Origin of the sequence: Christiangramia fulva (assembly GCF_003024155.1) — a bacterium.
Classification (GTDB): Bacteria; Bacteroidota; Bacteroidia; order Flavobacteriales; family Flavobacteriaceae; genus Christiangramia; species Christiangramia fulva.
The window spans coordinates 1,613,452-1,844,137 of sequence record NZ_CP028136.1 but is presented as its reverse complement, the minus strand read 5'-3'; the positions used below and the strand labels follow the sequence as shown (position 1 = coordinate 1,844,137).

Annotated in this window: 204 protein-coding genes, 3 tRNA genes and 3 pseudogenes (2 of these 210 running past the window's edge); 76 read left to right on the top strand and 134 right to left on the bottom strand. The window is 39.7% G+C overall.

Annotated features, from left to right (window positions below; all coding sequences use genetic code 11):
• The 3 genes in view from nrfD to C7S20_RS08485 are tightly spaced (at most 50 nt apart) and all read right to left on the bottom strand, a layout consistent with a single transcriptional unit that may run on beyond the window.
• Positions 1–256, bottom strand: the start of a protein-coding gene (gene nrfD / locus C7S20_RS08495; RefSeq protein ID WP_107012079.1) for an NrfD/PsrC family molybdoenzyme membrane anchor subunit. Its footprint begins 1,544 nt before the window's first position; the window shows 256 of its 1,800 coding nt (coding positions 1–256); it begins with the start codon at positions 254–256; its stop codon lies beyond the left edge, outside the window.
• Positions 257–288: 32 nt separating this feature from the next.
• The gene (locus C7S20_RS08490) at positions 289–3,354 is read right to left on the bottom strand and encodes a TAT-variant-translocated molybdopterin oxidoreductase (protein ID WP_107012078.1); all 3,066 of its coding nucleotides are present in this window, start codon (positions 3,352–3,354) and stop codon (positions 289–291) included.
• Between the two features lie 50 nt (positions 3,355–3,404).
• On the bottom strand, positions 3,405–4,769 hold the full coding sequence (locus tag C7S20_RS08485) for a c-type cytochrome (RefSeq protein ID WP_107012077.1): 1,365 nt from the start codon (positions 4,767–4,769) through the stop codon (positions 3,405–3,407).
• A gap of 223 nt (positions 4,770–4,992) precedes the next feature.
• On the opposite strand from C7S20_RS08485, the gene C7S20_RS08480 reads away from it, so the two are divergent.
• A complete protein-coding gene (locus tag C7S20_RS08480) occupies positions 4,993–5,385 on the top strand; it encodes an SPOR domain-containing protein (RefSeq protein WP_107012076.1) in 393 nt (130 codons plus the stop codon).
• Between the two features lie 108 nt (positions 5,386–5,493).
• Here the strand turns inward: C7S20_RS08480 and infB are convergent, their stop codons facing one another.
• From infB to rimP, 3 genes are all read right to left on the bottom strand, one after another.
• Positions 5,494–8,226, bottom strand: a complete 2,733-nt coding sequence (infB, locus tag C7S20_RS08475; RefSeq protein ID WP_107012075.1) for a translation initiation factor IF-2 — start codon at positions 8,224–8,226, stop codon at positions 5,494–5,496.
• 71 nt (positions 8,227–8,297) lie between these two features.
• Positions 8,298–9,530, bottom strand: coding sequence for a transcription termination factor NusA (gene nusA, locus C7S20_RS08470; RefSeq protein ID WP_107012074.1), 1,233 nt, complete (start codon positions 9,528–9,530; stop codon positions 8,298–8,300).
• Positions 9,531–9,542: 12 nt separating this feature from the next.
• Complete coding sequence (gene rimP / locus C7S20_RS08465; protein ID WP_107012073.1) at positions 9,543–10,004, bottom strand: ribosome assembly cofactor RimP; 462 nt, start codon at positions 10,002–10,004, stop codon at positions 9,543–9,545.
• Positions 10,005–10,160: 156 nt separating this feature from the next.
• Between rimP and C7S20_RS08460 the strand changes: the two genes are divergently transcribed.
• A complete protein-coding gene (locus C7S20_RS08460) occupies positions 10,161–10,985 on the top strand; it encodes a universal stress protein (protein ID WP_107012072.1) in 825 nt (274 codons plus the stop codon).
• On the opposite strand, the gene C7S20_RS08455 is transcribed toward C7S20_RS08460, so the two are convergent.
• A complete protein-coding gene (locus tag C7S20_RS08455; protein WP_159039903.1) occupies positions 10,982–12,505 on the bottom strand; it encodes a hypothetical protein in 1,524 nt (507 codons plus the stop codon). The genes C7S20_RS08460 and C7S20_RS08455 overlap by 4 nt on opposite strands.
• Before the next feature lie 186 nt (positions 12,506–12,691).
• On the opposite strand from C7S20_RS08455, the gene C7S20_RS08450 reads away from it, so the two are divergent.
• From C7S20_RS08450 to C7S20_RS08440, 3 genes are all read left to right on the top strand, one after another.
• Positions 12,692–12,907 carry a hypothetical protein gene (locus tag C7S20_RS08450; RefSeq protein ID WP_107012070.1) on the top strand — a complete coding sequence of 72 codons (216 nt, stop codon included), beginning with the start codon at positions 12,692–12,694 and terminating at the stop codon, positions 12,905–12,907.
• A 134-nt stretch (positions 12,908–13,041) separates the two neighbouring features.
• On the top strand, positions 13,042–13,659 hold the full coding sequence (locus C7S20_RS08445) for a metallophosphatase domain-containing protein (protein WP_107012069.1): 618 nt from the start codon (positions 13,042–13,044) through the stop codon (positions 13,657–13,659).
• Between the two features lie 138 nt (positions 13,660–13,797).
• Positions 13,798–14,127, top strand: a complete 330-nt coding sequence (locus tag C7S20_RS08440; protein WP_107012068.1) for a hypothetical protein — start codon at positions 13,798–13,800, stop codon at positions 14,125–14,127.
• Positions 14,128–15,223: 1,096 nt separating this feature from the next.
• On the opposite strand, the gene C7S20_RS08435 is transcribed toward C7S20_RS08440, so the two are convergent.
• Both C7S20_RS08435 and C7S20_RS08430 read right to left on the bottom strand, forming a co-directional pair.
• On the bottom strand, positions 15,224–16,501 hold the full coding sequence (locus C7S20_RS08435; RefSeq protein WP_159039902.1) for a capsule assembly Wzi family protein: 1,278 nt from the start codon (positions 16,499–16,501) through the stop codon (positions 15,224–15,226).
• A 72-nt stretch (positions 16,502–16,573) separates the two neighbouring features.
• Complete coding sequence (locus C7S20_RS08430) at positions 16,574–17,890, bottom strand: hypothetical protein (RefSeq protein WP_107012066.1); 1,317 nt, start codon at positions 17,888–17,890, stop codon at positions 16,574–16,576.
• Between the two features lie 395 nt (positions 17,891–18,285).
• Here C7S20_RS08430 and C7S20_RS08425 point away from each other — a divergent pair, with 395 nt between their 5' ends.
• On the top strand, positions 18,286–18,561 hold the full coding sequence (locus C7S20_RS08425; protein ID WP_159039901.1) for a hypothetical protein: 276 nt from the start codon (positions 18,286–18,288) through the stop codon (positions 18,559–18,561).
• A 50-nt stretch (positions 18,562–18,611) separates the two neighbouring features.
• Here the strand turns inward: C7S20_RS08425 and C7S20_RS08420 are convergent, their stop codons facing one another.
• The 26 genes and pseudogenes from C7S20_RS08420 to C7S20_RS08295 form a co-directional block, all read right to left on the bottom strand.
• Positions 18,612–20,975, bottom strand: coding sequence for a GumC family protein (locus C7S20_RS08420; protein WP_107012064.1), 2,364 nt, complete (start codon positions 20,973–20,975; stop codon positions 18,612–18,614).
• Between the two features lie 2 nt (positions 20,976–20,977).
• On the bottom strand, positions 20,978–21,754 hold the full coding sequence (locus C7S20_RS08415; RefSeq protein WP_107012063.1) for a polysaccharide biosynthesis/export family protein: 777 nt from the start codon (positions 21,752–21,754) through the stop codon (positions 20,978–20,980).
• A gap of 76 nt (positions 21,755–21,830) precedes the next feature.
• Positions 21,831–23,174, bottom strand: coding sequence for an exopolysaccharide biosynthesis polyprenyl glycosylphosphotransferase (locus C7S20_RS08410; protein WP_107012062.1), 1,344 nt, complete (start codon positions 23,172–23,174; stop codon positions 21,831–21,833).
• 58 nt (positions 23,175–23,232) lie between these two features.
• On the bottom strand, positions 23,233–23,997 hold the full coding sequence (locus C7S20_RS08405; RefSeq protein WP_107012061.1) for a glycosyltransferase family 2 protein: 765 nt from the start codon (positions 23,995–23,997) through the stop codon (positions 23,233–23,235).
• A 139-nt stretch (positions 23,998–24,136) separates the two neighbouring features.
• Positions 24,137–25,105 carry a UDP-glucuronic acid decarboxylase family protein gene (locus C7S20_RS08400; RefSeq protein WP_107012060.1) on the bottom strand — a complete coding sequence of 323 codons (969 nt, stop codon included), beginning with the start codon at positions 25,103–25,105 and terminating at the stop codon, positions 24,137–24,139.
• Positions 25,102–25,938, bottom strand: a complete 837-nt coding sequence (locus C7S20_RS08395) for a glycosyltransferase family 2 protein (RefSeq protein ID WP_107012059.1) — start codon at positions 25,936–25,938, stop codon at positions 25,102–25,104. The genes C7S20_RS08400 and C7S20_RS08395 overlap by 4 nt, the downstream gene beginning before the upstream one ends.
• 23 nt (positions 25,939–25,961) lie before the next feature.
• The gene (locus C7S20_RS08390) at positions 25,962–26,516 is read right to left on the bottom strand and encodes a putative colanic acid biosynthesis acetyltransferase (protein ID WP_107012058.1); all 555 of its coding nucleotides are present in this window, start codon (positions 26,514–26,516) and stop codon (positions 25,962–25,964) included.
• A 7-nt stretch (positions 26,517–26,523) separates the two neighbouring features.
• Entirely contained in the window at positions 26,524–27,705 is a 1,182-nt protein-coding gene (locus C7S20_RS08385; RefSeq protein ID WP_107014155.1) for a glycosyltransferase, read from the bottom strand.
• The gene (locus C7S20_RS08380; RefSeq protein ID WP_227009135.1) at positions 27,692–28,825 is read right to left on the bottom strand and encodes a glycosyltransferase family 4 protein; all 1,134 of its coding nucleotides are present in this window, start codon (positions 28,823–28,825) and stop codon (positions 27,692–27,694) included. The genes C7S20_RS08385 and C7S20_RS08380 overlap by 14 nt, the downstream gene beginning before the upstream one ends.
• Positions 28,826–28,863: 38 nt before the next feature.
• Positions 28,864–30,138 (bottom strand): hypothetical protein, encoded by a 1,275-nt coding sequence (locus C7S20_RS08375; RefSeq protein ID WP_107012056.1) that lies wholly within the window; start codon positions 30,136–30,138, stop codon positions 28,864–28,866.
• A 1-nt stretch (position 30,139) separates the two neighbouring features.
• Positions 30,140–31,366, bottom strand: coding sequence for a glycosyltransferase family 4 protein (locus C7S20_RS08370; RefSeq protein WP_107012055.1), 1,227 nt, complete (start codon positions 31,364–31,366; stop codon positions 30,140–30,142).
• A 34-nt stretch (positions 31,367–31,400) separates the two neighbouring features.
• On the bottom strand, positions 31,401–32,405 hold the full coding sequence (locus tag C7S20_RS08365) for a glycosyltransferase family 4 protein (RefSeq protein ID WP_107012054.1): 1,005 nt from the start codon (positions 32,403–32,405) through the stop codon (positions 31,401–31,403).
• 17 nt (positions 32,406–32,422) lie between these two features.
• Positions 32,423–33,280 carry a glycosyltransferase family protein gene (locus C7S20_RS08360; protein ID WP_107012053.1) on the bottom strand — a complete coding sequence of 286 codons (858 nt, stop codon included), beginning with the start codon at positions 33,278–33,280 and terminating at the stop codon, positions 32,423–32,425.
• A 5-nt stretch (positions 33,281–33,285) separates the two neighbouring features.
• A complete protein-coding gene (locus C7S20_RS08355) occupies positions 33,286–34,419 on the bottom strand; it encodes a hypothetical protein (RefSeq protein ID WP_107012052.1) in 1,134 nt (377 codons plus the stop codon).
• Positions 34,420–34,468: 49 nt separating this feature from the next.
• The gene (locus C7S20_RS08350) at positions 34,469–35,488 is read right to left on the bottom strand and encodes an exostosin domain-containing protein (protein WP_107012051.1); all 1,020 of its coding nucleotides are present in this window, start codon (positions 35,486–35,488) and stop codon (positions 34,469–34,471) included.
• A gap of 120 nt (positions 35,489–35,608) precedes the next feature.
• Positions 35,609–36,838, bottom strand: coding sequence for a glycosyltransferase family 4 protein (locus C7S20_RS08345; RefSeq protein WP_107012050.1), 1,230 nt, complete (start codon positions 36,836–36,838; stop codon positions 35,609–35,611).
• Between the two features lie 78 nt (positions 36,839–36,916).
• Positions 36,917–38,272, bottom strand: coding sequence for an MATE family efflux transporter (locus C7S20_RS08340; protein ID WP_193510802.1), 1,356 nt, complete (start codon positions 38,270–38,272; stop codon positions 36,917–36,919).
• Positions 38,273–38,277: 5 nt separating this feature from the next.
• Positions 38,278–39,720, bottom strand: coding sequence for a UDP-glucose 6-dehydrogenase (locus tag C7S20_RS08335; protein ID WP_107012049.1), 1,443 nt, complete (start codon positions 39,718–39,720; stop codon positions 38,278–38,280).
• On the bottom strand, positions 39,710–40,792 hold the full coding sequence (locus C7S20_RS08330; protein ID WP_107012048.1) for an acyltransferase family protein: 1,083 nt from the start codon (positions 40,790–40,792) through the stop codon (positions 39,710–39,712). The genes C7S20_RS08335 and C7S20_RS08330 overlap by 11 nt, the downstream gene beginning before the upstream one ends.
• A 121-nt stretch (positions 40,793–40,913) precedes the next feature.
• A complete protein-coding gene (locus C7S20_RS08325; protein WP_107012047.1) occupies positions 40,914–41,861 on the bottom strand; it encodes a GDP-L-fucose synthase family protein in 948 nt (315 codons plus the stop codon).
• A gap of 126 nt (positions 41,862–41,987) precedes the next feature.
• Positions 41,988–42,977: a virulence RhuM family protein/type II toxin-antitoxin system death-on-curing family toxin gene (locus tag C7S20_RS08320; RefSeq protein WP_227009134.1), complete on the bottom strand. Its 990-nt coding sequence runs from the start codon at positions 42,975–42,977 to the stop codon at positions 41,988–41,990.
• A gap of 31 nt (positions 42,978–43,008) precedes the next feature.
• Complete coding sequence (locus C7S20_RS08315; RefSeq protein WP_107012046.1) at positions 43,009–43,395, bottom strand: GxxExxY protein; 387 nt, start codon at positions 43,393–43,395, stop codon at positions 43,009–43,011.
• A 35-nt stretch (positions 43,396–43,430) separates the two neighbouring features.
• The gene (gene gmd, locus C7S20_RS08310; RefSeq protein ID WP_107012045.1) at positions 43,431–44,549 is read right to left on the bottom strand and encodes a GDP-mannose 4,6-dehydratase; all 1,119 of its coding nucleotides are present in this window, start codon (positions 44,547–44,549) and stop codon (positions 43,431–43,433) included.
• A gap of 111 nt (positions 44,550–44,660) precedes the next feature.
• Positions 44,661–45,497: a mannose-1-phosphate guanylyltransferase gene (locus tag C7S20_RS08305; protein ID WP_227009155.1), complete on the bottom strand. Its 837-nt coding sequence runs from the start codon at positions 45,495–45,497 to the stop codon at positions 44,661–44,663.
• Between the two features lie 570 nt (positions 45,498–46,067).
• Positions 46,068–46,181 (bottom strand): annotated as a pseudogene (locus C7S20_RS08300) (sugar phosphate nucleotidyltransferase); the annotation flags it as partial.
• A 396-nt stretch (positions 46,182–46,577) separates the two neighbouring features.
• Entirely contained in the window at positions 46,578–47,051 is a 474-nt protein-coding gene (locus C7S20_RS08295) for a UpxY family transcription antiterminator (RefSeq protein ID WP_107012044.1), read from the bottom strand.
• Positions 47,052–48,853: 1,802 nt separating this feature from the next.
• Here C7S20_RS08295 and C7S20_RS08290 point away from each other — a divergent pair.
• The 6 genes and pseudogenes from C7S20_RS08290 to C7S20_RS19750 form a co-directional block, all read left to right on the top strand.
• A complete protein-coding gene (locus C7S20_RS08290; RefSeq protein WP_107014152.1) occupies positions 48,854–49,444 on the top strand; it encodes a YceI family protein in 591 nt (196 codons plus the stop codon).
• Between the two features lie 25 nt (positions 49,445–49,469).
• Positions 49,470–50,732 (top strand): hypothetical protein, encoded by a 1,263-nt coding sequence (locus C7S20_RS08285; protein ID WP_107012043.1) that lies wholly within the window; start codon positions 49,470–49,472, stop codon positions 50,730–50,732.
• Between the two features lie 129 nt (positions 50,733–50,861).
• On the top strand, positions 50,862–51,437 hold the full coding sequence (locus C7S20_RS08280; RefSeq protein WP_107012042.1) for a YceI family protein: 576 nt from the start codon (positions 50,862–50,864) through the stop codon (positions 51,435–51,437).
• 134 nt (positions 51,438–51,571) lie between these two features.
• Positions 51,572–52,849 carry an acetyl-CoA hydrolase/transferase family protein gene (locus C7S20_RS08275; RefSeq protein WP_107012041.1) on the top strand — a complete coding sequence of 426 codons (1,278 nt, stop codon included), beginning with the start codon at positions 51,572–51,574 and terminating at the stop codon, positions 52,847–52,849.
• 585 nt (positions 52,850–53,434) lie between these two features.
• Positions 53,435–53,821 (top strand): ISAon1 family transposase N-terminal region protein, encoded by a 387-nt coding sequence (locus C7S20_RS19755; RefSeq protein WP_227009133.1) that lies wholly within the window; start codon positions 53,435–53,437, stop codon positions 53,819–53,821.
• 55 nt (positions 53,822–53,876) lie between these two features.
• Positions 53,877–54,770, top strand: a pseudogene (locus C7S20_RS19750) (ISAon1 family transposase); the annotation flags it as partial.
• 227 nt (positions 54,771–54,997) lie between these two features.
• On the opposite strand, the gene C7S20_RS08265 reads toward C7S20_RS19750, so the two are convergent.
• Positions 54,998–55,070 (bottom strand) — tRNA-Gln (locus C7S20_RS08265).
• 197 nt (positions 55,071–55,267) lie between these two features.
• On the opposite strand from C7S20_RS08265, the gene C7S20_RS08260 reads away from it, so the two are divergent.
• Positions 55,268–58,558 carry a glycosyltransferase family 117 protein gene (locus C7S20_RS08260; protein ID WP_107012040.1) on the top strand — a complete coding sequence of 1,097 codons (3,291 nt, stop codon included), beginning with the start codon at positions 55,268–55,270 and terminating at the stop codon, positions 58,556–58,558.
• 22 nt (positions 58,559–58,580) lie between these two features.
• Positions 58,581–59,390 carry a polysaccharide deacetylase family protein gene (locus C7S20_RS08255; RefSeq protein WP_107012039.1) on the top strand — a complete coding sequence of 270 codons (810 nt, stop codon included), beginning with the start codon at positions 58,581–58,583 and terminating at the stop codon, positions 59,388–59,390.
• On the opposite strand, the gene C7S20_RS08250 is transcribed toward C7S20_RS08255, so the two are convergent.
• The 3 genes from C7S20_RS08250 to C7S20_RS08240 form a co-directional block, all read right to left on the bottom strand.
• Complete coding sequence (locus tag C7S20_RS08250) at positions 59,374–59,670, bottom strand: thioredoxin family protein (RefSeq protein ID WP_107012038.1); 297 nt, start codon at positions 59,668–59,670, stop codon at positions 59,374–59,376. The genes C7S20_RS08255 and C7S20_RS08250 overlap by 17 nt on opposite strands.
• Before the next feature lie 75 nt (positions 59,671–59,745).
• Positions 59,746–60,972: a metallophosphoesterase gene (locus tag C7S20_RS08245; protein ID WP_107012037.1), complete on the bottom strand. Its 1,227-nt coding sequence runs from the start codon at positions 60,970–60,972 to the stop codon at positions 59,746–59,748.
• A gap of 51 nt (positions 60,973–61,023) precedes the next feature.
• Positions 61,024–61,746: a copper homeostasis protein CutC gene (locus C7S20_RS08240; protein WP_107012036.1), complete on the bottom strand. Its 723-nt coding sequence runs from the start codon at positions 61,744–61,746 to the stop codon at positions 61,024–61,026.
• Positions 61,747–61,820: 74 nt separating this feature from the next.
• Between C7S20_RS08240 and C7S20_RS08235 the strand changes: the two genes are divergently transcribed.
• The 3 genes from C7S20_RS08235 (at position 61,821) to polA (ending at position 66,380) form a co-directional block, all read left to right on the top strand.
• Complete coding sequence (locus C7S20_RS08235; RefSeq protein ID WP_107012035.1) at positions 61,821–62,798, top strand: isoaspartyl peptidase/L-asparaginase family protein; 978 nt, start codon at positions 61,821–61,823, stop codon at positions 62,796–62,798.
• Positions 62,799–62,808: 10 nt separating this feature from the next.
• Positions 62,809–63,159 (top strand): DUF2200 domain-containing protein, encoded by a 351-nt coding sequence (locus tag C7S20_RS08230; protein WP_107012034.1) that lies wholly within the window; start codon positions 62,809–62,811, stop codon positions 63,157–63,159.
• 395 nt (positions 63,160–63,554) lie between these two features.
• Positions 63,555–66,380 (top strand): DNA polymerase I, encoded by a 2,826-nt coding sequence (polA, locus tag C7S20_RS08225; protein WP_107012033.1) that lies wholly within the window; start codon positions 63,555–63,557, stop codon positions 66,378–66,380.
• A gap of 120 nt (positions 66,381–66,500) precedes the next feature.
• Here the strand turns inward: polA and C7S20_RS08220 are convergent, their stop codons facing one another.
• Positions 66,501–67,058 (bottom strand): DUF5004 domain-containing protein, encoded by a 558-nt coding sequence (locus tag C7S20_RS08220; protein ID WP_159039900.1) that lies wholly within the window; start codon positions 67,056–67,058, stop codon positions 66,501–66,503.
• Between the two features lie 331 nt (positions 67,059–67,389).
• Between C7S20_RS08220 and rplM the strand changes: the two genes are divergently transcribed.
• The 7 genes from rplM (at position 67,390) to C7S20_RS08185 (ending at position 73,666) form a co-directional block, all read left to right on the top strand.
• A complete protein-coding gene (gene rplM, locus C7S20_RS08215; RefSeq protein ID WP_107014151.1) occupies positions 67,390–67,845 on the top strand; it encodes a 50S ribosomal protein L13 in 456 nt (151 codons plus the stop codon).
• Positions 67,845–68,231, top strand: coding sequence for a 30S ribosomal protein S9 (rpsI, locus tag C7S20_RS08210; RefSeq protein WP_107012031.1), 387 nt, complete (start codon positions 67,845–67,847; stop codon positions 68,229–68,231). The genes rplM and rpsI overlap by 1 nt, the downstream gene beginning before the upstream one ends.
• Positions 68,232–68,391: 160 nt before the next feature.
• Positions 68,392–69,294 carry a 30S ribosomal protein S2 gene (gene rpsB, locus C7S20_RS08205; protein WP_107012030.1) on the top strand — a complete coding sequence of 301 codons (903 nt, stop codon included), beginning with the start codon at positions 68,392–68,394 and terminating at the stop codon, positions 69,292–69,294.
• A gap of 90 nt (positions 69,295–69,384) precedes the next feature.
• The gene (tsf, locus tag C7S20_RS08200) at positions 69,385–70,209 is read left to right on the top strand and encodes a translation elongation factor Ts (RefSeq protein WP_107012029.1); all 825 of its coding nucleotides are present in this window, start codon (positions 69,385–69,387) and stop codon (positions 70,207–70,209) included.
• A 150-nt stretch (positions 70,210–70,359) separates the two neighbouring features.
• Positions 70,360–71,082, top strand: a complete 723-nt coding sequence (locus tag C7S20_RS08195) for a tRNA1(Val) (adenine(37)-N6)-methyltransferase (RefSeq protein ID WP_107012028.1) — start codon at positions 70,360–70,362, stop codon at positions 71,080–71,082.
• 445 nt (positions 71,083–71,527) lie between these two features.
• Complete coding sequence (locus tag C7S20_RS08190; RefSeq protein ID WP_107014150.1) at positions 71,528–72,703, top strand: acyl-CoA dehydrogenase family protein; 1,176 nt, start codon at positions 71,528–71,530, stop codon at positions 72,701–72,703.
• A gap of 177 nt (positions 72,704–72,880) precedes the next feature.
• Positions 72,881–73,666: a DUF3050 domain-containing protein gene (locus C7S20_RS08185; RefSeq protein ID WP_193510801.1), complete on the top strand. Its 786-nt coding sequence runs from the start codon at positions 72,881–72,883 to the stop codon at positions 73,664–73,666.
• A gap of 36 nt (positions 73,667–73,702) precedes the next feature.
• On the opposite strand, the gene C7S20_RS08180 is transcribed toward C7S20_RS08185, so the two are convergent.
• From C7S20_RS08180 to trmB, 7 genes are all read right to left on the bottom strand, one after another.
• Complete coding sequence (locus C7S20_RS08180) at positions 73,703–74,041, bottom strand: 2Fe-2S iron-sulfur cluster-binding protein (protein ID WP_107012026.1); 339 nt, start codon at positions 74,039–74,041, stop codon at positions 73,703–73,705.
• An 81-nt stretch (positions 74,042–74,122) separates the two neighbouring features.
• Positions 74,123–75,184 carry an NAD(P)/FAD-dependent oxidoreductase gene (locus C7S20_RS08175; RefSeq protein ID WP_107012025.1) on the bottom strand — a complete coding sequence of 354 codons (1,062 nt, stop codon included), beginning with the start codon at positions 75,182–75,184 and terminating at the stop codon, positions 74,123–74,125.
• Positions 75,185–75,206: 22 nt separating this feature from the next.
• Positions 75,207–75,452 carry a NifU family protein gene (locus tag C7S20_RS08170; RefSeq protein ID WP_107012024.1) on the bottom strand — a complete coding sequence of 82 codons (246 nt, stop codon included), beginning with the start codon at positions 75,450–75,452 and terminating at the stop codon, positions 75,207–75,209.
• Positions 75,453–76,586: an Mrp/NBP35 family ATP-binding protein gene (locus C7S20_RS08165; protein ID WP_107012023.1), complete on the bottom strand. Its 1,134-nt coding sequence runs from the start codon at positions 76,584–76,586 to the stop codon at positions 75,453–75,455.
• 123 nt (positions 76,587–76,709) lie between these two features.
• Complete coding sequence (locus tag C7S20_RS08160; protein ID WP_107012022.1) at positions 76,710–77,054, bottom strand: MGMT family protein; 345 nt, start codon at positions 77,052–77,054, stop codon at positions 76,710–76,712.
• Positions 77,055–77,059: 5 nt separating this feature from the next.
• Complete coding sequence (locus C7S20_RS08155) at positions 77,060–77,683, bottom strand: LysE family translocator (protein WP_107012021.1); 624 nt, start codon at positions 77,681–77,683, stop codon at positions 77,060–77,062.
• A 5-nt stretch (positions 77,684–77,688) separates the two neighbouring features.
• Positions 77,689–78,363, bottom strand: coding sequence for a tRNA (guanosine(46)-N7)-methyltransferase TrmB (gene trmB / locus C7S20_RS08150; protein ID WP_107014149.1), 675 nt, complete (start codon positions 78,361–78,363; stop codon positions 77,689–77,691).
• 540 nt (positions 78,364–78,903) lie between these two features.
• Between trmB and C7S20_RS08145 the strand changes: the two genes are divergently transcribed.
• Positions 78,904–79,965: a glycosyltransferase gene (locus C7S20_RS08145; RefSeq protein ID WP_107012020.1), complete on the top strand. Its 1,062-nt coding sequence runs from the start codon at positions 78,904–78,906 to the stop codon at positions 79,963–79,965.
• On the opposite strand, the gene C7S20_RS08140 is transcribed toward C7S20_RS08145, so the two are convergent.
• Positions 79,903–80,982 carry a sensor histidine kinase gene (locus C7S20_RS08140; protein WP_107012019.1) on the bottom strand — a complete coding sequence of 360 codons (1,080 nt, stop codon included), beginning with the start codon at positions 80,980–80,982 and terminating at the stop codon, positions 79,903–79,905. The genes C7S20_RS08145 and C7S20_RS08140 overlap by 63 nt on opposite strands.
• Positions 80,982–81,665, bottom strand: a complete 684-nt coding sequence (locus C7S20_RS08135) for a response regulator transcription factor (RefSeq protein ID WP_107012018.1) — start codon at positions 81,663–81,665, stop codon at positions 80,982–80,984. The genes C7S20_RS08140 and C7S20_RS08135 overlap by 1 nt, the downstream gene beginning before the upstream one ends.
• Before the next feature lie 323 nt (positions 81,666–81,988).
• Between C7S20_RS08135 and C7S20_RS08130 the strand changes: the two genes are divergently transcribed.
• The 5 genes from C7S20_RS08130 to C7S20_RS08110 all read left to right on the top strand — a co-directional run bounded on the left by C7S20_RS08130 (position 81,989) and on the right by C7S20_RS08110 (position 88,744).
• The gene (locus C7S20_RS08130; RefSeq protein ID WP_107012017.1) at positions 81,989–83,311 is read left to right on the top strand and encodes a hypothetical protein; all 1,323 of its coding nucleotides are present in this window, start codon (positions 81,989–81,991) and stop codon (positions 83,309–83,311) included.
• A gap of 96 nt (positions 83,312–83,407) precedes the next feature.
• Positions 83,408–86,239 carry a TonB-dependent receptor gene (locus C7S20_RS08125; RefSeq protein WP_107014148.1) on the top strand — a complete coding sequence of 944 codons (2,832 nt, stop codon included), beginning with the start codon at positions 83,408–83,410 and terminating at the stop codon, positions 86,237–86,239.
• A 136-nt stretch (positions 86,240–86,375) separates the two neighbouring features.
• Complete coding sequence (locus C7S20_RS08120; protein ID WP_107012016.1) at positions 86,376–86,714, top strand: T9SS type A sorting domain-containing protein; 339 nt, start codon at positions 86,376–86,378, stop codon at positions 86,712–86,714.
• A gap of 86 nt (positions 86,715–86,800) precedes the next feature.
• Positions 86,801–87,775, top strand: a complete 975-nt coding sequence (locus C7S20_RS08115; RefSeq protein ID WP_107012015.1) for a LuxE/PaaK family acyltransferase — start codon at positions 86,801–86,803, stop codon at positions 87,773–87,775.
• 276 nt (positions 87,776–88,051) lie between these two features.
• Entirely contained in the window at positions 88,052–88,744 is a 693-nt protein-coding gene (locus C7S20_RS08110) for a DUF4396 domain-containing protein (RefSeq protein ID WP_107012014.1), read from the top strand.
• A 132-nt stretch (positions 88,745–88,876) separates the two neighbouring features.
• Here the strand turns inward: C7S20_RS08110 and tyrS are convergent, their stop codons facing one another.
• The gene (gene tyrS, locus C7S20_RS08105; protein WP_193510800.1) at positions 88,877–90,172 is read right to left on the bottom strand and encodes a tyrosine--tRNA ligase; all 1,296 of its coding nucleotides are present in this window, start codon (positions 90,170–90,172) and stop codon (positions 88,877–88,879) included.
• Between the two features lie 82 nt (positions 90,173–90,254).
• Here tyrS and C7S20_RS08100 point away from each other — a divergent pair, with 82 nt between their 5' ends.
• Positions 90,255–91,274: an NAD-dependent epimerase/dehydratase family protein gene (locus C7S20_RS08100; RefSeq protein ID WP_107012013.1), complete on the top strand. Its 1,020-nt coding sequence runs from the start codon at positions 90,255–90,257 to the stop codon at positions 91,272–91,274.
• Here the strand turns inward: C7S20_RS08100 and C7S20_RS08095 are convergent.
• Genes C7S20_RS08095 through C7S20_RS08085 form a run of 3 tightly spaced genes read right to left on the bottom strand, consistent with a single transcriptional unit; the run spans position 91,264 to position 93,858 of the window.
• Positions 91,264–91,794 (bottom strand): DUF4296 domain-containing protein, encoded by a 531-nt coding sequence (locus C7S20_RS08095; protein WP_107012012.1) that lies wholly within the window; start codon positions 91,792–91,794, stop codon positions 91,264–91,266. The two genes, C7S20_RS08100 and C7S20_RS08095, sit on opposite strands and share 11 nt — an antisense overlap.
• Complete coding sequence (locus C7S20_RS08090; RefSeq protein WP_107012011.1) at positions 91,784–93,127, bottom strand: dihydroorotase; 1,344 nt, start codon at positions 93,125–93,127, stop codon at positions 91,784–91,786. The genes C7S20_RS08095 and C7S20_RS08090 overlap by 11 nt, the downstream gene beginning before the upstream one ends.
• Positions 93,127–93,858: a polyprenol monophosphomannose synthase gene (locus C7S20_RS08085; RefSeq protein ID WP_107012010.1), complete on the bottom strand. Its 732-nt coding sequence runs from the start codon at positions 93,856–93,858 to the stop codon at positions 93,127–93,129. Before C7S20_RS08085 ends, C7S20_RS08090 begins: the two co-directional genes overlap by 1 nt.
• A gap of 102 nt (positions 93,859–93,960) precedes the next feature.
• On the opposite strand from C7S20_RS08085, the gene C7S20_RS08080 reads away from it, so the two are divergent.
• Both C7S20_RS08080 and C7S20_RS08075 read left to right on the top strand, forming a co-directional pair.
• Positions 93,961–94,614, top strand: coding sequence for a DUF4271 domain-containing protein (locus C7S20_RS08080; protein WP_107012009.1), 654 nt, complete (start codon positions 93,961–93,963; stop codon positions 94,612–94,614).
• Between the two features lie 24 nt (positions 94,615–94,638).
• The gene (locus C7S20_RS08075; protein WP_107012008.1) at positions 94,639–95,391 is read left to right on the top strand and encodes a uroporphyrinogen-III synthase; all 753 of its coding nucleotides are present in this window, start codon (positions 94,639–94,641) and stop codon (positions 95,389–95,391) included.
• Positions 95,392–95,475: 84 nt separating this feature from the next.
• Here C7S20_RS08075 and pckA read toward each other — a convergent pair whose 3' ends face one another.
• Together pckA and C7S20_RS08065 are read right to left on the bottom strand one after the other, a co-directional pair.
• Positions 95,476–97,071, bottom strand: coding sequence for a phosphoenolpyruvate carboxykinase (ATP) (pckA, locus tag C7S20_RS08070; RefSeq protein ID WP_107012007.1), 1,596 nt, complete (start codon positions 97,069–97,071; stop codon positions 95,476–95,478).
• A gap of 78 nt (positions 97,072–97,149) precedes the next feature.
• Positions 97,150–97,539 carry a DUF423 domain-containing protein gene (locus C7S20_RS08065; RefSeq protein WP_107012006.1) on the bottom strand — a complete coding sequence of 130 codons (390 nt, stop codon included), beginning with the start codon at positions 97,537–97,539 and terminating at the stop codon, positions 97,150–97,152.
• Positions 97,540–97,606: 67 nt separating this feature from the next.
• Between C7S20_RS08065 and C7S20_RS08060 the strand changes: the two genes are divergently transcribed.
• Positions 97,607–98,980 carry a saccharopine dehydrogenase family protein gene (locus C7S20_RS08060; RefSeq protein ID WP_107012005.1) on the top strand — a complete coding sequence of 458 codons (1,374 nt, stop codon included), beginning with the start codon at positions 97,607–97,609 and terminating at the stop codon, positions 98,978–98,980.
• Positions 98,981–99,032: 52 nt separating this feature from the next.
• Positions 99,033–99,503 (top strand): Lrp/AsnC ligand binding domain-containing protein, encoded by a 471-nt coding sequence (locus C7S20_RS08055; protein ID WP_107012004.1) that lies wholly within the window; start codon positions 99,033–99,035, stop codon positions 99,501–99,503.
• Positions 99,504–99,655: 152 nt separating this feature from the next.
• Here the strand turns inward: C7S20_RS08055 and C7S20_RS08050 are convergent, their stop codons facing one another.
• The gene (locus tag C7S20_RS08050; RefSeq protein ID WP_107012003.1) at positions 99,656–100,348 is read right to left on the bottom strand and encodes a zinc metallopeptidase; all 693 of its coding nucleotides are present in this window, start codon (positions 100,346–100,348) and stop codon (positions 99,656–99,658) included.
• A 187-nt stretch (positions 100,349–100,535) separates the two neighbouring features.
• On the opposite strand from C7S20_RS08050, the gene pyrH reads away from it, so the two are divergent.
• The 8 genes from pyrH to C7S20_RS08010 all read left to right on the top strand — a co-directional run bounded on the left by pyrH (position 100,536) and on the right by C7S20_RS08010 (position 111,550).
• Positions 100,536–101,243: a UMP kinase gene (gene pyrH, locus C7S20_RS08045; protein ID WP_107012002.1), complete on the top strand. Its 708-nt coding sequence runs from the start codon at positions 100,536–100,538 to the stop codon at positions 101,241–101,243.
• Positions 101,244–101,272: 29 nt separating this feature from the next.
• Entirely contained in the window at positions 101,273–101,824 is a 552-nt protein-coding gene (gene frr, locus C7S20_RS08040; protein ID WP_107012001.1) for a ribosome recycling factor, read from the top strand.
• A gap of 104 nt (positions 101,825–101,928) precedes the next feature.
• On the top strand, positions 101,929–104,388 hold the full coding sequence (locus tag C7S20_RS08035; RefSeq protein ID WP_107012000.1) for a DUF5686 family protein: 2,460 nt from the start codon (positions 101,929–101,931) through the stop codon (positions 104,386–104,388).
• Positions 104,389–104,456: 68 nt separating this feature from the next.
• Positions 104,457–106,871 carry an efflux RND transporter permease subunit gene (locus C7S20_RS08030; RefSeq protein ID WP_107011999.1) on the top strand — a complete coding sequence of 805 codons (2,415 nt, stop codon included), beginning with the start codon at positions 104,457–104,459 and terminating at the stop codon, positions 106,869–106,871.
• A 73-nt stretch (positions 106,872–106,944) separates the two neighbouring features.
• Positions 106,945–108,387 (top strand): asparagine--tRNA ligase, encoded by a 1,443-nt coding sequence (asnS, locus tag C7S20_RS08025; RefSeq protein ID WP_107011998.1) that lies wholly within the window; start codon positions 106,945–106,947, stop codon positions 108,385–108,387.
• 144 nt (positions 108,388–108,531) lie between these two features.
• A complete protein-coding gene (locus tag C7S20_RS08020; RefSeq protein WP_107011997.1) occupies positions 108,532–109,404 on the top strand; it encodes an RluA family pseudouridine synthase in 873 nt (290 codons plus the stop codon).
• Positions 109,405–109,487: 83 nt separating this feature from the next.
• Complete coding sequence (rpoN, locus tag C7S20_RS08015) at positions 109,488–110,945, top strand: RNA polymerase factor sigma-54 (protein ID WP_107014146.1); 1,458 nt, start codon at positions 109,488–109,490, stop codon at positions 110,943–110,945.
• The gene (locus C7S20_RS08010) at positions 110,945–111,550 is read left to right on the top strand and encodes a hypothetical protein (protein WP_107011996.1); all 606 of its coding nucleotides are present in this window, start codon (positions 110,945–110,947) and stop codon (positions 111,548–111,550) included. Before rpoN ends, C7S20_RS08010 begins: the two co-directional genes overlap by 1 nt.
• Here C7S20_RS08010 and C7S20_RS08005 read toward each other — a convergent pair.
• From C7S20_RS08005 to C7S20_RS07945, 12 genes are all read right to left on the bottom strand, one after another.
• The gene (locus tag C7S20_RS08005) at positions 111,545–112,261 is read right to left on the bottom strand and encodes a porin family protein (RefSeq protein WP_107011995.1); all 717 of its coding nucleotides are present in this window, start codon (positions 112,259–112,261) and stop codon (positions 111,545–111,547) included. The genes C7S20_RS08010 and C7S20_RS08005 overlap by 6 nt on opposite strands.
• Positions 112,262–112,351: 90 nt before the next feature.
• Positions 112,352–112,834, bottom strand: coding sequence for an ExbD/TolR family protein (locus C7S20_RS08000; protein WP_107011994.1), 483 nt, complete (start codon positions 112,832–112,834; stop codon positions 112,352–112,354).
• A gap of 33 nt (positions 112,835–112,867) precedes the next feature.
• The gene (locus tag C7S20_RS07995; RefSeq protein ID WP_107011993.1) at positions 112,868–113,476 is read right to left on the bottom strand and encodes an ExbD/TolR family protein; all 609 of its coding nucleotides are present in this window, start codon (positions 113,474–113,476) and stop codon (positions 112,868–112,870) included.
• Between the two features lie 5 nt (positions 113,477–113,481).
• Positions 113,482–113,919 carry an Asp23/Gls24 family envelope stress response protein gene (locus C7S20_RS07990; RefSeq protein WP_107011992.1) on the bottom strand — a complete coding sequence of 146 codons (438 nt, stop codon included), beginning with the start codon at positions 113,917–113,919 and terminating at the stop codon, positions 113,482–113,484.
• A gap of 18 nt (positions 113,920–113,937) precedes the next feature.
• Positions 113,938–114,741 (bottom strand): MotA/TolQ/ExbB proton channel family protein, encoded by an 804-nt coding sequence (locus tag C7S20_RS07985; RefSeq protein WP_107011991.1) that lies wholly within the window; start codon positions 114,739–114,741, stop codon positions 113,938–113,940.
• 67 nt (positions 114,742–114,808) lie between these two features.
• A tRNA-Ser gene (locus C7S20_RS07980) sits at positions 114,809–114,897 on the bottom strand.
• Positions 114,898–114,961: 64 nt separating this feature from the next.
• On the bottom strand, positions 114,962–115,990 hold the full coding sequence (locus C7S20_RS07975) for an asparaginase (protein WP_107011990.1): 1,029 nt from the start codon (positions 115,988–115,990) through the stop codon (positions 114,962–114,964).
• The gene (locus C7S20_RS07970; protein ID WP_107011989.1) at positions 115,980–117,113 is read right to left on the bottom strand and encodes a 1-acyl-sn-glycerol-3-phosphate acyltransferase; all 1,134 of its coding nucleotides are present in this window, start codon (positions 117,111–117,113) and stop codon (positions 115,980–115,982) included. The genes C7S20_RS07975 and C7S20_RS07970 overlap by 11 nt, the downstream gene beginning before the upstream one ends.
• Positions 117,114–117,162: 49 nt before the next feature.
• Entirely contained in the window at positions 117,163–117,930 is a 768-nt protein-coding gene (locus tag C7S20_RS07965) for a TatD family hydrolase (RefSeq protein WP_107011988.1), read from the bottom strand.
• A gap of 57 nt (positions 117,931–117,987) precedes the next feature.
• Entirely contained in the window at positions 117,988–118,419 is a 432-nt protein-coding gene (locus C7S20_RS07960; RefSeq protein WP_107011987.1) for a QcrA and Rieske domain-containing protein, read from the bottom strand.
• Positions 118,420–118,700: 281 nt separating this feature from the next.
• Positions 118,701–119,738, bottom strand: coding sequence for a flavin-containing monooxygenase (locus C7S20_RS07950; RefSeq protein WP_107011985.1), 1,038 nt, complete (start codon positions 119,736–119,738; stop codon positions 118,701–118,703).
• A gap of 50 nt (positions 119,739–119,788) precedes the next feature.
• Positions 119,789–120,286 (bottom strand): DUF456 domain-containing protein, encoded by a 498-nt coding sequence (locus C7S20_RS07945; RefSeq protein WP_107011984.1) that lies wholly within the window; start codon positions 120,284–120,286, stop codon positions 119,789–119,791.
• Positions 120,287–120,398: 112 nt separating this feature from the next.
• Here C7S20_RS07945 and C7S20_RS07940 point away from each other — a divergent pair, with 112 nt between their 5' ends.
• From C7S20_RS07940 to C7S20_RS07925, 4 genes are all read left to right on the top strand, one after another.
• Positions 120,399–120,761: a BlaI/MecI/CopY family transcriptional regulator gene (locus C7S20_RS07940; protein ID WP_107011983.1), complete on the top strand. Its 363-nt coding sequence runs from the start codon at positions 120,399–120,401 to the stop codon at positions 120,759–120,761.
• Positions 120,761–122,197, top strand: coding sequence for a M56 family metallopeptidase (locus tag C7S20_RS07935; RefSeq protein WP_107011982.1), 1,437 nt, complete (start codon positions 120,761–120,763; stop codon positions 122,195–122,197). Before C7S20_RS07940 ends, C7S20_RS07935 begins: the two co-directional genes overlap by 1 nt.
• A gap of 18 nt (positions 122,198–122,215) precedes the next feature.
• Entirely contained in the window at positions 122,216–122,650 is a 435-nt protein-coding gene (locus tag C7S20_RS07930; protein ID WP_107011981.1) for an energy transducer TonB, read from the top strand.
• 126 nt (positions 122,651–122,776) lie between these two features.
• Positions 122,777–123,250, top strand: coding sequence for a hypothetical protein (locus C7S20_RS07925; RefSeq protein ID WP_107011980.1), 474 nt, complete (start codon positions 122,777–122,779; stop codon positions 123,248–123,250).
• Between the two features lie 91 nt (positions 123,251–123,341).
• On the opposite strand, the gene C7S20_RS07920 is transcribed toward C7S20_RS07925, so the two are convergent.
• Together C7S20_RS07920 and C7S20_RS07915 are read right to left on the bottom strand one after the other, a co-directional pair.
• A complete protein-coding gene (locus tag C7S20_RS07920; protein WP_107011979.1) occupies positions 123,342–123,632 on the bottom strand; it encodes a YciI-like protein in 291 nt (96 codons plus the stop codon).
• Between the two features lie 98 nt (positions 123,633–123,730).
• The gene (locus tag C7S20_RS07915) at positions 123,731–124,861 is read right to left on the bottom strand and encodes a glycosyltransferase family 2 protein (protein WP_107011978.1); all 1,131 of its coding nucleotides are present in this window, start codon (positions 124,859–124,861) and stop codon (positions 123,731–123,733) included.
• A gap of 70 nt (positions 124,862–124,931) precedes the next feature.
• Here C7S20_RS07915 and ruvC point away from each other — a divergent pair, with 70 nt between their 5' ends.
• From ruvC to C7S20_RS07895, 4 genes are all read left to right on the top strand, one after another.
• A complete protein-coding gene (ruvC, locus tag C7S20_RS07910) occupies positions 124,932–125,483 on the top strand; it encodes a crossover junction endodeoxyribonuclease RuvC (protein WP_107014145.1) in 552 nt (183 codons plus the stop codon).
• A gap of 32 nt (positions 125,484–125,515) precedes the next feature.
• Positions 125,516–125,890, top strand: a complete 375-nt coding sequence (locus tag C7S20_RS07905; RefSeq protein WP_107011977.1) for a four helix bundle protein — start codon at positions 125,516–125,518, stop codon at positions 125,888–125,890.
• Between the two features lie 23 nt (positions 125,891–125,913).
• The gene (gene hemW, locus C7S20_RS07900) at positions 125,914–127,038 is read left to right on the top strand and encodes a radical SAM family heme chaperone HemW (protein ID WP_107011976.1); all 1,125 of its coding nucleotides are present in this window, start codon (positions 125,914–125,916) and stop codon (positions 127,036–127,038) included.
• Positions 127,039–127,110: 72 nt separating this feature from the next.
• Entirely contained in the window at positions 127,111–127,857 is a 747-nt protein-coding gene (locus C7S20_RS07895) for a cyclase family protein (RefSeq protein ID WP_107011975.1), read from the top strand.
• A 30-nt stretch (positions 127,858–127,887) separates the two neighbouring features.
• On the opposite strand, the gene C7S20_RS07890 is transcribed toward C7S20_RS07895, so the two are convergent.
• Together C7S20_RS07890 and C7S20_RS07885 are read right to left on the bottom strand one after the other, a co-directional pair.
• A complete protein-coding gene (locus C7S20_RS07890) occupies positions 127,888–128,232 on the bottom strand; it encodes a PEGA domain-containing protein (protein ID WP_107011974.1) in 345 nt (114 codons plus the stop codon).
• Positions 128,233–128,298: 66 nt separating this feature from the next.
• Positions 128,299–128,655 (bottom strand): DUF6567 family protein, encoded by a 357-nt coding sequence (locus C7S20_RS07885; protein ID WP_159039899.1) that lies wholly within the window; start codon positions 128,653–128,655, stop codon positions 128,299–128,301.
• Positions 128,656–128,777: 122 nt separating this feature from the next.
• On the opposite strand from C7S20_RS07885, the pseudogene C7S20_RS07880 reads away from it, so the two are divergent.
• The 7 genes and pseudogenes from C7S20_RS07880 to C7S20_RS07850 form a co-directional block, all read left to right on the top strand.
• Positions 128,778–128,888: pseudogene (locus C7S20_RS07880) on the top strand (DUF4260 family protein); the annotation flags it as partial.
• Position 128,889: 1 nt separating this feature from the next.
• On the top strand, positions 128,890–129,507 hold the full coding sequence (locus tag C7S20_RS07875) for a DUF4230 domain-containing protein (RefSeq protein WP_107011972.1): 618 nt from the start codon (positions 128,890–128,892) through the stop codon (positions 129,505–129,507).
• A gap of 152 nt (positions 129,508–129,659) precedes the next feature.
• A complete protein-coding gene (locus tag C7S20_RS07870; protein WP_107014144.1) occupies positions 129,660–129,815 on the top strand; it encodes a GIY-YIG nuclease family protein in 156 nt (51 codons plus the stop codon).
• A gap of 95 nt (positions 129,816–129,910) precedes the next feature.
• The gene (locus C7S20_RS07865) at positions 129,911–130,270 is read left to right on the top strand and encodes an MmcQ/YjbR family DNA-binding protein (RefSeq protein WP_107011971.1); all 360 of its coding nucleotides are present in this window, start codon (positions 129,911–129,913) and stop codon (positions 130,268–130,270) included.
• Positions 130,270–132,054 (top strand): MutS-related protein, encoded by a 1,785-nt coding sequence (locus tag C7S20_RS07860; protein WP_107011970.1) that lies wholly within the window; start codon positions 130,270–130,272, stop codon positions 132,052–132,054. The genes C7S20_RS07865 and C7S20_RS07860 overlap by 1 nt, the downstream gene beginning before the upstream one ends.
• Before the next feature lie 58 nt (positions 132,055–132,112).
• Positions 132,113–132,688, top strand: coding sequence for a PhnA domain-containing protein (locus C7S20_RS07855; protein WP_107011969.1), 576 nt, complete (start codon positions 132,113–132,115; stop codon positions 132,686–132,688).
• Between the two features lie 15 nt (positions 132,689–132,703).
• Positions 132,704–132,940 (top strand): VF530 family protein, encoded by a 237-nt coding sequence (locus C7S20_RS07850; protein ID WP_107011968.1) that lies wholly within the window; start codon positions 132,704–132,706, stop codon positions 132,938–132,940.
• Between the two features lie 226 nt (positions 132,941–133,166).
• On the opposite strand, the gene C7S20_RS07845 is transcribed toward C7S20_RS07850, so the two are convergent.
• Positions 133,167–134,555: a dipeptidase gene (locus C7S20_RS07845; protein WP_107011967.1), complete on the bottom strand. Its 1,389-nt coding sequence runs from the start codon at positions 134,553–134,555 to the stop codon at positions 133,167–133,169.
• A 122-nt stretch (positions 134,556–134,677) separates the two neighbouring features.
• On the opposite strand from C7S20_RS07845, the gene C7S20_RS07840 reads away from it, so the two are divergent.
• Positions 134,678–134,759 (top strand) — tRNA-Leu (locus C7S20_RS07840).
• Positions 134,760–134,899: 140 nt separating this feature from the next.
• Here C7S20_RS07840 and C7S20_RS07835 read toward each other — a convergent pair.
• The 16 genes from C7S20_RS07835 to C7S20_RS07760 all read right to left on the bottom strand — a co-directional run bounded on the left by C7S20_RS07835 (position 134,900) and on the right by C7S20_RS07760 (position 152,655).
• Complete coding sequence (locus C7S20_RS07835) at positions 134,900–135,205, bottom strand: DUF6730 family protein (RefSeq protein WP_107011966.1); 306 nt, start codon at positions 135,203–135,205, stop codon at positions 134,900–134,902.
• 11 nt (positions 135,206–135,216) lie between these two features.
• Positions 135,217–136,083 carry a relaxase/mobilization nuclease domain-containing protein gene (locus tag C7S20_RS07830; RefSeq protein WP_227009130.1) on the bottom strand — a complete coding sequence of 289 codons (867 nt, stop codon included), beginning with the start codon at positions 136,081–136,083 and terminating at the stop codon, positions 135,217–135,219.
• Positions 136,080–136,565: a mobilization protein MbpA gene (gene mbpA, locus C7S20_RS07825; protein ID WP_227009129.1), complete on the bottom strand. Its 486-nt coding sequence runs from the start codon at positions 136,563–136,565 to the stop codon at positions 136,080–136,082. Before mbpA ends, C7S20_RS07830 begins: the two co-directional genes overlap by 4 nt.
• Positions 136,566–137,161: 596 nt before the next feature.
• Positions 137,162–138,169: an FAD:protein FMN transferase gene (locus C7S20_RS07820; protein ID WP_107011964.1), complete on the bottom strand. Its 1,008-nt coding sequence runs from the start codon at positions 138,167–138,169 to the stop codon at positions 137,162–137,164.
• Positions 138,162–139,943: a sensor histidine kinase gene (locus C7S20_RS07815; protein ID WP_107011963.1), complete on the bottom strand. Its 1,782-nt coding sequence runs from the start codon at positions 139,941–139,943 to the stop codon at positions 138,162–138,164. Before C7S20_RS07815 ends, C7S20_RS07820 begins: the two co-directional genes overlap by 8 nt.
• Before the next feature lie 2 nt (positions 139,944–139,945).
• A complete protein-coding gene (locus C7S20_RS07810; RefSeq protein WP_107014142.1) occupies positions 139,946–141,067 on the bottom strand; it encodes a histidine kinase in 1,122 nt (373 codons plus the stop codon).
• Positions 141,068–141,077: 10 nt separating this feature from the next.
• Entirely contained in the window at positions 141,078–142,184 is a 1,107-nt protein-coding gene (locus C7S20_RS07805; RefSeq protein ID WP_107011962.1) for an outer membrane beta-barrel protein, read from the bottom strand.
• Positions 142,181–142,762 (bottom strand): potassium-transporting ATPase subunit KdpC, encoded by a 582-nt coding sequence (gene kdpC, locus C7S20_RS07800; RefSeq protein WP_107011961.1) that lies wholly within the window; start codon positions 142,760–142,762, stop codon positions 142,181–142,183. The genes C7S20_RS07805 and kdpC overlap by 4 nt, the downstream gene beginning before the upstream one ends.
• 10 nt (positions 142,763–142,772) lie before the next feature.
• Positions 142,773–144,806, bottom strand: coding sequence for a potassium-transporting ATPase subunit KdpB (gene kdpB / locus C7S20_RS07795; RefSeq protein WP_107011960.1), 2,034 nt, complete (start codon positions 144,804–144,806; stop codon positions 142,773–142,775).
• Positions 144,807–144,816: 10 nt separating this feature from the next.
• Complete coding sequence (gene kdpA, locus C7S20_RS07790; protein WP_107011959.1) at positions 144,817–146,511, bottom strand: potassium-transporting ATPase subunit KdpA; 1,695 nt, start codon at positions 146,509–146,511, stop codon at positions 144,817–144,819.
• A gap of 3 nt (positions 146,512–146,514) precedes the next feature.
• Positions 146,515–146,592: a K(+)-transporting ATPase subunit F gene (kdpF, locus tag C7S20_RS19955; RefSeq protein ID WP_107014141.1), complete on the bottom strand. Its 78-nt coding sequence runs from the start codon at positions 146,590–146,592 to the stop codon at positions 146,515–146,517.
• Positions 146,593–146,597: 5 nt separating this feature from the next.
• Positions 146,598–146,981 (bottom strand): hypothetical protein, encoded by a 384-nt coding sequence (locus C7S20_RS07780; protein ID WP_107011958.1) that lies wholly within the window; start codon positions 146,979–146,981, stop codon positions 146,598–146,600.
• A gap of 423 nt (positions 146,982–147,404) precedes the next feature.
• Positions 147,405–148,064, bottom strand: coding sequence for a potassium channel family protein (locus tag C7S20_RS07775; protein WP_107011957.1), 660 nt, complete (start codon positions 148,062–148,064; stop codon positions 147,405–147,407).
• A 5-nt stretch (positions 148,065–148,069) separates the two neighbouring features.
• Positions 148,070–149,629: a TrkH family potassium uptake protein gene (locus C7S20_RS07770; protein WP_227009128.1), complete on the bottom strand. Its 1,560-nt coding sequence runs from the start codon at positions 149,627–149,629 to the stop codon at positions 148,070–148,072.
• 281 nt (positions 149,630–149,910) lie between these two features.
• On the bottom strand, positions 149,911–151,251 hold the full coding sequence (locus C7S20_RS07765; protein WP_107011956.1) for a sigma-54-dependent transcriptional regulator: 1,341 nt from the start codon (positions 151,249–151,251) through the stop codon (positions 149,911–149,913).
• Positions 151,252–151,440: 189 nt separating this feature from the next.
• On the bottom strand, positions 151,441–152,655 hold the full coding sequence (locus tag C7S20_RS07760) for a site-specific integrase (protein WP_107011955.1): 1,215 nt from the start codon (positions 152,653–152,655) through the stop codon (positions 151,441–151,443).
• A gap of 588 nt (positions 152,656–153,243) precedes the next feature.
• On the opposite strand from C7S20_RS07760, the gene C7S20_RS07750 reads away from it, so the two are divergent.
• Entirely contained in the window at positions 153,244–155,121 is a 1,878-nt protein-coding gene (locus C7S20_RS07750) for a potassium transporter Kup (RefSeq protein WP_227009127.1), read from the top strand.
• A gap of 6 nt (positions 155,122–155,127) precedes the next feature.
• On the opposite strand, the gene C7S20_RS07745 is transcribed toward C7S20_RS07750, so the two are convergent.
• From C7S20_RS07745 to C7S20_RS07725, 5 genes are all read right to left on the bottom strand, one after another.
• Positions 155,128–155,817, bottom strand: coding sequence for a potassium channel family protein (locus C7S20_RS07745; protein WP_107011953.1), 690 nt, complete (start codon positions 155,815–155,817; stop codon positions 155,128–155,130).
• Between the two features lie 121 nt (positions 155,818–155,938).
• Entirely contained in the window at positions 155,939–156,616 is a 678-nt protein-coding gene (locus C7S20_RS07740) for a response regulator (RefSeq protein ID WP_107011952.1), read from the bottom strand.
• Complete coding sequence (locus tag C7S20_RS07735) at positions 156,603–157,706, bottom strand: sensor histidine kinase (protein ID WP_227009126.1); 1,104 nt, start codon at positions 157,704–157,706, stop codon at positions 156,603–156,605. Before C7S20_RS07735 ends, C7S20_RS07740 begins: the two co-directional genes overlap by 14 nt.
• A gap of 223 nt (positions 157,707–157,929) precedes the next feature.
• Positions 157,930–158,127 carry a hypothetical protein gene (locus C7S20_RS07730; RefSeq protein WP_107011950.1) on the bottom strand — a complete coding sequence of 66 codons (198 nt, stop codon included), beginning with the start codon at positions 158,125–158,127 and terminating at the stop codon, positions 157,930–157,932.
• A 79-nt stretch (positions 158,128–158,206) separates the two neighbouring features.
• Entirely contained in the window at positions 158,207–158,575 is a 369-nt protein-coding gene (locus C7S20_RS07725) for a hypothetical protein (protein ID WP_159039898.1), read from the bottom strand.
• Positions 158,576–158,933: 358 nt separating this feature from the next.
• On the opposite strand from C7S20_RS07725, the gene C7S20_RS07720 reads away from it, so the two are divergent.
• Both C7S20_RS07720 and C7S20_RS07715 read left to right on the top strand, forming a co-directional pair.
• Positions 158,934–159,233: a GIY-YIG nuclease family protein gene (locus C7S20_RS07720; protein ID WP_107011948.1), complete on the top strand. Its 300-nt coding sequence runs from the start codon at positions 158,934–158,936 to the stop codon at positions 159,231–159,233.
• A gap of 297 nt (positions 159,234–159,530) precedes the next feature.
• Complete coding sequence (locus C7S20_RS07715) at positions 159,531–160,433, top strand: cation diffusion facilitator family transporter (protein WP_107011947.1); 903 nt, start codon at positions 159,531–159,533, stop codon at positions 160,431–160,433.
• Positions 160,434–160,443: 10 nt separating this feature from the next.
• Here C7S20_RS07715 and C7S20_RS07710 read toward each other — a convergent pair whose 3' ends face one another.
• Positions 160,444–162,657, bottom strand: coding sequence for an outer membrane protein assembly factor BamB family protein (locus C7S20_RS07710; protein WP_227009125.1), 2,214 nt, complete (start codon positions 162,655–162,657; stop codon positions 160,444–160,446).
• A gap of 147 nt (positions 162,658–162,804) precedes the next feature.
• Here C7S20_RS07710 and C7S20_RS07705 point away from each other — a divergent pair, with 147 nt between their 5' ends.
• Positions 162,805–163,788 carry a YihY/virulence factor BrkB family protein gene (locus tag C7S20_RS07705; protein ID WP_107011945.1) on the top strand — a complete coding sequence of 328 codons (984 nt, stop codon included), beginning with the start codon at positions 162,805–162,807 and terminating at the stop codon, positions 163,786–163,788.
• Positions 163,789–163,818: 30 nt separating this feature from the next.
• Here C7S20_RS07705 and C7S20_RS07700 read toward each other — a convergent pair whose 3' ends face one another.
• The 4 genes from C7S20_RS07700 to C7S20_RS07685 form a co-directional block, all read right to left on the bottom strand.
• Positions 163,819–165,507: an adenylate/guanylate cyclase domain-containing protein gene (locus C7S20_RS07700; protein WP_107011944.1), complete on the bottom strand. Its 1,689-nt coding sequence runs from the start codon at positions 165,505–165,507 to the stop codon at positions 163,819–163,821.
• Position 165,508: 1 nt separating this feature from the next.
• Positions 165,509–165,889, bottom strand: a complete 381-nt coding sequence (locus tag C7S20_RS07695) for a response regulator transcription factor (protein ID WP_107011943.1) — start codon at positions 165,887–165,889, stop codon at positions 165,509–165,511.
• Between the two features lie 25 nt (positions 165,890–165,914).
• Positions 165,915–170,189: a response regulator gene (locus C7S20_RS07690; RefSeq protein WP_227009124.1), complete on the bottom strand. Its 4,275-nt coding sequence runs from the start codon at positions 170,187–170,189 to the stop codon at positions 165,915–165,917.
• A 232-nt stretch (positions 170,190–170,421) separates the two neighbouring features.
• A complete protein-coding gene (locus C7S20_RS07685; RefSeq protein ID WP_107011941.1) occupies positions 170,422–170,607 on the bottom strand; it encodes a hypothetical protein in 186 nt (61 codons plus the stop codon).
• A gap of 476 nt (positions 170,608–171,083) precedes the next feature.
• On the opposite strand from C7S20_RS07685, the gene C7S20_RS07675 reads away from it, so the two are divergent.
• On the top strand, positions 171,084–171,563 hold the full coding sequence (locus C7S20_RS07675) for a hypothetical protein (protein WP_159039897.1): 480 nt from the start codon (positions 171,084–171,086) through the stop codon (positions 171,561–171,563).
• A 69-nt stretch (positions 171,564–171,632) separates the two neighbouring features.
• Positions 171,633–173,432 carry an adenylate/guanylate cyclase domain-containing protein gene (locus tag C7S20_RS07670; RefSeq protein WP_227009123.1) on the top strand — a complete coding sequence of 600 codons (1,800 nt, stop codon included), beginning with the start codon at positions 171,633–171,635 and terminating at the stop codon, positions 173,430–173,432.
• A 112-nt stretch (positions 173,433–173,544) separates the two neighbouring features.
• On the opposite strand, the gene C7S20_RS07665 is transcribed toward C7S20_RS07670, so the two are convergent.
• The 15 genes from C7S20_RS07665 to C7S20_RS07590 form a co-directional block, all read right to left on the bottom strand.
• Entirely contained in the window at positions 173,545–173,793 is a 249-nt protein-coding gene (locus C7S20_RS07665; RefSeq protein WP_107011937.1) for a CBU_0592 family membrane protein, read from the bottom strand.
• 22 nt (positions 173,794–173,815) lie between these two features.
• Positions 173,816–174,805, bottom strand: coding sequence for a 2-hydroxyacid dehydrogenase (locus tag C7S20_RS07660; protein ID WP_107011936.1), 990 nt, complete (start codon positions 174,803–174,805; stop codon positions 173,816–173,818).
• Positions 174,806–174,855: 50 nt separating this feature from the next.
• Positions 174,856–175,851: an NADP-dependent oxidoreductase gene (locus C7S20_RS07655; protein WP_107011935.1), complete on the bottom strand. Its 996-nt coding sequence runs from the start codon at positions 175,849–175,851 to the stop codon at positions 174,856–174,858.
• 242 nt (positions 175,852–176,093) lie between these two features.
• Positions 176,094–176,465, bottom strand: a complete 372-nt coding sequence (locus tag C7S20_RS07650; protein ID WP_107011934.1) for a group I truncated hemoglobin — start codon at positions 176,463–176,465, stop codon at positions 176,094–176,096.
• 167 nt (positions 176,466–176,632) lie between these two features.
• A complete protein-coding gene (locus tag C7S20_RS07645; RefSeq protein WP_107011933.1) occupies positions 176,633–177,733 on the bottom strand; it encodes a nickel-binding protein in 1,101 nt (366 codons plus the stop codon).
• Positions 177,734–177,871: 138 nt separating this feature from the next.
• Positions 177,872–178,579 (bottom strand): DUF1003 domain-containing protein, encoded by a 708-nt coding sequence (locus C7S20_RS07640; RefSeq protein WP_107011932.1) that lies wholly within the window; start codon positions 178,577–178,579, stop codon positions 177,872–177,874.
• A complete protein-coding gene (locus tag C7S20_RS07635) occupies positions 178,576–179,481 on the bottom strand; it encodes a carbohydrate kinase family protein (RefSeq protein ID WP_107011931.1) in 906 nt (301 codons plus the stop codon). Before C7S20_RS07635 ends, C7S20_RS07640 begins: the two co-directional genes overlap by 4 nt.
• Before the next feature lie 41 nt (positions 179,482–179,522).
• Complete coding sequence (locus tag C7S20_RS07630; RefSeq protein WP_107011930.1) at positions 179,523–180,149, bottom strand: carbonic anhydrase; 627 nt, start codon at positions 180,147–180,149, stop codon at positions 179,523–179,525.
• Between the two features lie 83 nt (positions 180,150–180,232).
• Positions 180,233–180,766 carry a DUF1697 domain-containing protein gene (locus tag C7S20_RS07625; protein ID WP_227009122.1) on the bottom strand — a complete coding sequence of 178 codons (534 nt, stop codon included), beginning with the start codon at positions 180,764–180,766 and terminating at the stop codon, positions 180,233–180,235.
• Positions 180,767–180,791: 25 nt separating this feature from the next.
• Entirely contained in the window at positions 180,792–181,511 is a 720-nt protein-coding gene (locus C7S20_RS07620) for a DUF72 domain-containing protein (RefSeq protein ID WP_107011928.1), read from the bottom strand.
• A complete protein-coding gene (locus C7S20_RS07615) occupies positions 181,508–182,290 on the bottom strand; it encodes an Fpg/Nei family DNA glycosylase (RefSeq protein ID WP_107011927.1) in 783 nt (260 codons plus the stop codon). Before C7S20_RS07615 ends, C7S20_RS07620 begins: the two co-directional genes overlap by 4 nt.
• Positions 182,291–182,446: 156 nt before the next feature.
• Positions 182,447–183,772 carry a M20/M25/M40 family metallo-hydrolase gene (locus tag C7S20_RS07610; RefSeq protein WP_107011926.1) on the bottom strand — a complete coding sequence of 442 codons (1,326 nt, stop codon included), beginning with the start codon at positions 183,770–183,772 and terminating at the stop codon, positions 182,447–182,449.
• 148 nt (positions 183,773–183,920) lie between these two features.
• On the bottom strand, positions 183,921–184,478 hold the full coding sequence (locus tag C7S20_RS07605) for a GNAT family N-acetyltransferase (RefSeq protein ID WP_107011925.1): 558 nt from the start codon (positions 184,476–184,478) through the stop codon (positions 183,921–183,923).
• Positions 184,479–184,510: 32 nt separating this feature from the next.
• Positions 184,511–184,897 carry a hypothetical protein gene (locus tag C7S20_RS07600; RefSeq protein WP_107011924.1) on the bottom strand — a complete coding sequence of 129 codons (387 nt, stop codon included), beginning with the start codon at positions 184,895–184,897 and terminating at the stop codon, positions 184,511–184,513.
• 555 nt (positions 184,898–185,452) lie between these two features.
• Positions 185,453–185,929, bottom strand: coding sequence for an ArsI/CadI family heavy metal resistance metalloenzyme (locus tag C7S20_RS07590; RefSeq protein WP_107011922.1), 477 nt, complete (start codon positions 185,927–185,929; stop codon positions 185,453–185,455).
• 380 nt (positions 185,930–186,309) lie between these two features.
• Here C7S20_RS07590 and C7S20_RS07585 point away from each other — a divergent pair, with 380 nt between their 5' ends.
• Positions 186,310–187,011 carry a hypothetical protein gene (locus C7S20_RS07585; protein ID WP_107011921.1) on the top strand — a complete coding sequence of 234 codons (702 nt, stop codon included), beginning with the start codon at positions 186,310–186,312 and terminating at the stop codon, positions 187,009–187,011.
• Between the two features lie 791 nt (positions 187,012–187,802).
• Here C7S20_RS07585 and C7S20_RS07580 read toward each other — a convergent pair.
• The 3 genes from C7S20_RS07580 to C7S20_RS07570 form a co-directional block, all read right to left on the bottom strand.
• The gene (locus C7S20_RS07580) at positions 187,803–188,279 is read right to left on the bottom strand and encodes a hypothetical protein (protein ID WP_107011920.1); all 477 of its coding nucleotides are present in this window, start codon (positions 188,277–188,279) and stop codon (positions 187,803–187,805) included.
• 99 nt (positions 188,280–188,378) lie between these two features.
• On the bottom strand, positions 188,379–191,330 hold the full coding sequence (locus C7S20_RS07575; protein WP_107011919.1) for a serine hydrolase domain-containing protein: 2,952 nt from the start codon (positions 191,328–191,330) through the stop codon (positions 188,379–188,381).
• A 52-nt stretch (positions 191,331–191,382) separates the two neighbouring features.
• Positions 191,383–192,333: a polysaccharide deacetylase family protein gene (locus C7S20_RS07570; protein WP_107011918.1), complete on the bottom strand. Its 951-nt coding sequence runs from the start codon at positions 192,331–192,333 to the stop codon at positions 191,383–191,385.
• 160 nt (positions 192,334–192,493) lie between these two features.
• Here C7S20_RS07570 and C7S20_RS07565 point away from each other — a divergent pair, with 160 nt between their 5' ends.
• Entirely contained in the window at positions 192,494–192,895 is a 402-nt protein-coding gene (locus tag C7S20_RS07565; RefSeq protein WP_107011917.1) for a Dabb family protein, read from the top strand.
• A gap of 104 nt (positions 192,896–192,999) precedes the next feature.
• On the opposite strand, the gene C7S20_RS07560 is transcribed toward C7S20_RS07565, so the two are convergent.
• The 6 genes from C7S20_RS07560 to C7S20_RS07535 form a co-directional block, all read right to left on the bottom strand.
• Entirely contained in the window at positions 193,000–194,523 is a 1,524-nt protein-coding gene (locus C7S20_RS07560) for a TolB family protein (RefSeq protein WP_107011916.1), read from the bottom strand.
• 46 nt (positions 194,524–194,569) lie between these two features.
• A complete protein-coding gene (locus C7S20_RS07555) occupies positions 194,570–195,454 on the bottom strand; it encodes a TIM barrel protein (RefSeq protein ID WP_107011915.1) in 885 nt (294 codons plus the stop codon).
• Between the two features lie 32 nt (positions 195,455–195,486).
• Positions 195,487–198,831, bottom strand: coding sequence for a CRTAC1 family protein (locus tag C7S20_RS07550; protein ID WP_107011914.1), 3,345 nt, complete (start codon positions 198,829–198,831; stop codon positions 195,487–195,489).
• Between the two features lie 164 nt (positions 198,832–198,995).
• Complete coding sequence (locus tag C7S20_RS07545; protein ID WP_107011913.1) at positions 198,996–200,675, bottom strand: RagB/SusD family nutrient uptake outer membrane protein; 1,680 nt, start codon at positions 200,673–200,675, stop codon at positions 198,996–198,998.
• Positions 200,676–200,680: 5 nt separating this feature from the next.
• Positions 200,681–203,866, bottom strand: a complete 3,186-nt coding sequence (locus tag C7S20_RS07540) for a SusC/RagA family TonB-linked outer membrane protein (protein WP_227009121.1) — start codon at positions 203,864–203,866, stop codon at positions 200,681–200,683.
• A 134-nt stretch (positions 203,867–204,000) separates the two neighbouring features.
• On the bottom strand, positions 204,001–205,128 hold the full coding sequence (locus C7S20_RS07535; RefSeq protein WP_107011912.1) for an acyltransferase family protein: 1,128 nt from the start codon (positions 205,126–205,128) through the stop codon (positions 204,001–204,003).
• A gap of 208 nt (positions 205,129–205,336) precedes the next feature.
• Here C7S20_RS07535 and C7S20_RS07530 point away from each other — a divergent pair, with 208 nt between their 5' ends.
• Positions 205,337–206,605: an ROK family transcriptional regulator gene (locus tag C7S20_RS07530; RefSeq protein ID WP_107011911.1), complete on the top strand. Its 1,269-nt coding sequence runs from the start codon at positions 205,337–205,339 to the stop codon at positions 206,603–206,605.
• A 25-nt stretch (positions 206,606–206,630) separates the two neighbouring features.
• Positions 206,631–208,562: a glucosamine-6-phosphate deaminase gene (gene nagB / locus C7S20_RS07525; protein WP_107011910.1), complete on the top strand. Its 1,932-nt coding sequence runs from the start codon at positions 206,631–206,633 to the stop codon at positions 208,560–208,562.
• A 90-nt stretch (positions 208,563–208,652) separates the two neighbouring features.
• Here nagB and C7S20_RS07520 read toward each other — a convergent pair whose 3' ends face one another.
• The 11 genes from C7S20_RS07520 to C7S20_RS07470 form a co-directional block, all read right to left on the bottom strand.
• Positions 208,653–210,254, bottom strand: a complete 1,602-nt coding sequence (locus tag C7S20_RS07520; RefSeq protein WP_107011909.1) for a beta-N-acetylhexosaminidase — start codon at positions 210,252–210,254, stop codon at positions 208,653–208,655.
• A gap of 61 nt (positions 210,255–210,315) precedes the next feature.
• Complete coding sequence (locus C7S20_RS07515; protein ID WP_107011908.1) at positions 210,316–211,080, bottom strand: creatininase family protein; 765 nt, start codon at positions 211,078–211,080, stop codon at positions 210,316–210,318.
• A complete protein-coding gene (locus C7S20_RS07510; protein WP_341476518.1) occupies positions 211,077–212,369 on the bottom strand; it encodes a sugar MFS transporter in 1,293 nt (430 codons plus the stop codon). Before C7S20_RS07510 ends, C7S20_RS07515 begins: the two co-directional genes overlap by 4 nt.
• 45 nt (positions 212,370–212,414) lie before the next feature.
• Positions 212,415–213,254, bottom strand: a complete 840-nt coding sequence (locus C7S20_RS07505) for an ROK family protein (RefSeq protein WP_107011907.1) — start codon at positions 213,252–213,254, stop codon at positions 212,415–212,417.
• 32 nt (positions 213,255–213,286) lie between these two features.
• A complete protein-coding gene (locus C7S20_RS07500; protein WP_107011906.1) occupies positions 213,287–213,889 on the bottom strand; it encodes a 3-keto-disaccharide hydrolase in 603 nt (200 codons plus the stop codon).
• 4 nt (positions 213,890–213,893) lie between these two features.
• Positions 213,894–214,646, bottom strand: a complete 753-nt coding sequence (locus tag C7S20_RS07495) for a 3-keto-disaccharide hydrolase (RefSeq protein WP_107011905.1) — start codon at positions 214,644–214,646, stop codon at positions 213,894–213,896.
• 16 nt (positions 214,647–214,662) lie between these two features.
• On the bottom strand, positions 214,663–216,006 hold the full coding sequence (locus C7S20_RS07490; RefSeq protein WP_107011904.1) for a Gfo/Idh/MocA family protein: 1,344 nt from the start codon (positions 216,004–216,006) through the stop codon (positions 214,663–214,665).
• A gap of 206 nt (positions 216,007–216,212) precedes the next feature.
• A complete protein-coding gene (locus C7S20_RS07485) occupies positions 216,213–218,369 on the bottom strand; it encodes a thioredoxin domain-containing protein (RefSeq protein WP_107011903.1) in 2,157 nt (718 codons plus the stop codon).
• Positions 218,370–218,467: 98 nt separating this feature from the next.
• Entirely contained in the window at positions 218,468–220,939 is a 2,472-nt protein-coding gene (locus C7S20_RS07480) for a YbcC family protein (RefSeq protein ID WP_107011902.1), read from the bottom strand.
• 31 nt (positions 220,940–220,970) lie between these two features.
• Entirely contained in the window at positions 220,971–222,635 is a 1,665-nt protein-coding gene (locus C7S20_RS07475; RefSeq protein WP_107011901.1) for a proton-conducting transporter transmembrane domain-containing protein, read from the bottom strand.
• Between the two features lie 9 nt (positions 222,636–222,644).
• The gene (locus tag C7S20_RS07470; protein WP_159039896.1) at positions 222,645–222,953 is read right to left on the bottom strand and encodes a hypothetical protein; all 309 of its coding nucleotides are present in this window, start codon (positions 222,951–222,953) and stop codon (positions 222,645–222,647) included.
• An 88-nt stretch (positions 222,954–223,041) separates the two neighbouring features.
• Here C7S20_RS07470 and C7S20_RS07465 point away from each other — a divergent pair, with 88 nt between their 5' ends.
• From C7S20_RS07465 to C7S20_RS07435, 7 genes are all read left to right on the top strand, one after another.
• The gene (locus C7S20_RS07465; protein ID WP_107011899.1) at positions 223,042–223,947 is read left to right on the top strand and encodes a LysR substrate-binding domain-containing protein; all 906 of its coding nucleotides are present in this window, start codon (positions 223,042–223,044) and stop codon (positions 223,945–223,947) included.
• Between the two features lie 132 nt (positions 223,948–224,079).
• Complete coding sequence (locus C7S20_RS07460; protein WP_159039895.1) at positions 224,080–224,781, top strand: alpha/beta fold hydrolase; 702 nt, start codon at positions 224,080–224,082, stop codon at positions 224,779–224,781.
• Between the two features lie 134 nt (positions 224,782–224,915).
• Positions 224,916–227,504 (top strand): phosphatidylglycerol lysyltransferase domain-containing protein, encoded by a 2,589-nt coding sequence (locus C7S20_RS07455; protein ID WP_107011897.1) that lies wholly within the window; start codon positions 224,916–224,918, stop codon positions 227,502–227,504.
• A 291-nt stretch (positions 227,505–227,795) separates the two neighbouring features.
• Positions 227,796–228,356 (top strand): helix-turn-helix domain-containing protein, encoded by a 561-nt coding sequence (locus C7S20_RS07450; RefSeq protein WP_107014136.1) that lies wholly within the window; start codon positions 227,796–227,798, stop codon positions 228,354–228,356.
• A gap of 343 nt (positions 228,357–228,699) precedes the next feature.
• Positions 228,700–229,035, top strand: a complete 336-nt coding sequence (locus C7S20_RS07445) for a cupin domain-containing protein (protein WP_107011896.1) — start codon at positions 228,700–228,702, stop codon at positions 229,033–229,035.
• A gap of 65 nt (positions 229,036–229,100) precedes the next feature.
• On the top strand, positions 229,101–229,757 hold the full coding sequence (locus C7S20_RS07440) for a PIG-L deacetylase family protein (RefSeq protein ID WP_107011895.1): 657 nt from the start codon (positions 229,101–229,103) through the stop codon (positions 229,755–229,757).
• Between the two features lie 10 nt (positions 229,758–229,767).
• A protein-coding gene (locus C7S20_RS07435) for a glycosyltransferase family 4 protein (protein WP_107011894.1) crosses the window boundary here: on the top strand, positions 229,768–230,686 show its 5' portion. Its footprint extends 224 nt past the window's final position; the window shows 919 of its 1,143 coding nt (coding positions 1–919); the start codon lies at positions 229,768–229,770; its stop codon lies off the right edge, out of view.

Below are 230,686 nucleotides of genomic sequence, written 5' to 3'. Positions count from 1 at the left end.
ACCAAACAAAGTTGGTGATATCCCAGGCCCAGCCTATGGTCTTGTTCAATCCCCAGACCCCGATTCCGGTAGATACCGTGTATATGATACAGCCTAATCCCCAGAGAAATGCCACAAGGGCGATAGAGAAAACGATCCACCAGGATTTATTCGCTCTTCCTTCAATAGGAGCAGCAATTTCCACACTTACATCGTGATACGACTTATCTCCTGTTACTAGAGGCTCTCTTATAGGCGCTTCGTAATGTGACGACATATTTATTTGCTAATTAATTTTTAATTCTAATTTTAAGATTCTGCGGCATTTCTCACTTTGGTCTGGTACACCACATTTGGCTTGGTTCCCAGGCTTTCCAGTAAGTGATAAGACCTGTCATTATTTTTTAATTTCAGGATTTCAGAATCCTTATCGTTAATATCTCCAAATTTGATAGCGCCTTTATCACAGGCATTTGAACATGCTGTATAGAACTCGCCATCTTCAACCGGTCTTCCTTCACGTTTGGCATCAAGAATGACTTTTTGCGTAAGTTGCATACATAATGAACATTTTTCCATCACCCCTCTTGAACGAACGGTAACATCAGGATTTATAACCATTCTGCCAAGATCGTTGTTGAAGTTATAGTCAAATTCATCATTCTGAGCATATCTGAACCAGTTGAAACGACGCACTTTATAAGGGCAGTTATTGGCACAATATCTCGTACCCACACAACGGTTGTACACCATCTGGTTTTGTCCCTGTCTTCCGTGAGAGATGGCAGCCACAGGACATACAGTCTCACAAGGAGCGTGGTTACAGTGCTGGCACATTACCGGTTGGAAAGCTACCATGGGATTTTCATCTGAAGGATTTTCCACCACAGAATAACTGTCAAATGCACCTCTTTCTTCCAGTTTTCTTTGTTCTTCCTTGAAAGTATCAGCAGCTGAATAATAACGGTCTATACGCAACCAGTGCATATCACGGAATCTTCTAACTTCCTCCTTACCAACTACCGGTACATTGTTTTCTGAATGACATGCGATCACACAGGCTCCACACCCGGTACACGCATTAAGATCTATAGAAAGGTTAAAATGATGACCTATCTCTCTGTTGAATTCTGTCCAAATATTAGCGTTATCTGAATCGGTAGGAATTTCAACATGATTATAACTAACCTCTGGCATGGCATTCCACTCTTCCTTAGGTTCGTTATTATAGGTTTCAAGAGTTGTTTCTTTGATAATATCATCACGGCCTGCCAGTGTATTCTGAAGCTGAGTACATGCAAATTCATGCATTCCATCGGCTTTTTCAACAATTACATTCTGGAAGGATTTGAAATTCTTATATAAAGGGAAGGCGTTTACACCTACCTGCATTTCCTGCTGAATAGCTTCACGCTTTCCATATCCAAGCGCAAGGCCAATAGCTCCTTTAGCCTGGCCCGGCTGAATGATCACAGGCACATTTTTAACAACAACATCTCCTAATTTGATATTGACATATCCTCCGTTAAGAGCTCCGTTGGAAACTGTCACGTTCTCAACACCTAATTTATCGGCATCGACGCGCGACATCAGTACATAGTTATCCCAGGTCGTCCTGGTAATAGGATCAGGCATTTCCTGAAGCCATGGGTTGTTGAACTGCTGCCCGTCACCCATAGATACTTTAGTATAAAGCACCAGCTCCATGTTTCCGCCTTCTTCAGTCTGAGAAAGATTTCTCACAGCCGAAGTTTCAGAAATTTCAGGAATAGAAGAAGTGTTTTCAGTCAAAGCTACAGGACTGGAACCTTTAAAAACTCCGTCATGCAATGCAAGATCCCATCCTTTACCTGAAAGATGGCCAGACCAGGTTTCCTTCAAATAATCGTAATAAGAGGTATCATTACCAGTCCATGTTAACAAACATTCCTGGATCTGTCTTGTATCAAAAAGTGGCCTGATTGTAGGCTGGGTAAGGGCAAACCTGTCTGTAGTGAACTGCACATCACCCCAGCTTTCCAGGTAATGAGGCACTGCCGCGACATATTTTGTAAGGCTGGCAGTCTCATCCTGCTTAAGAGCGAAGGTAAGTGTTGTACCCACTTTTTTAAGTCCTTCTTTGAACTCTTCAGCATTTGGGAGGCTGTAGGCAGGATTCACACCGGCGATCAAAATAGCTCCAATCTGCCCGTTGTTCATATCCTTCACCAGCTGCTGTACTTCTTTTGAATTTCCCTGCCGTGTAAGGCGAGGCTTTTCAGTATTCATCACTTCACTTCCCAGCTTCTCGTTGATAGCAAGAACAAGAGTCTGCGCATTTTCATCAGGAATTCCTGCAACCACAACTCCTTTGCTACCTGCTTTTCTAAGCTGGCTTGCAGCTTTTACCACCGCATCATCAATATTTGCAGGAAGGTCACTGGTAGACTGCCCTCCAACAATATAATTATAAAGAGCAACAAGTATCTTTTTTTGCTCCGATGGAGTTACCGGAAGGCGTTTATCTGCCTTAGCCCCGGTAGTAGTAAGATTTGATTCAAAATGGATGTGGCGGGACATTTTCCCGTCATTCGGAATTTTACTTTTCGCATAGCTAACGTCATATCCGCCTCCCTGCCAGTCTCCAAGGAAATCGGCTCCAACTCCAACGATCACTCCGGCTTTTGAAAAATCATAATCTGGAAGTGCTCTTCTTCCATATTTAGCCTGAAAAGCATCTAATGCAGCATCTTCAGAAATAGTATCGTACACCACGTGACGCACGTTTCCGTATTTTGAAGAAAATTCGTTTATTATTTTGGAGGTTGAAGGGCTCGCGAAAGTTTGGGTAAGAAGAACGATCTCGCCATTTACCCCACTAAGAGCATTTTGCACCTCCTGGTTAAACTCTTCCCATGAAACATTTCTGCCTTCTATCATAGGTCGTTTAACGCGCTTGGTATCATACAAAGACAAAACTGAAGCGTTCACCCTCGCACTTCCGGCAGCTTTGAAATCGGCCAGATCGTTTGTTTCGATCTTTATAGGTCGTCCCTCACGGGTTTTTACCAGCACACTGGCAAAATCAAAACCATCAGCGATTGCAGAAGCATAATAATTTGGCTTTCCGGGAACGATTCGCTCCGGCTGAACCACGTAGGGAATCGATTTCATCACCGGTCCCTCACAGGCTGCAAGCGATGCAGCAGCGGTACTAAAGCCCACATACTTCAGGAAATCCCTTCTGGTGGTTTTAGAAGACTCCAGCGAAGATTTATCTCCAAGAAATTCATCTACCGGAATCTCTTCAGCAAATTCCTTATGTTTGAGCGTCTCAACAATAGAGCTATCCTTTAGCTCGTCAACACTTTTCCAGTATTTTTTGTTTGATGACATATATAATAAAATGTTTACTTCTTTAATTATTACCCGATAATTTCAGGATTTTAGTAGTGGCACTTACCGCATTCAATAGATCCCATTTCGGCGGCTGTAAGCTCTTCTACTCCATATTTTTTAGATAATTCTTCGTGCATTTTCTTGTAGTAGTCATTGCCTTCCATACGAACATTTGTTGTTCTGTGGCAATTCACACACCAGCCCATGGTAAGAGGAGCATTTTGATATACAACCTCCATTTCCTGAATAGGGCCGTGACATTTTTGACACTGTACCCCGGCAACAGTTACGTGCTGTGAGTGATTAAAATACGCAAAATCAGGAAGGTTATGTATCCTTTCCCATTTCACCGGTTTTTCATCACCCGAATAAGTTCTGGTTGAAGGATCCCATCCGGTAGCATTATATAATTTAGCGATCTCGCCATCATAATATTCTTTAGAGAAATCTTCAGTTGCAGTTTCGGGAGCCACTTCAGCGATTGCCTTATGACAGTTCATACAAACATTCAACGAAGGAATTCCTGAAGTTTTGGAAGTTCTTGCAGAGGAGTGACAGTATTTACAGTCAATCTGGTTGTCACCGGCGTGAATTCTATGGGAGAAATGTATAGGCTGGATTGGCTGATAGCCCTGGTCAATACCTACCTGCATCATAAATCCGTAAGCGAAATACCCAACAGCCAGCAGCACTATGATTGTACTCACAACTAATAGGAACTGATTTTCCACAAAAGCTTTCCAGATAGGTTTTCTTTTTGGTTTTTCAGGAAGTTGAATTCCGGAGGCTTCAGCAAAATTCCGAAGCGTCTTATTAACAAGGAAAAGAATCACCAGGAGCACAACAAGTACGAAAACAAGAATTCCCAGGATCACATCCGTTGAAACTCCACTTCCGTCCTGCGCACCGGCCTGGGCATTTCCAGCACCTGTCGCGGCTGCTTTAGGTTCCGGTTTTGGCTGCTCTACATAAGCGAGAATATTATTGATATCCTGATCGCTTAGCTGCGGAAAGGCAGGCATCGCCGTTTGATTAAACTTCTCATAAATCGCATTGGCATCAGGATCACCTGAAGCAATAAGGGCAGCCGAATTATGCACCCACTTATGGATCCAGTCAAGGTTCTGGCGATCGGTCACTCCATGTAATGCCGGCCCCACCATATCTGAATAAGGTTTATGACAGGAAGCACACAGCGTGTTAAATAAATCTTTCCCGGCCGCAGAATCTCCAAGCTCAGCAGTTCCGGCACTCTGGCCTTCTACCTGGCCTCCAGACTGCTCCTGTTTCTGCGCAGCAGAATCACCTGCCGCCTGCTCCTGAGAGAAACCCGCTAATGTAAAAGAAATTAAAAATGCTACGCTTAAAAGTAGTTGTCGCGAAGTTGAATGGCGGTAATTCACCTTTTTCATATTATAAGTTCGATTAACGTCTAAACTTTGGTACGGTTTTTACACTCAGTATTTTAGGGACAAAAACCTAAAAAGGTACCTTTAAATTCGTGCACAAAAGTAATACTTATGAACGATTTTCGGTATGTTACAGAAGTGTTAATCATTAATTTATATTTGTTCTAAATAATAAATTCTATCCTGTTTAAGTTATTTAATTTTACATTTGTCAAAAGCTGAAATTATGAATAAAAAGAATCTCTTTTATACCATTTCCCTTTGTATTTTTTCCCTTTTCATTACCCAAAAGATGTTTTCCCAACAGGGAAATGCTAATATCCAGCAAAGCGAAAAGATCGAAAAACTCATGGAAGTAAAAACCGAATTGAATAAAAACAACAAGATTGGTGATCGTTATGTAATTCAGCTTTTTTATGGGGATAATGGCGAAGCCAATGAAGTGAAAAAAAAGTATGATGAACTACTTTTTGAATATCCTTCGCAAATTGTTTATGAAGCCCCGAATTATAAGGTTTGGGTAGGAAATTTCAGGAGCAGGCTGGAAGCTGACCGTGCCCTGCTTATAATAAAGGAAAGTTTTCCCGCAGCATTCATCCCTAAACCTCGCAGAAAATAGAACGTATTTTAAAACCTTCCAGGTTTCAAAAACCTGGAAGGTTTATTATTTATAACAAAAAAAAGCGGCTGATTTCCCAGCCGCTTTTTATTTACTATATCAGTAAGTTTATTTCAGTGTTTTCTTGACCTCAACTTCTCTGAATGCCTCGATCACATCACCTTCTTTGATATCATTATAGTTCTTGATCTGGATTCCGCAGTCATAACCTTTAGAAACTTCTTTTACATCATCTTTAAAACGTTTCAAAGAAGCCAGTTCTCCGGTATAAACAACTACTCCATCGCGAATAAGCCTTATTCCGGCACTGCGGTAGATCTTACCAGAAGTCACCATACATCCGGCAATGGTACCGATCTTGGAGATCTTAAAGGTTTCCCTGATCTCTGCCGTACCGGTGATCTCTTCCTTAAGTTCAGGAGAAAGCATTCCTTCCATCGCATCTTTCAGGTCGTTGATCGCATCATAGATAATTGAATATGTTCTGATATCGATCTCTTCCTTATCTGCAACCTGGCGGGCATTTCCGGCAGGACGTACATTAAATCCTATGATGATTGCATCTGAAGCGGAAGCCAACAACACATCACTTTCGGTAATTGCTCCAACTCCTTTATGTATGATATTCACCTGGATCTCTTCCGTAGAAAGTTTCTGGAAACTATCGGTAAGCGCTTCCACAGATCCATCAACATCACCTTTAAGAATGATATTAAGTTCTTTGAAATCTCCAAGGGCGATTCGTCTTCCAATCTCGTCCAGGGTGATATGGCGCTGCGTTCTAACATTTTGTTCACGCTGCAACTGAGTGCGCTTTGAAGCAATGTCTTTGGCTTCGCGCTCATCTTCCATCACCTTGAATTTATCACCTGCCTGTGGCGCCCCGTCAAGACCAAGTATGGAAACAGGTGTAGAAGGCCCGGCCTCTTTAACCTCTTTTCCGCGTTCGTCATGCATGGCTTTAACCTTACCACTATGGCGGCCGGCAAGTACATAATCACCGATCTTCAAAGTACCAGATTGTACAAGAATAGTGGCTACGTATCCGCGACCCCTGTCAAGGAAGGCTTCTACTACAGTACCGTTGGCAAGTTTATCGGGATTAGCCTGAAGCTCGAGAATTTCAGCTTCCAAAAGAACTTTTTCAAGCAATTCTTTTACTCCCATTCCGGTTTTTGCTGAAATATCATGAGACTGGATCTTACCTCCCCAATCTTCTACAAGAAGATTCATATTGGCGAGTTTTTCCTTTATCTTTTCAGGATTCGCCGTTGGAAGATCAGATTTATTTATTGCGAAAACAATAGGCACTCCGGCGGCCTGAGCGTGAGAGATAGCCTCTTTTGTTTGCGGCATTACATCATCATCTGCAGCGATCACGATAATCGCGATATCAGTTACCTGGGCACCACGTGCACGCATAGCGGTAAAGGCCTCGTGACCCGGCGTATCCAGGAAGGTGATCTTTTGTCCGCCTTCGAGTTCTACGCTGTAAGCTCCAATATGCTGTGTGATACCACCACTTTCACCGGCGATCACATTTTCCTGACGGATATAATCCAGCAAGGATGTTTTACCGTGGTCAACGTGACCCATAACGGTAACTATAGGAGCTCTTGGCTCAAGATCCTCAGGATTTTCCTTAATTTCTTCTTTTTCTTCATCAATATCGGCAGTAACGAATTCAACATCATAGCCAAATTCTTCAGCCACAATTGTCAATGTCTCAGCATCCAGACGCTGATTCATGGTTACCATCATCCCAAGGGACATACAGGCCGAGATTACCTTGGTAACCGGCACATCCATCATGGTTGCGACCTCGCTAACGGTAACAAATTCGGTTACCTTTAATACTTTTTCATCAGATTCCTGTTGTGCAAGATCCTGCTCAGAACGTTGCCTGTGCTGGTCTCTTTTTTCCCGGCGGTATTTGGCGCCTTTCCCCTTGCTGGATTTTCCCTGAAGTTTTTCAAGGGTTTCCCGAACCTGTTTTTGTACTTCTTCCTCAGTAGGCTCTTCTTTGGTGATTGGCTTACCTCTTTTACGGCTTCCTCTCTTGCCACCTCCTGGTGCGCCTCCGCCTTTTACATCTTTACTAATGCGACGACGACGTTTCTTCCGCTTGTCTTTTTTGTCGTCTTCATCAGATTTCTTTTCTTCTTTTTTCTTTTGAGGTTTTTTAAACTGGGATAGATCGATCTTCTTACCTGTAAAATTAGGACCGTCAAGTTTGGTGTATTTGGTCTCAATTTTATTAGACTCCTCAGCGGGTTCTTCCTGCTTTTCTTCTTTCTTTTCCTCTTTTTTCTCTTCGGCTTTTTCAGGAGCTTTTGCGGCAGGCTCTTCTTTCTTTTCTTCTTTTGCTAAAGGTTTTTCCTCTTCTTTCTTAGGCTCCTCTTTCTTAGCTTCTTCTTTCTTAGGCTCCTCCTTGGCAGGTTTTTCCGGTTTTTTATCCAGGTCTATTTTTCCCACCGTTTTTGGCCCTTCGAGCTTGGTACGAGAACTTACAATTTCCTCTTCTTTTTCCTTCTCCTTCTCTTTCTCCTTCTCCTGCTTTTCCCTTCTTTCTTCTTCGGCTTTACGCTTTTCTTCAATCTCTTTACGCAATTCCTCCTTCTCTTTCTTGCGCTCCTCACCCACTTCTTTAGAAGCTACTTTTTTACTCTTATCGGTTTGGAACTCATCAGAAAGCACCTCATAAATCTCTCCCGAGATCTTTGTGGTGGGACGTGCGTCTATCTCGTATCCCTGGGAAGTAAGATATTCCACAGCTCTGTCTAACGAGATATTGAACTCACGTAGAACCTTATTTAATCGCATTGTTTTCGCTTCTGCCATAAATTGCCCTCTAAATTAACCTCTTTTAATTACTCTCAGGTAAATTAAAATCTTATTATTATGTTATTCTTTTATTCTTCGAATTCGGCCCTTAGAACCGCTATCACTTCGCGGATGGTCTCTTCTTCAAGATCGGTACGTCGAACGAGGTCATCAACATCCTGCTCCAGAATACTTTTTGCCGTATCAAGGCCGATCTTTGAAAATTCCTCTATCACCCAATCTTCAATCTCATCGGCGAATTCTTTCAATTCAACATCTTCTTCAACTCCTTCGCGGAAGACGTCTATTTCATATCCCGTCAATTGTCCTGCCAAACGTATATTATGTCCGCCGCGGCCAATTGCCTTGGAAACCTCTTCAGGTTTTAACATCACTTCAGCTCTTTTGTTTTCCTCATCAAGCTTGATAGAAGTGATCTTTGCAGGACTTAAAGCCCTGGTAATGAACAGCTGTTCGTTATTGGTGAAATTGATCACATCAATATTCTCATTACCAAGTTCACGAACAATGCTATGAATTCTTGAACCTTTCATTCCCACACAGGCACCTACAGGATCAATCCTGTCATCATAAGAATCTACAGCCACCTTGGCTTTTTCGCCAGGCACTCGTACCACTCTTTTAATGCTAATTAAACCGTCAAAAACCTCGGGAATTTCCTGTTCGAATAATTTCTCAAGGAAACCGGGAGCGGTTCGGGACATGATGATGGTTGGTTTATTTCCTTTTAATTCCACGCTTTCTATGATCCCTCTTACATTTTCTCCTTTTCTGAAGAAATCGGAAGGAATCTGGCGGTCTTTTGGAAGCACGATCTCGTTGCCTTCATCATCAAGTAGAATGATGGCCCTGTGCCTTATATGATGAACTTCTGCAGTATAGATCTCTCCTTCGAGTTCTTTAAACTGCTTATAAATATTAGTATTGTCATGCTCATGGATCTTAGAAATAAGATTCTGACGCAGGGCCAGGATCGCTCTTCTTCCAAGATCTGATAGCTTTACCTCTTCTGATACATCTTCGCCAACCTCAAAATCAGGCTCAATTTTTCGGGCCTGGGTAAGGGAAATTTCCCTGTTAGGATCTTCTACTTCACCATCGGCTACCACGATCCTGTTCCTCCAAATTTCCAGGTCGCCTTTATCAGGGTTTACAATAATATCAAAATTATCGTCTTCTCCATACTTTTTCTTCAAAGCATTTCTAAAAACATCCTCTAAAATAGCCATCAACGTAACACGATCGATGAGTTTATCGTCTTTAAACTCTGAGAATGACTCAATCAACGCGATATTTTCCATATCAATTCGAGATTAAAATGTTATTTTAACTTTTGCTTCCACAATTTCAGAATAAGGCAACACGACCTCTTTCTCCACTGTGATCTTCCCTTTCCCTACCGGCTTGGGTTCCCGGGCTTTCCAGGAAAGTTTTATTTCATTATCATCAGCCTCCAAAAGCGTACCCTCAAATTTAGCATTTTCGGTCTTCACCTTCAGCCTTCGGCCGATATTCTTTTTATATTGTCTTGGCATCACCAGCGGCTCAGAAACTCCGGCCGAGGTCACTTCGAGAGAAAAATCCTCTTCATCCCTGTCGAGATTATGCTCAATGGCGCGGCTTACTGTAATACAGTCGTTTACAGAAACCCCTTCATCACCGTCCATCACAATTTTAATATGATTGCCGGAGTTAACTTCGAGACTTATTAAAAATAAGGAATTATTCTCCCGGAATACCTTCTCTGCTAACTTTTCTACCTTCTCCTTCAGCATAGATTTATAAAAAGAGGGGACTTATGTCCCCTCGCTGCCCTTTTTAAGTTTCAACGGTGCAAATATAGCAATAATTTCGAAGTATAAAAACCTGATAATAAATGAATTTTTCTTCGTAGTTTTAATAGTATATTCATCTACAAGCTGTTACCCGTCATGAAAAACATACTGGTTCCAACCGATTTCAGCGAGCAGGCTGAAAAAGCCCTCAAAGTGGCCGCACAACTCGCCCGGCGTTTTGGCAGCGACATCTATTTACTTCACATGCTGGAGCTGCCTTTACAGCTCGTTGACCCCGTGAACGGAAGCAGCCAGAACCTTCCTGAGGCTATATTTTTTATGAAACTCGCGCACCAGCGTTTTTCCAAACTTATGGCCAAACCTTATCTCAAAGGAATAAAAGTTCACGAAACTGTAGAATTTCATCGTGCTTTTGACGGAATCATGGAAATTAGCAAAGAGAAGAAATGCGACCTTATCGTCATGGGCTCTCACGGAGCAAGCGGCTTTAAAGAAATGTTTATTGGCTCCAATACCGAAAAGGTGGTGCGCCACTCTCAAATTCCCGTCCTGGTGATAAAAAAAGAGATCGATACCTTTAAAGTAAAGAACTTTATTTTTGCGACCGATGCCAATGAAGAACACAAACATACTTTGCGAAAAGCCATAAAATTTGCCAATACCCTCGAAGCAAAACTGCATTTGCTATTCGTAAACACTCCTAATAACTTTATGACCAGCGAAGAGGCCAATAAAAGGCTTCAGAAATATTGCGGAGAAAATCAGGAAAATTGCCAGTTACATATTTATAATGACATTAGTGTGGAAAAAGGCATTTTGAATTTCGCCAAAAAAATGGACTCGCAATTAATCGGGATCAGCACGCATGGCCGCAAAGGCCTGGCCCATTTCTTTAATGGGAGCATTAGCGAAGACCTTGTAAATCATGCCAACAAACCCGTGGTAACCTTCAAGATCTAAAGAAATTGTTTTAAGGCACCGCTTCTTATGCACTTCCAGAAATAGTTCCAGAAAGACCGGGTTTTATCCCTTTTTACACTAATATCCTTATAATTGGCTTCTTTATTCAGAGCTTTATTATTAACTAAAAGATTGGCCAGACCAGAGATTATTTCTTTTTTATTCCGACTCTTTTTTTGCAGCACTTTTACCTTGAAATTTTTGTATTCCAGCCTCATATCACCATTGGCATTCTCATCATCGCCGTAGAAATTAAAATACATATCAAGAATTTCACCGCTGGCGACCACATTCATCGCCGGCTTCAAAAATTCATTTATCTGCTCGGCCTTTAAACGTCCCATCGAGCCCGAGATCTGGAAATGATCCTGTTTATCGCTAATATCAAAATCCCAGTCTACATCTACAGGCGCAGTTTTCATAAAATCGGTACGCACATCTATATGGGTTTTCGGAAAATCTTTGCGTTGCAGGCCTATGTTGGTGATATTAGCCATTTCGGCATTCATATTCGAAAATTGCAGTTCGCCCGGCTGAGTCGCATTTTGTAATTTTTCCTGATACTGCAAATACATCCTTCGCACCACCACCGAATCCATTCCCAATTTTATTGGCAAATTCCTGATCATCTGGCTGTACATGGGTTTAAAAGTGGTATCATCAGGCTGCAGCTTATCCCGGTAAATCTTAAAATCTACTCCGGCAATACGTGTTAACCGGTCTTTGATCTCAAATTTTGAATTTTCATACTTCCAGTCGAGATCGTTTAGGATAATACTGTCGATCACCAGGTCATACCGGTCTTTTTCGGTTTGTAAATGTTGCTGAAATTCTTCTTTATCATATTTAGGAATAATTCGGAAATCTCGCACCACTAGACTGCTGTCTTCAATGGCAAGGGAAGCAAGCTGAAGCGTATGTCTTTTTCCTAAATTGAGAAAAAGGGTATCAGATTTTAGGAGCGTTAAATTATAGGAAAACGGAATAGTTTTTTTGGCAGTTGTTTTATTCACGTCGATATCTTTCATTCTGACCTCTGTTAAGCGCGTATGAAATTTTGCTGAGCTGGTATCTTTTTGGAAAATTGTCAGTACTGCATTCTGGATTGCCAGATCTTTTAACAGAATATGATTTTTGAATTTAGATTTTCCGGCAGAAGAAGAATCGGTTTTTTGGGAAGTGGAAGCTGGATAGATTTTTATAACCGGATTGGAAATATCAACCTTATCGATAATAAGGTTTTTGTGAGTAATATATTCCCACAGGTGAATATCCTTCAATTCAACTGTGTCAGCCTTTATGGATTTATTTTTAAAATGAAATTGAGGATTGATAATTTCGGCATTCCGGGCGAGTAATTTCACATCCACCTTTTTATAATCTACCCTTGCCCTTTTCAGATTGTCTTCCAGGCTTTTCTTTATTTTGCTTTCAGCAATATTATTCAGAATAAGCAAAGCAAGCGCAAGTATCCCGAGCGTTATCAGAACACCAACGGCAATTTTTTTAGATGTTTTCACAGCTTTAGATCGATTGGTTTCCAACCAATTTACAATTCAGAGTGATTTTCAAATAGAGTTTAAGATTATTTAACTTAAAAGCATATAGGGATTCCCGGGTCGAAGTTAAATTTTCGTCAAACTTGATTTTTTCCTTCCGGGCGAAGGTTTTTCAGCAGTATATTTGACCAAATATCAAAACCAGAAATGTTCCTAAAAGCAGCTCTTCAAATATTATTTCTTGCAGCCGAAATCTTCCTTGGTTTCTATAGTCTGCTGTTGAGCGACAGCCTGCTTATGAAGTTCCTATTCTTCGCGGTGACGGCTGGAATCATTGCTTTTATCATGGTCAAACTCATCAATAAGATGACTCCTGAAAATGATGATTATTTGCTCGATAATGAGGAACAAGAAAATATGTAGAGTATTGAGTAAAAGTTAAAAGATACTCTTCAGAAACATTAAATATTCATCGTATCTTTTTCTGTCAAAAAAATTGCTAATTGCTAATTGCTAATTGCTAATTGTTTATTGTTAATTGATAACTGCTAATTGTAATGCGGCTGATCTGTCTTGCCGACACTCATAACCTTCATCATGAAATTCCTATTCCGGAAGGAGATATTCTTATCCACGCCGGAGATTGTACCGATGGAGGTACCTGGAATGAAACACGGGATTTCCTGAACTGGTTTTCCTCGCAACCCCATAAGTATAAAATACTCGTCCCGGGGAACCATGATTTCTTTTTTCAAAAAAAGGAAAATCTGGAAAAGATTCCGAAGAATATACACCTTTTAATAGACAGGGGAATGGAGATAGAAGGTAAGAGCTTCTGGGGTAGCCCCATGATTCCCGGGAAAGCCGGCTGGGCTTTTAACCGTGAAAGGGGAGCTGAAATAAGAACACACTGGGATCTAATTCCCAAAAACACCGATATTCTAATCACCCATACCCCTCCCTACGGAATCCTGGATGAAATTGGTAGCGGCATTAAATTAGGCTGTAAAGAACTGGCAGAAAAGGTGAAAAAAGTTCAGCCAAAACTGCATTTGTTTGGCCATATTCATCATTCTGCAGGACAAACCTCTTATTTAGGAACGAAGTTTTACAACCTCTCGCTTCTTGATGAGAGGTTCAGGATCATGCATGATCCGTTGAACCTGGTACTCTAGTGTAAAATTCCTCTTAACAAATTTCAACACAAGGTTAAAAATTTATTAATCAGTAAAGTATTACATTTTTTTTAACAGCATTTGTGGTGTCTAGTAGTAATTTAGCCCCGATGATAATGTCGAAAAAAAGAGCAACCTATGAATAGATTTACTACCCCGGAGATACTTGATGAAGTTAAGAATCTAATTTCTTATAGTGTGCAAAACAGAAATGAAGAGAATTTCAACTTCAAAACCATGCATCGTGCCATCGTCAAAAGATATTTTGAAGCCAGGCACGTGAACATTGATTATGAAAAGCAAACCATCGATCTTAAATTGCCGGTGGGTGAAAAGAAATATACCAATATTACTTTTGAATGTCAGGAACTGGAAAGGTTTCTAAGATCTTGTTTGAAAAAGGATGAGAAAAGCCTTTTCTTTTACCAGAACCTGCTTTCACAGTATAATGTAACTTCGGCAGCCTAAGAAAGTACAGTTCAACTAACTGCCTAAAAAAAGCCTTTGGATTTTTTCCAAAGGCTTTTTTGATGTTGAAGGATTTTTTAAATTACCAATTGAGAATGGAAAATTGATAATTGAAATTTAGCTATAAGGCTTTTGGAGTTCAGAGTTCAGAGTTTGGAGTTTTGAGTTAAAAAAAATTAAGGCGGGTAATAAATATCCTGAATATTGAATCCGGAATTTTGAATCCTGAATCCCTGTAGGCGTAGTCATTTCGAGCGAGCCCCGCGGATTCGGGGCGACGAGAAATCTCATTCACTTTTACTAGAAATTCCTTTATAAATTGCAGTTCTAACTTTGAGATTTCTCACTCCGCTTCGCCTACCTAAAGGCAGGCAGGTTTGTTTCTCCCTAGCGAAGTCGAAGGATCCACGATGGGAAAAAGAAAAAGATTAATTTTTTAACCTGGAGCTCTTTTAAATAATGTAGTTCCAACCTTGAGATTTCTCACTCCACTTCGTTTCGTTTCGAAATGAAAGTCTTCCCTTTAATACGTGGAGTCATTTCGACAGAGTCCCGAGGATTCGGGGCGACGAGAAATCTCATTCACTTTTACTAGAAATTCCTTTATAAACTGCAGTTCTAACCTTGAGATTTCTCACTCCGCTATGCTTCGTTTCGAAATGACATTCCTGAAAGTCATTTCGAGCGAGTCCCGAGGCTACGGGACGACGAGAAATCTAATCTTAGAAACAAAGGCCTTGTTGCCAGTTTCGAATGCCTTACTTTGAGATTTCTCACTCCGCTACGCTTCGTTTCGAAATGACATTCGTTTCGGTCTTTTCGACAGAGTCCCGAGGATTCGGGGCGACGAGAAATCTCATAATTTATTACCCGGAATTCTTTTAAACATTGCAGTTCTAACCTTAAGATTTCTCACTCCACTACGCTTCGTTTCGAAATGACATTCGTTTCGGTTATTTCGAGCGAGTCCCGAGGATTCGGGACGACGAGAAATCTTTATTACTGGTGATAATTGATAACTGATAATTGATAAGCCTCTAACCATCTAATTTTCTAATTTTCTAATTATCTAATGATCTGATCCTCCAATCCCCTGTTAGAACCTCTTTTCCAGCCTCACACCCGCCCCAAAGATCGGCTCGGCAACATTCGAGAATTCTGTCCCCAGTTGGATGGAGAGATTGAAAGGTCTTTGAAGAAGTCCCATTTCGTAATTAAGGTAAAGCTCATTCCTGTCGGGCTCATAGTAGTTAAAATACCTGCCTTCTTTATGAACGTGCGAGATAAGAAGTTTATAGGGATAGCTCACAAAGTAATTGCTGAAGCTCCCGGCAATACCAATATGATGAGTCAGGAACTTATTGCCGACTACCCGGTTTGCCTTTGCACTGTAATCAAAAAAGGGCGCTCCGAGGATGCGGTTATAATAGGTCCAGCCCGACCTGAAAGTATCGTTGTTGAAGTAATCACTGGCGATGGCTTCATTCAAATGATTGCTCTGATTGCGGGTGTAAAGGAAATCATAGTGGATATCGGAAACCAAAGCCCGTTCTTCAGCAAAAGAAAGATGGAAACCATATCGTCCATCGGGAAAATTCCCCAGCCTGCTTCCTTTTCGGTCCTCAAAGATACTGTTGTAAGTAAAGTTAAGATCAAAATCATTATAATGTTTTGAAACCTGAAGTACATAACTGCCAATATGATTCCCAAGTGCTATATGCTGTTCGGTTTCATTGGAATCCCGGCCTCCGGGCAAGGCAAAAACGATACGTAAATAGTCATCTTCGAAGCTGGCCGGCTGTTCACCCTCTGAAATTGAAGTTCCTCCCCATTGCGCGTAATGATTTATTCCCAGCTTCACCTGAAAGTCTTCTATACTTCCATACACCAAACTTAAAACCTTGTGGTGAACAAAACTGTTCTTCACCCATCGGGGATCGTCCAAAAAAGACTCGGACCATTCGAACTCAAATCCAAATTTTTCTGTAAGATAGATCGTCCTTAGCGAGTTAAAGCTAACACCCCAGAGTGGCAAGGCATTATTAGACCAGATGATGTTCTGGTTGGTCGCAGAGATCCCGTTAAAGAAGTTCCTACGTCTTATCCTTCCAAAATTGAGTTCATAGAACTCATTATACAATCGCAGGTATAACTCATGGGGAATAATTTCATCCTGGCTATTGTTGTAGGCTAGATTCGCTTTGGCTTCAATGCTGAAGCCGGAATAGGTATAATAATCTACTCCCAGACTGGAGTAAAGCAGAAAATCGGAATTCTTATCTATGATCCCTTCCTTATTGGAATAGAACCAGAAGGTAAGTTCGGGTTTGGAAGAGACAAAAGCCGAAGTCCCAATTGCGCCGGAAACCTCCACCTGCCCGTTTGCGGACCCGATTAAAAGAATAAACAGCTTCGATATTATAAACCTGTAAGATCTCAAAGAAGGCTAAAAGTGCTTTGATAAACTTAAGCCGGCACCAAAGATGGGCTCGGCAACATTCGAGAATTCCGTTCCCAGTTGTATGGAGAGATTGAAAGGTCTTTGCAGAAGTCGCATTTCGTAATTAAAATATAATTCCTTTCTCTTTGGAATATAGGGTCTGTCATACATTCCTTCCTTAAGAACATGAGAAAGTAGAAGCTTATATGGATAATTATGAAATCCTAAATTTAAATTACCATTTATTCCTATGTGATGCGCGAGAAATTTGTTGCCAGCGACAATTCCTATCTCCGGATCATAATCAAAAAATGGAACACCAATTATTCTTTTATAATAGGTCCATCCATTATTAAACATTGAAAAACTATTAAAGTAAAAGTCATGCTCATGAGGAGCAGTACTTCCATCGCTTTGATCTCGTGTATAATAGAATTCATAAATAGCTGAAGTAATTAATGTGTTTTCCTTTTTATTTTCATAGTAAATACCATATCGTCCATCAGGGAAATTTGCATAACGACTCCCGGTACCATCTTCGAAAAAATGATTGTAGATGAATTTTAATCTATAATCTATAAAATCTTTGGTAAGATATAATTCATAGGTTCCGGAATGAGCTCCTATTACATTTTGTTGATCTGGTTCTGCAGAATTATCTCCTCCTTCGCGCCCGGTAATAATCTTTAAATAATCTTTAATCCCTTCAGGTTGTTTGCCCCATCTTGGGGAATCTCCTCCCCATAAAGCAAAATGTGTGATCCCTGCTTTTAAATGCCAGTTATTTTTAAAATTATAGATTAAATACAGACTTTTATAATGCAAATGAGCTCCTTTGACAATACGATCATTTTCCATTAGAAATTCATTCCAGGAAAATTCCAAACCCAGTTTTTCATTTTCATTAAAATAGATCGGTTCCGAAGTTCTGAACTGTATGCCGGGTAACGGACGCGCATTTAAAGACCAGGCGAAATTCTCATTGGTCGCGCTGAGGCCATTATAGAATTCCTCTTTTTGCTTACGTCCTCCTATTAGTTCCAACTTTTTCCATTTAAGATCGGCATACAATTCATCAAGAAATATTTCATCAGAAAAATTATCATCATATAAAAGTCCGCCGCCGATTTCCAGACTTGTGCTTGACGAGATGTCATAGTTCATCCTGCCACTGATCCAGCCGTCAAAATTCGTTTCTTCTGAAACCCTTCCCCGCTGGTTACTGTAAAACCAGAAAGGCAATTTGTCTTTTGTGGAATAATAACCTTCCAGGTTCAGGCTTCCGGAAAATTCGACCTGAGAATAGGAGAAACTTGCTGCCATCAATAAAAGTAGACCTAAGAATTTATGTTTCAACATAGATGAATTAAAAGGGAATTAATTGAAAATTGACAATGGATAATTGATAATTGATAATTGAATATAAGCTGTAAGCTTTCTTAAGTTAGAAATTAGAAGGACGAAGTACGAATTAATGATAACTGATAATTATATAGTCATTTCGAGCAAGTCCCGAGGATTCAGAGCGACGAGAAATCTCATGATTTATTCCCCGGAATTCTTTTAAACATTGCAGTTCTAACCTTGAGATTTCTCACTTCGCTGCGCTACGTTTCGAAATGACACTCCCGATAGTCATTTCGACAGAGTCCCGAGGCTTCGGGACGACGAGAAATCTCCTCTTAGAAGGTCCTGTTGACAGTTTCGAATTCTTTACTTTGAGATTTCTCACTCCACTTCGCCTACCTAACGGCAGGCAGGCTGCGTTTCGAAATGACACTCCTGATAGTCATTTCGAGCGAGTCCCGAAGCCTCGGGACGACGAGAAATCTCCTCTTAGAAACAAAGGTCCTGTTGACAGTTTCGAATTTTCAACTTTGAGATTTCTCACTTCGCTGCGCCTGCCTGCCGGCAGGCAGGCTACGTTTCGAAATGACGGCCACGGCCGCGTTGGGCCTGAGCTACATTTCGTAATGAAGAGTGAACTTCCCTGATTAGTGTTTACTGGTAATTGCTAATTGTTTATTGTTTATTGTTGATTGATCTACCACATCGCTGCCTTATTCTTTAGCCTGCCTAAAAACGACTTCTTCTCTTCTCCATAGGCATAGCCATATTTATTGCCGTAACCAAAGTTTGCCATCTTCACATTGTTCAGGACAAAAGCTACATCCGTAAGTTTTCCCTCTTCTTTGGCATCGGCTGCAAAGTTCAACAATTTCTTTTCGGTGTAGCCTGCCCTCACCAGGTACAGGGTAATATCTGCAAACTTACTGATTAGGAAAGTATCTGCTACCAGCATTGCCGGAGCAGTATCTACTACTATATAGTCGTACATCTTCTCCAGTTCTCCAAACATTTGCGCAGCTCGTTTCCTTCTCCAAAGCTCTGATGGGTTGGGTGGAATACTTCCTGAGGCTAACAGTTGTAGGTTTCTATGTAGCGCAGAATCTCTGATCACATCCTTAAGATGGATATCTTCACGCACGAGGAAATCACTTACGCCCAGCAACTCTTTTGCGCCACTTTCATAACGTTGCAATTGAGGATTTCGAAGATCTGCTCCTAAAATCAAAACTTTCTTTTCTATATTTGCAAGGGTAAGGGCGAGATTAAAGGCTGTAAAAGTTTTTCCCTCACCTTTCACGGTTGAAGTTACGAAGATCTTAACTCCCGTTTCTTTTTCCTCTTTTCCAACTAGCAGGTACTGCAGGTTGTTGATTAAAATTCTAAAAGATTCTGCCAGTACAGATCGATCATTGGACTCAATAAGATCACTTTCTTTTTTCTGGATCTTTGGAATCTCTCCCACTATAGGAATTTCTTTTACAGCTGTTTCAAGATCTTCCCTTTTTTCAACCTTATTGTTTAATAGCCGCTTCAGGTAAACAATCATAAATGGAATCAACAAGCCGGCCAAAAAGGCACCCAAATAGATGCTTCTGGAATTAGGAAAAACCACCCCCAGACTGTATGCCCTGTCCACGATCTTAGCCTTGGGAGCAGTAACTGCCAGGGCAAGAGAATTCTCTTCCCTCTTTTGAAGCAAAAGCAGGAAAAGCGCTTCTTTTATCTTTTGCTGGCGCTCAATGCTTCTAAACTGTTTTTCTTTTGCGGGAACCGAAGCGATTCTGGAGCTTACACTACTGGAACGTTCTCTAAGATCTTTTAAAGAAATTTGGAGGTTCGACTTCAGCCTGTTCAGGCTTTCAAGGATGTTGCCTTTCAGCGAAGTGATCTGGCTATCCAATCTTTGAACTACAGGGTTTAACTCGGTAGAACCTCTGAGGATCTTATTTCGCTCCAGGACAAGCTGATTATATCGCTCAATTTGTTGATTTACATTCCCTTCTTCCACCCCTAAATTGGCAGGTAAAAGATCGGCCTGAGAAGCACTTTTCAAGTAGGCAAGCAACGCAGAGGTAAGTTCAAGCTGGGTACCCAATTTTTCCTCCTGCTGATTAATCTCATGAATATTCTCAACAAACATTTCAGATTGAGATTCTATATTCACAAGCTCATTTCGCTCTTTAAACTGCACCTTCCCTGTTTCAACCGAATCAAGTTCTTCATTGATGATCTTTAACCTTTCGGCGATAAATTGCGCAGTATTTCTGGCAACAAGGTTTTTATCTTCTATGGCGTCCTGGTTGTACTCCAAAACCAACTGATTGAGAATATCCTGCGCCTTTTCACTCACGGGGTCCTCCATCGTCATGGCTACGATGCTGGAATTTTTATCTGGCAGATCAACCCCCAGTCTTTTACGGTAAGCCTCTGCTGTTTGTTCCAGACCTGAGAATTGCACCAAGATCGAATTTCTTTCTGAAGAGTCTGTTTCAGGATTTTTGCTGATCACTACATCGGCAAAGCCAAGATTAACGGGTTTGTCTAAAGAAGCCTTAAAAGTTTCTCCGGTCTCCGTGTTAGCAACATTTAATTGGCCTTTTCCTGTTTCAGAAATGGCATAGAAAGCTCCGGAGACCTTTTCCATGGCCAAAACCCTTACCACCAGCGGAGTATCATCATAAAGTTCCACATTCCGTACACTGCCCGGATGATAATATCTTATATTAAGATCCAATGCATTGGCAACTCCCGTCATTAAACGCTTTGATTTTAAGAGGGCGATCTCATTCTGAATACTGCTGCTATTGATACCTTTCATTAGACCCATTTCCTCGAAAGCGGCAAGTTCTGAAGAAGGATTCTCTCCACCTTTAATAAGTATTGTAGAAGTAGCCTTATAAATAGGAGTAGAATACCTTAGGTACAACCAGGCGGCCGATACAAAAAGTAGAATCGTAAGCAAAAACCAGGGCCAGTATTTTAGGTATTTATTAAGCTCTTCCCTAATATCAAGCGTCTCCATCACGGCGAAATTTTGTTTGTTTTGTTGCTGTGCCATCTTTAGCGGGTAAAAATTAGAACTATTGAAATTACTGCTGAGAAAACCCCCACATAGGTGCCAACGGTACCAAGATATCCTGCCGCCTGTCTTCGGGGTGCAATGGGTTCTACGTACACCACGTCATTTTGTTTAAGGTGATAAAAAGGAGAGTTGAGCACATTGGCATCAGTGATGTCCAGGTAGGCATATTTGGTGATACCGTTCTCAGTCCTCATCACGAGAATGTTATCTCTTTTTCCTGTTAACAAAATGTCTCCGGCATTTCCCAGCGCTTTAGGCAGACTAATAAAATCATTCTCAACCGGAAAGGTGCCGGGACTCCTCACTTCGCCCAGTACGGTAATTTCAAAATTTTCTATCCTCACGTTCACTATAGGATCTTTAACATAATCTTCGATCTGCTCCTCTAGTTTCTTAGATAATTCCTGCACAGTATAACCTGTTACTTTTATTTCCCCGAGAACGGGAAAATTTATCGTTCCCTCTTTTGAAACCTTGTACGGCACCAGGGCAACATTGCCCTGTACTCTCTCGAGAGAACCCACCATTTCGGTAAGATTAAATGGAAGAGCTGCTTCCTGCTCGGGAGCCGAAACCCGAATTATAAGCGCATCATCAGGTTCTATTTTGATGTTATTCTGTAGCTTTTGTTGCTGTTGCTGTAACTCCTCAAGGCCCTGAAAGTAAACCACCGGTTTACGTGAGACACAGGAAGCATTCAGCAATAACAAGGCTGCTATAACTAAATATAAAGGTTTAAAATGTAGGGAGTTCATTTGTCTTAAAAATTTTGCGAATATAGTTCTTTATGAAAAGCTTAACAATTTATAAGCAGGTTATTAAAGATGCATTTTAATAGGCTTTTTCTTCTCCTGCCAGCGCATTGGTGACAGTAGAAGCGATGATTTTTAGATCAAGCAGCATTGACCATTTTTCCAGGTAAAAAATATCCAGACGAGTACGATTGATAATATCCGAAGGATTGACTATTTCTCCTCTAAAACCTTTCACCTGCGCCAATCCCGTGATTCCCGGTTTTGCGAAGTGTCTTACCAGGTACTTGTCCACAGATTTTTCATATTGCAGTGTATGTTTTTCCATATGAGGCCTCGGCCCCACCACGCTCATATCCCCCATAAAAACATTAATAAACTGAGGGAACTCATCGAGGCTCGTCTTTCTGATGAACTTTCCAACTTTGGTCAATCGTGCATCATTTTTGGAAGCCATAATTTCATTGGCAGCAGTATTTACGGTCATAGAACGAAACTTATAGCACCAAAAGGCTTTTTTATTATGACCATGCCTTAATTGTTTAAAGAACAAAGGCCCTCTGGATTCCCCTTTTATAAGGATATACATGAGGGGGATGAGCCAGGAAAGAATAAAAATGAGCACCAGAGAGGAAAACAGGATATCAAAAGCACGTTTGAGGTACATACCATAAACCGTATCCAGCGCCGACTGCCGTAAGTTAAGAACTGGAATGTTCTCAAAGAGCTCTACCTGCATCGCCCTTGTGTAGATCTCCTTGTTATCGGGAATAATTTTGATCTTTATTAAATGGTTATCGGCAAAAATAATAAGCTTATTCAAATCTTCTTTAGACAATTGAGAAGCAAGACAATAGATCTCATCTACTCCATTATTTTGTATAAAATCATATACCTGTTTAATTTCTCCCCGATAAGTAGCGCTGGATGATGAGGCATCGTGAAAATAGCCCATATATCTATAGCCCAATTCGGGTTCATCAAAGATCTTACGAAGCCTTTTCAGGTTACTATCTCTTCCTACTACAATGACATTAGCAGAGTTTCCTCCCATTGCCCTATACTTGTTTCGTGCCACAAAGAACAAGATGCGATAGAGTAAAAGAAAAAAGAATAGTAGGGACAGGATATAAAGTTGATGATCCAACCTGAACCTGTATTGCCGAATTGCGAAAACTGTAAAATATGATAAACTAAACAGTAGAAAAAGTTGTACAAACCTGTGAAATTTTCCGAAGAATTTCTCCTTTCGGGCGGTGGGATAAAAGTCAAGGGCCACCGCGATCAATAGCCAGGATAGGTTATAAGTTACAACAGAGCCGGTATGCATATAAGTCACCGGGGTCAAAGAATAGAGGACCGCATTAATAATGAATAAATGCACTACAATAGAAATGGGGATGATCAAATGTGAATTCTTCATCTTTGGAATAGGTTAAGAAGATAAGAGAAGACTATTGTAGGGGATAGCCGGTGGAATATCAGTTTTGGAAATCTTTAATTTTTGGTAACAGGTATTGAGGGATCTTTCGTCCTATTTTACATCCCAGGGTAAAAGCGCCGGGAAGACTATGGTCACGTATGATTTCAAGATCTTCTGTAGATTTTTTCTTTTGAAGCGCGGGAGTGGTACTTTTACCGCCAAGCCGCATTTTTACCACCCATTCGTTCAGAAAATATTTTCTTATCCTGCTCTCTTTAAACCAGCGCAGGGAGATCTCATAATCACTGGCAATAGCATAGTTTTCTTTGTAAAGGCCAAAGTTTGTAAAAACTTCTTTTTTACAGTAGATCGTGGTATGCAGGGGAATCCAGCCAAAGTCTAAAAACCTTCTTTTGTAGGGCTTTGATGAATAGACTCTTTTTACATCTTCAGGTTTTTCTTTATCTACATAAAGCCCATTGGCATAAACCAGATCGGCAGCCGATTCTTCAAAGGCAGCAACAACTTTTTCTAAGGTATCGGGTGCGTAAAACAGGTCATCGGAATGCAGGATGCCAATAATGTCACCTGTTGCCGCTTCAATTCCTTTGTTTAGCGCGTTGTATAGCCCATTATCTTTTTCTGAAATTAAATAGCCCAGGCGATCTTTATAGGAATGTAGGATCTCCAGTGTTCCGTCTGTAGAACCCCCATCGATCACCACATGTTCAATGTTTGGATAGTTTTGGGCAAGGACAGATTCGATGCAATCTCTAATAGTCGAACTATTATTGTAAACAATGGTAACTACTGAAACTTTCATGGTATACTATTGAAAAAAATATTATTTCACAGACCGAAGGTCAACCTGAACCTGCCTGAGGGTAGGAAGGCTTTTTTCAGGTTCTCCTGAATTGGACAATTTTTTTATAACATGGACTCCGGCTGAAGAAACACCAAAGCTAAACAGACACAGCTTTTTTGCTGGCGGTTTCCGATAGAAGCGCATCAAAATATCCAACTGTTTTCTCAAGTCCTTCCCTTAGCTGGATTTTTGGTTCCCAACCATTGAGCTTTTCTTTGGCAAGACTGATATCCGGTTGGCGCTGTTTTGGGTCGTCCTGTGGGAGCGGTTTAAAAATTAGTTTTGAAGAAGAACCGGTAACCTCCAGGACGGCTGTAGCCAGTTCCAGCATGGTAAATTCGTTTGGGTTACCTAAATTTACCGGACCCTGAAATTCTTTCCCGGTTTGCATCATTCTGATCATCCCTTCTACCAGATCATCTACATATTGAAAAGAACGCGTTTGAGTGCCATCACCGAAGATGGTGATATCCTCTCCTTTTAAAGCCTGTACGATAAAATTTGAGACTACCCTGCCGTCATTGGGATTCATATTAGATCCATAGGTATTAAATATTCTGATAATTTTTACATCCACGTGATTCTGGTTGTGATAATCCATGAACAAGGTTTCGGCACAGCGTTTGCCTTCATCATAACAGGAGCGTAAACCAAGGGGATTCACATTCCCCCAGTAACTCTCCGGTTGCGGGTGTACCGATGGATCTCCGTATACTTCACTAGTGCTCGCCTGAAGGATACGCGCTTTCACCCGTTTCGCCAATCCCAACATGTTTATAGCTCCCATTACAGAAGTTTTTATTGTTTTTATGGGATTGTACTGGTAATGAACCGGACTCGCAGGACAGGCCAGGTTATAGATCTCATCCACCTCCGCATAATAAGGTTCGGTCACGTCGTGCCGCACCAGCTCAAAATATGGATGATCCATAAATGGAAGTATATTCTTCTTTGACCCTGTAAAATAATTATCCAGGCAAATCACTTCATGCCCTTCTTCTAAGAGGCGGCCGATCAAATGTGAGCCAACAAAACCGGCACCGCCAGTGATTAGTATTCTTTTCATAAGAGAGTTTGTTTTTCTTTAGTAATGCTTTGGTATTTGATTTCCTTCATTTTAATTTTAATGAGATGTTCATAGAAGGCCATATTGACACAATAGGTATAGCCATGTTTGCCTTCCAAAAAACCGAGATTTAAAAAATAGGCTTGAAGAAATCGCAAAAAGGGCCAACCAGGAATTTTTACCAGCCAGGCTTTTAAAGCCGGATTACGTTGACTGGTATTAGAGGCAAAAATATCTTTGAACGGGGCATTGCTTTCTAGCCTTGACTTGGCTTCCTGACTGGAATATTTATTATGCCTCGCGAACCATTCGGTCCAGCCCTTGGAAAAACTAAAGTGCAGATAAGGCTCTTTGATATATTCCAGCACACCATCTATTTCCCCTTCTTTTTGGCCATGGCCAAAATCGGTGAAACGGACACGACCTCTTCTAAGCAGCCGGAATTGCCATTTTGGAAAATTATCGCAGTGCTTAAGCCATCTGCCGTTAAGCATCATTTTCCAGCAACAATAAAACCCAGCGACTGCTTCATCGGCCGCAGCGGTTTGGGTTTTGATGGCGGTTACAAAGGCTGGGGTCACCACTTCATCGGCGTCCAAAAATAAAATCCAATCGTATTTGGTAGCGATGGCATCCAAGGCGTGGTTGCGCTGTTGGCCAAAGCTGGAAAAAGCATTGTAGTGGAGCGTCAGGCTATATGATTCAGCGATGGCCAGAGTATTGTCCGTACTGCCGGAATCCAGGAGATGAATATCATCGCACCAGCCTAAAGCGTCTAGGCATATAGGTAAATCCTGCTCTTCATTTAAGGTCAATATGATGATGGAAATCATTTCAAAGAGGTTGAAACAATAAATTATGCTAAAATTCGGTCTTTTATTTTTTTTGCAGGATTACCCCCAACGACACTCCAGGGTGCTACATCCCGGAAAATAGCAGCCCGTGCACCGGCAACCGCTCCATCTCCGATATGTACCCCGGGACCTACAAAAGCATCAGCAGCGATCCATACGGAACCTCCAATGCGAATGGGTTTGCAAATTAAAGGAAAATCGGGTTTGGTGGAATCATGGGTGGAGGCGCAGAGATAAGTTTTTTGGGAAATCGTGGTCTGGTCGCCTATAGTAATTTTCCCTTGGTTATAGCATTCTACATGAGGACCGAGGGTACTGTATTCCCCCATTTCCAAATTCCACGGCGCCCAAATTTTTACACTGGCATACACGTGAGAAGTGTAGGCTAATTGGGCTCCAAAAGACTTTAAAATAAAAACCCGGTATTTTTTAAAAAGCCGGCTGCCAAAAGGCCTGAACAGCAACAGGTAAACCACCGCCCACATCGCCCGGGCTAGTTTGTTTTTTAAACCAAAGTCCGAACGGTACTGCGATAAATCGGCGCTGGAATGCTGCATCTTTAAATCATTTGGGTTTTTGAAGCACCAAATGTAGTTGATCCCTCATTCTTTGAGCTGCTTTTTCGATGGAAAAGTGAGTTATATATGCGTTATGGGCCAGTTCCCCCATAGCGATCCGTGCTTCGGACGTCAACTCTAGAAAATTTTCTAGTGCGGTATGAGTGCCCTTTACGGTATCGTTAAAAACAAGTCCGGCGCCTCCCTGTTGAATCTCCCGCCAAATATTAACCTGATCGGAAATCAATACCGGTTTTCTACAGGCCATCGCCTCCACTACGGCGATCCCAAAATTTTCCTGGTGACTGGGCAGCACAAAAGCCTCACAGTTGTAAAAAGCCTCCCATTTTTCTTCCTTTACCAGCATCCCGGGGAAATGAATATTGGGATGATTCCCTGCCAGCTTTATCATCTCTATTGCATAATCTGATTCCAGGGGTCCGGCAATAACCAGGGCAGGAAGAGAAGCCCGGGTTTTAGCAAGATCTTTATAGGCGCTTATTAGGAGATCAACTCCTTTTTTAGGATGAATCCTGCTTAAAAAGAGCCAGTAATCGTTTGTAAGGTTTGGCAACTTCTTATACAATGCATCTGAAAATTCCCGACTGTACTGTGGCGGTTTTTGAATCCCGTAACCTACATTGATTTCTTTCTTTGGCTGGTAACCTTTAAAAGTTGTTTTTGCCAGTCTTAATTCCTCTTCACAGGTAAAGAACAAAGCATCAGCATTGTTAATCGCTTTCTTTTCTGTGATCCTCCATACAAATTCATTGCGAAGCGCTTTGAACCTTCGTTCCGTGGCCCGCTGAAAATATGGATCCAACATTCCGTGCGGCATAATGGCTACGTTAGGAACATCTTTTCCTTTGTCCTTTAGCTTTTTTATTGCTTTATAAACTGCGTAGTTTGGAAACTGCCACAACCCGTGTACGAGCACATGGGAATAATTTCCCAGATTTTGTACCAGCCATTCTACCAGTCTTGAATGATATTGATAACCGGTTTTTCCATTCCCAAGTTTATAGATCTGAAAATCATCAACAACACCATAATCGCTTTCAGGATCATCTAAGCAGACTACTTCATTCTCTACTCCAAGTTCCTGTAAACGAGGAATACTATTCCGGATTCCCTGGCAGGGGCCACCGGTTTTAGGAGCCATAGATGAAATGATTCTAAGAACTTTCATTCCCATAGGTCTTTAGAATCTTTTTATATATAACTTCAATTTGGTCCAAAGCCTCTTTTGTGTCAAAACGTGCCGCATTTGCAATTCCAGCTTCTACTACCTCTTTTCTTTCCTCATTCGATAACTGAATAACAGTACTAAGAATATTTGCTGATTCTTGAAGCCATATATTATTCTCCACGATATCCTCTGGAGGAGAAGAAATATAAAAAGCCGCATTTCCTCCCACTTCATTCATAGGTGCTTCCCGGGTAGTGATAACGGGGCAGCCACTTGCCATAGCTTCTGCAATAGGCCAGCCAAAACCTTCATACAAAGAAGGGTATAACAAGACTGAGGCTGCCTGGTAGACCTTTCGGATAAATTCGTCAGATGGCTTTATGATAAAATGTATATCTTTAGAAAACACTGAATTTGCTTTTATTTTCTGTAATTTCTCAGTAGGTGCTGCACCAACCATTAATAGCTTTACAGGAGAATCATTTAGCTCTTTGTAATGATTGAAGATCTTTAACACTCCGGAACGATTCTTATAGAATTGGTTCCCACCTACATGCAGCACGTATCCACCGGGCAAGGTCAAACCGGTTTTAGCCTCTACAAATCTTAAGGCTTTCCCGGAATCATCTGGTGAAAACTTTTGGTTCAAGCCGTTATAAACTACCTCTGAAATACCAATTTTCTCCTTCAAAAACCTGTGAAGGTCCGACCGTGTTTTTTCAGAAATAGAGATAAAATTGGACGCTTTTCTGTATCCCTTCCTAATGAATGCCTGGTAAAATTTGCCGGAAAACGATGTTTTATTCCAGCTGATTTCTCCTAATGCTGATTTCTGAGCAATAAAATCGTGACAATGCACCACATGAGGATGTTTCCTGACCAATGGCACCCATGGTCCCAAGGCCTGGTCTGCAAATACAAAAAGGGTATCTTGTGGATATTTTCTTTTTAACTTCTGAAAAGTTATGGGAAAAACGAGATATTGATCAAGATAACCAAGCCATTTCTTAATCTCTTGGGGAGCGGAATTCCTGAAAAAAAATGATTCCACTGTCAAAAGTTTTACCTCATGCCCTCTTTCTTCCATCCCTTTTGCAATCATTGCAGCAAAACGAGGCATACTGGTAGATTTTAAAAATTCGGGATGTGAAAAAAAAATTATTCGCATTTCTCAGATCTCATTGCTGCAAAGACCAAACCTCCCGAAAAGACTGCAAATCCCAGGGAAGTAGTTTGTGCCCATTGTCCCATTACTACCGGAATAAGTGCAAAGCTCAGCAAGAGCCAGGGGAGAATATTACCCGCATTGGCAATCCTCCAGGATTTTAAATACATTTTTATGCCAAGACCTAATCGAATTGCGATAAGGAAAAGCCCTAAAATAAAACCTCTTTCTCCAATTAACCTGCCCCATTCTCCTTCGCTAACAAGGAATGTTCTTTTGCCAGTCATAAGGGTGGACCCCACGTTAGTACCCATTCCCAGCCCTTTTCCTATCCAGGAGGCCTCAACATTTGAGACAGCACCTACTAACCCCCCAAGAAATCGATCGACCAAAGTTCCTTCAAGCCCACCTTCTGAGTGACCTGCCTGTTCAAATCTTAGACTAAGCGCTTTTGTCGAGGTCTCAAAAAAGGAAAAATTGGTTAAAAAAATGAATAGGAAAAAGCCCAGCCCCAGCGTGGCGAACAACCTTATGATAACTTTAGGCTGTCCTGCAGAAATTACAACAATAAAAATTCCTGTAAGTACAGTCTGAAAGACTACTGTTCGGCTTATACTTAAGGGGATTGCCGCTAAGTACGCCACAGTTGCAAAATAAAGTAAAATTTTGGATATACCGGAATCGCGTGACACCCAAAAAAAAGCTATAAAAGGTATGCAAAGTCCATAAAAAGCAGATAAACCATTTGTAAATGAAAAAGTTCCCGGGACTCTGTAGTAACCCATCGCCCCACTAAAACCTGAACCTAGCTCGCCAGCGACACCTCGATTGATCCAAGCCGACTGTGGACTATAGAACTGCACAGCTACCAGTAGTGTCATTCCTATACAGCACCATAACATAGCTTTTCCAAATTGTAGTACGTCTTCTTTATTAAGAACCCGGCCTATGATAAAAATCAATGGGAAGTGCAGCAACATCATCCTACTGCCATACAAAGCCACAGGAAGATTCCCGTGGCCAAAAAGAAGGGTGAGACAAAAGGAAATCAGTGTTAGCCCAATACCAAGAATAACAAAAACATTAGGACTCCAAACTTTTAATCTCAAACTTTCAAAGATCAACCATGCAGCCAAAGGATCACGAACAATCAATAATGGTTGGGAAAGTCCAGGAAATACCCACTTTCTCAAAGCTCCCTCAAAAATGAGCAAAAATAAATATACCCAAATACTCCTTTTTAAGTAAGCTGCTTGCGTTCCTTGCATCCTAGTACTCAAAAATTTCTTGTCGAAGAGTGGCTAAAAGTCGTGATCCATATTGAGATATTGGATTTTTAGCTGCGAGTTCCTGAGCACGGATACCAATCTTTTCAATCATCCTTATATCACTGAGAATATGGTTGATTTTATGAACTAAGGCTTGGGTATTACCTGGCTCAACTAACCAGCCATTGATGCCATCTTCTATAAAGTCAGCTCCACAAGTACGATCTGTCGTAATTACTGGGGTACCTTGCGACATGGCTTCAGTTATTACTAAACCATAACCCTCAAATAAAGAAGGAAAAAGCAAAACATCATGCGCTCGCATCTCATTAAGGATAGCGTCATGATTAAGTGACTCAATATACCTGTGTTTTAATAGAAACCTATTTAAAGGCTCACAATTTGTTACCGGTTTACGCCCGATGACAGTAAGTGAAACATTATCTACCTGCTCAACTGCCTCAAAGACATTTGCAATACCCTTGCGTTGTGAAAGCCCTCCTACAAATAATAATTTAAGGGTGTCCGATTTGATAAGATGGGTGTAATCACGGTTTTCATAGACGGGAGGAAAACCATAAGGAATTACCTTCACAGGTGGTAGCTTTCCTGGAAATCGCTCTAAGGTTTTTAGCGTAAATGTACTCGCCACAATTATTAAATCTGCCAGCATAAGCTCTTCGTCTTTACGAGCAACTTTTGATTCCGAATCTTTAAATCCTGTAAGAGTTTTTGCCCAGGCTGACCGTCTAACACGCTCTTCCTCAAGTAAATATCGCATCGCCCGCCAATATCCTATTGGTAAATCATAGATACAAAAACCGCCTGAATCTTTAGCTTTTTTAAACGTAGTGAGTGCTGCATCTTCATAAGCGTAAATAATGCTGTTTTTTTTTATTTTTGAAGCAACGAACGCGTCTAACCCTCTATTTACTTTATCAATTGAAAAAAAACCGGTTTCATGTGTTATAAAACTGTAAAAACCTATTCTTTGAGAAACCAGTCGCATCAATTCTCGAAAGGGATGAACTACAGTCAACTTTAAGAGGGACGGATTATAACTTCTCTTTTTAAATGCTGTTAATATTTTAATCCAAAAGGAATCTTCTGAAACCGCTATAGTGGTATAAAATCGATCGAGATACTTTTCACTATGCAAACCTTCTAAAACCGCACGTACATTGGCATTTCCCGTAGGATGAATCAATAATATTTTTTTTCTAAACAAAAGACTAAATTAATTGGAATATTAAACATTTTGGCTAAATCCCTTCAAGAACTTTTAAAGTTTTAAGCGCTATTTCTTTTCCAGTAAAACTTTGGAGGTGCTTTTCAGCAGCTTTTTGAAGTTTGTCAACTGCAGAAGTATTATCGATAAGCTGTGCTACTTCATTAAAAAGGGAGTACAAATCATTCCTTTTAAAAGTAATGCCGGCTTCACCTACAGCATCCACTAAACCACTGTCATCAGATACTATGGGTATACAACCCGAAGCAATTCCCTCGAGTGCCACTATACCAAAAGGTTCTCTCCATCTGGAAGGTACTAACAAGAACTTATGCCTATTCAATTCCTCATTCAATCGCTTATCCTTTACGCTTCCTAAAAAAACAATTTGATCCTCGAGACCTTTTTTTGCTGTCAACTCCATCAACTTATTTTTTTCAGGACCAGAACCTATTATTGTCAGGCAAAATTTTCTATTATATTCCTGATTTAATAGTTCCATAAGCTGAATGGTCATATCTACACCTTTATCAGAAACTAAGCGACCCAAAAAGACAAAATCCCTCATTCGACTTATCCCAAGATTTTTAAAGATAGAAGCGTTGTAAGCATTAGGAACTATTTTAGCAGATGAGAAAACATCATTCTGTATTACCTTACTTATGGCTATTACATCAGAGGCCTTTTCTAACCACTTTTTTTTAAGGTAATCTACCCAATTAAAACCAGTTTTTTCTTTTCCTAGCCATGTCTGAAGTATTACTATATTTTTTTTGTTGAGAAAACAAAGAGGCCAAGATAATCTTAAGGTAGGATTATTCTCTATTACCCAATCGCTCCACGAAATAACTTTGAAACGAGTGGAGACCGATGGTTTTCTTACAATATCATAATCGAAAAAGTCATTTTTTCCCAAACTCCAAGTCATCACTTTAACTTCGTGGCCCAATTCTACAAAGTGTTGAGCTAAAGTTTGAGTATGAGTTTCTATACCACCAATATCTGGAGAAAACCCATGTGAAATAAGAAGAATTTTCATTGCACCTATCCCAATTATTAATTTCGAATTCTTTTCAGCAGGCCTCCACTAACTTTTTCCCAATAAAACTCTTTTAAGGATAAGTGTTTTTTTTCAGAAAAAAAATCCAACTCTATTGTAATATCTCGCGGTAATTCTTTTTTGGCCTGCATTACTAAATTTAATTGATGGCGATAGGTGGAAACCAAGTGGACGCCGACAGCTTCTTGACCTAAATTGATTTTTTCTCCGGCCATAACTAGTTTAGAATCATTAAAATATAGAACCTGGTCATTCTTTCCTGCTAAAAGTGCCCACAACGTTTGCTCAAGCCAACAAATCTGATAGATCGTTTTATTTAATATTTTCCTTTCTAAAACTTCCTCTATCATTTCTAGGCTAAAGAACTTTAAAGGGAAATAAAAAAAACCTGTATTTATTCTTGGATAAATCGAGGGAAAGTTTTTACATTCGGCTAAGCCAAAAGAGTAAGCATTTCTACTATCACGCATAAATGCAGGTAACGCAGGCAAATCACCTATAGTAAAATCATTTATAAAAAAGATGTCACTATCAAGAAACAGAAGATGGTCGCCTTCTTCTGTTAAGGCTACATCTAGAAGCTTTAGGGCAAGGGGACTAAACTCCCGATATTTATTTGACAAAGGAAAATTCTGGAGTTTTTCTTTGACAACTTCATTCCTGTTTTTCTTAAAAGAAATTTTGCACCCGGGTAATTCTTGAGATAGTCTCTCGGCAGCTTCAGCATCAAGAGTTCCATCTTCATATATCGTTAAATCTATAGTATCTTGACAATGATATAAGAAACTTTTTAGACATGTGATGGAGAATTCGAGATTCCTTTTTCCTAGCAGAGTTGCAAATTGTTTGGACATGAATTTTATGATTTTATATTTAATTCTTTGCTGAGGTTTTTTGCAGATGCTTCTGCAGAAAAGTTTTTAAAAAAATCTCTCTTTTGATTCAAAAATGAATTTAATTCTAAGTTATTAACATGTTTTAGAAAAGGAGTCTCTTGGCTCGTACATCCTTGATTTAGAACACATACAGGTAGATCATTATAAAGCATTGCAGAAATGCTTCCACTTTTACTTGCCAATGAAATAGAATATGTTGTGAGACCTATATCACATTTACTAAAGAGCATAACTATTTCCTCCTCTGCACGAAATCCTAACTCAAAAAAATCAATGTCTTCAGTTTTTAAAAAATCTGAAAAAGAGTTTTTTTTACTGTTTATCCCAACGTGTATTATACACAATTTCTTTCCAACCATAGATGAAATGGTTTTCAACTGCTTCAAACTTTTTTCAACAGATTCTGTTATAGATCCTATTCTACCAAATAAACAACACCACAAAAACGAATCTCTATTATCTCTTATCTGGTCGGGTAAATAGTTAAATAATATTTTATTGTTTCCTTTGCCTCTACCGAGGTTGCTAAATACCGGTAGAACCTGTGCCTGTATATTATTCTGACTCAAGATTGACTGGTAGTACTTAGTAGTAGTATGAACTACAATCGGACTTAATTGAAATATTATTTTTTTAATTATATTCTTTTGAATATATCCAATTAAATAATCATTAATACCATCGGAAAAATTATGTCCAATCCACAATTCGTGAAACATCAAGTGCCACTTTAAGTTTTTCCCAAAGGATTTGAGATTTTCGGCCAACCCAAAAGGTAAACCTCTTTTGTGAAAGGAGTAGGACACGAATTGGAGACTTAAACACTTAGGATTATATTCATCAATAAACGCTTTTGCTAATGAATAACGACTGGAGGCTGGATATTTCAAAGGTATTCTCAAACATTTTATAGCCACCCCTGCATCGCATTGAATTTCTATTCCTGCGCTTTTAACTTCTTTATCGAAAAGTCCAAGAATTTGGATCTGATGGTCCTGCCTAATTAATTCTCCCCCAAGACGGCGGGTATAATCCCCTACCCCATCTTTTCCCGGTTCAAGAGAGCCACAAATGAAAATAATCTTATTTTTTATCATCCAATTCTTTTGCAGAGGTTACCTTAAATCTTTAATGCGTAATTTTATCTTAACATTTCGAAAGCCCCCACAATGATTCTAATCCTAAAAACATTTTTTTTACTGTAAAACGTATTAGATTTCTCAAATGAAAACTAGATTTTGTAAACCTTATATATTGCCGTAAAAATTTTTTTTTACCCTTTTCCGACTGAAGTTGGTATGCCGTTTCCACCAAGTAATGAAATTGCTTATCCTTAGAAAAATAATCCTCCCAAACCTCCCGTGCCTTTAAACCTAAAGCTTTGTAATCAACTTCTTTTTCTAAAAGAATTTCTTCTATCCGGGACACATCACTTTCTCTTACTTGAATCGAGAATTCCTTCCATTTCGGCCCTTGAGAGGGAATCCAATCATCAGAAATTATAACAGGTGCAACACCTGCTTCCATACTTTCATAAAGTCGATATGAATTCGGGCCGATACCTCTGGGACAGAGTATGAATTTGCTTTTCTGACAGATCTCAGCATACTTTTTAAAGTAATAATCCTTTTCCTCATTTTTCAGTTGCCATGAATTTTTGTCTGATGTATCCTTTAAGTAACATCTTTCATAGTTAATTTTAAAGATTTTTTTTCTTACCGTATGAGTTCTACTAGCTCCAATAAATGAAAAGAGATATATCTTTTCCTCCTGATTTTTGTATAAGTGCTTGATATAAGGGTTTCTTGATAATTGTGTTATATAAGGGAATGGGCGGTGTAGATTTTGATTAAAATAGCTTTTTTCTAATGATGGACTAATTGTGGGTAAAAATGTCAAACTACGATCATTATCATGATAAAGAACGCATTTTTCTTTGTATACTCTGTAAACTGAATTCTTTAGGACATTAAAGAAATAAGGGTCACAACCAGGATGATTTTCAACAAATATTATAAGATCCGCGTTCTTTGGATCGTCGACCAATTCGTGAACACCAAAGGGATCCATTAAAGCCGATTCCTTGACATGATTTACTGTAATGTTTTCTCCGCCTAATGGATAGGCAGATAATAAATAAACTTTCATAGCATTATAGCCTAACAATTTCGACTTTTTTTAGAGCTATTGAAATGGCAAAATAATTTTCCTCTACTGTTCCAAACATTCTATTCTTGTAATGAAAGTTCTTCAAAAAATTATCTATAATGATAAAAAAGTTGGGAGCTAATGCTTCAACATTCTTATTATTTCTTTGACCCAAACTTTCTTTTCCGAATTGAGCCATTTTAATGGCTTTTGTGAAATGTGTATATCCGCTTCTACATTCAATAAAAATTCCTCCCAATTGAGAATTAATTCATTAATACCGAAAGATTTGGAATAGATTTCTCCATTTTTACCAAAGTCTAAAGCTTTTTTGGGATTTTTTAGCAACTTATTTATTTTCTCCCTAAGATCGTTTTGAGAGTTGACCAAAAATCCTGTTCTTTTATTTAACACAGTTTCCCTCAATCCACCAACATTCCCCCCTATAACAGCAGTTTGGCAGGCTTGTATCTCGACCGCACTAACACAAAAAGTTTCAGCAGAGAAATTATAATTGTAGGATGGATTTACGACTCCTAGCAAACTCCTTTTAATAAATTTATTCATCTCGACAGGTCCAAGAACCCCTAAAACTCTTATATTAAAATTTGCTAAAGCCTGATCACTCTTACCATAAATGGGATAAACATATTTTTCTTCAAAATCTTCCGATCCTAAAAGGTGATTCCCCAATTTTTGATTCTTGGAATAAAGCTGGGCACTACCAATGATGTAGAGCTTTGCACTTGGATTATCACGAAAAATCGAAGGCCATACAGCTAATAAAAACTGTAACCCCTTATTTTCAGTTGCAGCACCCACATAGACGATCTGGTTCAAATCTTTGCCTACGGTTTTATTTCGGTAGAAGTCTAAATCAATGGCATTATGAAGAACAACCACTTTTCTAAAAATAGATTTATGTCGAAAATGGTCTGCTTGATTCTGACTTACACATATTAAAAATTGAAGAGCAGGATTTTTTTGATAAAGTTCCAATAATTCTGCCTGGGGCGTGTTCTGAAGCCATGCGCTGATTTTCAAATTAAGTTTAGCAGCAAGAACTAAGGCCGCTTCCAAATCTTCGTATGGTTTGTGAATGAATATGAGTAAATCAATATTCAATCTTTTAGCACCTATAATAGCTTGGGACAAAGTATCTGCCCTAACAATATTCAACTTTTTGTTGGATGGGAAATGGCAATCCGTAAAAAGGGTAATGTCAAACCCATTATTCCGTATTGATAGTTTGTGGGAAATCCGCAGAACGGAACCATCAGTTCCACTTAAACCTTGTTTTCCAGTCAAAAAAAGATCCCAATCAAAGGGAATGATAGGTTTAAGGAAGGTAAAAAAGCCTACTTTCATAATTAAACATTTATTTTAGTCCACCAAATGAATCTTCTTCATTTTTTACAAGAGAATTTTACTGATTAAAGGATCACCCTATTTTAAAAAGTTTCCCCTCTCAGGACTTTTATGGTGATTGGATAGGGAAAATATTTTATAATACAAGAAAGCTCCATTCTGGACAACCTGGATTCCGGAAATGAAAATACTATAAAGGAGGACACCATTCAGTGTGCTAATTTCAAATAGAAATACACCCAAAATGATAGAAATAATACCTACACAAATGGAAAATGCAGGGTTTAGCACCCAACCTTTTGAGGTAGCTATATTGAATAAAATTGCGGAAAAAGCTGCTAAACAGGCTCCCGCAAAACTTAAAGTCAGTTCAAAGCCCAGCTCTCTATAGCTATCACCTAAGAGAAATAAGAATGCTTTGGAGAAAAAATACACAAATGCCAAAGCAAAAGAAAACAATAAAACTAACCACATTGTTATTTGATCTAAACGCTTCCTCAAAATATGTTGTTCCGAAGGTAAACGTGCAAAACGTGGTACTATGAGTAAATTTGCCGCTACAGTAAAGATACTAAGCATCACTGAAAGACGCCCTAAAGCCCCAATCCCAGCCAAGGAAGATGTGGTTCCAAAAATCGAAATGATCCAAATAGTAATTTGGCCCGAAAAACAGTAATATAGCACCCCCGGAAACATTCGGTATACTACTTTTAAAATCTTTCTGCGAACCGCGGGAGATTTCTCCGATTGACTGACCAAATGAGGACTTGCAATGTTTTTCAATTTGTAATTCCCATACATACGTGATATACCTGCAGCTAAAATGGCCACGTATGTCAATGGAAAGATAAAAATTAACAGTCCTAATAAAAGTAATCTTAAGGATGCGACCATTCCTTGGTTTACTTGGAGCGACTTTATCTCCTGATGCAATTTGGGTACTATTTCTAGCAATTGGTCGGACAGGGCAGCAAAAAATGCAGGAATAATAGAAAGAATGATAAGCAGTGTTGTTAAGTTGTCGGCATTAAGATCTCTTAATAATAGAAAAAGAATAGGTAAGGATATTAACAAACTAACTATTGCAAACTTTTTTCTTAATTCCAAACCTGTTTTTAGTACAGTACTAAGCTTGTTTTTGTCCTTCCAGACCTTAGAACCTTCGGCTAAAACCCCTGCGTTTATACCTCCATCTGCTAACAAAGTCATAGTTCCTAACATAGTATTGGCAAGGGTGTAGTAAGCATATTCCTCCACCGGCAGCAGGCGAATGATCAATAGTCCACTCAAAAAGCCAACAGCCTGCACCAGAATTTGTGCTCCCCCTGTATAACTTATGAGTTTCCCCCAACCTAAGACATAGTCATACCTGGGATGATCCTTGATTTTTGCCAGACGGGTGGTTAAAAAGTGCATTACTATAAAGTCCTTCAAATATTTTAAATAGCTAGTGAAGGTTCTTCAGCCATTTTTTCCTGCAATACAATGGGTCGACCCACAGCGGCAGTAGAAAAACCAATTTTTGCCAACTTCTGTAAATCGAGCAAATTTCTTCCATCAAAGACAAAAGCCGGTTTTAACATACAGTCATAGATCCTTTGCCAGTCGTAAGTTTTGAATTCGTCCCATTCGGTGAGCACAGCGATCCCGTGAGCCTCTTTACAAACCTCATAAGGATCCTTGATCACCTTCAGCAACCTTCTGTTCTCTTCTTCGCTCCTGCTGCCCAGGTAATCCAGGTCGGCATAGATCTGCTCTTCGGTCACTTTTGGATCATACACCTCCACTTCTGCCTGCTCGTTCAACAGGTAATCGGCTACATAGATTGCTGCAGATTCACGGGTATCGTTGGTATCTTTTTTAAAGGCCCAGCCTAAAAAGGCAATTTTCTTCCCTGAAACAGTATTGAAAAGGGTTTTCACAATGTTCGCTGCGAACCTTCTTTTTTGATAGTCATTCATGATGATCACCTGCTCCCAGTAATCGGCCACTTCATTTAATCCGAAAGATTTGGCAATGTATACCAGGTTGAGGATATCTTTTTGAAAGCAGGAACCTCCAAAACCAACAGAAGCCTTAAGGAATTTTGACCCGATGCGGGAATCCATTCCTATTGCTTTTGAAATTTCGTTAACGTCGGCCCCCGTGTGTTCACAGAGTTCGCTCATCGCATTGATGCTGGAAACCCGCTGCGCCAGAAAGGCATTAGCTGTAAGCTTGGATAATTCAGATGACCAGACGTTGGTAGTGAGGATCCTCTCTTTCGGTAGCCAGTGGGCATAGACATCTACCAAAGCCTGCATGGCAGTTTTTCCTTCAGCCGTTTCCCTGTCTCCGCCTATGAGTACACGATCGGGCGCATGCAGATCTTCCACTGCGGTTCCTTCTGCCAGGAATTCCGGATTTGAAAGGATCTGGTATTTTACACCGTTGCCGGTGTGGTCAAGAATATCTTTCAGGGCGGCTGCGGTACGTACAGGTAGGGTAGATTTTTCAATTACGATCTTGTCGGTAGTCGCTACTCGCGCAATTTGCCTGGCGCAGAGTTCGATCCATTTCAGGTCGGCAGCCATTCCTTTTCCAATTCCATAAGTTTTGGTAGGAGTATTTACCGAGATAAAGATCATTTCAGCCTTATCTATAGCAGCATCCACATCGGTAGAAAAGAAGAGGTTTCTTCCTCTAGCATCTTTTACGACTTCAGAAAGTCCGGGTTCGTAGATGGGAATGTTCTCTACATTGTCGTCATTCCAGGCGGCTATTCTTTTTTCGTTCAGGTCAACAACAGTGACATTTATTTCGGGGCACTTTTGTGCGATTACGGCCATAGTGGGGCCACCTACATAGCCGGCGCCTATGCAGCAGATATTCTTAATTTTCATTTGTAATAACTTGAGTAAATTCTGTAGTTTTTCTTTTCTTCAACCATTGCCTTCTATCCTTTTCCATTAGCCCATCAAAATATTTCGATATAAAAAATGAACCTAAAACACTTATTGAAACATACCCTAGAAATAGAAAGAATTTGGTCAATCCTGAATTATTAGCAGCCCAAAGACTATAAATAGTCAAAATAGGCCAGTGAATTAAATAGAGAGAAAATGACATTGATGACAACAGACCATCAATCTTCTTATTATGCTTTCCTGATTTAATATTGTAGATAACAAAAGGTAGAATTGCCACTGTCAATAAAAAATTTACAAATTCCTGATATTTGAAGACACCCAGAATGGCATAGTCACCAAATAATAACGTCTTTAATTCAGGTATTAAATAATGAAGGCCCAAAATAGCTATCACCAAAGTACCAGATGCAGTCGCCCATTGGTAGGTCGTTCTAATATTTTGTTTATAAACAATTACTCCCAGCAAAAAATAGAGTAAATAAATTAAAATATTGTTAGTAATTAATAGCCCTATATTAAAGTACAGTATTAAAAAAGAAGATATAATGGAAAAGATAAAAAGGTAATAGGGCTTAACTTTTGTGAAAAGATAGTATAGAATAGGAGCAAAAACATAAAATTGTAATTCAACATCCAAAGACCAGGCGGGAACAATAAGCCAATTATGATTGACAACATTATTAAATAAAACAAAAATATTAGAAATTAATAAGGAGGTAAATTCATTATTAACCAGCGAATGCTCTATTTGCTTTAAATAAAGAGCATTAAAAGAAAAATATATTAAAAGAGTGAACCCTAATATTGCTAAATAAACTGGAAAAATCCTCCATATTCTACTAATGAGATAAGTGCGAACTGGATTTCTAAATTTTGAATATTTTTCCGTGAACATCTTTACTATCCAATACCCGCTTAGTACAAAGAATACATAGACGGCAAAATGGCCAATAGTCAGAAAACTTACAGCATGATAAATCACAACAATAAAAGCTAGGAGAAACCGAAAAGTTCCAGGAGATATAATATCTATTATCCTTTTCATTCTGAATTAAGACTTTTTACAACAGTTGTTTCCTGCCAAAAAAGAAGATGGTGCTGCGCCTAACCTCTGGAATCAATTCCCTAGAAGTAGAATCTCTTTTTAGAGAAATTAGCAGTGTTCTTTATATTTTCACTTGTTTATAACCGTTCTTACTCTCAAGAAACCACTGATAGGTTTTTCGTATTCCTTCTTTCAATGGGGTGGAGGCAGTCCAGCCCTCATTTTTCAGCTTGTCCACGTTCATCAATTTTCGTGGGGTGCCGTCGGGTTTTGTATTGTCCCAGATGATCTCTCCCGTGTGGGCGGTAATCTTTTGGATCAATTCTGCTAATTCTCTAATGGTGAGATCTGTTCCTGTTCCAACGTTGTACAGGTTTTCAGGAAGCTCGTTTTCTAACGCGAACCAAACGGCATCTGCCAAGTCATCTACAAACAGGAATTCCCGCATAGGGCTACCGGAACCCCACAGTTCGACGGGCTCACTGTTCTCCTTGGCTTCATGGAACTTTCTTATCATTGCAGGGAGTACGTGAGAAGTCTGCAAGTCGAAATTATCATGGCTGCCGTACAGGTTTGTTGGCATCAGGCTCACATAGTCTTTTTCAAATTGTTTGCGTATTGCTTCACAGGCTTTTACTCCGGCGATCTTTGCAATAGCGTACCATTCATTGGTGGGTTCCAGGCTGTCAGTCAGTAAATATTCTTCTTTTAAAGGCTGAGGAGCGTGTTTTGGATAGATACAGGAACTGCCTAAAAAGATGAATTTCTCCACATCGAATTTATGAGAAAAATCGATCAGGTTATTCTGGATCTGCAAATTTTCCATCAGGAACTGGTAGGGGTAATCGTTGTTGGCGAGTATGCCTCCAACTCTTGCAGCGGCGTCAATAACTACTTCGGGTTTTTCAGATTCGAAGAAGGTGTTTACCGCCTGCTGGTTGCGGAGGTCCAGTTCTTTGGAGGTTTTGCCGAGGAGATTGGTGTAGCCTTCGGCTGAAAGTTTCCGCCAAATTGCTGAACCGACCATACCGCGGTGACCGGCAATATATATTTTTGAGTCTTTTTTCATTTTAATTATTGTGCTTTTCCGGATGTTCCTACCGCTAATCAAAGGTTGTTCTGATTACGCGGATTATGGCGGATTACGCTGAAGTTTTAATTCTGCGGATGATGTCGGATTACGCGGGCTGTGGATTTATTCCTTTATCAGGTTGATAATAAGTTGCTTTATTAACTCTCTTTGGTCGGGTGCGCTTTGGGCTACTGCCAGGGCAATACTCACCAGAGTGTTTTCATTGATCTTTTGTTGTCCCTGTGAGTTGAGATGGAAGTTATTTTGTTCAAGGAACCATACGAATAAAAATGATCCTATTCTTTTATTGCCATCACTAAAGGCATGACCTTTAATGATTGAGTATAAAAGTTGTGCCGCCTGTTGCTCTACTGTGGGATATGCAGGTTCCCCGAAAGCAGTTTGAGAAATACTTCCCAGAATTCCCTCAAATGATTTATCTTTTTCATTCCCGAATAATTCAGTTGCTTCTCCTTTTTGTATCAAATTTGATTTTAACTGCTGAATGGCTTTCCTTACCTCACCGGGATCAATTACATAGATGATGTTTTCATTCAGTCCTTCAATGGAGAGTTCTTCTGAATCATATTGGTTGAGAAGCTTAAAAGATTTTGAGTAGCTTGTGATGATAGATAAAAAACCTTCTGTAAGAGTTCTTTGGGTTCTATCAGCTTCTTCCTGAATACGGTTTATTTCCTGCTCAAGGTTTTTTATTTGATTTTTTTGTTCTTTGAGTAGGTTTTCATTGATAGCATATCCTTTAAGGAGATAGTCTCGTAATTTTGAAGTAGCCCATCTTCTAAATTCAGTAGCAATTGGAGACTTTACGCGATAGCCAACACTAATCACCACATCAAGGTTATATCTGGTTACCTGATAAGTTTTTTCATCCTGGGCAGTATGTGCAAATTTTGCACTAACTGAATCTTTCACCAGTTCACCTTCCTTAAAAGAATTTCTGACATGTCTTCCAATTACAGTTCTGTCTCTGTCAAACAGATCTGCGATTTCCTGTTCTGAAGCCCAAATAGTTTCATTTCCCGGATCAAGAATTACCTGAAACTCCGTTTCTTTCTTAGACGGACGAAAAATTACTACTTCATTGGTCTTCATCTTCATGAGTTACTGAATGTAATGGATGCTTCTACGAATGGGATGAATTTATAAAACGTTTCCATTTTAAACTTTTCTCTCCGAAGTTAATTAATAAACCAACTTCTTTGTTGGTGGCTTTTAAATAATTGATGACCTGACTTTCCAGGTTCTTACTCAAAAAAGCCACAGATTTTAATTCTACTATTATTTTGTCGTAACAAAGGAAATCAGCCTTAAAATATTTATCTAGCTTCTCTCCCTCATAGAACAGATTCAGCTTTATCTCCTTCTGGAATGGAATTTCTTCTTTAGTAAACTCTTTTTCCAGAACCTCCTGGTAAACCGACTCTAAAAATCCGCTTCCCAAGTTCTTATGAACCTTCATACATGCACCAATGATCTTATAGGTTTCTTGTTCGTATAATAGGTTCGACACAATCCGTGGAATCAGTTTAAATCCGTGAAATTCTTTTATTCATAGTAATTCAAAGTGGTATATCCACCTTCCTTCAAATGCTGATCTTTCTGCATAAATTCCACATCAGACTGCATCATGTCTTTTACAAGATCCTGAAGATCATATTCCGGAACCCACCCAAGTTTATTTTTAGCTTTCGAAGCATCTCCAATTAAAAGATCCACTTCGGTAGGTCTGAAATATTTAGGATCTACCGCCAGGACTTCTTTTCCTATTTCTACCTGAAAATCAGGATTACTGCAGGTTTTAATATAGGCTTTTTCGTCTTTCCCTATACCCTTGAATTCAAGTTCTATCCCTACTTCCGCAAAGGCCATTCTTACAAATTCCCTTACCGGAGTGGTCTTTCCGGTAGCGATAACCCAGTCTTCGGCTTCTTCAGCCTGCAGGATCATCCACATCATTCTCACATAATCCCTGGCGTGTCCCCAGTCCCTCTGTGCATCCAGGTTACCAAGATAAAACTTATCCTGCAAGCCTAGAGCAATACGAGCTGCTGCACGTGTGATCTTTCGGGTTACAAAAGTTTCACCTCGCAAGGGAGATTCGTGGTTAAAGAGGATCCCGTTAGAGGCATACATCCCGTAAGCCTCACGATAATTAACGGTGATCCAGTAGGCATATAATTTAGCCACTCCATAGGGACTCCGTGGATAAAAAGGAGTCTTTTCGGTTTGTGGTACTTCCTGCACTTTTCCGTACAATTCGGAAGTGGAAGCCTGGTAGATCCTGGTTTTTTTCTCCAGGCCGAGTAGTCTTACAGCATCAAGTATCCTGAGAGTCCCAAGTCCGTCTGCATTGCCGGTATATTCAGGAGTTTCAAAAGACACACCTACGTGGCTCATCGCGGCCAGATTATAGATCTCATCTGGCTGGATCTCCTGGATGAGACGAATCAGGTTGGTACTATCGGTCATATCTCCATAATGCAGGATAAAATTCCTGTTTTCTTCATGCGGATCCTGGTAAAGATGGTCAACCCTGTCAGTATTGAACTGGGAAGCTCTTCGCTTTATCCCATGAACAATATAGTTTTTCTTTAGAAGGAATTCACTTAAATAAGCTCCGTCCTGACCGGTAACTCCTGTGATTAATGCTATTTTTTTACTCATTTTATTCGTGGATTTCACGGATTTTTAAATAATATTCCGAGGATTGTTCTCGATACAATCCCGATTTTCATCGGGATCACTCGAACTGACGAGTGATTATTTTTTAGCTTGTTAATTAAGAAGAAGGGATTTTTGCTTCTCTAATTGTTCATAAATTTTTTTTACTTCCTGAGAGTCTGCTTTTTGAAGCACCAGGTTAGCATCGGGCGTACATACCAGGATACTGTTCCGCAGTCCTACGAATGCTGTGTAATTATTAGAGCCGATTACCATATTCCCCATTTCATCTACCGGATGACCCTGAGCAAACAGGTAATCATATATTGCCTCAAAACTTCCCATGTCACTCCATTCGAATTCGGAAGCGACTACCTTCATCTTATCGCTTCGCTCCATCACCGCGTAATCAACACTGATCGATGGGATATCTAAAGATGCTTTTATTTCAAGTCGGCCATCCTTCGCTTCCTGCACAGCAAGCTGACTTTTTGCAAAAACCTCCGGTTCGAATTTTTGAAGTTCTTCCAGGAACACGCCCGCTTTAAAGCAGAACATTCCGCTATTCCATAAAAATCGACCTTCTTCTAGGAATCTTTTTGCAGTCTCGAGGTCTGGCTTTTCCCTGAAAGAGATCACCTCTTCCTCATCAAATTCTATATAACCAAAGCCGGTTTCGGGATGTAGGGGTTTTAATCCGAAGGTGACAATATGATCCTGCCCGGCTAATTCGATGGCTCGTTTTACTGCCTTTTCATAATCTTTTCCTTCTTTGATAATATGATCAGCCGGGGTCACGAGTAAGATATCATCGGGATTGGCTGAAAAAGCTGCAAAGGCAATCGCCGGAGCCGTATTTCTTGGAGTTGCTTCCACGATATCTTTATACTCAGATATGCCGATCTTTTGAAGACTATTCTCACTAAGTTGCCTGTTTTCACGATTTCCCACCACTATAAGGCCATCAGCAAAACAGGCGTTCCGTTGCACAGCCAGTTCAAAAAGGTTTCTGGACGTATCTTCATTTCCATTGATCTCCCTTCCGGAAGGTACATTGCTAAGGTCTTTCTTCGCGTGATTTTCGGCGCTTTCGCGCCCTGTCCCAATTTCGGTAGGTACCTTGATAAGGTCGTTCTTCGACGGATTTTGGGGCGTGTCGCGCACAGGATCACTTTCGGAAGTAAGGCGTGTATTGATCCCCAACTTCTCGATACAATTGTCGGCACTTTCGCGCTCTGTCCCGATTTCAGTAGGTACCTTGATAAGTTCGTTCTTCGACGGATTTTGAGGCGTGTCGCGCACAGGATCACTTTCGGCAGGCTCATTGATAAGTTCGTTCTTCGAGTGATTGTCGGCGCTTTCGCGCTCCGATCGGCTTTTGATTGGAGAATTTGTTTTGATCCCCGACCTCAAGGGATTTTGGGGCGTATCGCGCACAGGATCACTTTCGGAAGTAAGGTTTGTAGTGGCCCCCGACTTCTCGATACAATTGTCGGCGCTTTCGCGCTCGCCAATCACTCGAAGTCCGGAGCTGGAGAAAATATTAAGGTATTGTTTTGGCCGGGATTTACGGGAAAGGGGCCAAAGCCGACTTCCTACTCCACCGGTAAGCAAAACATGCTGTACTTTACTCATAAATTCTATTTTCTTCTGGCTGAAGCACTGAAAGAGGCTTTAGATTCCTAAAAAGTTTAATAAATAATCCTGAATAAACAATCACAATAAAACAGGGCTTCGCCGCCGTGAGTCACATGCTGTAACTCCCGTAAAAATTTTAATTCGCTAAACCTTAAGGATTTATTCCGGCCGGGCTCGGCCAGGTAGGGTCATAAGTAGGGATTCGGTTCAGGCGTATTTTTACGCGGCTAAATTATAACGAAATGTGAAAATGAGGAAACATCGAATGTTAAATTTTTAACTATTAATACTCTTAGTTTTAAATATTCCTCAATGATTACGGATTTCCGTAAAGGTTTATTCAAAGGAAAGTATAAAATGATAAGAATTTCAGGTTAAAATAATCTTAATTATCTATATAACATCCTGAATATTAGCGGTTAAAGTCCATCCTAATTCCGGAAGAATAAGTTTAAGCTGGCGCTTGCCAACTTCCTTAACAATGGCTTTTTTATTGGCAAATTTCCCGTTCTTTATGCTTAGCTCCTCGCCGAGCTGGAATTGCCCTACTTCGAGTCCCTCGATCTTGTCATTGTTCAGCCAGGTTTTGATGGTTTCAATTTCCTCTTTCCTGGCTATGGCAGGCTGCTTTTGCCAGTATAAAAAATTAAGGACGCCAGGAGCTTCAAAAACACGGTTTCGATTATTAGGAGTTGCATTTACAAATAAATAGGACTTAAAAAGAGGCAAGGTGACCTTCTTCTTCCGGTCACTCCACTGCCTGATCTCCTGGATGGTGGGACAAAAGACTTCCATCCCCAGCTCTTCCAGGATCCTGGCCGATTTTATTTCATGTTGTGGCTTGGTGCGTACTACATACCAGGGCATACTGCGACTTTAGCAAATTAATTTTTGTTCTAATTCTCGCAGTAGGGTGGCTCGTAAAGAGTGGAGAATATAGAAATACAGTGCAAAGTAACTAAAATCTATTCTTAATGGAAAATGGACAATTGATAATTGATAATTGATAATTGAAACTATGCCTTAAGCGATAAGCTATATGCGATTTTTTCGGTTATTACTTAGACAGTATACCTTAAACCTTTAAAACCTTCACTGCGAGAGAATGTAACGACCGAAGCAGTCTCCATAATCAATGGATAATTGATAATTGAAATTCAGCTATAAGGCTTTTGGAGTTCAGAGTTTTGAGTTAAAAAAATTAAGGCAGGTTATAAATATCCTGAATATTGAATCCGGAATTTTGAATCCTGAATCCCTTTAGGCGTAGTCATTTCGACAGAGCTCCGAGGATTCGGGGCGACGAGAAATCTCATGATGTATTCCAAAGGCTATTTTTAAAGATTGAAGTTCTCATTTTGAGATTTCTCACTCCGCTACGCTCCGTTTCGAAATGACAGTTGTTTCGGTCATTTCGAGCGAGCCCCGAGGATTCGGGGCGACGAGAAATCTCATGATGTATTCCAAAGGCTACTTTTAAAAAATGCAGTTCTAACCTTGAGATTTCTCACTCCGCTATGCTTCGTTTCGAAATGACAGTCTTTCCTTTAATACGTGGAGTCATTTCGAGCGAGCCCCGAGGATTCGGGGCGACGAGAAATCTCACGATGTATTCAAAAGGCTACTTAAAGATTGAGGTTCTCATTTTGAGATTTCTCACTCCACTATGCTTCGTTTCGAAATGACTGCTCGATTAATAGTAGCGGTATCAATTTCCCCTGCTACCCGAGGAATCGGGGCGACGAGAAATCTCATGATTCATTACCCGGAATTCTTTTAAACATTGCAGTTCTAACCTTGAGATTTCTCACTCCGCTACGCTGCGTTTCGAAATGAGGTCTTTCCTTTAATACTTGGAGTCATTTCGACAGAGTCCCGAGGATTCGGGGCGACGAGAAATCTCACGATGTATTCCAAAGGTTTTTTTTAAAGATTGAGGTTCTCATTTTGAGATTTCTCACTCCGCTATGCTTCGTTTCGAAATGACTGCTCGATTAATAGTAGCGGTATCAATTTCTACTGCTAACTGCTAACTAATATACAGGTATGCCGTATCTCCCCTATACTTCCTCTATATCTTCCTTATACTTTCGTTATGCTTTGCCTATCTGGGAAGTGCAGAAATCTCTCTTTACTTTACAATCTACAGTATACTTCATAAAGATTAGTTTTTACTTTGAGATTTCTCACTCCGCCACGCCTACCCAACGGCATGCAGGTTCCGTTTCGAAAAGACTCCAAAGAAGGTCCGGGACGATTTTGTATAAAGTATATTGTATAAAAGTATTTGGATTAATTCTTAAAGAATCTCTAGATTCTCTCATCATCTCATTCTCTCATCATCTCATCACCTCATCACCTCATCACCTCATCACCTCATCATCTCATCATCTCATTTTCTCATCATCTCATTTTCTCATCATCTAATATTCTAATGATCCAACCATCCAATAATCGCTTATACATATTTATTGATAATTGCTCACCCATAATTGTTCATTGAACTGGCTGTAAATCAAGCTAAGCTAAAAATCGGCTCAAGCCTCATAATTAAAGACAAAAGAGTCCTCTTTTACTATTACTTACTATTTATCCAAAACCTGATTTCCATCATATTTCATGAGGCATTCCTGCCGCAACTTTGTATAGATTTTAAAAAGCAATTAATTATGAAAGCTAATGGTAACCTTAAATTTTTACTGATTGTACTTCTTCTGGGATTTGGCACAAACCTTTCTTTGAAAGCACAATCTTATACCCTGAACCAAAAACCTTCTTATGTACTGGTGGACGGAACTTCCAACATCCATGACTGGAGCCTTGAAGCGGAAAGCTTCAGTGGAAACCTGAAAGCCGAGTTTGACGAAGGTAAACTTGAAGAACTCGAGCAACTTAATTTTACCGTTATGGCCGAAAGCCTTAAAAGCGGAAAAAGCGGGATGGACAAAAACACCTACAACGCGCTTAAAACCAATTCTTACAAAAAGATTTCGTTTCAGCTAAAAGATGTGAAAAGCATCGAAGCCTCTGGTACAGATTCTTATAAGGTAAATACTACCGGAACTCTGGAACTCGCCGGAGTGAAAAAAGAGATCAATCTTACTTTCAACCTCATGGTAAAAGGAAACGAGATAATTCTAAAAGGAAACTATAAATTAAATATGACCGATTATAATATTGAACCTCCAACAGCTATGTTCGGCACCATCTCTACCGGTGAGAACGTAACAATTAAATTCGAAACACATTTCATTAAATAAACTTCAACCTAAACATTTAAACAAAATGAAAACTATTAGTAAATATGTAACGATCGTGCTTCTAGCACTGGCAGCCCTACCTTTAGCTGCCCAAAACCAACGTGATCTTCAAAACTTTAGATATCCCGACCAACGCGGTATCGATCAATTTGAAGCGAACAAAGATACCGTAAGTACTTATGATGGCGTACATGTAAGAGTAGGTGGCGCTTCCACCATTCAGTTCCAGGATCTAAGCCACGAAAACGACCTGAATAACCTTGCAGATCTTGAAGGAAACTTTAACCTGGCAACTGCCAACCTTGACCTTGATGTTGCCCTTTATGACGGTGTGAGAATGCACTTGAGAACCTATCTTTCTTCTCAACACCATAATGAAGCCTATGTAAAAGGTGGTTATATTCAAATTGACAAGCTTGACTTTATCAGCGAAGGATTTGCTGAAGGGCTTATGGACCACTTAAGAATCAAGATTGGTCACATGGAAAACAACTATGGTGATGCCCACTTTAGAAGAACCGACAACGCGATGGCTTTATACAACCCATTTGTTGGTAACTACCTGATGGATAGCTTTACTACAGAAGTTGGTGCCGAGGTGTACTACTTTGGAGGACCCTGGTTTGCTATGGTTGGATTCACTAACAGTAAACTAAACCAGTCTACCTTAGATGTTGATACCGATCCTTCATTCCTTGCAAAAGTGGGATATGACAACCAGGCTACTGAAGGTTTGAGATTCAGACTTACAGGTTCTGTTTTCTCATCTCCTCAAAGACAAATGGGAGCACACGGTGGTACTCAATATCTTTATGCCGGTGACCGTGCAGGAACAAGATATTACAATGTAATGGAAGGTTCTTTTAGAGCCGGACGTGTAAACCCGGAATTTGGAACTGAACTTACTTCTTTCATGATCAACCCATTCCTGAAATATGGCGGACTTGAATTCTTCGGAATCTTCGAATCAGCTTCAGGATCAGACAATGTGGATTGGAACCAGTATTCAGGAGAACTTGTATACCGTTTCGGAACTGATGATGATCTTTACATTGGAGCACGTTACAATACTGCAGATGGTAAACTTGTGACCCCAACAGAAGGTACTCCTTTAATAAATGATGTTTCAGTAAACAGATTCCAGCTGGGCGCAGGATGGTTTATGACCAAAAATATCCTTGCAAAAGTTGAATATGTTAACCAGAATTATAATGATTATCCAGCCGGTAGTATCTATTCCGGAGGAAACTTCAAAGGCTTTACTCTAGAAGCTGCCATTAGTTTCTAAGTTGGTGTTGATCAGAACCTGCCGCGATAATCCTCCGGCAGGTTCCTTTCAAGCTTTGAAAATTACAACTTTTTCTGAAATATTCAGAAAACCCCAAAAAGTTCGGGTACAAATTCAAAATCTGAAGCCATGAAAACTCTCTTAACCTCAATACTCAGTGTGATTTTCTGCACCTGTATTACTGCTCAGAAAGATTTTGATAAGGCTATAGTGAAGATCTCTCCTAAAAGCGAACTTGTGATCGCGGGAAGTACCAACGTGAACAAATTCAACTGCCGATTTAATACTGAACTTATTGGCGCACCAAAAAATCTTGAGTTTACTACTGACGGAGATAACCTTTATTTTAAATCTCTGGCCTTACACCTGGAAACAAGAGGTTTTGACTGCGGACATAGAAAAATGAATGATGATCTTTGGGATCTCCTGCAGGCGCAGAAATATCCTGAAATTGTCATTTCTGTCAATCGAATCAAAATTATATCTGAAAGTTATGCCAAAGCCTACATTACTGTACAAATGGCCGGCCAGAGCAACAAATACAGTCTTCCGGTCAAAATTGACGGAAAGACCTACAGCGGAAGGTTTGAAATGAACATTCGTGATTTTGGTCTTGAACCTCCTGTAAAAGCACTTGGCCTGATTGAGGTTAACGAGATGATAGAGGTTAATTTTAACCTTCAAACGCTCGTAGACATTTTATAATACCCCATAAAATTTTTTAATCTCCTTGTAGTCTTTATTTTTAAGACTTGAGGAGATTTTTAATTTAAAAGGGATCTGCAATAATCTTATACAGGATTCAGCATAGCATAATTTTTTTCTGAAAAAGAACTAAAATGAGAGATTTTAAAGTAGTATCACCTGCCGAAGCGGTGAGTGAAGTGAAATCTGGAGACAGGGTTTTCTTCCAGGGAGCGGCCATGACGCCCAACAACCTCATCCAAGCATTATGTGAAAGATACCGGGAACTTGAAAATGTCGAGATCATCCAGATACATACCGAAGGTTCTGCCACCTACACTATTCCGCCTTACAATAAAGCCTTTAAGGTAAACAGCTGTTTTGTAAGCAGCAACGTGAGAAAAGCGGTCAACTCGGTTAACGGCGCTTATATCCCGATTTTTCTCAGCGAGGTTCATCAGCTTTTTCGTAGAAATATCCTTCCCTTAGATTGTGCTTTTATACAGGTCTCTCCACCTGATAAACACGGATTTTGTTCTTTGGGAGTTTCAGTAGATATTACCATTCCCGCCATTCAGAATGCTAAAAAGATCATCGCACAGATCAATCCGCAAGTGCCAAGAACGCATGGTGATGGTATCATCCACATCAGCAAGATCGATGCGGCGATGGAAGTAAACCTGCCAATCCTTTCAGCACCTGTTTCCGAACCATCCGAAATTGAAAAAAAGATTGGTAAACATGTGGCTGAGCTCGTGGAAGACGGCGCCACCCTTCAAATGGGAATTGGCGGTATCCCAAATGTGGTGCTTGAAAACCTTATAAACCATAAACGTTTGGGGATACACACCGAAATGTTTTCAGATGGTGTGCTTCCACTCATAGAAAAGGGAGTGATCACCGGCGAGGAAAAAGAAATAAAAACAGGCAAACTGGTGACCTGTTTCGCCGTGGGTTCTCCTAAACTCTACAATTTTATAGATGATAATCCGCTGGTGCATTTCAAAGAAGCCGCATATACCAACGATACCTCGATCATTAGGCAAAATCCTAAAGTCACTGCGATCAATTCAGCAATTGAAATAGATCTCACGGGACAGGTTTGTGCCGATACTATTGGAAAATTGCAGTATAGCGGCGTGGGCGGACAAATGGATTTCATTCGCGGAGCTTCCCTTTCAGAAGGCGGAAAAGCCATTATCGCCCTGCCTTCAGTCACCGCAAACGGGATCTCGAAAATCGTTCCCTATCTTAAAGAAGGAGCCGGAGTTACCACCACCAGGGCTCACGTGCATTATATCGCCACCGAATATGGCGTCGTGGATCTCTTCGGAAAAAATATGAAGCAAAGAGCGAAAGCCCTGATTTCCATTGCGCATCCCGATCATCGCGAAGAGCTATCAAAACAAACTTTTGAAAGACTGAATATTTGATTCAAAATTCTATTAAAGCTGATTTTTATCATATTTCATAAGCAATGCCGAGTGTACTTTTACACCAGTATTTACAGCGTTTGATACCGCCGTTTTTGCAAACTTTATTTCGTTTTCGAATAATTTGATGATAAGCCAGGTGATAAGCAATATGAGTATCACCAATAAACTCTGGTCCTTCTACAGGTTAAGGGGAAATAACTGGACCAGCTAAATTGCCTTTTTGGATTCTTCCGGAAAGGCAGTTTTTTTAGAGAGTGAAGAAGTGAAGTAGTGAAGAAGTGATGTAGTGATCTGGTGATGGAGCCGGCTTTGAAGCAATCCATTAAAAATGAATAAGGTTAAAGGAATAAAGACTAATAGTAATATTTTAAGTAGTCCTTCAAACTAATAGAAACTGGAATTAGCAAGTGTCAGCCTTTAGATTACTGGATTTCTGGATTTTTAGATTGTTGGACTGTTCGTTCTAAAAATAATTTGACTCCCTTCTAACGACTAACTACTCAATACTCAATACTATTATGGATCAATCTCAAAAGTTGGGTCTAAAGTGAAAAAGAAGTTTCTTTGCAGATAAATTTCCGCATGAACAAAGAGACTGATCTATCCCTACTAAAGCTATTCCTTCCTGAAGGATTGCTAATGTTTTTTAATGTTGTTGGATTTGATAAAAAGCCAATTAAAGATCCTCTATATGTTAATCGCCTTACCATTTATTTGGAAGAGAAAAAGGAAATACCTGAAACTTATAAAAATCACCATTACAAAGCTAGTGGCTTTATGGAGCCCCGGATAATTGATGATTATCCGATTCGGGACAATTTGGTGAGTCTAAGCTTGAAGCGAAGACGCTGGGATGTTCTAGTAGATGGGAAGTGGATCAAAGTAAACCGCAGTTGGGGAGATTTTATTGCACAGGGTACTCGTCTTTCAAAAGAGTTCGCTGATTTTTTAAAAGAAGGCGACCGATAATACACCTCTTAGCAGTAACCAAGTCGGCGGATTCTTCGGAGTTTCAGGTAAAAAGCTCCAACGTCAGTACAAAAATCACCTAAGCAAGTACCAAGAATGGGAGCAAAAATCTCACGCCAGGGATTGGCTCCTATACCCTCAGAACATGGGGCCTTTTCTTTCTATTGACGAGACTGCTTTATCTCAGGGGGAACTCTATACGATAATCACCAATAAAGCAGCTAAGGGAAAGAAAGGAGCTTTGGTAGGCATCTTCAAAGGAACCCGTGCAGAGCCAATTATTGACAGGCTCCTTAAACTTCCATCCTCTATCCGGAATAAAGTTCAGGAGATAACCCTGGACATGGCTCATTCCATGAAACACATCGCAAAGGTCTGTTTCCCTAAAGCTATCCAGGTAACAGATCGATTCCACGTCCAGAAACTTGCCATAGAAGCATTGCAAGAACTTCGGATTAAATACCGGTGGGAAGCCATTGACCAGGAGAATGAGCAGATAAAGCAAGCAAAGGGTACAGGTAAAGGCTTTCTACCAAAACTACTTCCCAACGGAGATAGCAGAAAGCAACTCTTAGCCAGAAGCCGATATTTACTCTACAAATCAACAGACAAGTGGACCAATAGTCAAAAAGAAAGAGCTGCTATTTTATTTATCCAATATCCTGAAATAGAGAAAGCTTACAAGCTAGTAAACAACCTCAGGAATATCTTCAATCAAAAAAAAGACAAAGGGGTAGCCTTTACAAAACTAGCTCATTGGTACAAAGAAGTAGAAGAGTCTGGTTTTAAAAGTTTCAATACGGTCGCAAATAGCATCTATCTAAATTACCACTCCATCCTAAACTATTTTACAAACCGCAGCACCAACGCCTCTGCAGAATCATTTAATGCCAAAATCAAAGCTTTTAGAGCACAATTAAGAGGAGTAAGAAAGACAGATTTCTTCTAATATCGGCTTGAAAAACTATTTGCTTAAAAAGTCAAAACCCAGAAAATGTTCTTGATCCACTATTATTCCAAAATTCCCGAAATAAAAAAGCCCGAACTTTCGTTCAGGCTTTCTGCACTTTGTTGGCCTACTAGGGCTTCCTTCGACTGGCTCAGGATAAACTTCTCGCCCTAACGATTTTGTGTAAAACAAAACCCCGAACTCTCGTTCGGGGTTTTTCATTTCAGTTGGCCTACTAGGGCTCGAACCTAGACTCTTCTGGACCAAAACCAGACGTGTTGCCAGTTACACCATAGGCCAATGCTTAAATGCGGATGCAAATTTAAAACAAAGTTTATTCTACACAAACTTTTTCTATAGATTTTGAATAATTTTTAGCTCTTAAAAACCCGCTTCTTCATTTTCTGAATTTTTAAAAATAAATCCTTTTCTATTCCGTTTGTAACGCGTTCAGCATTTTATTATTAAATTCGCCACTCTAGTGGAATTTCTAATCTATGACCGATTTTAATTTTAGCAGGTGGAACAAAATACTGGGATGGCTGGTATTTGTTATCGCACTGACTACCTATACTCTTACCCTCGAACCAACGGCAAGCTTTTGGGATGCCGGAGAATATATAGCCACCTCGGCAAATCTTGAAGTAGGACATCCTCCGGGAGCTCCGCTATATCAAATGCTCGGAGCCTTTTTCTCAACCTTTGCACCCAACAAGGGTGAGATCGCACATATGATCAATTTCATGAGTGGCCTGGCCAGTGCCTTTGCGATTTTATTTATGTTCTGGTCGATCACCCTGTTGGTCAGGAAGATGACCGGTCCGGCAGAAAAACTGAGTCCGGGAAAAAAAATGGCCGTTCTGGGAAGCGCCCTTGTTGGATCACTGGCTTTTACTTTTACCGATAGTTTCTGGTTCAATGCCGTGGAAGCCGAAGTATATGCCTCGGCAACCTGTTTGATGGCGATCTGTTTTTACCTGGGACTGCTATGGGAACGGGATATGTTCAAGCCTCGCGGCAACAGGTGGATAATTTTGATATCCTTCATTATAGGACTTTCTTTCGGGGTGCATTTTATGGTTTTGCTGACCCTTCCTGCCATCGGTTTTCTGTATTTCTTTAAAAACTATAAAAAAGTCACGGTTAAGAATTTTATAGTGGCCAATATTGTGGTGGTCGCGGTTTTAATGTTCATTTTTAAACTGCTCCTTCCCTACACGCTTACCTTTTTTGCGGCTTCAGAACTTTTCTTCACCAATAGCCTTGGAATGCCTTTTAACACGGGCACCATTGTTGCCCTACTGGTGATCATTGCCATTTTCTATTTCGGAATAAACTATACCCGAAAACATAATTATTACAAGTACAACACGCTGCTGCTTTGCATTCTGTTCGTTCTTATAGGTTTCTCCAGCTGGACAATGCTTCCTATTAGAAGTAATGCCCCCACGATCATCAATGAGAACAGTCCTGATAATGCAAGGGAACTCCTGGCTTATTACAACCGTGAACAGTACGGTGAAACGCACCTGTTTTATGGCCCGCAATGGACGGAAATGTATTCGGGACTGGACCCTGATAATCCATATTTGGATGCAAAACCTAATTATGAAAAGAATAAAGAATTAGGAAAATATGTGATCATCAATGATTATAAAAATGCACGGCAAAATCTGGATGATCGTCATAAAGCTATCCTTCCGCGTATGTGGAGTACCGAGCATGCGGTGAATTATATGAAATTTACCGGTCCGCTGGATTTTAAGATTAAACCCGAATATCAGGATGAACAACGGCTGGTGCAGGCGGTAAATCAATTTAAACAGCAGTTTGCGCGGGGAGAAAGAGACTTGTCCGACTACCATAATTTTCTCAGACAATTCAGCGATTACCTCATTGTTGAAAAACCCAGTTTCGCCGATAATATTTCCTACTTGCTCGAATACCAGATAGGTTATATGTACTGGCGTTATTTTCTATGGAATTTTGTGGGCCGCCAGGACGATATCCAGGGTAAATATGGCGATTTGCACGGAAACTGGCTCAGCGGCATTAAGTTTATAGACGAAATGCACCTTGGTTCACAGGAAGATCTGACTTCAGATATGCTGAATAACAAAGCCAGAAACACCTATTATTTCCTTCCGCTGATATTAGGCCTTATTGGATTTGTTTTTCATCTGAAAAGGGACCGGAAGAATTTCTGGGTCCTGCTCGTATTCTTCCTGTTTACGGGAATCGCGTTGAAAATTTATCTGAATGAACGCCCCTTTGAACCGCGGGAAAGAGATTACGCATTAGTGGGATCTTTTTACGTGTTCGCCATCTGGATCGGGATGGGTGTATATGCGCTTTTTGACAAATTAAAGGCCTACCTGAAACCCAAAATACTTGCCCCCGCAATAACAGTAGTTTGCCTGCTTTGTGTGCCGATATTGATGGCTTCGGAAAATTGGGACGATCACGATCGCTCCAATCGCGATACCGCTTTTACCATGGCTAAAATGTACCTCGATTCGGTTGATAAGAACGGGATCATTTTTACCATTGGCGATAATGACACTTTTGCACTCTGGTACGTCCAACAGGTAGAAAAATATCGTACCGATGTACGTATTATTAATACCAGCCTTCTGGCAACCGACTGGTATATTGATCAGATGAAAAGGCAGGCTTTTGAAAGCGAGCCCGTTCCCTCTCAATTATCTGCAGATTTCTATCATGGTAAGAATGATGCTATTTTCCTTAAGGAGATTACCACTGATACGATTCCTATCAATACCTGGCTGAATTATATTCAAAATGATGATCCTCGTACCAAAGCCGAGCTGCAAAGCGGTTCCATGATCAACACATATCCTTCACGTCACGTTCGCATTCCCGTGGATAAAGAGACCGTTCTTGAGAATGGAATTGTTGCGCCAAAAAATGCCGATAAAATTGTAGACCATATAGATATTACGATAGATGGCCAGGTGCTTTATAAAAACCGTTTGCTAATGCTGGATATCATTGCCAACAACCACTGGAAACGACCTATATATTTTACAGGCGGAAGTTTTGGCGATGAAGATTACCTGTGGATGAAAGATTATTTGCAGCTCGACGGAATGGCCTATGAACTGGTTCCCATAAAAACACCGGTAGACAAAAGAAATCCTTTTGATATGGGTCGTATTGATGCTGAAAAAATGTACAATATTGTAAAAAACTGGGACTGGGGAAATATGGGATCTTCAGAAATCTATCACGACCCGGAAACCCGTAAGAATTCCATTACCTATCGCAGTAACCTGGCTAGGCTCACTGAAAAACTTATCAGTGAGGGAGACACCTTAAAAGCAAAAGAAATTCTGGATATGGGAATGAAGCAGATGCCGGTTGAATATTATGAATATTACACCCTGCTGGAACCTTTTATTCGGGGCTATTACGAAATAAATGAAGACAAAAAAGCCCTGGATCTTTGGGAGAAAGTTGCTAAAAAATATCAGGAAAACCTCGAATTCTACAGCAATTGGGATGCTGAAAGGCAATACAGCTATGCTGATGAGATCATTACCGACATGGAAAGATATCGAGGATTAATCGATATGCTGGCACAATATGAAGATCGTGAAACGGTAGAGAAAAAAGCCGAAAAATTCAACAGCTATCTGAAGTTGTTCCGAAATTTCTATCGGGAAGATGAAGATTATGAAACAAAAGCTCCTGAACAGGAATTAATGAAAGGCCTGGATGTTGGCACGGGAATTGACACTTTATCAATAGATTCTGTTGACCAGTAATTAAAAAAAGGATTTTTGTTATATGAAACTTTTCCGGGCGAAATACCCGTCTATTCTTAGACTTCTGTATCCGCACAGGGTTTCAAAAATTTCTTCAGAGAATTCTATATATCTCACTTTTGATGATGGCCCGGTACCGGAAGTCACTCCCTGGGTTCTGGATCTGCTGGCAAAATATGATGCGAAAGCTACTTTTTTCTGCATTGGCGATAATGTAAAAAAACATCCGGATGTTTTCCGGGAAGTTTTGGCTAATGGACACGTCGTGGGCAATCATACCTTCAACCATATCAAGGGCTGGAAAACCAGCGATTCAGACTATATAGAAAATACGCTCAAAGCCGAAAATCTCATCAATCAACTAGTCTATGAGGAAAAGAGAAAAAAAACTCTTAACTCTGAACTCTTAACTCTGAACTCGAAAAGTCGAAGGGCAAACTCCGAACTCCGAACTCCCAACCTGGAAAGTCGAAGGGCAAACTCTGAACACTACAGTTGTCACCCTGAGCGGAGTCGAAGGGCTGAACTCCTAACACCGAACTATAAGCTATTCCGCCCTCCCTACGGCCGTATCAAAAATTCACAGGCCTCGAAACTGGTAAAAAAGGGTTTTAAAATTGTGATGTGGGATGTGGTTAGCGGTGATTATGAACCGGAATTTTCGGCTTCACAATGTTTCGATAATGTGGTGGATAACGCCGAAGCAGGAAGTACGATCGTTTTTCACGATAGCGAAAAGGCATTTCCGAACCTTCAAAAGATCCTGCCCGATATTTTAAAATATTATTCTGAAAAAGGCTATCAGTTTCGCAGTCTTAGAGATGTTCTTTAAGCAATCCGATGAGGGTATTGGCATCCTGCTCACCGCTATGCCGCCATTTCATTTCACCCGATTTGTAGATCATCAGGGTTGGCAGACCTTTAACTCGAAGCGCTTCGGCCAGCTGCGAATTCTTATCAACATCTATCTTGATCACCTTGGCCTTATCGCCCATAGCCGCCGCTACATCGCGAAGCACCGGATGCATGGCTTTGGAAGCATCATTCCATTCAGTGTAGAAATCCAGGAGTACCGGGATGTCAAGGTCTACTAATTCACCAAATTTTGACATAACTCACGAATTAATTTTCAGGCCTTAAAGAGAACGCTTTTCACCTGCTAAATCAAATATAATAATTTCTTGCAATTATGCGGGTTTTGGGCCTTTTTTCAGTTCAATAACACTTATTTCAGGCCAGATACCCACACGCCCCGGATATGCGAGAAAACCAAAGCCCCTGTTCACATTGATAAACCTACCGGCTTCTTCATAGATCCCGGCCCACTGTTTATAACGGTATTGAATGGGACTCCATTTGAACCAGCCGGGAATCTCGATGCCGAATTGCATTCCGTGCGTGTGCCCGCTAAGGGTAAGATGGTATTTTTTATCAAAGCTTTTTACCTCTTCATTCCAGTGAGACGGATCGTGGCTCAGCAAGATTTTGAATTCCTCGTCTTTTACATTTTCACCGGCTTTTTTAAGATCGCCGGCTTTTTTGAATCCGCCTGCGCCCCAGTTTTCAACTCCTACAAGTGCAATTCTCTCACCTTCTTTTTCAATGTACCGATGCTCGTTCAGCAACAGGTCCCAGCCCATTTCGGCATGCGTCTGCTTAAGCCTTTTTAGATTCTCCCTTTTCGCTTCAGCACTCGGCCAGTCATGATAATCCCCATAATCATGATTTCCAAGGATAGAATACACGCCGTGCCTGGCTTTCAAATCTGAAAACATATGCTTCCAATCTTCCATTTCAGAAGCCATATTGTTCACCAGGTCCCCGGTAAAAAAGATCACATCGCTTTGCTGCTCCTGAATGAGATTTACTCCATATTTGATCTTTTCCTTATGATCGAAACTTCCGCTGTGAATATCGCTGATCTGCGTGATTCTATAGCCATCGAAGGCATCTGGCAGATCGTCAAAATGAAGCGTATATTTCAGCACCCTGAAATTATATCGGCCTTTGAACATTCCGTATAGGAATCCCGCAAACGGAATCGCCGCGATGCCCAGAGCCAGCGTGCTGATGAATTTTCTTCGTGAAGGAACACTGAAATTATCGGAAGAACCAAAAAAATTCTGAATACCGGCGAGCGGAAGACGCACCACATCTTCCCCGAGCATCATTACTGAAACCACAATTTTTGAAACAAAGAAGGCGAGGAATATTCCGATCGCATATCCTCTTCCGCCTGAAAAAGTCCCGCTGGGAGCGGGTTGATTGAACTGGTAGATCAGGTTCCCAACAACAATAACCGATAGAAGGAAATAAATCGCGGCTACGACCCAGTTCCTGGAAAAGCTTCTGACCGCCTGATAACTATAAATATCCACAATAAGATAAAGGGCAACTAAAATGATCCAGCGCATGTAAAGCAATTTTTTAACGAAGATAAGAGTTTGAAAATTAGGGCTCCTAACTTACTTAAGCTTTTGTATCATTTCCCTGATGATCCTTACATCGCTGATCGCTTTGTGATCTTCTTTCAGAAATTTTTCTGAATTCATCGAGATCTTCGGAAGCTGCGGCAGTGTTTTATAAAAAATCGTTCCCGAAAAATGTATCTCCTCAAATCCGGCATTTTTAAACGATTCTATATTTTCTGAATTCACACCGCCGCCGGGCATGATCTTACAGGAATCTGAAACTTTCAAAAGCTGTTTCAGCAAATCAATACCTTCTATGGCTTTTGGCTGCTGACCGGAAGTTAGTAAATGATCAGCCCCCAAATCCTGGATGATTTTAAAGCTTTCGAGAGGATCTTTCAACCAGTCGAAAGCCCGGTGAAATGTGAAATGCATACCTTCCGAAGTCTTTATTAAGGTGGACGTCTTCTGTTTATCAAGGCTAAAATCAGGTTTTAAGGCGCCGGAAACAATTCCTTTTACACCTATGCTTTTACAGAATTCTATATCCTTCAGCATCACCCGAAATTCTGCCTCAGAATAGCTAAAATCACCACTACGAGGCCTGATAAGCACATGAACCGGAATTGTAACTTCTTCCATCACCTGCTGAAGAAGACCATAGGAAGGAGTGATCCCGCCCACTCCCAGTTCAGAACATAATTCAATGCGATCGGCTCCGGCTTTTTCAGCGTTTATAGCCGATTCCAGAGAATTTGCACAAACTTCTACAAGCATTTTTGTTATATTTAATTTTCAACAATTTCTCAGTACTAAAATACTATAACTTCTTTGGGCAAGAGCCAAATATTATGAAACGACGAAATTTTATTAAAACTGCAGGCGCCGCAGGGCTTGGCATCACTGCCGCTTCAAGGATCATGGCTAATCCGTTATTCAAACCTTCTTATATGACAAAAAATTATCCGGTGGCAGTGGCTACATGGAACTTTCAAAACGCCACCAGAAAAGCAGGCGAACTTTTATACCAGGGAACTTCAGCTCTCGATGCAGTGGAACAGGGCGTTCGGGTGGAAGAATCAAATCTTAAAAATACCACCGTTGGCGATGGCGGCGCGCCCGATCGCGATGGGAATGTCACCCTGGACGCATGTATCATGAATCCTGAAGGAAACGCCGGTTCTGTGGCTTACCTGAAACACATTGCGCATCCGGTATCGGTGGCCCGAAAGGTCATGGAAGAGACCCCGCATGTGATGCTCGTGGGTGAAGGTGCATTGCAGTTTGCACTTCAGAACGGATTTGAGAAGAAAGACCTGCTCACAAAAGAATCTGAAAAAGCCTGGAAAGAGTGGTTAAAAGAAAAAGAGTATAAACCCATTATCAATATCGAAAACCATGATACCATTGGCATGCTTTGTCTCGATGAGAACGGCGATATGGCCGGAGCCTGTACAACCTCGGGACTTGCCTATAAAATGAACGGCCGCGTTGGAGATTCACCAATTATCGGGGCAGGCCTGTTTGTTGACAATGAAATTGGCGGGGCCACTGCCACGGGGATGGGTGAAGCAGTGATGAAAAGTGTGGGTTCTTTTCTTGTGGTAGAACTTATGCGGCAGGGAAAATCACCTCAGCAGGCCTGCGAGGAAGCCGTAAAAAGGATCGTTGGCAAGAATTCAAATTACAATGATTTCCAGGTTGGTTTTATCGCGATGAACAAGCAGGGAGATATTGGCTCGTATTGTATTCATGGCGGCTTTAGCTATGCGAAATATTATAAAGGGGAAAGTACCAACACCAAAAGTGATTCTTTCCTGAGGGATTAAATTGTTCGTTATGGAGAAACATCGCATTTTCAGTATGCCGGTCGCCAGTGTATATCCGCACTATATCAATAAAGCCGAAAAGAAAGGCCGCACCAAAGAAGAAGTTGATACAATCTTTCGGTGGCTAACCGGCTATGATCAAAATTCATTGGAAAATCACCTTGAGCAGAAAACCGATTTCGAAACTTTCTTCGCTAAGGCACCACAGATCAATCCTAATGTCTCAAAAATAAAAGGGGTGATCTGTGGCTACAGGGTTGAAGATATTGAAGATCCGCTAATGCAAAAGATAAGGTATCTGGACAAGCTGATCGATGAACTGGCCAGAGGAAAGAAAATGGAAAATATTTTAAGGAGTTAGCAAACCAATGCACTAATAATCTTTAGGCATTTCTCTGATAAATATTCGGGAATTCGCGCCAAAAACTTTCTATTTTCTATTTCAACTTTGGGGCAAGCTATGAATCCAAAATGTCGGGCTGAGCGTAGTCGAAGCCATTTTAAAAAAATTTTTTCTTTCCGGATAAACTAAAAGTCACATTTCGACTTCGCTCAATGTGACATCAGTATTTGTCACTTTATCAAAATTATCTTAGCCATTAATGCACTAAAGTACTGCAGATAATTTTTAAAAGTTATCTGTATAATCTTGGCAGAGCCGAGACATAATTCTCCTATTTGAATATATTCATAAGGAAGACTGACTTAATCTTTGTAGTTTTGAATAATTACCAGAAATCATTTTAAAGATCAACAATGGCTGAACAAAAACGCCTTTTCTTACTCGACGCTTACGCTCTTATTTTCAGGGGATATTACGCTTTTATAAAGAACCCGCGGATCAATTCCAAAGGTTTTAATACCTCGGCGATCATGGGATTTACCAATTCGCTTTTCGATGTGATAAGAAGGGAAAAACCCGATCATTTGGCGGTTTGTTTCGATAAGGATGGCAGTGAGGCGCGCACCGAAATGTTTACCGATTATAAGGCACATCGCGACGAAACACCGGAACCTATTCGGGAAGCCATTCCGATAATCCAGGATATTCTTCGCGCCATGCATATCCCTGTGCTGGAACAGTCGGGAATGGAAGCCGATGACCTTATCGGAACGCTTTCCAAACAGGCCGAAGAGGAAGGCTACAAGGTTTATATGGTGACTCCCGATAAAGATTTTGCGCAGCTGGTTTCTGAAAATATCTTTATGTACCGTCCCGCCAGGATGGGAAATGGGATCGAGATCTGGGGAATTCCGGAAGTCCAGAAGAAATTCGAGGTAGAAACTCCCGACCAGGTGATCGATTATCTTGGAATGATGGGCGATGCCGTGGATAATATTCCGGGAATTCCGGGCGTGGGTGACAAAACAGCCAAAAAATTCCTCAAAAAATACGGAAGTCTGGAAGGTTTGCTCAGTAATACCGATGATCTTAAGGGCAAAATGAAGGAGAAGGTGATCGAAAATGCTGAACAGGCAAGAATGTCCCGAAAACTGGCGACTATTTTTACCAATTGTGATGTGAAATTTCATGCCGAGGATTTTGAACTTTCCATGCCAGATGCCGAGAAAGTTCAGGAGATCTTCGAGGAACTGGAATTTAGAAGACTAAAAGACCAGTTTATAAAATTGTTCAGCGGCGAAGATGATTCTTCACACACGCAAGTGACCAATTCACCTTCTGCGAAACAGAATGCGCAAATGGCCGGCGCCGGGCAGTTCTCTCTTTTTGGCGAGGAAGGCCAGGAAATTGAACGAACCAGTTCCAGGAAAACCTTGCAGGATGTTCCGCATGTTTATCAGTTGATAAAAACCGACCTGGCAAAAAAGCTGTTTCTAGAAAAACTAATGCTACAAACCAGTGTTTGCTTTGATACCGAAACTACCAGTTTGAATCCGTTGCAGGCCGAACTTGTGGGCATTGCTTTTTCATGGGATACCGGCAAGGGCTTTTATCTTTCCTTTCCTGAAGAACGCGAAGCAGCGCAGAAACTAATTGACGAGTTAAGGCCATTTTTCGAAAATGAAAAAATTCAAAAGATCGGTCAAAACCTCAAATATGATATTGAAGTACTCGATAAATATAATGTAGAAGTTAAAGGTCCGCTTTTCGACACCATGATCGCCCATTATCTTATCAATCCGGATATGAGGCACAATATGGACGTGCTGGCGGAAACCTATTTGAATTACACTCCCATTTCCCTGACGGATTTGTTAGGCAAAAAAGGAAAAAATCAGGCGAGCATGCGGGAAATTCCGCTGCTTCAGCAAACCGAATATGCTGCTGAAGATGCCGATGTGACCTTACAGTTGAAGAATTTTTTTGAAAAGGAACTCGAAGAGGCCGAAACACGGAAACTCTTTAATGAAATTGAGATTCCCCTGGTAAAGGTTCTTGCTGATATGGAGCTGGAAGGCATCAATCTGGATGAAGAATTTCTGAAATCCCTTTCCGCAGCGCTGACATCTGATATCAAGCAACTGGAAGAAAACATTTATAAAGCAGCGGGCGAAGAATTCCTGATCAGCTCTCCAAAGCAATTGGGAATCATTCTTTTTGAAAAGCTCGAGCTGGTTAAAAAACCGAAAAAAACCAAAACGGGGCAGTATTCTACCAGTGAAGATGTGCTTTCGGCTCTCGCGCCCAAACACGAGATCATTCAGCAGGTGCTGGATTACCGCGGACTCGTAAAACTTCAGAATACCTATGTAGATGCCTTGCCATCTCAGGTTGAAAAAACTACCGGTCGTGTGCATACCGATTATGTACAGACGATAGCGGCTACCGGAAGATTGAGCTCGAACAATCCGAACCTTCAGAATATTCCTATCAGAACAGAAAGAGGAAGACAGGTTCGTAAAGCCTTTGTTCCACGGGATGAAAATTATCTTTTACTCGCAGCCGATTATTCACAGATCGAACTGCGCATCATAGCGGCTTTAAGCGAAGAAGAGAATATGATCAGGGCTTTTGAGGAAGGTGAAGACATTCACGCGTCGACCGCGGCGAAAGTTTTTGGAGTGCCTATTGAAGAGGTAACCCGCGAACAAAGAAGCAACGCCAAAACCGTGAATTTCGGGATCATTTATGGGGTTTCCGCTTTTGGCTTGAGCAATCAAACCAATCTTTCACGCAGCGAGGCGAAGGAATTAATTGACACTTATTATAAAACCTATCCACAACTAAGCAATTTCATCAGCGATCAGGTACAATTCGCGCGCGAGCACGGTTATGTTTCTACGGTTCTTGGCAGAAGGCGTTATTTAAAAGATATCAATTCCCGAAATGCCGTGGTACGTGGTGCTGCAGAAAGGAACGCGGTAAACGCTCCAATCCAGGGGAGTGCCGCCGACATTATCAAGCTGGCAATGATCAATATTCATAAAAAACTGAAAAAGGAAAACTACAAGACCAAAATGTTACTTCAGGTACATGATGAACTGGTTTTCGACGCTCATAAATCGGAACTTGAAAAAGTGAAGGAAATGATCAAATCTGAAATGGAAAATGCCTATAAACTGAAAGTCCCATTAGAAGTTGATCTTGGAGTAGGCGCAAACTGGCTGGAAGCTCATTGATCGATGGGCAATTATCAATAAACGGTGAGCAATTTTTTTAATTCAGAAAATTTCAGAAAAAACCCCACAGTTTCCCTGCGGGGTTTTCCAACTAACACTAAAAACTACAATTAGGCTGAATTAACGTTTGGTATATTCCAGCGCTAAAATTCTTATTTCGGAGGCCTGGGTATTTCCCGGATCGTTCACATACAGGTTAGATTCTAATTTAGAAACCTCAAAACCAAAAGTATTACTTCCCAGTTCTATCGCTTTTTTATGTATATAGGTCACATTATTGATCAAAAGGGTCATTATTAGGCTATCATTCCTCACCTCCCAGTCACCCTGATCTATCCTATCTCCCATACAGGAAAACTTATTAGCTTCAGTACCAGACTCAAAGCTCATGGTAGCATTCGTAGAAATAAACGTGCCGTCGCTGTTAAATGTTATATCCATATTGTTAAAACATGAGGTTTCACTCAGTAAATTTGTACTGGCTGATCCGTCATCGTTAAGATCTACAAGAGTATCTGCAGTCATTTTTGACAAATCCCAACTGCCAAGTAGGTCGTTGGAAGTAACGGTGGTAAGATTACTTACTTTCAGCATATCATTCTGCTCACTCATTGTTTCTTTAGAACAGGACTGGAGCATCATTGAAAAAATAGCAAGGCTAAAAAATATCTTCTTCATTTTCATAAATTTGGGGCGACAAATATAGAGCACAAGATCATTTTTTTATGACTTTATTAACACTTTAATTGCCTTTAATCGATTGAAAAATACTTTTTATCGATTATTACAGGGAATGCGTCCAGCGTATACTCTTCACGGGAGTGCGAATTGAAGCCGAAAAATGACTGTACATAATCTCACTGAAAATCAGTCGCTTTGAATGAAGAAAATTATTTAAGCCTTATTTGCAATATGAATTTATAATTGTACATTTGCACCCCTGTTTTCCCGATTGAGTTACGGGTAAACGGGATTGGAATGTTTAATAATTACAGTAAAATCAATTAGTGTGGACACATTAAGTTACAAAACAGTATCGGCTAATAAGGCCACCAGGACCAAAGAATGGGTTTTGGTAGATGCTGAAGGACAGAATTTAGGTCGTCTCGCTTCCAGAGTAGCTTTTCTACTTAGAGGTAAGCACAAGCCTAATTTCACACCACATGTTGACTGCGGAGACAATGTTGTTGTTATCAACGCATTGGGAGTAAATCTTTCCGGTAAAAAATGGGATGCTAAAGAATACATCCGTTATACCGGTCACCCAGGTGGTCAAAGAAGTCTGACAGCAAGAGAGCTTTTCAATAAAAGTCCTGAGAGACTTGTTGAATCAGCCGTTAAAGGAATGCTTCCAAAAAATAAACTTGGAGCAGACCTATTCAGAAATTTAAAGGTTTATGCCGGAGCAGAACATGATCATGAAGCTCAAAAACCTAAAACTATTAACTTAAACGACGTTAAGTAATGGAGGTAATTCACAAAATTGGCCGTAGAAAAACAGCTGTGGCCCGTGTGTATGTTTCAGAAGGAAAAGGAAACATCACCGTTAACAAGAAAGACCTTAACGATTACTTCACTACAGGACCGCTTCTTTACAAAGTAAATCAGCCCCTAAACCTTACCGGAAACGATAAAAACTTTGATGTCAAAGTAAATGTTTATGGTGGTGGTATCACAGGTCAGGCTGAAGCGATCCGTTTGGCTCTTTCCAGAGCGATGGTAGAGTTAGATGAAGAAAATCGTGGTACTCTTAAGCCCGAAGGTCTTCTTACCAGAGACCCACGTATGGTAGAACGTAAGAAATACGGACAGAAGAAAGCCCGTAAGAAATTTCAGTTCTCTAAACGTTAATATTATTACCGGATTGGTTTCCGGGAAGTTCATTAAAAAATTAATTTTTTGTTGTTATCCGCCCAGGGCGGAGTTAGTTTAGCATCTAAACGATCAGGGCCATACTGAAAAGTAGCCACCTGGTTGTTGCTATCTCAACAGAACGTAAACTATTACAAAAATGGCAAACAAAGTAGAAGTAAAAGAATTACTTGATGCTGGTGTACACTTTGGACACCTAACAAGACGATGGAACCCGAATATGGCGCCTTATATCTACATGGAGCGTAACGGGATTCACATCATCAACCTTTATAAAAGTGCTGCCAAAATGCAGGATGCCGGTGAGGCCCTTAGCAAAATCGCAGCCAGTGGCCGTAAGATCCTTTTCGTAGCCACTAAAAAACAGGCAAAAGAAATCGTAGCCGAGCAGGCTGAAAAAGCAAACATGCCCTACATTACCGAGCGTTGGCCAGGTGGTATGTTGACCAACTTTGTCACTATTCGTAAAGCCGTTAAGAAAATGGCTTCTATAGATAGGATGAAGAAAGATGGCACATACAACACCCTGTCTAAAAAAGAACGCCTTCAGGTAGATCGTCTAAGAGCCAAGCTTGAAAAGAACCTTGGTTCGATCTCTGATATGTCCAGACTTCCAGGTGCATTGTTCGTGGTTGATATCACCCGTGAACACATCGCCGTAAAAGAAGCTCAAAAATTAAACATTCCAATTTTTGCGATGGTTGATACGAATTCAGACCCACGTCAGGTTGATTACGTAATTCCATCTAACGACGATGCTTCGAAATCTATCAGCAAAGTTGTTTCTTATGTTTCCGATTCTATCGTAGAAGGTCTTTCTGAAAGAAAAACCAAGAAAGAAGACAAGAAGAAAGAAGAGAAAGTTTCCAAAGAAGAAAAAGGAGAAAAAGCTCCCAAGAAAGCTAAAAAGGAAAAAGCTGAAGCCCCTTCAACCGACAAGCAGGATAAAAAGGCTATGAAAGAAGCCAAGAAGGATGTGAAGCTTGAGTCCAAGCAGGAAACTCTTGAAAAAGCTAAATCTTCAAACGACGAAGAAGAATAAAATAACATTTTGATAATTTCTAAAAGTCGTTTAGTTCCTTTCTTTACAGCGAGTTTCTAAACGACTTTTTTAAAATAAAAAAACACTATTATGGCTAAGATAACCGCCGCTGAAGTAAATAAATTAAGAAAAGCTACCGGTGCAGGTATGATGGATTGTAAAAAAGCACTGGTAGAAGCTGATGGTGACTTTGATCAGGCAATCGAACTGCTTCGTAAAAAAGGTCAGAAAGTTGCTGCAAAGAGAGCCGACAGAGAATCATCTGAAGGTGCTGCAATCGCAAAGGTAAATGATGACAACACAAAAGGAGTGATCATTTCTTTGAACTGTGAAACCGATTTTGTTGCTAAAAATGACGATTTCGTTGCCCTTGCACAGAGCCTTGCAGAACTTGCTCTTGATTATAACACCAAAGAAGAGCTTTTAGCTGCCGACTATAAAGGAATTAGCGTTCAGGAAAAACTTACTGAACAAACCGGTGTTATAGGTGAAAAGATCGAGATCGGTGCTTTCAAAACCCTTCAGGCTCCTTTCGTAGGTTCTTATATTCACGCTGGTAATAAGATCGCTGTTCTTACAGGTCTTAGCGCAAACGTAGATGGTGCCGATGAGGTTGCGAAAAACGTTTCTATGCAGGCTGCAGCTATGAATCCCGTTGCTTTGAACGAAGAAGGGGTTGACCAGGGAACTATTGATAAAGAGATCGAGATCGCGAAAGATCAGCTTCGTGAAGAAGGCAAGCCAGAGAATATGCTTGACAAGATCGCTCAGGGAAAACTTCAGCGTTTCTTCAAAGACAACACGCTGGTTCATCAATCGTATATTAAAGACAGCAAGCAAAGCGTTTCAGAATATGTAAAATCTGTGAACGGCAATCTTGAGGTCGTAGGATTTGAAAGAGTAGCTTTAGGATAAGCTTTCTATAATATTTTTTAAAAAGAGGTCTTGATTTCAGGACCTCTTTTTATTTTTGAGCATTCGTTAAAATGTCACATTGAGCGGAGTCGAAATGTGAGATTTCTCACATGCGTTCGAAATGACAACCAATCACGAATCAAACGGAAAATGTCCCAAAAGCCTTTTAAATTCAAACAATTCACGATTAACCAAGATCGCTGTGCCATGAAGATCGGCACCGATGGAGTTTTACTTGGTGCCTGGACCTCTTTAGAACATTCTCCTGAAACTATTCTCGATATTGGTGCCGGTACAGGAATAATTGCACTGATGCTTGCCCAACGCTCCGAAGCTTTCCAGATCGATGCGCTGGAAATTGAAGAAAACGCTTACGAACAGGCGGTTGAGAATTTTGAAGCCTCCGACTGGGGTGACCGACTTTTTTGTTATCACGCCGGTTTTGATGAGTTTGTCGAAGAAATGCAGGATGAAGAAAAATATGATCTTATAATTTCCAATCCGCCTTTCCATTCTGAAGACTATAAATCTGGTAACGATCATCGCGACAAGGCAAGATTTGCCGATGCCCTTCCTTTAACCGAATTGATCGAAGGCGCTTCCCTCCTGCTTTCCGAAAATGGAAATTTTGATATTATTATTCCATATTCAGAAGAAGAAAAAGCGGTTCAGATTGCCAAAAATTTCGGTTTATTTCCGCGGAAAATAACACGAATAAAAGGCACGGAAGACACTCCTGTCAAAAGGAGCCTCATCAGTTTTCATTCTGGAAAAACAGAAACTGAAATTGATGAGCTCATCATAGAGATCTCACGACACAATTACACCGAAAAATACAAAGCACTCGTTAAGGATTTTTATTTGAAGTTATAAGTCTCTCATCTTATAATATCCATCACCCTGAACGTGTTTCAGGGTCTTAAAGATGCTGAAACAAGTTCAGCATGACGTAATTTAAAAACCAAATGTCCTCAGTTTCGACTTCGGGACCCCATAGGCGAGAAATCGGTTAAAAAGAATTGCTGTTTGAGGCCGAAAGCATGAAGGCCGAGTTCAATTCTTTTCGATTTCGAGGCGTAATGGGTGAACAAGAAACTGAAGACTATATTTTTTTGTTTCTTTTTTCATCGATGGAAAAAAGAAAAATAGAGATAATTTAATAAAACTATGAATTCGTCGCTCTAAATCCATCACCTATTACTTCGATTATTATTAAAAATAGATGCTGAAACAAGTTCAGCATGACGAAAAAAGAGAAAAAATAAAAAGATTGTTTCCCAAAAAAGACTTGGTTACATTTGTTAGAAACACTACACAAATGAAACCAGATCAATTCCAGTCACCCGATTATTACAATCTGGATGAACTGCTTAGCGATGAACATAAAATGGTTCGCGACGCGACCCGGGAATTTGTAAAACGCGAAGTTTCTCCCATCATTGAAGAGGCTGCTCAAAAAGCCGAATTTCCAAAACAACTCATTAAAGGATTAGCCGAAATTGGTGCTTTCGGGCCTTATATTCCTGAAGAATATGGCGGCGCCGGACTCGATCAGATCTCGTACGGACTCATTATGCAGGAGATCGAGCGCGGCGACAGCGGGATTCGTTCTACCGCTTCAGTACAATCTTCTCTGGTGATGTATCCTATTTTCAAATATGGAACCGAAGAACAAAAAAAGAAATTTTTACCAAAACTGGCTACCGGGGAACTAATTGGTTGTTTCGGCCTGACCGAACCCGATCATGGATCGAATCCTGCCGGAATGACCACTAATTTTAAAGATAAAGGAGATCATTATCTGCTAAATGGCGCCAAAATGTGGATCTCCAATTCACCGTTTGCCGATATCGCCATCGTTTGGGCGAAAAATGAAGAAGGCAGAATTCACGGACTCATCGTGGAACGCGGAATGGATGGATTTTCCACACCTGAAACTCACAATAAATGGTCTTTGCGGGCAAGCGCTACCGGCGAATTGATCTTTGACAATGTAAAAGTCCCAAAGGAGAATCTGATGCCTGGAAAATCGGGACTTGGAGCTCCGCTTGGATGCTTGGATTCTGCAAGATATGGAATTGCCTGGGGCGCAATAGGTGCAGCCATGGACTGCTATGATACGGCATTAAGATATGCTAAGGAAAGAGAACAATTTGGAGTACCAATAGCTTCTAAACAGCTTCAGCAAAAGAAACTGGCCGAAATGATCACCGAGATCACCAAAGCCCAACTTCTGGCCTGGAGACTGGGTACCCTTAGAAATGAAGGAAAAGCAACTTCAGCTCAAATTTCTATGGCGAAAAGGAATAATGTTGAAATGGCGATCAAAATTGCCCGTGAGGCACGACAGGTTCTAGGTGGAATGGGAATCACCGGTGAATACAGTATCATGCGCCATATGATGAACCTGGAGAGCGTGATCACCTACGAGGGAACCCATGACATCCACCTGTTGATCACAGGTCTTGACATTACAGGACATTCAGCTTTTTAAGACTGGGCTAACTATTATTATTTAAACTAAGAGGCAAGTCTTTCCTAGATTTGCCTTTCTTTTTTTATTTTATTCACGCAAAAGACTCAGCTACTGCTTTAAACGAGCCTTAAAGTCGGCCTGTAATTTTCCTTTCTCTTTCTCAGCCTTTACCTTTGCAAAAAAGCAGAATTGATTATGATCAAAGAGTTAAACGCCAGTTTAGAACCTCTTACAAAAAAATTAATTGAACATCCGTTATATCAAAAAATAGAAACTCCAAAACAGCTCCAGATATTTATGGAGCACCACGTTTTCGCGGTTTGGGATTTTATGTCCCTGCTCACCGCACTGCAGGAGTTGCTAACCAAAACTACCAGCCCCTGGTTACCTTTGGGAAATGCTGAATTGAGGTATCTCATAAACAAAATGGTTCTTGCGGAAGAAACCGACATCAATAAATTGGGGAAACGCCAGAGTCATTTCGAAATGTACCTGGATGCAATGGCTGATGCCGGAGCAAAAAAGCAAAAAATTGAAGATTTTCTGCTTCAGGTAAATCACGGAACAGATATCTTCCTGATCATTGCAGCCAGCAAATTACCTGTCAGCATCAAACAGTTTCTAAAAAATACCTTTGATGTTGTTTACAGCCATGAACCTCATAAGATTGCTGCTGCCTTTACTTTTGGCCGGGAGGGAATAATTTCACCGCAATTTCCTTCGATAATTGAAAATGTACAGAAAAATTTTCCGGAGGAAGACTTTGGCCTTTTAAAATATTATTTCGACAGGCATTTGGAACTGCATGGAAATAAAAATGACACCCCAGCATTTAAAATGGTCGAAGAGCTCTGCGGAAGGGATCTTGATAAATGTGCTTCCGCTAAGAATACGGCCGAAATGGTCTTAAAGAGCAGGCTGGACCTTTGGAATGGAATTGAAGCAGAGATCGAAAAAGAAACTAAAGTTCATACGGTATAAAAATCAATTTCAGAAGATCATTGATTTCTCAGCCTCCTATTCTTCAGAAACAGGAGCTATTCTTATTTCAAGTCCATCCAGCTCATGAGTGATTGGAATCTGGCAGCTGAGCCTTGAATTATCTTCCACGAAAAATGCCTGATCCAGCATATCTTCCTCTTCGATACTTTTCTCCGGAAGCATATGCTCTAAATTCAGCATATAGCACTGGCAGGAAGCGCACATCGCCATTCCGCCACAAATCCCAATTGTGCCTTCGGGAGCAAGTTCATAGGAGCGGATCACTTCCATTAAATTCATATTCATATCGGTTGGGGCATCTATGGTATGGGCTTCCCCTTCACGATCAATAATTGTAATTTTTACGTCAGACATTTTTCTTAATAAATATCAAACCGAGCCACCTTGACTTCCGAGTGCTTACCTCTCGACTCCACTCGAGGTGACAGGTCAAAATTAATTTATACTTTTTATTACTTCTCTTTTTGCTTCTTTTTTACTTCCGTCAAAACCATTGACACCACTCACAGTAGTGTATTTCATCACGTACTTCTTATCAGGATTTATACGCTGGTATGCGCTCTGGCACATAATGGCAGCTTCATGGAAACCGCAAAGGATGAGCTTAAGTTTTCCCTTGTAGGTATTCACATCGCCAATGGCATAAATGCCAGGAATATTGGTTTGATAATCATAAGAATTATCGACTTTTATGGCATTTTTCTCGATCTCCAGTCCCCAGTTGGCGATCGGCCCAAGTTTAGGCGAAAGTCCGAATAAGGGAATAAAATAATCGGTGGTTTTTAACTCCTCGCCGCGTGCTTCATCCTTATGGCGTATCAATACCGATTCCAGTTTTTCTTTACCTTTCAGATCTACCACTTCAGCATCGGTAATAAGGTTGATTTTTCCGAGTTTTGAAAGTTCTTCGACTTTTTCAACAGAATCCAGCGCGCCACGAAAATCTTTACGACGGTGCACCAGGGAAACCTCTTTAGTAACATCGGCTAAAAAGATACTCCAGTCAAGAGCCGAATCACCTCCCCCGGCGATCACGACCTTTTTATCACGGTATATTTCCGGATCTTTGATGAAATAAGAAATCCCTTTTTCTTCATATTTCTGAATGCCTTTGATCGGGGGTTTTCTCGGCTCAAAACTACCAAGTCCGCCGGCAATAACTACAACCGGCGCCTGATGCTTTGTTCCCTTATTGGTAGTAACTATAAAACTTCCATCTTTTTGCTTTTCAATATTTTCTGCCCTTTCCCCAAGAGTGAATCCAGGTTCGAAAGGAGTGATCTGCTCCATGAGATTATCTACCAGCTCCCCGGCCATCACCTCGGGAAATCCGGGAATATCATAAATTGGTTTCTTCGGATAGATTTCTGAACACTGCCCGCCGGGTTGCGGAAGAGCATCGATAAGGTGACATTTCATTTTGAGCAGTCCCGCTTCAAAAACGGCGAAAAGCCCTGTCGGGCCCGCTCCAATGATTAGTATATCGGTTTTGATCATACGCAATTTTTTTTGGTGAATGTTACTTTTCGATATTCACCACTTTTTCTATCTGCGGAACATATTTCTTAATGGTCATTTCAACGCCGCTTTTCAGCGTCATCTGGTTGACCGTACAGCCCACACAGGCACCTTCCAGCTGGACTTTAACCAGCCTGTCATTGTCTTCAATTGAGACAAGGGAAATGTTGCCGCCATCGTTTTTCAGAAAAGGACGAATTTCGTCAAGGGCTTTTTCCACATTTAATTTAACTTCTTCGGTTGTCATTTATTTCTTTTTAACGGCACTGCAGCCAGCCATAGTCGTGATCTTGATAGCCTCGGTAGGCGGAAGGCTTTCATTTCTTGCTACTGTTTGCTCCACCATATTACGTGTGATCTCTTCAAAAGCACTTTCAATAGGCGTTGCAGTTTGCAATGCCGCAGGCCTTCCTATATCTCCAGACTCTCTCAAACTCTGAACCAGTGGAATTTCCCCGAGAAAAGGAACCTGGAGATCTTCCGCGAGATTCTTAGCACCATGTTTTCCGAAGATATAATATTTATTTTCTGGTAGTTCATCCGGAGTGAAATAAGCCATATTTTCAATAATTCCAAGTACGGGAACGTTAATGCTTTCCTGCTGGAACATAGCGACCCCTTTTCGTGCATCTGCCAGAGCCACATTTTGTGGTGTACTCACTATAACCGAGCCGGTGATAGGCAGGGATTGCATAATAGAAAGGTGAATATCGCCGGTTCCCGGAGGAAGGTCTATCAAAAGAAAATCAAGTTCTCCCCAGGCAGCGTCAAAGATCATCTGGTTAAGCGCTTTGGCGGCCATTGGACCTCTCCAGACTACAGCCTGGTTGGGTTTGGTAAAAAAGCCTATGGAAAGGATCTTTACTCCATAATTCTCTACGGGCTTCATTTTTGATTTTCCATCTACATTGACAGAAAGAGGTCTTTCAGCTTCCACATCGAACATGATAGGTGTGGAAGGCCCATAAATATCGGCGTCAAGAATACCAACATTAAAGCCCATTTTCGCAAGTGTAACGGCGAGATTCGCGGCAACGGTAGATTTGCCCACCCCGCCTTTACCTGAAGCCACCGCGATTATATTCTTGATCCCGGGAATGGGTTTTCCTTTAATTTCAGGTTTCTTTTCAGGGGCCTCCACTTTAATATTTACCTTAACTTTTGCTTTTTGATATACCTTTTCGTGGATGGCTTTCATCACGTCTACTTCGGCTCTTTTTTTAATATGAAGGGCGGGTGTAGAAAGCACTAAATCTACCACTACCTCATCTCCAAAAGTCATCACGTTTTGCACCGCGCCACTTTCCACCATATTCTTACCCTCTCCGGCAACTGAAATAGTTTCCAGCGCCTTCATAATATCTTTTCTATTCAAATCCATATGCTGATATTTAATCAGATTATTTCTTTCTTATGTAGATTGATTCTAAATGCAAATATAGAAGGAAAACCCAAGAATACGAAGTATTTGACAATAATAGATTTATGCTGTTATAGCCGAAAATTATTGTCTAAATCCAACTCCAGGCTCTTTGGCAGGATCCCAGAAGTATTTCTCAAAATTGACAATTTGATTTCCCTCTACCGGCACTCCTTCAGCCTGAAGCAGCTGCGCCATGGCATCGCTGCCACCAAAGTGACTTTTTCCCGATAGTAAACCATTACGGTTAACCACCCGATGTGCCGGAACATCATCAATATTATGAGAAGCGTTCATAGCCCATCCAACCATGCGCGCACTTTGAGGCGAACCCAGATACCTGGCGATCGCTCCATAAGAAGTTACGCGGCCTTCGGGGATTTGACGGCATACCTCATAAACCCTTTCAAAAAAACCGGCATTTTCCATCTGGTTTAGTTATAAAAAATTCGGAATATTGCCACCACGACCAGAATGACCATTAAGCCCGCCATGAAATAATTAGAATAGCGTGCGAACTTTTCAGCCTTTTCTTCAATTTTATTAAAGAAGAATACATAGAGGTACAGAGAAGTAAAACTACCTCCTGCAGCGGCCAGGGCAAAAGATATTATTAGAGACCAGTCGTAATTAACGCCTGCAGTTAAATTCATGGTTCCGGCAATGGCTACAAAATACGGAATGGGAAAGAGATTCAAAGCAGCGATGAGCATCCCTTTAAAAATACTGTGGGCATTCCCCTCATGAGCGGTATGCTTTATTCCTTTTTTCTTTTTAGCCTGGATAAAAAAGTAAACTCCGAGAATGGAAAATATCACCAGGCCTGCTCTTAAAAGTATTTTTTTTACAAAAGGATGATCAAAAATATATTTGGCGAGAAGTACCGCTATAAAAGCCTGAAGCAGAATAACTATCCCGGCCCCAATGGCAACATACAAACCATTCTTTTTGCCACTTTCGACACAGGTTTTAGCCACAGTCATATTTACGAGCCCAGGAGGGACTACCCCGATGAATGCAGCTGCATAAACGATCAGGAAAAGTTTTGTTTCTTCCAATACCCTTACTTTAACTTAAACCGAATATAGGTGATAGGTTTATTTTTCTCAAGATACTGTTTTTCGTAGAAAGTCTGAATTCCCGTCACTTCTTTTGGTGAATATTCATTGCTGTAGATATCATGATGCGCATAAAGAACCTTATGTCCCTCGCCATGCAGAAGGCCAAGGGTGTAACCATGCATAAATTCAGAATCGGTTTTAAGGTGAATGACCCCTTCGGGTTTCAGGATTTTTTTATAGCGCTGAAGAAATTCAGAATTGGTAAGGCGATGTTTTGTCCTTTTATATTTTAACTGCGGATCAGGAAAAGTGATCCAAATTTCTGCCACCTCATTGACAGAAAAAACATGCTCGATCAGCTCGATCTGGGTACGCACAAAAGCTACATTTCCAAGCTTTTCTTCGAGTGCGGTTTTAGCTCCACGCCAAAAACGCGCTCCCTTTATATCAATTCCTATAAAATTCTTTTCGGGATATTTTTCAGCGAGAGCGACCGTATATTCTCCCTTTCCGCATCCAAGTTCAAGCACAATAGGATGATCATTTTTAAAATATTCTTTGCCCCAGCGGCCTTTAAAATGAAAATTCTCGTTTACAAGCTCTTCCCTGGAAGGCTGAATAACATTTTCAAATTGTTCATTTTCCCTGAATCGCTTAAGTTTATTCTTACTTCCCACTAAAAAATTAAAATTTGCAAAATTATGCTGCAAATTTAAAGTATCTCGATAAACAGACTGTTTTAAAACAGAAAAGATTTAAACAGAAGAATTTGAAAGGGAAATAAAATTGAGAATATTCAATAAAAGGAATTTCCATTTAATCAGAATTCATCTTCCCGCTTCTTAAAATATCTGATAATTCGCTTGTGGATTTTCTTCTGAAAAAGCAAGAAAATAATAACATAACCGATCACCACAATGGTGAAAATTGTCATTATTAATTGATAAACATCTATCTCCATTTCCTAGAGATTCATTCTTTATTGAAGTTTTTTTGAATAAAAATAAATGCGATAAGCGCCAGAAGGGCCAGACCGCTACCAAGATATAACATAGCAATTACTCATTCATTTTGCCCCAAATTAGAAAATTATGGTCTTAACATTTGTTAAATTGATTTTAAAAATAATTGATTTTCAGTTTTGTACTTTAAAAAAGCCTTTTTTATTAGCGCTTAATTAGAAACTTATTTATTCCTGTGAGCCTTATCTTTGGTCTATGAACAGCAAAAGAATTCTGGTTGCGCCATTAAATTGGGGACTTGGCCACGCAGCCCGCTGTATTCCCATTATTAAAGGCCTTGAGGAAAATGGTTTTGAACCCATTCTTGCGTCTGACGGGGCAGCACTTTTACTGTTGCAAAAAGAATTCCCCCATCTTTTGAGTATCGAATTACCTTCTTATGACATCCGTTATTCCACAAATGGAGCTTACCTAAAATGGAAGCTTTTAATGGAAAGTCCGAGGTTACTGAGAACTGTGAACAAGGAAAAAGGACTTACCGAAAAAATCGTTCATAATTATGCCATTAAAGGGATCATTTCAGATAATCGTTTTGGCGTGCGCAGCGAAAAACTCAAAAAAAATGTCTATATAACCCATCAGCTAAATGTACTCAGCGGGAATACCACCTTTTTGAGCAGTACCTTTCATCAAAGCTATATTAAGAAATTCGAACAATGCTGGATTCCTGATAACGAGAGTGAACCAAATCTCAGCTGTATCCTTGGGCATACCCCTACCAGACTGAACAATCTTAAATATATCGGCCCTATAAGCAGGTTTGAGAAGCTGGAAATCCCGAAAATCTATGATTATCTAGTACTTCTCAGCGGTCCCGAACCTCAGCGAAGCATTCTGGAAAATATCTTACTTAAGAACTTTCAAAATACTGAAAAAAAGATCCTATTTGTTAGAGGGGTAATGAATAAAGACAGGATTGAAGTCAAGAATTCCAATCTTATTATAAAGGACCACCTTTACGGAAAAGCTCTCGAGGAAGCTATGAATTGCAGCGAAACGATGATTTCCCGCTCGGGCTATTCCAGTATTATGGATTTGGCAAAACTTCAGAAAAAGGCCTTTTTTATTCCCACTCCCGGTCAGGAAGAACAGGAATATCTCGCTCAAAGATTTGAAGATCTGGGTATGGCTCCTTTTTGCCGCCAGAAAGATTTTGAAATTTCACAGCTAAAAAAAATGAAAGACTACCGGGGATTAGGAAATTTCGGGCAAGGTAGCTGTTTCCGGGACCTTTTTACTTTTTTCCATGGTAAATGAAAATTCACTTCCCACTCCAAAAACACTTTCTACATAGATCTTTTCACCGTGGGCTTCGAGTATGTGTTTAACAATAGAAAGCCCCAAACCGGATCCACCTTCTTTTCGGGAACCGCTTTTGTCAACCCTATAGAATCTTTCAAAAAGTCTGGGAATATTTTCCTTTTCGATACCTTCCCCATTGTCGGTAACCCTTACAATGACCTTATTCTTGATCAGGTTTTCAATACTGATCTCGGTAGTACCTCCTTTTTTTCCGTATTTGATGGAGTTCACAATAAGATTCGTCAGCACCTGCTGAATTCGCTCGCGGTCGGCCCACACCCAAACAGGTTCTTCATAGTCCATATCGAAGGTAAGGGTGATATTCTTTTTTGCGGCTTTCATTTCAAGTAGGTCAAAAGAAGCCTGGATAAGCTCCACAATATTAAAAGTCTCATAATGCAAATGCAGGTCGCCCGTTTCCAGCTTGGTAATCATATCAAGATCCCGTACTATATAAATAAGTCTTTCCACCCCTTTATTCGCGCGTTGCAGGTATTTTTTGCGGACGGCCTTATCTTTATGGGCACCATCCAGAAGTGTGAGAATATATCCCTGAACGGTAAAAAGCGGAGTTTTGAGTTCATGCGAAACATTTCCCATGAATTCTTTCCGGTAAGCCTCACGAACTTTAAGTGTCTCAATTTCCAGCTTCTTATCCTGGGCAAATTTTTCCACTTCACGGGTAAGGCTGGACATATCGGTGGTAACCTGGCTGGGGCTTAAAGTTGTGGAATCGAGAAGGGAAACATTATCGTAGATCTTCTTTATTCGGCGATAAATAAAACGCTCTACCCTGTACTGAATAATAAAGAAAGAAAAGAAGTAGCAAAGAATGGCAAATATTAACAGACCGGTAAAATCAAAATGGATTTCTACCATATACAGTATGCTCATAAGTAAGCATAAGAACAAGGTTATATATAACGAAGTTCTTACAGCAAATCGGTATGAACGCCTGAATTTTCTTGACATTAAACTACAAACTTATAGCCAACCCCTTTTACTGTTTTAATCTTGTCATCGCCAATTTTTTCACGAAGCTTTCTAATATGCACGTCTATTGTCCTTCCTCCAACCACAATATCATTTCCCCATACCTGATCGAGGATATCGTCTCGTTTAAAAACCTTTCCCGGTTTTGAGGCCAGCAGGGACAATAATTCAAATTCTTTTCGCGGTAATGCCATCTCCTGGTCATCCTGGATGATCTTATATTCTTCACGATTGATGGTTATATCTCCCAATTTTACAATTGCCGCCGATTTGTCATTTTCCCTATACCTTCTCAACAAGGCTTTCACTTTACTTAACAACACCTTAGGTTTTATAGGTTTGGTAATATAGTCATCGGCTCCCGCATCAAAACCGGCCATTTGGGAATAATCTTCGCCTCGTGCTGTGAGAAAAGCAATGATGGTGTTTTCAAGTTCCGGGATTTTCCTGATCTGCTCACAGGCTTCAATCCCATCCATTTCTGGCATCATCACATCCAAAATAATAAGATGAGGATTATGTTTTTTGGCCAGTTTTACGGCATCGCTGCCATTATCGGCGGTAATCACCTGGTAGCCTTCAGAGGAAAGGTTATACCCTACAATTTCCAGGATATCTGGTTCATCATCGACCAGTAAAATAAGGATATCTTTTTTCTTCATAATAGGTTTAATAGGTTATTAGTATGGTAAAAGTAAAGATATTTTAGATTATAAACTCTCCAGGGAAAATCACACTTAACTTTTAAATAACATTCGAAAAAATGCAATTCTTTCTGAAATATAGCTAAATAAAGGCATTTAAAATCAGTTGCAGGTCACCCAACTCTTTCTTGATTTTCTGCGGGGGAAAATAAGAAACCTTCACGTAACATCACCTAATTTCTTTTAACGCAAGCTTAAAATATGCTTAAAGCCACTATCATACAAAGCCTGTTTATTTGCGGTGGATTTAAAAATTAACGACGAAACAAATTAATCAAATTATGAGAAAACTTTTAATTTCAGGTTTTGCTATTTTTACTCTGGCAATTACAGGTTGCAGCACTGAAGATGCTCCTCAAGTAGCCACCTGTTCAGACGGAATTAAAAATGGTGATGAAACTGGCGTGGACTGCGGTGGTTCATGTGTGCCATGTAATACCAATGGTGGCGGAGGCGGTAATGAAACCGGCGATGTTACTCTCACTGGACTCATCACTAAAGATTCTACATTAACAAGTAATAGAATATGGGTTCTTTCTGGAAAGGTTGTTATAGATAGTGGGGTTGAACTAACCATCGAACCTGGTACCATTATAAAGGGAAAAGAAGGAACTGGCTCCCTTGCATCTGCATTAATTATATCCAGAGGTGCTAAAATCAATGCTCAGGGCACTTCCAGCAAACCAATAATTTTCACATCGATTAATGATAACATCACAGTAGGTCAAACCACAGGAACCAACCTGGATGAAAATGACCGCGGGCTTTGGGGCGGTGTTCTTTTATTAGGAAAAGCTCCTATCTCTATCGAAGGTGATGCCACTGAAGGTCAGATTGAAGGCATTCCTGCAGATGATACATTTGGTCGTTACGGTGGAACCGATCCTCAAGATAATTCTGGTATTTTCCAATATGTTTCTATCCGTCATGGCGGTGCGCTAATTGGCGAAGGAAATGAAATTAACGGACTTTCTTTGGGCGGAGTTGGTAGTGGAACTACTGTAGATCACGTAGAAGTTGTAGGAAACCTTGACGATGGCTTTGAATTCTTTGGTGGAACTGTTAATCCTTCCAGCCTACTTGCTTATAAAGGCGGGGATGATGGGCTAGACGTGGATCAGGCTTATTCAGGAACCATTACAAATTCAGTAGTAGTACAGGGCCCTATTTCAGATCATGGGCTTGAAATTGATGGCCCCGAAGGAACTGCAACTGGTTCCTTTACTATGGACGGGATTACTGTTTTTGGAGATGCCACCAACACAGGAGGTGGTGCCTATGCCGATTTACGTGATAGCTCCATGGGAACTATTAAAAATGCACTGTTTTTAGGATTTAGCGCTACCCAGGAATTTAAATTTAAAGATGCCGGAACTTCAGAAAATTATACTAACGGAGTTTTGAATTTTGAAAATTTTGAAATTGTACTTCCTGGAGGTATTACTGCTGTTGGAGATATTTTTAACGACACCTCAGGTTTATCGACACTTTCAGCAGATGCAGCAACTTTCGCAACTGCCATTCCAGATGCTGGATCGGCAACTGTGGGTGCAGATCTTAGTGAATTTACCTGGACCTATGCTAAAAATCATAATGCATTCTAAATAAGAAGAAGATCACAGGTTGTGATCACTAATAAAATTGCTCGCCTCTTTACCAGGGGCGAGCAATTTAATATTCAGATTTTTAATTATTTTTTTATGAAAACTAAAATTGCAATAGTTTTATTTCTAAGCTTATTCGTTAACCTGGCAAATGCTCAAAAAGGAAAGATTGCCGGAACGATCTATGACACTGAGGTGAATGATATTCTACCTTTTGCCAACATTTCAGTTAAAGGGACGAACACAGGAACCACTTCTGATTTTGAAGGAGATTATTCTCTTGAATTAGATGCAGGAACCTATACCATCGTTTTCTCTTTTATAGGCTATGAAACTATTGAAGTGACAGATGTCAAGATAAATGAAGGAGAAGTCAAAACCCTCAACATGAGCATGAAATCTTCTGCAGGAGCTCTCGATGAAGTTGTAATCACTACGACTACCGCAAGAGATACTGAAGCCGCCGTATTAAATATGCAGAAGAACTCCATCAATTTAACCGATGGACTTTCGGCACAGTCATTTTCTAAAATTGGCGCCAGTGATGTATCCAACGCTGTAAAAACTGTACCCGGGGTTTCAGTTCAGGATGGAAAATATGTTTATGTTCGAGGCCTGGGTGACCGCTATACAAAAACTATTCTAAACGGAATGGATATTCCCGGTTTGGATCCAGACCGGAATACGCTGCAAATGGATCTCATTCCTACGAATATTCTAGATAATGTTCTGGTCATTAAATCATCTACTGCAGATCTTCCTGCCGATTTTACCGGTGGTATCGTGAATATTATTACTAAAGATTTTCCTTCACGTGAAGAATACAGCATTTCTGGAAAGTTAAGCTATACTCCAAGTATGCACCTGAATTCCGATTTTCTCCAATATAATGATGGTTCCCGTACAGATTTTTTAGGTTTTGATGACGGAAGTCGCGATTTACCCATAAACAGAAACCAGCAAATACCAAGGCCCTTCAGCAATGATGCTGCTCTTACAAGAATTACCCAGCGTTTTAATGAAACCATGGCTCCTTCAAAAAAGACCAATTTTATGGATTATAGTTTGGGTGCTACTGCTGGAAATCAATATGAAGTGGGAGAATCTAATAAATTAGGTTATATCGCGTCCCTTTCTTACAAGAATTACACTGATTATTACGATGATTATCAGACTAATTCTTACCTAAAACCAAGAAGCACCAGTGAATTTGAATTAAGACCTAACCGAATTCAAACTGGTCGGGTTGGTAAAGAAAATGTATTATTGAGCGGTTTGGCAGGTATTGCTTTCAAAACAGATCGTTCAAAATATCAGTTAAATGCATTGCACATTCAAAATGGTGAATCTTCAGCAGGTTTATTTGATGAAAATATTTATGTTTCCGATGCCCTTCAGCTAAAAAGGGAGAATGTGGCTTATACACAACGATCCATCACGAACCTTCTATTATCTGGGAAACATACCAATAGTGATGCGAGCTGGACCGCCGAATGGAAACTTACTCCTACGCTGGCAAAAGTGCAAGACAAAGACGTAAGAATATCTGCTTTTGAATACAATCCCACCAACGATACTTATAGTATACGTCCCAGTTCTTCCGAAAGTCCAACACGAATTTGGCGCGATCTTGAGGAAAAAGATCTTTCTGGAAAACTTGATATTACAAGAAATCACCAGATTTTCGGCAATGAAGCCAGGTTAAAATTTGGTGGAGGTTATACTTATAAAAATCGTGATTTCAGTATAGACCAATATCAAATTTTGATAAAAGGTGCCATAAGTGGCCGATTTGAAGGCAATGCCAATCAAATTTTGGATGATGCAAACGTATGGACTGCCGCGCGTGCTGAAGGTTCTTATATAAGTGGTTCTTATGAGCCTGCAAATACCTATAGTTCCTACACTACAAATACAGCAGCTTATATATCAGAAGAATTCAATATAACCGAAAACCTAAAAACGATTTTAGGATTGAGATTTGAAAAATTCGATCTTTTCTATACTGGACAAAATAATCTTGGTGACGTGGTTTATAATGATGAGCATGTTATTAATAAGGCAGATCTATTCCCTTCTGCCAACTTTATTTATTCGCTAAAAGAAGACACTAATTTGAGGCTGTCTTATTCTCGTACCACTGCGCGTCCTTCTTTTAAAGAAGCTTCTATTGCTCAAATTTATGATCCACTTACCAATCGTACTTTTATCGGTAATTTGGATATTAAGCCTACTTATATCAACAACCTTGATTTGCGCTATGAAGCTTATGGTGAAAACGCCCAACTTTTTGCGGTTAGCGCATTTTATAAAAAATTTATTGATCCTATAGAACTTTCAACCTACAGTGATTTTACAGCTGACAATTTTCAGCCGCGTAATGTTAATGATGCCAAGGTAATTGGTGCTGAAGTTGAACTAAGAAAAAACTTCGATTTCATTAGTGAAGACCTTAAATATTTTGGTCTAAATCTTAACGTATCTGTAATAGATTCAAAAGTAAATATGGATCGCAGTCCAAACGGCGAATATGAATCAAGAAAAAGGAATCTTCGTGAGGGAGAGTCTTTTGATGGAACCAGAGAACTCCAGGGTCAATCACCTTACCTCATAAACGTGGGACTTGACTATAATAATACAGATAACGGATTTCAAGCAGGCCTTTTCTTTAATACCCAGGGAAAAACACTTGAACTGGTGGGACTTGGTACCGTTCCCGATGTTTACACAATGCCATTCAATAGCCTGAACGCAAACTTCAGCAAGGCTTTAGGAGAAAATAAAAACTCTACTTTATCTCTTAAAATATCAAATATTTTAGGCGATAAAATTGAAAGCAGATTTCAATCATATGGTACCGAAGATAAAATCTTCTCAAAACGGAATCCTGGCACATCGATTTCATTAGGATATAGTTATAAGTTTTAGCCACTTTTTCTTTTTAATTTTACCGGGCCGCAACTTGCGGCCCGGTTTTTTTTATTTTCTTTATATTTTTTACGAAATTATTTGGCAGGATTTTTGAAATTTTATTTGTAAGTTTGTCTAAATCTGTAATTTAAGCATGAAGCAAAAATACTTAATCGCTTTCTTACTTATTGGTTTTCTGATGTTTGCTGCCCCGGCTACCGCACAGGAATCTGCTCGTGCCGCTCAGCATACCGAAACGCCAATTGAAGGCCTGTCGATCTACCCTAATCCGGTGACCGGCGGTAAGGTATTTATTTCCTCTTCTAAAAATCACGATAAGATCATCGAAATCTACAATGTTCTTGGGAAATCTGTTTATAAAACACGTATCCGTGGCCGAGAACTTGATGTTTCCACGCTTGCTCCCGGTATTTATATTTTGAAGATTCAGGAAGATAAGGCCCGCGCCACCCGCAAGATCGTGGTTAAATAAAACAAGAGCATTAACCTTTTTGTACCAGCTTCTGTTTCCAGAGGCTTTTTTTATTCCTTAATTTTGGAAAGTTTTCAAACCGGCTTATGCTAAAAGACGATATTTTCAATATTTCCAATTCTGATGAGTTTGATGAGGTATGCCTAAGGGTGTTTCAGTTTCAGTTTGAAAATAATGAGATTTACAACCAGTTTTGCCGTTTAGTGAATAAAGATCCTGAAAAGGTCACTTTAATTGAAGAAATTCCTTTTTTACCCATTGAATTCTTTAAAACCAAAAAGATAATTTCCGATAAAAAAAATCCGGAAATAATCTTTACCAGCAGTGGTACCACCGGAAGTCTTACAAGCTCACATTATGTAACCGACCTCACTGTTTACGAAAGAAGCTTTTTTGAAGGATTCAAAAAGTTCTACGGAAAGCCTGAAGATTACATCATCCTGGCTTTACTGCCCTCCTATCTTGAAAGGACCGGTTCATCGCTTATTTATATGGTAGATAAGCTTATAAAAGCTTCCAGACACAGCGACAGTGGATTTTATCTTAATGAACTGGACCTGCTGGCAAATAAATTGTCAGATCTGGACAAAACAGGAAAAAAAGTGCTGCTGATCGGGGTTTCATTTGCCCTTCTCGACCTGGTTGAAAAGTATAATTTCAATCTTGAAAATACATTTATTATGGAAACCGGCGGAATGAAAGGAAGGCGAAAGGAAATGATCAGGCAGGAGCTCCACGATATTCTGAAAAAAGGTTTCGGCACTTCTCAAATTCACAGCGAATACGGAATGACCGAGCTGCTTTCCCAGGCCTATTCAACCGGAAATGGCATTTTTGAATGTCCGCCGTGGATGAAAATTCTTATTCGTGATCCAGAAGATGCACTGAACCTCATTCCTCCAAACAAAACGGGAGGAATCAACATTATCGACCTTGCGAATATTAATTCCTGTTCCTTTATTGCCACTCAGGACCTGGGACGAATTACCGCTCGAGGAACCGAGATTTTAGGGCGTTTTGACAACAGTGATATCAGAGGTTGTAACCTGCTGATAATTTAACATATTTTTTTAGTTAGCGGTGTAAAGTATTGGGGCTTAAGCCGACAGAAATATTGCAGAAGAAAATTCATAGTAATTTCTCCTTCTGCGGCTAAGTGAAATTTTTCATATTAGATTGGTTAGTTAGTTGCGAAGCCTTCAGGAGTCCTTCCTGAGGGCTTTCGTATTTCTGAATTTTTGCTAAAAAAATGTTCAGGTCAGGAAGCTTTTATAAAAACTTTAATATAAAGAGAAAGCTCATTCCATAAATTAGAAGGACTAACCAAAAAAATACAGATGACTCTGCATTATATTGTTATTTGTTCTTTAATTCTCGCCGGAATCTGCTCGGCGATTGTGATTTTCGATATCGTTATTCTTGGTAATAAACAGCATATGATGATCATGAATTTTGTGTATCCCATCACTATGCTTTATGCGGGCCCTATTGGGCTTTGGTTCTATTATACCATCGGAAGAAAATCTACTCACAAAGCAGTCATGGAAGCCAAAAATAAAGGAGAAAAACCACCAAATAAAAGAAAACCCTATTGGCAAAGCGTTTGCGTTGGTGTCCTACACTGCGGAAGCGGCTGTACTTTAGGAGATATTATTGCTGAAACCACTCTCATCTTTTTCCCGCTGGTGATCTTCGGAAAGGAGATCTTTGGAGCCTGGGCGGTGGATTACATTCTTGCCCTGTTCATTGGGATTCTTTTTCAATATTATTCTATAAAACCCATGAAAGGCCTTTCGGTCAAGGAAGGATTAAAACAGGCCATAAAGGCCGATACCCTCTCACTTACTTTCTGGCAGATCGGAATGTACGGCTGGATGGCCATCGCGACCTGGTTGATTTTTGATCATAAGTTACATGCCAGTAAACCCTTGTTCTGGTTTATGATGCAGATTGCCATGTTTTGTGGATTTATGACGGCTTTCCCCATCAATTGGTGGTTGATCAAAAAAGGCATCAAAGAGGAAATGTGATTTTACAAATGCCTGAAAATGGGATTAATTCATCTTCAATTTGAACCATTTCCAGATCCTTTCAGGGTTTTTTTCAATAAAAAAATCCTGAAAATTAATCCAGGATTTTAAATAATTTTCGACCTTTTCAGGCTATACCGCCCTGATGATATAGGTATTCTTTTTACCCTTATTCAGGATTACATATTTGCCATTGATCAGATCTTTGCTTGTAATGGAATAATCTTCTTTTACTTTTTCCTTATTTACAGAAACTGAATTTTCTTTCAAAGCCCTTCTGGCTTCTCCGTTTGAATTTAAAAAACCGGTTTTTGCCGAAAGAGCGCCTATCATATCAAGGCCTTCCTCAATTTCTGCCAAAGGAATATCAGCCTGCGGTACACCTTCAAAAACATCCAGAAAAGTAGCTTCATTTAGTTTTTTGAAATCTTCGGCGGTACTTTTTCCAAAGAGAACTTCAGACGCAGTCACTGCGTTCTCCAGCTCTTCCTGGTTATGAACGGTAAGCGTAACCTCTTCAGCCAATTTTTTCTGAAGTATTCTTTTGTGTGGCGCTTCTTTATGCTCTTCTACTAAACTTTCGATCTCATCTTTTCCTAAAAAAGTGAAAATTTTAATATACTTTTCAGCATCCTCATCGCTGGTATTCAGCCAGTACTGGTAGAATTTATAAGGGGAAGTCCTTTTTGGATCAAGCCAGATATTTCCACCCTCGCTTTTTCCGAATTTGCTGCCATCACTTTTGGTAATTAAAGGGCAGGTAAGAGCGTATGCTTTACCTCCCGCCTTTCTTCGCACGAGTTCAGTTCCGGTGGTGATATTTCCCCACTGGTCGCTTCCTCCCATCTGCAGTGTACAATCTTTTTCCTCAAAAAGATGATAAAAATCGTATCCCTGCACCAGCTGATAAGTAAATTCCGTAAAGGACATACCATCTGTACCTTCACCCGAAATTCGGTTTTTCACCGAATCTTTAGCCATCATATAATTAACGGTGATATGTTTCCCCACATCGCGAATGAATTCAAGAAAACTTATCTCTTTCATCCAATCGTAATTGTTCACCATCAGCGCGTCATTTTCTTTGCCGCTTTTAAAATCAAGGAATTGCGAAAGCTGTTCTTTTACGCATTGCTGATTGTGGCGCAAGGTTTCTTCATCGAGTAAATTTCGTTCACTGGACTTCCCGCTGGGATCACCTATCATCCCGGTAGCACCACCCACCAGGGCGATGGGCCTGTGGCCGGCTCTTTGTAAATGAGCTAATAGCATTATGGGCACCAGGTTTCCTATATGAAGCGAATCGGCTGTTGGATCAAATCCCACATAGGCAGATCGCATTTTTTCATTCAAATGCTCTTCTGTTCCAGGCATGGTATCGTGAAGCATGCCTCTCCATCTAAGTTCTTCAACCAGATTTTTCATCATTAAAATTCCAAATTTTTTAAAAGCAGGCGTAAAGATACCATAAACCTTTATTTTTCCTAAGTGCTTTAGCTATATTTACCGCATGATTCTTGTAACCGGCGGAACAGGACTGGTTGGAGCTCATCTTCTATTTGAGCTCACCAGGAAATACGATACAATAAGAGCGACGAAAAGACACTCCAGCGATTTGCAGGCGGTGCGAAAAGTTTTTGCCTATTATACCACCGCGGCCGAAGCAGATCTATTATTTGAAAAAATTGAATGGATCACGGCAGATATTAATGATATTCCGGCACTTACTGAAGCCTTTAAGGAAATATCTATTGTTTATCATTGCGCGGCTTTGATCTCTTTTGATCCTTCTGACGAGAAGAAACTGCGAAGGATCAACATTGAAGGAACCGCAAATATTGTTAATTTTTGCATTGCCAACAACATTAAAAAATTGTGTTATGTAAGCAGTGTAGCAGCTTTGGGATCAATTCCGAAGCAAGATATGACCGATGAAAAACTCAATTGGAATCCAGAAGAAAACCATAACGATTATGCCATTTCTAAATATGGTGCCGAAATAGAAGTCTGGCGTGGCTCTCAGGAAGGTCTCGAGGTGGTGATCGTGAATCCGGGAATTATTCTTGGACCGGGTTTTTGGAATAATGGCAGCGGAGAAATTTTCAGCAGAATTGATAAGGGATTAAAATATCATTTCCCAAAAGTCAGCGGATTTGTTGGGGTTCAAGATGTGGTGAAGGCCATGATCACTTTAACAGAATCTGAAATATCTAATGAGAAATTTATCCTGGTTTCCGAAAATCTGAGTTTTGAAACCGTCCTAAAAAATGTGGCCCGCTATATCCATAAACCGGAACCTCACAAACGCCTAAAAAAATGGATGATCGCTACCGGCTGGATCTTTCAGAAAATTGGAAGCTGGTTTGGCAGAAAGCAGGAAATTACCAGAGAATCAATAAATGGCCTCTACGAAAATAACTTTTATGACAATAGTAAAATAAAGCAGGCGATCGATTTAAAATTCACTCCGATAAACAAAGTTCTTAAAGAAACCGCTGAAATTTACCTTCAGGAAAAAACTAAAGAATAGAATCTCGTGAAGTTGATATGGAAGGATGGATAATATTATTTTTATTCTGAAGCATTTTCTGTTTGGCTTCAATGATCGAATCTCGATCATATTTTTCAGGATCTAATGAGCGCAGGGAATCTTTTCTCACCTTACTGATACTGTCTTTTATTTTTCTTTCCACTTCGGCAAGAGAATCCATTCTTGTCTTCAATACCTGTATTCTGGCTTTGACGCTGTCATACATACGATCAAAACGCACATAATTTTCGGCGTACCACTCGGTACTTTTTTCAAACTGCACACTATCGATATTGAACTTCTTATAGATATAATCATCGGGAGTAATTCCCATTTGTTCAAGTTTCGATTTGTTGTAATTCCTGGCAGCCTGCACAAGAGAAACTTCGGTAAGAATATCAATCATTTTACCTTCGGGAATTAGATTATCGGGCTTTTCCATTTTGTCGATATGCTGACAGGAATTCAACAGAAAAACCAGGGCTACCAAAGATAGGATATGTTTCTTTCTATCTTTCAAAAGTTATTTTTTCAGCTACTTTGGTAAAAGGCTGATGTTTAAAATTTTTATAGACAAGCCTCCCGTTCACAAAAGTATGGGTTACGCGGGATTTAAAAGTGGTGCCTTCAAAAGGAGACCATCCGCATTTAGAAAAAATATTGTCGGTTTGAACAGCCCATGGCGAATTCAAATCCACAAGCACAAGATCTGCCTTATAACCTTCCCTGATAAAGCCACGTTTTTCCACCTGAAAGAGAATCGCAGGATTATGACAGGCTTTTTCTACGATCTTTTCCAGAGAGATCTTTCCCTGGTGGTACATTTGCAAAAGTGCCGGTAGCGCATGTTGCACGAGCGGTCCGCCACTGGGAGCTTTTGTATAGACATTTTTCTTCTCTTCCTTAGTATGCGGCGCATGATCGGTGGCAAGAACGTCAATATGGTTGTCAATTAGACCCTGAAGTAATGCTTCCTGATCTTCGCGGGTTTTTATTGCAGGATTCCATTTGATATAAGTTCCTTTTTTCGCATAATCCTGGTCGTTAAACCACAGATGGTGGATACAAACCTCAGCCGTGATCTTTTTATCTTTTAAGGCCTTTTTGTTATTGAAAAGACTTAATTCTTTAGCAGTCGAAATATGAAAAACATGCAGACGGGCACCAGTTTTCTGAGCCAATTTTACCGCTTTTGAAGAAGACTTGTAACAAGCTTCAGTGCTGCGAATTTGGGGATGCAATTCAATAGGAATATCCTCCCCATACTTTTCGATACATTCCTGAAGGTTTTTTTTGATGGTAGTCTCATCTTCACAATGCACCGCGATAAGTACAGGAGATTTTTTAAAAATCTGCTCCAGTACTTTTTCATCGTCAACGAGCATATTTCCCGTAGAAGAACCAAGAAAAAGTTTCAATGCCGCTACCTCTTTGGGATCAATCTTCTCAATTTCACTAAGGTTGTCGTTGGTCCCGCCAAACATAAACGAATAATTGGCATAAGAAGTTTCGGCGGCAATCCTGAACTTCTCATCGAGTTGTTCCTTAGTGGTAGTTTGTGGAAGCGTGTTGGGCATCTCGAAAAAAGAAGTGATTCCGCCGGCAACCGCCGCACGTGACCCTGTTTCTATGGATTCTTTATGAGTAAGTCCCGGCTCCCTGAAATGCACCTGATCGTCGATAAGACCCGGCAGCAGGTAAGTTCCCTCAGCATCATAAATACTTACATCGGGAGATTTTGCGCTTATGCTATCGGAAATTTCAGAAATAATGCCGCCTTCAATAAAAACGTCGCCTTCCTGAATTTTTCCTTCGTTTACTATTCTTGCGTTTTTAATTAAAACTTTTTTCATCAGACTTTTATGCTGTTAAACAGACTCTTAATCTTCATTTTTATAACGCCAAAAACGGCTTCAGAAATTATTGAGCTACTCATTTTTGAAGTGCCTCTGGTACGGTCGGTAAATATAACCGGTATTTCCACAATCTTATATTTAAGAAGATGGGCTTTAAATTTCATCTCTATCTGGAATGCGTAGCCTATAAACTGTATCCTGTTGAGATTTATTGCTTCCAGCACTTCCCTTTTATAACAAACAAAACCGGCTGTGGTATCCTCGATATCCATTCCGGTTATAAAGCGAACATAACGCGACGCCAGCCACGACATCAGCACTCTGTTCATAGGCCAGTTGATCACATTTACACCGGTGATGTATCGTGAACCAATGGCAACATCGGCCCCATCCCTTTTACAGGCATTATACAGGCGTATGAGATCATTTGGATTATGGGAAAAATCGGCATCCATTTCAAAAATATAATCATAATCCCTCTTTAGAGCCCATTTGAAACCATGAATATATGCAGTTCCCAAACCTTGCTTCCCATGTCGTTCCTCCAGGAAAAGACTGTCGGGAAATTCGGCCTGTAAGGTCCTCACACTGGTCGCCGTACCATCAGGAGAATTATCATCTACCACCAGCACATGAAATTTACGTCTTTGGTTAAACACATTGCGAATTATGCGTTCTATATTTTCAATTTCATTATAGGTGGGTATAATAATTATCCCATTCACCATTCCCAAATATTTTGCACAAATGTATGCAAATTAAATCTTCGATTCTTTATTCTCTTTGTTCAGATTGAACCCAATAATTTTAAATTTGTAAAAAATTAATCCATGCAGGCCATAGAACGTATAAATAATTCACAGGACTGGATTACCCTGTTGTTCCTGGCATGCATTCTTCTACTTGTTCTCGCAAAAATGCTTTATCCACAGCGTTTTGACGAGTTCATCAACCTTTTTGGCTCGGGTAAATTTATGGCCTTTAAAGGAAAAGAGAATAAAGCTTTTCACGGATTTAACATTTTGATGTTGTGTGTGCAGCTCCTTGCAGTCTCTGCCTTTTTGTTTATAGCATACAGGTATTTTTTTGATTCGGAATTACCTTCATTAATCCTTTTTATTAGAATTTTTACCGCCTATACCTGTTTGATCCTACTTAAAACAGGGGTCGAAAAAATTGTGGGCAACATCTTTGAAATCGATGAAAAAATGGATTACTATGTTTTTCAGAAGATCAGTTACCGCAATTTTATTTCACTTTTTGTGCTGGTAATGACAATTTTGCTGGTTTATACCATCAAGGTTTCCATGGTAATTTTAGCAGTAACAGGTGGTTTGATGTTACTGGCTAACGCTATTGCACTTTTTATTATTTATAGAAGAAATCAAAATATTATTGAGACTAATTGGTTCTATTTTATTTTGTACCTTTGCGCACTCGAAATCGCCCCTTATTTTATTTTGTTCAAGCTAATTACAAGATAAAAAAGGATCTAATAAAGTATATCTATGAAAGTGAAAACAATTTTGGTTTCTCAGCCGGAACCTAAGGTTGAAAACTCACCTTATTTTGAGCTCGAAGAGAAGCAAAAAGTTAAAATTGATTTCATCCCATTTATTCATGTTGAAGGCGTACCTGCTAAAGAAGTAAGGCAGCAAAAAGTTGATCTTTCTAACTTTACCGCCATTATCCTTACCAGTCGTAATGCGGTTGATCATTTCTTTCGCATTGCCGAAGAAATGAGATTTAAGGTACCCGATAGTCTTAAATATTTTTGTCAGAGTGAGGCGGTAGCCTATTATCTTCAGAAATATGTGGTATATCGTAAACGGAAAATTTATGTGGGTAAGCGCACCTTTGCTGAATTGGCCCCTATGATCAAAAAGTATAAGAATGAGAAATTTCTTTTGCCTTCTTCTGATATGCTGAAGCCTGACGTGCCCAGAACTTTGAACAAGCTGGGAGTAGAATGGAAAAAAGCGGTTTTCTATCGAACCGTGGTGAGCGATCTTTCTCATCTTAAAGATGTGACGTATGATATCCTCGTGTTTTTCAGTCCAAGCGGAATAAAATCACTCTTTGAGAATTTTCCTGATTTTAAACAAAACGAAACCAGAATTGCGGTTTTTGGAAACACCACCATCAAAGCTGCCAAAGAACATGGCCTAACGGTAAACATCAAGGCGCCCACGCCTGAAACACCAAGCATGACAATGGCCATAAGTAAATACATCAGTGAGGTGAATAAAAAGCATCAGTAAAAAACTACAATACATCATAAACAGAAAAATCCGGTCTCTCAACCGGATTTTTCTTTTCCAACATTTAAACACAATTCAAGAAAACTATTTCACGGGAGCTCCGTTCATAATCTCATCATTTGCATATTCTTCAAATTTGCTAAAATTATCACTGAAGAAATTAGCCAGTTGCCTGGCCTTTTTATCATAGGCAGTTTTATCGTTCCATGTATTTTTTGGATTCAGTATTTCTGAAGGCACTCCTTCACATTCTGTGGGCATCATTAATCCAAAAAGCTCGTGTTTTTCATATTCACGTTTCTCCAGCTTTCCTTCCAAAGCGGCGCTGATCATAGCACGGGTGTATTTGAGTTTCATTCGGCTTCCCACTCCATAAGGCCCACCGGTCCAGCCTGTATTCACCAGCCAGACATTTACACCGGCTTTTTTCATCTTTTCGCTGAGCATTTCAGCATATTTGGTAGGATGCAGCGGCATAAAAGGCGCTCCAAAACAGGCAGAAAAACTCGGAATAGGCTCATCTACTCCTGCTTCGGTTCCCGCAACCTTAGCGGTGTAACCACTTATAAAATGATAAGCGGCCTGGCCGGGATTCAGTTTACTGATGGGAGGCAAAACCCCGAAAGCATCTGCTGTAAGGAAAAAGATATTCCTGGGATTTCTTCCGGCAGAAGGTTCCTGAATATTATCAATATGATAAATAGGATAACTAACCCTTGTATTCTGGGTGATAGTGGTATTGGAAAAATCTACATTCCCGTCTTCATCCAGCACCACATTTTCCAAAATCGCACCGGGCTTAATTGCATTATAAATATCCGGTTCGCTTTCTTCGGAAAGGTTGATGACCTTTGCATAGCAGCCGCCTTCAAAATTAAAAATCACATCATCAGGCGTCCAGCCATGTTCATCATCACCAATAAGTTTTCTTTCAGGATCAGCGGAAAGGGTGGTTTTTCCGGTTCCGGAAAGTCCGAAGAAGATTGCCGTATCACCCTCTTCTCCAACATTCGCGGAGCAATGCATGGGAAGGGTATTCTGATAGACCGGCAGAAGAAAATTCAACGCTGAAAAAATTCCTTTTTTGATTTCGCCGGTATATCCGGTACCGCCTATAAGAACGATCTTCCTTTTAAAATTAAGGATCGCGAAATTTTCCTGGCGGGTGCCATCTATTTCAGGATCGGCGTGAAATCCGGGGGCATTTACAATTAGCCAGTCTTCATGGAAATCCTCAGCTTCTTCATCAGGTCGCAAAAACATATTAAAAGCGAACATGTTTGACCATGGGTATTCATTGATCACACGAATGTTAAGCTTATAACTTTCTTCAGCGCAGGCAAAAGCATCACGCGCATAGACCTCTTTTCCCGACAAATATTCGGTTACCTTTTTGTACAGGTTATCGAATTGGTCGGGATCAAAAGGAATATTAATATCGCCCCACCAAACCTTTTCCCGCGTAATATCATCTTTTACAATAAATCGGTCTTTTGGAGATCTCCCGGTAAATTTTCCGGTATTTACGGCCAGGGCTCCAAAGGAGGTTTCTACTCCCTGTCCAAGCCTTATAGTTTCCTTTTGAAGTTCCTGTGCTGATAACTGGTAATGAACATTTGCGTTGCGTATACCATAATTCTCTAACGAAATCGTTTTCGTAATTTGGGCGTCTTCAACCATAAAATTCTCAATTCTGTTGTTTGTTTAGTAAGACAAATGTAAAAATCTTCAACAGAATTTGAATAAACTATTTTCGTTTTATTTGTTTTTTAACTTTACAAAACTCACTAATAGTAATATCCATGCGGTAATTAGCAGGCTACCGCCAAGGGGCGTTAACAAAGCGATAACACGAAAATCAAAGTTTGTTAAAGAATTAATGGAAAGTAAATAGATAGATCCCGAAAAAAAGATCACTCCTATTAATATTAATAAGAATATCGTTTTAAGATATTTTAAGTTCAACCTGCTTAAGCTTCCTATGATCAGCAATAGAAAGGCATGATACATTTGATACCGCACTCCGGTTTCAAAGCTGGTAACGGCCTCGGCCGGAACAATTTGCTTTAGGCCATGAGCACCGAAGGCGCCTAATATCACCGCCAATAATCCTAAAATGGCACCGGTAATAAAAAATTTTCTCTCCATGCTTACAATTTTATTTCACTTAAAGATTTAATACATTCGTTGTCACTACACAAAACTAACTTATTTTATGCGAGAAATTCTGATCGTGGGAGCGGGAAAATCTACCTCTGTTCTCATTAATTATCTGCTAAACCAGGCAGAAAACGAAGACCTTTTCCTAAGAATTGGAGATATAGATCTCTTAAATGCCAAAAAAGCCTGTAAAGACCATCCGCGTTGCGAAGCTTTTCAACTGGATGTTTTTAAACCGGAAAGCAGGGAACCCGCCATTAAAAAAGCCGATATCGTTATCTCGATGCTTCCGGCCAGGTTTCATATTGAAGTAGCCAGGGACTGCCTGAAATTTGGCAAGAATATGGTAACTGCCTCTTATGTGAGCGATGAGATGAAAGCTCTTGACAAAAAGGTTAAAGAAAAGGGGCTGATTTTTATGAATGAGATTGGCGTTGATCCCGGTATTGACCATATGAGTGCCATGAAAGTGATCGATTCTATTCGTGATAAAGGCGGGCAAATATTGCTTTTTGAATCTTTTACCGGCGGACTTGTTGCTCCGGAAAGCGATAACAATCTCTGGAATTATAAATTTACCTGGAATCCGCGAAATGTGGTTGTCGCCGGACAAGGCGGAGTTGCGGAATTCATACAGGAAGGCAAATACAAGTATATACCGTACCACCGTTTATTCCGAAGAACTGAATTCCTGGAAATTAAAGGCCACGGAAAATTTGAAGGCTATGCTAACCGAAATTCCCTTAAATACCAAAGTATTTACGGCCTCGAAGATGCGCTTACCCTTTATCGGGGAACGATCAGGAAAGTTGGTTTCAGCCGGGCATGGAATATGTTCGTTCAACTGGGAATGACCGATGATAGTTTTACCATGGAACATTCTGAAGATATGAGCTATCGCGATTTCATAAATTCCTTTCTTCCTTATTCTCCAAACGATTCGGTTGAACTGAAAACACGGCACAACTTAAAAATAGACCAGGATGACATTATGTGGGAAAAGCTTATCGAGCTGGACCTTTTTAATCCGAATAAAAAAATAGGGATCAAAAATGCCACTCCGGCGCAGGCGCTTCAGAAAATATTGATGGATAAATGGACTTTAGAGGAAGACGATAAAGATATGATCGTGATGTACCACAAGTTTGGTTATGAACTAAACAATGAGCGAAAACAGATCGATTCGACCATGGTCCATATAGGGAAAAATCAGGCTGAAACAGCAATGGCAAAAACCGTTGGCTTACCGGTTGCCATGGCCACTATAATGATCCTAAATGGAGAAATTAAAACTCCGGGTGTACAAATTCCTATAAGCAAGGAAGTATATAATCCTATTTTAAAGAAACTGGAAGCGCACGATATCAAATTTGAAGAAAAAGAAACCGAATATCTGGGATACAATCCCTTTGGAGAGGTAGGCAATTAAAATTGGAAAGCATTTTTTGTATTTTAGCTTAATAACTGCAAAAAAATGCCCCATGAAAATTGTCAACGAAAATGTAAAGCTCGACGGGATCGATAAAACCATCCTGAATTACCTGATGGAAGATGCCAAAAAACCGATTCTGGAAATTGCCAAGAATATTGGTATTACAGGCGCGGCAGTTCATCAAAGACTTCGAAAACTGGAAAAATCAGGACTTATTGAGGGTTCAAGAATGATGCTCGACGCGCGCCTCCTGGGTTATAAAACCATGGCTTTTGTGGGAGTTTATCTCGATAAAGCGGTAAGCAATCCACAGGCGGTGAACAAGCTCAGGGAAATCCCGGAAGTAATAGAATGCCATTATACCACCGGGAACTGGTCAATTTTTATAAAGATCCTGTGCCGCGACAATGAACATTTAATGAACGTGCTGAACAAGAATATCCAGGCTATTGAAGGAGTTTCAAGAACTGAAACCTTTATTTCCCTGAATCAGCAAATAAACCGCCAGATAAAGATCTGATCTTTTGGCTACGAATGCACGAATGTTTTAGGAAAGCATTCTTCTACGGCAAGAAAACAAAAATGTCACATTTGACTTCGCTCAATGTGACATTTTTTTATCCTAATTATTTATCCGCCTGGCGGATAGCAATGATTTTTTCATTAAAAAAATTAGCGTCTTCCCATATAAATACTAAGGAAGTACAGCAAAGTGGCCAATGAACCGATGGCGGCCACGACATAAGTACGTGCAGCCCACTTCAGCGAATCTTCTGCCGCCTCATGTTCTGAACCGGTAAGCATATTTTCATTTTCCAGCCACACTAAAGCTCTTTTGCTCGCGTCATATTCCACGGGAAGTGTTATAAAACTGAAAAGCGTTCCCATGGCATACATAATAATTCCAAGAAGCAGTACGGTTTTTCCGATTCCGGCTCCTACGATCCCGAGCAGAATGAGTCCGCCGAAAATCGCAAATTGCGATAATTTCGAAGCTACGCTTACTACCGGCACCAGGGTACTTCTCATTTGTAACCAGCTGTAGGCGTTTGCATGCTGCACGGCGTGACCACATTCGTGAGCAGCGACCGCGGCCGCAGCGGCATTTCTCTGGCTGTAAACTCCTTCACTGAGGTTTACGGTTTTCTTTGCGGGATTATAATGGTCGCTAAGCATACCTGGAGCCGAAATCACTTCAACGTCATAAATGTCGTTATCGTGAAGCATTTTTTCAGCGATTTCTTTCCCGCTCATTCCATTGCGAAGATGCATTTTCGAGTATTCCTTGAATTTGCTCTTCAGTTTATTGCTTACATAAGCACTGGCGATAAAAATTATTATCGCTATTAAATAATATCCCATCATAGGTTTAGTTCAATTTCAGATTAACTTTCAATAAATATCAAAAATCCCGCCATTTCAAAAATATCCTACAACAACTGTCATTTCTATAAAAAGCCTTAAAAAATGTCAATCCTTTTCATTTTAAGCCTGTAGTATTTCTCAAATTCAGATATTAGCTATATTTGCAACAATTACATAAAAACCCACCATGCATTACAAGCGAATACTTTTAAAACTTTCCGGAGAAGCCTTAATGGGAAACCGTCAATATGGCATTGACCCACAGCGACTGGCAGAATATGCCGAAGAAATCAAATCGGTAGTTGAAAAAGGGATAGAACTGGCAATTGTTATTGGCGGGGGAAATATTTTTCGCGGAGTTGCCGGTGCCAGCCGCGGAATGGATCGCGTCCAGGGAGACCATATGGGAATGCTGGCCACGGTTATAAACGGTCTCGCATTGCAAAGCGCCCTCGAAGATGCCGATATCCAGACCAGACTGCAATCGGCTATAAAGATCAACGAGGTTGCTGAGCCTTTTATCAGAAGAAAAGCGATTCGTCATCTCGAAAAAGGAAGAGTGGTGATTTTTGGAGGCGGAACCGGTAATCCGTATTTCACAACCGATTCAGCCGCAGTTTTAAGGGCAATAGAGATCCATGCCGATGTGATCCTGAAAGGCACTCGTGTTGACGGAATTTATACTGCAGACCCTGAAAAAAATAAGGAAGCCACTAAATTCGATTTTATTACTTTTGAAGATGTGATCAAAAAAGGACTTAAAGTTATGGATACTACGGCTTTCACCCTTAGCCAGGAAAATGAACTGCCTATTATCGTTTTCGACATGAACAAGCCCGGAAATTTATTGAAAGTAGTAACCGGTGAAAAGGTGGGAACCAAAGTAAACCTGTAAAACAGAATCAGAAAAATATCATAATAAAAATGGAGGAAGTAGAATTTATTCTGGAAGAAGCTAAGGAAGGAATGGAAAAGGCCATTTCTCACCTTAAGAAACAACTTGCAAATATTCGCGCCGGTAAAGCGAACCCCAGCATGCTCGGCAGCGTGATGGTTGAGTATTACGGGGCGCAAACGCCGCTTAATCAGGTAGCGAATGTAAATACTCCCGATGCAAGAACGCTGTCTATCCAGCCCTACGAAAAAAGCCTTATCCCGGAGATTGAAAAAGGAATTATGCAGGCAAATCTAGGGTTCAACCCTATGAATAATGGTGAAAGTGTCATCATCAATGTGCCACCGCTTACCGAAGAACGCAGAAAACAGCTCACCAAACAGGCAAAATCGGAAGCTGAAGATGCCAAGGTGGGTGTTCGTAATGACAGAAAACAAGCCAATCAGGAACTGAAAAAACTGGAAATTTCAGAAGATGCTAAAAAAGACGCTGAAACTGAGGTTCAGGAACTAACAGATAAATATATCGAGCGCATCGATAACATTCTCGCGCAAAAGGAAAAAGAGATCATGACAGTATAAAAAACCTTGATTTCTAAAATTAATTGCCGGTTTTACTCTGAAAAAAATCAGAAGTTCACCGGCAATTGTTATTTATAGTATCTTCAGTTTGTAATTATATAAAAATGCGGCTTCCTGTATTACTTCTTTCAATTTTCTGCGGATTTGGTCTTTACGGCCAAAGTCTTATAAAAGGAAGAATCGTTTCTGCAGAAAACAGGAAACCACTGCCATACGCTAAAATTCAGATTTCTGAAGACCGGCAGGTTTTGAGCAATATTGATGGAAGTTTTCAATTTTTCTTGGATGAGGGTTCAAAAAAGATCAACATTTCATATATCGGTTATCAAACGCTGACTACCACCGTGGGCCGGGCCACCCAATTTCTCGAGGTTGCGCTTCGTCCAAAATACGAACAGCTGGAAACAGTTATGATCCCTTTGGAAAATTCGGCTGATGTGATCATCAAAAAAGCGATTGCAGCAAAAGCGAAAAATGATCCCAAAAAAGCGCTGAATGGGTTTCATTATAAATCCTATTCCAAATTTATTATTGATAACCAGGATGCTTTGCTGCAAATGAAAGCAGATTCTACAGCCGCAGCTATGGAAATCGTCTTAAATGAAGGTCGTGCCTATCTTTCAGAAAAAGTTTCAGAACATTTCTATTCGAAAAGCGGTGGCGAACAGGAAAAGGTAATAGGAATGGAAACAGCAGGATTTAAAAAGCCCATTTACAACATTCTGTTTATGTCGATTAATCCGTTTTCGCTCTACGACGAGTCCTATCAGCTTTACAAAACCGAATATGCAGGACCACTTGCAAAAAATGCGTTCAAAAATTACGATTACAGGATCATCGATACCACTGAAACTGAAAAACCAGCCTATGTAGTATATTTTAAACCGAAAAGAGAAAAAGTAGTCGCCGGACTGGAAGGAATTCTATATCTCGATACTCAGACTTATGCCATTCAGAAAGCGAAAGCCCAGTTACTGGGAGCGATTCGGCTGGAAGTTAATCATGAATATGAGTATTTTCCCGAAAAAAAGCTATGGTTCCCGGTTTCACAAACAACAACAATCCAACCGGGCACAGGCGGTAAAGAGGTTGCGGTTTTTGGAGGAACTATAGGCCTGGGAACCGTTCAGCAAAAACCGGGTGTGGTAAGTACCATTTTTGGTTCAGAGAAAATCAGTAAAAACCTGTATCTGAATTCCACTGAAAAATATTACGATATTTCTCTCGAGCCAGCCACGGAAAATCCTGTTAAAAATGCTTCAGTTTATATTCCTGAGGAAGCCCTGAAAAAAGATTCGATATTCTGGCAACAGAATCGTCAGATGGAATATACACAGAGGGATCAGGCGGCCAGTAAAATAGTAGACAGCATCATCGAGGCCGGAAATGTGAAACGGAAACTGCAAATCCAAAACACGATGACTACGGGTTATTATCCCTGGGGATATTGGGATGTTGACCTGACAAAAATTTTCAAATTCAGCAATTACGAAGGTATTCGTCTGGGTTTTGGCGGAAAGACCAGCGACCAGGTTTCATCCCATTTTAACCTCAATGGCTATACTACCTATGGTTTCAAAGATAAGGTATGGAAATATGGAATAGGAACGCAAATTTACCTCGACGACCGCAGCGATACGCGCCTCAATTTTTATTTTTCAAGAGATATACAGGAAACAGGTTCTTTTAAGTATTTGAAGGGACGGCGTACTTTTTACATTTTACAGCCCCGGTTTGTGAATATCAATTTTTACTACAATTATAAGACCTACTGGACAAGCCTGGAACATAATTTCGCTCCCGGCCTCACCACAGAATTTCGAATTAGCCGGGAGGATATTTGGCAAATTCGTGATTATTCCTTTCAGAAAAATGACAAAACTTATAGTGACTACAGGCTCGGCGAAGCAACAATTTCTTTTTTCTGGAGGCCATTCTCAGAATTTGTGTCCACACCGCAGGGAAGCCGATTAATAGAAAGACATTTCCCACAGTTCACCGGGCAAATTGAACATTCTTTTAAAGGATTTTTTGGAGGAGATTTCAATTTTACTAGAATTGGATTAAAAATAGAGCATGCAATTAAGCAGATTGACCAGTCTACAACCGAATTTATTTTGGAAGGAAATATCGGTTTCGGCGATTTACCGCTTACCCATTCTTTCCATGCCTACCCCAACAGTCCAAACCGTGAAAAGATCTTAAAGCGCTTTGCGGTAGGCGGAAATAACAGTTTTGAAACCATGTATTTCAATGAATTTTTCAGCGACAGGCTGGTCATGCTTCACATCAGGCATCAATTCAGGCCCTTTAAGATCGGCGAAAATTTTCAACCTGAACTGGTATTGGTTTCCCGGCATGCCATAGGCGATATGGAACATCTGGAAAGACACCAGGGAATTCAGTTCAACACCCTGGAGCAGGGATATTCAGAATTTGGGATGGAGCTAAACAAAATCTTTTCGGGCTTTGGTCTAAGTGCAGCGTATCGATACGGTGCTTATCATTTACCCACTTTCACACAAAATCTCGCTTTAATATTCACTCTTCAGCTTCAGCTTTAAATAATATACAGCTAATTGTAAACTATTTAAGGCAGCTTTTTTTACCTTTGCGCCGCTAAAACCAAGACATGCAAAAGATCTTTAGCTTCGGGTTCTGGAACTCGGTGGCCCGCCTAATTTTAAGAAACCGGATCACCATTATCATTCTTATTGTAGTCACCACTATTTTACTGGCTACTCAATGGAAAAACATGCGTTTTTCTTATACCGAAGCCAATCTAATGCCCGACGATCATCCGGTAAACCTGATATACCAGGATTTTCTGGAAAAATTTGGGGAAGAAGGAAATTTGATCCTGCTGGGAGTTAAAGATTCAGCCCTCTTCACTCCTGAAAAATTCGAAGCCTGGACAAAACTTACCGATACACTTTCCAAATTTCCGGAAGTAGACCATGTGATCTCTCCCGCCAATCTTGAAGAATTAAAAAAGTTTGATGATCCCAAGCGCTTTGAAATGGTTCCTGCCATTCCAGACAAACATCCTGATAGTACCGAACTTAAAAATTTTGAAAACAAGCTTTTCACACAAATGCCTTTTTATGAGAACCTTGTTTACAGCTCTCATTCCAATACTATTCAATCTGCCCTGTACATCAATAAGGATCTTGTAAACACCAAAGAACGTAAGATTTTCGTGCTTGAAGAACTAAACCCTCTAATCAAGCAATTTGAAGACAAATACGGCATTGATGTTCACGTCTCCGGGATGCCGTATATCCGTACCCTGAATTCACAAAATATCATTGATGAAATTGGAATTTTTATCCTGGCTGCACTTGTGGTCACCTCATTGATTTTCTTCTTCTTTTTCAGGTCGGTTAGAGCCACGTTAATCTCCATGCTCACTGTTTGTATTGGTGTAATGTGGGCATTTGGAGTCATAGGCCTGCTCAATTATGAGATCACCATTTTAACGGCCCTTATACCTCCTTTGATCATTGTGATTGGAATTCCAAACTGCATTTTCCTTATCAATAAATATCAGCAGGAAATTCAGAAACACGGGAACCAGGCGAAGTCATTGCAGCGGGTGATAGCCAAGGTGGGAAATGCCACCCTGATGACCAATTTAACCACGGCTTCGGGTTTTGCGACTTTTATTTTAACCGATTCCAAACTTTTGCGTGAATTTGGTACGGTGGCATCGATCAATATCCTGGCAATATTCCTGCTTTCGCTTATGATCATTCCTATTGTTTATAGCTACCTGAAACCTCCAGGCCAACGCCATCTGAAACATCTGAATAAACGCTGGATAGGCGGCTTTGTGAATTGGATGGAAAAAATGGTACGCAACCACCGCATTGCTATTTATATCACGGCTGTGGGCTTACTGGCCATCAGTATTATAGGAATGTATACGATCAAGGTTTCCGGAAGCATCCTGGAAGATATGCCTCATGACACCCAGTTTTTCAAGGATATTCAGTTTTTTGAAGATGAGTTTGAAGGCGTCATGCCCCTGGAAATCTATATCGATACAAAAAGGCCTAAAGGCGTGATGAAACTTTCCACCTTAAAACGAATGGAAAGACTGGAAGATATTATCCAGGATATCCCCGAATTGTCCAAACCGCTTTCGGTAACACGGCTTGCAAAATATGCCAAACAGGCTTATTATAATGGCAACGCGAAATATTACCAGTTGCCTACTTCGCAGGAGCAGAATTTTATCATGCCTTATGCTAAAAATCTTAGCTCTTCAAAAGGCATGATGCAGGCTTATGTAGATTCTACCGGAAGGTACGCCCGTATCACCACTTTTATGCAGGATGTGGGTACCGATGAAATGGAACGCATCGAAGAACATCTCAAACCTCAAATCAACAAGATTTTCCCGGAAGATCGTTATGATGTTTCCATGACCGGTAAGGCGCTGTTGTTTCAAAAGGGAACCGATTATCTGGTAAGAAACCTGATCATTTCTCTGGGTCTCGCCATCTTGCTTATCGCCGGACTGATGGCATGGATGTTCAGGAGTTTCAGGATGATCCTTATCTCCCTTGTTCCCAACCTCCTACCATTGATCATCACTGCCGGTGTCATGGGTTTCCTGGGTGTACCAATAAAACCCTCAACCATTCTCGTTTTTAGTATTGCCTTTGGAATTTCGGTTGATGATACCATTCACTTTTTAGCAAAATATCGACAGGAACTGCAGGTTCATGACTGGAAGATCAAACGTTCGGTTTATGCCGCCCTTCGGGAAACCGGGGTGAGCATGTTCTATACATCCATAGTTTTATTCTTCGGATTTTCGGTATTTATGATCAGTAGTTTCGGAGGAACTGTAGCATTGGGCGGACTGGTTTCAGCAACTCTTCTTTTCGCGATGCTTTCTAATTTGTTATTGCTTCCTTCTTTATTATTGTCGCTGGAAAAAAGCATTGCCAATAAAAAAGTGCTGAAGGAACCCGCTATGAATATCATCGAAGATGAAAATGATGAAGTGGAGGAAGAAGAAAATTCGAAAAACGATTAAATGTGAACAGTATGCCTGCTTGCTAAGCTTCAGGCGAAAAACTATCTTTGTTTTCTCAAAAAAATCAGACTAAATGATACAGGCAAAAATCGCTGAAATACTGGAAAGTGATCAATTTTTACAGGAATTCCATGTTAGGGGTTGGGTGCGTTCCTTCCGAAGCAACCGCTTTATAGCTCTAAACGACGGTTCTACTTTAAAAAATCTTCAGTGTGTGATCGATTTTGAAAAAACCGATGAAGATCTTTTAAAAAGGATCAATGTGGGTGCGGCAATTTCGGTAAAAGGTACTTTAAAAGAGAGCCTTGGTAGCCAGCAGCGAGTGGAAGTTGAAGTCAGCGATCTGGAAATCCTCGGGGATGCCAATCCGGAGGAGGTGAAAAAGACCATTCTTTCGCCCAAGAAGCACAGTATGGAAAAGCTTCGGGAGCAGGCGCATTTAAGAGTTCGAACCAATACTTTTGGTGCCGTGATGCGCGTACGAAGCAAACTTGCTTTTGCCGTTCATAAATTTTTCCAGGAAAAGAATTTCCATTACGTCAATACGCCCATTATTACCGGAAGTGATGCCGAAGGTGCCGGTGAAATGTTCCGTGTTACTTCGCTGGATATGAATAAGCCTCCCAGGAACGAAGATGGGAGCATTAATTTTAAGGAAGATTTCTTCGGAAAAGAAACCAATCTTACCGTTTCCGGACAACTGGAAGCCGAAGCTTTCGCGCTTGGCCTGGGGCAGGTTTATACTTTTGGGCCGACCTTCCGGGCTGAAAATTCAAATACCTCTCGTCACCTGGCAGAATTCTGGATGATCGAACCGGAGGTTGCCTTTTGTGACCTTGATGGAAATATGGATCTGGCTGAAGAATTCATTAAATATGTCTTGAGGTATGTGCTTGACAACTGCAAAGATGACCTTGAATTTCTTGCCGAAAGACAGGAGAATGAAGATAAGCTGAAGCCAAAAACCGAGCGCAGCGAAATGACTTTACTTGAAAAATTAAATTTCGTTCTGGACAACAATTTCAAACGGGTAAGTTATACCGAAGCTATCGAGATCCTGAAAAATTCCAAACCAAACAAGAAAAAGAAATTCAATTACATCATCGAAGAATGGGGGGCCGACCTGCAGAGTGAACATGAAAGATTCCTTGTTGAGAAACATTTTAAATCTCCGGTTATTCTTTTTGACTATCCAGCAAAGATCAAGGCCTTTTATATGCGTTTGAACGAAGACGGAAAAACCGTTCGAGCAATGGATATCTTATTCCCCGGAATTGGTGAGATCGTAGGCGGAAGCCAGCGTGAAGAAAGACTGGATGTGCTTAAAGAAAAAATGAATGCTCTCAATATTTCTGAAGAAGAACTCTGGTGGTATCTTGATACGAGAAGATTCGGAACCTGCGTGCACAGCGGTTTCGGACTTGGTTTTGAACGCCTGGTACAGTTTACCACCGGAATGGGAAATATTCGCGATGTGATACCTTTCCCGAGAACGCCTCAAAATGCTGAATTTTAAATTAGGATATAAAAGAGGTTTTCCACAGAAAGTATGGGCATCCTTCTGAATTGATTTCAGAAATTATGTTTTATTTCCGAAATCTTAAAAGACCTGAAACCAGTTCCGGGTCACGCTTAAACTTCTAAATAAGGCTTCTTTTATATGAAAATAATAGAAACGCATATTGTTCCTGCAATTTCTGAAAATGTCAGGTTGCAGGAATATGCGGCTTCTATTTTTGAAACGATTAATACCAGAAGTGGTGTTAAAAAAGCCATTAAAAAAGGCCTTATCTTACTTGACAGGCAGCAGGCAAAAACCAGTGATTGGATCCGCGAGGGACAGCAAATTGACCTTTTAAAACAGGAAATTCGCGACAAAAAAATCTTTCAGAAAAAACTGAATGTTGTGTTTGAGGATGAATTCATGGCGGTGGTCCAAAAACCTGCAGGATTTCCTTCCAGTGGAAACTATTTTAAAACTATTGAGAATGCCCTTCCATTCAATTTAAAACCTTCCGAAGAAAAAGATGCATTAATAAATCCCCTACCCGTCCACCGCCTGGACAACCCAACTTCGGGTATTCTTCTTTGCGCAAAAACGCGAAAAGCGCTCATTAATCTTCAGAAAGCCTTTTCCGAACAAAAAATTTCAAAATATTATTACGCACTTGTTCATCAAAAATTTCCGGAAGAAAAATTGATCGATGAGCCTGTTGATGGTAAATCAGCGAAAACAATGCTGAAAAGTATCAAAATCTACAATATTCATAATAATTTTTACAGCCTAATCGAAGCCCGGCCATTAACCGGTCGTACTCATCAAATTCGAAGACACCTCTCTCACGCGGGTTTTCCCATTGTTGCCGACACCTTATACGGAATTGAAGAAAAAGACGTTTTTAAGAACAGGAAGCTGTACTTGTTCGCCGGAAAGGTAAAATTTCAGCATCCCGTTACCAAAGAGCAAAAAGAATTTGATCTTGAATTGCCCAAGAAATTCAGGAATTTAAAGAATATCAGCAGGCTGCATTAACAAAATTTTACCACAACATCGGCTGTGCCAAAGAAAGTATGGCCTCAATTTTCCTTATTTTTGTTAGAAAGGGAATTAAATATATGCTTAAACAACAATTAAATCTAAAACTCTCTCAGAAACTGTCCCCGCAGCAGATTCAGCTCATGAAGTTGATCCAGCTGCCTACGCAGGCTTTTGAACAGCGCATAAAACAGGAGCTGGAAGAAAATCCGGCGCTTGAAGATGGCCGTGAAGAAAGAACTGAGGAGTATGAAGAATATGAAGCTGATAACAATGAGGAAGATTATGACAGCGAAAGCATAGAAACCGATATCGATGTGGATGAATATCTAAGCGATGATGAAATCCCCAGTTACCGGTTACAGGCAAACAATTATAGTCCCGACGATGATGAAAAGAGTGTGCCTTATGCCGCGGGAACTTCCTTTAATCAGCATTTAAAAAGTCAGTTAAATACGTTCAGGTTTAACGATACTGAACATGAGATCGCCGAATTCCTGGTGGGAAGCGTGGACGAAAGCGGGTACATAAGAAGAACCGTTCAGGATATTGTGGATGACCTCGCCTTTACCCAAAATGTTTACACCGATGAAGAAACAGTGGAAAAGGTGCTTAAAAAAGTACAACAATTAGATCCTGCCGGAGTTGGAGCGCGGGATTTAAGAGAATGTTTGATTATTCAGCTTCATCGCAAAGAGCCAACAAAACAGGTTGACCTGGCTTTAGACCTTATAGAACGGTCTTTCGATCATTTTAGTAAAAAGCATTACAACAAACTGCTTTCCAGGCATGATATCACTGAAGATGAGCTTAGGGATGCCATAGAGGTTATCGAGCATCTAAATCCGAAACCAGGAGGAGCTTTTTCAGGGAACATGCGAATGGTAGAGCATGTGATCCCCGATTTTACGATCAAGATCGAAGATGGCGAATTACAGCTTAGCCTCAATGGAAGAAACGCTCCCGAAATGCATATTTCCAGAGATTACAGCAATATGCTTAAGGGGTATAAAGAAGCAAAAGAAAAGACCAAGGCGCAGAAAGATGCCGTGATGTTCATTAAGCAAAAACTGGATGCGGCCAAATGGTTTATTGAAGCCATTAAGCAAAGACAACAAACCCTTATGCTGACGATGAGTTCTATAATGAATTACCAAAAAGAATATTTTCTTAGCGGTGACGAGCGAAATTTGAGGCCAATGATCCTGAAAGATATCGCCGATGAGATCGAAATGGACGTTTCTACGGTTTCCAGGGTTGCAAACAGCAAATATGTAGATACCCCTTATGGAACTAAACTGATCAAGGAGTTTTTCTCTGAATCTATGAAAAATGACCAGGGAGAAGATGTTTCTACGCGGGAGATCAAAAAGATCCTGGAAATGTCTATTGAAGAAGAAAATAAAAGGAAACCCCTTACCGATGAGAAGCTGGCTAAAGTACTGAAGGATAAAGGATACCCAATCGCCCGGAGAACGGTAGCAAAATACAGGGAACAATTAGATATTCCTGTAGCCAGGTTACGTAAAGAAATTTAATGAAAGCACTTTTAAAGATTGCCTCATACATTTTCCATCCCGTATGGATGCCGTTTTTAGGAAGCCTGTTCTATTTTTTATTCATTCCGAGGTTCTTTCCCGATGAAGTAGTAAAGGCCAAACTCATGGCAATTGCGATTATCACGGTTTTCATTCCTATTATTTTTCATTTTTTGCTAAAGAACCTCAATAAAGTTTCCAGCCTTTTTTTAGATAATGTCACAGAGCGGCGCTGGCCCCTGCTTTTTTATATTCTTTTGTGCGTGATGGTTCTCAACCAGATCCTGAATATCTACAATTATCCAGGCCTTTTTTATTATTTTCTGGGCATACTGGGATCTACGGTCATAGCGTACATTTTCAGTTGGTTTAAGCTTAAAGTAAGCCTGCATATGGTAGGTTTGGCAGGTTTGGTTATGTTCGTTGCCGGTTTTTGTATCTATTACCACCTGTACTTTATTTACACCCTTAGTTTTATGATTATAGCCATGGGGCTAACAGCCTCTTCCAGGCTATATTTTAAAGCCCATTCTTCATTTGAACTTATTATGGGAATTTTAGTGGGACTTATTCCTCAAATACTCGCGCTAAAATTCTGGTTATAGAATATAAAAGGTAAGACCAATTTTAAGCGTGGAAATTCCGAATTTTTCACCATCAACTTCCGCATCCTTAAAAAAAGGATTCAGCGCGTAATAAAACTGAAAATTAAAGGTGTTATAACCAAAAGTAAAGGTCGTTCCCAGGCGGAAACGATTTAATTCCGGAAGATCATTAGTGATGACCTGCTGAGTATCGGTTTTAAAATTACTCCTAAAATGGTACATATATCCCAGGCGAAATCCGGAATAGATTCTCCAGAATTTATAGGTCATGGGTGTAGAAGTGCGCCATCTAAATTCAATTGGCACCTCAACCAGCTGTGTGGTAAAGCGGTTGGTTTGATATTTTGAATTATCGGCAAGACTTTCAAAAATGGTACTCCCGTTGCTATCTTTACCTATGAATAAATCCTGACCGTAGGTATTTATACTCAAGCCCGCACCAATTCCCAGGGCGATGTTTCTTCTTTTATTTAAAGGAAAATCACGAATAAATCCGCCATGCAGACCACCTGAAAAACTTTCCTGAGAAATCGTGGAAGGTTTATCGGTGATCAGGTTAAAACTAAACCCAATATAAAACTGATCTTCCCGGTAAAGACTATCTAAAGTAGACGGTACTGTATCGGGAATTTTAGTGAGGGACCTTTCATCTCCCTGGGCATACAGAGCAAAAGAGAGAAAGGAAATAAAGAGGAATACGATATTTTTCATTCCAAGTCGTGTGGTAGTGACCTTTAAATATATAAAAACATCCTGTCTGAATTATTCCAAACAGGATGTTTTCTATATAAAGTGAAAAGATTATTTAAGATTTTGCATCGCATCTCCCTCGATCGTGGTATAGTTGATCTTAAGAGCCTCTGCTTTTCTTAATTCTTGTTTGATATCGGAAACAAGTCCCATATTCGTATCTGAATCTACCTTAAGAGCTGTTACCAGATAAGGAATAAGCTCTTCCCTTTTGGATTCACGTTCTGAATAGATAAACGGCTGAATTTCTTCAACACTTGCAAATTTATCATTGAGCTGGATACGGGCCTCCGTACCAAATTTAGCCTGATACCGCTTGCTCGGCTTACCTGCATATATATACATTACCAGGTCTTTCTTATCAAGTTTCTCAACCTGATCGGCGTATGGAAGCTTGTTCTGTACCATAAGCGTGTTCTTACGCATTACAGTAGCCACCATAAAGAAAAACAGAAGCATGAATACAATATCAGGTAAAGATGCCGTACTGATAGCAGGCAGATCTCCAGATTTTTTCTTTGTAAACTTTGCCATAATAATTTAAGTCGTTTTCGTTTTTCGGAAAGCTTAGCTTTTAGGCTCAGCTTCCGATAATTTCTGTGGAATCATATTCGTAATTACATCGATCTTCTCCTTCAGAGCGTCTTTATCACCATTATAGTTAGGATCGTTGTACATCTTTTCCATCTTGGTATAAGTGACTCCGTACATACGCTTAGCCTCGCGATCTCGAAGTTCATTATAAGCTGCCACTAATTCATTTTGCACAGCTATATACATGGAATAACTGGTTCCACGGTTATTCTGAAGAGAAATAACCGCCTTTTGTGGATTCACAGAAGAACTCGGATCTTTAGCTCCCTGACAAAAACTACAGGCCTCATCACCGGTACCTGCGCCATTATCTAAAAATTTGAAAGCCGCTTGCCTTAAATCTTCCAATTGCATTTCCTCATCTTCTACCAGCAACTCATCGTTGGAGTTCACCTGCACGGTAAAGATATTTCTCTGTTTGATTACCGGAGGTTCAATATCTTCTGGTTGCCATTCCGGTAACTTCCTACTAATTCCTTTATCGGTCTCAATAGTGGTAGTTACCAGGAAAAAGATAAGAAGCAGGAAAGCGATATCTGCCATAGAACCTGCATTCACTTCCGGTGCTGATCTTTTTGCCATAATTATTATTTAGCCAATTTTTTAATACCCGAGAATACCATAGTTAAAATAGCGATCCCGGCTAAAATATAAAATGTTACCAATCCTGCTCCTACCCAATGATCGCCCGATGCTGAAAGCATTGTACCATCTTTAAGTTCATGAGCAGTTCCGTCACTCACTACGTATGCAACAACTACTATTACAACAAATGAGCCAATCGCGATCAATGTGTTCTTAATATTTCCTCTAAACAATCCGGCTATCACGAATATTGCGACCATTACGATCACTACAGCCAGAATTATATAAGAAATCCACATGTATGGATCCAGCATACTTGCCTGAAGATCTGCTGAGGCTTTAATAGCATCGTCACCCGAGGCGATGATCCTTCCCAGAAGGATCAATCCAATCACACCGATAACGAGTGCCAGATATTTTAAAATTTTATGTAAGGTCATAATTTCTTTTGCTTTGTCTTAGACTCTTTTTTTATTCTTGTATGCTACCAACATATCAATAAGAATGATAGAAGCATCTTCCATATCATTTACTATACTATCGATTTTTGCGATAATGTAGTTGTAGAAAATTTGAAGGATAATAGCAACAATAAGACCAAATACCGTAGTAAGAAGTGCTACTTTAATACCTCCTGCCACAAGTGATGGCTGCATATCCCCGGCTGCTTCAATTTTATCGAAGGCCTGGATCATACCAATTACCGTTCCCATGAACCCAAGCATAGGTGCAAGAGCTATAAATAAGGAAACCCATGATACGTTCTTCTCAAGTTGTCCCATTTGAACACCTCCATAAGCTACAACAGCTTTTTCTGCAGCTTCAATACTTTCATCTGCACGATCAAGACCCTGATAGTAGATAGAAGCAACAGGACCTTTTGTGTTACGGCAAACTTCTTTAGCTGCCTCAATTCCTCCACTGTTAAGAGCATCTTCAACTTCCTGAGCCAACTTCTTAGTGTTAGTGGTAGAAAGGTTTAAATAGATAATTCTCTCAATGGCGATTGCCAGACCTAAAATTAAACATAGTAGTACGATTCCCATAAAAGCAGGACCACCTTCGATGAATCGTTTCTTAAGTTCCTGGTGAAACCCAAGATTTTCATCTGCCTCATCTGCCGCAGCAGCTGTATCTTCATCTTGCTGCACAAAGGTTGCGATAGTTCCTGGCATAGTATTCGAACTGTTAGCCGCCTGAAGATTGTAGGCCCCAAGAACCGTAATCGCGGCGATTACCAAAATAGAAAATAATCTTTTCATTACTGTTTGTCTTAATTTAATTAGTTAAAGGGTTAAAGATATAAATAATTTTTATAAAAACATTTAGCAGAGAGGAAGGGATTCGAACCCTCGATCCGCCGTTAGGCGGATACACACTTTCCAGGCGTGCGCCTTCGACCGCTCGGCCACCTCTCTGTATTGTTTCGGGGCGGCAAATAACGAAAAAAAACGTTTTCCGTCAAGTTCTGAAGCATTAATTTTAAGACATTTCGCCACGAAGGGAAGTTTCGAAGATAGTTTTGAACACATTTGGAGACAATTCCTTGCCTAACAAATACATCAATTTTGCCACCGCTGCTTCGGTAGTGATATCTTTTCCTGAAACAATTCCTACTTTTTTAAGGCCCACACTTGTTTCATACTGCCCCATCATCACGCTACCCGCAATACATTGGGTGACATTCACTATTCGCACTCCTTTTTTTACATATTCTCTTAGCAATTCTATGAACCATTTGTCATTAGGAGCATTACCACTGCCATAGGTCTCAAGTACAACTCCTTTCAGATCCTTCTTGGAAAGTATATGAGAAACCGAGCTTTCACTTATGCCCGGAAACATTTTTAATATCAACACCTCGTCATTTAGATGCTTGTGGATTTTTAATTTCTGTTTCCGGTTCGGCTTCCATAAAGCTTTATGATTGACCGAAAGATAAACACCCGATTCGGCTAAAGGCGCATAATTCATAGATGCAAAAGCCTGAAAATGTTCCGCATTGATCTTGGTAGTTCTATTGGCCCGGTATAATTTATATTCAAAATAAAGACCCACTTCAGTAATCACCGGCCGGCCATTTTTCTGAAGACCGGCAATTTGGATGCTGGTAATGAGATTTTCCTTGGCATCGGTTCTCAAGTCTCCAATAGGAAGCTGCGAACCCGTAAAAATGATAGGTTTTGAAAGATTTTCAAAAATAAAGCTCAGTGCAGATGCCGAATAAGACATCGTATCACTACCATGAAGCACCACGAAACCATCATAATTATCATAATTTTCTTCGATAATTTCAGCAATCTGGATCCAGTAAACCGGATTCATATTCGAAGAATCTATGGGCTCTTCAAAACTGATGGTCTCAATTTCATGCTCCAGGATCTGAAGCTCGGGAATATTTTGAAGCAGCTCATTAAAATTAAAAGCTTTTAAAGCACCGGTTTCATAATCTTTGATCATCCCGATCGTCCCCCCGGTATATATGAGAAGTATCCTGGAATTATTCTTCATTTAAAGACATTTTATTGATCACCGGGTTGGCATACATCAATAAGTAGCTGTTCAGCGCCAGCGGATTTTTGACATCTACTCTTCTACTGATTCGTCTTTCAAATTGCCTTTTCTCCTTATCGGAATATTTATCAGAAAATTTCTTTTCATTCTTCAGCAGGTCATAGGCAATATAATTGGCCGGCCATAATTTGAAGTTCCTGTAGATGCTTTGGTCTATTCGTGCAGCGATTTCTTTTAACTGATCATTCACCGAAAGATCTTTTTCTGCGATCGGTGCAAAATCTTCTTTTGTCAAAACCTTTCCAGCGCTTAATTGAATTCGTCCTTTCTGACCCAAAGCGCCCTGCATGATACTGTTAAAATCTTCGTTAGCAGATTTTTTATACTCTTCTTTCATTCGCTTAGCCAGAACCTCGGGCATTTTAAGCATATCGGTGGGATCAAATTCATACGAAATAGAAACCGGAACAATCTTCAGTTTTGCGAAATAATCAGTTATTTCATCATCACCTTTCGCCATAGCCAGCATTTTCAGCACTCCCTGTTGCGTAAAATCATTTCCGTCTTTGGTTCTTCCTTCTCTCTGCGCCATCCATACCGAACGGCCTTCTTCAAGAAGTTTTCTTATATATTCTGAAAGCTTCATGGAACTGTGCAGCATTTGCCGCGGAGTCTGATTGCGAAGGACCAGAAAGTTTCGGTTGAGCTTCGAAAGGGCCATCAGGAAAGGTTTCTGCACCAGGTTATCGCCAATAGCTGAAGCCGTCATTACCAGGCCGTGATTGTATAAAGTGTAATTGATCAGCGAAGTATCCAGGATAATATCCCGATGATTTGAAATAAAAAAATAAGATTCCGAAGGATCCAGTTTTTCAAATCCGGAAGCATTTAAGCCTTCACTGGTTTTTTCCAGAACCTTCTCCACGCTGTAGTAAATGATCTGCGTTTGGAAATCCCGTATAGATTCACACAGGAGAACTTTTTCTTCAATTTCTGAAAAATCTTTTTCAGGAAATGTAAACTGAAAAAGAGCTTTTACCATGGGATTTTTTACATATTCCTTTAAAGCAGGCTTTACCTCCTCATCATGGTAAAATCTTATATCATCGAAATTTTGCACTTATTGGTCAGTTTGTTTAGCAAATGAACAAAATTTCTGTTTAATAGTTTTAAATTCCAAATATTTCACAAGAGTTTAGCGTTGTGATTTCCGCAACTTGTTCTTCTGTAACATTATATAGATCCGCGAGCTTTTTCAGTACTTCCAGAATGTAAACAGGATCATTGCGTTTTCCCCGGTATGGTGAAGGTGCCAAATAAGGGGAATCTGTCTCCAGCACAATATTTTCAAGAGGGATCTTAGGTAGAAATTTGTCAATTCCGCCATTTTTAAAAGTGACCACTCCGCCTATTCCAAGTTTCATATTATAGGAAAGCGCTTTTTGAGCCTGCTCGTAGGTGCCGGTAAAACAATGAAAAATTCCAAAGAGCTTATCATCTTTTTCCTGTTCAAGGACTTCAAAGATTTCATCAAAAGCATCCCTGCAATGAATTACGATAGGAAGCCCCTTTTCTTTTGCGAACTGTATTTGTTGCCTAAAGGCTTTTTTCTGAATTTCTAGGGTTGATTTATCCCAGTAAAGATCGATTCCTATTTCTCCCACCGCGTAAAAATCCCGTTTCTCAAATTGGTCTTTTACATGTTGGAGCTCTTCCTGATAGTTTTCCATTACACTAGTGGGATGCAGGCCCATCATAAGAAAAACATTTTTAGGAAATTCTTTTTCAAGAGCATACATGCTTTTGGTAGTTTCAGAATCGATGGCAGGAATAAAAAAACGTTTAATTCTATTATCTATCGCTTTCTGAATTACCTCTTTTCGGTCTTCATCAAAAGCGTCGCTATATAAATGAGTATGGGTATCGGTAATTGTCATAACTGCAAAAGTAAGCTTAGCTGGTGAACTGCAAAAAGCATGAAGGGATTTTAAATTTTAAACGCTAGCTGTAAGGGTGTCGCCGGTTAAGCTGAGCGGATATACAGCAAGCGGCCTCACATTACCGGAAGATCCCTGAGGACCCTGTACCACAGAACCGTCTTTTTGAAATTCTGCGAAATGAAGCACACATTCAATAAGATTATCCTGCTCTACCCATACCAGTCTTCCCCCCTGATGTGGACAAAGTGCCTGGGTTGCAACAAAACTATCGGCAGAATTCCCTGTACTAATTCTAAAAAACAGTACGCTGTTTTTAATTATCTGATCTCCAACTGCACTCAATTTTGTAATATCTACACTTACATCTCCTGTGGGAGGAGCTGGTAACTGATCATTGCCTGTACTGCAGCTACTTAGCATACAGGCACCTGAACAGGCTAAAAACAATCCTTTTCCCACGGAAGCAATAAATTCTACTCTTTTCATTTTTTAAATAGTATTTAATTAAAAATCAATTCAATAATCAGGTTTCAAAGGTTTTAGAAATGATATAATTATACCTGCAGAGGTAAGTTGATAAAAATTTGGTATTAAGCTTATTGGAAGTTGTAGTTATATCTCTTTTTTCCAGTTTAAGAAGATCGCAACAAGGAGAAGAAAAAAACACGGCTAATTCTTTTGAAAAAAGGTAAATTGTAAAAAACACATTAAAATTAACCTCAAAGACAGGTTTTCATTGTTTTGAAGGCGTTAATTTTTTGGTAATTTTAAGTGCTTATTTTTGAAGCGAGATAGGCAGCATCTTTTTTGATCCCGCCAAGGGTTGCAGAACCGCGGGTATGCAGCCAGGGCAAACCTATAAAATATAAACCATCAATATTGCTAATGCCTCGTTGATGTTTTGGATAACCGTCTTTGGAAAGTTCCAGGCCTTCGATCCAGTTAAAATTTGGCCGGTAGCCGGTCGCCCAAATGATATTTTGAAGATCCTCAAGTTTTTTCTTTTCGGTGATCACAACACGACCTTCTGCATTTTTTGTTTTCCCCACCGGTTCGACATTTTTTCTGGAAAGAATTTCTTTTACATCAGTCCCTATCACCGGCTGGCGCGTTCTACTTAATTTTTTCCCAAGCCAGTTATTCCGGCTAAAACTAAGAAAACCGATCTTTGTGAACCACCACCAGAGCGTTTTTCCTAATATTTCCTGCGGAAGCGCGCGTACATCTGTAGTTCCCGAAAAGTAAACTTTCCGTTCAGCTTCTTCTGAAATCTCATCGAGGATTTGAAAACCGCTATCTCCCGCACCAACAACCATGGCCGCTCCGGGTTGAAGCTGCGACGGATTTTTATAATAATTACTATGAATCTGGAAAATATCCCGGTTGATCTTTTTAGAGAACGGAGGTGTGTATGGAATATGGAACGGCCCGGTGGCGATCACCACATTTTTAGATTTCAGATCGATGTTAGGCCCTGTAATTATAAAATGATCTCCTTCGTGGGAAATATTTTCAACTAGGGTATTCAGCTTAATAGGAAATTCGAATTCTTCGGCATACATCTTGAAATAATTGGCTACCTCTGTCTTCGAGGGATAATGGCCATTTTCCGCCGGAAATTCCATTCCCGGCATATTATTAAATTCTGAAGGCGTAAAAAGTTTTAGAGAATCCCAGCGATTGAGCCAGGAGGCACCGATTTCAGACTCCTTGTCGACGAGAAGAAAATCCTTATTCAATTTTTTTAAATAATAGGCCATCGCGAGTCCGGCCTGTGCAGCTCCCACTACAATAAAATCGAGCATTCCCTGTTTTTTTGCAAAAATAGGATTTCTAAAGGCTTTCTGAAAATGGGCTAAAAGAAAAGGTATCTGTACGACCAGAACTGGAAAAGAAACAAAATCAGAAATCCGAAGCAGACCACAAATTCCATAAAACTAGAAGCCAATAGCCCAACAAAAGAACCAAAAGCGGCTCGCATCGCGGTCCTGGAAGTGCTTTTATTCAAAATTTCACCGATGAGGGCACCAATAAACGGACAAATAATCACAGCGAAAGGAAAAGGCGCAAAGATTCCCACAACCAAACCGATGGTCGCACCGATCATTCCCTTTCGGCTTCCGCCAAAACGCTTTGTTCCATAAGCCGGAATGACAAGATTTAGGATATAAATGATGATGGTGATCGCCAGGGTTATTCCGAGAAACAAATAATTAAGGCCGATTCCGGGAATGAGATAAAAAAGGAGCAAACCTATCCAGCTTAATGGCACTCCGGGAAGCACCGGCAGAAAACTGCCTAAAATCCCGGCAAGCATAAAAACCGCGGCGAGTATGAGTAAAAATATTTCCATAGCAATTCAATGAAAAGCGAAGATATAAAACTTTCAAATTATAATTTTAACTAAAATATTAGTTCAAACTAAAAACTTAGTTTATATTAGCAATATCAAATTCTGAGAAAAGATGAAACAGCTCACCAAAGCCGAAGAAGAGATCATGCAGATCCTTTGGGAATTAAAAGAAGGAAATGTGGCCGCCATTATTGAGGAAATGCCCGAGCCAAAACCGGCTTATAATACGGTTTCGACCATTGTGAGGATCCTGGAAACCAAAGGTTTTGTAGACCATCGCCAGCAGGGAAAAGGCTATATCTACTTCCCTGTAATGGAAAAGGAAACCTACAGCAATCAAAGCATTACCCAGTTAATGGATAATTATTTCAACGGCTCTTTTAAAAGCATGGTTTCCTTTTTTATGAAGAAGAACGATATGAAAACGAGCGATCTCGAAGCGATCCTCAAAGAGATCAATAAAGACAAAGAATAATGATTACTCAGTATATTCTCGAAATAATAGTTTTTCAGCTCGCATTTTTGCTGATCTACGAATTCTGGCTTCAGAAGGAAACTTTTTTTAACCTTAACCGGATTTATTTGCTGGCCACCCCAATACTCTCTTTCCTCATTCCGTTCATCAGGATTGAAGGTTTACAAAAATCGGCTCCTGCTGTTGCGTTCCAGGAAATTTCAGCAAATACAACATACTGGCTGCCCGAGGTATTTATAGGTAAGCAGGCTGGAACAGCTCAAAATGATATTCTGATGAATTTCGAAAATCATTTGAACTGGTGGCTGGTTATCTATTTATGCGGATCGCTGATCGCTTTAGGTGTTTTTATTTTTAAGCTTAATAGATTATTTAAAGTATCGCGTAAATCTATATGTATCTCGAAATCTCATTACCGAATTTACCAGATTCCTCGATCCCGGGCGGCCTTTACTTTTTTTAACTGGCTTTATATTGGCGAGGCCCTGAGTGAAACCGAAAGGGAACAGATCATGCTTCACGAGCTTGTTCATCTCGATCATAAACATACCGCCGATCTTTTGATTTTTGAGCTTTTAAAGATTTTGTTCTGGTTCAATCCGTTGATCTATCTTTTTCAGTCAAAACTGGCAACTTTACACGAGTTCATCGCCGATGAATCTACGGTTAAGACCTCAGGAAAAAAGCAATATTTTGAACAATTGCTGAACAGCACATTCGGCACCAGCAATATCTCATTCACCAATCAATTTTTTAGTCATTCATTAATCAAAAAACGAATCATTATGTTACAAAAACACAAATCATCACAATTATCAAAATTCAAATTTTTATTACTCGTTCCTGCGCTGCTGCTAATGTTAACTTATGTTTCCTGCTCCGAAGATCAGAACATGGGAATCGATGAACAGGAAATGTCTTTAAGCAATCAAATTGTCGATCTAAAAGCAGCAATCCAGAATAAGGAAAACCTAACTCAAGAGGAATTTGATCTTCTAAAAAGTCTTCAAAAAGATTATATGAAAAAAGTGGAAGTTATTGAAGTCAGCGGGAAATCTAAAGCTCAGGTTTATAAAGATAAAATTCCCTTTGCAGTGGTAGATTTGGCTCCCGCGTTTCCCGGGTGCGAACAATGGGTTGATGATCCAAGAAAGAATTGTACTTCCAGTAAAATTGCAGAGTTTGTAAACGAGAATTTTGATACCTCGCTGGGAAAAAAACTGGGTCTAACCGGAATTAACCGCGTAATAGTCCAATTCAGGATTGATGAAACCGGAAAAATAGTAGACGTTAAGGCGAGGGCACCAAAACCTGAACTTGAAGAAGAAGCCATTCGGGTAGTTTCGAGCCTGCCTCAAATGACACCGGGCGAGCAAAATGGTCAACCTGTGAGTGTGATGTACTCTTTACCTATCGCCTTTAAAGTTGCTGAATAATGCATAAAAAATACACCTATGAAAACTCTTTTAATCACCGCGACGCTTTTTATAAGTGTCGCGGCTTTTGCCCAGAAAGAAAAAGATCTTGAAACGGTCTCATTTGAGGAAACATCTGAAGCGCCCGTTTTTCCCGGCTGCCTGGAGCTTCACTCAGAAGAACAAAACAGGAAATGCTTTTCTGAAAAAGTGATTTGGTATGTGAATTCCAATTTCAATACCGTCAAGGTTAGACCCTATGCTAAAAAAGGCAGAAATAAACTGTTTGTTCATTTTGTGATCACCAAAGACGGGAATGTGACCCAGGTACATGCCACAGGTGCTCCAAATGAAATTCTAAAAGAAGCAGAAAGGGCGGTAAAAAGCCTTCCCCATATGAAACCAGCGAAGGTGAATGGTGAACCGGTAAATGTTCAATATCATCTTCCCATTGTTTTTATGGTTGAAAAATAAGGCCTTAAAACGGGCGTCATTTCAGGAAGAATAGTCGGAAATTATTTTATAAAAATGATCGAATAACAGTTTTCTTTCCTAACCTGCTATATTTCACTATTTTTGAAATCCGTAAGCGGATTCTAAATGAAAAAAGCATTACTTCCTGTTTTATTTTTAAGCCTGATTTCCTGTAATTTCGAGACTAAAAAGATCTCTTCAGAAGAGGTTTTGGAACAGGAAACACGTGCGCTTAACTGGAAAGAAGTCGATGAATATCCCGCTTTTGAAGAATGCCAGAACCAAACCGAATTACAAGCCGCGAAGCATTGTTTTGAAACCAAAGTAGCTTCTGAAATCTATTCTTTTCTTGCCGCGCAACAACCGGTAGTCACCGAGAGCATCAACGACACGCTTTTTATTTATCTGGAAATCACCAAGGAAGGACGGCCTCAGATAGATTCTATAAAAGTAGACACTACCGTCACCAACCAGCTGCCTCATATAAAGGATTGGCTAAAGCAGAGTATCGATTCACTTCCGAAGATCTATCCGGCCAGTAAAAGAGGCATTCCCGTTTCCACAGTTTTTAAGATGCCCGTGGTGGTTAAAGCGGAATGAATAGGCAGTTAACTTTAGAATTAGGCTGTTTACCTATTTGAAGAGACTGCTTCTCTACTGAGGTAACTCACAGTTACCTTAATAAACAATCCTATTCTTCGAATTTACTACCGATCACCGCATTCCATTTTCGCACTTTCCAGGATTTTACAAGTCCGTTTTTTACATATGGATCATTTTCAGCGAAATCGCGCGCCAATTTTTCATCATTTCCACGGAAGATCAAAATAGCCTGATCTGCCGGGCTGTCCATTGCTCCGCCTAAAACCAGCTGACCTTTCTCTGCAGCTTCTTTGGCCATTCCTAAATGCTCCGCCCGATACTGACCACGTTCCTCGAGATAATTATCATTGAGATCGTAAAAAAGTATGTAGTAATTCATAATTCAAGGTATTTCTGATTAAAGATGCTGAAAGAGCATCTGCCTTCTAAGCAGACGGTCACCTCAACTTTTAATTGTCAATTTTCAATTATCCATTGTCAATTCTTATACTTCCTTCCTTTCCAATGAAATCCGCTAAAAATTGCCAAAACTGCAGTAAAAGATAAAAAGAAAGGATGTAAAAAGCTTACCCAGAAATAATCTCTCATCCCAAGTTCCCTTTGGAAAAACTGGGCGGTTTTATAAATAAGAATAAAATCAAGATTGAATTTTATCAGAAACACAAACAACAATATCTGGTAATTTATACTGCCAAAAAGAGCCAGAATTCCGGAAATGATCAATAAAGAATTGAATACCATCACGATAAGACCAACCGCTTTTGCGAAAATATCCTTATAAGCTGAAGTTTTTGCTCCCCATCGAATTCGCTGTGAAATAAGTGCACCAGGGTCTTTTTGATAATTAGTAAAAACCGCCGCCTCATATTTCTTTAAAAAATCGATCTTCAGGCCTTCTGCTTTGAAATTCTGAAGCAGAAATACATCATCTCCACTGGTGATCTCAATGTTATTCTGAAAGCCACCAACTTTTTCAAAAGCCGATTTTTCATAACACAGATTGGCACCATTGCACATAAAAGGCTTCCCAATCCCAAACGCACCCATTGAACTTCCCTGCAGGCTGAAAAAATCAATTTCTTCAAAACGCTGGAAAAGTTTCTTTCGCAGGTTTTCAGAAAAAGCAACGGGACCGGCGATCATGGAAGGTGCATTGGCTTTTATTTGTGCTTCGAAATATTTCAGCCAGTTTTCGGGAACCCGGCAATCGGCATCTGTAGTGATGATATATTCAAAAGATGAATTTTCGATTCCGGTTCTTATCGCGTCCTTTTTTGGCGACTTGGATTGCCTTTTGTTTTTCAGAATTCTCATCCTGAAATCAGGGAAATCCCTTTTGAATTTCTCACCTATTTCCACAGAACCGTCTTCAGAATCATCGTCGATCAAAAGAATTTCAAACTTCCCTATCGGGTAATTCAGCAAACTGAAAGATTCAAGTAAACAAGGCAAATTTTCGGCTTCATTTCTAAAAGGTACAATCACCGAAAACCGGATGGAATTTTCTTCTCCGATGCTTTGAGGCGCTTTCAATTTTTCAAAACCTATGATAAAAGCCAGGATCAGCGAAGAATAAAGTCCGCCGGTGAGAAGCAGGAGTATGAGCATTAAAATGTTTAGCTTTGTGAAAGTCCCAAATTAGGTATTTTTAGTGAGCAATTCTTCAGATAAGGCAGTTTTGAAAGGCGAAAAGATCATTCTTGGCATCGATCCCGGAACCACGATCATGGGTTTCGGACTCATCAAAGTTGAAAAAAATACAATGACTTTTATCCAGATGAATGAACTTCAGCTGAAAAAGTACGACGATCATTATCTCAAACTGAAAATGATCTTTGAAAGAACCGTGGAGCTTATCGATAATTATCATCCCGATGAGATCGCTATTGAAGCACCTTTTTTCGGAAAAAACGTGCAGTCAATGCTGAAACTTGGCCGGGCTCAGGGCGTAGCCATGGCAGCCGGACTTTCCCGTCAGGTGCCGATTACCGAATATCTTCCGAAAAAGATCAAAATGGCCATTACCGGCAACGGAAACGCCAGCAAGGAGCAGGTGGCCAAAATGCTTCAGAGTCTGCTTAAATTAAAAACCCTTCCCAAAAACCTGGACGCCACCGATGGACTTGCTGCCGCGGTTTGTCATTTTTATAATTCTGGCCGGCCGGAAATAGGGAAAAGTTATACGGGCTGGGAAGCTTTTGTGAAGCAAAACCCTAAAAAAATCAATTAACAGTTATCAATAACCAATTATCAATTAACGACATGGAAGAAGGTGCGGATAAAAGGAATGTGTTGGCAGATAAATCTTACCAATATGCGTTAAAAATTATTTCTGCTTGCAAGGAACTGACCGAGCAAAAGGAATATATTTTATCAAAACAACTCTTGCGTTGTGGCACTTCGATAGGCGCTAATGTTGCGGAAGCCAATGGTGCGATCTCAAATGCCGATTTTTCTGCTAAAATCTCAATTGCTTATAAAGAAAGCCTGGAGACAAAATATTGGCTCAAACTCCTTCATGATTCCAATTATTTAAGAGAGAAGAATTTTTCCTCATTATATCAACTCGCCGACGAGCTATCTAAAATATTATATTCAATACTGAAGTCCACACGAATCAGAAAAACTGATAATTGATAACTGTTAATTGTTAATTGTTAATGTCTGGAATATATTTACACATTCCTTTTTGCAAGCAGGCCTGCCATTACTGTGATTTTCATTTTTCCACTTCGGTGAAGAAAAAGCCGCAGCTTGTGGAAATGCTATGTCGGGAATTGGAATTAAGAAAAGATGAATTAAAATCGAATATAGAAACTATCTATTTTGGGGGCGGCACCCCTTCCCTGCTAAATTCTGAGGAACTTGAAAAAATATTCCGAACGATTTCTGACAGTTTTGAAGTTTTAGAAAATGCTGAAATCACCCTGGAAGCCAATCCCGATGACCTATCGGAAGAAGTTTTAAAAATGCTGGCCCAATCTCCAGTGAACAGGCTCAGCATTGGCGTGCAGTCTTTTTTTGAAGCCGACCTGCAACTGATGAACCGTGCTCATAATGCCGAAGAAGCATTGAAATCCCTGCAGCTGGCTAAAAAGTATTTCGATAATATATCCATCGATCTTATTTACGGTATCCCCGGACTGACCAATAAAAACTGGAAGAAAAATCTGCAGATTGCCTTAGACCTCGAAATTCCGCATATTTCAAGTTACGCGCTAACCGTCGAACCTAAAACAGCACTTGAAAAATTCATCGAAAAGGGCAAAGTAACGCCTGTTAGCGATGAGACTTATCGTGAGCAATTTGATATCCTGGTAGAAACACTCACTTCTTCCGGATTTGAGCATTATGAATTTTCAAATTTTGGCAAACCGGGCTTTCATTCAAGGAACAATATGGCTTACTGGATGGGCAAAGCCTATTTAGGAATTGGACCTTCGGCTCACTCTTTTGACGGAAAACAACGCAAATGGAATGTGAGTAACAATACACTTTACATAAAAGCACTGGAAAAAAGCGAACTGCCTTTGACAACCGAGGAACTATCAGTAACCGACAGGTATAACGAATTCGTGATGACGCGTTTTCGAACTAAATTTGGAGTTTCGGCAAAAGACATTGAAGAACTTTTCGGAAAAAAATATGCCGAATATTTTTTAAAGGAAACCGAAAGATTTTTACGGGATGGCCTGCTCGAAAAGAAAGACTCGCATTTCCACATCACCAAAAAAGGGAAATTCCTTAGCGACGGGATCGCTGCCGATTTATTCTATATCGACTAGAATACTTCATTTTCAATTATCCATTATCCATTCTCAATTATCAATTACCTTTGTGTAACCAATCAATCGAGCATGTTAGCCAGTATTAGCCACAATGGCGAAACTTACCGGATAGATTTTTCCAAACCGCTGGATATTTCCATCAGCCTGCGCGGCGATGATAAGAATCCGCAGGCCTGGTATTTAAAACATCCGGAGATCAAGCCGGTTAGAGATGGCAAATTCGTGGGAAAAGTCACTGAGGGGGCTTCGGTGAATTTTAATAATATCTGGTTTAATCCGCACGCGCATGCCACGCATACTGAATGTGTTGGGCATATCACTCCTGAAAATGAAAATCTTCAGCAACTACTGAAAACTTTCTTTTTTAAGGCTGTTTTAATTTCCGTAGAACCTCAGAAAAAGGGTAGCGATCTGGTGATCACAAAAAAATCTATTGAAAAAATTAAAAATATAGACGCGCAGGCCCTGGTAATAAGATGCCTTCCGAATTATATCGGGAAGATCTCAAAGATCCACTCGCATTCCAACTGGCCTTATCTTGAAGAAGAGGCCGCGGTTTTCATTCGCGAAAACGGAATCAAACATCTGCTCATCGATCAGCCATCAGTAGATAAGGAAAATGATGAGGGAAAATTACTGGCTCATAAGGCTTTTTGGAACTATCCCAAAAATACCCGTTTTGATGCCACGATTACGGAACTGATCTATGTTCCAAACAAAATAGAAGACGGCGATTATTTTCTGAATCTTCAGCCCGCATCCTTCGAAAATGACGCGGCACCATGCAAGCCAGTACTTTATAAAATATTAAAATGATAAATATCAGTCTGAAAATGGAAGAAGCGGCTATTCTTCAGGAATTAGATCATAGACTCTTGCTTTTTTATATTTCATAATCCATAAATAGGGTACTAATACAAAAACACCTCCTATCAAAGGTCCAACGGCGATTTCTTCATTTTTTGAAAAAGAACTTTTGTATGTTTTGAATCCTGTTTTTTCAATTCTTACTTCATTTGTACTTCCTACAATTTTAGTATCTCGGTGTTTATATGGAGTTTTTCCGACTTTTTCACCATTTATATAAATTGTAGCATTTGACGGATAGGAATCAATAATTGTGGAGCTGGCGCAACTGGAAAAGAGCAATAAGATTCCTACAATTAAGGTAAAAAGATTTTTTAATTTCATTTTGGTTAGAAAAAGAAAAACGGATCAAACCATTTAGTTCAATCCGTTCAAAAGTTAGATAATGACTTATTTAAACTCTACTATGTCGGCGGTTACATAACATTTTGTTGTAGCAACAATCCCTAAAAAGTTTGAGTATTTAAAGTTGACGGTTGTATTCGCTATAGTCTGTCCATCTTGTAAGGTATAATTTTCAAGCATTTTTTGCTTGGCTTCAGCGACAATAGCCTCTCTTTTCATACCTCCTATCCCAAGAACATAGGTTGCCTGTGACATACCCTGAAGATCTTTCTTCACATAGGTATAGTTATCAGCGCTTAATGCTGCTGAATTGTTCATGTAACCTGTAAGTCCGGCGGCACAACTTGAAAAAAGAATTGTTAAGCATAAAACAAAAGAAATTCTAAGTAATAATCTTTTCATGTAAAATGGATTTAGTTAATTTATATTTAAACATCTTTATGAAGCCAAAATAAATTAGTTATCATCAATTAACCTTACGGGTTTCCGTAATTGACTATGAATTGGGAATAAATTACTCTTAAATGGCAGGAATCATACTTTTTGCACGTAGTAGTTTCGATCGTATGCCTGGTTACGGACTTAAGTATGAAAAAGGATATAAATTTACCCATCTTGGAGAAATAGGAAAATAGTATGGAATTATTATTCATAGGCCTGGCGGCCGGCGCAGTGGCGGCTTATCTCATTTTTACCGGTTTTCATAAAGAGCGCTCAAAGCTGAAGACCAATGAGCAGTCGGTCATTTTGATGGACAAGATCAGAAGCGTTTGCAAATTCATTACCGTGGAAGGCGACTTTTCAGAGATCTATCATTATGAGAATTTAAAGGAAAAATATATGAGCCTGATCTTCGGAAAGAAAAAAGCGATAGTTCTTATCAATGCCAAAGCGCATGTGGGATTTGACCTGAGCAAGATCAAAATGCACAGTGATACCCGGGAGAAAAAGATCATTTTAACCGATTTCCCACAGCCCGAACTGCTTACCGTGGAAACCGATTTTAAATATTACGACAAACGAGAGGGCTGGGCAAACCCGTTTACAACATCTGATCTTACCGACATTAACCGTGACGCGAAAAAACATATCGTCGACAAGATTCCCCAAAGCGGACTCATGGAACAGGCGAAAAAGGAAGCCCTCGACACTATTTTATTGATGGAAAAAATCGTGGAAACCATCGGCTGGAAACTGGATTATACCTCATTAACGGTGGATAGCGCTGAAAAGAAAACAATTGAAAATGAATAAGAGATTCTGAAATGAGCCTGCCAGCGATAGGCAGGTTCGTAACCCTGAATTTGTTCCGGGCTCTATTTATCCATTACCCAGCAGTCTCAGAATACCAGTGATTTCAATTTGAACATCACGTCACCCTGAACTTGTTTCAGGGTCTTTCTATTATGAAAAAGAATAAACTTATTTATTTTGAAGAGTTTACCGATATTCATCAGGCTATAGAAAGAGAAAAGCAATTAAAAAACTGGCACAGGGAATGGAAGTTAAATTTGATCAGATCCATCAATCCCGAATTCAAAGATCTATTCTTACAATTATGAGATGCTGAAACAAGTTCAGCATGACGAAATTTTCTTAATTTCACCTCCAGCCGTCCTGAAGTTATTTCAGGGTTTTTGATAATTAAAAAATCGGAATGAACATCGACACTTTCAGAGACTACTGCCTCAGCAAAAAAGGGGTAACCGAAGGTTTGCCTTTTGGTCCAGATACGCTGGTCTTTAAAGTAATGGGAAAAATATTCGCCCTGGCTTCCCTTGACGAAGTGCCGCTTCGAGCAAATCTTAAATGTGATCCAGGCAGGGCTGTGGAATTGCGAGAAGAACATGAAGATTCCATTCTACCAGGTTATCATATGAATAAAAAACACTGGAACACGGTCGTTCTCGACGGTCGCCTGGATCCTAAATTAGTCTTTGAACTCATTGACCATTCTTACGATCTGGTTGTGGAAAGTCTTACTCAAAAACTCCAAAAAGAACTCAACGATCTTTAATGAAAGAAGCAACCTCATTTTACAATAACCGACTAAAAAAATACCAGTCTGCTCACAGCAAAATCTCCAGGAAACTGGTCATTTCAGGTATGTTAAGACTCCTGGCATTTCTGTTATTCTGTGCCGCTGTTTATTTCTTCTTCGGAAATCTTCAGGTTCTTTTACCGGCGGCCCTTGTTCTTATCGTTCTTTTTATTTTCCTGGTTTCCAGGCATAACGATCTTAAAAAGGAAAAAGAAAAGCTCAGTGAGTTGATCAATATCAATGAACAGGAACTTAATATCCTGAAAACTCATGATTATTCTGAGTTGACTGACGGAAAGGAATTTGAAAAAGAAGACCATGAATATTGCCGGGATATTGATCTTTTCGGAAGAAAATCCTTTTTCCAGTATCTAAACCGTACGGCGTTAAAGGAAGGAAAAGCAAAACTGGCTGAAAGTCTGCTTGAAAACGAGTGTGATAATATCCTGAAAAAACAGGAAGCAACCAGGGAATTAAGCGCAAAAGCCGACTGGCGCCAGGATTTTACAGCAACAGCCAGGCTTGTGAGAAGCGAAACAAGATCGTCTACTATACTTGATTGGCTGGGAAATTACCAACAGTTCGTTCCTAAAATAATGGCCTGGATCCCAGGTTTATTTTCGGTCATTTCTGTTGGAGTTTTTCTGGCATTTTATTTTTCGATTATTCCCGGATTGGCGGTGGGTCTTTGGCTGGTTATCGGAATAGGAATAACCGCTATTTATTTGAAGAAAGTGAATGAACTTTCCGAAAAAGCCGGAAAAACAATGGATACTTTTCAGCAATATCACCAATTACTGGCGTTGATTGAAAAGGAAGATTTCGAGGCAGCTTATCTCAAAGATTTTAAAGAATCCATTCAATCTGAAAAAGAAAAAGCCTCAGTTCTTCTGAAGAAATTTTCCCGCAAGATCGATTCTCTGGACCAGCGTAATAATTTCCTTTTCGGTTTCCTCGCAAATGGCTTTTTTCTATGGGACCTTCGCTACGCTTATGCCATTGAAAAATGGATCGGGAATTATTCAGAAATCGTAGAGCACTGGTTTGAAGCCGTTGAAACCCTCGACGCCTGGAACAGCCTGGGAAATTTTGATTTTAACCATCAGCATTACGTCTATCCCGAAATCCTTTCTGAAAATAAAGGAATAAAAGCCAAAAAACTTGGTCATCCTCTATTAAATCCCGATAAAAGAGTAACCAATGATTTTGAGATCAATTCGGAAGAATTTTTTATTATCACCGGTGCAAATATGGCCGGAAAAAGTACTTTTTTACGTACCGTTGCCCTTCAGATATTGATGTCGAATATTGGTCTTCCTGTTTGTGCAGAATCTTGTCAGTACTCCCCGATCAAGCTCATTACGAGTATGCGAACCAGCGACTCGCTTGGCGATGATGAATCTTATTTCTTTTCAGAATTAAAACGCCTGAAATTTATTGTAGATCATATTGAAAAGGATCAATATTTTATTATTCTGGACGAAATTTTGAAAGGCACCAACAGCACCGATAAAGCCATCGGCTCCAAAAAATTTGTGCAGCGCCTGGTAAAAAGTGGTTCTACAGGAATCATTGCGACTCATGATCTTAGTCTTTGTGAAATTTCAGAAGAATTAATAGCCGTAAAAAACTTCTATTTTGATGCTGAAATCCTTCATAATGAACTGCATTTCGACTATCAACTGAAGAACGGAATCTGCAAAAACATGAACGCTTCGTTTTTACTTCGGAAAATGAAGATCGTCGATGAAGAGAATTGAACCGGTAATAATTCCTTTCCTTTTTTAATAGCGTACCTTTGCGGCCAAATTTACCTGAATGAACCTAGAAATTTTAAGAGAACGCAGTGATTCCACCTGTGAATTATGTGCTGCAAAGAACAATTTGGATATTTATCAAATCCCCGATTCTCCCGAAGAAAGTGCCGATACTTCAATTCTGCTCTGCCGTACCTGTAAAGAACAAATTGAAAATCCTGAAAAAGTACAGCCAAATCACTGGAGATGCCTGAATGACAGCATGTGGAGCCAGGTGCCGGCGGTTCAGGTGATGGCGTACAGAATGCTTCACCGTTTGCGAACTGAAGGCTGGCCGCAGGATCTTCTGGAGATGATGTATTTAGAGGATGATATAAAAGCCTGGGCGAAAGCTGGTTTAAAAACAGAAGGTGCTTCCGAAGAAATAATTCATAAAGACAGTAATGGTGCGGTACTGGAAGCGGGTGATACCGTCATGCTCACCAAAGATCTTAATGTTAAAGGTTCCAGCCTGACCGCTAAACGCGGAACAGCAGTAAGACGAATATCACTGGTTCATGACAATGCCGAACAGATTGAAGGGAAAATTGAAGGTCAGCAAATTGTGATACTCACCAAATTTGTGAAGAAAGCCTAGCAGCAATTTAGAATTATGGATAAGAAAACCAAATCCGGCAACGAACAACCCAACAACCCCTTACACGGCGTGAAACTGACTACCATAATGGAAAAACTGTTAGATCATTACGGCTGGGATGGTCTTGCCGACAGGATTAACATCAATTGCTTTAAAAATGATCCATCAATTAAATCCAGCCTTAAGTTTTTACGCAGAACTCCCTGGGCCAGAGAAAAGGTAGAAAGACTATTTCTGAAGACAGATTTTTAATGTTAACGGGCCTGAGCTTTCCAAATAAAAAGAAATAAAAGAGACAAAGGAATCTATTTTCGTCAAGATTAACTTAATTCAGCTTTTAATTTATTTAAAATTTAGTTGAGATCCTGAAATATCCCGATAGCTACGAAAAAGGATCAGATTTCTTCAACTTTTTAGATGCCCTCGATATATTAAACACAAGATTTACTGCACTTATCCGCTCCAGAGAAAAATACCGTTATTTACTCATTTCTGTAAAATACTTGTAAAACCATGGGATGGTTTCAATGCCTTTAAGGTAATTCCATACGCCAAAATGCTCATTAGGAGAATGGATTGCATCGGTATCCAGTCCAAATCCCATTAAGATGATCTTGCTTTTCAGTTCTTTTTCAAAAAGCGTCACAATAGGAATGCTTCCACCGCTACGCTGAGGAATAGGAGTTTTTCCGAAGGTTTGTTCATAAGCCTTGCTCGCCGCCTGATAACCAATGGTATTAATGGGTGTTACATAAGGAAAACCACCATGATGAGGTTTTACTTCCACCTTCACACTTTTTGGAGCGATGCTTTCAAAATGTTTTTTGAAGAGCTCTGTAATTTCTTTCCAGTCCTGGTCGGGAACCAATCTCATTGAGATCTTTGCATGAGCTTTGGAAGGCAGCACTGTTTTGGCACCCTCGCCAATGTACCCGCCCCACATTCCGTTGACATCGAGGGTTGGTCGAATCGATCCTCTTTCGAGCGTAGAATAGCCCTTCTCTCCGTAAACATCCTCAATATCAAGCTTTTTCTTATATTCTTCAAGATTGAAAGGCGCCTCAGCCATTTTTGATCGTTCTTCGTCGCTTAGCTGTTCGACTTTATCATAAAATCCGGGAATAGTTATATGATTGTTCTCATCGGTCAAAGAAGCGATCATTTGGCTGAGAATATTGAGAGGATTGGCTACCGCTCCACCATACAGTCCGCTATGCAGATCACGATTAGGACCGGTCACTTCCACTTCAACATAGGAAAGTCCGCGCAAACCGGTGGTAATAGAAGGAGCTTCTCTGGAAATCATTCCTGTATCGGAAATTAAAATCACATCATTGCTCAACCGGTCTTTATTTTCCTTTATAAACCAGTCCAAATGAGCGCTTCCAACCTCCTCTTCCCCTTCGATCATAAATTTGACGTTGCAGGGCAGCACATCATTCTGGGTCATGTATTCCATCGCCTTCACGTGCATGAACATTTGTCCCTTGTCATCACAGGCTCCACGTGCGAAAATAGCCCCTTCAGGATGTATCTTAGTTTTTTTGATCACAGGTTCAAATGGTGGCGAATCCCAAAGATCCAATGGATCCGGCGGTTGCACATCATAATGACCATAAACCAGTACTGTTGGAAGATCTTTATCTTTTATTTTCTCTGCAAAGACCACAGGATGACCTGGGGTTTCGCAGACCTCGACAAGGTCACAGCCTGCATCTAATAAACTTTTTTTAACTGCCTCTGCTGCTGTTAACATATCCTTTTTAAAAGCAGGATCGGCACTGATGGAAGGAATTTTAAGAAGTTGAATTAATTCATCAAGAAAACGTTCCCGGTTCTTACCGAGATAGTCTTTTATTGTATCCATTAAACTGATTTCGAATTTTGATAAAGTTAAGAAGATAATTTTTTATCAACCTATTTGTTATTTAAAAGTAATGTTTATATTTGCACCCGCTTACCGAAAATAAGCATCTTATTGAAAAAAATGCGGGCGTGGTGGAATTGGTAGACACGCTAGACTTAGGATCTAGTGCCGCGAGGTGTGAAGGTTCGAGTCCTTTCGCCCGCACAGCAAGAGAAGGCCGACTTTTACGAGTCGGCTTTTTTATTTACAGGTACAACATAGGTACAACAACTTTAATTTTTTTTATTTTCCATTTTTTTCAACTTCATTCTATACGATTTCATTTCATGAATAGGTATATAGCTTTATAACAGGATGATTATATAGAATATTAATCCGCAATTGATTAAAAGAGAAATTATAAACACTATCACCGCCCATTTCGGGTATACATTGGCATCCTCCATTAATTTTTCCATTTTTCGATGAAATTTTTCCAGAATGTTTCTGCTCTGCTCCATTTGATTTTCATGAGCTTTTAGGAATTCTTCTAATTTTATTACATCGATTTCTATTTTTTGCTGCTGCAGCTTTTCCATTTTTTTAATCAGCTGCTCATACCTGTTGATCTCGTCGATCATCAGTGCCATTAGTTCTTCTACTTTTGCCATATCCTTATGATTTACATTCCCAAATCCATACCCTTAGATATTGTTTTCTTGATTACCTCCTTGGCTAGTTTAAGGGGTATGTTTCCTGCCGCGTCCAGACCTTTCCCGATCATTTTAGCTGCCAGTTGTTTTCCTATTTCATTGTAACGCTGCTGGTTTTTATCCAGTTGTTTTGCAATGTTGCCCATGCTCATGCTTCGGTGAATTTCACTTCCCTTTAAATTGTATTTATCAAACTCAAAACGAAATCCTTGCAGCTTCTCTGCTTTATTGATACAAGGGATTACTCTTACTCCATTGCAGTGCATGGCCTCCTGGTATCTTTCAAAAGTGTTAGGCCGAAAACTTTTTAAAGCAATATCATGTCTTCTTTTGATCTCTGCACGGATATCCTTTAGATTGATTAGCTTCTCCATTTGCACCTCCTTTACCGTTTCTAACTTATGTTCAAGGGCGACCTTTTCAGCCATCAATTGGCTACGTTTTCCTATAAAACTATCATTATAGGCCTGACCCTGGTAATTGATTCGGTTTACGTATAAATGGATATGTTTATGTTCTTTATCCTTATGCACAAAGGCAATTGCCTGGTGATCTCCCAGGTCCATTTTCTCCACGAAAGATTTACAGATTTCCTTTAGTTGTTTGTTGCTAAGTTTTTGACCGTCTTCAATAGTAGGACTTAAGACAAAAGATAGAGTGTTTCTTTGGCAATTTTCATTTAGCTCTTGAATGGCCTGAAATTCCTTTGTGATCTCTTTAGGTGTTTCACCGATGAGTTCCTGTTTAAAAACTACCTTGGCTTCTTTTTCCTGGTTCCATCCATAAGTCATTGAGGCCCGGGTATGACTAATTGATTTTCCTTTTCCAATCATCATACAATTTTTTGAAGGTGAGACTTAATTTCTTCTGCAAGTTTATAAACCGCAGATGAAAGACGAGGATCTTTCCGACGAAACATATTTCCGATCCATTTGAAATTGTTGTGGAATTGCAGCAGTGTTTTATAAATAGCAATTTGGTCATCAGAAAGCCTTTCCGTTATTTCTAATCCGAAAGCACTTCTTCTGCAATATTCGCTAAGGGTTAATCCGCTCTTTTTAGCTTTGATCAGCAATAATTTTTTTTCGAAGGAGGAGCATCGAAATTTAACGAGATCACCTTTCCCCCTAAACCTCTTTTTTTCATTGCGACCATCGGGAGCAATCAAGATTGTGTCCACAGGCACACATCTTGAATTACTGAATTCAGACGTTGAATTCTCTCTTGGAGCGTCAGGATTTTTTCTTGGATTTTCAGTTTCTTCAAAAGGAAATTTAAGCTTGAAAAGCTTAAGCTGGGAATCGGGTTTTTTCTTCATGGCGATTGATTTAATAAGCGAAAGTCAAATCAACCGAAAGAGGCTTGAGGTTTGATCCGAAGGAACTTAAACTCTCAAGCTTCTTTTACCATGTCAAGGTGAAAACGGGTCGGAATTTCTAAGTCGAAGACTTTATAAATTTCGATCCTGTTTGAGTAACTTTTTTTTTCAAAAGCTGCTTTTTAAAAATACAAAATTTCATAAATCCGATACATCCTTGGAAGGTCCTTATTTGTTAATTTTTTAGGAGCATTTTTTGAATCATTTTTCTTAAAACTACCATTCCAATACAGAGTCCGTAAAAATGATGAAGCCGAAAGTTAATTGGCAAAATTTACTTTGACCCTATCGAAATAATAATTATTTTTTCATTTAAATGTTTTAATGTTTATTTATTAATGGTATGTTGTCCCGTATTGGGACACCGGTGTCCCAATAGAAAACAAGTATTTTTATAGGTTGTCCTACATACGGGACACCTCTTCCTCATTTTGGACCACAAATACTAACTCTTTATTTATTGATTAATTCAATCGGTTATAGTAAAAGTAAAAACCTGAAGCAACAAAAAATTTGGAGATTATAAAAGATTGCTTTTAAAAATTTTCCGATTTCCAAGTATCAAGTGTATTTGTTTCATCGTCATAAATTAAAAAACCTTCCAATCCGGAATCTGCTTTAATCAGGTCAATAGATTTTCTAAGCCCTAAAACCATGCACGCTGTAGCCATAGCATCGGCCTTTTCTGCGCTCTTACATTTTATGGATGCTGAAAGCAAGTTATGAGAAACGGGATACCCAGTCTTTGGATCAATAATATGCGGACGCCTGCGTCCCGTAGAATCTAAATAAAATTTTCTATAGCTTCCCGATGTACTGATAGCAGCATCATCTAGCTTTACAATTTTTAGGATTCTATTTTCCTCCTTTCCTAAACTAAAATTTGGGTTTTCAATACCAATTCTCCAGATCTCACCTTTTTCATTTACACCATGACATTTAATTTCTCCTCCAATTTCGACTTTATAATCCTGAATTTTCTTTGTATCTAAATATTTAGCAATTTTATCAATAGTAAATCCTTCACCCATAGCTGTTAAATTAATGGTTGTGTTCTTTTTAACAGCTTTGACCACCGTATCATTAAAATAAATATTTTTTTCAAAAGAAACTAAGTTCAACAAAGAGTCCACCTGTGAAGGTGTGGGTTTATTACCAGCTCTAAAACCAAATCCCCAGGCTTCTATTATAGGAGAAAGGGTGGGTTCAAAAGCCCCCTGTGTTTTCTGATAATAAAACCTGGCGCGATTCAGTTGCTCCAGAAATATTTTCGAAGGATGTAAAAACTGGCCATTCTTATTAAAAATGCTGATTTCTGATGTTGGATTAAAATAGCTGACGGCATTATCTATGGAAGAAAATATAGAATCTATACCCTCTTGAAAATTAGTATGAGAGCGATATTTGATAGAATAAAAAGTTCCATAGATATCCCCTTTCAAAGTAATATAATGATTATTATAATTTTTATTAAGAAATAAAATCTCAGTAATTATTAAAAGAACCAACGGAATAAAAAATTTTAAAAATTTTGCTTTATTCATTATCCGCAATATTAAATTTTATCCAAAATTCAGCTCCTTCATTAATTTGAGAGGTGACTCCAATTTTTCCTCCCATGGCCTCTACGAATTCTTTTGAAATTACCAACCCTAAACCTGTTCCGCTCGAATTTTTATTTTTCCCTTTAAAGAAAGGCTTAAAAATGTTATTTTTTTGTTCCTGGGTAATACCTTTACCTTCATCTCTGACCGAAATTTTAACTTCTTTGCCGGAAAGCAATGTATTTACCGAAATCAAGGATGATTTTGGAGCATATCTGATAGCATTGATAAGTAAATTGTTCAAGACCCAACTTAGTTTCTGACCGTCTACTTCCAGGATCACATTTTCAGTAGGATTATTTACTTCAATTTTAATATCTTTTTTCCGAAGAAAAGGTTGTACCGCCTGGACAGCCAGTTCTAAAATTTTTCCCAGTCTGATTTTTTCTTTCCTTATCTCAATACTCCCGCTTTCAATTTGTGCTAATTCTAAAATCTCATTAATAATATTTTTTATCCTGAGATTGTTATTATTGATAACTTCAAGCCAATTTTGCTGTTCATCATTTAGATTTCCTGTTTGCCTGTTTTTTAAAAGATCGGTTCCCATTTCTATTGCGGCAACGGGAGTTTTCAATTCATGACTTAAAGTGGCAATAAAACGGGTTTTAGCCCTGTCTTTTTCAGCGAAATTTGTAATATCATGAAGCATTACTACATGTCCGATTAATAGATTGGATTCTCCATTTGCAGTAGTTGTAATATCAAAATATTGTTTTGAAAAAAGCTTCTCTATATTGTTTTCAGTAACTTTAATAGGAGAACTTTCCGTTGAATATTTACCATTGCTAATCATAATTGGTCCTAACAGATTATGTAAAAGAGCGTTATGAACAGCAATATCGGGAGCATATTTACCTTTAACCTTTGATTCCTCTACATTTAGAAGAGAAAGCATTTTTTTATTAGCAAAAATGATGTTTTTGCGATCATCTAACCCTAAAATTCCTTCGCTCATTTGATTGATCACCGAATCAAGACGTTTTTTCTCCGAAAGTATCTTTGAATAACTGCTGCTTTCAAATTCTTCCAGCCTAGCCGACATGAAATTGAAAGAATTCCCAAGCTGTCCAAATTCATCGTTGTTATTTATTTTAATACGTGTGCTATAATTACCGGCAGCAATCTTCTTAATGGCTTCATTGAACCTTTGAATGGGTTTGATTAGATAACCAGGCATTCCAATGGAAAAAAAGAAGGCGATGACAAAAGCGCAAAACGACACACTGGTGATATAGATGTACACCTCTTTGGCCGTTTTGGTTACCTTTTCATTTCTTACCAGGATCTTCTCCTGATTCAAATTATAGATTTTCCTGGCGAGCTGCTTTGCCTGGAAAACATTCCTCTTGATCTGGTCCATATTTCCGTTCTCCATGGCGGCAAGCAAGGCACCAAAAGAATTCTCCAATTCTGCGGTGAGACCTTTTTCTCCCAACTCGGTAATATTGGCCTTTTGAAGTTCCAGATTCTCTTCAATATTTGGGATGATTTCAGAAGAAGGTAATTGATCATCAACCGTCACTTGTTTTAAAATTACATCAAGGTCATTATCTATATTTTCCATATAGATTAAACTGCGGTTATTCTCTTTCAGAATTTCTGCCGCATCGTTTCCCAATTGCCTAACGTAAAAACTTCCAACCGATCCTAGAAGGATGATCATGAGGAATAAAAATCCGAAAGAAAGGATTATTTTGGTTTTAATTTTCATCTTTAAAAAACTATAATTACATCTATATCTGTATCTATGAGGCGTTTAAGTAATTTATCAAAGTGATTTTTGCCCCTTATTTGCCTCCAAATAGTGTAATGCGGCTTTCCCATTACAATATTAGTGATCTTCAATTCTAAAGCCTTTTGGTATACGGCAAGAGAAATATTATTTTCTTTAACGGTAATAACCCTGGCACCCAATTCTTCGGCGAACTGAAAGTTATTGATTAATTTTCTTTGAAGTTTTAAATCTATTTTTTCTGTTCCTTCTCCTGTTGTCTTGATATATAGTACATACCACTCGGCCTGATAATAATCGGCGACACGAGAGGTCTTTCTTATAATATTTTTAGCACTTTCAAAGTTGGTACTTATGCAGGCCATAAAACGCTCCTGCTTCAACCGGTTATCAGGAGGCAAGTTTTTTTCAATTCTCTTCTCTACAAGTGAAGCTACTTTTCTTAGGGCCAGATCTCTTAGTTGAAGAATTTTCTCCGGCTGAAAGAAATTGTTCAATGCCCTTTCTATTCTTTCACCCTGGTAAATTTTTCCATCTTTTAGCCTGTTTATTAGATCTTCAGCGGGAAGGTCTATATTTACCACTTCATCGGCATGCTTGAGAAAATGATCGGGAATAGTTTCCTTTACCTCGATTCCCGCAATGCTATCTACACGATCGACCATACTTTCCAGGTGTTGAACATTAAAAGCGGTGATAACATTGATCCCCTCTTCCAGCAAATCTATTACATCCTGCCAGCGCTTTTCGTTTTGGCTGCCGGGAATGTTCGAATGGGCAAGCTCATCTACCAGGACGATCTCGGGACGACTTTCTATAATGCTTTCCAGATCCATTTCTGTAAGGACCTTTCCCTTATAATATGTTTCCTTTAAAGGAATTTGAGGGATTCCCTTCAAAAGGCGCTGTGTTTCCTCCCGGTTATGCGTTTCAATCAGACCTATACGCACATCCACTCCCTGTCGCAAGAGCTCATGTGCTTCCTGAAGCATTCGGTACGTTTTCCCCACTCCTGCGATCATTCCAAGATAAACTTTCAGGCTTCCTTTACGGCGCTTCTTTATTAGTTCGAGGAATCGATCAGGTTGTGAATGTGCGTTCATAATTGAATAATTACCGTTCAAACAATTTGTCAAATTGATAGCCCATGGTAAAAAGAACTTCCCATCTTTTATTAGGATCAAGATCACCCTCAAAAAAGCTAATATCTTCATTGAGATGTAAAAACCTGGTCTCGCCCCGGATGTAAGCATGTGCAATGGGCCGGAATTCGGAACCCATGGTGATACCCCACATTTCGAGACCTTGAGGACGATCATTGGAAGAAGGAAGCAAACCGCTAATAAAACCATTTTCATCATTGAAGAGTTCTCCCCTTCCGGTAAAAGATAATTTATCATTTACCTGATAACGCAGTGTAGCGAGAGCATTGTACATAATGGCAGTCTCTTCTGGGGTGCTGAGCCCCGAATGGGACTGTGTTCCGATATCACCCCCTACCTGAAGGAACCACTTATCAGCGAAATGAGCATTCAGATATAAATTATGGTAGGTTCGGAAGGCATCATCGCCCGATCCCGAAGGCAACTCCTTTCCAAACAGATTGGTGTAGGTAAGGCTGGTATTATCATTAAAATTATAGCTTAGCAGAATTCCTACCGATTTGGCATCATTAACATCAAGGAAGTAATTGTAGCCATTGACTACCCATAACTCTCCATACCACTTTTCAGAACCGGAATAGCTGAGTTTCGCCCCCGCCTGGTAAAAAGGTTCATTGTACGTAGCGATAGCAGTAGAGCTTAAGAAATTATTCTTTGGAAGGAAGCTCTCTGTACCGATATGGGTGGTAAAAAATCCGGCATCCAGCCACCAGTCGCCTTTTAATCTTATTCCAATATTTGCTTCCTGTATGTTGGTAAACTCTGAAGACCACGTGGCCTGGGGGATATCACCCCAGTGCAGGCTTATGTTTCCTCTCACTTTTTCTGAAGTGTATGCAAGGCTTGTTTGGGCTATATTGAGCCCAAATCTTGCATCCCTGGGAGCCACCGTGGTATAGGGTTGGAATTCATTAGGTTCCATATCGTTGCTGAAATTTGCATAATACACATCGGCATATCCCGACAATTTTAAGCTTGTTTTACTTTCCTCCACTTCCTGCGCCAGAACCTCGCCTGCTGAAAAAATGGTAAAAACGGCTATGATTAAATTTTTCATTTTTTTGAATTTTTTTCCAGTTCATCCAGAGACAAATTGAGTTTTAAAACATTTACATAATTTTCGGGACCTGCGATTCCAAATAAAGCTCCTTCAGTATGTTCATCTACAAGGTTCTTTAATTCTTCTTTGGATAAATTGCGTTGTTTGGCTATCCTGTTCACCTGAAGTAAGGCTGCCTCATTGCTGATGTGAGGATCTAATCCCGACCCTGAAGCCGTTACCAGCTCCACTGGAATTTCACTCTTTTTTATGGATGGATGATAAGCCATTAGTGTGTCGATTCGGTGCTGCACAAGAGCGAGAAATTCCGGATTGGTGGGGCCATAATTTGAACCTCCCGTAGAAGATGCATCATAATCTACGGCAGAAGGCCTTCCCCAGAAATACTGGCTGCTTTTAAAGTTTTGGCCGATATTTTCAAAGCCAACAAGTTGGTCATTTCGATAAATAGGCTTTCCATCGGCAGCGTTTGGAGCTATTGCCTGTCCTACTGCAGTCATCGCCAGTGGATAGGCAATTCCGAATAACAGAAGACTAAGAAATGAAAGGACGAGTATATTTCTTAAAGTTTTCATATGCTAATTTTTATAAAAATAGATTTACGAGTAGATCAATGAGTTTAATTCCAATAAAAGGAACGATAATACCGCCCAGACCGTAAACAAGAAGGTTTCTTCCTAGTAAGGCCGAAGCTCCCATTGGGCGATATTTGACACCCTTAAGGGCAAGCGGAATAAGGATAGGAATTACAATGGCATTGAAAATCACGGCAGATAGAATAGCTGATTGCGGACTCGCTAATCCCATAATATTCAGCACTCCTAAACCCGGAATACTGGCGGCAAAAAGTGCCGGAACGATTGCAAAATATTTAGCCACATCGTTGGCAATAGAAAATGTAGTAACATTTCCCCTTGTTATTAATAACTGCTTTCCAATTTCAACTACTTCCAGTAGTTTGGTAGGATCATTATCAAGATCTACCATATTGGCTGCTTCTTTTGCAGCCTGGGTTCCGCTGTTCATTGCAATCCCCACATCGGCCTGAGCGAGGGCGGGAGCATCATTGGTACCATCTCCCATCATTGCTACCAGTTTTCCGGCTTCCTGTTCCCTTTTTATATATTCCAGTTTATCTTCTGGTTTGGCCTCGGCTATGAAATCATCAACACCGGCTTCCTTCGCAATATATTCGGCAGTGAGTGGGTTATCTCCTGTAACCATCACGGTTTTCAATCCCATTTTTCTAAATCTCGCGAATCTTTCCTGAATACCAGGCTTGATAATGTCTTCCAACTGTATCACACCCAAAGCTTTCCTATCGACCCCTAGCGCTAAGGGAGTACCACCTTTTTCGGCAATTTCCCTGGTTTTAGCCTCAAACTTTTTTAAAGTTTCTTCATCCATATCGCACCAATCTCTAATGGCATCCCAGGCACCCTTTCTAATTTGACGGCCATCGGCAAGATTTACACCACTCATTCGAGTTTCGGCTGTGAATTTCACTGATTCCTCAATTTCAATACTTTCCTTGTTTAGAGGAATATTCAGATTTTTAGCCAATTCAATGATCGATTTACCTTCAGGAGTTTTATCGGAATAAGATCCCCAGGCACAGAGATGGGCAAATTCCTCTTCACCAATATTCCCTAGTGGGTAAAAATTGGTAGCCTTTCTATTACCGATGGTAATTGTACCTGTCTTATCTAACAATAATACATCAATATCACCGGCGGTTTCTACAGCTTTCCCTGATTTAGCAATGATATTGGCTCCCAGAGCCCTGTCCATTCCCGCGATCCCAATTGCGGAAAGCAGTCCACCAATTGTAGTGGGAATAAGACATACGAAAAGCGAGACCAGTGCGGCTATGGATAGAACAGTATTCGCATAAACCGCGAACGGTTGCAGAGTGACTGTCACAATCAGAAATACAAGCGTGAAACTTGCCAGAAGAATGGTCAAAGCGATCTCATTTGGAGTTTTTTGCCTGTTAGCTCCTTCTACGAGCCCTATCATTTTGTCAAGAAACGATTCTCCGGGTTCAGAGGTCACTTTGATCTTTATGGTATCTGAAAGTACCTGTGTTCCGCCAATCACCGAATTATGATCGGTTTCTGCCTCCCTGATAACAGGTGCCGATTCCCCGGTTATCGCCGATTCATCGATGGAAGCCATCCCCTCAATTATTTCACCATCGCTGGCAATAATATCACCGGCTTCAGCAATAAAAATGTCATTCTTACGCAACTCGGTTGCATTGACCATTTTTATCTCCCCATCCACCATTTGACGTTTCGCCATTGTATCGGTACGGGTTTTCTTTAGAGCATTGGCCTGAGCCTTACCGCGTGCTTCGGCAATAGCTTCGGCAAAATTGGCAAATAAAAGGGTGATCAGTAAAATAAGGGTAATTACAAAATTATACCCTGTGCTGCCAAGACTTTCATTTACGGTAAAGGCAGAAATGAGGGTTACCAGCACCATAATGGCAGTTCCGATTTCCACGGTAAACATCACCGGATTTTTCATCATTTGCAGAGGCTGAAGTTTACGAAAAGACTCACTAAAAGCACTTTGCATGAGGTTTTTATCTAATAATTTATTGTTTGCACTCATTATTTCAGATTTAAATGGTAAAATATTCTGCCAGTGGTCCTAAAGCGAGGGCAGGGAAAAAGGCAAGGGCAGAAATGATCAGTATCACGGCTAATAAAACAGCTGCAAATGCCGGAGTGTCCATTTTAAGAGTCCCGGCCGATTCAGGCACGAACTTTTTACTGGATAGAGAACCTGCAATTGCAAGCGGTCCAATAATAGGAAGAAATCGCGCGAATAACATTACAAGACCGGTGGCTATATTCCAGAAAGGAGTATTATCGCCCAGTCCTTCAAAACCAGATCCGTTATTTGCCGAAGCCGATGTGAATTCGTACATCATTTCAGAAAATCCGTGAAAACCGGGATTGTTAAGCCAGGGTAAACGCGGATCCTCGGTAAGGAGATAGCTGGAAAGCGCAGTTCCTGCCAGGATGAGAAGTGGGTGTAAGATCACCACGATCGCAGCTATTTTGATCTCACGGGCCTCCAGTTTTTTCCCAAGAAAATCTGGCGTCCTCCCAATCATTTGGCCGGCAATAAATACTGCAATGACCAGAAAGACGAAGAAGTTAATAAAACCTACACCTACTCCACCGTAAACAGCATTGATAAACATATCCAGGAGAAACACACCTCCCGAAATTGGTGTATGGCTATCATGCATAGAGTTCACCGAACCATTGGAAGTTGCAGTGGTAGAAACTCCCCACAAAGAGGAAGCAATCGGCCCAAACCTCATTTCCTTGCCTTCCATATTTGCGGCCTGATGTAACCCCATAGCCTCAAAATTTGGATCACCCGCAACTTCCTGTGAAGAAGAGATATACACAAAGGCTATAAAGAGCAGCGACATTACCCCAAAGAGATAATAGCTTAATTTTCGCCTTCTCATAAAGAAACCGAAGGCAAAAACCAGGGCCATGGGAATGAGTATGATGGCAATATTTTCTGCCATGTTGGTGAGATAATTCGGATTTTCGAACGGATGTGTGGAGTTAGGACCAAAATACCCTCCCCCATTGGTTCCCAGTTGTTTAATAGAGACCATGGGAGCAGTAGGCCCACCAGCCACCATCTGGGTATCTCCTTCAAGAGTAGTAACCTTCTGCAGTCCTTCAAAATTTGAAGTGGTTCCGTTAATACTAAGGATCAAAGACAGGATCATCGCTATTGGCAGAAGTATTCTTGTACAGGATTTAAGCCACAGGTCGTAAAAATTCCCGAGAGCCTTGCTGCTCTTATTCGCCAATCCCCGAAACAGCAAACCACAGGCAGCGATTCCTGTTCCTGCACTTACAAACTGCAGCCAGGCAAAAACTGCGAGCTGTGTAAAGTAACTGGCCCCGGTTTCCCCAGAATAATGCTGCAGATTGGTGTTCGTCATAAAACTGATAGCCGTATTGAAAGCCAGAGTTGGTTCCCAGTTTCCTATTCCTACGGGATTCCAGAATTTTATGAGCCCCTGAAACAACAGGATTAGAAAGGCAACAATAAAGAAAACCAGGTTTAAACCGAGCATTGCCTTCATATTCTGCTTCCAGTCCATTTCTTTGGTGGGATCCACACCCCCGAGCTTGAATATAAATTTCTCCAGAGGCGCCATAAAGCCCATCCAGTTCTTTTCTCCCTTAAAGATCTTTGAGATCAGCCTTCCTAAAGGGATTGCAAATATTATTGCCAGTAAAAAAATGAGAACCGCGCCAATAATTTCTGATTGATACATCGTTTAGAATTTTTCTGGTTTAACAATGGCATAAAACAAATACCCAAGGGTGATTACCGATATTATGAGTAAAATGATCATAACTTTTACTTTATAGTTATTAAGGTTAGTTGCATGACACTCTTCGCATTGCGCAGGCGATAGGAAATATGAAATGGCAACTGACTTTCATTTCCTCCAGCACCTGAATGATTTCTGGTAAAATTTTGAAAACTCAAATTGCACCTCACGCAATTCAGCTTTTTGTAATACTGATCCAGTAAAAGCAGTTGTACGTATTTATTGCTGTGAAGAAATAGATAATGGGTAAAATTGAGCACCTGTTTGGCCCTTTCCACAACTCCCCACTTCATGGCATCATTGGTTTCTGCCGCTAACAAGCTTGTTATTTGGGCAAAGTTTTTCTTTTCTTTTACCATTTCCGGAAACTCGATAAGAATTAGATCTTTTGAATCTTTATGATTTAGCATGACTTTAAAGGTTAGTTATTGAATTAGTTGATCAAACCAATCGATAGATTTGAATAAAATGATAAAGCCAACGATACAGAGTATCAACATGGCCAAGCCTAATAGAAATTCCATGGTTTAATTAATTTTGGATTACATTTAATAAAGAATGAGTACCTGCCAGACAAAACAGGAATAAAGCTTTTTTTCCTGATAATTTTCTCTACGGGTTTCATCGCAGTGTTCGATTTCATTTTAACTTTTCAGATTTTATAGGTCCAAAGCCAAAACCGATACCATTTGGAAAAAAAAGTCACTATTAAATTTTAAAAATCTGATATATAGTTATTTATAAATCGATATTATTTTTAAGACAAATTCACTCCATTAAAAAAACCCTTCAAATATTGAAGGGCTTTTTACTATCTGAAAGGATTATGGTGTCTATTTGAATATCTTACTTACGGCCTCAACATCATCTTTTCTTGACAATAATACAAGGAGGTCGTTTTGAACAACTTTAGTATCTCCTTCCGGCACCAAAATCCTGTTGTTACGTTTTATCAAAACTACCCGTGTATCTGCTGGAAGAATTTTTTCGTTCATCATATCTTTGATGTACATATTTTCTATTTGCGAGCCTTTTTCAATCAGCATTTCCAAAAGCTCAAAGCCATCCCCCAGGTCAAGGAATTCTTTCACCCCGGGACCTTGAACTGCTCGGTAAAGGTATTTACCATTAAGTCTGTAAGGGCTTTCTACTGTATCTATCCCGAGTTGCTCGAAAACGGGTAAAAGATCATCGTTGTTCACAGAGCTCACCAGCCTTTTGATCTTTAGTTGTTTTGCCAGTAAGATAACCAGGGCATTTACAGCATCATCGTCAGTGGTAACAATAATGGCATCTGCCTGTACTTCGTTCGCTTCATTTAAAACATTTAAATGAGTGGCATCTCCATGAATTACTACACAATCATAGGTTGAAGCAATTTGATTAGCCCTTTCCTTATTTTTTTCAATTACACAAACTTCATTCTTATCCTGGATCGCAGATTCTATAACATGCTTTCCGGTTCTGCCAGAACCAATTATTATTATATTCATACTTTCTAAATTTTTCTAGGTTTCATTCCGTATAAAAACAACCGTATTACGACTAAAATGGGAATAATTTCTATTCTCCCGCTCCACATTTGAAAAATATATACCAATTCCAAACCACTGGACATTGACGGATCTGTAATCCCCGAGGAGAGTCCAACTGTTCCCTGAGCCGACGCAGATTCAAAAAGGGCATCTGCAAGCCCAAAATCTCCTTTCATTAAGTAAAGAGTGACTATAGTAGAAATGAAGACAAACAAAAGGTACATCAAAACGAACATACCTGTTTTGGCAAGCTCTCTGTTCATTTCATTAGGTAAGAGTAATTTGCCGTTGAATTTTATTGTTTTTACAGTGTTCTTACTTAAAAAGATTTTATTGATATGCCATCTCAATCCCTTTTGAAGTAATAGAGCCCTTATAATTTTAATTCCGCCAACCGTAGCACCGGCGGCACCACCTACCACCATTGCAGTGACCACAATAAAAAGCACAGGAGCATCATCCCAGGAGCCAATGGCAGAAGTTTGCCAGCCAGTCGTGGTCAAAGCGCTTATAAACTGAAAGATGCCTTCTCGCCAGGGCGAAACAACTCCACCCGAGCCAATTAAAAAAAGAGAGAGTACAACACTTCCAAGAATACTTGCCAAAAGGATAGCCCGCGTTTGTATATCATACCAGAACTCTTTAAAATCTTTCAAAAAGATAATTCTGAATAAAAAAGGAATAGACATCCCTCCAAGTAGCATTGGGAGAATAAATAAGGCATCCATTTTTGCTGAATGGTAACCAGCAATGCTATCATCCAATACGCTGAAACCGCCAGTGGATTGGCCAGCCATCGAGTGATTAACAGCATCAAAAATATTCCTTCCCAAAGGATAATCTGGTAAAATAAAATAAGTTCCTATAAAAATAAACAGGAAAGAAAACGCAGTTACCAGGAGGTAAACCTTCCAAATTGCCCTGGCGGTTTGGATGACATTACTTCGAACTTTTGTTCCGCTAGCTTCAGAACCATATAATAAAACAGCAGATTGCCCTGGGATTTGCTTGAAAATAGCCAATGCCATGACAATAAAGCCTGCACCACCCACCCATTGAGAAAAAGATCTATAAAATAATACGGAATACCCCACTGAAGGCTCATGGTATGCCATAGTTAAACCTGTAGTGGTAAAGGCACTGGTACTCTCAAAAATACAATGTAAAGGATTTCTGAAATTCATTAAACTTGAAACATAAGTCTCTCCCAAAGGCACGAAAGATTGCATCACATTTAAGGGTGTTATATGAGCAATAATAAAATAGGGTACTCCGCCTAAAATGATGATCATAAGCCAACCTAGTGCTGCAATTATCAGAGATTCCTTATGTGCAGGATCAGGTGCACCTTTAAGACTTTTATATATTAGAAAACCTATACCACTAACTATAAGACCAGAAATTACAAATCCCAGGAGAGAGTACCATTCTCTATATATAACAGAAACGATTCCCGGGATAATCATTACGATTCCAAGTAATATTTGGAGGCTTGCAATTTGTCTAATTATACTTCGCAACATTCTCAGTACTGGTAAAAAGGATTTTAGGCACTTTCTTTTTTTACCTTAAAACATGATTGGTTTAAAAAGAAAGATTTGGGATAAAATACATAGCTCAGGAAAAAGGAATTGATTAAATCTTATCCCATAAAAAATTCTTCAAACCTTATGTCAACCTCCGTACCAACAAACCTTAGTCACCTCCAACCGACTGTTCTTCAGAATAAAAAAATTACCAATTAAAATCTTTTAAAAAAAAACCCTTCAGAAATTGAAGGGTCTTTGCAGAAAGTGAAGACTTATTATTCTAGCTCATATTCTTTAACCTTATTGTAAAGAGTAGTAAGACCAATATCTAAAAGTTCTGCAGTTTTTGTTTTATTTCCTTTCGTGTATTTTAGGAGATTCCGAATATGTTCTTTTTCAACATCCTTTAATTTATAGAGACCAGTAGAAAGTCCAGGATTGCTGTTTAAAAGAAAATCAAATGGAAGCAAATCAGCGGTAAGTTTTTCCTCATTAGCTAGAATGATGGAGCGTTCAATAATATTTCGCAATTCCCTAATATTTCCCTTCCAATGATGCTCTTGAAGGGCCTGAATAAAGTCCTTGGAGACTGTTTTAATATTTTTATTAGCTTTTAGGCTAATATTTTTAACAAAGTAATTGGCTAAAGCTGGAATATCTTTTTTTCGTTGATCCAGGCCTGGTAAATCAATAGTAAAGACTGAAAGGCGATAATAAAGATCTTCTCTAAAAGCTCCCTCTTCTACTGCTTTTTGAAGATTCTTATTCGTCGCAGATATCACTCTAACATCTACTTTTTTCTCCCGCGATTCTCCAAGCGGAATAAAGGTTCCTTCCTCAAGAAAACGCAAAAGCTTCGCCTGAAGTTCAAGATCCATTTCACCAATTTCATCTAGTAATATGGTTCCTAAATGAGCCTCTTCAAACAGGCCTGGTTTATCTTTAATAGCTCCGGTAAAAGCCCCCGCTTTATGGCCAAAAAGTTCACTTTCAAGAAGATCCTTCCCAAGAGCACTGCAATTAATGGCTAAAAAACTTTCTGTTGCTCTATTACTTTCAGAATGGATTGCTCTTGAAAACACCTCTTTACCAGACCCGGTTGGACCTAATATTAGAACTGTGGTGTCCATTGGAGCTACCCTTTTTGCCATTTCAATGGCATTTTTTAAAGGTTTGGAGCTACCTATGATTCTATTAAAACCAAATTGTTCGGAAATTTGAGATTTAAGTCGTAAAATTTTGTACTGTAATTCGGCTTTATCATAGGCCTTGCTTAGAAGTGGCAGGATTTTCTTATTATCATCTCCCTTTACCAGATAGTCAAAGGCTCCCTGTTTTATGGCCTTTACCCCATCTTCAATCTTGCCATACGCAGTAAGACAAATGATCTCTGCTGCCTTATTGATCTCTTTAAACGTATTTACCAATTCAATCCCTGAAATATCGGGTAATTTAACATCGGTAATCACTACATGAATTCTTTCCTTTTTGAATAATTTTATAGCCTCCTTACCTGTCGGTGCTTTGAAGACATTGTATCCTTCAAGTTCAATAATTCTGGAAAGCATATTAAGAATATCCTTTTCATCGTCAATAATAAGAATGGTCTTTTTCATTTTATTTTAATCGGAAAGTTATTACAAAGAAAGGAATTTAAAGGAAAATAAAGGAGATACAATTTTTTTGCCGTTTTACATAAAACGGGAAATATTTTTTAATCTGAATAAATCTTAGCGTCCCTTAAATGTGGTTTTATTTTAAATTAAAAAAATCCTGAGAAAGCTAGATATTCGAAATGTTCAGAATCAAAAATCAACAATACTATTTAATGCTTTATCTGTTTCATTATTTATAAAATAAGACTGATACATCATAGTGGTGGTAACTGAGGAATGTCTGTATAATTTTTGAAGCATTTGGATTGGAATCTTATCCCCCGCAATATGGCCAAAACTGTGACGGGCAATATGCATACTTAACTTTTTATTAATCCCAGCTCTTGAGGCAATATTGGTTAAGTGAGCATTGATATTTCTATTTGCCCGTTTAGACTTGTCAAATAGTTTCTTCTTATCCTTAGAGCTTACCACTTTTAATTCTGGAAAAATATAATCATTTTCATCTCTCTTATCTTTTATGTAATCTTTTAAAATCCCATGAACTTTATCGGGTAGCTGTAGTGAGACTAGTTTAGAATTTTTGTTCATTGTATAATGAATCCTATTATCATAAATATCACTCCAGCGGACTTTCAAAACATCTGCTATGCGGATTCCGGCAAGATAAAAACTAAAAAGCCAAACATTTCGAGCATGATGCTCTTCCTTTGTAAGGTCTTCCATTTTCTCTATTTTTTTTATCTCCTCCCGGGTTAATCCAATCTTCCCTGCTTCAGGAAATTTTATTTTTATCTTATCTCTGCCAAAAGGATAGAATTTGCGATCAACCATGCCCTTTCGGATAGCCTTGTTAAATAAAAGCCGAATGAGCACCAAATGGTTAGCAATGGTCCGTTCTGAAATCTTTGGAGTATTCCTTAGGTAGGCCATATATTTTTTAAGGAGATTTTCATCCAAATCCTGGAAGGATAACAGGTTTGATTTATGAAACCGCCTTATATGTCCAATAACTGCTTTATCTACAGAATGTCTTCCAAATTTACTATTGATTTTAAGTTCATTCAGATGTGCATCTGCAACATCGAAAAAATTACTGTTACCATTTTTATAAGTAATTTCTTTTTTAATCTGATTAGCAGAGTAATCCTTTCCTTCGGATTGCAATTCAAGAAGAAATTTATTAGTCTCTGCTAATTTAATTAGCAATAGACTATTTAACCGTGTTGCATATGGATGGCTTTTTTTTACCAAACATTTGGCCTCATCCCAGTATTTTAAATCAATATAATGCCCAATGTATAGATATGCCGATCTTCTAAATTTTGTGATCCTGATAGCTAGGGGATAAAGGCCATTTTTATTTGCTTTTTTTCTAAGAGTAATAGAGGCAGTAGATTTCATAGTTTAATGATTTACTTCCACTCTAAGATAATCCATTTAGGTACAACATAGGTACAACATTTTGCCATTTTAAATGATATTTTATGATATTATGTAAAATACAAAATGCTCTAATTAATTGATTTTAAATATATTAAATGTTTTTCTGCAAAATTTTTAGAAAACTTAGGATCTAGTGCCGCGAGGTGTGAAGGTTCGAGTCCTTTCGCCCGCACAAAAAGCTCTTCAGAAATGGAGAGCTTTTTTTTTCCAAATTCTGGAGGTGATGAAATTGGACCGTTAATAGGAGAAAAAAATATTACCATCTCTTAAAGTGAACCTGCTCTTTCCTTTAAAAATATTTCCCTACTGAATTACGGCAAACTCTTTACTTTTAAAAGCAATCGGAAAATACAGTTTATTTTCAGGCTGTAACTAAAAAATTAGAACTTCAGAACTCTAATTCAGAATCTTGTGTGATATTTAGAAAAAATATAAATTCCCAGAATAATATAAAGAAATTATAAAAATCAGGAAGAAAATAGAGTTATCATTTCTTACACAACTTGTATTTAAATAATTTCGCCCTCTTGTAAAACTATTCCTCATATGAAAAGTAACGACAAAGTTCCCTCCAGGCGAATGTTTACACTAAGCTTAGCCGCCTTAGGGGTTGTTTTTGGTGATATTGGTACGAGTCCGTTATACGCCGTCAGAGAATGTTTTTTCGGAGACTTTGGAGTAGAACCTACCACTATTAATGTTATGGGAGCTATTTCCTTAATTTTTTGGGCCCTCATTTTAGTGATAAGTCTTAAATATCTTACCCTTATTTTAAGAGCCGATAATGATGGAGAAGGTGGAATACTTGCCTTAATGGAACTTGTACTGCCCCGAAAGAAAAAAACCAGAAGGTTAGTTATCCTAACCATGGGACTTTTTGGAGCAGCCTTATTATATGGTGACGGCATGATCACGCCGGCAATTTCTGTTTTAAGTGCCACAGAAGGATTAAAAGTAGCCACTCCTTTTTTTGAACCTTATGTGGTGATCATTACCGTGATCATACTTATTGGACTTTTTATTTTTCAGAAAAGAGGAACGCATGGTGTTGGGATGATCTTTGGACCCCTTATCCTGATCTGGTTTTTGTCTATTGCGGCACTGGGGGTATCTTCTATCATTAAAACTCCTGAAATTCTGAAGGCAGCAAATCCGTATTACGCTTTTGAATTCTTCAAAACCAATAGCTGGCATGGGATTTTTATTTTAGGCGCGGTATTTCTGGTAGTCACAGGAGGAGAAGCCCTGTATGCAGATATTGGCCATTTTGGAAAAAAACCCATTCGCTGGGCATGGTTTACCGTTGTATTGCCGTGTTTATTAATGAATTATTTCGGCCAGGGAGCATTGCTTTTGCGCGATACCACAAGATTAGAAAACCCATTTTATCACCTTGCACCTACCTGGGGTTTATATCCTTTGGTGATCATTGCTACAATAGCGACTATTATTGCTTCGCAGGCGATCATTACCGGGGCGTTCAGCTTAACTTTCCAGGCATTACAACTTGGATATTTCCCGCGTTTAAAAGTCGTTCATACTTCAGAAAAAGAAGAAGGACAGATCTATATGCCACATATCAACTGGATGATCTTTATAGGAACAATTACATTGGTACTTGCATTCCAGACATCAAGTAACCTGGCAGCGGCTTACGGAATTGCAGTTACAACCACCATGGTGATAACCACTTTGCTGGCCTTTATCGCCATGAGAAAATTGTGGAACTGGAAGCTCCCTATAGCAATCGTTATAACTATTTTCCTGCTTTGCATCGACCTTTCCTTTCTCTACGCTAACATAGATAAAATTCCCGATGGCGGTTGGGTACCCTTACTGGTTGCAGCTCTCATCTATTTCACAATGACCACCTGGTCTAAAGGAAGAAGAATCTTAAGCATTCAGCTCACCAAGATCATGACTCCTTTAAAGAGATTCATCAGAGAATTAAAGGAGAAAGAAGTTGAAAGGATTCCTTTAACAGCTATTTACTTTACCAAATCGCCGGACAGGACTCCACCGGCCCTGGTTCAAAATGTCAAACACAATATGGTTGTTCACGAACAGGTCGTAATCGCTTCAGTGAATTTTAAGTCGGTTCCGCATATTCCGCCAGCTAAGCGAATCACCATTAAACAGTTGGGAAATGGCTTTTTCCGTTTGATCATCAGTTATGGTTATATGGACCGAACAAATCTTCCTTTAACAATTTCTACCATAAAAGATGATAATTTGAAAATTGACATGGAAAATGTGGTGTATTGCCTGGGAAGGGAAACCCTAATCGTACATGGTAAATTAGGAATGGCTGAATGGCGGGAATCCCTGTTTTCTTTTCTATCAAGGAATTCCCAGCGTGCAACCCGATATTTCAATCTTCCACCGGAGCATGTTCTGGAAATTGGAACCAATATCGAGATGTAGGGCTTTTTAGGAAAAGCTTTTGATCAGTTTTTTGATGTTTTTGGTATGACCATAAACCACCATTAAGTCTCCCTCATGTAAAACCGTTTTTGCAGAGGCCAGATCCTGAACATCAATTTGTGAAGTTTCAATACCCAGTTTATTTTTCTCTTTAATATACTTCATGGTGGTGAGAACGATAAGATTGTAATTTTTCCGAAGGGACAATTCCTGTAATGACTTCCCATCAAAGGCTGAAGGGACCTCCACCTCCACCACATTATGTTGGGGGTTAAGCTCAAAACTATCATACACTCCAGGCATATTTAATTTCATAGACCATCTATCTGCAGTTTCTTCTTCAGGATGAATGATCTCACGAACGCCCATAGCCTCTAAAACAAGTTGTTGAAGTGGCGATATCGCCCTGCTGATCAAACGTTTAACATGAAGTTGCTGCATTACGGCAGTGGCCAGGATACTGGCTCCGGGATCCTCTCCAATGGCAATTATGGTAGTATCTGCATCTTTATAAGGCAGGCTCATGACCGCATCTTTATCGGTTGCATCAAGGCTGATCACATGGGTAATTTTATTTTTTAAACTTTCAATTCGGGGCATACTAACATCTACTCCAATCACTTCATTCCCTAAAGACGATAATTTTTCGGCGAGAGAAGCTCCAAAGTTGCCAAGACCTACGATGATATACTTCATTATGTTGCGGGTTTTAATTCCCGAAGAAACAAATATTTATAAGAGAAAATAAATATTCAGAAATCTAATTTAAGAACTTTATAAAAAACATCTTTATGGTATAAAGAAAATATAAACGAATTTACAGGAATCTATACCCAACCCCACTTATTGTGATAAGATGTTGCGGCTGATTGGGATCGATTTCTATTTTTTTCCTTAGCTGCGCTACATACACCCTGATATATTGCGTTTCACTCGCAGCTCCAGGCCCCCATATTTCTTTTAAAAGATACTGATGAGTCAAAACTTTTCCCAAATTCTGGGCGAAGAGCGCCATTAAATTGTATTCAGTAGAAGTAAGTTTAACTAATTCATCATTTAATTTGACGGTTTTGAAAACAAGGTCAATTTCCAGATTTCCTGTTTTTATAGCGGGCGTTATTTCTTCTGAACGGTTTAACCGTAAGGAAGCCCTGATCCTCGCTAACAATTCACCGGTCCTGAAGGGTTTGGATAAGTAATCAGTGGCACCGTTATCTAAAGCTTTTATAATATCCATTTCAGCATTTTGTACCGAGAGAATAATGATAGCTCTCTCGAACCATTGCCTTAGTTCCACTAAAACCTCATGCCCATCCTTATCGGGTAATCCTAAATCAAGGATTATCAAATCTGGAGCATGATTTGCAGCAAGATTGATTCCTTCAGTCGCTGTGGAAGCAGCGATCACTTTATAATTATTACTTTCCAGAGAAATTTTTAATAATTTTCTTATTTGTGGTTCATCATCAATTACCAGGATCTCACCTTGTTTCATCTTCGGTAGTTTTATAATAATTTATTTCACATGGAATTTCAATTATAAATTCCGCTCCTCCTTCGGGCAGGTTTTTCAGTGATATTTGGCCATTATGAGCTTTGGCAAATCCCTGCGCGATAGAAAGTCCCAAACCTGTCCCCCCAGTTCGGGTATTTGGAAGCCTATAAAATTTTTGAAATACGAGTCCTAATTTGTCTTCAGGAAAACCATAGCCATTATCTTTTATACTGATACTCATTTTTCCCTGTTCAACGCTTCTTCCTATTAAAATTTTTGAACCGGGAGGAGTATACTGCACCGCATTATGAACTATATTATAAAGAATTTGTTCTACAAGCGGACCGTCTATTTTTAAAAGCGGAATTTCATTTTCCTGTACCAGAACGATAGAATGTTCAGAAGTTTCATCCCAATTAGCATTAATAACAAGATGAATAATCTCATCAAGATCATACCAATCGGGCTGGATCTTAATGTAATCGCTATCCAGCCTACTCATATCCAAAAAATGTTCTACCTGTCGGTTCAAACGCTGACTGGCAATCTCGATCTCATTGTAAATATCCTCTTTTACTTCTGTGGAAATCTGTTCCCGGTTATTCTTTAAAACATCTACCGAGCCTATAATGGTCGCAATAGGTGTCTTTAATTCGTGGGAAAGTGAATTGAAAAGAGTGTTGTAAAGTTCCAGAGTTTTTTCCCGTTCCTTTCGCTGATTCGAAATATTTTCCATTTTCCGGATCTTGGAAGTAAAAAATCCGTTGATAACAGCTATGACAAAATACATCAGGAAAAGCAGCGCATCCTGGGGAGTACTTATACTAAAGGTAAATTCTGGTGGAATAAATAAGAAATTCCACAGTAAAGCACTCATTACCGCAGCCGATATAATTGGAAGAACATCCAGAAACATTGCTAAAATCGAAACCACAAGGAGCAGGATAAGAGCAACCACATGATATTCGGCCTCACCAAATATAGAATTACAAATAAGGGCCACAATGCTTACAGAACCAACCCCAAGCAAATACTGTACTCCTGCCCGGTCTTTTATACCGTCTCTGAAAAAGGAAAATCTATTTCGCAAAAAATGTAATATAAAACTAAGGTAGCACATAGGTGCTTTGAAAAATAAAGATAATCTTCCCACTATTAATTACTGTCCAATTTTACAGAAAAAAGCGAAAACGGAATAGAAAAAACAGTTTTGTAGAACTGGTTTAATCCTGCGCCGGCTCGAGCATTCCCTTAAAATATTAGCTCAATTTATCCGAAAAATTGCAAGTCCTTGGGGGATGCCAGCGATTTTCTTATTCCTTTTTTATGTACTCAAATTCTTCTGAATCTTCTTCTAAGGGCTCTTCGACTTCAATAATATTTTCAATAGTTCCTTTTCTTTTATTCGTCACAGGCGGGGGAACACCACCGCTCAAACTAACTCCAAGCATTGCTAATGTTATAAATAAAATGAATCCGAAAAGCCTCAAAATCTTTTTGAAACTCCTCATAACAAAAATTTTTTATGCTGATATTCAGCAAATAGTTTTGAAAATTTTGAAAATTTTGCCAGTGAATGGCCTGAGGAATTTAGATGATGTAATTGGAGTTATTCTGAGTGGATTGCAGAAATCTGGTAAGAATGGAACCTTTAAATGAGAGGAACTCTTTATTAATTATAATAAACTGAGTAGCTGATTTTTCAGTAGTCGATTCATCATGCCAGGGATCCACTTCGGAATTTTGCTGACTGAAAATCTGATTGAAATAATTCTGAAACTGAAAAGTTGAGCTGTAATAATTTGGATTCTTTTCTGAAGCAGAGAATAACTCGGTTTGATTAGTATCGGGAGTAAAAGAAAATCCTGGAAAGTCAGAAAAAGAGAAAATAACAAGAACAACAGAGAGGGCAAAAAATCCTCTTAAGAAATTCTTTCCTATTTTTTTATTTCTCATCATGTTATAAAAATACACTTATTTTAAAAAGAATATTAAAAGGTTATTGATAAATTCAGTTTAATCCTCCTGATATTTCTCTGAGGTTGAATTTTCAAAGTATCGGTAAATTGTGATAATAGATAAGATTTCAGCTGTTGAAATTTGGATTCTTTTCGGATAGTAGCAGAAAGGGACTTAATTTATTTATTGTGAATTTAGATATAAGCGTCGCTTCGATACGACCGCTCGCCGCGGTCACTCAGCGACCGTTTTTATGGAACCGAGTGATTTTCGATAAAATTGATCGGGGGTGGCTGAGTGATTTTCGGAAGAAAATCGTATCGAAACCACAGGAATTAAATTTTCCAAATTCATCATTATGATAAAAGGATATATGTACATAGTTAAATGCAGTGATGGTTCTTACTATACCGGAAGTACAAAAGATTTGGAAAAAAGATTGATTCAACACAACAACGGAACAGGTGCCAAATACACCGCCCGAAGATTACCAGTTGAAATATGCTATTATGAAGAATATTCACGTATAGATGAGGCTTTCTACCGCGAAAAACAGATACAGGGCTGGAGCAGAAAGAAAAAAGAGGCCCTTATGAGAGGAGAAAATGAACTCCTTCCTGAACTTGCTAAAAAGATTTTCGTGAAACGGAATGAATAAAAAAAGTGTCGCTTCGATACGCCCGCTTAACGCGGTCACTCAGCGACCGTTCTTATGGAACAGAGTGATTTTCCGAAGAAAATCGTATCGAAGCCACAGAAAAATAAATAAAATACTCAGAAATTTTAAGAATCTAACCAATCTTCAATAGCGCTTTATTAAGAAACTTTATAAAAACCTTTTTATAATTCAAACCCAATTATATTTTCTAATTTATACTTTTGAAAATAAAGAAAATAACAGGCATAAAATAATCCTGTCTCTTTAGAATTAGAATTTAGCAGCTTTAATCTGGAAATGGCACATAAGCATTCACATACACCTTCTACACATGGGAAAGCCTTTGCGATAGGAATCACTTTGAATATCGCTTATGTAATTGTAGAAGTATTCTATGGACTATCTATCAACTCCTCGGCTCTACTTGCAGATGCAGGGCATAATACCAGTGATGTTTTAAGCCTCGTTCTGGCCTGGGCAGCGACTTGGGCTGCGCAAAAAAGGCCTTCAGGCGATTATACCTACGGCTATAGAAAAACAACCATTATGGCTTCGGTGATCAACGGAGCTCTTATTATTGCCGCGGGAGGTATCATAACTTATGATGCAATTTTAAAATTACAGAACCCTGTTGAAATACCGGGTAATATTATAATGATCGTGGCCGGCATAGGGGTCGTTATTAACACCCTTACAGCTTTGCTCTTTATGAAAGGCCAAAAAGGCGATCTCAATATCAAAGGAGCTTTTCTTCATATGGCTGCAGATGCAGGTGTCTCTTTAGGAGTTGTTATTGGCGGACTGGTGATCAAGCTCACCGGAATTACCTGGATAGATCCTGTTTTGAGTTTCGTAATTGTGGCCGTAATCGTCTACAGTGCCTGGGGTTTATTACGTGATTCCGTCAAACTTGCACTCGATGCCGTCCCACAGGAAATAGATATACAGGAAGTAAACAATTATTTAAAATCTATCAATGGTGTTGAAGGTGTTCATGATTTGCATATCTGGGCGATGAGCACCACTGAAACCGCATTAACGGCGCACCTTATAGTACCGGGAGGACAGGATGACAATTTTCTCTATAAGATACGTGAAGAACTTCACGAAAAATTCGAAATTACTCATACCACCCTTCAGATAGAAAATGATTTTGGTGATGATGCCTATTGCGGAAATAAAAAGCTGTCAGAAGTCTGATAGACTTTTTCTAAGGAAGTGCAAAAGTGACATATTCATCACCTGAAGGGCTTCCTATTTTTCCTCCTCCACAGGCGATGACGAGATATTCTTTCCCTTCAATGGTATAGACCGCTGGAGTTGCATACCCGGGAACTGGGAGTTTCGCCTCCCATAATACCTCTCCATTATTTTTATCAAAAGCCCTGATCTTTGAATCTTTTGTAGCCGCGATAAAAACAAGTCCACCTTTGGTCACCACGGGGCCTCCATAGTTTTCGGTACCGGTAACCGGAATTCCATTTTTAGTGAGTTCAGGATATTCGCCTAAAGGAACCTTCCATAGGAGCTTACCCGAATTGAGATCTATGGCATTTAAAGTACCCCATGGAGGTTTGATACCGGGATATCCATTTTTATCAAGGAAGCGATTATATCCCGTCATCATATAAGGCACCTCATCAATAATAGAATTTTTCCCGGATTTTCCTACAGGTTCTTTGATAGTTTCATCTTTAAGATCCAGCAAGTAGTTCAAAAGTGCCTTTTCTTCATCTTCTTTCAGCGTTCCAAAAGCGGGCATCATATTTCTGCCATTTTCAATAATAGCAAGTATATGTTCTTTTTCATATTTCTTATTCAGATTGGTCAAAGGCGGGTAAGAAGTACCATTTCCCCTGCGATCATTACCATGGCACGACATACAATATTTATCATACACACCTTTGCCCTTTTTTTTCAGACTTTTTGGACTTGGATCTTCTTTGGGAATATCGATCATGGTCAATGACCATGGCAATTCGCTGCAGTTTACATACATTATTTGAGTTTCAGGATCTACGGCAGCACCTCCCCATTCACCTCCGCCGTCAAAGCCCGGGAAGATCCAGGCTCCTTCTTTTGAGGGAGGCGTAAACATTTTTTTATACCTGATACTATCATATTTTTGAAGAAGGTTTTGATGGGTTTCTACATCAAGATCAGAAACATCCCCCCTGTCGAAAAGCTGTCTTGCAAAAGCTTCGGGTAAAGTTGGAATTGGTTGGGTTGGCCATGGTTTTTCTCCCGGTAAATGCAGCTGAGGAACCGCTTTTTCCTCTATAGGAAAAACCGGCTCTCCGGTTACGCGGTCAAAAACGAAAATATAGCCATGCTTCGTGATCTGAGCCACCGCGTCTATTTTTTTTCCGTCTTTATGTAAAGTCACCAGATTTGGATTTGCCGGAAGATCACGGTCCCAGAGATCATGATGCACAATTTGATAATGCCATAGATATTTTCCGGTCGCCGCGTCCAGGGCGATGAGTGAATTGGCGAAAAGATTGGTTCCCTCCCTGATTCCGCCATAAAAATCACCCGATACCGAGCCTGTGGGAACATATACGATTCCTCTTTCCCTGTCTAATGACATTCCCGCCCAGCAATTGGCACCGCCCAGTTTTTCCCAGGCGTCCTTATCGGGCCATGAATCATACCCCTCTTCCCCGGGATGAGGAATGGTATGAAAGATCCATTCCAGTTTTCCTGTTTTGGTATTGTATGCCCTGATATGGCCCGGAGCGGCATCAGCCGATTCTGCCACCCGCATGCTCACAATGAGCAAATCTTTATAAAGAACTCCCGGTGTGGTTTCAGCGATGAAAGAATTGAAATCATCTTCCTCCCTATCCAGGTTCTGGGAAAGGTCAATAGTTCCCCCATTCCCAAAATCTGTCAATACTTTACCGTTTTCAGCATTTATAGCATAGATCTTTTTACCCACGGCATGAAAAATAATATCGGGGCCGGCTTCTTCTCTTTTATAAACCAGGCCACGGCTCACCTTGAAAAAAGCCATGGGATCAGACTGACCAATTGTATCAAAAACTGCCGGATCGAATATCCATTTTTTTGTTCCCGTGGCGGCATCAAGGGCAAAGAGTTTCAATCTTGGAGAAATGCCATACAAAACACCATCAACAATAACAGGATTGGTTTGGATCTGCGAGCGGTTATCTTCATCCTTATCAGCTGTGCTAAACCTCCAAACCTCTTTAAGATCTGCCACATTTTCCTTATTGATCTCAGCTGCGGAAGAATATCGCATGCCCGATACGGTTCCTGCATAAGCTTCCCAACCAGAAAAATCTTCCGTTCCCTCAGAATCGTTTTCATCTGAACAGGAATAAAAACTCATCGAAAAGCAAAAAGCTGAAAATAGAAGGTATAATCTCGAAAATCTTGACCATTCAGAATATGGAAGCATAAGAATATAATTGATAAGGAAACCTAAAGATAAAAAGTTTTAGATTTTGACCATATAAGATATGATTCTCTCAATCAAAAAGTTAAAGTTTCTATATAATGGAATGTCTTCACAGCCTCTTTTTTTAATTTATCAAAAAAGATAACTATGAAAAAAGAAATAAAAGTTGAGGATCAAAACCTTAATGCCGATAAACCTTCGCAATTTTCTGGAGAAGCCTGGAAAAGTATAGGAAAAAGGGTGATCGATCAAATTAAAAAGGATCATGTGCAGATCACCGCTGCAGGTGTCGCTTTTTACTTTTTTCTTGCTTTGTTTCCAACTATCGTCGCCGCAATTTCATTGTATAGCCTCATCCAGGATCCCGCGCAAATATCCCAGGATATGGCGCAACTACAAGGTTTTTTACCACCAAAGACTTACAGCATTTTCGAAAGCATCATAGATCCTGTTCTAAAAGAATCTTCCAGCACGCTGGGATGGAGCTTTGCCTTAAGTATCCTTTTCAGTTTATGGAGTGCCAATAAGGGAACATCAGCTATTTTTGAAGGTCTCAATATCTCCTATAACGAGTTGGATGAAAGAGGTTTCATCAAGAAAAAGCTCCTTAGCCTGGGATTTACGCTCGGCGGAATAATAGTAGGTATTTTAAGTCTTATTGCTGTAATAGCATTTCCATCACTCATAGACCGACTGGGGTTATCCGGCACAATAACCGGTATCCTTAGTTTTAGCAGATGGATTTTAATGGCGGTGATCCTCATTTTTAGTTTAGGATTTTTATACCAAATCGCTCCAGCCAGGGGAAAACCGCAATTTAAATGGGTAAGTTGGGGAGCTGGAATAGCTACGGTACTTTGGCTTCTGGCATCGATACTTTTTTCGTGGTACGTAAGTAATTTCGGAAGTTACTCCAATACTTATGGAAGTTTTGCCGCGGTGATCATACTTCTTTTATGGCTTTTTCTTACCGCTTTTATCATTCTTATTGGTGCCGAAATCAATGCCGAAATGGAGCATCAAACCCCCAAAGACACCACTACCGGTGAACCGAAACCTATGGGAGAAAGAGGCGCCTGGCATGCCGATCATGTGGCAGACAACGAAGAAAAAGATGAGAAAACAACCTGATTTTTAGTTCAAACCTATTGCTTCAAAATTCTATTTTTTATCCATCGCTTCAATTCCTTTCCAGTCATCACCTATTTCCTGGGTGATGAGATGGGCAGCCCTGTTAAGAAATAGCTTGGCCGTATGATCATTTTTATTCTGTTTTACGACCTTCTGGAAAGTCACTGCAGCCATGGCAAATTCCTTTTTAAAATATAATTCCATTCCCTGCTGGAATACTCTTGAGGAATCGAGTTTATGCTTGTAGAGTGATTTATGATCGCCGTTGATACATTCATAGAGATCGATGGGTTTTTGTTTCCCCTGGACTTTCACCGGCCCAAGATATCTAAAGTCAAATTCCCCCGGGTTACTCAAATTCTCCATACACATATCTGTAAGCAAAATTGAAGTGCCATAATATTTCGAAAGACCTTCAATTCGTGCTGCGGTATTTACGGTATCACTTATAATGGCGGCATCCATACGCTCGACATCACCGGTAATTCCCATAATTAATTTCCCGTTCTGCATCCCGATTCCAATTTTTACTTCAGGCCTGTTTTTCGCTTCTCTTTGGACGTTATATTCTTTAAGTGCCTCGTGCATCTCAACTGAAGCCCTTAGAGCATGTTGAGAACCATTTGGAAAAAGAGCCATGAATCCATCTCCCAGATATTGCATAATAAAACCTTCATTTTTTCTTACTATGGGACCCATTCTTTTGTTAAAAGAATTTATAAAGAAGAAATTTTCAGTGGGTGTCATATTTTCTGAAATTCCGGTAAATCCCCTGATGTCGGTAAATAAAACGGTAACTTCACGTTCTACCTGATCCCCAAGAGAGACTTCAGTTAATTTATTTTTACCCAGTGATTTAATAAATTCAACCGGAACGAATTTTTGAGTAGCTTTATGTACGGTCATAATTGCCTCCTCCCGGTCTCTCGCTTCCTTTAATCCTTTTTGGTATAATTGAGCGCTTTCTACCGCGGCCGCAGATTGTAATGCAATAGTTGTAAGCAATTTCAATTCTGCTGCGGTAAATTCCTTTTCATGCTCATTCCCAAGAACAATGAGGCCCAGGGTACGGTCTTTAACTCTTAATGGCGCATACATCACCGATTTCAAATGGGATATCGCCGGGTTTTTTTTTATTCGTTCTTGAGGAACAATAAATGCTGTTCCTTTTTTTATCAACTCTTTAAGCAGAATATCCTGTTTATCTATTTGCCTTTTTTTATTGGGATTATGCCCAACGGATGCCAGTTCATGAACTTTATCTTCAGAAGAATCGAACATCAGGAAAAGTCCGTGGGAAGCATGGATAATTTGAGTGGCTTCTTTAAGAGCAGATCTGGCAATAGAAACATCATCAATTTTCTGGGAAATAATTTCACTGAAATTATAGATCATATTTATCTCCCTGTACAAACCTAAAACTTCAGTGCCAATTTTTTTCTTCTCTATTTCCTTTTTCATTAAGGTCATGATACATTCTGCAATAAACTCATGACTTTCTGAATTAGAACAAAGTGTTCCGTAAGAAATATCGTTTTCTTTTAAAGGAAAAGTTTGTGAAAAATTAATGTCCTTTCCATATAAAATATCATTTTGGGCGTCTTTTATGCAAAATTCCGCATCAGATAAATTATTTATAATAGACTGCACCAGGGGCTCTTTTTTAATGAGCCTTTTAAGCATTCTCGAAAGCGCTATTTCATCAAAATTCTCTGACATTTCAAACCTTCAGTATTTCTGTAGCTATGTCAAGCATTTCATCAGGATCGAAAGGTTTGGTCATATAACGGTCTGCACCCATTTCCATTCCCTGCTGCCGGTCAATTTCCTGCCCCTTTGCCGTTAAAAGAATAATATATACTTCATTTAGCCCAAGTTCTTTTTTTACTTTCTGGCATACCTGCATCCCATTCATTTTAGGCATCATTACGTCTAAAAATACCAAATGCGGTTTTTCACGCTGGATCATTTCCAAAGCCTGTTCCCCATTTTCAGCAAACAGCAATTCTACTCCTTCATCTTCTAGATCTTCCAGTGTTTGTTCAATGAGCATACGAATATGGGATTCATCATCAACAATCAATAATTTGCGATTTTTCATAGATTCTGTGTAAGATTTTTTCGGATTATTTATAAATGAAAAACATCACATTTTCCATCCCTTTTTGGAGCTTGAGATCTTTGAGGACTTTTTGATCTCCATTGCTCACCGAATTCAACATAATTATATCTGGACGTGATTTGGTAGCTGTTTCGAATAAATCTTTCGAGTTGCTTTCCACCACTTTATAACCCCTGGCACTCAAAACCTCAGAAAGCGTTTTAACAGCTGAAAAATCTTCATCTACCACCAGCACTTTCTTCTTGGAAACTCCCTGCTCCAGCAAAACGTCCACCTCGTGGAAAAGCTCTTCGGTATTGATAGGCTTAGTAAGATACCGATCCACGCCAATTCTCAAACCACGCTCTTTATCTTTTACGATAGAAAGAATGATGATAGGAATATCCATGGTTGACGGATCGTTTTTAAGCACAGCCGCGACATCAAAACCATTGATCTCAGGCATCATGACATCCAGAATGATCAAATCTGGTTTGGAATTTCTTACCATTTCCAGGGCTTCCTTGCCATTTTCAGCTTCCTTTACCCTGTAACCAGCTTCACTGAGTTCCTGCCTGAGCAGGGACCGAATGGGAGTGGCATCATCAACTACCAATATGGTGGGCTCACTTATTACATTAGCCTTTTGAGAGGAATGCTTTATTTGTTTTTTTAAGCTTTTCAGAATTCGATCCAGCTCTAATGGCTGTTGGGGGACTCCTTCTCCCAGCACTGGAATTGAAAAGAAGAAAGTGCTGCCTACACCAAGCTCACTTTTCATCCAGATTATGCCTCCATGATGTTCAATAATTTCACGGCAAATTGGCAAACCTAAACCTGTACCTTTTGGTTTATCGGTCAAAGTATCCCCTGCCTGCCTGAATTTCTCAAATACCTTATGACGGTCTTCTTCGGCTATGCCAATCCCGGTATCCTGAACCTCAACGATAATCTGATCTTTCTCTAAATATGCTTCGATCTGTACTTTACCTTTATCGGTGAATTTTACAGCGTTGGACAATAGATTGATAACAACCTGGATGAGTTTATCTTCATCCCCATTGACCATAGGCAGATCTTTAGGAATATTTTTCTTAAGGCTTACCTTTTTATTTTCAAACAGTGATTTTGTACTGGCGATGGCCCGGCCTATGGCGTCCTGCATCAATACAGGTTTCATATTCCATTCCATACGGCCCGATTCTATTTTTGCCAGATCCAGCACATCATTGATCAGGGTGGTGAGCCTTTCTCCTTCTGAAACCACCACATCAAGATTCTCACTTACCTGCTTCATTGTTTTCTTGATCTTCTGGTCGTCAATATTTACAGCCGGGAATATTTTATCTTCTAAACGTTTTCTGATGATTTTTGCAAATCCGAGAACAGAGGTCAGCGGAGTTCGCAATTCGTGACTAACGGTGGAAAGGAAAGCGCTTTTCGCTTCATTGGCCTCTTCTGCTCTAATTTTGGCTTCTCTAGCCTGTTCAAACAATTCGGCGTTATGCAGCGCTACCCCAACATTTATTGCAATGGTATTGAGTAGCCGCTTGTCTTCCTCGTTGAACCTGCTTTCCTGCTGGGTGCTCTGGACGCTTATCGCACCAATGATCTTATCTTCCACGGGAATGGGAACGCCCAGGTAAGAAACCGCTCTTTTCCCAGATTCTTTTATTCCCATTTTATCAAATTCGGCTACTATATCGGTATCCCTGTTGATCAATAATGGTTCTCCCGTAGTAATTATTTTGGAGGTAAGACCATTTCCTATTTTTTGTGGTTTTATATTATCCCCATCCTGATAGGGGAAATTGATGATATTGTTCTCACGATCGAGCAAAGCCAGGTAGGTGATATCTGAATTGAACAATTTCTTCATTTCATCTCCTACCAGTTGAATGAGTTCGTTTAATTTTAATTTTTCGGTAAGCGCTGTACTTACATGATTGATGGTTGCCAGTTCTCCCAGTCTTTTTTGTACTTCCCGGGTTCGCTCCGCTACTCTTTCTTCCAGAACCTTCTGCCTGGTTCGCAACATTCGGGTTCTACGGTGAACTATAAGGTAGATAATGGCAATAAAGGCAAGTGCGTATAAAATATAGGCCCACCAGGTAAGGTACCAGGGCGATGCAATACTGAAAGGCACTGAAACTTCATCGCTGGTTTTACCTAATGAACTTTTAGCTTTTACCTTAAAAGTATAGTTGCCAGCCGGTAGGTTTAAATACTCCCTGGAAGTCTGTTTAGAGTAATCACTCCATCGGGAGTCAAAACCTTTCAGATAGGTACTGTATTCCACATATTTTTGGCCTTCAAATACCGGAGCCGCATAACTGAAGCTGATGGAATTATTCTTATAATTCATCTGGATTTTTTCAGGCATGCTTCCCGCCCCGGCATAAAGCAGGGAATCCCCGGCAATATTTATATTTCTAATTTGAAGATCAAAATCGGGCACTTGAGGATTACCTAACTTTCCTTCGTAACGAATAAGACCTTCTGCCGTTGCAAACCATACCTCTTGAGTACCATCGGCTTGAACGGGACCGGGAAAAATATCATTTATCGCTACATTTTTAAGCTGTTTAAAAGTGGAGGCATTAATTTGGACCGAATCTCCTTCTTGTTCGGCTACAATTACACCTTCACCCAGGGACGCGAAAACCTTGTTGGTTGAATCTTTAGAAATTACAAAATTCCCTTTGTTTATATCCATCCATTTATTAATAGGGGTATCATATTTTTTAAAAGTATTTGTCATGGGATCAAATCGGAAAGTCTTATTTTCTGAATCAACAAAAATCACCTTATCAAATGGCTTGAAAAAATCAATAGTCTTGTCAGGCAATCCATTAACGGTATCATAGGTGATAATTTGTGAGGCTTCAAGGTCAACCTTACCATCTTTTATTTCAGGAATCAGTTTCGTCAGTTTACCTTTATCATTATTTGTAATCCAAAGATTATCATCCTTATCATTAATTATATTTAGAAAGCTTATTTCAAGAGAAGAAACCTCTTTAAACTGACTGGTTTTTTCATCAAAATTAAAAGCAGCTATTTTGCCTTCCGCCCCTACAAATAAAGTATTGGGATTTTTTTCAGAAGGTAAAATGAAATTTGCGCGAAAATCATAATTCTCACTTTTTCTTACATATTCGAAACTATTCCCTTTAATTTCCAGTAAACCTTCTGTAGAAGCAACATACAGTCGACCTTTCACCTTTTTAATGGTAAAAGTTTGTCCCGTCGTACCTACAATATGGCTAAATTTTTCTTGCCCCTGTTTTCGATAATATATTCCATTCTGGTTAGTTGCCAGATAAAGAAAATCCTCTTTTTTTTGAACCTGAGTAATAGCATCGGCAGGAATTCCCTTCTCAGAACCAAGATAAGTATATGGCGATTGTAAATTTAACATTGAAATCCCGCCATAACTCAGCAACCATAAAATATTACGTGAGTCTACATATACAAAATATAAACCTTCGTTTTTTAAACCCGTTGCTTTAGTATATTCCTGAAGAAGGCGCCCCTTATGATCCATTAAATATGCACCCTGGAAAGTATTTATAATAAAGTTGCCGTTCTGAAGTGCTACTCCGGGGGAATAAATAACTCCTTGAATAAATTTATCAACCTCGGTTTTAAAAGGCCTGATCGTTTTACCATCATAGAGAAAAAAACCTTTATCCCTTGTTCCTAATAAAACCTTATGATCATCATAGGGTAGCATTTCATAAATACGCTCCTCTGCAAATTGTTCGCCGCCGGGAACCAGTTCAAATTTGCCGTCTTTTAACACACATAAACCTTTATTCCAGATACGGCAATAAAATTTTCCATTTACTACTGCAGAAATATGAAACATATTATCTGATTGCAAAACCTGGATCGATTTTCCATCCCAGACGTAGATATAATTACTGGTAGTAAAATAAATTTTACCCTGAAAGTTATCGATCATCCACACATCCTGAAAATCCCGATACTCTTCGGGAATTTTTTCTTTCAGGGATTGATATTTCAATTCTCCGTATTTATTTGCTTGCAAATAACCAAAGCCTCCAAAACCTCCTACGTAAATGATTCCATCATCACCTTTCGCCAGGCTACGACATCCATTACCTGTTTTTATATGCTTCCACTCAATTCCATCATATTCTAATACATCTCTTTCATTTGCAAAAAACATGAGCCCACCGGCACCTTCAACTGCCCACCAGTTAGCGGGGGATCCATTATACTCCTGGTAATCGTAATTGGTGATCTCAGGCCGCCCAACTTGCTGCTGGGCCATAAGAACCTTGGGAAAAAAGATTAGAAAAAAAGTACAGCACACAAATAGATGCCTGCACAAGGTGCGGAGGTAATTTTTCATTATGTTGAGTTAGTTAGCAGCTATAAATGCATAGAGAGGGGCTTCTAAATTTACAATAAAAAGTAATACGCAAACATTAATCTGCTAACGATGAGCAAACTAATATTTAATTTTTATTCTCTTTGCCGCTTTTCAGCGGATACAAAATATCTTAGTCTGAAGACGTTTCAGAATAATTCTTTCTCCTCGAGACCGTAAAACTTCCCGTAAAGGCCCAGCCAATTCCAAATGCAGCCATGATCCAGCTCACAAACTGGTAATCTGTCCTTTCTGTAAAATAGGCAATGCCCAGGCCCACAATGATGGTAATAATACCAATAAGTTGAATTTTGTTCATAGTAGTAGGTTTAATTTATTTATTGGATTTAGATTCAGGAATTTAAGGAATACCGGCTCATTCAGCCACAGGAAAAGTCGTGGCCTTTCCATTAAGTGGAGACGCGGCACAATGATTTCAGTAAATTTTTGGGGTGAAAAAATCAGGTTCTGCGCTTTTTGAAATGCAGAATCAATAAAAAAGAGATTGAACAACAGTTTTTCCATTTTAAGCCTTACTTAGGCAAATGTTTACGGCAAATTGCGTGGTAGGGTTTGCGGTATTGCAAACGTAAACTGTTTAATTTCAGACACTAAAATACTATTTTTTTTAATTTGACGTATTTATCGCTGATATTTTTTTATTTCATGAAACCAAATATGTGCTTTCCCACAAAAAATTTCGGCATATGGAGAAAATAGTTTAATTTTATCCATACCCGATTGATTTACAATTCGGTACAACTTCCCTACGAAATTAACCAAACCAACAAAATTATGTTCACAAAATTCAAACTTCTTATTTTAGCCGCTACCCTAATATTCGCTTATGGCAGCACCTCTAACGTACCTACAACCCATATTATCACTCTTAATGTAGATACGGGAAAAATCACCAGCACCAATACCGATGAAACGGCTAATTTTGGTCAGGAACAAGACGTGGCTAACCGTGATTTTACGACGATCGTAAAAAATGGCGATATCGTTCTTTGGAAAGGTGTCTCAAGCAGTTCTCCTGATAATGACCAGGTTCTAATTGAAGCTATTAATTATGAAGGAGGCACTAACGTTTTTGGACAAAATACCTTAAAAGACACCAGGCAAAATCCGGGTATAGTCGTGGGAACTGTCACTGAGGGCGAAAACGGAGATCGCGAGAAATATACCATTTCCTTCAAAGTGTTGAACAATGGAGTTAAAAGAGGTGGCACTTATCTTATTGACCCCCAGATCATGGTGAAACTGGAATTATAGTTTCTGAAGTATCTTATTAAGAAGCTCCATTTATATTTTCAAATGCGACCAGGTTTAGCAAAACTTATAATGTTTTTTTTGATCTTTTGCGGAGTAAACCTTTATTCCCAGGATCAGGTGACGGCCGATAGCCTGGAAATGGTATATTCAAAAACTAATTTACCTGCAGCCGAAAAGCTTAAAGTTCTATATTATATCGCTTCTAATGAAACGGATCCCTCCACGAAATTAAGGTACAGCCAGGAACTCATCAAATTGTCAAAAGAAACGGACTCTTTAAAATACCTTGGCTATGGAATATATGAACGGGGTAATGCCTACAAATTAAGAGGCGATTTCGGTGAGGCTCTGCAGAATTATTTTGATATGGCGAAAATAGCCAATAGCCTTGACAGCAAAAGGTTTCTGGCCGTTGCCAACCTCTCTGTCGCCGATGTATATTCGAAAATGTCTAATTTGGAACAGGCCGTAAAATACTATGATGAAAGTATAAAGACCTTCCGCGAATTAAGTGATACTTCCCGTACTGCCTCGGCTCTTTTTAACCTTGGGGATGCCTACCTGAAAAATGACAATCCCAATAAAGCTTTCCAGTATTTCCAGGAATCCCAGAAATTATTTAAGAGTATTAATGATACTATGGGCGTTGCCTATAATAAAGGCAGCATAGGCGTGATTTACGCTATTCGGGGAGAAAATGAGAAAGCCGAAGAAAACATCCATCAGGCCGTTGAAACTCTTGAGAAACTGGAATTATTTGATGCCATTTCGGAATATCTTTCTGATATGTCTGATGTTTACGAAAATAAAGGAGATGAGCAAAAAGCAACCGATTTCGCCTTAATGAGCCTCGACATCGCCAAAACCTATGGTTTCAAGGACCAGATAAGCAAGGCTGATCTTCAGCTTTCCAGACTTTATGAAAATGCCGGAGATATTCCGTCTTCTTATCAATTTTATAAAGATCATATTCATTATCGCGATAGTGTAAGCAATGTGGCCATGGTCCAGGAAATGGAGGGCTTAAGAGCCGATTACGAGATCGCACAGAAACAAATGGAAGTGAATCTTCTTAATGAAAAGCAAAAAAGTCAGAAAATTGCTGTTTTAGCAGTTAGTACTGCGGGAGTTTTGATCGCCCTGCTTGCTTTTGGACTTTACCGCAGGAACCGCTTTATCAAAAGGACCAATGTCATTATCGAAGAAGAAAAAAATCGATCCAACAATCTTCTTTTGAATATCCTTCCGGAAGAAACAGCCTCTGAACTTAAGGAAAATGGCCATGTTAGGGCTAAGAAATTTGAAAATGTAAGCATCCTTTTTGCCGATTTTCAGAAATTTACACATTACGCTGAAAAACTCTCTCCGGAAAGACTTATCGAGATCGTGGATTACTATTTTTCCGCCTTCGATGAGATCATGGATAAGCATGGGCTTGAAAAGATCAAAACCATTGGAGACCGCTATATGGCCGTTGCCGGGCTTCACTCTGCTGGCGATGAGGACGCTTACAAATTGGTGCTGGCCTCTTTCGATATGCTTGAATTTGTTGAAAATGCCAAGGAAAATCAGCAATTCCCTGATACCCATTTTGATGTTCGAATTGGCATTAATACTGGACCTGTGGTTGCGGGTGTGGTGGGAACAAAAAAATTCGCCTATGATATCTGGGGTGACGCAGTAAATATTGCTTCCCGTATGGAATCAAGCTCGACAGCCGGTAGAATTAATATTTCAGAGCATACCTACGCGCTGGTAAAAGATCGGTTTATTTGTAAATATCGAGGTGAAATTGAGGTAAAAAATCGTGGTTTCCTCAAAATGTATTACGTGAACGGAATTAAACCCAAACAGGCTTCAACCTCGTAAAACCAAATTTTTTCCTATACTGCTTCAATTAATTTTTGGGAATAAAATTGAATATTTTTTATATGTGTTAGATCTAAAGCTATCAATTTCAACAGAATGTATTTTAATCGATTTACACCTCCCGGTTAATTAATTTTGTTTGAACAAGGGAAATAAGAGATACAAGTGTCCAAGCAGCTTCCAGAATAATGAATGGCCAGTACTGCAATAAAACAGAAGCCGTGCAGGCCATTCCCGCACCTACCAAATTCAGAAGAAGGAAGACGGTTTTTTTATTGCTCAGCACACCGGTAAGATTTAAAATATAGGCAAGAAGAATCTGAAAAACTCCAAGTGTACCAATCCAGTCGGTTAAATTCATAAGCTGTGGGTCCTAAAAAAGTTTATAAGATCTCGTTCTTTAAATGCTTTCCCTCCTTAAAATCTTCAATATTAGTAAGAGTGGTTTTTGTGATCTGCTCCATGGCTTCTTTAGTGAAATAGGCCTGATGAGAGGTGATCAAAACGTTTGGAAAACTGATTAGCCTCAAAATAAGGTCATCGGGAATGATACTTTCCGAAAGGTCTTTATAAAAAATTGTTTCCTCCTGCTCGTAAACATCTATTCCCAGGTATCCGACTTTCCTGCTGGAAAGACCTTCGATAATATCGGCAGTATTGATCAGGGCTCCACGGCTGGTGTTGATGATCATAATTCCGTCTTTCATCAGAGATAAAGATCGGGTATTAATGATATGTTTTGTTTCAGGGGTAAGCGGGCAGTGAAGGGAGATAATATCGGCTTCTTTAAATACCTCTTCGAGAGCCTTGTATTCAATTCCGGAACTTTTTAATTCATCCGATTCATATTTGTCATAAGCCATGACCTTACAACCAAAGCCCTTCATAATATTACAAAAAGTAGCGCCTATTTTTCCTGTTCCTATCACTCCCACGGTCTTTCCATGAAGATTAAACCCAATGAGCCTGTTTAAAGAAAAGTTGCCTTCCCGAATTCGGTTATAGGCTTTATGGGTTTTCCTGTTCAGCGTCAGAATAAGGGCCACCGCATGTTCAGCGACTGCTTCAGGGGAGTATGCCGGCACCCGCACTACTTTAATTTGCCTTTCTTTTGCCGCTTTTATATCAACATTATTAAAACCTGCGCATCTCAGGGCAATTAACTTTATTCCATTTTGAGCCAGTACCTGAATGGTATCTTCATCAACCTTATCATTTACAAAAACGCAAACGCCCTCAAAACCTGAAGTTAAATTCGCAGTGTGGTGATTTAAAGCTGTTTCAAAATAGACAAATTCAGTATCTGTATTGGTTTTATATCTCTCAAAATATTCCTGGTCATAAGTTTTGGTACTGAAAACAGCTATTTTCATTGGGTTCTTTTAAGGAAATACAAATTTAGTTTCAAGTTAATAATGACTGTCTAAACCTTCACTACCATTTTTCCTTTATTTTTTACTGAAAAAAGATCGAGAAAAGCCTGCGGAATATTTTCAAATCCTTCCACGATGGTTTCTTCATAATTCAGCTTTCCTTCCTTTAACCATCCACTGAGCTTTTGCATGGCTTCCGGAAACCTTTCGGCATAATTTCCCACAATAAAACCCTGCATTAACGCGCTATTTTTGATAAGGAAAGGCTGTACACTAAGGCCTTTTGGAAGTGAAGTTTCGTTATAAACAGAGATTGCTCCGCAAATGACCATTCTTGCGAATTTATTGATATGGAACAGAACGGCATCTGAGATTTCGCCGCCTACATTGTCAAAATAAACATCCACACCATCAGGACAGGCAGCCCCAACGGCCTTTTTCATATCGCTGGTGGTTTTGTAATTGATACCCTCGTCAAAACCGAATTCCGATTTTATCATTTCTATTTTTTCGTCACTTCCGGCAATCCCAACCACGCGAAGGCCCATGATCTTACCAATTTGCCCTACCACACTTCCCACAGCTCCAGCAGCGCCGGAAACAAGGAGTGTCTCTCCCTTTTTGGGTTTGCCAATATCGGTAAGTCCAAAATAGGCTGTCATTCCCGTCATTCCCAAAATCCCCAGGTAAGCTGAAAGTGGTGCCTGATCGGGATCTACCTTGTGCAAACCCTTTCCATCGGAAACCTGTTCGCGTTTCCATGCCAGCATTCCCGATACATAATCACCCTTACTGAATTTATCATTTTTAGATTCCTTCACCTCGGCAACAATTGCAGATGTAATTGGTTTATGAAGCTCAAAAGGAGGGACATAAGATTTGGTATCGTTCATCCTTCCTCTTAAATATGGGTCTACCGAAACATATTTCGTTTCCAGAAGCATTTGGCCGTCCCGAAGTTCGGGCACCTCCTCGCTGGTAAATTTAAAGTCTGAAAGCTCTGGAGTTCCTGTTGGCCTGTTTTGTAAAAGAATTGTATTTTTCATGCTGCTTTTTTTCCGATTATCCTTAAAATTAACAAAAGGCAGCGGGGAAATTCTTTAATAAAGAGGCTTTATGAGGAATTTAACTTCAGTTCATTAAGGCCACAAAAAACCAGAAATATAACAGAGGAATGCATCTTTTTAAAATAACTTTTTTCGCCAGTGCAAGAAAAATCCAAAACCTTAGATTTTTATTTAAAGAGCAAAGATCTCAACCCAAATTTATAAATTATAAAGTCTCTAATTCACCTGGCAATGATCATATCTTTTAATGACCATAAAATAGAGAGCACTTCAGCCTTGGCACTTTGATCAATTTGATGCTTATCCAGCACCTGAAAAATATCATCGATGGCATGCATATATTCTGCATGAGTAATATTCATTCCACGGTGGGCTGTAGGCATATCCCGACCTTTATACTCCACTGGACCACCGCTCCCGGCACTAAAAAATTCAACAGTATGGCGCTTAATCTCAGATAATTTTTCTGGTGTTTCCATATAAGGGAAAAAACGAACATTAATGGAAGGATTATTCATATGCGCTTCAACTACCCCGTCAACGATTTTGGAGATCCCTTCGCTTCCGCCAAGTCTTTCAAAAAGTGTTTTCATAACTATTCATTATTTAAAGATTTGTAATGTTCACGGCATAAAAATTACCAAATGGCATTCTTTGCAATAAAAAGGAAAGGTACAACTGGTTAAAGACGAGCTTCTAACACAATTGATTCAAATAAAAGCAATTTTGAATCTTGATTCGGATGCTGATTTACAGACTTTTATTCAATAACCTGCAATAAGTCTGAAGGTAAAATCCCATATCTTTTATGGAAACATTTCGCAAAATAGGATGGACTATTAAAGCCAACCTGGAACGCAACTTCTGAAATATTCCCAATTTGGTTCTTAATTAATTCGAAGGCGTTCTGTAAACGGTAATTTTTAATAAAATTATTTGGAGATGTGCCTGTTAAAGATTTCAATTTTCGGTAGACCTGAGATTTGCTACTTCCCAAAAAAGACTCAATATCACTAAGCTGTAAATTGGGATTCTGCCAGTTTTCTTCCATATAAGTCATAAGGCTATTTATGAACTTTTCGTCAGAAGGATCGAGCAACAAAAATAATTCACGGTCTAAGGGCACATCGGGATTCTCATCTGAATAAAGCATTTTCACCTCGTGGGAAACTACCATCTTTGAATCTGAAATACAGTACAGCCTTTTTGCCATTTGTACCGAATCTTTAAAAAAAGATTCCTTTCCGGAAAATGGAATTCCCGGACAAATTCCGGTTTTTAAACTTAATTGACTGCAATCATTTGCCTTGCACCGTTCAGAAAAATGCTTTTGTATTTCTATGGCACAGCGAATTGCCTTTGATACCGATTTAAAGGAAATTAGAAAATTATACTGTTGCTGCTTCACAATTCGGCCATCAAAATTGCCGAAAACATTGCCCATAGATTTCAGGTATTGAGCTAAATTAGGGGGTTTATTTTTGCCAGTATTAAAAGCGCAGTCATCAAATCCGGTTATCATGATAATTCGAAAAGCAGGCTCATCAATAATTTTCAATGCTTCCCGGTGTTCACTCTCCGGATCTTCTATACGGCCTAAAAATGATTCGACAACGGCAATATCTACCTCGATAATCTGATTTGGAACCTCACCATGAGCCTGCCTGTGCATCTCCACAATTGCCTCCTCATTGGGAGCTTCTACTAAACAGAAGGCAATTTTCCGCTTCTCATCAAACCAATAGGTCAATCCTCTACACTCAAACTTATGTTGTATTTTCAAGTCCTGGTGATGCAACTGTGCTACATTTTCTGCAGTTACAGTGTTGGAAACATCGTGACGATCCATGTAAATTGGCATCTGCGTAACTTTTAATCATTAGAGTTTTACTCTTCTAAAGATATGATATTTAACGGATTATACATCACGAGCCAATCCTTATTAAAGTCAAAAAGTTCCTTGCCGAAACAGATATGCCTGGAATTAAAAAAATAATTCTTATTTCGGATTTTTAGGGTCTTTCTTCCCGGTAAGTTCTTCGAGGTAATCCAGCTGAAGTTCCTGGATATCGAGCAGCCGCTTGTTTTGATGAACGATCATATGATCGATCTTTTCATTAAGCAAACGGATCTCAAGCTCGGCTTTAAGATTCACCTTATAGTCGTGTTCACTTCGCGAGCGATCTTTTTCTTCCTGCCGGTTCTGGCTCATCATTATGATAGGCGCCTGTATGGCTGCTAAACAGGAAAGTATAAGATTAAGTAAAATGAAAGGGAAAGGATCAAATGGTCTTGTACTTAAAACCCAGATGTTGATCGCCATCCAGATAAGCAGAAAACTAAAAAATATGATGATAAAGGTCCAGCTGCCGCCAAATTCCGCAATCTTATCTGCAACTTTTTGCCCGTAGGTGAGTTTTTCCTCTATTTCGGGTTCTATATTTTCAGAAAGCAGGGTATTATTCTGAATGGCTTTTATCACCTCTTTTTCAAGCTTACTAACTTCCCGATTTTCAGCTTTGATAAGCCTTTCTAGATATTTCTTTCGATAGCTATTTAGTGCCTGGTGGGATATAAAATCGGTTTCTGAAAAGCCGGGATGTTCCTTTTTGATAAGCTCAAGCAGCTGTTTTTTAATAGAACCATAGGCCGTAAGCTGATCTTCGGGAAATTCTTTTTTCGTGATATAGCAAAACCCCATTTTCATTTCTTGGTGTTCATCGGGTCCATAAACCGGTTAATTAGTTCATTGCTTATTTCGGGATTCGCTCCTTCTTTCGCGGCCACGATCGCTCCTACAGCACAGGCCATATCCAGGGCCGGTTTTGGTTCATCTCCCAGCAATAACCGCCCAATTAAAGTGCCCAGAAAAGAGTCTCCCGCACCTACCGTATCTTTTACTTTTACCTTATAGCCGTTATTGGAATAGAGCTTTTTATCTTTAAGAAGTACCGCGCCATGTCTACCCAGTGTCACGCATATGATGCGCTTTGGATATTTAACCGCCATGAAAAACAGGTTTTGCTCAAGGGAATGATAGGGTGAACCCATGCTTTCGGCAATTTCAAAAAGTTCATCATCATTGAACTTTATAAAATCGGCATATTCCATCAGCTTTTCCAGAAGTTCAAGAGAATAATGCGGTGGTCTTAAGTTCAGGTCCAGGATACGGTTCTTAGCCCTGGGTAGAAGTTCAAATAGCGTCTTCCGGCTAACTTCATCACGGCACACCAGACTTCCGTAGATAAAAGCATCGCTTTTTTCAACAAGTTGAGTCATAATTTCAGACCCTTCTATCCTGTCCCATGCAGAAGGATGTGTGATTTCATAAGTAGCCGAACCGGAAGCGGAAAGTTTAACCTGCACCTCTCCGGTTTTGAATTCGTTAGAAGTTACTACTGCCGAAGTATTTATATTTTTAGAATCGAGGTAAGCTATAAGATCCTTTCCTTTTTCATCATCGCCAACCTGACTGATCATGGCTGTTTCGATACCCATGCTACTTAGGCGACTGGCTACATTCAACGGTGCTCCCCCAATGCGTTCCATATCGGGAAATATATCCCATAAGGTTTCTCCAAAACAGACTGCTTTTTTTGTTTTTGACATTTTATGAAGGTACAATTTTATGCTGAAGATCGGTACCTGAACTACTGAAGCCTATAAATTTCCATGACATTCTCAAGCAACTTGCGGAAGTTGATCTTCAAATCAATAAGTTTTCCTGAATGGATATCGAAAACCCAGCCGTGCACATTGATCACCCGCTCCTTATCGGCTTTCTGGACTACCGCGGTTTTGATCACATTGATACACTGCTCCTGGACATTTAATTCGACCAGCCTTTTATACCGTGCATCCTCATCCTCTATGTCTTTAAGTTCATCTTTATGAAACCGATACACATCGCGGATATTTCTCAACCACGGATTTAAAAGCCCCATATCGGTACTTTCCATCGCTGCTTTTACGCCTCCGCAGTAGTAATGACCGCACACCACAATGTGTTCGACTTTGAGATATTCCACGGCATATTCGATGACAGACATGGCGCTGAGATCGGTATTGGGAACCATATTAGCGATATTCCTATGCACAAAAGCCTCTCCCGGAGAGATCCCCATCAACTCTTCAGCAGTTACCCGGCTGTCTGAACAGCCTATATATAGAATATCAGGATTCTGACCTTTGGAGAGATTCCTGAAATAATTTTCGTCGAGATCCAGTTTCTGCTGAACCCAATCCCGGTTTTTTTCAAAGATTTTTTTTATATCCATTCAACTGCGTTTAAAAATTAAATTTAGAAAAATAAAAATGGTTTTCCCGTACCGCAATAATTATAAATCCAGAGAAAGATTTTTTAGTTTGCCATCTCGCATAACTCCTGTACCGTTTTCCAGTTTCGGGTAGTGGCAGGGACCTTCAGCTTATTTTCAAAAAATTTATTGGTTAGTTTAGAATCGCTGTATTTTCCCGAGCAATAAATAAAGACCTTTTTTCCCGAAACCATATAAAGGTCAGGAGGGAAATCATAATTCTCGATCTCTTCAAGAGCTTCATTGCCGGGTTCTGTCTTTAAAAAAGTGAGATAAAGCCGCTCCACACTATAATCGCGGGTGTAAGGATTTTCATCAACCGCCTGGCGAAGCTCTTTTGCATTCCATACGATCACAGGTACTTCAAAATTAAAATGTTCTTTAATGAGCTTCTCGATGATCTCTGAAATTTCAGTATCCTGCCTTGATTTAGGATCTTCAAAGATAATATTGCCACTTTGTATATAGGTTTGCACGCTTTTGAATCCGGCTTCTTCCATAAAACGGCGCAGGTCTTTCATTCCAATTTTCTTGTGCCCGCCAACATTGACCCCTCTTAAAATAGCTGCGTATTTCATGATTCTAATTTAAGGATATAATAGCTTATGAATCAAAAAGTTCCTGCATTACTTTGGCGTTTTCAGGAGCTACCGCACCGATATCGTTATTAAAATAAATGAAAACTTCCTTCGCTCCTGAATCAATTATCTTTTTATGCCAGCTTTTAAGTTCCTTTTTTGAGTAATCGTAATCATACCATTTTTTGCCTTTGCCGTGCATTCTTAGGTAAACAGTATCGGTTGTTGCGATGATTTTCTCAGGAAATTTTGGTGTGGAAATGGAACAATAGCTCACCCTGTTTTTTCTCAAAATATCATAAACTTCTTCATCAAACCAGCTCTCATGCCTGAACTCGATCACATTTTTTCCCTTTAAAAGTTTACAGAAATTTTCCAGTTTTTCATCATCCCGATGCAGGCTCGGCGGTAGTTGCCAAAGCACACAGCCAAGCTTGGTCTTCATTAAATCTGAAGTATGATAGAATTTTTCCACGCTATCTTCCACATCATGAAGCTTTTTCATTTGAGTGACATACCGGTTGCCCTTAAGCGTAAAATTGAAATCCTTACCATAGGCCTGCTTTTTCCATTTTACAACCGTGGAATCTTTTGGCGTGCGATAAAAAGTATTATTCACCTCCACTGTATTGAAATGCTCCATATAATACTCCAGCCACTCCTTCTGCGGAATATTTTCCGGATAGAAATTGCCTTTCCAGTCTCTGTAATTCCAGCCCGAACAGCCAATATAAACCTCCATCATTTTTCTTTTTGACAGCCTGAACAATAATAGGTGCTCCTTCCCGAAACTTTGGTAAGCTTTATTTTACCGTCACACGAAGGACAATCTTCACCTTCTTCTCTATGTCGGGTGAGATAGGAATCAGGTAGTTTGGAACCTTCCATTCTGGTTTTGGTCACGCGCTCCAGGACTTTTCCGATATTCTTATAAATCTCTCCCTTTTCTTCTTCGGAAAGCTTCGCAATACTGCTCTTTGGATGGATTTTACTCTGAAACAGCACTTCATCAGAGTATAAATTCCCGATTCCCGCGATGATATGCTGATCCATCAGCGCACTTTTGATACTACCCTTTTTACCATCAAGCAGCTCCATGAATTCCTTTTTTTTCAGATCCATCGCGTCGGTTCCCAGCTTGTGTTCCTTTTTGAAATCTTCGAAACCATTGGCTAAATACACCTTACCGAACTTGCGCGGACAAACGAAAAACAGCTTCGAATTATCTTTGAAATGAATGATTAACCTGGAATGATCCGGCGGCTCAGCTTCATGAGAATATTCAAATTTTCCGGTCATTCCAAAATGGAAGACCAGCACTTTATCCTGATCGGTTTCAAACACAAGGTATTTCCCAATACGCCTGGTGGATTTAAATTCAGCATCCTTCAAGGCCCTGCTTATTGCCTGTGGTGAATCCTGTAAAATCTTTTTTTCGGGGAATTCAATTTTCGCGATTTTCTTATGAAGCGCGGTGGAATCTACATATTTTTTGAAATAGGAAACTTCAGGTAATTCAGGCATGACTGATGATTTAAATTCAGTGAAAACCTAATTTACTTATTTTCCATTGCTCTACTAGGAGGCTTAACCAAATTTTAGGAATGGGAAAGGGGGTATGGTTTTACCTCACTAGCAGAAAAGGGCTTCTTTAAGTTTTAGACCTTTCCATCATAGCTTTTATTTCTGAAAACGATCCATTTTTGAAAGTCGGTACATCAGGATTGCAGCCCTTTTTGCCTGAACTGAAACCTTGCTGATATCCCCGGTTTCATGAATAGTATGATCATCGGCTCCACTAAGACCTAATCCATCTGCCGCCATTTCTACATATCCCGAGGTAAATGAAATATCGGCGGCTCCGGCGTCCCGCGGGTTCACCGCATAAACTTTTCCAAAGCCCAGATCCTGACTTACCTCATTATAATATTTCAGAATTTCCTTATTTCCTTCGGAAGGATCCAGAGGAGGATAACCTCCGTCCTCAAAGCTGATCTCAGCATTGGTTCCCGGGTAATTATTTGAAACTATTTCACGCATTACCTTTTTTGCCTTTTCAAGTTGGGCGATCGAGATCGCTCTGATATCACCCCGAACTACTGTTTTTTGAGCGACCACGTTGGTCTTTCCTGACGCCGAACCACCTGTGAGATCATCCTTAATATCTACGGAAGTACCGCCAAGAATAAAACCTGGATTAAAGCTTAAAATTTCCTCAGTGGAAAGCTGTTTATAGAATTCATCGAGGATACGGGCAGTTTCAAAAATAGAACCCGTTCCAACTTTTTCTGTAAAAACCTGGGAAGAATGGGCCGCATTCCCCTTTACTTCCAACAGCCATTCCGCAGAACCCCTTCTGGAAATCACAATAGTTTCGGGATTCCCGTCACCGTTTTCGAATCCGAGAGCGACATCTGCCTTTTTTGCAGCTTCCACCAGGTCTTTTTTTGAAAGTTCCAGAGGAGATCCGCTTTTTTCCTCATCACCGGTCATGACAATTTCTACTGACATATTATCGAGTACACCGGCATCTTTTAGAGCTTGCATCGCCAGAATTATAATTACATCGCCTCCTTTCATATCGGCCACTCCCGGGGCATTCATAATAGAGTCATTCTCCATTTTTGAGCTTTGAAAAGGGCTGTCGGTTTCAAATACAGTGTCAAGATGGCCTATTAATAATAATTTTAAACCTGGTTTTCCTTCTTTGGTCGCTATTAGGTGCCCGGCGCGACCAAATGCATCACCGGAAGTTAAACGAGTTTTGAAACCAAGTTTATCAAGTTCAGATTGAAAAAGTTCCCCGACTTTTCTGACTCCTTCAAAATTCATCGTTCCGCTGTTTATATTGACGGCTTTTTTAAGTAGGTCCACGGATTCATCAGTATGTTTATCTACCGCTTTTATAATTTTCTTTTCAGTACGGGAAACCTGTGCAAATGAGAAATAAGGCGCGCCTAAAATGAAGAGAAAAAGAACTGTTTTTAATATTGATTTCAGAGTCATATAATTTTTTTATTTCATGGATTTAATCTCCACGGTGCCTAAAAATACAAAAAGGAAGAAATAAAGAGGTCTTAATTCCTGTTTTGACCATTTTTAGTGACAGGCCAGGTCAGGGAGTAATATGATCCAGAAGAAAAGCCGAATAAAATCATTTGCCCTTCAGGCCAAAAGAAAGATAAGTTTTTTCAGAAAGTTCGAAAATAAGGTTCAGGGCATTTTCCGGGTCTGAGCGCAGAGGTTTTAATTCAAAATGGTTCTTTTTTAACAATTTTATGGAAGGGAGGTTGTTCTTTTGGGTAAAGGCCTCTATTTTTTGAAATTTACCTTCCTCAAAACCAAATTTTACGATCCTTTTCATGGCTTCATCCATAAATCCGCGACCCTGAACTGTCGGTGCCAGATCATAACCTAATTCGGCAGTTGTCCCGTCTTCAGAAAAATTCCATAAGCAAATACTGCCAAGCATCTCATTCGCATTTTTTTGAGTGATCACCCAATAAATGCTTTTCCCTGTAAGAAATTCCAGACTAATCCTCTCAATAAATGCGAGCGCATCTTCCCTATTTTCTGCTTTAGGTCTTTGCACAAAACGGTTCACCTCAGCATCTGAGCGTAAGTAAATGATGTGTTCATAATCTGCTTCCTCCAGTTTTCTCAGTCGAAGTCTCTTTGTTTCAAGGTTGGGAAAAGTATTCAGTTTTTCCATCGGGGGTAAATAAAGTCACTTAAATATCGTACTTATTTTTGTAAAACCGATTCTCGAATGATTTTCCAGTTTCCGTTTTTCTTTTCCCAATAGATATTAAAAAGAAACTCGTCCTCTTCTCCACCTTTTTTCATTTTTCGGGTAAGGATCACAAAGCCCTTCTTTCCATCATTATCGGCATAATGAAATTCTGAATAATCGTTAAGAGGTTCGGAACCAGAATACTTTAAATTCCGAAAAAAGTCCATATTATCCTTTTTGCCGAATCTGACTATTTTCTTATCCCTGGTCATTTGCACAAAGACTAGCTCATCATCATATACCATCTCGAGGTAATCGAGATCGAAAGTAGTACCGTGTTTAATAAGGTCAAGAGTAAGATTTTCAATTTCGGTATCGATCAGTTCCTGCTTTTTCATATTTGAAGATTAATTCATTATACTTTTATTTTAACGGGACGAAGAAGAGGCGAAAAAGATGCAGATTTTTTAAAAATTTTTCTACCAAGGGGTTTTCGGTGTAACATCCCTCATTTTTTATCCTTTATACAGAATACAAGCCTCGTAATGCATCAAAAATCAAAAGGAAGTTGTGCATCTTTACAGGATCACATAAAAAACAAGAATAATTCTGCTTCTTTTTAAGCTCTTTTTCGTCATGATAATGAAAGGAATAATAACCAAAAATCATTGTTATGAATACCCAAGAAAAAAGTACAGAAAAGGCATGTGATTGTACTTCAAAATTTTCAAAAAGAGCCAAGAGCATTTCCAGGTTTCTTATCCCGAAAGCTGACCAAAACTGGCTGCTTTATAAATAATTTTTAAAAACAGTTATAAAATTGTGAGTTTCCAGTCTTTCCTGAATTCTATTTAAGGGTAAGAAGCTGAAACAAGTTCAGCTTGAAGTGAAATTTCAATACAAAAAACCATCCCGGAAATACCGGGATGGCTTTTTAGTATTCGTTCTCAAATCTAACCTACCGCGCAGGATCCATCACAGGTAGTTTCGGCTTTTACTGAGGCTTCCCGTTTTGGTTCCTCACTTTCTTCTTCCACTTGCTTCGCATTTCTTCCTTCTCCATAAACAGTAGTTTCTCCAAAGGTGTAAAAAGCTTCCCACTCCACTCCCTGCGGATCTTTGATCCATGATTTCTCACTTTTCGCATAGCAGCAGGAACATTCGCCTTCTTCGAAGATAACGCCTTTGGCCTTCTCAAGGTTGCCATAGACTTCCTGCAATTCTTCGCGGCTTCCGGTCTGGATTCCCAAATGCTCAATTCCGTTATCATTTTCATTCTGGGAAATGGCAAAATTCACCTTCGGATCATTCAACATCCATTTTGCATAATCTGATTTTACAACGGATGGTTCAGTTCCAAAAAGAGCAGAATAAAACGCGATATTCTCCTCAAGGTCTTTTACTTTGATATGTACATGAAAGGTTTTCATAATTGATAGTTTTAAGATTAATTATTCTTTTCACTATCAGGACATATCAGGTTTAAAAAAGATGCAAAAAATTTTAATTTTAGAATTTATGAGCCACCAATTTAATTTATTGAGTTAAACAATCTATAAAATTCGGAATAGATTCGTTTTTTTGTAAACGGATTGAAAATACTATTGATTCCCTTTTAGAAATTATAAGATTTTTATCGTGTATAAGAGGCTGCCTGTGATAGCCTTTAATTTTTCTGCTAAAACTTTTCTGAAAAACTATCCAAAAAAGACTGAAACAGAATGATCAAATTTAGTTGGGACAGATTTTTCTTCAACTAATTAAATTATGAGTATTTATTATAACTTATAGAGCTTTTCTCAAACATGCAATGAAATTACCAGACAAATTAACGCTCGTTTTTATTATCGTGCTTTTCACGTTAAACTGTATAAGCCTCTACGAATTTTCAGTTTTAAGTTTCAGGATTTTAAGAGCCGCGGTTTCAGCCATTGTTTTAATCGCTTATTTAGTGACTGTAAAAAACAAGAAGATTATCACTATCCTAGTTCTAGCCTTAATGCTTACCAGTGATCTGCTTTTGATAAATTATGAAAACGGTTTTTTTAAAATCGCCCATTATATCGCCCGCGGAACAAGCTATCTCCTAATCGCGTTCCAAATTAGAAAATATATTGCACGAGAAACCATACCTGCCATTTCCTGGGTTTACCTAATCCTGGTAATGGGATTTTTATATTTCTTGCTTTCAACCCTGGGAGGGACATTTGCACAGGAAACCGATAATACTTTGATCATAAGCCTATTTTATTTTCAGGGTACAGCTGCCAGTATCATGTTCCTGCTTGCTGTTCTATACCTGGAAAGTACGGAACAGCCTTATGCCGTATTCGGCTTTTTCCCCGGCCTTGGTTTTATCATTGCCGACCTGGCCGCTTTTGTGGCTTACCATCTTGACTTTTCATATTTTTATATTTTTGACCGCCTCTTTTATATTCTGGCACTGGCCAGCTATTTTAAACACCAGTATTCCACTATAGCAGCAACTTCCCAAAGAAAAGCCTGGAAATAAAATTATTTGAAATAAAATACGGAATATCAATCTTAGATTTTTTGAAGAAAATCAGCAACATTTATTTCAATAGAGCTAAACACTTGTTAAAATAAACAATACTTTTAAAATATTCCTTACCGGTGTAGGGCGCTGTAAGGAATCTTGATTTTTAACTTAAGTACTTGCCAGATGGCCAAACTGGCAGGTAAAGGAGAAAAACTTCCCGTTTTTCTCCTTTTTTTTGCGCAACATCAGTGGACCGTTTTAATTAAAAAATAGTTTGGAGGAAATTCTTGTATCGAATGCTACTCTACCGAAAAAATGAAAAAATTTAGAAGAAATAAGACCAAATGTTCTTAAGAATAGGTCTTAAAGAGGATTTTACTCGTTTATCCAGCTTCAAATGAACACTTACCAGGTAAACAGAAGTGAAAAGAGCAAAGATTGCGAGAATCACAGAAGAAAAAAAGAGAAAATTAACCATAACATCAGAATTCAAACAGCCACACATCATCCTTATAGATGCCTATGTTAACTTACAATAATGGAACATCAAATTTAGGTCTTAAACTCTTTCCTTATTATAACAATTAATATTAATCTTACCGTTTTTCATTATATATCATTGAAAAACAAGAAGATAATTAAGGGGAATCCCCTATTAAATAGCTAACTATTTTAAATTAAATTTACATTGAAGAGGTAATTTTTGGTTTAACCCAAAGCCCAACTTTTTAGAAGAACGGGAGGTGGCCCTACCCATCTCCTTTTTTAAAAAATAGCTTGTTTTTCTGCCAGTATCGCGCAATTCACACCCGGTTCAAATTATCCCTAACTCTTTTTGTATTTAAAGAAATAAAAGACATAGCTGCGGCCATTCCAAAAACTATGTGAATGAGGATCTGTACCCAGTTTCGAGCTTTTTCAAACCAAATAAAAATATTCGAGAAACCATAAAAATTGATAAAATACAGTGCCAGACCCAGGAATCCTCCCACTAACATGGCGGAGACAAGAGATAGCTTCCGCGTAATATATGCTATAAATAAACTGTAAATTAAAGAAAGTATAATATGAATAATAATTCCACTGAGGATAATGTTAAAATCAAAAGTGGCAGGCGGAGGCACCACAGATTTCCCCAATACGATGGAAGCCATCATTCTAAGTGGTACCCACACCGGTTTCTCAAGAAAGATGGGAACCAGTATATATTCCAGTGCAAGCATTAAAAAACCGGCGATCAGGCCGGCGACAATCGCCGATCTCCAAAATTTCGAATCCATAACTAAAGAATTTCTTTAAGTTAATGAATTTCACGGTATTGAGAAAAAATAGGCATTACCGCTCTTACCATCCCCCAAAATTATGAGGTGAACACTTCTTTATTCCTTTATCGCATCATATAGAACCTGCTGGATTTTAGTCCGGATATTGAGCTCATAAAGACGCGTATTCTCTCTTGTAGGAATCACCCGGTTGGAAAGAAAAATATAAACAAGATCTTCCTCAGGGTCTACCCAGGCCATAGTTCCGGTAAAGCCGGTATGACCAAAACTGTCTTTGCTGGCATCTTTGGCTGTATTGCTATCTTCACCCCTGTACTCCAAATAAGGTTTGTCAAAGCCAAGGGCGCGGTGATTGTCGTTTTCGGGAAACTGGGTTTTAGAAAACTCTTTTAAGGTAGATTCTTTTATATACCGGTGCCCTCCATATTTTCCCATATTCAAATACATCTGCATCAGTTTGGCCAGATCATTCGCATCAGCAAATAATCCTGCATTGCCCGATACTCCTCCCATCATAATGGCTCCTTCATCATGTACCACGCCGTGAATTGGTTCATGCCTGAAAAAGTAGTCATGCTCAGTAGGCACAATCCTTCTTAAAGGAAACTGTTCCAGAGGCTTATAGGTTAAGGTCGTCGCCCCTAATCTGTCAAAAATTCGATTGTTTAAAGCTTTTCTAAAATCAGTACCGGTAAGTCTTTCCACAATCTCGGGTGTCAGATAGAAAGCAAGTCCGGAATATTTGTATTTCGCCTCTTTCTCTAATGGAGAGTTTTTTATCGCTTTATAGATTTTCTTTTTATAATGCCTGTGAAGCCAAAGATCATCACTGATCTTAATAGGAAAACGTGCCGAAGAATCCTTTTTAAAAGTAAACCATTTATAACTTCCGTTTTTGCGCAGTGTATTTTTCCAGTACGGGATCCAGGGTTTCAAACGCCCCTGATGAGCAAGAATTTGCCGAAAAGGGATTCCCTCTTTATTCGAATTCTTAAAATACGGGAGATAATCATCAATTCCTGCAGAAAGATCAAATTTTCCCTCATCATACAGCTGCATAAGCAAGGGAAGTGTAGATGAAATTTTAGTTATGGATGCAAGATCATAAAGATCGTTTTTATGCACCTCAATGGTATCGTCATAAGTATGAAGCCCATAAGCTTTATAAAATACCACTTTTCCCTTCCTGGCCACGAGTACCTGTCCGCCGGGAATAGCTTTGGCATCCATAGCTACCTGCATCAGAGAATCGATACGGGTATTTAAAATATCGGAGTCCATCCCAGCTTCCTCCGGAAGGGTATATTCAAACCTGATACCACCTTCAACCTCCAGACCGTAACCCGCTTTAAATTTAGTGCCTATACTTACCGGTAGTTTTCCATTTGCACCGATCCCCCCAAAAATTAGCTGCGCTGCCAGTTCTTCGGTTAGCGGGGAATCCTGGTAAGTTTCAATAAGAATACCGGCATCTTCAATATTATCTATTTTATTCAGGACGTAAGGATTTTTGAAAACGCTAAAAACAGATTGACGATTCCGGGCAATTTCAGAAATAAAGCTTTTTACTTCATCGGAAAGCTTCAGAACATTATTGGGCCTTATACTGAAATCATGCAGACCGACTATTACCAGATTATAATCTTTTAAGGCTTTCCGCAGACTATCGATTTCTGCAGTGCCAGCTTCACGGGATAACTGAAAATCTTTGATTTTTGTATAGAGATCCAGGCTGTTCTGAAATTCGGTTTTTTCCCCCGAACCTATAGAAACCGAAGCGATCTTTAATGTGTCCAGTCTCATCAAAGGCATAAGGTCCCCTGTGTTTTTGAGAACTGTGAGTGAAGCTTCTGCCAGTTTTCTTTTTAAAAGTTTAGCTTCAGGAGTATTAAGCTCTTGTTCGATATGTTTTGGTGAAATTCTATGATAATCATCCAGTCCAACCCATTGTTTAACTGCAAGGATCTTCCGGGATTTTTCATCAATTTCTTCCTGGGTAATAAGTCCCTGTTTTATAGCTTTTTGAATTTCAGCAATGGCCTTGGGGACATCTTCAGTAAATTCAATAAGATCATTTCCCGCAAGAACCGCCTGTTTATCGACCACGCCTGGTTCATGACCTTCAGTCACTCCCTTCATATTCATGGCATCGGTCACAATAAGGCCCTGAAAACCTAATTTTTCTTTCAATAAACCGGTGATAATAGGTTTTGAAAGCGTTGAAGGGGTCTCTGTGCTGTCCAGAGCCGGAATATCAAGATGTGCGACCATGATACCGCCAACACCTGCATTTATAAGTTTTCTAAAAGGAAAAATTTCCAGGCTGTCCAGCCTTTTGACCGTATGATTTATCTTCGGAAGTGCCAAATGTGAATCTGTATCCGTATCTCCGTGTCCCGGAAAATGCTTCGCGGTTGTTAGCAGGTGCTCATCCTGCATTCCGTTCATGTAAGCCAGGGCTTTTTTAACCACATTTTGTTTATCCTCTCCAAAAGACCGGTAATTGATCACCGGATTTTCGGGATTGTTATTCACATCCACCACCGGAGCAAAATTGATATGAAGGCCAGTGCGTTTGATCTCTTTTGCAATTTCCTTTCCCATATCGTAAATAAGATCTTCACCCTGAATGGCTCCCAAAGCCATTTGATACGGAAAATTTATCGTATTCTCGAGGCGCATTCCCAGGCCCCATTCGGCATCAATCGCTCCTATTAAGGGAACTTCAGAAGCAGCCTGCAGGCGGTTCATAATTTTCACCTGTTCTTTCGGATTGCCCTGCATGAAAACAACGCCCCCAATTTTTTGGTTTTCAATAAGATTTAAAAGTTCCTGGATATGTTCTTCATCTTTATTAGAGTATGCCGGGACCATAAAAAGCTGTGCAATACGATCGCGGGGGCTCATGCTTTTCATCACAGAATCTACCCATTTACTATTTTCATATTGAAGAAATGCAGGGGTAATTTTTTGCTGATTTTCCTGTGCGATCACATTCTGAAAAAATGCGAATACGAGGAAAAAAAACAGGGAATTTTTAAATTTCATAAAACTGGTATAGCGTAATTTATTTATTCGATTTAAATGTACAGAAAGTGACTTATTCAGCCCTAACTATCTTGTCCCGAAGTTCTCTCCAGGTAACAAGAATAATCCCGTTATCTTTTATTAGTTTTTTTGCTTTTTCACTGGTGAAAAAATTGTAATCATCCTGTCGCCAGACGTTTCCCCAATCTGGATGTTCAATAGTGACCGCCTTCATTTCCTCATTATCATAAGCTAAATGAATGATGATCGTTGAAAGTCCGGGTTTTAAATTCTTCAAAATTCCTTCGTAATACTGGTCCATTCCTTTTGCAAAGATCTCAGGATCTGCCTGGAAATAATGATCTACTATGATATCCTGAGGCGTAAGCTCCATTCTTTCCCGAACGCCTTCAAGCGAAGACATTTCGTGGCTCAGCAAAACCGGAACTCTGTACTCCCTTCCTTTTTTAATATATACTTCCATGAGCTCGGGAGTGGTTCTTATGGCTCCCATATGGGCATCAAAATGAGTGAAATCTATGCCATAATCCTTAGCTTTTTCAATTTGAGCGGTTATCTCCTTTTCTACATCTTTTGCCTGCGCTTTTAACCGGATGCTATCTTCTGAAGGATAAAAATATCCATTTTCATTTACAATACTTGGAACCTGATCTTTAGAATCTGTCGGCCCCCATTTATAATTTTTCCATTCACTGGTAACCGTTAAATGAAGTCCAAAATCGGCATTTTTAGAATGCTTACTGGCATAATCTGCAATTTCAGGATACCACGGGCATGGCACCATAATACTAGCCGAATTTACGACCCCATTTTCCATAGCATTTATTGTAGCCACATTTTGAGAATGACTTATTCCGGCATCATCAGCATGAATAATAAGCAATTTGGCATCAGCCGGATATCCCAGGCGCTCTGCAATGTTTTTAGAGCTATTCTGCGCCTTTAGCGGGAGATATATCAAAAGCACACAAGCTAATAATATTTTAAAAGTATTTATCTTCATGAAAAAGTTTTTATAATTAATTCAAGATAAAGAAAATAATTGGTTAATGAAGCTTGTATCCTTTTCATTATGTTTCATGAAAAGTCAATTAAGCAGAAGGATGCCTGCTTTTAGCTAAAATGAAATTTTATTGTAACTTGGACTTATCTAAAATCAAAGTATGAAAAGGTCCCTGAAGCTGCTGTTAATAATCTTTCTGTCTTCTACTTCCTTAATGCTAAGCCAAACCAATAAAAAAGTAAAAATGGATAAGAATTTCACCCATGTGGTTTATTTCTGGTTAAAGAATCCTGAGAAAACGGAAGACCGCAAAGCCTTCGAAACTTCCCTGAAAAAGTTTATGAAAAACAGCAAATATGCGCAGACAAAATTCATTGGAGTCCCTGCAAACACTCCCCGGGAAGTGGTTGACAATTCATTTACTTATTCGTTAATTTTAAGTTTTCCTTCCAGAGAGGTTCAGGACCTTTATCAGCATGAAGACGCACATTTACTTTTTATTAAGGAATCTGAACATTTATGGAAAAAGGTACAGGTTTATGATTCGGTAGGAATTGATTAAAATCTTTCTACTTTGAAATTTTTCTTAGAAATTTCAATATCAGAAATATTCTGCACTATTTCTATTTCCCTCAAAAAAAGCAGGTTTAAAACATAAAAATTTATCTATTCTCTTTCTCCTGAATTGCTTACAAAAGCAAAATGTTTGCTATCTGGTGACCAGGAAGGGACATTAATTGTCCCCTGGCCGCCATATAAATAGGCAATGACTTTTGGGACTCCGCCTTCCGCCGGCATCAGTTTCAAAGTGACTCTTTTATACGATGGATGGTCATTTACTGGAATTTCAGGAGGAAAAGAGATATATACAATCCATTTTCCATCAGGTGAAATATGTGGAAACCAGTCATTATTGGCATCGAATGTCAATTGTTCCTTTTGAGAGCCATCGGGTTTCATGCGCCAGAGCTGCATGGTGCCGGAAGAACTGCCATTATAATAAATATATTTTCCGTCAGGCGAATATTCCGAACCGTCTACATGTTCTCCCTCCTGTGTATTGGTTAAAGCTATTTCTTTTCCGCCATTCACCGATTTCTTATAGATATCGAATGTTGGGTTGTCTTCACGGGTGGCTACATAAGCGACCGTATCATTACCCGGCGCCCATCCATGCCAGTAAGAAGGGGTTTCTTCAGTAATAAGTTTGGGCGTTCCACCGGCCATAGGCATCACGTAAACTGTAGATCCCCAGCCCGGCTTATTTTCCCGATGATGGCTAAAAGCGAGCATCTTTCCATCTAAAGAAATTCCATGATCATTGTTGAGATTATCAGCAAAACCGGTATCGAATTTGGTAATTTCGCCACCCTGTACAGGGATGTTATAAAGGGAGCCATCCATATTAAAAAGCAGTTTCTTTCCTTCGGGCATCCAGTTAGGAGCTTCAAAACGGCCATTCTTTTTGTAGATCACTTTTCTCTTTTGAGTATCGATATCCATAATCTCCAGTCTGCAGCCTATCCAACCCTGTTCATTAGGATCATAAGTTTCGGGTACAGGTTTGTCTATGCGCACATTCCAGGCTTCAGCTTTTGCAGTTGCATTCTCGTCATGAGATGTAATAAAAAGTCCCGCAAGTACCTTCCCGTTCCAGTCAATTTTATGACTTCCTATTTTTTGTAGTTCTTCTCCGGGATGCGCCGCTCGCATGATCACAAGATCTCCTTTTCGCTCTAATTGAAGAATTTCATAATTGGTTTTAGGAGCAGTGATCTCAGTCTGCGGATTCTTCATGGAATCTGCCTTTTTTTCCCTCCATTGCAGAGAGGTTAACCCATTGCCGTGAAGGGCAGCAGTCACATGTGCCGCATCTTTTGCTGAAGACTGCCTGATCATCAAACCAACTTTACGATGTGGGTTTTCTCCTTCTCCTGTGAACTTCAAATTTGCTGTGATGATGAAATCTCCTTCAATTTCATTAAAAAGGTAATTAAATTCATCCCTGTCAAACCAGACATTATATCCGCTGCCGCTGAGATCGTACGTTTGAGAGCCCTCATTGTAACTGGCGATCCCTTTATTTTTTGGTTCGCCTATATCGCGGTTATTATTAAAAATCCCCACGGAACTTTGGGAAAAGCCCAACCCGGCTGCAATGAAAATTAAAAAGCTAATGAAATGACGCATAAAATGACAGGTTTGATATTAAAACAGGTAATATACTTCGGGGAGTTTATATGTTTTCCAGAAGTTCTTCTTTTATATAATTATAGCTCTTAGCAAGGCTTTTATAAGGATCCATCTCGAAATTTTCCTGTTCCAGGATGAAATGTTTGGCGCCTGCCTCTTTCGCAATTTCAAAGATCTTTTCAAAGTCTATGGTTCCATTTCCAATCTCGGTATTTAGTTCATGATTGGTTTTGCTCATATCTTTCACATGCCATAACGGGAATCTTCCCGGGTGTTGTTGTATCATGGCAACAGGATCTTTTCCGCCGCGAACTACCCAGTAAATATCCATTTCAAAATACACCAGGTCTTTATCGGTGTTTTTCAAGAAAACATCAAAACCCGTTTGACCGTTGTAATCTTCGAATTCAAAAGCATGGTTATGATAGGCCAGTTTTAAACCGGCATTTTTGCACATTTCCCCGGCCTGGTTCATTTTTCCTGCCAGTCTTTTATAATCATCAATACTGGTCCTGAGGCTTTCTGAAATATGCGGAATGATCACATATTCCTGACCCAGTTTTTTGGCTACCTCAATAGTATAAGCAAAATCATCGCGGGTACCGGCTTGTTTTAAATAAGGATCAAGTCCATAATGACCGCTTGGTGAATTGAGGCCATTCCTGTCAAGCATATTCTTAAATTCATTGGCGCTTACACCCCAAAATTGGTTTTCTATAGAATAGCCATAAGTTTCTACCTCTTTGAAACCCACTTTTGCAACTTTTGAAAGGGTTCCTGCCACATCATCACCAATGGTTTCTCTTAATGAATACAACTGGAGGCCCAGTGGATAATTTTTATCACAACTGTAAAGCAGGCTGGGTAAAACCGATGTGGCTGCTACTGCCATGGCAGAGCGTTTTAAAAAATTCCTTCTTGTTATCATAATTTGATCTTTTAGTTAGTTGTTTTCGCTGCTTATTTAACTCTTTCTGAAGCGGCCAGATCAAGAGGTTTAGCCGATTTCAGTTTTACCAACTGGAGATAATCGCTGTTTTTAGCAACTACAATAAATTCACCATTAGGAGTTTTAAGTCGGGCCATATCTTTAACATCTCCCGGAACAAAAAATCCGCTTTCCCTGGCTGGTACAGGCTCAAAATGGCCTTTTCCGTCACCTTTTAGCAGAAGGCCTATACTGGCATCATTGCGTGGTGTTTCAACTTCTGAAGCATATAGATTCCCAGCGATCAAAGCATCCAGGTTACCGTCTTTATCATAGTCATCTACAAGAATCTGGTTAATATTGGAGATCTGTGCCTCATTAGGCAGCTTGTGCAGTTTAAAGCCATCCTTGGTATTTTCTACAAATACGCTGGCAAAAGATTTTACCTGGTAATGCAGTGCATTTTCCAGATAATCTTTAGTATAGATATCGGCCAGATTAGCATTTGCGTAGGAATTATAATCTTTGAACTTCTTTTTAATACCTGGCATTTGTTGCGATGAGCACTCTCTTCCGCGTACCGGGAATTTCTGCCCATCATTAAAGTAACTCAGTACAATATCTTTTGTATCGTTCCCATCAAAATCGTAATAATACACATCGAAGGTAGCATCATCATGAGCCTGGTATTTATAATTAAGTCCGAGATTTCCGGCAATAAAATCCATATCCCCATCATTGTCAAAATCACCCTCTTTCAGGCTAAACCACCAACCGGTAGTATCATCAAGTCCTAATTGAGAGGAAACATCGGTAAAATCTCCCTGTTCGTTTTTAAATACTTTAATAGGCATCCATTCCCCGGCCAACACAAGGTCTGTCCAGCCATCTTTATCAAAATCGGTCCAGCTCGCGCTGGTAACCATTCCCAAATTTTTAAGTTCTGGAGCTATTTCTGAAGTGATGTCTACAAATTTTGGACTGCCTTTTTCAGAACGATTTTCGAGGATATAACTATTAGCCGGAGAAGGATAGTTGCCGGGCACCAATCTGCCACCCACGAAAAGGTCGAGATCTCCATCTTTATCGAAATCGTTCGCGTAAACCCTTGAGCCACTAGTGATCATTTTGGGTAATGCCGTAAGGGATCTTTTAAAATCACCATTTTGATTTATATAAAGTCTGTCCTGTAACATTTCAGAATCTTTATCAAATTCATTTCCGCCACTAACCACATAAATATCATTATCCCCATCATTATCGGCATCAAAAATCAGCGCACCCAGGTCTTCATATTTATTATCGTGGTACAGATCATCAAAAGTTTTCTTTTCAAAGCCGGTTTTTGTTTGGAAATAAATCCCGGGGCGGTATTGAGATGCTGCCCCGATGAACACATCATCCAGACCATCTCCATTGAGGTCTCCAACGGCTATTCCGGGACCAAACATGGATGTTTTATGGGGAAGAAGAATTTCCTTTTCAAAATCGTCATAAGAGTTTTCGGTATGTTTATAATCGATATTCAGAGAATCCGGAGCGACCGTTAAAAATAGCTTTTGCGGTTCTTCAGGCGGTGTAATGAGAGTTTTTTCAGAGTCTTTGTAATCGATCACCAGCTTTTGATCTGCAGCGACATTTTTAAGCACCTGAGTTCTCCTGTCTGGCCAGACTATCTTTACTTCCCGGATATTTGCATTCTGCCCTACGCCGAAATGAAGTTCAGGAGCTACTGAAGATTGGAATCCACGGCTTAGGTTAAGCTCCTGCATTTGGGAAAATTCATCCTGTTTCAGATATACCCTGGTCCCGATGCCAAATTTATTTTTATCAGGCCCTTTAAATTTCACACTGAGGAAGTGATTTTTCGAAATATTGTTATTTTTAAAAACAGAGGCCTTATCATCAATATTATTGGTAATAACTTCAAGATCTCCATCATTATCCAGGTCTACATAAACAGCTCCATTTGAAAAGCCTTTAAAAGACAATCCCCATTTCTCATTGGCCCTTTCAAAGCTCATATCGCCTTTATTTCTGAAAACAAAATTATCTACCCTTTCAGAAGGCATACCCAGCGATTTTTCTAAAAGGCTGTCATTTTGTTTAGGTCTTTTTTCAAGTTCATGGAAATAATCTTTATTGTTGATTTCTCGCCTCGTTCCATTGGAAATATAAATATCTTTCCAGCCATCATTGTCCAGATCGGCAAACAAAGGAGCCCAGCTCCAATCGCTTGCCTGAACACCCGCCAATCGTGAAGTATTACTGAAAGTCGGGACATTTCCTTTTAAATTTCCTGAATTTGTTTGAAGGGAGTTGTACATATACTGGTAATGAAACCCGGAGTAAACGGTTCCCCAGAAAAGCTTCGGGTTCATACTGGCCATATTTGCCTTGGCCCGGCGATTATTTTTGGCAGCCATATCCATTTCAAGAATATCTAAAAGTCCATCATTATTATAATCGGCAATATCTACACCCATTCCATAAAATGAGGTTTGTTTGGTAGCATCTTTCAGGACATCTGTAAAAGTTCCATCTCCATTATTTAAATACATTAGATCAGGAGTGCTGAAGTCACTGGATACATAAATATCAGGCCACCCGTCCTCATTAAGATCTCCTATCGTCGCGCTGATAGAAAGACCAAAGGACCTTAGGCCCGCTTCATTGGTTACTTTGGTAAAACTTCCACCATTATTTCTATAGAGATTGTTGGTTTCAACGTCTTTGACGTTTTCCATTTTAAATCTATAATATTGGTTTGGGGCATCGAAACGTGTGGGCGGATAATTCGCCACATAAAGATCCAGATCCCCGTCCATATCATAATCGAAGAAAGTAGATTGAATACTGTTACCTTCATCTGCAATACCGTAATCTTTAGCTTTTTCGGTAAAGGTTCCATCCCCGTTATTGATGTAAAGCTCATTCTCGTGAGGAGCAAATTTTCCAGAAACCGAAACATAAATATCAAGATAACCGTCATCATTGACGTCTACCATAGTAGCCCCGGTATACCACCGGTCATCTCCACTTAATCCTGCCTTCTCAGTAACATCTTCGAATTTGAGTCCGCCTTTATTCAGGTATAATTTGTTTGGCACCATATTGCCGGTAAAGAAAAGATCGGTTAAGCCGTCGTTATTGATATCACCTGCGGCAACACCCCCTCCCATATAAAGATAGGAGTAACTGAAATAATTAATACTATCGTTTTCTTTTAAGTCATTTCGGAAATCAATTCCGGTTTGTTCTGCCTGTAACTGTGAGAAATTCTTTTCCTTTTTAATTTCCTTATCAACTCCGGAAGAGCAGGAAAAAAGGAAGCTTATAGAAGCCAGGAACATCAAGGACAGGTTAAGATTTTTCATTTTCAACATTTGCCGTTTCAAAAATTATGGTAGATAATTTGTAATCAAAGATAAAAAAGAGCCTGCCGTAAATACTTTTATAAAGGATTTTTGGCAGGCTCATATTTAAATAACTAAAACTAATTTAAAAAACTATTCTCTCTATTTTTAATAGATAAAGCTTTTTAGTACCCAGGGTTTTGTGTTAACACGCCTCCCGAAAGGTCAATCGCTGTTGTAGGAATAGGCATTATGGTCATATACTCCTGGAAAGGAGATGTTTTAGGGCCAAAATTTGGAATGGTCTCAGTTTCATTATTGATATATTCCGTAATAACAGGCTTGGCAATATCCCAACGAGCAAGATCAAAAAACCTGTGGCCTTCCATTGCCAGCTCTAATCTTCTTTCAAATCTAATTGCTTTAAGTGCAAACTCCTTATCAGGGAAAGAAGGATAGGGTTCAATTTTATAATTAGCCGCTGGAGATCCATCGGGAGCTTTAACATATGTCATATTTTTAGCACGATTACGAACCATATTGACATATTTTAGCGCTGTATCAAGATCATCCATTTCTGCAGCAGCTTCAGCAGCCATTAGTAAAACTCCGGAGAAACGCATCACGTTATAGTTAATCCCTGGACTTTGCTGACCCCAGTCGGCAGTTCCCATATTAACATCCTCACCATTGTGGTAAACATTCTTTTTAGGAAGGTAAATACCGGATATGTCAGATGTAGTATTACGTATCCAGTCCCCACCGGGATTAATTCCGTAACCATTATAATCTATTCCCCTTCTACCAACGGTATAATCAAGTCTTGGATCAAGTGGACCTGTTTCAGGCGTAAAAGACTCCGCACTTGAAAGACCAAAATCATTAGCTACATGATGATCGCTATAATTGTCAGGAAGAGGTAAACCATCAGGACCTACCTGATAAGCATCTACTAGATCCTGGGTAGGCATATAAAAACCACAACACCAGCCCATGGCATTTGGAAAATTCAAAGTACTTCCCACATTCCCGTTATAAGAATATTTATCATCCGCCGCAAATTGGATCGCAAATACCGATTCAGGACTGTTCTCTCCCGAGGCAACGAAATTAGTTACGAATTCATCATTCAAAGCATAAGGTCCATTTTCAATAACGTCCTTCAAAAGGTTAAAGGCCTCAGACCATTTTCCCTGGAAAAGATATGTTTTTCCTAAAAAAGCCTTGGCAGTCCAGGATGTTGGTCTTCCAGGCTCGTCTTGAGTATCTGGAAGATTTTCCATAGCGAATTTCTGGTCTTCTTCTATTTTGTCCCAGATCGGCCCTGGATTAGGCTGATTAAATTCAGTATTTATATAATTTTCTACCGATATAAATGCAGGATTGCCATAAATCTTCTGAAGTTCGAAGTTAAAGAAGCCTCTTAAAAATTTGGCTTCAGCCTTTTTTTCAGTAAAATCCTGACCTTCTATTCCTTCAATAACAGAAAGAACAGCATTTGACCTGTTCACACCGGCATAAAGAGCTTTCCATTTCCCAAGAATATAAATGTTTGCTGGGGTGAAGGCATACGTTTCGAGAAGGAACAGCTCCTGCTGGTCACCATCGGTACTTCCTTTATGGGCATCATCAGAGAGCACATCAAACCACCAGTTATCAGGGCTAACAGCAAAAGCACCATCACCAAAATCTCCCAGGGCACGTCCATCCAAAACAGAATAGGCCCCGGTAAGCAAAAGATCTACTCCATCTGGGTTTTGAAGAGCCTGATCACTCAGTGCCCCTACCGCAGGAGTTTTTGTGAAATCCTCATTACACGCAATGAGCGCAAAAAGAGGAAGTATATAATAGATTATCTTCTTCATAATAATTAAAGTTTAATATTAACACCCAATGTATAAATCTTTGAAACGGGATATACCTGATAACCCACATTTCCATCAACTCCCAGAGTTAAAGTACTGGTAGAAGCAATCTCTGGATCAAGTCCATCATATCCGGTAATGGTAAACAGATTAGTTCCCTGTACATATATGCGCAGATCCTGTACCCTTAATTTTTCAACAATATTATCTGCAAAATTATATCCTATTTGAAGGTTCTTCAGTCTAAAGAACGAACCATCTTCTACAAAATATGAATTTGGCCCTGTCTCGCTGTTTCGAATAGTAGCACTAAGTGCTGGTAAGGAAGCATTGGGATTTTCAGGAGTCCAGGAATCCAGCACACGGGTACTTCTGTTTCCGTCAAAGAACAATGGAAAATCTGTAAATACTTTTTGATAATTGTAAATATCATTTCCCTGTGAGCCAGAGAAGAATGCAGAAAGGTCAAATCCTTTATAACCGGCTGTCAGGTTTAAACCATAAGTGAAATCCGGGTGAGGTGAACCAATTTTAGTTCTGTCAAGGTCATTTATCACACCATTATTGTCAATATCGGCATATTGAAAGCGACCTACTCCTGCAGCAGGAGATGCGAAGCCCTGGTCGGCAGCGCCAGAAACTTCGGCTTCAGAAGAGAAAATTCCTATTACTTTTCTTCCATAGAAGTAAGAAAGCGGCTGACCTACAGAGGTTCTCGTGATAGATCCTACTCTAAATCCACTGTCTCCAGGTTGAAACTCACTGATTAAGTCGGTTACCTCATTTTTATAATGGGAAACATTCAGATTAAACCCATAAGTGAAATCTTTTGTAGGAAGGCTTTGGTATCCAAGACTAAAATCTACCCCGGTATTTTTAATAGAACCAAGATTAACATAAGGAGCACTTGCATCAATAGCTGTGGTACTGATCAAACTGTTATCCTGAGTAATAAGATCTTTGGTTGTTATCTCATAGAATTCTAATGTAGCATCCAGTCTATCATCGAACATTCCTAAATTCAGTCCAATGTTCTTGGTAACACTGGTTTCCCATTTAAGATCGGGATTCCCAACTGCCGACAAAATTGCTCCTGTAGTGGGAGTACCACTTCCCATAAAAACGTAGTTAGCATACTGTTCATCAAGATTGGAAATATTAATTGTCGGGTTTCCAACTGGTAAGGTTTGATTACCTAATTCACCCCAGGAAGCCTTTAGTTTTAATCTGCTTATTGTATTACTTTGAGGGAAAAAGTTCTCATCGCTGATCACCCATCCAACACTAAGTGAAGGAAAAATATCGCTTTGGTTATCCCCGCGGAACCTTGAAGATTTATCCCGACGAAGGGTAGCTGTTAAATAATATCTCCCGGCGTAATTGTAGTTGGCTGTACCGAAAATTGAATAAAGTGTAGAGGTACCATCGTACGCATAATCAACTATAGGAGAACCGGTTCCATTTGAAAGTAAGTAAAAGTCCGGATCTTCAAAAAGATATCCGCTATTAATAACTCCTTTTCCCTTTCCTCTTTGAGAAAGAGCCTCTATACCTGCTACCGCATCAATACTGTGTTCTCCGAAATTATTATCATATTGGACGGTATTGGTCCATGTCCACTGATAGTTCTGAGCATCCTGTTCTGTAAGCGTATTGGTAGAAATAGGTTCAGAATGTTCGGGATTTAAGGCAGTGAAAAATCTTCCGTTATAATACTGCACATCCGCACCAATTGATGTTTTGACGTTGAAATGCTGCAAAACTTCCAAAGAAGCATAAACATCCCCAAACATACGTAAGGATTTACTGTAATTATTTTTAGCTCTCAAAAGGTTGGCAACCGGGTTGTTAGCATTACCCAAACCTAGCGAAGGAGAATAGGTACCGGTAAAAGCACCGTTATCATCCCTTACAGGTAGTAGAGGTGAAGCTCTCAGGGCATAATTAACCTGATTACCATTTCGCGTTTTACTAAAAGAAACGTTCAAATGCTCTCCTACTCTTAACTTATCCATTATTTTAAATTCAGAATTCAGTCGGGAAGTTCCTCTCTCAAATCCTGTTTCTAATTGAACTCCCTGCCTTTTCAGGTAGTTAAGAGACATTAAATATTTGCCGTATTGATTCCCATTTTGAAGAGTAACGGAGGCATTATAGGTAGGCGCGGTTCGGAAAATCTCATCCAGCCAGTTTGTACCGCCTTCAGGAACAGTAACCGGAACAGGTGCTCCCAGAATCGTACTTGGTACAACCGGCTCAGCACCGTTGCCATATTGAGCATGCTTCACTTCAGTACCATCATTTCGCAGACTTTCAAAGATCATTTGCCCATGTTGCTGCGGATTTAACATACCAGGAAGATTTGACGCCTGGGCAAAACCAACATATGAATTTACAGTCATTGATGGCTTAGCCATGCTATATCCTCCACCTTTTGTGGTTATAATTACAACACCGTTCGAGGCTCTTGCCCCATACACAGCTGCCGCACCATCTTTTAAGACGTTCATCTGTTCGATATCGTTTGAGTTCAAACTATTTAGAATCGCAGGATCGTCAGTTTGCACCCCATCAATAATATAAAGGGGATTGTTATTATTACTGGTACCATAACCGCGAATCCTTACGATAGGTGAAGAACCAGGCTGGCCGTCACTTAAAACCGTCACCCCGGTAACCCTACCCTGAAGCGCTTCTGCCGCGTTCACGATAGGTGTTTTTGTAGCCTCTGAAACATCTACAGATGATACAGAACCGGTTACATCACCACGTGTTTGGGCGGTATATCCCATTACAACCACTTCATCCAGCTGGCTGGTGTCTTCTTCAAGAGTGACATCGATCTCCTGCTGATTTCCCACCACAATTTCCTGGTTTTTATAGCCTACATAGCTAAAAACCACGGTCTGGCCCGGAGCGGCTTCCAGGCTATAATTTCCGTCAAAATCGGTTTGAGTTCCCGTATTTGTTCCTTTAACAAAAACGTTCACACCCGGTAAAGGGACACCATTTTGATCGGTTACAGTTCCGGCAATTGTTTGTTGCACGTACGAAGAACTTTCTCCTTCAGCAGCAAATAGCTGTGGGTTTACAACTATGCCAAATACAAATAGCATGTATAGACACAGGAGAGTTCTTTTTTGAATGCCCGGAGAAAAATCAACGGGAGTAGTAGTAATCCTCATGTTCATAATTAATAGTTAATTTAGTTGGTGTGTTAAAAATATACAAAAACAGTAGAATATATTAAGACAATATTAATAAAATAAAGATTTATCGCAATAGTATTAACATTTTAATATTCCCAAATTTTTTAACGTAAAATTTACACTTTAATGTAAATTGATCGTTTATCCATCCAAAGCGCTATAAGCCAAAGAAGCAGCATATAACATATTGCAAAAAGAAGCGAAGCATTCAAAGCCGACAACCAGCTAAGAAAAAGATTTTCATAAATAATTACTTTTAAACTTTCGCCTCCTATATGGATTAAGCCAATGATTTCAATTATAATTCCGGAGAGGATGTAGATAAACAGCGGATTCCTTCCAAAAACTTCAAAGAAGTATGCACCTTTTTTGAAATTAAGCACTTCAGTAATAAAAATAAGGGCACCTAATATTAAAAGATCCCATCCTATGGTATACAAAACGTAAGAGCTTGTCCAAATTGGTTTATTAATAGGAAATGCAGGATCCCAAATGAGAGCCACTGCTAACAGGACGATTCCGCCAAGCGCAAGTTTCCAGACTGTGGTAAAATTATTCCCTGATTTTTGAATGAAAATTCCCGCAACATAACCTCCTATCACATTCACTATGGCAGGAATGGTACTTAATAAGCCTTCGGGATCAAATGGTATCCCGTAGCCGTGATACAAATTTTCGGGATCAAAAAAGAACAGATCCAATTTCAATTCAGCATTACCTTTAAGGCTATACGGATCACCCGGATCTCCAAAATAATACATTAGCCACCAGTAGATCAAAAGAAGAGCAGCACCAATAATCAAAACAGGTTTTATTTTAAGGTACCTTATGAGTAAACCGGCGAACATATAGCATAAAGCAATACGCTGAAGCACTCCCATTATTCTTATATCGGCAAAATTCATCAACTGCCAGCCTTCCTGGGCATCCCGATAAATAAACGGAAAGCCATTAAGGAAAAGGCCTATAAGAAAAATAATAAGCGTTCTTTTAAAAAGCTTTTTCAAAAAAGCACTTTCTCCTTTAGCCTCATATTTTCTAAGGCTAAAGCTCATGGCATTCCCAATTACGAAGAGGAATGTTGGAAAAACAAGATCGGTAATAGTGAATCCGTGCCAGGCAGAATGTTCGAAGGGACCATAAATGGTTTCCCAGCTCCCGGGTGTGTTCACTACTATCATTAAAGCAATGGTTAAACCCCTTAAAATATCAAGAGCTAAATACCTTTCCTTAACGTTGGTCATAAGATTTTTTTTAACACCTGTTTCACAAATAAACAAAAATTAAATTAAAATCCTGCCGTTTTCAATATTTTTTTTATTCTACACTTTCTTTAATAATTTTTTTTATAAAGTTTATTCAGAAATAGATAATTCCTTAATTTTGTTTTCTACTTTTAAGGTGATACAGATTTCAGTAATTACTTTTGCCCTGAAAGAGAAATAAATAAAGATGAATACATTATTAGAAGACTTTTTTATCAACACCGATTTTCTACAGGGATTATCACATGTCGAAAAGAAGAAACATTTTCAGAAACTTAGAATATTAAGATTTCTGTATTTGCAGGGACCTACCACCAATGCCGAAATTTGTAACGCGTTTAATTTCAGCCTGCCCACTTCGATGGCACTCATAAATCAGCTCATCAAGGAGGGACTCATCGTAAAACAGGGAAGAGGTGAATCTGTGGGTGGAAGAAAGCCAGATCTTTTCGCAATTAAACCGGGAACTTTTTTCGTTCTCAGCATACATATTGACCGTTTCAATATCAAACTTGCTATTGTAGATAATACAAATTCCACGATCATAGAAGAAGACATCCCTTCAAAGATCTCTTCTGAGGTAAATATTGTTGACACCCTTTTCAATTATGCGACTGCTTTAATTGAAGAATCTGAAGTTGATACCAATAAATTACTGGGAATAGGCATAAGCATGCCCGGCCTTGTTTCTTCAAAAGAAGGAAAGAATTTCACTTATTTCCTCTCAGGACAGGAGTCTTTATCATTGCAGGCTGCCCTGAAAAAACAGTTTGACAAGCCTGTCTATATTCTTAATGACGCTAAAAGTGCCTGTCTTGCAGAATTCAGGTTTGGAGAAGCTAAAAATAAAGAAGATGTACTGGTAATTTCTATGGACTGGGGAATTGGCCTGGGAATAGTGATGGGCGGTAAGATGCATACGGGAACTTCTGGTTTTGCAGGAGAGTTCGGACATATTCCCATGGTGGAAGATGGAGAATTATGCCACTGCGGAAAAAGAGGTTGCCTTGAAACCATTGCTTCCGGACTCGCCCTTGTCAATAAAGCGAAAAAAGGCCTTGCGGCAGGTGAAACTTCATTGCTAAGTTCTATGGTGAATGATGATTCAGAACTAAACCCTGAAATAATTATTGAAGCCGCAAATCGCGGCGACCAGTTTTCTATTAATATCCTTTCTGAAATAGGCAGCAATCTGGGAAAAGGAATTGCCATTTTGATCCAGATCTTCAATCCTGAACTGGTTATCCTGGAAGGAAAAATTGCGGAAGCTAAAAAATTCATAACTACTCCCATTCAGCAATCAATGAATACTTTTTGCATGATTCAGCTTAAGGAAAAAACAAAAATTGTTCTTTCCAAACTCGGTAGAAACTCTCATTTACTTGGTTCTACTGCTGCTGTCGTTAACAATGTGTTCAAGAATCAGCTTAAACTGGAGAATGATATAGGAAAATAAAAATTAAACCTTTGTTTCAACAATTATGGCGCGATTAAACTTATTAGAAGAGACCCGATTTGAAAAATTACCGGTTACTGTTTATTCTGAAGAAAGCGTTGCAGCTCAAAAAGTAGCGCAGCATATCGCAGAGATCATCCGGAAAAAACAGGCGGCCAATGAAATGGCCGTTTTGGGACTTGCAACCGGAGCCACTCCAATCCAGGTTTATGCAAATCTGGTTAAAATGCATCAGGAAGATGGTTTAAGTTTCAAAAATGTCATCACCTTCAATCTTGATGAATATTACCCCATGCGCCCCGACGCGAAACAAAGCTATGTTACTTTTATGGATGAGCATCTGTTCAGCCATATAGACATTCCAAAAGAAAATATTCATATCCCGGATGGCACTCTTCCAAAAGATGAAATAGCCGATTATTGCCTGGACTATGAAAATAAAATAGGAGAATTAGGAGGTCTCGACCTGCAGATACTCGGGATTGGTAGAACCGGGCATATTGGATTTAATGAACCAGGTTCTGCGCCCAATTCAGGTACCCGTCTGGTTACACTTGATGACCTGACAAGAAGGGATGCCGCCAGGGATTTTGGAGGTAAAGAAAATGTGCCAACCAAGGCGATAACCATGGGAGTAGGCACCATTTTCAAGGCCAAGGAGATTATACTCATGGCCTGGAGTAAAAAGAAAGCTTCCATTATCAAAAAGGCCGTTGAAGGTGAGATGTCTGGCAATGTGCCGGCGACCTATCTTCAGCTTTCAGATAACGTTCGATTCATTCTTGATGAAGATGCGGCTTCTGAATTAACTCGATTTAATACCCCATGGCTTGTAAAAGATTGTGTTTGGGATAAGCCGCTCATCAAAAAAGCTGTTATCTGGCTTTCTTCCGAAATCCAAAAACCCATTCTTAAACTTACCGATGAAGACTATAACAATCACGGTATGGCGCAGCTGGTCACTGAAGTTGGCTCTGCATACGATATAAATATCGATGTCTTCAATCAACTACAACACAGCATCACCGGCTGGCCCGGTGGGAAACCAAATGCCGATGATTCTCAGCGACCCGAAAGAGCCGAACCTGCTCATAAACGATCGCTGATCTTCTCCCCGCATCCCGATGATGATGTCATCTCGATGGGAGGTACTTTTATCAGGTTGGTGGACCAGGGGCATGATGTGCACGTGGCTTACCAAACTTCGGGAAATACAGCAGTTTGGGATACCGATGTACTTCGTTATGTGGAATTTACGATAGATTTTAATAAAAGCATCAACAAAGACACCGCTGAACTGGAAAAAGTTTATGACAGAATGCGGGATTTCTTTAAAATCAAGCAACCTAATGATGTAGATCTTGAAGAAATCAGAAACGTAAAGGCCTTTATAAGAAAATCTGAGGCGTATGCCGGTGCGCGCTATGCCGGACTGGAAGACAGCAATATCCATTTTATGGCGCTTCCTTTTTATGAAACGGGAAAAACCGTTAAAAATCCTGTGACCGATATTGATGTGGAGCAAACAAAGGCTCTTCTTCAAAAAATAAAACCTCACCAGGTATTCGCAGCCGGAGATTTTGATGATCCTCATGGAACCCATATTGTATGTTTCAGGATCATTCTTGAGGCGCTTACGCAGTTAAGAAAAACCGAAGAATGGACAAAAGACTGCTGGCTTTGGATGTATCGAGGCGCCTGGGATGAATTTGAGACTCATGAAATTGAGATGGCAGTGCCATTATCTCCTAATGAAGTTCATAGAAAGAGAAATGCCATTTTTCAGCATCAATCTCAAAAAGACCGTCCGGTTTTCCCCGGCGACGATGAAAGGGAATTTTGGGTTAGGGCCGAACAAAGGAACCGTGAAACCGCCTTCAATTATCACGAATTAGGCCTTGCCAACTATGAGGCAATGGAAGCCTTCGTCAAGTGGAAATTCCAGGATGAAAAATAAACAAGGAGTTATTTAAAAAATTAAAAGCCGCCTTATATAGCAAATAAGACGGCTTCTTTTTATACGCTTAGCGTATATTTCTACTATTTATCAGGGTTTAAAATTATAAAATACTCCGTTCACCTTTTTTCTGCCACTATCTTTCTCCCAATCTATACCGGGACTGTTGAAAAAATGGATCCCCATTTCATTCAGGCGTGGGCCATGTTTTGCAAGTCTTTCCTTAAATTCAGAGAATTGTCTTTTTGCAGAAGGGGTCCATGCAACCTCAGCTACTGCAGCAGCTCTTGGCCAGAAGCGATCATCCATGGCCTGGTCTGTCCACACCTGCTCTGACCACACCGGAGCTTCCACTCCTATTACATGCGGATTTGAGCTTGAAAAACTGTAAACTTGTTCCACGGTGATCCCGTTTGTACACCAGGTAGCCGTATTTTTTTGTTCCGGAGTATTCCCATGGTCAAGGTAAAAATTAGCGCATATAGATTCTATGACCTTCACATCTTCCATCACACTCTCTGTTTTGCCATTCCATTCCTGGCTGATAAAATCAGGACTCACTTTAGTTTGGGTAACTTCCTCCCAGCCTACAGGAATTTTATTGTAATGATGAACAATAGAATCTGCCTTTACCACAAATTCTTTATAAAGCGGATCTTCTATCTCGTCGCCACCCATATGGATCCAGGGGCCTTTAGTTATGCTGGCAAGTTCTCCCACTACTTCTGAAACGAAATCATAAGTTGCGGGATTTTCAAGGCAGAATCGGCTCCATCCCACATCATGACCGGTAAAGAGATCGGGCGGAAGCGCTTTTTTAGGATGAATATTTGCATTTTCAGCACAATTTAATTCGGGATACGCCAATAGCGCGGAATAAATATGGCCCGGCATATCAATTTCGGGAACCACAATAATATTTCTTTCCAGCGCGTAATCCTGTAATTCTTTATATTCTTCCTGGGTTAGATATCCGGAACGGCCATTATCAACCGATCCTTTAGAGGCAACTTCCGTTAATTTTGGTTTGCTTTTTATTTCAATTCTCCATCCCTGATCATCAGTTAAATGCAAATGAAGCCGGTTAAGCTTATATAGGGCCATGCGGTCAACATGACGTTTCAAATAATCAAGACCGAAGAAGCTCCTGGCCACATCAACCATAGTTCCTCGCCAGCTGTACTCAGGCTTATCTTCAATGTTTGCATAACGAAGGCTTACTTTTACCTTTTTCAGATCATTTTGCTCAACGGCAGGCGGAAAGAACTGTCGTAAGGTCTGTACCGCATAGAACAAGCCGGCATCGGTGGCTCCTTTCAGAACAACTCCCTGCGCACCAATATTGAGCATATAGCCCTCCTCTCCCAATTTGTCTTTAAGTGAAGCATCTTTAATTATTTTCCAGTTACCACATGAAAAATCATCATTTTGAGTAAGGCTTACGGTACCACCGGTATTTTTCAGCAGTTTCTCAAGCCATGCCGCAGTTTTTCCGCTTCCCTCATTATAACAAATAATGTTTTTCTTCGGAATGGTATAACTTCCATCCTGCCAGGAAACTTTCATTGGCAAAGGAATAATTGCCGGTTTTGAGAGCGATTGCTGCTCCTGTGTCTTCTTCAATCCGGAACAGGAAAAAAGAAAAGTAGCCGCAAGAATTAAGACGGCATATTTTGAAATTTTTGCACTCATAAATTTTAAATTAAGAATTAAGTATTAGAGGAAATATGCTTTAAAAACAAACTCATAATCTTCAGGATTCATATCGATCATTGATCTCTACTTTAGAAACTTCCACAAAAAGTTCAGCTAATTTCTTACAAACAGCCTGAAAAAATCTTTCTCCTTTTTCCTTCATGGCTTTTTTCGGATTTCCGATACCCGTATCATCAGTAACAGCAGACCATTTTCGCTCAGACCAGGCCCAACCTTCCCTTATAGCCGAAATTTTTGATTTTTTCTCCCTTCCATCACCGGCCTCTTCAAGCGGTGATACCACTTCAGGTTTTAAGTGGAGCATGAGACTTGTTTCCATTTCATCGGCGTGATCTCCTGAAGCTTCAAAATATTCCTCTTTATTCACCACCTGAAAAAAATTGGTCATTAGCAGGAACATTTCAGGAAATTTCAATCCCAGTTCCCTCAGGAGTGGCTTGAAATTATTTCCGCCGTGCCCGTTAAGCACGATGAGTTTTTTTATTCCCTGCCGGTTCAATACCTCAATAATATCGGCTAAAATTGCCAGCTGCGTGCTGGGATTGAGATTCATGTCCAGCCTTATATCTGCCTGGCCACTGTTCACCCCAAAAGGGATATTTGGTAAAATAATATGTTTAGCACCGGCTTCAAATGCATACCTGCCGGCCTCAGCGGCAATGGCATCAATTTGATAATTATCGGTCGCGTACGGCAGGTGATAATTATGAGCTTCTGTGGCTCCCCAGGGAAGAACTGCTAATTCTATATCAGCATCTTTAATATTTTTCCAGTTGTTTTCTGCAAGAATATAAGGCCTCATTTTTTACGAATTTTATGTCCGGATGTTGCAAAATAAAATATGAAGATATAACAGGGCAGCAGGATCACGTATGCATAATGAACGCTCCAGTTATCGGCAAGAGCCCCATACAATAAAGGAATAATGGCTCCACCGGCGATTCCCATAACTAATAATGAGGAAGCTGCTTTTGTGAACCTTCCCACATCAGCAAGTGCCAGGGGCCAAATTGCCGGCCACATGAGCGCATTGGCAAGACCTAAAAGCGCGATGAAACCTACAGAAACATAACCCGTTGTAGCCAGTGCCAGAATTGAGAAAATCACCCCGAGGATCGCAGATACGCGTAAAGCATTATCCTGTTTAATATATTTTGGAATGGTAAAAATCCCTATTATATATCCTAAAACCATGGTAAACATGGTGGCGGTAGCAAAGTATTTAGCGGTGGTAAGGGGAAGACCAAGCGAAGCTCCATAATTAATAATACTATCGGCAGCGATCACTTCTACTCCCACATAAAGAAAAAGGCTTATAACCCCTAAAATTACATGAGGAAAATCGAAAACGCTCTTTTTTCCCGCATTTGTTGATGTAAGTGTTTCATCTTCTTCTTCGGTGTCAACTTCTGGCAATGAAGATTTATAGACCCAGAAGGCAAGAGCGAGAAGAACAACAATGATCCCGATATATGGAGGGATTACACGTGAAGCCATTTCATTAAGCTCCGCAATCTTTTGGCTTTCCGTCAGGTTAGCGATTTCAGCACGCAGTGCATCTGCTTTTTCCAACTGTAAAAAGAAACCTATCAGGATAGGAGCCAGCGCGCCCGCAAGTTTGTTGCAAATTCCCATGATACTAATACGCTTCGCTGCACTTTCAGCAGGTCCCACAATAGTAACATAAGGATTAGAAGCCGTTTGGAGAATAGCGAGACCGCTACCCATAATGAACAGGCCTAATAAAAATAAAATATAGGTTCGTGTAATGGCCGCCGGAATAAATAGCAGCGCACCAAAAGCCATGACGATAAGGGCTACCGACATTCCATTTTTAAATCCGAAAATAGTCAGCGTTCTGGTAGAAACCGGGGCCATTACAACATAGGCGATGTAAAAAGCAAAGGTGACGAAGAACGACTGGAAAGTTGTTAATTCACAGGCAATCGCCAGGTACGGGATCAGAAGGGAATTAAGCCAGGTTACGAAACCAAAAATAAAGAAAAGCGCGCCGATAATGATAATGGCGTTTTTCGCATTTGATTTTGCAGAGGAAGCCTCCATTTGAACAGAAGTGTTTGAATTGGCCATATCAAATGTTTATAAAGATATTATATCTGTTTAATTAAAATTAATTTATTTATCAAGCATCGCCGCAGAACCCAGTACGGAAACATCGGGCATGGCGGATGGAAAAATTTTCACTCTCTTTAATATTCTTTTAAAAGGAAAAGTATTTATTGTTTCCATTAAGGATTTTTCAAAATATTTAAAAGAACGGCTTATGGAACCTCCAAGGATAATCGCTTCAGGGGATAATATATATAAGATGAGTTTCAGACTTTCCGCCAGATGTTTCCCGAATTCGTCAAAGATCTTTAAGGCTTCCGGATCACCCTGTTCGGCCTTTTCGAAGACTTCTGCTCCTTCACGCTGATACTGAAGTTTAAAGAATTTCCCACTGCAATAATCTTCAATGGTGCGGTCGAGATAGGGAATATTGGCAAGTTCGCCGGCACCGGAAAGTGTTCCCGAGTACAATTCGTGGTTAATAATGATCCCCGTTCCGTAACCGGTTCCTAAAGAAACACCTACAAAATTCTTATAGGTCTTTCCCTGGCCGTATTTTTTCTCTCCCAGGGCAAAAGTATTGGCATCATTAGTAATTCTTACAGGCTTTTTAAAATGCTTTTCCAGGCTGTCTTTTAAATAGACTTCTTTCCAGGAAGGAATATTCCAAAGATCATAAACAATTCCCTGTTCTTCATCTATCAGTCCCGGGACACCGATCCCGATCCCTACAAAATCATGGCCACATAAGCTCTCGATGCCTTCGATAAGTTCATCTATAATTTGCTTTTCGGGTGCATTGGCCGAAGTAGCTATTACCAGATCTTTAAAAATTTTAGAATCCTTAATAGCTCCTATATGCATTTTCGTCGCCCCAATATCTACCCCTACTATGATGTCTTTCATAAATCGTTATTAATAGATCTTTTTACCGTGATCTAAGCTGAGATTTCTTTTATTTTAATATTACGCCAATAAACTTTTATGCCGCCGCCGGCATGGATTTGAAGTGCTATTTTTCCGGTGGCCTCTGCAATTTTATCATCGCTGAGTTCAACCATTTTAACACCATTCAGCCAGGTAGTTACCTTTCCATCCAGCACGCGAATTTTCATGGTATTCCATTTGCCGAATTTCAAGACTCCTTCTTTTGAAGGATCTGGTTTTATAAGCCATCCGCGTCCGTAAGATTCATAAATCCCACCGGTATCATGGCCAGGAGGAGCAACTTCTACCTGCCAGCCCGAAATTTTTGTTCCTTCTATTTCAGAACGGAAGAAGACCCCGCTATTACCATCAGCTTCCTGTAAAAATTCAAGCTGCAATTCGAAATTTTTATAATTGTTCTCAGTGGCCAGATATCCATATTCTTTATCGGGGCCACTTTCTCCTACCAGCAGATTATCATCAACATACCATTTTTCGGTTCCATAGATTTTCCATCCCTGCAAATCCTGCTCATTAAAAATTTTCTTTTGAGAACTGCAGCCTGTGAGTATGAGTACTCCTAAAATGAGTAAATATTTATACCGGTAGTCCATAAATTTACAACTTTTTAATTTTTATGTTCCTAAACCAGATTTCGCTGCCGTGGTCCTGTAATCCTATATAACCAGTCTTTGCATTTCCATAATCCGGATAATCTTTCCATTTTCCTTCTTCCTTCCTTTTTTGCCATTCTTCTGATTGTGGATCGAATTCAACGGTTTTCTGACCATTCAACCAGTAGGTAACTTTATCATCAGTCACGCGGATCCTCGAGGTATTCCAATTGGTAACATCGGGAAGATCGAGATTTTTATAATCGGGTACATACATCCCATAATCAGCACCGATCTTCTGCCAATCCTCAAGTTTTTCCGGGAAATTTTCACTATCGATTATCTGGTATTCTGGTCCGGTAAAATAAGGAGCCTCATATTTGTCATCTTCAACAACATGATAAAAAACGCCACTGTTTCCCTGCGGTGATAATTTCCATTCCAGGCTAAGGTCAAAATTTCCATATTTTTCTTTGGCATAGATTATATCACCGCCAATATCACCGCCTTTACCAAGAGATTTAAGGGTTCCGTCCTCAATCACCCAGCCTTGAGGAAGTCCGCTTCCTTCTTTATCATTATAGCCACGCCAGCCTTCCGCATCTTTTCCGTTAAAAAGGTAAGTCCATTCAGAATCATTTTGGGTCTTTTGAGTAGTTTTATTGGGGACTGTTTCTTCGGAGACTTCCTTTTTTTCATTGTTTTTACAGGAAAGCATTAGTACCGATGCCGCTAAAAAAAATAGTATTCGTTTCATATTTTCAATTTTATATTTATGATAGTTTCATTTCCCGCGGATCCCATTTGATAAATTTATCCTGGAAGTAACTTTGGTTGCACAACAAAGCCGGTGCTGCCGCTCGAAAGGCAAATTGAGGATCTTCCACCACGCTGCCGTTGTTTCTTATGGCATTAAAGAAATTGGCAAAATGATCATAATGCGCTCCTTTATATCCATCCTGTGCAGTATAAACTGTCTCTAATGGCGGCAGCATTTTTTTGCGATCCCTTTTTTCAGAAAATTCTTTTCCTTTTTCAGCAAAGAAAGGATCGTCACTTGGAACATTTTCATTCCTTTTTAAGGTAACACGGTCCCATTCAACGTTCATGGAACCTTTATTGCCCACGATCTTGAGGTAGGTGCTGCCACTGGTGCCATCAATGAAATTACAGCGCAGTGAAAGGTTGAAAGGTTTATGAGCTTCTGTCTCGGGATAATCGAACATGCCCAAAAGAACGTCAGGCACTTCACGCCCATCCTTCCAGTAACGAAGTCCGCCCATTGCCGCAATTTTGGTAGGGCCCATTGAATTGGTGATAAAGTGAAGGCTTGAAAACAGGTGAACGAAAAGGTCTCCCGCCATCCCGGTTCCATAATCCAGATAATTTCTCCATCTAAAAAACCGAAGCGCATCGAATGGACGTTTAGTAGTAGGCTCAATAAACCTTTCCCAGTCTACGGTTTGTGGAGAAGCATCATCAGGAATGGGATATTGCCAGGCACCTAAAGGGGAATTTCTCGCCCAGAAACCTTCGGCATAATTTATATCTCCAATAGCTCCTTCTGCCAGCAGCTCTTTTGCTTTTTCATTACCTAAAGAAGAAAGACCCTGGCTACCGACCATCATGATCTTACCCGATTTTTTCCAGGCATTGATCACTTCTTTTCCCTCGTCTATGGAATGGACCATGGGTTTTTCGCAGTAAACATTTTTTCCGGCATTGAGGGCATCCACACTTATTTTTTTATGCCAGTGATCTGGGGTACCCACAATGACCGCATCGATATCTTTCCGTTTAAGAATATCCTCATATTTTTTTGTAAGAAATAGATGGTCACCCCATCTTTTTCTAGCGTCTTCCAGCCTGCCATCGTAGAGGTCACATACGGCCAGAAGCTCAATATTAGGATGCTCCAGGGCGGTCTTTGTATCAGCGGTTCCCATACCTCCCGCTCCAATAAGTGCTATTCTTAAGGTTTTTTCTGTATTGCCGGAATGTTTGCGTTGAAGATATTCCTGAATAGGCATTTCTGCAGCAAAGCTCATTGGTGCGATTGCGGAAGCGGCACCTGCAAGTCCCAGGTTTTTTATAAAAGTTCGGCGGTTTTTCTTCATAATTCCCGAATTAATTTTAACTAATGTACAAACTTAATATTAAATTTTTTACTTAATAAATGAACTTTTGTAAAAAATTTTAAAATTATCGAGTACTTTGACTTTCAGGACAAGTATATATTCTTCAAATTAATGTTAATGATAATATTAAAACCTTAAAATTCTTTTGTCTTTTTTGAAGAAACTGCCTTAAATGATCTCAATGATTATTCAGATAGAAACCGTGAAAAATCTGAAGTTCTATCTTTGTTTTTATCCAAAATTTCTAATGCTTCATTTACTTCGGAAACCGGATATTTACAGGTTTTATTCTGGCAGACATAGATGAGCGTTTGTTCGGGAACGAGTTTTGCTTCCAGTAGCGGTAAGTTTTCTGAAGTTCCGCCCATAAACAGGGAGGTGGGTAAATATTCTTTTTGGATTTGATGATTTTTCTTCACAGCCTCGTCACCCATAATGGCAACTTCATAAGTTCCAAATGCTTTTATACCCATTAACCTGGTCCAGTTGGCATAAAAGAAAGGCTGTTCCACAACTTTTTCCTTCATAATATTCAGCATTTGCGAACTGCGTTTTAAATACTCCTTATTTTCCGTCAGTTCACCCAAAATATAAAGGTTATGAGCCATAACCGAATTCGAGGAAGGCAGCACATTATCATCTAATTCAAAATTCCGTGCGATCACCGCATTTTCTTCTTCCGAAGAATAATAAAACATTGCGCTTTCTGAATCGGAAAAATGCTGAATAGCATAGCCGGAAAGTTGATTTGCGAGCTCCAGCCAGTTTTTATCAAAGTTCACCTGGTAAAGATCTATATAGGCTTTGCTTAAATAGGAATAATCGTCAAGGAAAGCTTCCACTTCTCTGGTGCCGTCCTTATTATAATTTCTAAATAGCTGATGGTCGCCGGCGATCATATTTTCTTTTAGAAATTCTGATGTTTTAATTGCCCTTTTAAGGTATTCTTCTTCTCCCAGGGCAGTATAGGCATCAAGGTAGGCATCGATCATAAGGGCATTCCAGGCCGTAAGAACTTTATTATCAACTGTGGGCTTCGCTCTTTTTTCCCTTTCCTTTTTTAGTTTTTCCAGTGCATCTTCCATTTCATTTTTAAAGTCGGAAAGCTTCAAATTTTTCTTTTGTGCGTATTCTTTATAGGAATCGTTCCTGTATAAAATGTTTTTTCCATCCTCCCAGTTGCCATAGGGAGTTATATTGAAAAAATCTACAAAAAGGTCAGCCTTCTGCTTATCTAAAATGGAACGTATTTCATCTTCGGTCCATACATAATATTTACCTTCTTCGCCTTCAGTATCGGCGTTCATTGATGAATAGTAACCTCCTTTGCCATTGGAAAGTTCTCTTTCCACAAAATTTATGGTTTCTCTTATAAGTTTTTCATATTCCTCATTCCGCGTGACTTTATAGGCTTTTGAGTACACACTTATAAGCTGGGCGTTATCGTAAAGCATTTTTTCAAAGTGCGGTACATTCCATTTAGAATCGGTAGTATATCTGGAGAAGCCTCCTTCAACCTGGTCATAAATCCCTCCTCTTGCCATTCTGGTCAGGGTGGTATTTACAAATTGAAGTGCATCCTGGTTTCCTGTGAGATAATAATATTCCAATAGCGCGTCCCAGGATAATGGAAGCGGAAATTTCTGTCCGCCTTTATATCCACCTCTGCGGAAATCCCATTTCTTTTTCCAGTTCTCGATTAAGGATGAATATTCCCTTTTGGTAAAATCAGCAGTTTTAGCAGGAATACTATCAAGCAGATTATTTTTCCTTATTCCCCGGGTAAGCGCATTCGCGGTATTTGTAAGCTGATTTTTATCCTCTTTATAAGCGGTTGCAATATGCTGGAGGGTTTTTTTCCATGTATCGGGAGGAAAATAAGTACCTGCAAAAAATGGCTTCCCGTCTGGAAGAGCGATAACATTAAGCGGCCAGCCACCACTTCCATTTAACAAAATAGCCGCATTCATATAGGTTTTATCGATATCGGGGCGCTGCTCACGATCAACCTTAATGGAAATAAAATTCTTATTCATTATAGCTGCAACCGCAGTATCCATGAAACTTTCCTTTTCCATCACATGGCACCAGTGACAAGCCGCGTAACCAATACTTATGATTATGGGTTTATCTTCCTTTTTTGCTTTTTCAAGAGCTTCAGGTCCCCATTCGTACCAGTCAACAGGATTATCTGCGTGTTCCCGAAGGTATGGGCTGCTGGCATTTGCCAGGCGATTTTCAACAATCTGGCCTGAAGCCTGTTCTTTTTCTGTTGAATTACAGCTAAAACAACTTATTATTAAAATAAAAGCTATGGTAACTAAGGAAAGCCTGGGAAGCATGGAAAGATTTTAAATTTGAAGCACAATATACTTAATAGGAACTTATTTCCCCATACTTCAAAATCAAATCTATATACCTATTTGCATATGTCCCCTTTTTAAACATTTTCCCAGGTGAGATCTCCCTGGTATTTCCGGGAAATTTCGCCATTCTCATCCATCAAAAGCAAGTGAATCCATTCATTATCGCAAAGATTTCGCACATCAGCATGCTTTTCCAGGACCTTGTTTATTTCCTCTAAAGGTGCTTCTATAACTACCTTCAGCCTCACAGGCTCATGCTGATATTTCTCACCGTCAAAAACTGACTGATGTGGCAAACCTACCCTAAGATCGCCGCCATAACCCTCTAAAACGCCAACTCCAGCCGTTAGGTTATGCAGGGTCTTATTACCTGCTCCAAAATGCTCATTATCTACTGTTGAAGCATAGTATTGAAGATTGATCCAGCTGGTGACTATCATAGGCGCGGTCATGATGGATTCAAGAACTGAAAAATCTTTATCGGCTTTCCAGTTATAGGAATGTAAAAATGACTGTCCTTCCAGGTTTATATCTTTGGTTCGTTCCCGGGAAGCGACTACAAAGGCCTTACAGCCTGCCAGGCCCCATTCCGGACGTACCTGTGACCAGTCTTTACTGCGTTTGAAAATGGCAGTTTCTATATTGTCATCAATAGAAAATCTTACTGCTCTTTCTGTTCGCGAAGCTTTTCCAGCTTTTTTCAGTGAATTTTTTAGTTCTGCCAGGTTCTCTTTTTGGTCTTCAGGGACTTCTGCTTCATTAAAAATAGTAACCTCATCGGTGGTAGTATCATGTAAACACGCCAGAAAAAAGGTCGACGCCGGGATGTGAATACCTTCCTCTTTTAAAAGCTTCCTTACCTGTTTATCATTAAGTACCGATGCGGCTACCCTGGCATTAGGCTCTCCGGTACGTCCCCCACAGGCACCACAATCATATCCGGAGGCATGCGGATTGTTTACCGTTGTTGAACCATGCCCTACGATCAGCACGAAATTTGCAAAATCTTGAGTCAGTGACATCGCTTTTAAGGCATTTTTGGCCAAACCAACTCTTTGCTCAAGGGGAATGCCTATGGTCGTATCCCCATGCTGTGCGACCTCTAAACTGATTCCTTTACCATTTAAATATTTTCTTTTTATGCCCGCTTTATCTGGGGATGCCACTGGGCGCGTAATTCCAAAAGAATCGGTAAACAATTTTGGCAGATAGGAAAGACCTAAAGGACTCACAAAACTGAAGCAGGTTACGGCGCCTGATCGGAAGGATTTCCAAAGCTGTTGAACCTGGTTTTTAAATATTCTGTCTTTATAAGTATGAGCTGTATCTGCATCATCAGAATAATTTTCCAGTACGGTAGGCCCGGGCTGGATAAGCACCGGACATTGCGCCTCCCCTTTCTCATGGGCAAGTGGCACGTAATTGACAGGAAAACCGAAAAATCCGGCAAAGCCAAGAGTTTCTATTCCCTGGTCTGCCATTTCTAAATTTCGGCGAAATACTTCAGATCGCACATCTATACAAAAAATAGCCTGTGCCTTAACATCAGGTGTTCTATTAGCCTGATCTTTTCTTGCTTTCTTAAATTTATCAACTATTTCTCGCTGAGCTGCCAGTTCAAAGGCTTCCTGTAACACGAGCATTTCCGAAATTTTCCTGGTTTTTTCAGAATCTGAACTTAAATCTAAAAGTCTGTATCTCGCCAGCTTCCAATTTTTTTGTAATTCAGTATTTTTTAAACTTTCGAAAATACAGGCTTCCCAACAGATCAAGACACTCAGAAATTCCAGCAATTTTACCCCTTTTTCTCCATTCATTTCGCTTTCCCAGTCAAGACGGGCGGTATAGGCCGCCCAGCCTCCCATTTTCAAGAGTAAGCGATGCAAATAAAAACTCAGTCCTTCCACAGGTATTTCGAGTATAGAAAGGGACTTCAAAGCTGCTTCAACAGGTTCACCGGGAAGCTTACTAATAAGACGTCGAAAATTTTTTAATCCGCTGATCTCCGGGGTAAAATCAACCTCGGCTTCAGCTTTCCATACATTAAAAATTCCCTCTTTTTGATTCGCTGTGCTCCAGGTCGCCTGCCCATTATCAAAATAAGAAGCGGCCCAGCCGGAGATCCTGTTTGTAAAAAAACGATTCCAGTCTTTTTGTGTGACCTGTGAGGCCACATCAGTTAAGGTGGCGATTGGAGGTCCTGCAGGAACCATCTCTTGTTTATAAAGAGAGTTCATAAAATTATCCAGATCTTCACCGGGCAATATTTTCTCCAGCGCAGCATTAATATCGCTTCTGTTTATCTTTCCTTCCTCGAGTTTATTCCTATAAAATGAAACTGGTAAGGTTGATTGAATTCCTCCAAGTTTAGCAAGCCTTTGGGCCGTAGAATGGAAATCTTTATCTGCAAAACCCAGGTATGGATTAACAGCGACAAAATTTTCTAAAGGCCAGACGGGTGCGATTTTGTTGCAGGCCTCCTTCATTTTCTTTTTAAGATTAGCCGCTGTGATATTTTCTTTAATCGATAAAACCTGATCTTCCATAGTATTTATAGGTGTTATAATTTGTCTTTTATTAGGCTATTTGTTCCTGAAGTTCTTTTGTCGCTGCTTCTTTTGTTTCATATTTTGAAGATTCCAGGCTTCTCAACATTTCTTCATTTTTGGAAGAATGAATTCTTAAAGAACCTATCAATCTATCGAAAAGAGCATTGGCATAAAAACCATTTCTAATATGTATAGCCAGTTTTTGATATGAAGGTTTTGATGAAAGCTGCGGTGCGATCATTTGTATTAGAACAGTCACTCCAAACAGCAGCAGTAAGATCCCCGCTACAATAATTTTTCCTTTGCCTGGTCTTACCAGTTCTGGTATACTTGAATAGAGAATATGATGAGTTCCCGATTCCAGTAGAAAAAAAGCGGTTATCACTACCAGACCAATAAAGAGCGTACGTAGCATGAAACCAGAATTCCATTTCTTAACAATGGCTGATGTAAATATTCTCGAGAGTCCCATCACAATTACTGCTCCTATGATCAGCAGGGAAAATTCCCGGTCGAGGTCAATGCCCCAGGTAATGGCGAAGACCGCATAAAGGGCCAGAGCCATAAGAATTCCTAAAATTATTTTAGCAGGAGAATGCTTTTCAGTTTCTTTTTTTATTCTGGAAGCTTTAAGGACATCAATTCCACTTCCTGAAGAAAGAAAAGAATGAGCCTTGTAAAAAGAGTGAGCGACGAGATGCAGCATCGCGGCAGAATATACTCCCAGGCCGCAGAGCATTAAACTAAATCCCATATGAGCCACACTTGAATACCCTAAAGCAGTCTTAACAGATGTTTGGGTAAGGAAGATTATCGAAGCGAAAAGTGCGGTCAATCCTCCAATGCTCATTAAAAGCAGCGGCGTGACCGTGCTTGCATTAATTACATAAGCCATTCTAACAATAAGGAATGGACCGGCATTGAGTAAACCTGCATGGAGTAAAGCCGAGACCGGTGTGGGAGTTTCCATCACCTCGATCAACCAGCCGTGGGTAGGAAATTGTGCCGATTTCAGAATAGCTGCAAAACCAAGAAGCAAAGCCGGAGCTTCTAATCCCCAGAATGGCAAATTCCCGGCTGTATTCCGGATACTTGCAAAGATGGTTTCCAGGTTTCCCGATCTGAATTGATTGTAGAGCAGGATAACGGCAAGGAACAAACAGAGGTCCCCCAGTCTGGCAAGAATAAACTTCTTTTTTGCGGCAACCCTTGCGGTAGGCCTGTCTTTATAGAAAATTAATAAACGATGCAAAGATATACTGGTGAAGATCCATGATACCAGGAGCAGCCCCAGGTTGCCGGAAAGCACCAGTAGTTCTACTGAGGCAATCGTCGCGGCTAATCTTCCAATAAAGGCTCCATGCTTTTGATCGCCTTCCAGGTAATTCACGCTAAATTTGATTATGATAAAACTTAGCAGCGCGATCATTAAAAACATGATGCTGCTCACAGAATCAAGCCTTATGCTGAAACCCAATTTATCCAGTCCCAGAAAACCAGATTGAATAAGACTATTATTATAAACAGAAAGACAGCTGAAAACTGCGATAATAATGGTGAGAATACTTGAAATGGAACCCACTGCTATGACCATTTTAGGTCTTCTCCCATCCTGGAACCTCGAAGCAAGCGCCGTAAGCACAAAACCAAGAGGCGATAAAAGAACAATTAGTGTGATAATTTTTTCTGACATGTTACTTTATTAAATCAGTTCTAAAAAAATTTCTGAATTAAGCCGAATAGCTTTTCCTGATGCGCGGGCGAGATCGATGAGTTCTCCCGCTTTAGCCTGGGCGTGCTTTAGCTCTTTTATCCTTATTTCTGAATAGGTATCCTTTTCACCGAATCTTATTTCAGAACTAAAACATTTGGACTCATGGAAATTGATCTTCCTGGTGAAAAGGGCATTGAGAATTTCTGATGCCTCTCCGGGATCATATTCGCCCTTTACAAGAGAAAAGACTTCCCTGCTTTCTTTTGATAATTCCTTTAATTGGATTTTTGTTTTCATATCATTCTTATTTTTCCGGAGCCAAAATTGGAAAAAATAATCCATTAATTTTCATTTATATTTGCAATAGGAATCATTAATATTTTTTATGCATTACACTATCAATCAGCTAAAAATATTTCTTAAGGTCGTTCAGTATCGAAGTATTACCAGGGCTTCAGAAGAGCTTTTCATGACCCAACCCGCGGTATCCATTCAGCTAAAAAATTTTCAGAATCAGTTCAATATTCCTCTTACCGAGGTTATTGGCAAGCAGCTTTATATTACCGATTTCGGGAAAGAGATCGCGATAATTGCAGAACGAGTCATTGGGGAAATGGAAAATATCACTTACAAAACGCAGGCATTTCAGGGACTTTTAACAGGAAAACTAAGCATCACTTCTGCTTCCACAGGAAAATATGTCATTCCTTTCTTTTTAAATGGATTTCTGGAAAAATATACTTCAGTAGATCTGGTGCTGGATGTTACCAATAAATCCAGGGTGGTTCAAAGTCTCAAGAACAATGAAATAGATTTTGCCTTGGTCTCTGTTTTACCCGATAAGCTGGAGATCGAAGAGGAGTTACTTTTAGAAAATAATTTATACCTCATGGGGAACTCTTTGGAAAGAAATGAAACCAAACCACTGATTTATCGCGAGGAAGGATCGGCCACCCGAATGGCTATGGAAAATTATTTTGAAACTCACGAAGGCAAAAAGAGAAAGGGATTTGAACTGACCTCTAATGAAGCGGTGAAACAGGCAGTGCTGGCGGGTATGGGTCTCTCCATTATGCCATTGATAGGGATGAAAAATGAACTTATTAATAAAGAAATCCATATTCTTCCCGCCGATGAGCTACCCATTAAAACAGATTGGCGATTAATTTGGCTAAAGGATAAAAAACTTTCACCGGTTAGTCAGGCATTCCTGGAATACATAAGGGCGGAAAAACAAAATATTATTCAGGATTCCTTTGGCTGGTATCTCAATTATATTGCTAAAAGATAGAAAAAGCATGAATCAAGGGAAACCTCGTATTGATATAAAGATTTAAAAAGAAATTAGGATTTTCTATTCTTATTTCTTCGTAATTTCTAACTAATCATATATACTATATTTGAAAAATAAAACCTTATTTCTGTGAGGAAAAAATTAACAGACAGACCGGCGATTTTTAGCATTTATATTTTGCTGATGCTTTTTTGCAACCCCGCCCAGGCACAGAATTTTAAACCTGAAGAGATGCCGCTCTCAGTGTCTTCGAGTCACGGCTCCAAAGAAACCCTTATGATCTACCTCACCGGCGACGGTGGCATGAACGGCTTCAGCAAATCCTTCATACACGCACTGGAACTACAGGGATACGGGGTGGTAGCCCTGGACAGCCGCAAATATTTCTGGAATGAAAAACAACCCTCGCAATTTGCCAGTGACTTAGAGCAGGTCGCCAAATATTACCAAAAGTTATGGAACAAGCCTTTTGTTGAGGTGATTGGTTATTCTTTCGGGGCCGATGTCGCGGCATTTCTTCCGAAGAAGATTTCATCAGGCTTTCGCAGTGAGCTTAAAAAATTAGTGCTTTTGTCCCCCTCTTCCAGCACCGATTTCGTCATAAGGCTGCGGGACCTCCTCGCTCATGGTGACAGTACCGACGGGAAATATAAAACAGCACCCGAGCTACAGAAGCCGTCGGTGAAAATTACCTGTGTCTTCGGAAAAGACGAAACGCTCTTTCTTAAGGATCGGCTGAAAGATGTCGATAAGGTGACCATCAAAGAGATACCCGGAGATCATCAATATCAGAAGGATTTTAATCTCCTGATGAAAATTATAAACATGTAAGAAAATTGCAGCATTTCCCGTTAATGATGAACATCAAGGCATTTTTTTATTTTTATTATTTTGCGATAACGCCTGTACTCTCTAAAAACATCCAACTAAATCCAAATCGAACTAAAGAAAAAAGTCGTTAGACTATGAAAAAAGCAAAAAACCTGATTTCCACGCTGGTCGTTAACAAATTCTTCTGGCAGCTTCTATTGGCCGTTTTTATGATAGGAACTGCCATTTTTTTTATCAGGAATGAACATGTGGAGCTTTTACAGATCAGGGAAAAACTGGAACAAAGCCTTCCACTTTACGTTTTGCTGGGAATTGCACTCACCATTGGCTACCTGCTGCTGCAGGCAAAAATGTATGTGCATTGCTTCCTTTCACTGGGCAAAAAGGTACCTGTCATGGTAGCTTTACGTCTTTTTCTGAAAAGAAATTTCATTAGCGTTTTTCTACCCGCAGGAGGTTTTTCTTCTTTGGCATTTTTTACAGGAGAAATTGAAGAGCGGGAGGTATCGAAATCCCAGATACATTTAGCTTCCACCATTTTTGGTTTCGTCGGAATTCTATCGGTAGTGGTGGTAGCCATTCCTATCATGGCTTTTGCTGTTTTCGCCTACCAGTTACAATCGGCTGAATTATGGGGGTTCGGCTTCCTTTTGCTGCTCTCGTTTTGTTTCGTGATTTTCATTTTTTCCGTAGCAAAAAAAGGCAAAGCCTATCACTGGCTGGGGCGCATTAGGCCTTCCATGAAAATACTGCTTGACGAAATGATCGAGCAGCAGATCAACCGCAAGCAGCTATGGCTGGTGTTACTTACTTCCATCATTATTGAGTTCATAGGGATCTTTCATCTTTATATAGCTATGCTGGCACTTGGTTTCGAGCCTTCCTGGCCAGCCGCAATTATTGGCTACATTGTCATGGTCATGCTGCTTATAGCCTCACCTTTTTTACGAGGACTTGGAGCCATTGAAGTTTCCCTGACCTTTATCCTCGGGCAATTTGGTTTCGACCTCCTGGCGGCAGTGGCTATTACCCTGCTCTACCGTTTCTTCGAATTCTGGTTGCCCCTGGTGATAGGGATGTTCAGTTTTATTTCTAAAAAGGATAATCTACTGCTGCGCATTTTACCCGCCTTTATAATATTTATTCTCGGGCTGGTGAACATAATTTCAGCCATTACCCCTGCCCTTCCTGCCAGGCTCCGGTTAATGAAAGGTCTTATCCCCGAAGAATTGCTGGCCACCTCGAATGCCCTGGTCATGGTCTTTGGCCTTATTCTGGTGATCCTAAGCTTCTTCCTTTTCAAAGGTTCAAAAAGGGCCTGGATCCTGGGAGTTAGCCTGACGCTATTTTCGGCTTTCGGACATTTACTGAAAGGAGCCGATTACGAAGAGGCCAGTTTAGCCTTTATAGCACTGGCAATCTTGCTCTATACCAGAAGGTTCTATAAACTAAAGCCCCATCCAAAGTTTACCAGGATTAGCTTTTTGGCATTGCTCTACAGCCTTGTGGCCCTACTGTCTTTTGGCGTCATAAGCCTGTATTTCATTAATAAGCGCCACTTCGGGATCGATTTTGAACTTTGGGCTTCAATTAAAAGCATTTTTAAGTTGTTCTTTCTCTTTGACAGCAGCGGTTTAGAGCCCCAAACAGCTTTTGCGAGGCATTTTCTTACGACCATGTATATCTCGGGAGGTGCCGTTCTGGCCTTTATTTTCTCCAGCCTGCTTCGACCCTACATCAGCACGCCCTATAATTCAGAAGAGGAAAAAGTACTGGCACAGCAACTGGTGGAGAAATACGGAAATTCGGCGCTCGATTACTTTAAGACCTATGCCGACAAATTTTTCTTCTTCGCCAGTGACCGCGACGGCTTCATTTCTTTTAAAATCACCCGTCATTTTGCCTTTGTCCTGGAAAATCCGGTCTGCAAAGATGAAGTGGCCATGGAAGTCCTTATCAGCGAATTCGATTCTTTTTGCGAAGCCAATGGTTTTATAAGTGTCTTTTACCGCGTCCCACAGAATAGCCTTGAAGTGTATAAAAATCTGAATAAAAAATCACTCCCCATTGGAGAAGAAGCGGTGGTAGAACTGACCGATTTCAAGCTGGAAGGCGGTAAAATGAAAACCACCCGCAGCGCTATAAACAGGCTGACCTCAGAAGGTTTTGGGATTAAGATCTATACTCCGCCCATCAAGGAAGGACTTCTGCAAAAGCTCGAGCAGGTATCAGATAATTGGCTGGAAGAATTAGGGCAAAAGGAAATCGCCTTTACCCAGGGTATCTTTGATGCCGGAATTTTAAAGAACCAAACCATTATCACCGTTGAAGATCAGGAAGAAAAAGTCTATGCTTTTTTAAACTTAATTCCCGATTATGTACCCGGTGAAGCTACTTATGACCTCATCAGGAAGGTTGGGGACGCACCCAATGGCGTATTGGATATGCTAATGGCAAAAACATTCCTTTACCTTAAAGAGCAGGGTTTCCGGGGAGTGAATATAGGTCTTGCTCCTCTTTCCGGAATAGAAGGCATAAACCTGACCGAAAAAAGCATTAAATACGCCTACGAAAATCTGAGGCCTTTTGACCATTTTAAAGGCCTGCGCAAATACAAAGACAAATTTGGACCGAGATGGGAGAAAAAATACCTTATCTATACCCACAGCTATCATCTCCTGCAGGTTCCAAATGCATTAAAACGAGTTTCTGAGGGAAACTAAAATTGCCGGCGCGCTATTTCTGTATTTTTCACTTTAAAAAACCTAAGCAGATATTTCAAATTCAATAAGGTTGAAAAGAATTGTTATTTTATAATTAATAATGATAATTCCAATAAATTCCCGTAAATTCAAAAAAAAGATCGAATTGGAACAAAATTTTCAATTAAGAATTTCCTGATTAATTCCCTGACTATCTCCCGGACGCCCGTTCACTGCTCTGATTTATTGAAAGGTAATTTCTAAAAAGATATTTATTTCTATGACTGGTTACCTTAAACTACCTTCCCTATGATGAAACTATATATAAAATATATGGTGAGCTTACGATGCAAAATGGTGGTAAAAGAAGAATTAAAAAAACTTGGCCTTAACTATGTAAGCGTAGATCTGGGCACCATTGAAATATTGGAAAGTATTACAACCGCCCAAAAAGAAGAACTCAAACGCAACCTTTTAAAATTTGGTCTGGAACTGCTCGATGACAAAAAGAATATTTTAATTGAAAAAATTAAAACCCTAATCATAGAAATGATCCATTTTTCTGAAGAAGTGCCTAAAGTAAATTATTCAGATTATATCAGCGAAAAACTGGGATATGACTATACCTATTTATCTAATATTTTTTCTGAAGTTAAAGGCATAACCATTCAACAATACATTATTTCCCATAAAATCGAGCGCGTAAAAGTATTATTGCTTTACGACGAATTAAATCTAACCGAAATTTCTTACCAGTTAAATTATAGCAGTGTAGCCCATTTGTCCAATCAGTTTAAGAAAATTACGGGCCTCACACCTTCATATTATAAAAAGATCAAAAAAAAACGCAACAGAAATCTGGAAGACCTGTGAATTGTATAAGATTATTAATTGCCTATGTAATTAATTATTAATCATTTTTGAGGAAATTGCATCACTTTCTAAACCTATAAACTTTTGAATTTTGGGGAGCAGATGAAGGAAATTAGGGAATCCAACAAATGCATTTAAAAGTCTTATGATAATACATAAGGCTTTTTTTTTCGCAAATTTTAGAAAAAACGCAGATTTTTTTCCGCCGCTTCAAAACTTATAAAAAGGTGATGTGAGAAAACTATAAGTCTTTCCCATTTAGGTGTAATATATTTCCTGCTAAAATAACCACCTTTAAGTATGAGAAGGGAAAAATATCTTTTAACCATAAAAATAATAAGGCATGGAAACTGAAATAGAAAAATCCAGGAGCTTTATTGTTGTTGAGATTATTGAGTATGTCCCCAATGCTGTTGTAATTAAAACAATAATAAAAAAGACATCGGGAAATGTAAGTGCCGTCTCCTTTGATTCAGGTGAAAATTTAACCGAAAAGGTTTCCCCTTTTGATACGTTTATTCAAATCATAGAAGGAAAAGCAGAGATCTGGATCGATGATCTTTCACAAATTCTTGAAACCGGCGAATCCATAATTATTCCCGCTCACTCTCGAAATAGCATCAAAGCAAATGAAAGATTTAAAATGATCTCCACAATTATTAAAAGTGGTTATGATTAAATAATACCGTGAAGTGAACGATCAAAACCATCTTTTAACTCTGTGCGTAAATATGGAAAAGACAAATGAAAAAATCTGGAAATATTGAAGCTCACAAGAAGGTGGCCGTTATTGTCGCCCATCCCGATGATGAAACCTTGTGGTGCGGAGGCCTGATCTTGTCAAACCCGCACCATGAATGGTTTATCGCCTGTCTATCCAGGGAAAATGATTTTGACAGAGCCCCAAAATTTAAAAAGGCATTGACAATTTTTAAGGCGGGAGGAAGAATGAATGATCTTGATGACAGCCCCCTTCAGCCGCCGCTCTCAATGAAAGACGTAAAAACTTCGATTATGGAAATTCTCCCCAATGATGGTTTTGATCTAATCATTACGCATAATCCTTCGGGAGAATATACAAGACATAGAAGACATGAAGAGGTGAGCAAAGCAGTGATAGAGTTATGGTATAACCAAAGAATTCGAACCAAAGAATTATGGACTTTTGCCTATGAAGATGGGGATAAGAAATATCTTCCAATACCTCAAAAAAAAGCCACGATTCATAAGAAGCTTACGAACCAAATTTTTGATCTTAAGTATAAACTGATTACCCAAACCTATGGGTTTTTACCCGATAGCTTTGAAGCATTGAGCACTCCAAAAGAAGAAGCCTTTTGGAAATTTGAAACTCCTTTAGATGCTTTCATCTGGCTGAAACAGGGAGGCATCCAAAAATAATTATTATAAAATGAAAGTCCTGGTAATGTATGATTATCCTCCGTCTCCGGGTGGCTTAGCTACCCAGGGAGATCTTCTTTACCAGGGCCTTCTTGAACTTGGAATAGATGCCCATGCTGTCAATTTTGAATCAGCTCAGGAAAAAGAATGGTATTATCGCTGGTTTAAACCAGATGTGGTTGTGGGCACAGGATATTGGGGACATACTCCAGATCTGGTCATACACCCAAAAAAATTCGGATTTTTACCCGTGCCGTGGCTGGTTGCCGATGGCTATATAGCAAACTACCAGGATATTTTAAATGAATTACCTCTTATCCTGGTGACCTCCAACTGGGTGAAAGAAATGTATGTAAGGGACGGTATTAATGCAGATAATATAGAGGTACTCCCAGTGGGATGCGATACGCGGGCTTTTAAACCATTTCCAAAAAATGACCCTAAGATCCTGGCCGTAAGAGATTCATTAGGAATTTCTCCCGAACAACTTATGATCTTAACTATTGGAGGTGATGCAGCCTCGAAAGGAGCGCAGGAGGTAATGCAGGCCCTTTCAAGAATAGATTCTCCTGCTCTAAACTGGAAATATGTTTGTAAAGTATGGCCTCAGGCCAGAACCAGGGCTCAAAATAAAATTGACCTTCAAATGGCGGAAGATCTCGGGTTAAAAAATAAGGTCGTCTATGCAACCAGCAAAACTTCCAGGAATTTTATGCCTTACCTCATAGGAGCCTGTGATATTTATGCAGCTCCCTCCAGGCTGGAAGGTTTCGGAATGCCACAGGTGGAAGCAGGAGCCTGCGGGAAACCCGTCATAGGAATACGCGCGATGGGCATGCTGGATACTCTCATTCATAATAAAACTGCCCTTCTGGCCGAAATTGGAAAAAAGATAGTTGTCAACCATGTGGTTTTGGGAAAAGAATCTG

What these genes read in the sequence shown, in the direction of transcription:
- C7S20_RS08490 (WP_107012078.1), bottom strand. Translation starts at nt 3,354, where the DNA reads ATGTCATCAAACAAAAAATACTGGAAAAGTGTTGACGAGCTAAAGGAT.
- C7S20_RS08485 (WP_107012077.1), bottom strand. Translation starts at nt 4,769, where the DNA reads ATGAAAAAGGTGAATTACCGCCATTCAACTTCGCGACAACTACTTTTA.
- C7S20_RS08480 (WP_107012076.1), top strand. Translation starts at nt 4,993, where the DNA reads ATGAATAAAAAGAATCTCTTTTATACCATTTCCCTTTGTATTTTTTCC.
- infB (WP_107012075.1), bottom strand. Translation starts at nt 8,226, where the DNA reads ATGGCAGAAGCGAAAACAATGCGATTAAATAAGGTTCTACGTGAGTTC.
- nusA (WP_107012074.1), bottom strand. Translation starts at nt 9,530, where the DNA reads ATGGAAAATATCGCGTTGATTGAGTCATTCTCAGAGTTTAAAGACGAT.
- rimP (WP_107012073.1), bottom strand. Translation starts at nt 10,004, where the DNA reads ATGCTGAAGGAGAAGGTAGAAAAGTTAGCAGAGAAGGTATTCCGGGAG.
- C7S20_RS08460 (WP_107012072.1), top strand. Translation starts at nt 10,161, where the DNA reads ATGAAAAACATACTGGTTCCAACCGATTTCAGCGAGCAGGCTGAAAAA.
- C7S20_RS08450 (WP_107012070.1), top strand. Translation starts at nt 12,692, where the DNA reads ATGTTCCTAAAAGCAGCTCTTCAAATATTATTTCTTGCAGCCGAAATC.
- C7S20_RS08445 (WP_107012069.1), top strand. Translation starts at nt 13,042, where the DNA reads ATGCGGCTGATCTGTCTTGCCGACACTCATAACCTTCATCATGAAATT.
- C7S20_RS08440 (WP_107012068.1), top strand. Translation starts at nt 13,798, where the DNA reads ATGAATAGATTTACTACCCCGGAGATACTTGATGAAGTTAAGAATCTA.
- C7S20_RS08430 (WP_107012066.1), bottom strand. Translation starts at nt 17,890, where the DNA reads ATGGCAGCAAGTTTCTCCTATTCTCAGGTCGAATTTTCCGGAAGCCTG.
- C7S20_RS08420 (WP_107012064.1), bottom strand. Translation starts at nt 20,975, where the DNA reads ATGGCACAGCAACAAAACAAACAAAATTTCGCCGTGATGGAGACGCTT.
- C7S20_RS08415 (WP_107012063.1), bottom strand. Translation starts at nt 21,754, where the DNA reads ATGAACTCCCTACATTTTAAACCTTTATATTTAGTTATAGCAGCCTTG.
- C7S20_RS08410 (WP_107012062.1), bottom strand. Translation starts at nt 23,174, where the DNA reads ATGAAGAATTCACATTTGATCATCCCCATTTCTATTGTAGTGCATTTA.
- C7S20_RS08405 (WP_107012061.1), bottom strand. Translation starts at nt 23,997, where the DNA reads ATGAAAGTTTCAGTAGTTACCATTGTTTACAATAATAGTTCGACTATT.
- C7S20_RS08400 (WP_107012060.1), bottom strand. Translation starts at nt 25,105, where the DNA reads ATGAAAAGAATACTAATCACTGGCGGTGCCGGTTTTGTTGGCTCACAT.
- C7S20_RS08395 (WP_107012059.1), bottom strand. Translation starts at nt 25,938, where the DNA reads ATGATTTCCATCATCATATTGACCTTAAATGAAGAGCAGGATTTACCT.
- C7S20_RS08390 (WP_107012058.1), bottom strand. Translation starts at nt 26,516, where the DNA reads ATGCAGCATTCCAGCGCCGATTTATCGCAGTACCGTTCGGACTTTGGT.
- C7S20_RS08385 (WP_107014155.1), bottom strand. Translation starts at nt 27,705, where the DNA reads ATGAAAGTTCTTAGAATCATTTCATCTATGGCTCCTAAAACCGGTGGC.
- C7S20_RS08380 (WP_227009135.1), bottom strand. Translation starts at nt 28,825, where the DNA reads ATGCCTCGTTTTGCTGCAATGATTGCAAAAGGGATGGAAGAAAGAGGG.
- C7S20_RS08375 (WP_107012056.1), bottom strand. Translation starts at nt 30,138, where the DNA reads ATGCAAGGAACGCAAGCAGCTTACTTAAAAAGGAGTATTTGGGTATAT.
- C7S20_RS08365 (WP_107012054.1), bottom strand. Translation starts at nt 32,405, where the DNA reads ATGAAAATTCTTCTTATTTCACATGGGTTTTCTCCAGATATTGGTGGT.
- C7S20_RS08360 (WP_107012053.1), bottom strand. Translation starts at nt 33,280, where the DNA reads ATGTCCAAACAATTTGCAACTCTGCTAGGAAAAAGGAATCTCGAATTC.
- C7S20_RS08355 (WP_107012052.1), bottom strand. Translation starts at nt 34,419, where the DNA reads ATGATAAAAAATAAGATTATTTTCATTTGTGGCTCTCTTGAACCGGGA.
- C7S20_RS08345 (WP_107012050.1), bottom strand. Translation starts at nt 36,838, where the DNA reads ATGAAAGTAGGCTTTTTTACCTTCCTTAAACCTATCATTCCCTTTGAT.
- C7S20_RS08335 (WP_107012049.1), bottom strand. Translation starts at nt 39,720, where the DNA reads ATGAAAATTAAGAATATCTGCTGCATAGGCGCCGGCTATGTAGGTGGC.
- C7S20_RS08330 (WP_107012048.1), bottom strand. Translation starts at nt 40,792, where the DNA reads ATGAAAAGGATAATAGATATTATATCTCCTGGAACTTTTCGGTTTCTC.
- C7S20_RS08325 (WP_107012047.1), bottom strand. Translation starts at nt 41,861, where the DNA reads ATGAAAAAAGACTCAAAAATATATATTGCCGGTCACCGCGGTATGGTC.
- C7S20_RS08320 (WP_227009134.1), bottom strand. Translation starts at nt 42,977, where the DNA reads ATGAAGACCAATGAAGTAGTAATTTTTCGTCCGTCTAAGAAAGAAACG.
- gmd (WP_107012045.1), bottom strand. Translation starts at nt 44,549, where the DNA reads ATGAGTAAAAAAATAGCATTAATCACAGGAGTTACCGGTCAGGACGGA.
- C7S20_RS08295 (WP_107012044.1), bottom strand. Translation starts at nt 47,051, where the DNA reads ATGCCCTGGTATGTAGTACGCACCAAGCCACAACATGAAATAAAATCG.
- C7S20_RS08290 (WP_107014152.1), top strand. Translation starts at nt 48,854, where the DNA reads ATGAAAGCTAATGGTAACCTTAAATTTTTACTGATTGTACTTCTTCTG.
- C7S20_RS08285 (WP_107012043.1), top strand. Translation starts at nt 49,470, where the DNA reads ATGAAAACTATTAGTAAATATGTAACGATCGTGCTTCTAGCACTGGCA.
- C7S20_RS08280 (WP_107012042.1), top strand. Translation starts at nt 50,862, where the DNA reads ATGAAAACTCTCTTAACCTCAATACTCAGTGTGATTTTCTGCACCTGT.
- C7S20_RS08275 (WP_107012041.1), top strand. Translation starts at nt 51,572, where the DNA reads ATGAGAGATTTTAAAGTAGTATCACCTGCCGAAGCGGTGAGTGAAGTG.
- C7S20_RS19755 (WP_227009133.1), top strand. Translation starts at nt 53,435, where the DNA reads ATGAACAAAGAGACTGATCTATCCCTACTAAAGCTATTCCTTCCTGAA.
- C7S20_RS08260 (WP_107012040.1), top strand. Translation starts at nt 55,268, where the DNA reads ATGACCGATTTTAATTTTAGCAGGTGGAACAAAATACTGGGATGGCTG.
- C7S20_RS08255 (WP_107012039.1), top strand. Translation starts at nt 58,581, where the DNA reads ATGAAACTTTTCCGGGCGAAATACCCGTCTATTCTTAGACTTCTGTAT.
- C7S20_RS08250 (WP_107012038.1), bottom strand. Translation starts at nt 59,670, where the DNA reads ATGTCAAAATTTGGTGAATTAGTAGACCTTGACATCCCGGTACTCCTG.
- C7S20_RS08245 (WP_107012037.1), bottom strand. Translation starts at nt 60,972, where the DNA reads ATGCGCTGGATCATTTTAGTTGCCCTTTATCTTATTGTGGATATTTAT.
- C7S20_RS08240 (WP_107012036.1), bottom strand. Translation starts at nt 61,746, where the DNA reads ATGCTTGTAGAAGTTTGTGCAAATTCTCTGGAATCGGCTATAAACGCT.
- C7S20_RS08235 (WP_107012035.1), top strand. Translation starts at nt 61,821, where the DNA reads ATGAAACGACGAAATTTTATTAAAACTGCAGGCGCCGCAGGGCTTGGC.
- C7S20_RS08230 (WP_107012034.1), top strand. Translation starts at nt 62,809, where the DNA reads ATGGAGAAACATCGCATTTTCAGTATGCCGGTCGCCAGTGTATATCCG.
- polA (WP_107012033.1), top strand. Translation starts at nt 63,555, where the DNA reads ATGGCTGAACAAAAACGCCTTTTCTTACTCGACGCTTACGCTCTTATT.
- C7S20_RS08220 (WP_159039900.1), bottom strand. Translation starts at nt 67,058, where the DNA reads ATGAAGAAGATATTTTTTAGCCTTGCTATTTTTTCAATGATGCTCCAG.
- rpsI (WP_107012031.1), top strand. Translation starts at nt 67,845, where the DNA reads ATGGAGGTAATTCACAAAATTGGCCGTAGAAAAACAGCTGTGGCCCGT.
- rpsB (WP_107012030.1), top strand. Translation starts at nt 68,392, where the DNA reads ATGGCAAACAAAGTAGAAGTAAAAGAATTACTTGATGCTGGTGTACAC.
- tsf (WP_107012029.1), top strand. Translation starts at nt 69,385, where the DNA reads ATGGCTAAGATAACCGCCGCTGAAGTAAATAAATTAAGAAAAGCTACC.
- C7S20_RS08195 (WP_107012028.1), top strand. Translation starts at nt 70,360, where the DNA reads ATGTCCCAAAAGCCTTTTAAATTCAAACAATTCACGATTAACCAAGAT.
- C7S20_RS08190 (WP_107014150.1), top strand. Translation starts at nt 71,528, where the DNA reads ATGAAACCAGATCAATTCCAGTCACCCGATTATTACAATCTGGATGAA.
- C7S20_RS08185 (WP_193510801.1), top strand. Translation starts at nt 72,881, where the DNA reads ATGATCAAAGAGTTAAACGCCAGTTTAGAACCTCTTACAAAAAAATTA.
- C7S20_RS08180 (WP_107012026.1), bottom strand. Translation starts at nt 74,041, where the DNA reads ATGTCTGACGTAAAAATTACAATTATTGATCGTGAAGGGGAAGCCCAT.
- C7S20_RS08175 (WP_107012025.1), bottom strand. Translation starts at nt 75,184, where the DNA reads ATGATCAAAACCGATATACTAATCATTGGAGCGGGCCCGACAGGGCTT.
- C7S20_RS08170 (WP_107012024.1), bottom strand. Translation starts at nt 75,452, where the DNA reads ATGACAACCGAAGAAGTTAAATTAAATGTGGAAAAAGCCCTTGACGAA.
- C7S20_RS08165 (WP_107012023.1), bottom strand. Translation starts at nt 76,586, where the DNA reads ATGGATTTGAATAGAAAAGATATTATGAAGGCGCTGGAAACTATTTCA.
- C7S20_RS08160 (WP_107012022.1), bottom strand. Translation starts at nt 77,054, where the DNA reads ATGGAAAATGCCGGTTTTTTTGAAAGGGTTTATGAGGTATGCCGTCAA.
- C7S20_RS08145 (WP_107012020.1), top strand. Translation starts at nt 78,904, where the DNA reads ATGAACAGCAAAAGAATTCTGGTTGCGCCATTAAATTGGGGACTTGGC.
- C7S20_RS08140 (WP_107012019.1), bottom strand. Translation starts at nt 80,982, where the DNA reads ATGTCAAGAAAATTCAGGCGTTCATACCGATTTGCTGTAAGAACTTCG.
- C7S20_RS08135 (WP_107012018.1), bottom strand. Translation starts at nt 81,665, where the DNA reads ATGAAGAAAAAAGATATCCTTATTTTACTGGTCGATGATGAACCAGAT.
- C7S20_RS08130 (WP_107012017.1), top strand. Translation starts at nt 81,989, where the DNA reads ATGAGAAAACTTTTAATTTCAGGTTTTGCTATTTTTACTCTGGCAATT.
- C7S20_RS08125 (WP_107014148.1), top strand. Translation starts at nt 83,408, where the DNA reads ATGAAAACTAAAATTGCAATAGTTTTATTTCTAAGCTTATTCGTTAAC.
- C7S20_RS08120 (WP_107012016.1), top strand. Translation starts at nt 86,376, where the DNA reads ATGAAGCAAAAATACTTAATCGCTTTCTTACTTATTGGTTTTCTGATG.
- C7S20_RS08115 (WP_107012015.1), top strand. Translation starts at nt 86,801, where the DNA reads ATGCTAAAAGACGATATTTTCAATATTTCCAATTCTGATGAGTTTGAT.
- C7S20_RS08110 (WP_107012014.1), top strand. Translation starts at nt 88,052, where the DNA reads ATGACTCTGCATTATATTGTTATTTGTTCTTTAATTCTCGCCGGAATC.
- tyrS (WP_193510800.1), bottom strand. Translation starts at nt 90,172, where the DNA reads ATGATGAAAAATCTGGTTGAAGAACTTAGATGGAGAGGCATGCTTCAC.
- C7S20_RS08100 (WP_107012013.1), top strand. Translation starts at nt 90,255, where the DNA reads ATGATTCTTGTAACCGGCGGAACAGGACTGGTTGGAGCTCATCTTCTA.
- C7S20_RS08090 (WP_107012011.1), bottom strand. Translation starts at nt 93,127, where the DNA reads ATGAAAAAAGTTTTAATTAAAAACGCAAGAATAGTAAACGAAGGAAAA.
- C7S20_RS08085 (WP_107012010.1), bottom strand. Translation starts at nt 93,858, where the DNA reads ATGGTGAATGGGATAATTATTATACCCACCTATAATGAAATTGAAAAT.
- C7S20_RS08080 (WP_107012009.1), top strand. Translation starts at nt 93,961, where the DNA reads ATGCAGGCCATAGAACGTATAAATAATTCACAGGACTGGATTACCCTG.
- C7S20_RS08075 (WP_107012008.1), top strand. Translation starts at nt 94,639, where the DNA reads ATGAAAGTGAAAACAATTTTGGTTTCTCAGCCGGAACCTAAGGTTGAA.
- pckA (WP_107012007.1), bottom strand. Translation starts at nt 97,071, where the DNA reads ATGGTTGAAGACGCCCAAATTACGAAAACGATTTCGTTAGAGAATTAT.
- C7S20_RS08065 (WP_107012006.1), bottom strand. Translation starts at nt 97,539, where the DNA reads ATGGAGAGAAAATTTTTTATTACCGGTGCCATTTTAGGATTATTGGCG.
- C7S20_RS08060 (WP_107012005.1), top strand. Translation starts at nt 97,607, where the DNA reads ATGCGAGAAATTCTGATCGTGGGAGCGGGAAAATCTACCTCTGTTCTC.
- C7S20_RS08055 (WP_107012004.1), top strand. Translation starts at nt 99,033, where the DNA reads ATGAAAATTGTCAACGAAAATGTAAAGCTCGACGGGATCGATAAAACC.
- C7S20_RS08050 (WP_107012003.1), bottom strand. Translation starts at nt 100,348, where the DNA reads ATGATGGGATATTATTTAATAGCGATAATAATTTTTATCGCCAGTGCT.
- pyrH (WP_107012002.1), top strand. Translation starts at nt 100,536, where the DNA reads ATGCATTACAAGCGAATACTTTTAAAACTTTCCGGAGAAGCCTTAATG.
- frr (WP_107012001.1), top strand. Translation starts at nt 101,273, where the DNA reads ATGGAGGAAGTAGAATTTATTCTGGAAGAAGCTAAGGAAGGAATGGAA.
- C7S20_RS08035 (WP_107012000.1), top strand. Translation starts at nt 101,929, where the DNA reads ATGCGGCTTCCTGTATTACTTCTTTCAATTTTCTGCGGATTTGGTCTT.
- C7S20_RS08030 (WP_107011999.1), top strand. Translation starts at nt 104,457, where the DNA reads ATGCAAAAGATCTTTAGCTTCGGGTTCTGGAACTCGGTGGCCCGCCTA.
- asnS (WP_107011998.1), top strand. Translation starts at nt 106,945, where the DNA reads ATGATACAGGCAAAAATCGCTGAAATACTGGAAAGTGATCAATTTTTA.
- C7S20_RS08020 (WP_107011997.1), top strand. Translation starts at nt 108,532, where the DNA reads ATGAAAATAATAGAAACGCATATTGTTCCTGCAATTTCTGAAAATGTC.
- rpoN (WP_107014146.1), top strand. Translation starts at nt 109,488, where the DNA reads ATGCTTAAACAACAATTAAATCTAAAACTCTCTCAGAAACTGTCCCCG.
- C7S20_RS08010 (WP_107011996.1), top strand. Translation starts at nt 110,945, where the DNA reads ATGAAAGCACTTTTAAAGATTGCCTCATACATTTTCCATCCCGTATGG.
- C7S20_RS08005 (WP_107011995.1), bottom strand. Translation starts at nt 112,261, where the DNA reads ATGAAAAATATCGTATTCCTCTTTATTTCCTTTCTCTCTTTTGCTCTG.
- C7S20_RS08000 (WP_107011994.1), bottom strand. Translation starts at nt 112,834, where the DNA reads ATGGCAAAGTTTACAAAGAAAAAATCTGGAGATCTGCCTGCTATCAGT.
- C7S20_RS07995 (WP_107011993.1), bottom strand. Translation starts at nt 113,476, where the DNA reads ATGGCAAAAAGATCAGCACCGGAAGTGAATGCAGGTTCTATGGCAGAT.
- C7S20_RS07990 (WP_107011992.1), bottom strand. Translation starts at nt 113,919, where the DNA reads ATGACCTTACATAAAATTTTAAAATATCTGGCACTCGTTATCGGTGTG.
- C7S20_RS07985 (WP_107011991.1), bottom strand. Translation starts at nt 114,741, where the DNA reads ATGAAAAGATTATTTTCTATTTTGGTAATCGCCGCGATTACGGTTCTT.
- C7S20_RS07975 (WP_107011990.1), bottom strand. Translation starts at nt 115,990, where the DNA reads ATGAAGAATAATTCCAGGATACTTCTCATATATACCGGGGGGACGATC.
- C7S20_RS07965 (WP_107011988.1), bottom strand. Translation starts at nt 117,930, where the DNA reads ATGACAATTACCGATACCCATACTCATTTATATAGCGACGCTTTTGAT.
- C7S20_RS07960 (WP_107011987.1), bottom strand. Translation starts at nt 118,419, where the DNA reads ATGAAAAGAGTAGAATTTATTGCTTCCGTGGGAAAAGGATTGTTTTTA.
- C7S20_RS07950 (WP_107011985.1), bottom strand. Translation starts at nt 119,738, where the DNA reads ATGCTCGATTTTATTGTAGTGGGAGCTGCACAGGCCGGACTCGCGATG.
- C7S20_RS07945 (WP_107011984.1), bottom strand. Translation starts at nt 120,286, where the DNA reads ATGGAAATATTTTTACTCATACTCGCCGCGGTTTTTATGCTTGCCGGG.
- C7S20_RS07940 (WP_107011983.1), top strand. Translation starts at nt 120,399, where the DNA reads ATGAAACAGCTCACCAAAGCCGAAGAAGAGATCATGCAGATCCTTTGG.
- C7S20_RS07935 (WP_107011982.1), top strand. Translation starts at nt 120,761, where the DNA reads ATGATTACTCAGTATATTCTCGAAATAATAGTTTTTCAGCTCGCATTT.
- C7S20_RS07930 (WP_107011981.1), top strand. Translation starts at nt 122,216, where the DNA reads ATGAAAACTCTTTTAATCACCGCGACGCTTTTTATAAGTGTCGCGGCT.
- C7S20_RS07925 (WP_107011980.1), top strand. Translation starts at nt 122,777, where the DNA reads ATGAAAAAAGCATTACTTCCTGTTTTATTTTTAAGCCTGATTTCCTGT.
- C7S20_RS07920 (WP_107011979.1), bottom strand. Translation starts at nt 123,632, where the DNA reads ATGAATTACTACATACTTTTTTACGATCTCAATGATAATTATCTCGAG.
- C7S20_RS07915 (WP_107011978.1), bottom strand. Translation starts at nt 124,861, where the DNA reads ATGCTCATACTCCTGCTTCTCACCGGCGGACTTTATTCTTCGCTGATC.
- C7S20_RS07905 (WP_107011977.1), top strand. Translation starts at nt 125,516, where the DNA reads ATGGAAGAAGGTGCGGATAAAAGGAATGTGTTGGCAGATAAATCTTAC.
- hemW (WP_107011976.1), top strand. Translation starts at nt 125,914, where the DNA reads ATGTCTGGAATATATTTACACATTCCTTTTTGCAAGCAGGCCTGCCAT.
- C7S20_RS07895 (WP_107011975.1), top strand. Translation starts at nt 127,111, where the DNA reads ATGTTAGCCAGTATTAGCCACAATGGCGAAACTTACCGGATAGATTTT.
- C7S20_RS07890 (WP_107011974.1), bottom strand. Translation starts at nt 128,232, where the DNA reads ATGAAATTAAAAAATCTTTTTACCTTAATTGTAGGAATCTTATTGCTC.
- C7S20_RS07885 (WP_159039899.1), bottom strand. Translation starts at nt 128,655, where the DNA reads ATGAAAAGATTATTACTTAGAATTTCTTTTGTTTTATGCTTAACAATT.
- C7S20_RS07875 (WP_107011972.1), top strand. Translation starts at nt 128,890, where the DNA reads ATGGAATTATTATTCATAGGCCTGGCGGCCGGCGCAGTGGCGGCTTAT.
- C7S20_RS07870 (WP_107014144.1), top strand. Translation starts at nt 129,660, where the DNA reads ATGAAAAAGAATAAACTTATTTATTTTGAAGAGTTTACCGATATTCAT.
- C7S20_RS07865 (WP_107011971.1), top strand. Translation starts at nt 129,911, where the DNA reads ATGAACATCGACACTTTCAGAGACTACTGCCTCAGCAAAAAAGGGGTA.
- C7S20_RS07860 (WP_107011970.1), top strand. Translation starts at nt 130,270, where the DNA reads ATGAAAGAAGCAACCTCATTTTACAATAACCGACTAAAAAAATACCAG.
- C7S20_RS07855 (WP_107011969.1), top strand. Translation starts at nt 132,113, where the DNA reads ATGAACCTAGAAATTTTAAGAGAACGCAGTGATTCCACCTGTGAATTA.
- C7S20_RS07850 (WP_107011968.1), top strand. Translation starts at nt 132,704, where the DNA reads ATGGATAAGAAAACCAAATCCGGCAACGAACAACCCAACAACCCCTTA.
- C7S20_RS07845 (WP_107011967.1), bottom strand. Translation starts at nt 134,555, where the DNA reads ATGGATACAATAAAAGACTATCTCGGTAAGAACCGGGAACGTTTTCTT.
- C7S20_RS07835 (WP_107011966.1), bottom strand. Translation starts at nt 135,205, where the DNA reads ATGGCAAAAGTAGAAGAACTAATGGCACTGATGATCGACGAGATCAAC.
- C7S20_RS07830 (WP_227009130.1), bottom strand. Translation starts at nt 136,083, where the DNA reads ATGATGATTGGAAAAGGAAAATCAATTAGTCATACCCGGGCCTCAATG.
- mbpA (WP_227009129.1), bottom strand. Translation starts at nt 136,565, where the DNA reads ATGAAGAAAAAACCCGATTCCCAGCTTAAGCTTTTCAAGCTTAAATTT.
- C7S20_RS07820 (WP_107011964.1), bottom strand. Translation starts at nt 138,169, where the DNA reads ATGAATAAAGCAAAATTTTTAAAATTTTTTATTCCGTTGGTTCTTTTA.
- C7S20_RS07815 (WP_107011963.1), bottom strand. Translation starts at nt 139,943, where the DNA reads ATGAAAATTAAAACCAAAATAATCCTTTCTTTCGGATTTTTATTCCTC.
- C7S20_RS07810 (WP_107014142.1), bottom strand. Translation starts at nt 141,067, where the DNA reads ATGAACGCACATTCACAACCTGATCGATTCCTCGAACTAATAAAGAAG.
- C7S20_RS07805 (WP_107011962.1), bottom strand. Translation starts at nt 142,184, where the DNA reads ATGAAAAATTTAATCATAGCCGTTTTTACCATTTTTTCAGCAGGCGAG.
- kdpC (WP_107011961.1), bottom strand. Translation starts at nt 142,762, where the DNA reads ATGAAAACTTTAAGAAATATACTCGTCCTTTCATTTCTTAGTCTTCTG.
- kdpB (WP_107011960.1), bottom strand. Translation starts at nt 144,806, where the DNA reads ATGAGTGCAAACAATAAATTATTAGATAAAAACCTCATGCAAAGTGCT.
- kdpA (WP_107011959.1), bottom strand. Translation starts at nt 146,511, where the DNA reads ATGTATCAATCAGAAATTATTGGCGCGGTTCTCATTTTTTTACTGGCA.
- kdpF (WP_107014141.1), bottom strand. Translation starts at nt 146,592, where the DNA reads ATGATCATTTTACTCATAATATCGGTAATCACCCTTGGGTATTTGTTT.
- C7S20_RS07780 (WP_107011958.1), bottom strand. Translation starts at nt 146,981, where the DNA reads ATGCTAAATCATAAAGATTCAAAAGATCTAATTCTTATCGAGTTTCCG.
- C7S20_RS07775 (WP_107011957.1), bottom strand. Translation starts at nt 148,064, where the DNA reads ATGAATATAATAATAATTGGTTCTGGCAGAACCGGAAAGCATGTTATA.
- C7S20_RS07770 (WP_227009128.1), bottom strand. Translation starts at nt 149,629, where the DNA reads ATGTTGCGAAGTATAATTAGACAAATTGCAAGCCTCCAAATATTACTT.
- C7S20_RS07765 (WP_107011956.1), bottom strand. Translation starts at nt 151,251, where the DNA reads ATGAAAAAGACCATTCTTATTATTGACGATGAAAAGGATATTCTTAAT.
- C7S20_RS07760 (WP_107011955.1), bottom strand. Translation starts at nt 152,655, where the DNA reads ATGAAATCTACTGCCTCTATTACTCTTAGAAAAAAAGCAAATAAAAAT.
- C7S20_RS07750 (WP_227009127.1), top strand. Translation starts at nt 153,244, where the DNA reads ATGAAAAGTAACGACAAAGTTCCCTCCAGGCGAATGTTTACACTAAGC.
- C7S20_RS07745 (WP_107011953.1), bottom strand. Translation starts at nt 155,817, where the DNA reads ATGAAGTATATCATCGTAGGTCTTGGCAACTTTGGAGCTTCTCTCGCC.
- C7S20_RS07740 (WP_107011952.1), bottom strand. Translation starts at nt 156,616, where the DNA reads ATGAAACAAGGTGAGATCCTGGTAATTGATGATGAACCACAAATAAGA.
- C7S20_RS07730 (WP_107011950.1), bottom strand. Translation starts at nt 158,127, where the DNA reads ATGAGGAGTTTCAAAAAGATTTTGAGGCTTTTCGGATTCATTTTATTT.
- C7S20_RS07725 (WP_159039898.1), bottom strand. Translation starts at nt 158,575, where the DNA reads ATGATGAGAAATAAAAAAATAGGAAAGAATTTCTTAAGAGGATTTTTT.
- C7S20_RS07720 (WP_107011948.1), top strand. Translation starts at nt 158,934, where the DNA reads ATGATAAAAGGATATATGTACATAGTTAAATGCAGTGATGGTTCTTAC.
- C7S20_RS07715 (WP_107011947.1), top strand. Translation starts at nt 159,531, where the DNA reads ATGGCACATAAGCATTCACATACACCTTCTACACATGGGAAAGCCTTT.
- C7S20_RS07710 (WP_227009125.1), bottom strand. Translation starts at nt 162,657, where the DNA reads ATGCTTCCATATTCTGAATGGTCAAGATTTTCGAGATTATACCTTCTA.
- C7S20_RS07705 (WP_107011945.1), top strand. Translation starts at nt 162,805, where the DNA reads ATGAAAAAAGAAATAAAAGTTGAGGATCAAAACCTTAATGCCGATAAA.
- C7S20_RS07700 (WP_107011944.1), bottom strand. Translation starts at nt 165,507, where the DNA reads ATGTCAGAGAATTTTGATGAAATAGCGCTTTCGAGAATGCTTAAAAGG.
- C7S20_RS07695 (WP_107011943.1), bottom strand. Translation starts at nt 165,889, where the DNA reads ATGAAAAATCGCAAATTATTGATTGTTGATGATGAATCCCATATTCGT.
- C7S20_RS07690 (WP_227009124.1), bottom strand. Translation starts at nt 170,189, where the DNA reads ATGGCCCAGCAGCAAGTTGGGCGGCCTGAGATCACCAATTACGATTAC.
- C7S20_RS07685 (WP_107011941.1), bottom strand. Translation starts at nt 170,607, where the DNA reads ATGAACAAAATTCAACTTATTGGTATTATTACCATCATTGTGGGCCTG.
- C7S20_RS07675 (WP_159039897.1), top strand. Translation starts at nt 171,084, where the DNA reads ATGTTCACAAAATTCAAACTTCTTATTTTAGCCGCTACCCTAATATTC.
- C7S20_RS07670 (WP_227009123.1), top strand. Translation starts at nt 171,633, where the DNA reads ATGTTTTTTTTGATCTTTTGCGGAGTAAACCTTTATTCCCAGGATCAG.
- C7S20_RS07665 (WP_107011937.1), bottom strand. Translation starts at nt 173,793, where the DNA reads ATGAATTTAACCGACTGGATTGGTACACTTGGAGTTTTTCAGATTCTT.
- C7S20_RS07660 (WP_107011936.1), bottom strand. Translation starts at nt 174,805, where the DNA reads ATGAAAATAGCTGTTTTCAGTACCAAAACTTATGACCAGGAATATTTT.
- C7S20_RS07655 (WP_107011935.1), bottom strand. Translation starts at nt 175,851, where the DNA reads ATGAAAAATACAATTCTTTTACAAAACAGGCCAACAGGAACTCCAGAG.
- C7S20_RS07650 (WP_107011934.1), bottom strand. Translation starts at nt 176,465, where the DNA reads ATGAAAACACTTTTTGAAAGACTTGGCGGAAGCGAAGGGATCTCCAAA.
- C7S20_RS07645 (WP_107011933.1), bottom strand. Translation starts at nt 177,733, where the DNA reads ATGCCAATTTACATGGATCGTCACGATGTTTCCAACACTGTAACTGCA.
- C7S20_RS07640 (WP_107011932.1), bottom strand. Translation starts at nt 178,579, where the DNA reads ATGAAAATGGGGTTTTGCTATATCACGAAAAAAGAATTTCCCGAAGAT.
- C7S20_RS07635 (WP_107011931.1), bottom strand. Translation starts at nt 179,481, where the DNA reads ATGTCAAAAACAAAAAAAGCAGTCTGTTTTGGAGAAACCTTATGGGAT.
- C7S20_RS07630 (WP_107011930.1), bottom strand. Translation starts at nt 180,149, where the DNA reads ATGGATATAAAAAAAATCTTTGAAAAAAACCGGGATTGGGTTCAGCAG.
- C7S20_RS07625 (WP_227009122.1), bottom strand. Translation starts at nt 180,766, where the DNA reads ATGAAATACGCAGCTATTTTAAGAGGGGTCAATGTTGGCGGGCACAAG.
- C7S20_RS07620 (WP_107011928.1), bottom strand. Translation starts at nt 181,511, where the DNA reads ATGATGGAGGTTTATATTGGCTGTTCGGGCTGGAATTACAGAGACTGG.
- C7S20_RS07615 (WP_107011927.1), bottom strand. Translation starts at nt 182,290, where the DNA reads ATGCCTGAATTACCTGAAGTTTCCTATTTCAAAAAATATGTAGATTCC.
- C7S20_RS07610 (WP_107011926.1), bottom strand. Translation starts at nt 183,772, where the DNA reads ATGACTCTGAAATCAATATTAAAAACAGTTCTTTTTCTCTTCATTTTA.
- C7S20_RS07605 (WP_107011925.1), bottom strand. Translation starts at nt 184,478, where the DNA reads ATGGAAAAACTGAATACTTTTCCCAACCTTGAAACAAAGAGACTTCGA.
- C7S20_RS07600 (WP_107011924.1), bottom strand. Translation starts at nt 184,897, where the DNA reads ATGAAAAAGCAGGAACTGATCGATACCGAAATTGAAAATCTTACTCTT.
- C7S20_RS07590 (WP_107011922.1), bottom strand. Translation starts at nt 185,929, where the DNA reads ATGAAAACCTTTCATGTACATATCAAAGTAAAAGACCTTGAGGAGAAT.
- C7S20_RS07585 (WP_107011921.1), top strand. Translation starts at nt 186,310, where the DNA reads ATGAAATTACCAGACAAATTAACGCTCGTTTTTATTATCGTGCTTTTC.
- C7S20_RS07580 (WP_107011920.1), bottom strand. Translation starts at nt 188,279, where the DNA reads ATGGATTCGAAATTTTGGAGATCGGCGATTGTCGCCGGCCTGATCGCC.
- C7S20_RS07575 (WP_107011919.1), bottom strand. Translation starts at nt 191,330, where the DNA reads ATGAAATTTAAAAATTCCCTGTTTTTTTTCCTCGTATTCGCATTTTTT.
- C7S20_RS07570 (WP_107011918.1), bottom strand. Translation starts at nt 192,333, where the DNA reads ATGAAGATAAATACTTTTAAAATATTATTAGCTTGTGTGCTTTTGATA.
- C7S20_RS07565 (WP_107011917.1), top strand. Translation starts at nt 192,494, where the DNA reads ATGAAAAGGTCCCTGAAGCTGCTGTTAATAATCTTTCTGTCTTCTACT.
- C7S20_RS07560 (WP_107011916.1), bottom strand. Translation starts at nt 194,523, where the DNA reads ATGCGTCATTTCATTAGCTTTTTAATTTTCATTGCAGCCGGGTTGGGC.
- C7S20_RS07555 (WP_107011915.1), bottom strand. Translation starts at nt 195,454, where the DNA reads ATGATAACAAGAAGGAATTTTTTAAAACGCTCTGCCATGGCAGTAGCA.
- C7S20_RS07550 (WP_107011914.1), bottom strand. Translation starts at nt 198,831, where the DNA reads ATGAAAAATCTTAACCTGTCCTTGATGTTCCTGGCTTCTATAAGCTTC.
- C7S20_RS07545 (WP_107011913.1), bottom strand. Translation starts at nt 200,675, where the DNA reads ATGAAGAAGATAATCTATTATATACTTCCTCTTTTTGCGCTCATTGCG.
- C7S20_RS07540 (WP_227009121.1), bottom strand. Translation starts at nt 203,866, where the DNA reads ATGAACATGAGGATTACTACTACTCCCGTTGATTTTTCTCCGGGCATT.
- C7S20_RS07535 (WP_107011912.1), bottom strand. Translation starts at nt 205,128, where the DNA reads ATGACCAACGTTAAGGAAAGGTATTTAGCTCTTGATATTTTAAGGGGT.
- C7S20_RS07530 (WP_107011911.1), top strand. Translation starts at nt 205,337, where the DNA reads ATGAATACATTATTAGAAGACTTTTTTATCAACACCGATTTTCTACAG.
- nagB (WP_107011910.1), top strand. Translation starts at nt 206,631, where the DNA reads ATGGCGCGATTAAACTTATTAGAAGAGACCCGATTTGAAAAATTACCG.
- C7S20_RS07520 (WP_107011909.1), bottom strand. Translation starts at nt 210,254, where the DNA reads ATGAGTGCAAAAATTTCAAAATATGCCGTCTTAATTCTTGCGGCTACT.
- C7S20_RS07515 (WP_107011908.1), bottom strand. Translation starts at nt 211,080, where the DNA reads ATGAGGCCTTATATTCTTGCAGAAAACAACTGGAAAAATATTAAAGAT.
- C7S20_RS07510 (WP_341476518.1), bottom strand. Translation starts at nt 212,369, where the DNA reads ATGGCCAATTCAAACACTTCTGTTCAAATGGAGGCTTCCTCTGCAAAA.
- C7S20_RS07505 (WP_107011907.1), bottom strand. Translation starts at nt 213,254, where the DNA reads ATGAAAGACATCATAGTAGGGGTAGATATTGGGGCGACGAAAATGCAT.
- C7S20_RS07500 (WP_107011906.1), bottom strand. Translation starts at nt 213,889, where the DNA reads ATGGACTACCGGTATAAATATTTACTCATTTTAGGAGTACTCATACTC.
- C7S20_RS07495 (WP_107011905.1), bottom strand. Translation starts at nt 214,646, where the DNA reads ATGAAACGAATACTATTTTTTTTAGCGGCATCGGTACTAATGCTTTCC.
- C7S20_RS07490 (WP_107011904.1), bottom strand. Translation starts at nt 216,006, where the DNA reads ATGAAGAAAAACCGCCGAACTTTTATAAAAAACCTGGGACTTGCAGGT.
- C7S20_RS07485 (WP_107011903.1), bottom strand. Translation starts at nt 218,369, where the DNA reads ATGCTTCCCAGGCTTTCCTTAGTTACCATAGCTTTTATTTTAATAATA.
- C7S20_RS07480 (WP_107011902.1), bottom strand. Translation starts at nt 220,939, where the DNA reads ATGGAAGATCAGGTTTTATCGATTAAAGAAAATATCACAGCGGCTAAT.
- C7S20_RS07475 (WP_107011901.1), bottom strand. Translation starts at nt 222,635, where the DNA reads ATGTCAGAAAAAATTATCACACTAATTGTTCTTTTATCGCCTCTTGGT.
- C7S20_RS07470 (WP_159039896.1), bottom strand. Translation starts at nt 222,953, where the DNA reads ATGAAAACAAAAATCCAATTAAAGGAATTATCAAAAGAAAGCAGGGAA.
- C7S20_RS07465 (WP_107011899.1), top strand. Translation starts at nt 223,042, where the DNA reads ATGCATTACACTATCAATCAGCTAAAAATATTTCTTAAGGTCGTTCAG.
- C7S20_RS07455 (WP_107011897.1), top strand. Translation starts at nt 224,916, where the DNA reads ATGAAAAAAGCAAAAAACCTGATTTCCACGCTGGTCGTTAACAAATTC.
- C7S20_RS07450 (WP_107014136.1), top strand. Translation starts at nt 227,796, where the DNA reads ATGAAACTATATATAAAATATATGGTGAGCTTACGATGCAAAATGGTG.
- C7S20_RS07445 (WP_107011896.1), top strand. Translation starts at nt 228,700, where the DNA reads ATGGAAACTGAAATAGAAAAATCCAGGAGCTTTATTGTTGTTGAGATT.
- C7S20_RS07440 (WP_107011895.1), top strand. Translation starts at nt 229,101, where the DNA reads ATGAAAAAATCTGGAAATATTGAAGCTCACAAGAAGGTGGCCGTTATT.